Source organism: Acidiphilium sp. PA (assembly GCF_026191915.1).
Classification (GTDB): Bacteria; Pseudomonadota; Alphaproteobacteria; order Acetobacterales; family Acetobacteraceae; genus Acidiphilium.
The window spans coordinates 508,063-738,748 of record NZ_JAIMBY010000001.1 but is presented as its reverse complement, the minus strand read 5'-3'; the positions used below and the strand labels follow the sequence as shown (position 1 = coordinate 738,748).

Sequence of the window (230,686 nt, the reverse complement as noted above, 5' to 3'; positions counted from 1 at the left end):
GGCGCGCGGGCGGGGGCGGGTGTGCGCAGCAGCGCGACCCCGCCGGTCTGTTGCACGCTTTCATAGCGGTACCATGGTGCCAGATGATCATGCGCGAGCGCTGCGGTGACGGGATCGCGCTTGCCATCCCCGGTCAGTGTCGGGGTGAACCCGCCGGTCACGGTGCCGTCGCCGCGCGGCTGCACCGGCAGGATCGGCTCGAGCGGCGAGCGCGCGAGCGAAGTTTCGCCCTCGAATTCCGGGCCGGTTTCAACCAGCAGAGCGCCGCCGGCGCGGACATGGGCGGTGATGTTGGCGAGGTAGGGTGGCAGCAGCAGATCGTCGTTGGCGAACTGGTCCATGATGATCAGGTCGAACTTGCCGAGGTCGCGGCCGAACAGCTGGTTCACCGGAAACGGGATCAGCGCCATGTCGTTGACCGGCGCGGCCAGCGGTTCGGTCGGCAGGCGCAGGATGGTGAAATTGACCAGCCGCACGGCGGGATCGGCCTTGAGCAGCAACCGCCAGGTGCGCAGGCCGGGGTTGGGCGCACCAGCGATCAGCAGCACGGTCAGCCGCCGCCGCACCCCGGCCAGATCGAACACCGCCTGATCATTGGCGCGCGAAACCTCCCCCGCCAGCGGCTCTGCCGCCACCGCGACGACGGATGTACCGGCGTGCGCGACGCGCAGATTGACGGTCATCGTGGTGCCGACCGGCGCCATCACCCGTGCCACCGCCTTGCCATCGACCGAGACGGTCACGGGCACCGGCGTGCCGCGATCGGCCACGCCGTGATCGAGCACCGCGAACCGCAGCGCCACGGGGTGCCCGACCAGCCCGTAGCGTGGTGCTGCGATCAGATCGAGCGACCGATCGGTCTGGTTGCCGCGCGCCGGGATCAGAGCGGAAACCGCGACGCCTTTGGGGATCGCGATGGGCCGATCGGTCGCTTCGCCATCGGTCAGCGCAATGATGCCGGCCAGCCGCGCGGGCGGGATCGTTGCCAGCGCATCGCGCATCGCGCCGAACAGTTTGGTGCCGTCCTTGGCCGCGCCGCGCACCGTGACCACGCGCACATCGGTATTTCGCGGCACATGCGCCATCAGATGATGAAACGCGGCGTCGCTCAAGGCGGCGCGCCGGCCGATGTTCATCGAGGGTGAACGATCGCGGATCACCAGCACGATATCGTGCAGGCCGCTGGTGGTCTCGATCTGCCAGCGCGGCCCGGCGAGCACCGCCAGCAGCAGCGCGAAACCCAGTGCGCGCAGCAGCGCACCACGGGCGCGGCGGCGTAGCCCGAGCAGGACGATCACGACGGCCAGTGTGGTGAGTACCGCCAGCACCGGCACCGGCACGAGCGGTGCGAACAGGATCGGCCAGGCCATTATTGCGCGAGCCGGCGCAGAATCGCCGGGATCTGCACCTGATCGGATTTATAGGTGCCGGTCAGCGCGTACATCACGAGATTGACGCCGAACCACGCGGCGTGCTCGCGCTGGCCGGGCGTATCGGGCAGCAAGGCGCGCACCGGCATGCCCGAAGCATCGACCGCCCAGGCCCCTGCCCAGTCGTTCGAGCCGATCACCACCGGGCTGACGCCATCGGCATCGCGCGCCCCCTTCGCCGCGATGAACACGGGTGCGCCATCGAACCTTCCGGGAAAGCTGCGGGCGAGGAAGAAGGTATGGGCCAGCGTGTCCCGCGCGGTCAGCCGCACCAAGGGCGGAATGGCGAGGCAGGCGGTGGCGCGGTGCAGCGCCGCATCGGCCCCGGGGTCGAACCCGGCGCCGGAGCCGGCGGCATCGCTGCCGCCGCCATCGGTATCGATCACCAGCAGCCCGCCGCCGGCCATGAACGCATCGAGCGCGTGGCACGCCTTGGCATCGGGTGCCGGGGTGGCGCCGGTGATCGGCCAGTAGAGCAGCGGATATAAATTGATCGGGCTCACCCCCGGCGTGACGCCGCGCGGCGCACCCAGATGTGCCGCGGTTTCCTGGTTGACCAGATCGGCGATCGCGCCGAGCCCGGAGCGGCTGATCCGATCGATCGCGGGATCACCGGTCCGCACATAGGCGAGCATCGGCGCCAGCGCGCCGGCCGGCACCGGGGTCGCCGCGCGCGCGCGGTGGCCGCCGCCGAGCAGCGCAAGCAGCATCAGCGCCGCCCGCCACCGCAGCGCGCCGCGCAGCAGCAGCGAGATCAGCAGATCGGTCAGCAGCAGCGCCAGTGCGATGGCCAATAGCGGCGGGCCGAACCGGCGGGCGCGCGGCAGCGCATCCAGCCCGGTCACCGGCACGCCAGCCGGCAGCCCCGCCGCCGCAAGCGGTGGCACATGGCCGCCGATATTGAGCGCGAGCGCGCCCTGCGCATCGCCCCACAACCCCGGCGGATGCGCGGGCGAGACGGTGGCATGCGCGACATCCGTCACCGCCAGCGGCCGTGCAGCGGCACCGGGCACCCCGAGCGTGCCAGTGCCGTTGAGCACGCGCAACGGCCGCAGCAGGCCCGATTTCGGCACCGCCCCGGTGCCGAGGCGCACCAGCCGTCCGATCAGCGTCGGAAAATCCGCCGCGATCGGCCAGTCCGACCAGGCGGTGTTGGCGGTGGTCAGCACCGAAACCAGCGCGCCCCGCCCACGCCGCACACCGAGCACGATCGGCGTGCCGTCCGACAGGCGCGCCCACACGGTCGCCGGGTCGAGCGTCGCGGGATCGGCCAGGATCTGGCGCGAGACCGTCGCCGTGCGCGGCGGCGTCAGGCCGGCGAGCGGCCCGCCGCGCTCGAACGCCGCGATCGGCGCGGGGCGGCCGCTGGCCAGCGCGCCGCCCAGTGTCCGTACCCCGTCAAGCAGGCGATCGGGGGTAAGCGTATCGGGCCGCGGCGCCGTCAGCGGTCCGGCGAAGCGGATCACCACGCCGCCGCCCGCGATGAACCGATCCAACGTGCTGCGATCGGCGGGGGTCAACGGTACATCGGCCAGGATCAGCGCGCTGATGCCGGAGGCGACCAGCGGGCCGATCCGCCCGGTCCGCACCACGCTGCCCGGCGGCAGGGCGCGGCGCACATAATAGAGTGAGCCGAGCAGTTTCTGCTCCGGATTGGCGGTGCCACCGGAGACCAGCCCGACCACGATCTGCCGCGTCGCGCCATCGAGCAGCATGACCCCGCCGGGTCCGGCCGCACCCGGCAGCGCGAGCGATGTCACCTGGGATGCAAGGGCGGCCGGCAGGTCGAACCGCGCCGCGCCGCTTGCCGCACCCGGCGCGATCCGCACCGCGATGCGCGCGAGCGCTGCCCCGGACGAGGCTTCGGCCAGCACCGGCTGCACCACCGCATCGGGCTGCGGCACCACCGCGAGGCGGGCGATCAGCGCACCATCCGCGCTCACCTCCGGCGGCTGCAACAGCCGGATCGAGCGCGGCGAGCCGGTGATGATCCGTGCCGGGTCGAGCGCGGCAAGAAACCGCCGCAACCCCGGCGCCGCCAGCCCATCCGCCAGATACACGCTGGTGAGCCCGGCAATCCGCCGCCGCGCGGCCACGACCGCCGATGCATCCGCCGCGCGATCCGCCGGCCAGGGTTCGGCGTGCAGCGCGCCCAGCGCATCGAGCGCGCCGATCCGCCCGAGCACGCCGCTCGCGCGCGGCGGTTGGCCGGCGGCGTTACCGGCGGTGGCGAGCAGCACGATCCCGCGCCGGGCCGCCACCTGATCCACCAGATGCCGCGCCGCCGCGATGCGCGCGGTGAAATCGGGCGCGGCGGCCCAGCCGTTGTCGATCGCGAGCAGCACCGGCCCGTCGCCCGCCAGCAGGCGTGGCGGCACGATCTGGGGCCCCGCGAACCCGATGATCACCAGCGCCGCCCCCAGCAGGCGCAGCAGCAGGAGCCACCACGGCATCCGCGCCGGCGTGCGTTCACTCGGCATGATGTCGCGCAGCAGGCGCAGCGGCGGAAATTCCTGCCGGCGCGGCGCCGGCGGTGTGGCGCGCAGCAGGAAATACAGCACCGGCAGCAGCGTCAGCCCGGCCAGGATGGCGGGGGCGGCGAAACTGACCGGCCCGATCACGAAAGCGGCTCCAGCCCGGCGCGGATCGCGGCGAGCGCCGGGCCAGGTGCCGCGTCGGTCCGGTGAAACAGCGGCACCAGCCGTGCGGCTTCGGCGAGGCCGATCACGGCGTCGCGCTGGGCGGCGAGGCGGGCGCGATAGGCGGCGGCGATGTCTTCGGCGCGCGCGATATCCTCGCCCGCCTCGCCACGCCGTTCGAACAGCACCCGGCCGCGATAGGGAAAATCGCATTCCGCGCCATCGAGCACCTGCACCAGGACGCCACCCCGGCCGGCCGCGCCTTGCCGCGCCAGATCGGCGGCGATCGCCGCGGGGGGTGCCAGGAAATCGCCGATCAGCGCGAGCCGCCCGGCCACCGGCGTCGAGCGCGCCGCCAGCATGAACCCCGCCGCCAGACGATCGAGCGCGCCCGGCCCGCCGAACGCCGGGGTGCGGCCGAACAGGGCGACGCGCTCACCGCCATCGAGCGCGAGCGCCGCCAGCGCCAGCGCGAGCAGCAGGGCGCGATCCCGCTTGGTCGGCTGCGCCGCATCGCCCGCGAAATCCATGCCCGCATGATCCTGCACGTCGATCACCAGGGTCTCGACCGATTCCCATTCGCGCTCGCGCACATACAGCCGCTCGCCGCGCGCGCTGCGCCGCCAGTCGATACTGGCGGGGGAATCGCCGTCGCGCACATCGCGATACTGCCAGAACTGCTCGCCTGCGCCGGCCCGGCGACGGCCATGCCGGCCCGGTGCGGCGTTCGCGGCCAGGCGCTGCGCGGCCAGCACCAGCGCCGGCAGCCGCGCGGCCAGCGCCTCGGCGCCGGCGATCCGGCTGCGCACGGACGCGCCCGGCTCAGCCAAGCGCCGTGGTCACCACCCGGCCGATCAGCGCCTCGATCCCAACACCCTCGGCGCGCGCCGCGAACGACAACCCCATCCGATGACGCAGCACCGGACCGGCGAGGCTTGCGACATCATCGAGGCTCGGCGCCTCCCGGCCGTCGATCAAGGCCTGCGCCCGGCATGCCAGCATCAGCGCCTGCGCTGCGCGCGGGCCCGGCCCCCAGGCGAGCGCCTCTTTCAGTTCCGGCAGGATCGGGGTTTCCGGCCGCGCGCCGCGCACCAGGCGCATGATGCCGTCGAGCACCCGCTCGCCCACCGGCATGGCGCGCACCAGATGCTGTGCGGCCAGCAGGCTTGCGGGATCGAGCGCGGCGTTCACCCGGCTCTGCGTGGTGCCGGTGGTGGCCAGCAGCATCGCCCGTTCATCGGCAAGGCCCGGGTAATCGATCCTGATCTCGAACATGAACCGGTCGAGCTGCGCCTCCGGCAGCGGGTAGGTGCCTTCCTGTTCCAGCGGGTTCTGCGTCGCCAGCACATGGAACGGCCGCGGCAGCTCGCGGTTCAACCCCGCCACCGCCACCCGGTTTTCCGCCATCGCCTGCAACAGCGCCGATTGGGTGCGCGGGCTGGCGCGGTTGATTTCATCGGCCATCAGCAATTCGGTGAACACCGGTCCTTCGATGAAACGAAAGCTGCGCGCCCCGGCGGCATCGACGTCCAGCACTTCGCTGCCGAGAATATCGCCCGGCATCAGATCGGGCGTGCACTGGATGCGCCGGGTCGCCAGGCCCAACGCGGCGGCCAAAGCCTCGACGAGCTTGGTCTTGCCCAGCCCAGGCACGCCCACGATCAACGCATGCCCGCCCGACAGCACCGCCGCGAGACATTGGTCGATCACCGCATCCTGTCCCAGGATGACCCGGCGCACCTCCGCGCGTGCCGCCGCCAGCCTTGCCGTGGTGGCGGCGAACCGGGCCAGAATATCCGAAGTGTCGGCCGGGCTCGCCTCACCGCCATCTTTTTGCAATATGCTGGTCATTTGTGATCGCCTGTATGGTTTTACGGTGAGCATCGCCTGCCTATATCAGCATGTATGAACGATCAGGTCGAAGCATAGAGGCTAAGGATTGTGAACGATTTTCATCGCACCGCCGGACGCGCCGCCATGGGTCCGGTGATGGAGACCATGACGCAGAACGACCAGAGCGACAACTCCGGCGCGCGCCAATCGCATCTGCGGTTTGCCGAAGCGCCGCCCGCGCGCATGGTGAAGTCGGCAGGTCCGGCCGGACGCGGCAAGCGGGTGCCGGTCGATTGCGGCGATCTGCCCTTCGTGATCCGGCGTGACGGAACCTGGCTGTACCGCGGCTCGCCGATCGGCCGGAAATCGATGGTCTGCCTGTTCGCGAGCGTGCTCAAGCGTGACGACGAAGGGCATTTCCTGCTCGAAACGCCGGCCGAACGCGGGCGGATCGCGGTCGAGGATGCACCTTTCGTCGCCGTCGGGCTGGAATGGAGCGGCGACGGTCAGTCGCAGGTGCTGCATTTCCGCACCAATATCGACGAGATCGTCACCGCCGGCCCCGGCCATGGGCTGCGGGTGTCGCACAATCTGCTGACCTGCGAACCCACACCCTATCTGCATGTGCGCGATGGCGCCGGCATGTTCCCGATCGAGGCGCGGGTGAGCCGCTCGGTCTATTACGAGCTGGTGGCGCTGGCCGAACCCGGCATCAAATTCGGCAAGCGCGTGCTCGGCGTCTGGAGCCAGGGCGTATTCTTCTCCCTGGGTGAACTGGCGTCCTGCACGGATTGATCGGCACGGCGCCCCGGTTCACACTGGCGCCGTGATGACCCCTGATGAAATTCGCCGCCGGCTGAGCCACGCCGCGGTCGGTCCCCGCGGCCGTACCTGCGCGAGCGACGCGCGGGCGGCCGCCGTGCTGGTCGCCATCGAGCCGGCGCGCGGCGTCTGGCTGACCCGCCGTTCGCCGCATCTGCTCCATCACGCCGGGCAGGTGGCGCTGCCGGGCGGCTCGGTCGATCCATCGGATGCCTCGCCCGAAGCCGCCGCGCTGCGCGAGGCATGGGAGGAAATCGGCCTCGATCCCGCCCAGGTCGAACTGATCGGCCGGCTCGATGATTTCGCGACCGGCACCGGCTTTCACATCACGCCGGTCACCGCGCTGATCCATGGCGAGCCGCGCTTCACCGCCGCGCCGGGCGAGGTTGCGGCGATCTTTCCGCTCGGCCTCGATGCGCTGCTCGACCCCGCACTGCCGGAATGGCGCCGCGGCACCTGGCACGGCGGCACTCGCGATTTCCCGGTCTGGCCGCACCCCGATCATGTGATCTGGGGTGCGACCGCATGGATCCTGCTCCGGCTGGCGATGGCGCTGCGGGCCGGTTGAGCGGCATGGAACCTGCCGCCTCCGCCGCGCTTGAGCAGCTCTGGCACGCGATCCCGGAAGCGCGCATCGTGGGCGGCGCGGTGCGCGACCGGCTCGCCCGGCGTCCCGTCGCCGATATCGATCTGGCCAGCCCGCTGCCGCCCGATACCGTGGCGGCGCGGCTCAAAGCCGCCGGGCTGCGCGTCATCCCCACCGGCCTCGCCCATGGCACGATCACCGCGCTGGTCGGTGCGCGGCATTTCGAGATCACCACCTTGCGCCGGGATGTCGAGACCGATGGCCGGCACGCGACGATCGCCTTCATCGATGACTGGCAGCAGGACGCGGCACGCCGGGACTTCACGATTAACGCCATGTCGATCGATCGCGCCGGCACCCTGCACGATTATTTCAACGGCGCGGCCGATCTCGCCGCCGGCATCGTCCGCTTCGTCGGCGATCCCGCGGTGCGGATCACCGAGGATTACCTGCGCATACTCCGCTTCTTCCGCTTTTTCGCCCGCTACGCCCGGACCGAAGCCGATCCGGCGGCGCTCGCGGCAATCGGCGCGCTCCACCCTGGCCTCGCGCGGCTGTCGGCCGAGCGCGCCTGGCAGGAAATCAAGAAAATCCTCGCCGCGCCCGACCCGCGTCACGCCTTGCATCTGATGCGCGAGACCGGGGTGCTGGCTACCATCCTGCCCGAGGCGGGCCCGCTCGACGGGCTTGACGGCATGATCGCCGCCGCCGCCCCCGCCGACCCGTTGCTGCGCTTCGCCGCGCTGGCCGAAGCCGACCCCGCGCTCGCCGCCCGGCTCAAACTATCGGATGCCGAACGCACCCGCCTCGCGCTGATCCAGGCCGCACCCCTGCTCGCGCCGGATGCCGATGACGCGGCGCTGCGCCGTGCCCTCGCGGATTGGACCCCGGAGTCCTTGATCGACCGCACATGGCTGGCCGGCGGGGTGGATCACGCCGCGCTGCGCGCACGGCTCGGCGAGACGCACCGGCCGGTGTTTCCGCTCAAGGGGCGGGATGTGGTCGCGCAGGGGGTGGCGCCCGGTCCCGCCGTGGGCGAACGGCTTGCCGTGCTGCGCGGCTGGTGGCGGGAACACGGCTGTACGGCGAGCCGGGACGAGCTGCTGCGGCACCTGGCGATGATGATGCGGAACACCGATGGGGATGCTAGTTAGTTACGATATCGTAACGATTTAGGCGTGCATCAGCCCCGCGGGCCTTTGCGCCACATTTTTTTGGCATCGAAGGAGGGCACGAAGGGGTGGTGCCAGGGTGGGACGGGCGGTGGGGGTGGGCCGAGGATGTCGCGGAGTTGTTCGGGGGTGAAGTCGATGCTGCCGTCGGGGTTGACTTTGTATTGGGCCATGAAGTCGGGCTGGCGCCTGGGGCGGGGGCGTTTGGGGCGGGGGTTGGGTTCGCCTGTGGATGCGTTTGTGGGTTCGCGCCGGGGTTTTCTGGGGCGTTTGATGATCTGGGGGGGACGCAGGCCGAGCATGGTGTGGAGGGGGCGGAGGATGCGGCCGAGGCTGGGGTGGGTGGCCAGCAGCTCCAGCACGATGGGGTCTTCCATGAAGCACTGGAGATCGGCGCGGGCGGCGGCACCGGCGACGACGGTGGCGGGGCCGTTGGGCAACAGGCGGATCAGCCAGGCGAAGCCGCGGGGGAGCGTGAGGGGTGGTTTGGGATTGGGATTGGGGGTGGCGGGTTCGCGCTCGACCGGTCTGGGAGCACGGGTGCGGGTGCGCGGGGATTGGGGCGGGCGGGATGCGATGCGGGCGAAGCGGGCGATCTGGCGGGCGAGGTAGTTCCAGATCAGGACGATGAGCGGGCCGTGGATTTTAAGACGGTAGCCGTTGTCCGCGACGGAGCGCTGCAGGGCACGGAAGATCACCGTGAAGCGCTCGGTCGGGTCGGCAGGCATGAACGGCGCGTTTGCGATCATGACCGCATATAAACCATGCGGGGTGGGGGGTGAGAAAGAGTTTTGTTAGGGGGTGTTGTTAGATTTTTGGTTTGGGGTCGATTCTTGCGCTGTGCTTGCAATGATTTGGTGGGGTTGGGGGATTTGGGTGGTGGGTATTGAGGGATACCCACCCTGCAGGTCGTGATCGGGATGGGGTTTTGGGCGTTGAGGCGTTGTAATTCGGGGGACAGGACTGTGTGGTTGTAATCGAATGGCGGCGCTCCGAACTCGGTATTCCTAACAGTTGCCCGCGAGAGCAACGGTTTTTTGGATAACGCAGTTTTTATACGGAGAGTCGAATGAACAGGATTGTCAAAACCGGACTTCTGGCCGGTGCCGTTGTGCTGGCCGGTTATGGCGCGGCGATGGCTGACAGCGGGACTGGCAGCCATAAGCTGGGTGGCATGCTGACGATGACGCATGGGATGTTGCGGACGTCGGGGCTCGATGGCGCCACGATTTATAACGAAAACGGCAAGGATCTTGCGACGCTGAAGAATATTCTTGTCAGCGACAACGGCGGGCCGACCACCGTGGTGGCATCGGCGGATGGGCGGTTGGTGTCGTTTCCGCTGAGCAAGCTGAAATTCCAGAAGAGCGACCCGAATTCGACCGCGAAGCGGCCGGATTACAGCGTGGTGTATCCGGGTGCATCGGAATCGACGTTCAAGGCGATGCCGAAGTTCCATTACGACAGCGGCAACCAGGGCTGAGTAGTGCTTGGCCGGTGCGGATGGCACCGGCCGGTGTGGCTTAAGGATCGGCGTGAGGCGGATCGGGGTGGTGGCGGCGGGATCGACCGTTCGCCGCGGCCCTGGTCCTGCCGGGCGCCGGTTTTTTTTTGGGCGGATTGCCGCGATCGGTTGAATTACCCTTTGCTTTTCCGGGTTCTGCTCTATCGGGTGGGGTGGTTGAACGGGAGCATGGGCGATGGCGGACGAGGGGACGGGTGGGGCTGGCGCCATCGCGGATGAGCGCGGCCGGATGTTCGCGGCGGTCGATGGGTTGATTTTTGCGCAGATGGCCGGGGCGATTTGTGAGATCGGCCTGCCGGATGCGCTTGGGGTTGATGAACGGGCCACGGTCGGGTCGTTGGCGGGGCGGCTCGGGTGTGATGAGGGCGGGCTGTTTCGCCTGGTGCGGGCGCTGGCGGCGCAGGGGGTTTTGACGATCGATGCGGACCGGATGGTGGGGCATTCGGCGGCGTCGCGCGTGTTGCGGCGCGATGAGCCGCACTCGCTCGCCTGGTTCATACGGTATTGGACGATGCCTTCGATCTGGGCGGCGTGGGGTGGTTTGAGCCACTGCGTGCGGACGGGGGCGGCGAGTTTTCCGGTGGCGAACGGGCGGGGGTTTTTCGAGCATCTGGACGCGCATGCGGAGGAGCATCGGGTATTTTCGTCGCTGATGAGCGTGGGGTTCGCGGGACGGCATGCGGCGATGGCGGCGGGGTTGTCGTTTGCGGCGGGGGAGATCGTGGTCGATGTCGGCGGCGGGGCGGGGTCGCTGCTGCGGGAGATTTTGCTGCTGAATCCGGGTGTGCGCGGCGTGTTGTATGATCTGCCGAGCGTGGTGGTGGGGGCGGGGCAGTATCTCGACACGGAGGATTTGCGGGCGCGGTGCGTGATCGAGGCGGGGAGTTTTCTGGAGGGCGTGCCGCAGGGCGGGACGAGTTATGTGCTGTCGTGGATTTTGCACGATTGGCCGGATGCGGCGGCGATTGCGATACTGAAGGCGGTGCGGGCGGCGATGACGCCGGGGGCGCGGCTGATCGTGATCGAGGAGGTGCTGGCGGCGGAGGCCGGCGCGGGGGATGCCGACACTTATGTCAATGATTTGAATATGCTTGTGCTGTTCGGCGGGTGCGAACGGACGATGGCGGGGTTCGATGCGCTGATGGCGGCGGCGGGGTTTGGGCCGGTGCGGCGGATTGGGGATGCGGGCGGGATGGCGGTGCTTGAGGCGCGGGGCGTTGATCGGGTTGGGTGATGGCGTTGGGCGCGATGGGCGGGAGAAGAGAAGAATGATGACATGGTTGCGGTGTCGCCCTTCGCTTCTTAATCTTTTAAGATTACATTCAACAAGGCGACATCGATATGCGCACAGCCGTCAAGGCCTCTGCGGTTGAGTTGCTGTGCGAGGTTGCGCAACAGGCTTATTTGCACAACCCAGGCAACTGCTCGGGCGCTGTACATGACGTTATTCGAAAATTGGTAAATCCGGCGGCACCATACCGGCTTGCCAACGCACTGATGGGATATCTTGCCAATCCGGCCAATGGGTGGAGCAAAGTCCGGGATTACGCTGAGGCCTCGGCTCTGGCTGATCGTGGCGTGGTGGTGGTAGGCGGTTTGGCGGAACCCGGCGGGCATGGCCATGTTATTGTTGTTTTGCCGGGGCGTTGGAGGCCGAGCGGTGGATATAAAGTGGATGGCAGGCTGATGCCGTCGCACGGGATGTTTCCGCCGGCGATGTCGACATCGCTCGGGCCATGGCCTGGTGCGGTTAGCGATGGCGACAAGACGGTGTTTGACCCTTGGGATAATGTGCAGGTGTTTAAGCATGTTACTTTCTGGGCGTGGCAGAAAAAATCATGATGTCGCGGATCGTTTTGTTCGGTGTTGCATGGCTTGCTCTGAGCGGCTGGGCGGTGGCGTCTCCGCCGGTTAAGTTAGCGCTGGCCGATTGCGGTGCGGTTTCTGGGCGGGTGAGCGCGAAAGCGGAGGTTTGGTTTGGTGCTCATGCGGGGGCGTATCGGCCGTATTTGACCGAGTGCCGGGTGCGTGATGGGCGGGGCCGGGTTGTTTTGAAAATCGTGGCGTTGCGCCAGGATGCGGCGGCGCGACATCACCGTCTCTATTTTTATCACGGCAAGCCTTGGGATGGGCGGGATAGCATGGCGCTGATGAACGCGGACCCGGTTCCGTTGCCGGTAATTCTAACGCCGGATGATCGGGCTGTTGGGCATCTTCAGGAAGGATTGTTTGGCGAGGGGCCTGGGACCAAGGCGGTCTTGTTCGAGGATTGGCGGGATGACTGGCCGCGGCGGATTGTGATGCGGGTGGCGGGTGCGGCGGTGCTGGGCACGTATTGTACGCCGCCGTTGATTTGGAACGCTGGTCAGGATGAATTCGTGAAGTCGAAGGGGCCGGCTTACGCGGGATGTAAGTGAAGGGGGATGGGGGGTGGACGACGGGCGTTGTGTTTTCGGCGGCGGATATTGGCAACCGTTATTGGTCGATCAAGTGTGGGGCGTTCGTTCATGGCGGCTGTGGTGAAGGTTGTCGCTTGCGATCGGCTGGACAATTTGCCGGGGTGAGCGATCGGGTGGGGTGAGCGCGTTGGTGGCGTGTTGTTGTGATCATCGCGGCGGCAGAGGCTGGGGCACGGAAAGATGGCGGATTGCGCTTTGGTGGGGTCATCGAGATCGCGGCGGATGGGGTCGATGTGTTCGGTTAGGAGCGTCGGCCGGCGGTCGTGGAGGTTTATCGTGAAGACATAGGTGGTGCCGGGGACGCGGTTGCGGGGAATTTGGTGGGATGGTGCGGATCGTGTGTTATTGGTTTGGTTGATGGTGTTTGGGTGATGTGGCCGGGGAGACGATACGTATGATGGCTATCAAGGATACCGAACATACGATTGATGTGCTGATACGATGACGAGCATGAACATGCTTTGGCCAGCGGACCAACGCAGCTTTGTTCACACGAAGTTGATGGGCTTCGCAAGCGCTCTGCCCATCCTACGCTTTCTACGATTTCCGTCGACAATGCGCGCAGCAAGGTAGTACTTATGCCTATAGACGAATATACGTTGTCATCATTTCCAGTATATGCGAAATCCGACGGCCAGGAGATTTCGACCGCAACTGGATTTCTCTATCGATACTTTGATTGTGTATATTTGGTATCGAATTGGCATGTATTTTCCGGCCGGCGTCCCTCGGATGGTAGCGCCTTAGATCAACATTACAGGGTGCCACATAATCTCGATATTACACTTCATTACGCACGATTTCAACGTTCTTTGGGGCAACAGGCAATGTTTTCCAAGAGAATTAACATATCGCTAGATTCTGGTTGGCTTCAGCATCCTGTTTTCGGTCAGGATGTAGACGTGGCCGTGAAGAAACTTGATGTCAGGCCATTATATCGGAAACAGCAACAAAACGGAATTAATCTTGTTTGCATCAACGACCTTCGGAATGATGAATTCATGTTACCCCAGGTCGGTGAGGACGTATTTATTATCGGATTTCCGATGAAAATTTCGTGGGCGGGTTCCCTTCCGATATGGAAGAGGGGTAGTATCGCGACAGAATACAGCTTAAACTACCGAAATAAAAAAAGTTTTTTGGTCGACAGCACGACCAAAGACGGAATGTCAGGTTCCCCAGTTATAATGAGAAGTAGCTCATTCATGCGGACAAATGGTAGTAGTCAGATGGCGGGACCTCCATCAACGCGATTTTTGGGGATTTACTCGGGCCGAGAACTTCGGCATGACGACCAAGACACTCAGCTCGGCCTTGTCTGGAAGAAAGAATATGTTATCGAGACTATCGTCGGGAATAAAGCCGGCGATTTTCTCGTGCGGTAGCCGCTCAGCCTTCGCCGGCATCGTGAAAATATAAAAAAGTTTTTTGCTGCTTTTTTCCAAAAAAGCAGTGCTTGCCTGTCTTGCGCTGCGCGACTCGACAATTCGGTTTGGGGGCGATATAGGCAGCGCACACAGAACGCGGGAGGCTGGGGCATGGTGCTCTGGCCGGTTGGACCGCGGTCTATTGGCGTTTTTGCGTCAGCGGATGGGAGTGCGCCTTATGGCGAAGAAGATTGTTGGCTACATTAAGCTACAGATACCGGCGGGCAAGGCTAATCCGTCGCCGCCGGTTGGGCCTGCCTTGGGGCAGCGCGGGTTGAATATCATGCAGTTCTGCAAGGATTTCAATGCGGCGACGCAGGGTATGGAAGTCGGCATGCCGGTGCCGGTGGTGATTACCGCGTTTGGCGACCGGACATTTACCTTTATCACCAAGACGCCGCCGAACACGTATTTTCTGAAGAAGGCGGCGGGGATTACCAAGGGGTCCACGACGACCGGCAAGGGTGCGACTGTGGGCAAGGTGACCATGGCGCAGTTGCGGGAGATTGCGGCGACGAAGATGGTTCATATGAACGCCAATGATGTCGATGGTGCGGTGCGCATGCTGATCGGGTCGGCGCGGTCGATGGGTCTTTCGGTGGTGGAGGGCTGATCATGGCGAAGAACAAGCGTTTGGCGAAGGCGGCGGCGGCGGTCGATAAGACGAAGCTGTATCCGTTGGCGGATGCGATGGCGTTGGTGAAGAGCAACGCGGGTGCGAAGTTCGACGAGACGGTGGAGTTGTCGTTGAATCTCGGCATCGATCCGCGTCATGCCGATCAGATGGTGCGTGGGCTGATTTCATTGCCGAACGGCACGGGCAAGACGCTGCGGGTTGGCGTGTTCGCGCGCGGGCCGAAGGCGGATGAGGCGCGGGCGGCGGGTGCGGATGTGGTGGGTGCCGATGATCTGGCCGAGCAGGTGCAGGCGGGCAACATTGCGTTCGATCGTTGCATCGCGACGCCGGACATGATGGCGCTGGTCGGGCGGCTGGGCAAGATTCTCGGGCCGCGCGGGCTGATGCCGAATCCGAAGCTGGGCACGGTGACGATGGACGTCAAAGGTGCGGTGACGGCGGCGAAGTCGGGCCAGGTGGAGTTCCGGGCGGAGAAGGCCGGGATTATCCATGCGGGGATCGGCAAGGCGAGTTTCGAGGCTGGGCTGCTGATCGAGAACGCGAAGGCGTTGGTCGATGCGATTCAGAAGGCCAAGCCGGCCGGGGCGAAGGGGACGTATTTGCAGAAGGCCGCGCTGTCTTCGACGATGGGTCCCGGAGTTCGGGTTGATGTGAGTACGCTTTCGGCTTGAGGGGGTTAGGGTAAGGGAGACTTCTTTTTTGTAAAAAAGAAGCAAAAAACTTTTTGACTCTGGGGCACGGGCGTTTCGGCGGTACGGACTAGAGTCATAAAGTTTTTTTGCTTCTTTTTGTTCACAAAAAGAAGGCTTTACTTGGTTTTTGTTACGCCCGTGTGGGGCGTTGAGACTATGCCGGGCTTTGGCTCGGCCATGGCGGGATTGCTGGTTTCGGCTGGCGGTTCCGGACCTGTCCAAGACGGTTTGTCGCCTTTCGGGGCGTTAATGGGTGTAGCCCGCAGGCCGTAGATGGGGTGTCGGAGGTGTTGAGGCACCGATGGTTCCAATCACGGACAGGCGAACATGCGGCTGGGATGGTCCTTGCCGCTTTGGGCAAACCGGTGTTGCGCGGTCCAAACGCGTGATGCCTGACGAGTGGAGACCGAATTGGATCGCGCACAGAAGCGTGAGTTCGTGGACTCGCTTGCGACCGTGTTCGCTGAGACGTCGATGATCGTGGTGACCCGCAATGACGGGTTGACGGTTGCCGATGTGACGGCGTTGCGCGTGCGGATGCGGGCGGCGGGCGCACAATATAAGGTGGCGAAGAACCGTTTGGCCCATATCGCCTTGGAGGGCACCAAGTTCGACGGGCTGATGCCGTTGCTGAAGGGTCCGACCGCGCTTGCGTGGTCGCATGATCCGGTGGCGGTGGCGAAGGCTGCGGTCGAGTTCGCCAAGACCAACGAGAAGTTCGTGCTGGTCGGTGGCGCGCTGGGGACTCAGATGCTTGATGCATCGGGTGTTCGCGCGCTGGCCGAGCTGCCGTCGCTCGATCAACTGCGTGGCAAGCTGCTGGGTCTGATCCAGGCGCCGGCGACGCGGGTTGCGGGTGTGCTGCAGGCGCCGGCCGGGCAGCTTGCGCGGGTCTTTGGGGCGTATGCCAAGGCGAATGGGGCTGAGGAGAGCGCTGAGGCGGCGTGAGGGGAGGAAGAGGCTTCTTTTTTGTAAAAAAGAAGCAAAAAACTTTCTGACTCTGGTCCGCGCTGGTTTCACCGGTACGGCCTAGATTAACAAAGTTTTTTTGCTTCTTTTTGTTCACAAAAAGAAGACTTCTTTTACGCCTTCAGCGTCGCCGTGAGTGAGCCCGAACGGTTCGGGCTTGCATGGAACCATCACAACGACTATTATAGGAACTGACGAAATGGCTGATCTGGCAAATTTAGTTGACCAACTGTCTTCCCTCACTGTTCTCGAAGCAGCGGAGCTTTCCAAGCTGCTCGAAGAGAAGTGGGGCGTTTCGGCTGCGGCACCGGTTGCGGTTGCTGCCGCGGCGGCGCCTGGTGCGGCTGCGGCTCCGGTTGAGGAGCAGACTGAATTCACCGTTGTGCTGAAGGCCGCGGGGGACAAGAAGATCAACGTGATCAAGGAAATCCGGACGATCACCGGTCTTGGGCTGAAGGAAGCCAAGGACCTCGTCGAGGGCGCGCCGAAGACCGTGAAGGAAGGCGTGAACAAGGACGAGGCGGAGAAGATCAAGAAGGTTCTGGAAGAGCAGGGCGCATCTGTCGGCATCGAATGATTTACCGCAACGCCGCGTGAGGCAACTCATGGCGGCGTTTTCGACCTGACTTCGGCGGAGTGCCCTCGGGCACTCCGCCCGTTTGCTGTTGCGCCTGATGGGCGGGATTTGGACTGATACGATACGGCATCGCGGTCGGGCGATGGGTCGTTAGTGAATTATTGATTGGGGTATGGGCATGAATGCGATTTCGGGTGGCATGAACAAGATTTCCTTTACCAATCGCAAGCGCATCCGCAAGAGCTTCGGGAGAATTCCCGAAACCACGCCGATGCCCAATCTGATCGATGTGCAGCGTGCGAGCTATGACGCGTTTCTGCAGATGAATGTTTCGCCGGATTCGCGTTCGGTGTCGGGTTTGCAGGAAGTGTTCAAATCGGTGTTCCCGATCGATGATTTCGCGGGGCGGGGCCGGTTGGAGTTTGTTTATTACGAGCTCGAAGATCCGAAATATGATGTGGAAGAGTGCATTCAGCGCGGGATGACCTATGCGGCGCCGTTGAAGGTGGTGCTGCGGTTGATCGTGTGGGATCTGGATGAGGATACCGGGGCGCGCTCGATCCGCGACATCAAGGAACAGCCCGTTTATATGGGCGACATGCCGCTGATGACCGATAACGGCACGTTCGTGGTCAATGGGACCGAGCGGGTCATTGTCAGTCAGATGCATCGCAGCCCGGGCGTGTTTTTCGATCACGACAAGGGCAAGACCCATGCTTCGGGCAAGTTTCTGTTCGCGGCGCGGGTGATTCCGTATCGCGGGTCGTGGCTGGATTTCGAGTTCGATGCCAAGGATCTGGCGTATGTGCGGATCGACCGGAAGCGCAAGCTGCCGATCACGACGCTGCTGTATGCGTTGGAGAGCAAGGCGACCGAGGCGCTGCGGGCGGCGCGGGCGGCGAAGGGTGAGACGCTCGAGATCGGCGAGATCAAGGGGATGGATGCCGAGGAGATCCTCAGCACGTTCTATGGCCAGGTGCCGTTCACGCGGACCAAGGATGCCAATGGCGAGAGCGCCTGGGCGCGGCCGTTCGAGCCGGAGTTGTTCCGTGGCGCGAAGCTGGTGGAAGATCTGGTCGATGCCGAGACGGGCAAGGTGGTGGCGAAGGCCGAGGAGAAGCTGACGGCGCGGGCGGCGCGCAAGATTGGCGAGACGACCAAGCATGTGCTGGTCAGCCGGGCCGATCTGGTCGGGCGGTATGTGGCTGAGGATCTGTATGATCCGAACACCGGTGAGATTTTCGCCGATGCCGGCGAGGAGATTGCCGAGGCGAAGCTTGCGGTGTTCGAGGCGGCCGGGCTGGACGTGATTCCGACGCTGGCGGTGGATCAGACCAAGGGGCCGTGGATCCGCAATACGCTGGCGGTGGACAAGAATTCGAACCGCGAGGATGCGCTGGTCGATATCTATCGGGTGATCCGGCCGGGTGAGCCGCCGACGAGCGAGACCGCCGAGGCGTTGTTCCGCGGGTTGTTCTTTGACTCCGAGCGCTATGATCTGTCCGCCGTGGGGCGGGTGAAGATGAACATGCGTCTGGGGATCGAGTGCGACGACCAGATGCGGGTGCTGCGCAAGGAGGATATTCTGCGCACGATCCAGATCATGTGCGATCTGAAGGACGGGCGCGGGCAGATCGACGATATCGATAATCTCGGCAACCGGCGGGTGCGGTCGGTTGGTGAGCTGATGGAGAACCAGTATCGGGTCGGGCTGCTGCGGATGGAGCGCGCGATCAGGGAGCGGATGGGCTCGGTCGATATCGACGGGGTGATGCCGCATGATCTGATCAATGCGAAGCCGGCGGCGGCGGCGGTGCGGGAGTTTTTCGGCAGCTCGCAGCTCAGCCAGTTCATGGATCAGACCAATCCGCTGTCGGAAGTGACGCATAAGCGGCGCCTGTCCGCGTTGGGGCCGGGCGGGTTGACGCGTGAGCGGGCCGGGTTCGAGGTGCGCGACGTGCATCCGACGCATTATGGCCGGATTTGCCCGATCGAGACGCCGGAAGGGCCGAACATCGGGCTGATCAACTCGCTGGCGACGTTTGCCAAGGTGAACAAGTACGGATTTATCGAGACGCCGTACCGGATGGTCACCAACGGTAAAGTTTCCGATGACTATAAGTATTTGTCGGCGATGGAAGAGGAGCGGCTGACGGTTGCGCAGGCGGATGCGCCGAAGCTGGAAGACGGCACGCTGACCGAGGATCTGGTTTCGGTGCGGCGGAACGGCGATTTCCGGCTGGTGCGGCCGGAGGAAGTGACCGCGATCGACGTGTCGCCGCGCCAGCTGGTTTCGGTTGCTGCGGCGTTGATTCCGTTCCTGGAGAACGATGACGCCAACCGCGCGCTGATGGGCTCGAACATGCAGCGTCAGGCGGTGCCGTTGATCCGTTCGGACGCGCCGCTGGTCGGCACCGGGATGGAAGCGGCGGTGGCGCAGGATTCGGGAGCGACTATCGTGGCGCGGCGGGCCGGGATCATCGACCAGATCGACGGCGCGCGGATTGTTGTGCGGGCGACCAATGATGACGGCACGACGATGGGGGTTGATATCTATCGGCTGCGCAAGTTCATGCGGTCGAACCAGTCGACCTGTATCAACCAGCGGCCGCTGGTGCGCGTGGGCGACCGGGTGGGCGCGGGCGACATCATTGCCGATGGGCCGTCGACCGAGTTGGGCGAATTGGCGCTGGGGCGGAACATTCTGTGCGCGTTCATGCCGTGGAACGGGTATAATTTCGAGGATTCGATCCTGATTTCGGAGCGGATCGCGCGCGAGGACATGTTCACTTCGATCCATATCGAGGAATTCGAGGTGATGGCGCGCGACACCAAGCTGGGGCAGGAGGAAATCACGCGTGATATTCCGAATGTCGGCGAGGAGGCGTTGCGGAATCTGGACGAGGCCGGGATTGTCTATATCGGCGCCGAAGTGAACCCTGGCGATATTCTGGTGGGCAAGGTGACGCCGAAAGGCGAAAGCCCGATGACGCCGGAAGAGAAGCTGCTGCGGGCGATTTTTGGTGAGAAGGCGTCCGACGTACGCGATACCTCGCTCAAGCTGCCGCCGGGGGTTTCGGGCACGATTGTGGATGTGCGGGTGTTCAACCGGCGTGGTGTCGATAAGGACGAGCGCGCTCTGGCGATCGAACGGTCGGAGATCGAGCGGCTTGCCAAGGATCGGGATGACGAGCGGGCGATTCAGGAGCGCGCGTTCCTGAATCGGTTGCGCGAGAAGCTGCTGGGGCAGGTTGCGGGGTCGGGCTACAAGGGCGTGCGGTCGGGCAGCGAGATCAATGCCGAACTGCTCGCGGAAGTGCCGCGCAATGCCTGGCGGAATCTGACCGTGCAGGACGATCATGTGATGGCCGAGATCGAGACTCTGAAGCGCGAATTCGATGCGGCGGTGCATAAATTGCAGGCGCGGTTCGAAAGCAAGGTCGAGAAGCTGCAGCGCGGCGACGAGATGCCGCCGGGTGTGATGAAGATGGTCAAGGTCTTCATCGCGGTGAAGCGCAAGCTGCAGCCGGGCGACAAGATGGCCGGCCGCCATGGCAACAAGGGTGTGGTCTCGAAGGTCGTGCCGATCGAGGACATGCCGTTCCTGGAGGACGGCACCGCGGTCGACATCGTGCTCAACCCGTTGGGCGTGCCCTCGCGCATGAATGTCGGGCAGATTCTCGAGACGCATCTGGGGTGGGCGTGCGCCAATCTCGGTCGGCAGATCGGTGAGTTGGTCGATAACTACCGGCGCACCGGGCAGGAGCGTGAGCGCCTGCATGCCATGCTCAAGGATGTGTATGGTGAGGAGATCTACACCAAGCAGATCGAGATCATGGACGATGCCGAGATAGCCGAATTGTGTGGCAATATCCGCAAGGGCGTGCCGATCGCGACCCCGGTGTTCGATGGCGCGCGCATCACCGACATCGAGGAGATGCTGGCGAAGGCCGGGGTCGATATCTCGGGCCAGATGACCCTGGCGGATGGGCGGACCGGTGAGACGTTCGAGCGCAAGGTGACCGTGGGCTATATGTATATGCTCAAGCTCGGGCACATGGTGGATGACAAGATCCACGCGCGTTCGATCGGGCCGTATTCGCTGGTGACCCAGCAGCCGCTGGGTGGCAAGGCGCAGTTCGGCGGGCAGCGGTTCGGCGAGATGGAAGTGTGGGCGCTCGAGGCCTATGGCGCGGCCTATACGCTGCAGGAAATGCTGACCGTGAAATCGGACGACGTTTCGGGCCGCACCAAGGTCTATGAGGCCATCGTGCGCGAGCAGGATAATTTCGAGGCCGGTGTGCCGGAAAGCTTCAACGTGCTGACCAAGGAATTGAAATCGCTTGGTCTCAACGTTGATCTGACGCTTTCGGCTGAGTGAGTTTTGGCGGTTTGATCATGGCGCGGGGTGGCGTTGCCACGCCGCGTCGATGAAAGGGATTGTTGCATGAACGACTTGATGAAGATTCTGGGCCAGACCGGCCAGGCCGCGACTTTCGACCAGATCCGTATTCAGATCGCCTCGCCCGAGCAGATCCGCTCGTGGTCGTTCGGTGAGATCAAGAAGCCCGAAACCATCAATTACCGCACGTTCAAGCCGGAGCGGGACGGGTTGTTCTGTGCCCGCATCTTCGGGCCGATCAAGGATTACGAGTGCCTGTGCGGCAAGTACAAGCGGATGAAGTTCCGCGGCATCATCTGCGAGAAATGCGGCGTCGAGGTGACGCTGGCCAAGGTGCGGCGCGAGCGGATGGGGCATATCGAGCTTGCTTCGCCGGTGGCGCATATCTGGTTTTTGAAGTCGCTGCCGAGCCGGATCGCCACCATGGTCGAGATGACCCTGAAGGATCTGGAGAAGGTTCTGTATTTCGAGAGCTATATCGTGCTCGATCCGTACACCACGGATCTGAAGCGCTATCAGCTGCTGTCGGAAGATGATCTGTACGCCAAGCAGGACGAGTTCGGTGATGACGGGTTCAAGGCCGGCATCGGCGCCGAGGCGATCAAGTCGATCCTCGCACAGATCGATCTGGAGGCCGAGCAGGTCACCATGCGGGCGGATCTGAAGGAAGCGACGTCCGAGGCGAAGCGCAAGAAGCTGGTCAAGCGGTTGAAGCTGGTCGAGGCGTTCATTGAATCCGGCACGCGGCCGGAGTGGATGATTTTGGACGTGGTGCCGGTGATTCCGCCGGAACTGCGGCCTTTGGTGCCGTTGGACGGCGGGCGTTTTGCGACCTCTGATTTGAACGATCTGTATCGCCGGGTGATCAACCGCAACAATCGTTTGAAGCGGCTGATCGAATTGCGGGCGCCGGATATCATCGTCCGCAACGAGAAGCGCATGCTGCAGGAGAGCGTGGATGCGCTGTTCGACAACGGGCGGCGCGGCCGGGCGATTACCGGGACCAACAAGCGGCCGTTGAAGTCGCTGTCGGACATGCTGAAGGGCAAGCAGGGGCGGTTCCGCCAGAACCTGCTGGGCAAGCGCGTCGATTACTCGGGCCGTTCGGTCATCGTGGTCGGGCCGGAACTCAAGTTGCACCAGTGCGGCCTGCCGAAGAAGATGGCGCTCGAATTGTTCAAGCCGTTCATCTACGCCAAGCTCGAGAAATACGGGCTGGCCACCACCATCAAGGCGGCGAAGCGGATGGTCGAGAAGGAGCGTCCCGAGGTGTGGGACATTCTTGAAGAGGTGATCCGCGAGCATCCGGTGATGCTGAACCGCGCGCCGACGCTGCATCGCCTGGGTATTCAGGCGTTCGAGCCGATCCTGATCGAAGGCAAGGCGATCCAGCTGCATCCGCTGGTCTGCACCGCGTTCAATGCCGATTTCGACGGCGATCAGATGGCGGTGCATGTGCCGCTGTCGATCGAGGCGCAGTTGGAAGCGCGCGTGCTGATGATGAGCACGAACAACATTCTGAACCCGGCGAACGGCAAGCCGATCATCGTGCCGAGCCAGGACATTGTGCTGGGGCTTTATTATCTGTCGCTGGAGACGCCGGCGTTTACCGGGGTGGCCGACCAGGATGCGCCGGCGTTCGGCAATGCCGGCGAGATCGAGCACGCGCTCAACGCCAAGCGGATCAAGCTGCACGACCGCATCCGCGCGCGCGTGGCGGTGACCGCGGCGGATGGCACGGTTTCGTACCAGCTCGTCGCGACCACGGCGGGACGCACCATGATCGGTAATTTGTTGCCGAAGCATCATGAGGTGCCGTATGCGCTGGTCAATCGCCAGTTGACCAAAAAGACGGTCTCGGACGTGATCGATGCGGTGTATCGCCACACCGGCCAGAAAGAGGCGGTGATTTTCTGTGACCGGCTGATGGCGCTCGGGTTCAGTCATGCGGCCAAGGCGGGTATTTCGTTCGGCAAGGACGACATGGTGATCCCCGCCGAAAAGCAGGCCCTGCTCGAGAAGACGCAGGCCGAGGTCAAGGAGTTCGAGGCGCAGTATCATGACGGTCTGATCACGGCGGGGGAGCGCTACAACAAGGTGATCGACGCCTGGTCGCGTTGCAACGACACGGTCGCGGCCGCGATGATGCGCGAGATTTCGAAGCAGGAGCCGGGCAAGCAGACCAATTCGGTGTGGATGATGAGCCATTCCGGCGCGCGCGGGTCGCCGACCCAGATGCGTCAGCTGGCGGGTATGCGCGGGTTGATGGCCAAGCCTTCGGGCGAGATCATCGAGCAGCCGATCCTGTCCAACTTCAAGGAGGGCCTGACGGTCGCCGAGTATTTCAACTCGACGCACGGCGCGCGCAAAGGGTTGGCGGATACCGCGCTGAAGACGGCGAACTCGGGTTATCTGACGCGGCGACTGGTCGATGTGGCGCAGGATTGCATCATCATCGCGCATGATTGCGGCACCGAGCGCGGGCTGACCGTGCGGGCCGTGATGGATGGCGGTGAGGTGATTTCGAGCCTCGCCGAGCGGACCCTGGGGCGGACCACGGCCGAGGACGTGTTCGATCCGACCGATGGTTCGTTGATCATCGCGGCGAATACGCTGATCGAGGAGATCGAGGCGGACCGGATCGACAAGACCGGCGTCGAGCAGGTGAAGATCCGTTCGGTGCTGACCTGCGAGTCGAAAGTGGGCGTCTGCGCGATGTGCTACGGGCGTGATCTGGCACGCGGCACGCCGGTGAATGCCGGCGAGGCGGTGGGTGTGATCGCGGCGCAGTCGATCGGTGAGCCGGGCACACAGCTGACGATGCGCACCTTCCATATCGGCGGCGCGGCACAGCGGGGGGCCGAGCAGTCGAACGTCGAGGCGAGCCATGACGGGACGGTGACGGTGAAGAACCGCAACGTGGTGGCGAATTCGGCCGGCGTCCCGGTGGTGATGAGCCGCAACTGCGAGCTCGCGATTACCGATGCGGCCGGGCGGGAGCGGGCGAAGTTCCGCGTACCCTACGGCGCGCGGCTGCTGACCGAGGAAGGCAAGACCGTGACGCGCGGCGAGAAACTGGCCGAGTGGGACCCCTACACGCTGCCGATCATCACCGAGCGGGGCGGCGTGGTCGAATTCGCCGATCTGCTCGAAGGTGTGACGCTGGTCGAACGGGTCGATGACGTGACCGGGCTGACCTCGAAAGTGGTGGTCGATTACAAGCAATCGGCCAAGGGGGCGGATCTGCGGCCGCGCCTGCTGCTGAAGGACGAGAAAGGCGAGATCGTGCGCCTGGCCAACGGTGCGGAGGCGCGCTCGTTCCTGCCGCCGGATTCGATCCTGTCGGTCGAGAACGGCGCGGTGGTGCAGGCCGGTGACGTGCTGGCAAGGATGCCGCGCGAAGGTTCGAAAACCCGCGACATCACCGGCGGTCTGCCGCGTGTGGCGGAATTGTTCGAGGCGCGGCGGCCGAAGGATCACGCGATCATCGCGGAGATCGACGGTCGGGTCGAGATCGGCAAGGATTACAAGGCGAAGCGCCGCATCCTGGTCAAGAACGACGAGACCGGCGAGGAGACCGAATATTTGTTGCCGAAGGGCAAGCATATGTCGGTGCAGGAGGGTGATTACGTGCACCGGGGTGATCCGCTGGTCGATGGTCCGCGGGTGCCGCATGATATTCTGCGGGTGCTCGGGGTTGAGGCGCTGTCGGATTATCTGGTCAACGAAATCCAGGATGTCTATCGACTGCAGGGTGTGAAGATCAACGACAAGCATATCGAAGTCGTGGTGCGTCAGATGCTGCAGAAGATCGAGATCACCGAGCCGGGGGATACCACGTATCTGATCGGCGAGCTGGTCGACCGGATCGAGTTCGAGACCGAGAACGAGCGGCGGGTGAAGCTGGACGAACGGCCGGCGAGCGGGTTGCCGGTGTTGCAGGGGATTACCAAGGCGAGCCTGCAGACGCTCAGCTTCATCTCGGCGGCCTCGTTCCAGGAGACCACGCGGGTGCTGACCGAAGCGGCGACCGCGGGCAAGACCGATCAACTGCTCGGCTTGAAGGAGAACGTGATCGTGGGGCGGTTGATCCCGGCGGGTACCGGCAGCGTGATGAGCCGGTTGCGCGCGATTGCCGCGGGGCGGGACAAGACGACGCTGGCGCAGACACGCACGGCGCTGCCGTCACGCCGCGAGGTTGCCGCGGAGTAACGGCCTGGTTCGGTGGAGTAAAGAAGCCGGCATCCTTCGGGGTGCCGGTTTTTTTTGCGCGATCGACGGCGCGCCCGGCCGTTCGCAAACCGGTTCAGCGCGGAGGTTGATCGGCGGCGAAGGCTTGTCTGATCCGGGCGGCCTGGGCCGGCGAGAGGCGTTGTTCCGCGGCGGTGGACGAGAGGGAGGAGACGTGTTTGCGGTGGAAGAAGGTGGTCTGGTCGTAATAACTGTAGCCGAGGTCCTGCACGCCGGGATCGCTGCGGTCGAGGCGGTCCGCCATGGCTTTGACAGTCTGCTTGGCGTGGCGCCGGGCTATGGCCCGGGCCTCAAGCCAGCCGACATCGGGGGCGAGGAAGCGGCCGATGGTGCGGGCGGCCCGGATCGGGTGACGGTCGAGGAATTCGTAATCGATCGTCAGGGCGACGTTGCGGATCTTTTCATACAGGGCAAGCCATGCCTTGATCAGGATGATCGACTCGGCTTCGGGGAAGCCGAAGGTTTCCATGAAGGAGGCCACGGCGTCTTCCGGGCGGCGGATGGTGCAGATGACGCGGATGGCACCGGTGCGGGCGAGGTTGATGCCGAGCTCGTCCATGTCGTGCGACTTCAGCAACAGGTGATCGCAGGGTCCTGCGGCGGCGAGTTCGGCCGGGATGTCGAACGCGGCCTGCTGGTGGAGGGTGCCGCGTTTTGCGAGAACCTCGCGGGCGATGTTGAATGCGAAGGTGGAGCCGCTGCGTTGCATGCCGGCGAGGAACACGATCATGGCCGGGCGGGGGCGGTGCGTATGAGGCGTGGCATCAGCGACCGGCAAGCGGGGTTGCGAAGATGTCGATGTGGTCGATGCCCGAGCGGTGATATGCCTCCATGATGCGGGACCAGTCCTGACCTGCGGCGCTCAATGATCCGTCCGGCTGGATGACGGCGACTTCGTAGTCCTGGCGTGCGAACCAGCGCAGGTAGTCTTCGCCGGAAACGCCGGAGATGCCAGGGATGAGGTCGGGGGCGAATTCGCTGATGATGGCGGGGCGGTGGCGGCGGATGATTTGCTCGCAGCCTTGCATGGCGGGGTATTCGGCGCCGTCGACGTCGATCTTGATCAGGTCGATCCGGCGGTCGGCGGGGATGATGCTGTCGAGGGCGAGGCAGGGCACAATGCGCGCGGTGAGTAGGGCGCCGATCTCGTCTGGCACGCCGGAGGTGGTGCCGGTGGAGTGAGAGGTGTGTAGTGAGAGGATGCCCGTTTTCGCGCCCGCGGCGGCGTGGATCAGGGTGATCTGCCCGAAATCGTTCAGCCGTCGGCTGGCTTCGAGCAGGCGGGCGTTCTGCTGGTTGGGTTCGACCGCGAAGACCTGGCCGGAGGGACCGACGATGGCGGCGGAGAGCATGGAGAAATAGCCGATATTGGCGCCGATATCGAGCACACCCATGCCTTGCCGCAACGTGCGACGGAAGATGGCGCTGACGTCGGGTTCATAGACCGATTCGCGGACGATTTTGCCGATCGCATCATCGGTGACGTCCGAGACGATCCGGAAATCGGGCAGGTCGGTGATGACGATGTCGGACGAGACGTCCTGGTTCATCAGGCCGCGTCGGGCGAATTCGAGGCTGTTGACATAGCTGGCGACGACGCCCTGGAGGTTGCCGCCGATATGTGCGGCATGGCCGCGCCATTCCTCGATATTGGGTGAGCGGCCGAGCAGGAGGCGAAAGCACGCCATGATGTCGGCTTTGGTGGCGAGCGGCAGATAGGGTTCCTGCCACGGCTCGCGTGCGCGTTCGGGCCGCGGGCGCGGCACCGACGCGGCGTGCCGGGCTGGCTGGTCGGGCGCGGCTGCGGGGATCGGGTCTGGGGCGGCGGGCAGCGGATCGGCCGCGGCGGCGAGGCCGGCGAGCATGCCGTGGGTCCGCCGGGCGACGGCATTCCAGGTACGATCGCCCAGCCACGCCTGGGCGGCTGTGCGGAGGGCGGTGCGCGCCGGCAGATCGGCGAGGTGGGCGATAACGGCGGCGGCGATGGCGGCGGGAGATTCATCGGCGGTGCGGGCGACGGCGTTGCCGGCTTCCTCGAAGATGGGGAACGGCGTTACGATTGTGGGCGTGAGGCTGGCGAGACAGTTGCGCAGGGCAGCACTCGAGGCTTCCGGCGTGTGGCGGTAGGGCAGCACGAGCAGGTCGCAGCCCGCGAGCCGCAGCATCGATTCCTCATGCGTGAGGTAGTCGGTCGTCCACTCGATCGCGTCGGTAACGCCGAGTTCGGCGGCAAGGGTGGTGCACGCGGTAAGTTCGGCGCGGGATTCCTCGGCCGGGAAGAGCGCGTTGACGAGGCGGAGTCTGGCGTGCGGCCACGTGGCGCGGATGATGGGCAGGGCCGCTATGAGGGCACCGATGCCCTTCGAGGGCAGCAGAAAACCGTAGCAGCCGATGGTCGGTGTGTCGTGGGCGGGATTCAACGGCGCAGGGGCGGACATTGGATTGAACGGCGCAGGGGCGGATATTGGATTGAACGGCGCAGGGGCGGATATTGGATTGAACGGCGCAGGGGCGGATATTGGATTGAACGGCGCAGGGGCGGATATTGGATTGAACGGCGCAGGGGCGCCGTGTGCAATGAGGACCACAGTGTCGGACAGGCCGCGGGTTGCGAGGAAATCGACGTCGTTCATTGTGTGCACGATGATGCGGGTGGCGCTCTGCAGAGCGTCGAGCACGATCACCTGATCGGAGACGGGGCATTCGAGCAGATGGGCGGTGGTGTGGAGCGTCACGGCGACGATGCGACCGGCAAGGCGGGCATCGTGCAGCAGTTGCGCAAGACCGAGCCAGTGGATCAGGCCGGGTTGATGCTGGATCATCAGCACGTCCGGGCCGGCGCGGCTGACGGCGGCGGCAAGCTCCGCGATGGTGGTCAGGCCGCCTTGCGTCCAGGCGGGGGCGACCGGCACGCGGTGATCGCCGATCCGTTCGGTGCGTTCATGGGTGCGATGATCGGTCAGGATCGTCAGCTGGTCATGCGGGGCGATGTGGGCGGCGAGGGCGGTGACCAGATGGCGGGTGTATTCCGCAACGCCGCAGCGGACATCCCATGAGCTGATGACCGCGAAGCGGCGCGGCGGCGGCGGCGGGGTGAGCAGGAGATCGATCGTGGTGTCGATGACGCGGCGGGTCCAGGCGCTGCGATCGAGGCGTTGCATGATGGCGGTATGGGCGCGGTGCGCGCGGGCGGCGGTGGCCGTGCCGGCGATAGCGGCATCGGCGAAGACTTCTCGCAGGGCGCGGACCAGCGCCTGCGGGTCCGGCGCGAGCCAGAGGGATTGGGCCGCTGCAAGGTGACTGGCCGAGGGTTCGCGCCGTGCCGGGAGGAGGATGGCGTCGTCCTCCGTGGTGAAATCGGCGTGACCGCCGCCACCGGTGACAATCAGGGGCAAGCCGGCGGCCATCGCCTCGGCAGCAGGCAGGTTGAAGCCTTCGCCGCGCGTCGGCAGCACCATAACATCGGCCGTGCGGTAGAGGTCGAGTAGATCGGCTGCGGGGATGTCGCGATCGATGAGGACGATTTCAGGCAGATCCGGGTGGTTGGCTTGCAGGCGCGCGATCTGGCCGGCGGTGTCGTTATGCGGGTTCGGGAAGGTCTTGATGACCAGCCGCGGCCGGAGCGGTTGAGCCGGGGTGCCGGCGGCGGCGGTGGGGAAGGCTTCGGCAAAGGCGGCAAGCAGCAGATCGACCCCTTTGCGGGGGAAGGTGGATGAGACGTGGAGAATGGTGAAAACGCCCGCAACGACGGGTGATACGGTGCGCGCGGCTGCCAGGGCGGCGAAATGGTCGAGCGGCGGCGCGTAGCCTACCACGCGCACCGGAATCGCGACGCCGGAGTTGACAAGGGCCTGGGCCACGAACTGCGAGGGGGCGAGTACCGCGCGAAACGAGCGGTTGAGCTGGTCGACCATGGCCAGCGGGATGACGGATTCTTCCCAGAAGAAGAACGCGATGGCGAGATCGGCCGCCTGATCGGGCAGGTAGAGCGGATAGTGCTGGCTGATCACCACCATGGGTGCCGTGGGTGGCGGATTGGCGCTGACCAGGGCGTTCAAGGCGGCGTGGTCTGCCGCGGGAACATCGTCAATCCGGTCGGTCGGTTGCTGTTCGACCGGTTGCAACCTGACCCGGCCGGGCAGGGCCTCGTCGAGGGCGAGGGCGAGCGTGCGATTGACGGCGGCGAGACTGTAGGTACCGTTGACGTGGCCGGCGATGGTGATGGCAAGATTGGCGGTCAGCGGGGCGGCGGCGGTCGTGCTGCGCGGCGGCATCGCACCGGCGCGCAGCAGGGCGGCGAGCAGGTCCGGGACGTGGCGCGACAGGCGGAAGCGGTCGAGGTTGCCGAATTGTGCGGCGATGATCGCCTTGCGGCGGGCGCTGGTGGACAGGTCCAGCATGGCGGCGCCGGCGGCAGCGGGATCGGTGGTGGCAAGCAGGACGCCGGTGCCGCCCATGGTATAGGGCACGGCGCCGGTGCCGTGGGCGATGACCGGAATGCCGTGGGCCATCGCCTCGATCAGCGGTACGCCGAAGCCTTCGTGGCGGCTGAGCGAGACGTAGAGATCAGCCCGGTGGTACCAGTCGCTAAGCTCTGACTCGGACACCTGACCGGTGACGGTCACGACGCCGCGCAGGCCGAGTTCGCCGATGCGGCGATACAACGCGGCGACGTATCCGTCGCTGCCGCCTTCCGCGCGGCCCACCAAGACCAGGCGGCAGGGGCGCGCGAATTGCGCGCGGAAGGCGGCGAATGCCTCGACAAGGTCTATCTGGGCCTTACTCTCGACGATGCGGCCGACGAACAGGACCGTGAACGGCTGATCCGGCTCGCGCTGAAATGGAACCGCGGCGCTGGCGCGCAGCGCATCGACATCGAACAGAAGGGGGCAGACCGTGACCGCCCGGTAGCCGTGGCGGCGCAGTTCGATCGCGTTGAACGGGCTGACGGCGAGGGCCGCGACCGTGCGGTCGCGCCAGAAGTCGAGCTGTGCGCGCCCCAGATCGGCAAAGCGGGCAAGACCGGGTATGCCGGTCAGGAGGCTGGCCGGGGTGATGTTGTGATACATCAGGATTTTCGGTGCGGGCAGCGCGGCCAGGTGCTCGGCCCGCTCATGGCCGAGCGAATGCAGGACGATAAGGATATAATCGTCATGCACCGGCAGGTCTTCGAGGCGGAAGAACTGCTCTTCGAGCCGGTCATCGGGGTGTTCGATAAAGATATCGCTGCGGTAGCCGAGCACGCGCAGGATATCGCGGGTCAACAGCATCGAGTTGGTGATGGCATCGCCGAAGGCGACACCGGGGTGGAACTGGTGGACTGCGCGGCGCAGCGGAGCCGGCAGCATCAGCGGTGGGACCCGGTGGCCGACGCGCGGCTCGTGAGGCGGCGCAGCATGCGGGCGAGCGGCAGGACGGGTTTCAGGGCCCGCGGTCCGTCGTCCCAATGCAGCGCCAGGGCAAGATGCTCGAGCTTGTCCTTGTAGGGGATCAATTGCGCGATCTGGGCGCGCAGGTCGGCCTCCTGTTGTTCCATCATTTTGAGGTGGCGCTCCAATAGCTGCACCCAGTCTTCGCGTAATTTTATGCCCTGCTGGGTCTCGGCGAGCGTGTGCTGCACTGCGGCAAGCTGTGCCTGGAGATCGGCACTGCGGGCCTCGGCGCTCGATTGCATCGTGCGCAGATGGAGCATCTCGCGTTCGAGCATCGTGATTTCGTTGGCATGCTCCGCGAGCAGGCGTGCAGCGTCCGCGGTGGCGGGATCATAGATTTTGAACAGGTCGAAATTGTTCGGCGGCACGCGAAAGTGCGGTGCGAGTTCGGCGTGGCGTTCCTGCGCGACATAGAAGCGGTTGAGCCCGTCGAACCAGACGAATACGTAGCCGGCGTCCAGTACCGCCGGCTCCCATGCGGCGTTCTCGATGGTGGTGAGCGGTTCGGTGGCTTCGAGCAGCATGATCCAGGGGCGGAAGCGTTTGAAATCGGCGCCGGCGAGGACCTCGGCTTCGGCGCCCTCGACATCGATTTTCAGGAAATGGATGTCGGTGCCCGCATAGGTTTCGCATATTTCGGCCAGGGTCATCAGGCGGACCGGACGGGCGTTGACGCGAAAGCCGTCGCGCCGATGGTTGGCGGCGATCTCGGCGTGCAGGGTGGAAAGCCCGGTGTCGGCGACTTCGTGAAATATCCGGCTGCCGGGTGCATCCGCCAGGGCTACCTCGAGATTGACGTCCTCGGGCCGCGCCTCGCACAGGCGGGCGAAATAGTGCCGACTCGGCTCGATGTTCACGCCACGCCAGCCGGCATCGTAGAACGCCTTGGTGACGCTCATTTCAACAGGATCGGCGGCGCCGACATCGATGTAGACACCGTGTTGGATCTGGCCAAGCGCGCGCCAGAGCATGACATCTTCGAAGTTCTGGGCGTAGGAAATGAGGGGCATCGGGTCCTGGTTCAATTTTTTGGATGATAGAGCATGCGGCGTCGAAAACTCAAACGGCGGGCTCCGGCTAGCGGTAGAGGCGCACGATGAAGGTAGCCAGCGCCAGCGCGGGACCGAACGGGATGGCCGCACCGGGTGGCCAAACGGTGATGGAGCGCGCGGCCGGGCTGCGGGCCGCGATCGCGACGGCGAGGCCGAGCAAGCCGGCGGCCAGGATCAGATCGGGCAGGGCGGCGATGCCGACCCAGGCGCCAGCGGCCGCAAGCAGCTTGGCATCGCCGGCGCCCAGACCTTCGCGGCCCCTGAGTGCACGATAGGTCAGGGCGATCGCGCGGAAACCGAGGTAGCCCGCGATGGCGCCGAGCGCGTGGGACGCGAGCGCGGCCGGGTTGAGCCACCAGGTGACAGCGAGGCCGGCGATGATCAGCGGCAGGGTGAGGGCATCAGGCAGGATGAGGTGTTCGGCGTCGATCCAGGCCAGGGCCAGCAGCGTCCAGCCCAGGCCGCAGGCGGTCCAGAGTGCGGAGGGGGTGCGTGTCGCGCTGATCGCCCATAGCGCGATCGCGACGGCGGCCAGCTCAATTGCGAGATGGAACCGTGCGATCGGCGCGTTGCAGATGCGGCAGCGGCCGCGCAGCAGCACGATGCTGACAAGCGGGATAAGGTCGTGCGGCGCGAGCGGCTGGTTGCAATGGTCGCACGCCGAGCGGGCAAGGCCGACCGGGCGGCGGTGCGGCAGGCGCCGGACCATGACACCCGCGACGCTGCCGGCGAAGGGCGCAACCAGGAGGGGGGGCAGCCAGAACACCAGTCGATACTCCTGTTCGTCTCGCCCGATCGGCAGATGGTTATGGGGTTTGAAACGGGGCGCCTGCATCTATAAGGATAACGGGACGGTACAAGCGTTGGATGCAGCGATTGTGCGTTTAGGAGCAGCCGAGGCAATTGGAGTGGTCGACAGCACTTAAATGGGCGGTGCCACGGTTCGGCACAAGCCGCACCGGCGGCGCCCGCCCCGATGCGGCGCGTTCCGGTGTGGTCACGCCGGCGATGCCGTTGCGTGTGCCCAACCGGATGGACACCCTGGCGGAACTGGTGATCGCCTCCGGCGTGTGCGACGCGCGGACCGTGGCGCGGGCCCGGTCGGTTGCTGCGGAAAGCGATCAGCGGCTGGACCTGGTGATGATCCAGCTGGGTCTGATTTCGGAACGCGGACTCGCGCAGATCTATGCGCGGCTGCTCGACTGCCCGGTGGCCGGACCGGCGCGCTACCCCGATGCAGAGCCGGTGCTCCCTGGCGCGTTGCCCGCCCTGTTTCTACGCAGTGCCCGCGCCGTGCCGGTCGCGCTTGAAGCGGGGCATCTGGTGGTGGCCATGGCCGATCCGCTCGATGATTTCACCGCCGCGGCGATGGCCGCCGCGACCGGACTTGCGGTGCGGCGCGAGGTGGCGCTGCCGATCGAGATCGATGCGGCCCTCGACCGGCTCTATCCGGATGCACCGGGCCCCGGCACGGACGCGGCCGAGGGGCTGGCGGGACGCGAACCGCTGGAAGAAGACGCTGAGCGGTTGAAGGATCTGGCGAGCGAGGCACCGGTGATCCGGTTGGTCAACCAGATTATTTTCCGGGCGGTGGAGACCCAGGCGTCGGACATCCACCTTGAACCGTTCGAGGACCGGTTGCGGGTGCGCTACCGCTATGACGGTGAGTTGCATGAGGCGGAGAGCCAGCCGGCGCAGCTGACCGCGGCGATCACCTCGCGCGTGAAGATTATGGCGCGGCTGGATATCGCGGAGCGGCGCCTGCCGCAGGATGGCCGGATCAAGCTCGCAGTGCGTGGCCAGGACATCGATATCCGCGTCTCGACCGTGCCGTCGCTGCATGGCGAGGCGGTCGCGCTGCGGATTCTGGATCGCAGCGCGGTCGAGCTCGATTACGGGGCGCTGGGTCTGCCGCCGGCGATCATCGGCAAGCTGGGGGCCGCGCTGGAACTGCACAATGGCATCGTGCTGGTGACGGGGCCCACCGGCAGCGGCAAGACCACGACCCTCTACACCGGGCTGAGCGGGTTGAACGTGACGGCGCGCAAGATCGTCACGATCGAGGACCCGATCGAGTTTCAGCTCGACGGCATCAACCAGATCCAGGTCAAGCCGCAGATCGACCTGCATTTCGCGACGCTGCTGCGCTCGATCCTGCGCCAGGACCCGAATGTCATCATGGTCGGTGAAATCCGCGACCTGGAGACGGTGCAGGTTGCGGCGCGGGCGGCGCTGACCGGGCATCTGGTGTTGTCCACCCTGCATACCAATTCGGCGGCGGCGACCATCACGCGGCTGCGCGACATGGGGCTCGAGGATTATCTGATCGCGGCAACGATTCGCGGGGTGCTGGCGCAGCGGCTGGTGCGGCGGCTGTGCCTTGCGTGCCGTGCATCGGCGCCTGCGCCGGACGCGCTGGTGCGCCAGTTCGATCTCGATCATGGCAGCGGCGCGCCGGTCACGGTCTGGCACGCGGTGGGCTGCCCGCAATGCCGCAACACCGGGTTTCGCGGCCGCATGGCGATTGCCGAATTTCTGGAGCCCAATGCGGCGATCGAGCGATTGATCTTTGCGCGGGCGGATCAGGCCGACATCGAGCATGCGGCGGTCGCGGCGGGGATGGTGACGATGTTCGATCGTGGTATCGCGGCGGCGCTGGCCGGGGAGACCACAATCGAGGAAGTCGTGCGCAGCATCAGGTCGGGTGCCTGATGGCAGCGTTTCGGTATACCGCGATCGATCGATCCGGGCAGATGGCGAGCGGGGTGATGGACGCGCCGGATGCAGCGCAGGTGATCGCGCGGTTGCAGCGCGACGGCCAGATCCCGGTCCGCACCGAGCCGGCGGACCGGCGGTCGTTCATTGCGGCGCTTCTGGCAACCGAGTTCGGCAACACGGGGCTGCGCCGGCAGGATGTGGCGCATCTGACGCGGGAGCTCTCGATCATGCTCGGTGCGGGCCAGGATCTGGACCGGGCGCTGCGGTTTCTGGTCGAGACAGCACCCAGGCCGCGGGTCGCACGGCTGGTCGAACAGCTGCGCGCCGCGGTGCGCGACGGCGGTTCGCTCGCTGCGGCGCTGGCGGCGCAGCCACGGAGTTTCTCGAAACTCTATATCGGGCTGGTGCGGGCCGGCGAAGCGGGCGGCGCATTGGCCGCGACACTCGACCGGCTGGCGCTGTTGCTGGAACGCCAGCGCAAGCTGACGGCCACGGTACAGTCGGCGATGATCTATCCCGGACTGCTGGCGCTGGTCTCGATCGGGTCGGTGACGCTTCTTCTTACCGAGGTGTTGCCGCAATTCGCGCCACTGTTTGCCCAGAATGGCGCACCGATGCCGGCCTCGACCGCGTTTCTGCTGCGGTTTGGCGCGTTGATCCGCAACGATGGTCTGTATGGCTTGCTTGGCTTGATCGGGTTCGGGCTGGTGGTGCACCGGCTATTGCGACGCCCTGGCGTCCGCCTGGTGGTGGACCGGCTGGTGCTGCGTGTGCCGGTGATCGGCGCCCTGACACGCGAGGTGCTGGCGGCGCGCTTCACGCGGACGCTGGGATCGTTGCTGCTGAACGGCGTGCCGCTGATCGCGGCCCTTGGCATCGTGCGCGACGTGATCGGCAACCGGGCTGCGATCGCTGCGGTCGAGCAGGCGACCGGCAGTGCCAAGGGCGGCGCGGGGCTGGCTGCACCGCTGGCGGCGGCGCAGATTTTTCCGGTGCGGACCTTGCATTTGTTGCGCCTGGGCGAGGAGACCGCGCAGCTCGGCGCGATCGCGCTGCGCGCCGCCGACATTCATGACGAGGCGGTGCAACTCGGCATCCAGCGCCTGGTCTCGCTGCTGGTGCCGGCCATCACGATCGTGATGGGGGCGATCATCGGCGGGATCGTGTCGTCGCTGATGCTCTCGATGCTCAGCCTGAACAATCTGGCGGGATGAGGATGCGTCGGGGCCCGACCGATCCTGGGCGGTCCGCAGGCTTTACGCTGCTCGAAATCATGGTCGTGATCGTGGTGATGGGTCTGTTGCTGACGCTGGTGATCGGCCGGGGACCCGAGCGCAGCCCGACGCTGGCGTTGCGCGCCGCGGCGAGCCGGGTGGTGCAGGCGCTGCGGCTCGCGCGGACCGAGGCGATTGCGCGCGGCGAGCCGGTGTCCTTCCGGATCGATCCGGCGCAGCGGGCGTTCGGACCCCCGGGTCATGAGATGGCAACGCCGCCTGGGATCGGGCTGTCGACCGTAAAACCAGTGATCGTGTTCGAGCCGGATGGCAGTGCGACCAGCGGGGCGATCGGGTTATCGCTGCGGGCGATGCGCACGGTGATCGTGGTGCACTGGGTGAATGGGCGAGTGAGTGTCGGCCAAGTTCAGACCGGCTGATGCCGGCTTCACGCTGATCGAGGTGCTGGTGGCGCTGGTAATCGCGGCGCTGGCGCTCGGCGTGCTCTATCAGGGTTCGGTGGGGGGGATGCGGTCGGCCAAGGCCGCGAGCCAATATGAGGAAGCCCTGTCGCGCGCGCGATCGCATATGGCGGGGCTGCTCGTGCAGAGCGGGTTTCGCGCCGGGCGGCAGAGCGGCCGTGACGGGGGCGGGTTCAGGTGGCAGACGCGGGTGGTGCCGCTCGGCGTTGCGGTGACCGGCGGCGCGCCGCAGCCGACGCGTCCGGCTCTGTATGCGTTGAGCGTGACGGAGTCTTGGGTATCAAGCACCGGGGGTTCCGGCGGTGGGCGGCGCAGTGTGACGCTGCACGGCGAGCGGCTGGGGGCGATCGCGGTGCGGGCACGATGAAAACCGGGCACAGCCGGTCGCAGGCGGGCTTCACGCTGCTGGAAATCATGGTCGCACTGGTGGTGTTCGGGTTCCTGATGATCGGGTTGGCCCAGAGCGTCAGTTTCGGACTCCGGGCATGGAACGGGCAGGCCCGCAGCATTGCCGCGCGCGGTGATCTCGATGCGACCGACCGTGTGCTGCGCACGCTGATCGGGCAGATGGCGCCGGGTTTCAAGGTCGATCCACCCAACATAATCGGCCGTGCGCATGGGCTTGCGTTTACCACGCATCTGCCGGAGGGTGCGCCGGTGGCGGCGTTCACGCCGGTCGATGTGTCGTTGACGGTGGATGCGCGGCACGATTTCATTCTGCGCTGGACACCGCATTTTCATGCCGTACGGCTGGCTGGCGCGCCGGTGATCCGCACGACCATTCTTTTGCATGGGGTCGCTTCGGTCGATTTCGCGTACTGGCGGCCGGCCCCTGGCGGGGGAGCGTGGGTGCGCAGCTGGGACGGCCGGACACCGCCCGCGCTGGTGGAATGCCGTCTTCACTTCGCGACCCGCAGGCACGCCGCTGACCGGCGCCATTGGCCGATGATGGTGATCGCACCGATGCGCCAGCCGGTTTTTTGAGAGAGGTGGCCGAACCGCGATGTCAGTGAACAGCAGGCAGGATTGCGCATCTGGGGCGGGCTGTCGCCGCGTTGGTCGGGCGGCCGTCGAGGCGTTTCGCGATTGGGCGCAACCTGTCGGGGCCGGTCGGCCATGGTGAGCGTCTTCATGCGATGGTGGGCGGAACGTCTGGCCGAGTTGATCCCCGCCCGACTGATCAACCGGGATTCGCTCGGGGTCGATGCGCTGCTGGTCGAGCCGGCGGGCGGCGATGGGGCGAGCGTCCAGCTGTCGGTGCGGCGCCAGCGACGGGTGAACCGGTTGATGCACGTGGCACTGGATCGGGACGGTCTGGCGGCCTTACGCGCCACGCCGCGACGGGGACTGCCACCGCGGGTCGTGCTGGCGCTGCCGACCGGCATGCTGCTGGAACGGATGGTGGTGCTCCCTGAGGCGGCCGAGGCGGATTGGCGGTCCGTGCTGGGTCATGAAATCGCGCGGCTGACACCGTTTGCGACGGACGCGGTCTATTGGACCGGCCGGGTGGAGCGGCGTGATGTGGCGCGCGGCAAAATCGTGCTGCGGTTGTCGATCGTGCCGAAGGCGCCGCTTGTGCCCGTGATCGAAGCGCTGGCGGCGGCTCAGATCGTGCCGAGCACGATTGAAGTAATGGGCGCCGACGGCGTGCGCGTAATCCGTATGGCGGCGGCGATGGTCGAGACCAGGCGGCTGCGTGCCTTGCAGGCTTTGTGCGGGGCATGCGCCGGGCTGGCGGTGCTGGCCGTGGCGCTGCCGTTTCTGACGCAGGCACGCGCGCTATCGGCGGTGGATCGGAAGATCAGGACATTGCGGCCGGTAGTGGTGCGCGCGGAGGTTTTGCGGCGCCGGATTCTTGCGGGATCGTCGAGCGTCGATGTGGTCGCGCGCGAGCGCCTGCGGGTGGGCGACCCGCTCGCGATCCTGGCCGCGGTGACCGGGGCTTTGCCCGACAACACCTATCTGACCGAACTCAGCCTGCGGCAGTTGCATCTGCAACTCGCGGGACAGTCCGGCGCGGCGGCACCGTTGCTTGCGGCCTTGTCGGCCAATCCGTCGCTGGGTGGGGTGGCGTTCGCGGCGCCGGTGACGCGCGATGCGAACAGCCATAAGGATCTGTTCACGATCAAGGCGGTGATCCGGCCGACGGCGGAGGCGGGCCCATGACGCGCGCGTTACCGACAGGGCGTAACGGCCGCGTGCTCGCGGTGGGGTTCGCCGCCCTGGCGCTGGCTGTTCTGTGGCTCGCGATCGGTAGCCCGCTGGTGGGGTGGTACGAGGCGCGCGCGGCCCATCTGGCCGAACGCCGGCTGTTTGCGGCCCATCTGGCGGGGCTGGCCGCCGCGCTGCCCGTGCTCGCGCGCGACGCACACCGGCTCTCGGCGTCGGTGCCGGCACGGCGGGTGCTGCTGGAGGGTGCGACCGATGCGATCGCCGCCGCAAACTTGCAGCAGACGGTGCAAAGCATGGCAGGCCGTGCGGGGGCAGTGATTTCGAGCACCGAAACGCTGGCGACGCAGCGCAGGGGGCGGTATCGGTTGATTCGCCTGCAGGTCGCGCTGACCGGCAGATGGCCGGTGCTGGTGCACCTGTTGCAGGCGATCACTACGGCGCAACCGACCATGCTGGTCGATGACCTGCGGGTGACAGGCGCGGATATCGGTGTGCGGGGCGGCGACGCACCGCTGAGCGCGACCATCACCGTGATTGCCTTCCGGCCTGGAACCGCGCATCCATTGGCGATGGGATCGGGTAGTGAAGCTATGGTGAAATAATGCTTCGACTTGCCTTCATGACGATGGGTGGATTGGCTTTGGTTCTGGGTTGCATCGTGATCGGCGAGGCGTGGTCGGCGCATGGGGAGGCAAGTCGCGCGATCGTGGCGGCGGGGCCTGCCCCGTTGCGATTGACGCCGGGGGTGCCGGTGGACCCGGGCCGGACCAACAGGTGGGTGGCGGCGATTCTGGCGCGGCCGTTGTTCACCCCCTCACGCCGGCCGGCCCGCATTGCGGCGGTTGCGGGATCAAGTCGCGCGGCGCTGCCGAGGCTGACCGGCATCATGGTCAGTCCGGAAGGACGGTTCGCGATTTTCGCGCCCGCCACGGGCAAGCCGATCACTGTGCAGCCGGGCGCGCGGATCGGTGGTTTCACCGTTCGGGGGATTGCGCGTGATCGTGTCTCGGTGCTCGGACCCGATGGAGTCGAGACGGTGCGGATTACCTACGGCGACACGCCGGCTGCCAGCACGAGCGCGGCCCCGACCGCGCCGCGTGCGACTCCGGTCACGGCTGCGCGCGGGGTGCCACCGGGTTCGCTGTTCGCCATGCCCCCGATGACCCGGACGGCGGGCGGTATCATGCTCGGCGGGACATCGACGGATCTGCCGAGCGCGGCGACGTGGTCGGGGCCGCCGCCTTTATCGCAACTGGTGCCGCCGCCGCGGCCGCCACTCGCCAGTCATCCGCTGCTGCCGGCGGGCAAACCTTCGGCGCCAGCCGGGGTCGCGGCCGAATGATAGCCGCCGCATGAAGAAGGACCGACTCGCGCGGGTGATCTCGCTCGGCAGCCTGGCGGGGATGCTGGCAGTGGGCGGTCTGAGCGGATGCGCTGCGTCGCGGCAGCCGCTCGCGGCGCCGCAGCGGTTGAGCCAGTTGCGCGGGTCGGTCGGCGCCCGGTATGCCACGCTCGATCCCAATACGAACCTCGGCCCCGCGCGGCAGGCGTCGCCGCAGGTGAGCTACGGACAGGCGCAACCGCTTGGTCTGCCGTCTGATGGGGCAAGCGGCGCCGGGGCCGGCGGCGGCGATATTTCACTCAACTTTGCCGATACCGATATCCGCACCGTGATTGCGCAGATCCTCGGGGATATGCTGCACGTCAACTACGTGATTGATCCCAGCGTGCACGGCACGGCGACGTTTCATACCGCGCAGCCGCTGACGCGCGCAGAACTGCTGCCGGTGTTGCAGGCGTTGCTGGGCGAGAACGGCGCGGCGCTGGTGCAGACCGGCACGCTGTATCGGGTGGTGCCGGCGGCGACCGCTGCGACGACGACCAATCTGGCGGGCAACACGGCCGAGGCGGGCAGCACGCTGGTGCCGTTGCGCTACGCCGCCGCCGGGGAGCTCGCCAAGGTGCTGCAGCCCTTTATCGGCGCCGGGGGAAAGATCGTCGCTGCACCGAACGGGAATGCGGTGCTGCTGTCGGGCGACCCGGCGGATCGGGCGACGATGCTAGGCCTGGTGCGCGCGTTCGATATCGATCAGTTGGCCGGGCAATCCTATGCTCTGCTCCCGGTATCGGCAGGTGATGCCAAGGATATGGCGGCTTCCTTGCAAACCGCGTTGGCGGGCAAGGCGGATCTGGCCGGGTTGCGGATTGTGCCGATGGAGCAGGTCAACGCCATTCTGGCGGTGGCCAGCCGTGCCGACACGATCGCGGATGTGCGGCGGGTGTTCGACCTGATCGAGCGGAACCAGGCGCAGACAACGCGAAGCTGGCATGTTTATTACCTGCAGGACAGTCAGGCCAATAATCTTGCGTATGTGCTGCAGCAGGCGTTCACGCCCGATAACGTGACCGCGCAGCCGAACGGGACTGTGACCGGCGGCACGGGCAGCAGCGGCGAGACAATGGGCGGCGCGGCGGCGGCCGGCGGCGCATCCGGCGGGATTTCAATATCGAACCCGTTGGGTGGAGCGGGGGGCGGCATTGCTGCGGGCGGCATCGGCAGTGGTGGCATCGGCGGCGGTACGGTGGCACCCGCGGCCACCGGCACGCCGGGGGCGGCTTCGGGCAGTTCGGCCAATCCTCTGTTGGGCGGGCTGGGGGGTGGCGGCGCTGCGGGCGGCGGTAGTGCGAGCGATACGATGCGGATCATTCCCGATCAGCAGAACAACGCGCTGTTGATCTATGCGACGCAAAGCGAGGACGACCTGGTCAACGCCATGTTGCGCAAGATCGACGTGCTGCCGCTGGAAGTGCGGATCGATGCGACGATTGCGGAGGTGCAGCTCAACAATAATCTGAAATATGGCACGCAGTTCTTTTTCCAGAAAGCTGGCGGCATCAACGGCATTCTGAACAATGGCACCGCATCGCTCACCACGCCGGCGAACGTGGCGCTCGATTCGACCTTTCCCGGCTTCGTGATCGGTGGCAGCGGAGTCGGTGGCGCGCCGCTGGCGATTTCGGCATTGCAGGCGGTGACCAAGGTGCGGGTGCTGTCCTCGCCGGAGTTGCTGGTGTTGAACAATCATACGGCGGAACTGCAGGTGGGCAGCCTGGTGCCGTATCTGACGTCGAGTTCGCAGAGCACCATCACGTCTGGCGCACCGGTGATCAGCAGCATTCAATATCAGCCGACCGGCGTGATCATGAGGGTGACGCCGCGGGTCGACCGTGACGGGCTGGTGGAGTTGCGGATCGCCCAGAATGTCAGCAGCGTATCGACCGCCACGACGACCAACGGCATCCAGTCGCCGACGTTTCTGCAGCGCAGCATATCGTCGAGCGTGGTGGTGCAGGACGGCCAGACGATCGGTCTGGCCGGGTTGATCACGGATAACGCCTCGCGTGGAAACCAAGGAATTCCTTGGCTCAAGGATATTCCTGTGCTCGGTGCACTCGCGGGCACGCAGGACAACACGCGGGTGCGCGACGAATTGCTGGTGCTGCTGACACCGCACGTGGTTTACAACACACACGACGTGCAGGCGCTGACGGCGGATATGGAACGTGCGATGCCGGGTGCGACCAATGTGCCGGCGGCATTGAGCGTGCCGGATGCCGGGCTGTCCGATCCCAACCTTGCGGTTCGGCGTGCGTTGCGGGTTCAGCAGTGACCGGCCGGGCGCCGCGCGATGAGCGGCAATCGGGTGTTGCGTTGATCATCGTGCTGTGGACCGTCGTGCTTCTGATGTTTCTGGTCGGTCATATCGAGGCGGCAGGCCGTGACGAGGCGCGGCTCGCGCTGAACCTGCGGCGCGGTGCCGCGCTCCAGAGCCAGGCGGACGGCGCGATTGCGGTGGCGGCGTTTCACAACCTCGACCAGACGGCGGCCCACTGGCCCGCGGATGGGCAGATCCATCTGATCGATGTTCACGGTGATGCATTCGTCGCGCGAATCAGGGTTGCGTTGATCGATCAATCCGGCAAAATCAACATCAATGCCGCGCCGGCGTCGCTGTTGCAGGCACTGATCGTGGCGGTGGGCCGCAGCCGGGCGCAGGCAGCCGCGGTGGCTTCGAGCATCGTGCAATGGCGGGCGCCGGACGCCGATGCCCAACACGCCGTGCATCTTGCCGCGCAATATCGCGCTGGCGGCCATCGGCTCGGGCCGCCGGGTACGCCGTTTGAGTCGTTGAGCGAACTCGGTTTGGTGGCCGGCGTGTCACCGCGCCTGCTGAACGCGCTGCGGCCGTATCTCACTCTATACGGCAACGGCGGGGTCAACCTCGCCTATGCGGCACCGGCGGTGAGACGGGCGGTGGCAATGGGTGCCGGTGCCGGGGCGGCGTTCATGCCGCATCCGCCGGGATTACGGGTGATCGAGATCACCGCCACGGCGTCGGGTCCTGGGAGAAGCAGGTTCACGCGGCGTGCGATCGTGCGGCTGGGATCGCAGGCGGGCGGCTGGATGCGGATACTGGCGTGGTTTGTCCCCGCGGCACAAGATGGCCGCGTACAATCCTGAACCCGCCCCGCGGCCGGCACGGCGGCTCGCGTTTGCCAACCAGTTGCGCGGCCTTGCGGCCATCATGGTCGCGTGCAGTCATTTGGTCGGCGTCTATTGGGCGGTGCCGCAATTTGTCGCGGCGGCGACATTCTCGCCGGTGCAGACCGGCCCGGTGCCGGCGGCTTATGGCTGGGTCGATGACCGATGGTTCCAGCTCGGTCCGTTCGGGGTCGGCCTGTTCTTTCTGATCAGTGGTCTGGTCATTCCGTATTCGCTGACACGGCATAGCCGCCTGACATTTCTGGCGGCGCGAATCCTGCGGATCTATCCGTTGGTCATTCTGGCGTTGCTGATCGAACTCGGCGTGCTTTATGCGGCCGCGATCTATTGGCAGCGGCCGTTTATCTATGGTGCGGGTACGATCGCCGCCAATCTGCTCGTGGTTGCCAATCTGGTCGGCGCACCGGTGATTGATTTCGTGAACTGGACGCTGACAATCGAACTCGAGTTCTATCTGCTCGTGTTGCTGTTTGCAGGTGTCATCCGACGCGGCAATGTCGTGGCGGTGGTCGGCGTCGCGATCGGGCTTGCGATGCTCGCTGTGCTGATCGGTCGCCAGCCGGCCGCGCACAACCCGTCGCTGGAGGCGCGCATGCTTGCGGGATTTGGCTTCGAACTGCGCTACCTCGTGTTCATGCTGATCGGCGTATTGTTCAATTTTCACAACAACGGCCAGATCGGTACAAGAGGATTGTTGGCCGGCGGCGCCGGGATGGTTCTGCTGTTCGGTGCGGCGACAGCATGGGGTGTCGCACAGCCGGAGTATCGTGTGGTGGCGTGCAATTATTGTGCGGCGCTGGCGGTGTTCGGGGGGCTTTACGCGGCGCGGCACCGGATCGGCGGCAATCGGGGGCTCGATTTCGTCGCCTCGATCAGCTTTCCGTTTTATCTGATCCACGCGGTCCTTGGGTTTACCATGATCAAAATTTTCATGATGGTATTGCATTTTGATTATTACGTTGCACTGTCAGGCAGCGTGCTGATCATCATTTTTATTTCATATTTATTACACAGAACAGTCGAAGACAAAACGATTGAACTTGGCCATCGTCTGAGTGGTCACTACCGACCGCCCGGTGCGGCGTCAGATCACGAGCGCGACGTTCGGGGCGGTCATGTGGGGTCCGAGACCTGAGCCTTCGGTTGCGGTTTTCGAGACTGCCGGATTTTTCAGAAATATTCGCATTCTGCCGCATCTATCGCGGATGATCGGCCGTACACCTGACATCAGAGCCGCACCGCGAGGACCAGGGATGACATGGCGGCGTGATCAAAGGGAGGCATAGCAGCGCATACGAACCGTGTCCGGCAATGCAGCAGTCGGCGAAAATACTGAAGCGCGACTGTGCGTCTCTCTGTGCGCTCCGGCCTGACAATGTCGTTTTTATCAACTTTCAGGGAATCAGCCAATGACGATCGATGTGACTGAGCAGATCAAGACCGTCGCCACCGCACGCGCGGGCCGGCGGAGCCTTATTCGGAACGCGGGTGTCGGCGTCGCCGGTGTGGCGGCCCTGAGCGGCATGACCGCAGCGGGTGTCGGCGGCCTGGCGCTTACCAGCCCTTCCGCGCGCGCCGCCACGGGGTATACGGATGCCGATATTCTGAACTTCGCGCTCAATCTCGAATATCTCGAGGCGAACTATTATCTGTATGCGGTGACCGGCCAAGGCGTCGCCCCGGCCGATCAGACCGGCACCGGAACGCAGGGAACCGTCACCGGCGGTGCCGCGGTGCCGTTCAAGACCCCCATCTATCAGCAGTATGCCGCGAATATCGCCGCCGATGAACAGACCCATGTGCGGTTTCTGCGCACGAGCCTAGGCTCTTCGGCCGTGGCAATGCCGAACATCGACCTCGTTAATTCCTGGACCACTCTGGCTCTTGCGGCCGGGTTGATCGTGAAAGGGCAGACGTTCAACCCGTTCGCCGATGAACTCAGCTTTCTGATCGGCGCCTATGTGTTCGAGGATGTCGGTGTGACGGCTTACTGTGGTGCGCTGGCGGCGTTGACGACGCCTGCGAACGTGACCTACGCCGGTGCGATCGAGGCGGTTGAAGCGTATCATGCCGCCACTGTTCGGACTTTGCTGGCCACGATCGGCGGCGGTGTGCCGCTTGCGAAGATTTCGGCTTTGCGGGCCACGTTGTCGGGCACCGGCGGCATGACCGGCATTCCCGCGGACGACCAGGGCGTGCTGATGCCGAACGGTGCGGTCAACGTGGGTCCGTTCGGGCCGCAGGCGCTGGTATTCCGGCGTACGCCGCAACAGGTGCTGAACATTGTTTACGGCGCGACGGGAACCGGCTTGACGAAAGGTCTTTTCTTCCCGTCCGGCATGAATGGCACGATTTATACATCCTGACCTGTCAGGCCGGGCGCTGCTCGAGGCGCCCGGCCTTGTTTCGATGATCGCACGCGGGGCATGGTGATCCGGCCCCGTTGTGTCGTCGCTCGTTCAGCGGTTTGCCGCTACCTTCGTCAATTTAGGCGAGGCAGTCCGGCGTGAGGCGAACAGGCGCCGCGCCGCGGCGACGACTTTGATCCGATAGGCCTGATTTAGCGGCGCGGTATGCGAATGATAATCGCCGATCGCCTGCATCAGATGTCCGTCATCCTGAGCCAGATACGTGCGCAGAATGGCGCCCGCAGCGGCGATGTTGAAGCAGGGCTGGCTGGTGAGGCGGGCTCTCACGAGGCTGGTGGGCAGGCGGGTGTAGCGTGACAAAGCGGGTAGCCAGAGGGTGTTGACCTGCATGACACCGAGGTCGTCCGAGCCGTTGACGTTATGATGGACACTGCCGTTTGTGCCGCCTTCGACGCGTGCTATCGAAGGGAGAACGCGTGGCGGAAGATGATAGATCGACGCGACGAGCGCCATACACGCCAGATAAGGGATCGCCAACCTCATGCACTCCAATCAGCCACGGCTTAAGTTGTCTTATCTGCGCGATTTAATCAATCGGATGCGGCCTGGTGCTGTGGAATCGGTGCGAAGTTCGGACGAGGCGGGATTTACACTGCTTGAGATCATGGTGGTGATTGTCATCATCGGGCTGTTGATCGGCATCGTGGCGCCTGCGGTGCTGCACCAGCTTGGCCGGGCACGGGTGTCTATTGCGGGGCAGTCGATCGAGCGGTTGGAGTCGGTGCTCGATATGTACAAGCTCGATACCGGATCTTATCCGACCACCGAACAGGGGCTGCAGGCACTGGTGGCGCGGCCGGCAGGGGTCGAAAATTGGAACGGTCCTTATGTGAAGGCAGGTAAGCTGCCGGTCGATCCCTGGAATCACCCGTATATTTATCGCGATCCGTCGAACCGGGCGGGAATGCCTTATGATCTGTGCTCGCGCGGGCCGGACGCAGGCGCGAGCGGCGCGCCCCATCTGATCTGCAACAAGTAAGGCGCACGGTCGCCGACCAGAGTGATAATTCCGGCGGCGTTCGCCGGCGATGCAGCATTGGCGCGATGGGAGCGGCCTGGTGGGCATCGTGGCCGCGGGCCGTGCCGCCGAGTTGCCCATGCCCGGCGGCCGATATCAGGCCAAGGTCACGTGGTCTCGGATTGGCTGCGGGTGACCGCAAGCCAATCCGTAACGGCGCCGGTATCAGGGCGTTATGGGTGCGATCCACCGCGCTGATTGTCAGCTTTAACGATCGATTTCATGCAATCATGATGCCGCGGCCGCGACGCCATGACCGCATATCGCTTTAAATTGACGAGTTACCCTTGCCGGATTTGCGGCGGATGATCAGGCCGAGTGTGATCAAAGCGGTGCCCAGCAAGGCGAGAGACCCTGGCTCTGGCACATTTGTCAACGACGGCGGCACCGAGAAAGTGGTCGAGATTCCGGTAGCACCCTGGCTGTTCGTCTGGCTGAGCGCGAAACTGATCTCCGACGGGAGATCGGTGCCGAGGAGTCCAGTGCTATCGCTGAACAGACCGAGTCCCTGCAGCACCAATCCACCGTTTGCTGTGACATTCGATAGGTTCATCAAGGAAAAACTATACTGCCCGGTCGATCCGAAAGTCAGAAAATCGGTATAATTCAACGTTTCTGACGAACCGCTCGCCGGTACCGGCACGGTGAGCGGGCTGATCGTGACGGGTTGCCCCAGAGCGAGTGTGGTGAGGAACGCGTTCGTGTGCATGAAATAGGTTGCCGGGATGCTGCTCACCGTCTCATCCGCGGGCAAGGTGAAGCTGGTGATGGAATTAAGTGGAGAACCAGCCGGTGAGGTGATGACCGTTCCGGTCGCATTTATGGTGAACGTACCATAGGTCTGCGCCATCGTTCCAGCCAGAGCTGTCGATGCGCCTATGGCGGTGAGCGCGAAAACGCCCGCTAAAACTATCGCCTTCTTCATCGTGTTGTCTTTCAATTGCTGTGGAAACGAACGCAGAAAGTTTTCTGCAATTGCGTTCTGCAACATTCGGGCAAAATATTTTATTCAATGATACCAACCCTAACTTGTTTCAGAATATCATTGTGTAAGAAAATCGAGAATTTTATTTCATAATGTGGTAGTTTATTTATGGAATATTTTTATTATATTGAATTATCCATAGAACCCAATTTTTTAATTTGTAAAAATAAAGATATATTTATCGATCATTTCTGCGATCATTCGATCGGGTTGTTGTGGCGGTTATGGCGGTGTCCTGTACTTGGTTATGCCAACGTATCGACATTGCGAGTCCCTCCGCCCTTGGCGCTTTCGCGATTTTAAATATAATCGTCCGCGATATAACGTCGGGGAAACGATCATGCATATTCTGATTATTGGTGCGGCCGGGATGTTGGGCCGCAAGTTTGCGGCGCGGCTTGCGGCGGACGGGACGCTGGGGGCGGCGCCGGTGACGAAGTTGACCCTGGTTGATGCGTTCGCACCGGCGGCGCCGGCGGGGTTCGAGGGCGATGTAGTGACGCATACGCTCGATTTATCGGCGCCCGGAAGTGCCGAGATCTGCGTGGCAGAGCGGCCGGACGTTGTGATGCACCTGGCGGCGATTGTTTCGGGCGAGGCGGAGCGGGATTTCGACAAGGGGTATCGGATCAATCTGGACGGAACGCGGTTGCTGTTCGAGGCGATCCGCGCCCAGCATATACGTTTGCATTATATGCCGCGGGTGGTGTTTTCATCGTCGATCGCTGTGTTCGGCGCGCCGTTCCCCCCGGTGATCGGGGATGAGTTTTTTACCACGCCGCTGACCAGTTATGGGGTGCAGAAAGCGATTGGTGAACTGTTGCTGACGGATTATTCGCGGCACGGGTTCATGGATGGGATTGCGATACGGTTGCCGACGATCTGCATTCGGCCGGGGACGCCGAATGCCGCGGCTTCGGGGTTTTTTTCCAATATTCTGCGCGAACCGCTGGCGGGCAAGGAGGCGGTGTTGCCGGTGGATGAGGGCGTGCGGCATTGGCATGCGAGCCCACGGGCGGCGGTCGGATTTCTGGTGCATGCGGCGACGATGGATCTGGCACCGTTGGGCTGGCGGCGGACGTTGAGTCTGCCCGGGCTTTCGGCGACGGTGGGTGAGCAGATCGAGGCCTTGCGGCGGGTTGCGGGAGATCGGGCGGTGGGGTTGATCCGGCGGGAGCCCGATGAGACGATTGCGCGGATTGTGGCGGGGTGGCCGACGAGTTTCGAGGCGAAGCGGGCGCGGGCGTTGGGGTTTGAGGCGGAATCGACGTTCGATGAGATTATTCAGGTGCATATCGAGGATGAGATGGGGGGTGTGGTGGCGGCTTAGGGAGGGGAAGAGTCTTCTTTTTTGTGAACAAAAAAGAAACAAAAAAACTTCTTTAATTTGGGCCCGTGCCGGTGAAACCGCCCATGCCCCAGAGTCAAAAAGTTTTTTGCATCTTTTTTCAAAAAAGAAGTGCTTGCCTTCAGTTTTTTTAATTTCTTGGGGAGGATACAAGCAAAATGACAACAAAAATCGCATTGGTTACCGGAGCGGGCAGTGGCGTGGGCCGGGCGGCGGCGTTGGCGCTGTTGGCGGAGGGGTATTTCGTGGTGCTGACCGGGCGGCGGGCGGATGCGCTGGCGGAGACGGTCGGTCTGGCGGCGGCGGCGGAGCGGGCGTTGGCGATTCCGGCGGATGTGACGGATCCGGCTTCGGTTGCGGCGTTGTTCGAGGCGGTCAAATCGCGGTGCGGGCGGCTGGATTTGTTGTTCAACAATGCGGGGAACAATGTGCCGAGTACGAATTTCGGTGATCTGACCTTCGAGCAATGGAACCATGTGGTGTCGGTGAATTTGAACGGGGCGTTTCTGTGCGCCAATGCGGCGTACCGGATGATGCGCGATCAGACGCCGCAGGGCGGGCGGATTATCAACAATGGCTCGATTTCGGCGCATACGCCGCGGCCGGGATCGGCTCCTTATACCGCGACGAAGCATGCGATCACCGGGTTGACCAAGACGATCGCGTTGGATGGGCGGGCGCACAACATTGCGTGCGGGCAGATCGATATCGGTAATGCTGCGACGCCAATGACGCGCCGGATGGCGAGCGGCGTGCCGCAGGCGGATGGAACGATCAAGCCGGAGCCGACCATGGATGTCGATGTGGTGGGCAAGACGCTGGTATATATGGCCGGTCTGCCGCCGGATGCGAACGCGATGTTCCTGACGGTGATGGCGACGACGATGCCGTTCGCTGGGCGCGGGTAGCGCGATCGGCCGGCATCGCTTCTTGCCGCGGGCGATTTTGCTTTGCGGCGTGGCAATCTCCGCCTAGGGTGAATCAATCGGAGGTTGAGGCACGCGGTGGGTACGGCGCTGATCATTGCCGAACGGTCGGTTGGGGTGGTGGCACGGGCCACGGGCACGGGCCGTGCGGTGATGGGCGACTGGCCGCATCGGTTTCTGGGCGCGGAACGCGGTCGGCTGTTTCTGTTTCTCCCCGTCGCGATGGGCGGCGGCGTGCTGGTGTATTTCGATCTGACCCGCGAGCCCGCGGTGTGGGTTGCGGGCGGTGTGGTTGCGGCCACCGCGGGGTTGTTGGCGCTGGTCTGGCGCTGGCCGGTGCCGCGTGGTGGGGCGATGTTGCTGCTGGCGGCGGCTTTGGGGTTTGGCCGGGCGCAGGTGCAAACGCTGGGGATGCCGCCACTGCTGGCGGTGCCGCATCATGGCGTCACGATCACTGGGCGCGTGGTGGGGGTGGATCTGTTGCCGACCGGGCGGCGGATTCGGATTGCACACCCGACGCTGAACGGGGGCGCGGTGCAGGCGCGGGCGGTGCGGGTGAAGTTGCGGCGGGGCGATGATGTCGCGGTCGAGGCGGGTGACAGCGTGCGGGTGCGGGCGTTGCTCTATGGCCCGTCGCGGCCGGCCTATCCGGGCGGGTGGAATTTCGGGCGGGATCAGTATTTTGCCGGGCTCGGGGCGGTGGGATTCGCGATTTCGCCGCTCGATGTGACGGCGCGGGCGCCGCCGGGCTGGTTCAGCGCGCTGCGCCAGGTACGCGAGGCCATCACGGTCCGGATCCTGCACGATCTGCCGCTCGATACCGGCTCGATCGCGGCGACGTTGCTGACCGGGTTCGAGGATTCGATTCCGCCGGCGGAGCGGCAGGATTTCATTACGGCGGGGCTCGCGCATATCCTGGCGGTGGCGGGACTGCACATCGGCATCGTGATGGCGACGCTGTATGCGCTGGCGCGGTTCATCGTCGGGTTTTCGGAATTCGTGCTGCTGCGGGTGCCGGCGAAGATTGTGGCGTCGGTGGTGTCGTTTGTTGGCGGCGTGATTTATGCGGCGCTGACCGGGTTTCATGTGCCGATCGTGCGCAGCCTGGCGATGGCGGCGCTGGTGCTGGCGGGGATTATCGCGGGGCGGCGGGCGTTGTCGCTGCGGGGCCTGGCGCTTGCGGCGCTCGCCCTGATGATGATCGAGCCGCAGGCGGTGCCGGGGCCGAGTTTCCAGATGAGCTTTTCCGCCGTGCTCGCGTTGATCGCGGGGTATGAGGCGGTCGGGCGGCGGTTTTCGATCGGCGGGGCATCGCACACCGCGCGGCTGGGCCGGCACATCGCGGCGCTGGCGTTCACCTCGTTTCTGGCGGGTGGCGCCTCGATGCCGTTCGCGGCGTATCATTTCCAGCAGATCGAGCCGTATTACGTGCTCGCCAATCTGATCGCGGTGCCGCTGACCGCGCTGGTAGTGCTGCCGCTCGGCATGGCCGCGCTGGTGCTGATGCCCCTGCATCTCGCGCGGTTGGCGCTGGTGCCGATGGGGTGGGGCATCGCGGTGATTTTGCGGGTGGCGCGTCTGGTCGGCGGGTTGCCGCATGCGCTGATCGAGATCAGCCCGAGCCCGGGATACGCGGTCGCGCTGGTCGCGATCGGGCTCGCGCTGCTGGGGCTGCTGCGCTCGCGCGCGCGCCTGGCAGGGCTGGCGCCGATCTCGCTGGGGGTTCTGGCGATGACGCTGGGGCGCGCGCCGGATGTGCTGGTATCACCGACCGGTAATCTCGCCGGGGTGCGCGATGGGGCGGTGGTGCGGGTTATCGAGGCAGGACGGGTCGATAAGTTCACCCTCGCGCAATGGCGGCCGGTCTGGGCGGGCGATGCCATGCGGCAAGGCGCCGCCGGGGATGTGTGCGAACAGGGGCGCTGTACCCTCGCGCAAGGACGCGTCGTGTATCTTGCCGACCGAGCCGCCGGCGCCGCGGGCTGCGGCTCCGCCAAGGTGGTGATATCGCCGCGACCCCTGCACGGTATCTGCCGGCGGGACGGGCGGTTGGTGATCGACCGGTTCAGCGTGTGGCGCAACGGCGCTATGGCCGTCTGGTTCCGACGAAACCGGCTGCTGGTCCGAACCGACCGGACGATCCAAGGCGATCGCCCCTGGGTTCCTCCGTGGCCGGCGCGTTGGCATTATCACGCGGCACGGTGACAGGGACACGATGGCCTACGACCTCGCTCGCACGGTCGGTTGCGCGGGTCCGGCGCGTCGCTGTTACGCGCCGGCCCGGGCAAGGACCGGGGATACGCAAGACCAGTGCTCCCCGTGCGGTCGCAATCATGCGGCTACAACGGAGCCCGCCTTGCGGTCCTTTCGCGTGCTACGGGGTTTTGGGTGGCGTCTTCGCCTGATTTCCCGTTTGATGGCTCAACGCGCCATCTGTGCTACCGGCCGCACCGGACGTTGCGTTGGTGCGGCGTTTCTTTAACATGCGAGCGGAAGATTTGCCCTGGGATGCACCGGGCGCGGTGCCTGACGAGTTTCCATGCGACATGGTTGACTGCGACGAGGCGGCCGCGCTGCCTGTGCTTTGCGCGACGGCGATGCCGAGACCGAGACTCAAGGCGCCACCTGTAAGCGCTGTAACAAATAAACTTGTTTTCATGACTAAGTTTCCTTCACGTTTGCCTGGTTATGATCTGCCCGGCTTCAGGTAAGATTTGTGATGATGATTGTAATAGCAAGAATTCCTGCATAAAATTGGGGTTAAATGCGGGTCAAATTTCATGCGGCACGTACGGTTAGATTAGTCAGCCAATCGCATTCGTTCGCGTTATGGGGTGACCGGCGGTGCAGATCGGATCGCCGTGCCGCGTGGCTCATCGCTGTCCGAGGCAACGCAACGGATCGTCGTTTAGGCATAAAACATTGGAATCATTTTCATACGCTATGCCGGGCTCCTCAGCCCGGGACGCAATCAACGGGCTTCATCACAGGTTCGCCTGTTCCTCCCGCGGCGGATCATCGTCGGGACCGTAATAGAGGGCAGCGCATTCCTCAGCGAGTAAGCCCGCTTCGATCGCAATATCGTCCTTATACGCATCACGCAGGAAATCGATCGTGTCGAGATCGCGATCCTCGAAATACATCTGATGCACCTGATGCCGCTGGGCTCCATAAACGATGCGTGAAATACCCGCCCAAATGCTTGCCATGCTGCACATACCGCAGGGTTGCAACGTCGAATATAGCACCGCACCTTGAAATCGTGAGCGCTTGAGATGCGTGCCGGCCGCGCGCATGGCGACGATCTCGGCATGGGCGGTCGGATCGCATCGCTGCTCGACTTCATTGTGCGCCTGCGCAATCACCGCGTCATTGAGCACCAGAACACAGCCGATCGGGCTGCAGCGGCTCGTGCGGTCGCCCTGTTTGGCCATCTCGATCGCCAGTCTCATATAATGTTCGTCAGTCACGTGTGCTCCCACAGGGTTGTAAGCGGTCGATCCGAAAAGCCTGGTGGCGTTCGTGCAGACCGACACGCAGCTGCGCCTGCGTGGCGGCGATGAAAACGTCCGCCGCCTGATCGCCGCTGCATGGCTCGTCGATCTGTTCGGTGTAGTTGACCAGCACGACGCTGCCGCCTGGGGCGAGTGCGTTCGTAACATGCGCGGCGACCCGCCCAATGTCGGCAGGTGTCAGAAAATATAATACTTCCGAAAGGAGAATCAGATCGAATACCTGCCCCGCAGGCCATTCCTCAGGGACGCGCAGCAAGGCAAACTCCACCTGCGCCATGGCAGCGCAGCGCACCCGCGCGGCCGCCAGCGCGCTCTCGACGATATCGACGGCGAACAGACTGACACAACGCGGTGCGAGCAGGCTTGTGAGTACGCCGATCGAGCAGCCGACTTCGAGTGCACGGTTGAACTGCTGACCTCCGAGCGCAGACAGCGTGGCCCGATATTTTCGAAGCTCGTAGGCGCTGCCTTCGAAATTCCATGGATCAGGGTTTGCGTCGTACAGCGCGGCAAAATAGCCGGCGTCGCGCGAACGGCTCGGCGAGGCGGTCATTCGATGAAGACTTCAAATGGCGCCTCGAAGATCGCCAGCAGTGCCGGCGGCAGTTGGAACCCGGCGGGCGAATCTGTGATCAATGCGCCATATTGCGAAACATGTGCCGCGATCGCATGCTGTTTCGCGCTCAGGTGATCCTTGATGCCGAGGCGGAAGCCGCCGCGCCGACATTCGCTGACGTGATCGGCGCCGGCGCGCAGCCAGCCCCAGACCGGGTAGGAAAGCAACCGCAGCCGGCCACGTGTGGCGACGGCCGCAGCGATCCGGGCGGCTGCCTGATGATCGCAATGCGGATCGCCATGCCAGGGCGCGACCAGAACCGTGCAGCCGGCGGCAGACGCGATCTTTGCAATATCGGCACAGGCAGCATCGAAGGCGGGTCCGCACGAGGGCAGTTCCGTATCCGCATAGCGCAGAAAGACCAGGTTACCGGGCGGCAGGCCGAGCCGGGAGACCGCCTCCCGCGCTTCCGCCTCGCGCACGGCACCCAGGCGCGGCGGCGGAAATTGCCGGGAGCCCGGGTGTGACGCGGCCCCGTCGGTCAGCACCACAATGATAGGCGGCTGGCCAGCCGCGCACGCGGCCGCGATGAGACCACCGCAGCCCAGGCTCTCATCGTCCGGATGAGGTGCCAGAATCAGGGGTTTTGCGCCTCCTAGCAGCGTGTGGATGTCGGCGGCGGGCAGGGCGCGAAAACCGGCCAGCAGGTCGGCGACCCGCTTCACGCGGCACCTGCCCGTGCCGTGCCGGGAAGCTGCGTGTGGAAGTAGTGGCTTGCCGCTTTGACCAATGTTTCATCCGGCGCCGGCTGACGCAGATAGGTGGCAAGGTCGCGGCAGACGCGCTCTGCGGGATGACCTGCGATGAAGGCACCGAGACCAAGACTGCGTTGCGAGAGCCGCATCGCATCCAGGCACGCGGATTCGACGGCCAGCCGGGCGAGATTGACATAAGCGACGATGGCACCGGCGTCGTCATCTTCGAGGCAGGCGCGCAACGCAGCCTGCGCCATCCACAAGCGCGAGGTTTCATACGCCATCACCAGCGCGCCGAACCTCGCCTGCTGGTGCGGGTCCTGCGCACGCCCGCGCCGAAGAATCTCGCCACGGTGAATTTCGACAAGCGCCTTCAAACCACCAAGCGCCGCCGCGGCGCTGCGCCAGGCGCCGGCGGAAAAAACCGGCTCGCGCAGGTAATCGCCATCCTCACCCAACAGGGCGTCGGCCGGCACATGGATGCCGGTGAGATCAATGCTGCCGGTAATTGCCGCTCGCATACCACTGAGCTTTATCGGGCTTGGCAACACCCTGGTGCCCGGCTCCACGTCGATGATGAGCATTCGGATGCCGCTCGGCATTGCCGCTGTGATGAGCGCGCGGGTTGCGATCCCTGCGCCGGAACAGAATGCCTTGGAACCTTCGAGACGATACCCGTCGCCATCGCGGTGCATGGCCAGCGTGGACTCGGGCGGATCGGTGACCCACAACGCGAATAGGGCCCCGGCGCCCGCATCGCGCGCGCAGCGGCGGATCAATCTGTCTTGAGCGTAACGGCAGACCAGTTGCAGGGCGTTGACATGTGCCTCGTACAGCCGCGCGACCGGCAAGCTTGCTTCGCCCAGCAATGTCAGCACACGTAACAATGCGGAGGCACCCGTCGCACCGTCGCCCAGGCCGGCGCCTCCGAGGGCTACAGGGAGCGGGGCACGCAGCAGCCCCAGCTTCTGTAGCCTTTCAAAACTCTCAGTGGGGAACGCCGCCAGGGCATCGTCGATTATGGCCTGGCGTTGCAGCGCGGGGAGGATGGCGCTCAATGCCTCGATTAACGCAGCGCTTTCACAGAGCATGACGCAAATCTTTCCACTCCAGACTCTCGCGGCACTGCACCTGACCCGAACGGAGATGATCGCGCAAAACCAATGCCTGGCGGGTCTCGCGCGCCAGCTCGGCGAAGGCGACGCGGCGGCGCCGCAACATCGGGCTTGCGTGTTGAATGATGTTCCAGGCTGCACCGAAATGCGGTGCGTCTCGTGCAGCACGCACGGTAACCGGCGGGATCAGTAAATCGGTTGCGACCCTGTCAAGCGCCGGGGCGCCGATATCGCCGTGGCGCAGGTCGCGCAGACGCGCACGCGTGAGCACGCGCCGATAGGCGTCCACTGTCGGTTCCAGCATCTCATCGGTCAGTTGATCCGGGCAGTGCAGACGGCGTCCTATTGTTTCGGCCATGCCGCCGGCGGCGCGACCGTACAGCCGGCCAGAGACGCGGACTTTTATATCCGGTGCATGCCGTATTCGGGCATCGAGACTTGCGAGTTTTGCGACCAGTGCACGGTCTTCACCCGAGACGACCCGTGGAACGCCTCCGATGCGGCGCAGGACGGCGGCCCGCACCGCGATACTCGCGCCGGAGTGTTGCTGATGCCGCGGCCAGGGGTCGCAAGGATCAGGATCGATCATCGCTCTGATTTCATCCTGCAAGCCGAGCAGCAAAGTTTCGTGCGCCGCATCGCGCTCAAGACGTTTGCGATCCTCGCTGCACGCTTCGCGGTCGAGCACGGCCATCCCGCAGACGCAATCCGTATCCTCCGCGATCCCGGCAAGGTTGTCGGCAACCCAGGTCGCCGGTACCACCGAGTCGGCATCGGTCGTCAGGACGACGCCATCGCCCGCCAGCCGGAGCGCATGATCGATGGTGCGGCGCCGGGCCTCGCCGGCGCTTGCTTCGTAATCCTCCAACCGGCAAACAACGATGGTCATGCATGGATATTTTTGTTGCGCGGTACGGCAAATTTCGTGACTGCCGTCGGTACAATTGTTCAGAAGCAAAACGATTTCATCGGGTGCATGCGTTTGAGAGACTAACGCATTGAGACATGCATCGAGATGACGCTCCTCGTTGCGCACAGGGATGGCGATGACGGCTGGTTGGTGTAGTGCCATCCAGCCGACATTGTCCGGCGGTCGGGCGCTTTCAATAAAGCCGCGGTTTCTTGCGGGAATTTAAACAGGGCGGAGTATCAACCGAGGCGCGGCATCGGTGTTGTTCGGGACGCCAAACCGATGGCCTGGCGCTCAACGATCGAAGTCCAATCCCACCGGTATCAGCGCCGGGCGAGCCGCGCGCGGCGTCGGGCGGGGCAGACGGTGGGCGGTTTCATGGGCGAAAATGTAGCTGCGCGTGGAAGCGTCGGTATGATGGCGGGGGCGGGTGGCGGCGAGGCGGGTGGCTTCGGCGATGGCGCCGATGGTGGTGACAAGCCGGCCGGCGAACAAGCCGCGGGCGAGGTAGAGTGTGGCGCGCGGCAGCATGCCGGCGGTGCCGTGCCAGTCATGGGCGATCAGCAGGCGGTTGCGCACGACGTAGCGCCAGCGGCCGTTCTGCCAGCTGACGCGGGCTTCGGGCGAGACTGCGTGGGTAATGGCGAGATCGCCGTGGTGTTCGATCTGCCAGCCCGCGGCAATGGCACGGCGGGCGAATTCGTATTCCTCCCAGGCGAAGAACAGGCTCGCGTCATAGCCGCCGAGGCTGTCGAAGCAGGCGCGGGACAGGGCGTGGCCGCAGCCGACGAACACGGTGGTGGTGAAGCGGCGGGCGGCGGCGGCGAGCAGGGATTTCGGATAGCCCCAGCTCGAGGCGTCGAGCGAGGTGCCGTCGCCGGCGAGGATGCGAAAGCCGATGGCGCCGAGATCGGGCAGGATGGCGAGGCGGGCGGCGGCGCGGGCGACGACATCGGGTGTCGCGAAGGTGGCATCGTTGTCGAGTGCGATGATGGCGCGGCCGCGGCCGAGCGCGGTGGCGAGATTGCGCCCGCCGGGCACGCCGCGATTTTCCGCGATGGCGTAGAGCGCGGTGTTGGGCAGGGTGGCAACGAGTGTGGCAAGGGCTGTGCGGGTTTCGGGCGGTGAGTTCTGGTCGAGCACGATGACGTGGTGATCGCAGCCGGTTTGTGCGGCGGCGGAGCGGATTGCGGCGATGGTGGCTTCGGTGCGGTGGTGGCTGAGGATGATGACGTCGGCCGCGTAGGGTGTGGCGGGCGGCGGATTGCCGGCGAGGAGCGTTGCGGGTTCAGAAGGCATTGCGGCCCCCGATGACGGCGGGGATGGTGCGCAGCAGGATGGCGAGGTCGAGACTGGGCGACCAGCGTTCGATATAGTCGAGATCGGCGGCGACGCGGGCGGCGATCATGTCCGGATGGTCGGTGGGGCCGCGCAGACCGCGCACCTGGGCGAGGCCGGTGAGGCCGGGTTTGACGCGGTGGCGCACGCCGTAGAATTCGATCGCCTGTTCGAAGGTGAAATCGCCCGCGCTGGTGTGCGGCGCGTGCGGGCGCGGGCCGACCAACGACATGTCGCCGCGCAGCACATTGAAGATCTGCGGCAGTTCATCGAGCGACAGGCGACGCAGGATGGCGCCGATCGGGGTGATCCGGCGGTCGTCGCGCCGGGCCTGGAGCGGGGCGGAAGCGGTCGGTTGGGTGGTCCGCATCGTGCGGAATTTGAAGACGGTGAAGGGCGCGCCATCGAGCCCGATGCGGCGCTGGCGGAACAGGATGGCGCCGGAGGGGGCGAGCAGCAGGGCGATGACGCCCATCAGCGGGCCGAACAGGGTGAGCAGGACGGTGGCGCCGAGCAGATCGAAGCCGCGTTTGTAGGCGGCGGCGAGCGGGCGGATCGGGCGGTCGAGCACGGTGACCATGCGCAGGCTCTGGCCCTGGGCGATGCCGCCGGCGCCGATTTCGGCGACGGCGTCGAACGCAAGGCGCACGCGCACCGGCTGGTCGGCGAGGCTTGCCAGCAGCGCGTCGATCCGGCGGCGGGCGGCGGCATCGTCGGACCGGCGGGTGAAGACCAGGATATCGGTGATGGTGCCGGCGCGGATCATGGCGGCAAAGGTGTCGGCTGCGGTAATGACGCGCAGACCGGCGGATTGCGGCATACCCCAGGCGAACAGGTAGCCGAGATTGCGGCCGGTCAGGCGATCGAGCCGGGCGCGCAGGTCGCGGTCGCAGGGGCCGGCGATCACGAGGGCGACGCTGCCGCGCGGGACCGTGCGTTCGGCGTGGCGCCACCACACGGCAATCAGCGTGCGGGTGCCGAGGATGAGGCCGGCGGCCAGGGTGAAGGCGGTGGCGGCCCAGGCAATCGAGGCGCTGACCGGCGGGGTGGTGGGCGCGGTGCGGAGCAATGCGAGGCGGAGCAGGATGACGACGTGGGCGGCGATCAGGGTGCGCAGGATGGCGGGCGCGTGATCGAGCGGGGCGCGGGCCGGGGTGGCGGCGTAGAGCCCGGCGAACAGCATGAACCCGACGGTGAACGCGGCGTAGGCGAGCCAGTTGGTGAGGCCGGTGGTCAGGGTGGGCGCTGGCCCGATCAGCAGGCCGGCGAGGCGCGGGGCGGCGAGGGCAGACACAGCGTCGGCCAGGATCAGCAGGCCGACGCCGCTGGCCCAGCCGAGGGCGTGATGGAGCCGGTAAACGTCAGGGTTGTGCAGGGGGGCGGGTTCGGGCGCAGTTTTGGCCGCGGCGATTAGAAAAACATGGGCGTCTCGATGCGGCATGCCGGTCCAGCTCCGCCTCGGGTTCGCAATATGCAACCGGAGGTTTTATGGAGTTAACCGAAAACGAGGCGGCGCGAAAGCAAAAAATTGACCAAAAAGCCAGATGCGGCCCCGGCTGCGACGGCGAGGATGGGGTAGTGGCGCGGCAGGACGAACAGGGCGAGCAGCAGGGAGTACGCGCCCCGGTTGAGAATGAAGCCGAGCAGATTGACCGCGAGGAAGCGCAACCACTGCGTGTGGGCGGCACGGTGGGTGCGGTGGCCGAAGGTCCACAGGCGGTTCAGCGCCCAGTTGATGCTTGCGACGATGAAATAAGCGACGGCGCCGGCGCCGTAGAGACCGAGGCTGGGGATCAGGGCGTAGACGAAGGCGACGTCGAGGCAGAAGCCGAGGGCACCGACCAGGCCGAAACGCAGGAACTCGCCGCCGGCGGCGCGATGGCGCGCGGGCAGACGGGCGGTAAGAAAGGCGATGGGGGAGGGGAGGGATGCCACGCGCGTTCGATACCAGCCCGGTGCGCGCGCGGAAAGGCTTCGGCTCGGCCGAGCGGCTGGTTGGGCGGTCCAAAAATGAGGAGGAAGGTTGTTTGCCCGCAAAAAACTGTGAAGACATTGTTTCAAAAACTGGTTCGACCGGCTTTGCCGGGGTATACCGCTCTTGACCAAACCGTTGCCGCGCCATCATCATGAGGCGATCAGCCAGGAGGAACCAATGGCCCAAATCAATCTCACGGTGAACGGCAAGGCAGCGCATGCCGAGGTCGAGTCACGGACGCTGCTTGTCGAGCTGCTGCGCGACCACCTGCATCTGACCGGCACTCATGTCGGCTGCGACACCAGCCAGTGTGGCGCGTGTGTGGTGTCGGTCGACGGCAAATCGGTGAAATCGTGCACCATGCTCGCGGTCCAGGCCGAGGGCGCGCAGGTCATCACGATCGAAGGGCTCGCGGCGGCCGATGGCACGCTGCACCCGATGCAGGAGATGTTCCGCGAGCATCACGGTCTGCAGTGCGGCTTCTGCACGCCGGGCATGGTGATGAGCGGGATCGATCTGGTCGAAAGCCACCCCGATGGTCTGACCGAGCAGCAGATCCGCGAGGGTCTGGAGGGCAATATCTGCCGCTGCACCGGCTATCATAATATCGTCAAGGCGATCGCGGCGGCCTGGCCGCTGATGCACGACAAGCAAATGCCACAAGCCGCCGAATAAAAGAGCGGCTGGGTGCTGCCGCGCCGGTATCGTTCGGCGCGGGTTCAATAAAACGGGAGCGTATCCATGAACGATCTGTCAAATCCGGTGATCATCAAGGGTGGCATCGGTGATTCGCCGAAGCGCACCGAGGATCACCGGTTTCTGTCCGGCAAGGGCCGCTATACCGACGATATCAATCGTCCGGGTCAGGCCTATGCGTATTTCAAGCGCTCCGATGTGGCGCATGGCGTGATCAAATCGATCGATACCGCGGCGGCCGCTGCGATGCCGGGGGTGGTTGCGATCTATACCGGCGAGGATATCGCCAAGGCGGGCATCGGCGGCGTGCCGTGCGGCTGGCAGTTGCACAGCAAGGACGGCTCACCGATGGTCGAGCCGCCGCACCCGATTCTGGCGCAAGGCAAGGTGCGCTACGTGGGCGATGCGATCGCGATGGTGATTGCCGAGACCACCGAGCAGGCGAAGGATGCCGCCGAGGCGCTGGTGATCGACATCGAATCCTTGCCGGCGGTCTCCGAGATGCGGGCGGCGACCGCGCCGGGGGCCGCGCTGGTGCACGACGCGGCGGCGGGCAATATTTGTTTCGATTGGCATATCGGCGACAAGGCCGCGGTGGATGCGGCGTTCGCGACCGCGTTCAAAGTGGCCAGGATCGATGTGGTGAACAACCGGTTGATCCCGAACCCGATGGAGCCGCGCGCCGCGATCGGTGATTTCGATCAATCATCGGGCGAGCACACGCTGTATACCACGAGCCAGAATCCGCATGTGATCCGGCTGCTGATGGGTGCGTTCGTGCTGCAGATCCCCGAGCATAAATTGCGGGTGGTGGCACCCGATGTCGGCGGCGGGTTCGGCGCGAAGATTTTCCATTACATCGAGGAAGCGGCGGTGACCTGGGCGGCCGCGCAGATCAACCGGCCCGTGAAATGGACCTGCGGGCGCGGCGAGGCGTTTATTACGGATGCGCATGGGCGCGATCATATCACCCACGCCGAGCTGGCGCTGGCCGAGGATGGCAAGTTTCTCGGGCTGCGGGTGAACACGATGGCGAACATGGGGGCGTATCTGTCGACATTCGCGCCATCGGTGCCGACCTATTTGTCCGCGACGCTGCTGGCCGGGGTTTATACCACGCCCGCGATTTACGGTGAGGTGAAGGCGGTGTTCACCAATACCGTGCCGGTCGATGCGTATCGTGGTGCGGGCCGGCCGGAGACGACGTTTCTGCTGGAGCGGCTGGTCGATGTCGCGGCGAAGGAAATGGGGATGGACCGGGTGGCGATCCGCCGGCGGAACTTCATTCCGATCGATGCCTATCCGTACCAGACGCCGGTTGCGCTGATGTATGACAGCGGCAACCACGAGGCGACGCTGGCGCGCTGCATGGAGATTGCGGACTGGAACGGGTTCGAGGCGCGGCGGGCGGCGGCGGCCAAACGGGGCAAGCTGCGCGGCATCGGCATGTCGACCTATCTCGAGGCGTGCGGCATCGCGCCTTCGGCGGTGGCGGGCGCGCTCGGCGCGCGGGCCGGGCTGTATGAGGTGGCGAATGTGCGGGTGCACCCGACCGGATCGGTCACGGTGTTCACCGGCACGCACAGCCATGGCCAGGGGCATGAAACCACATTCGCGCAGCTGGTGGCGGACCAGTTGGGCGTGCCGTTCGAAAGTGTCGAGGTGGTGCATGGCGATACCGCCAAAATCCCGTTCGGCATGGGCACGTATGGCAGCCGGTCGCTCGCGGTCGGTGGTTCGGCGATGGTCAAGGCGATGGATAAAATCATCGCCAAGGGCAAGAAGATCGCGGCACATCTGATGGAGGCGGCGGTCGACGACATCGAGTTCAAGGACGGCAAATTCACCGTCGCCGGCACCGACAAGTCGAAGAGCTTCGCCGAAATCGCGATTACGGCCTATGTGCCACATAACTACCCGATCGAGGAGGTCGAGCCCGGGCTCGACGAGACGGCGTTCTATGATCCGAAGAACTTCACCTTTCCGGGTGGCTGCCATATCTGCGAGGTCGAGATCGACCCCGATACCGGTGTGGTGCAGTTGATCGGGTTCACCGCGGTGGATGATATCGGGCGGGTGATCAATCCGATGATCGTGCACGGTCAGGTGCATGGCGGCGTCACCCAGGGGATCGGGCAGGCGCTGCTGGAACATGCGATCTATGACGAGACCGGGCAGCTGCTGTCGGGGTCGCTGATGGATTACACCATGCCGCGGGCGGACAATGTCGTGAATATCCATGTCGGCACGGAATCGACCCTGTGCACCCATAACCCGCTCGGCGCCAAGGGAGTCGGCGAAGTCGGCGCCATCGGCAGCCCGCCGGCGGTGATCAATGCGGTGGTCGATGCGTTGCGCGATTATGGCGTGAGCCATATCGATATGCCGGCGACGCCGCAGAAGATATGGTCGATCATCAATGCGGGCGCGCCGCGCATGGCCGCCGAGTAAAGGAGACAGAGCGATGTATGATTTTGAATATCACAAGCCGGGCGCGATCGACGATGCCGTCAAGGCGCTCGGCGCCGATGCGGAGGCGAAGGCGCTGGCGGGCGGCATGACGTTCATTCCCGTGCTCAAGCAGCGCCTGGCGAAGCCGAGTGCGGTGGTCGATCTGGCGGGTCTCGGCCTGACCGGCATCCGGCGCGAGGGCAATGCGCTGGTGATTAAGGCGATGACGACGCATCGTGAAGTGGCGATGTCATCCGAGGTGGCGAGCGCGATTCCGGCGCTGGCGACGCTGGCCGGCAACATTGGTGACCGGCAGGTGCGTTATCGCGGCACGATCGGCGGGTCGCTCGCCAATAACGACCCGTCGGCGTGCTATCCGTCGGCGGTGCTGGCGCTGGGGGCAACGATCGTGACGAGCAGGCGCCGCATTGCGGCGGCGGATTATTTCCAGGGCATGTTCACCACGGCGCTGGAGCCGGACGAGTTGATCACTGAAGTGTCGTTTCCGATCCCGGAAAAGGCGGCCTATGCCAAATTCCCAAACCCGGCTTCGCGCTATGCGATGGTAGGGGTGTTCGTCGCCAAGACCGCCGAGGGCGCGCGGGTTGCGGTGACGGGCGCGGGCAATGACGGCGTGTTCCGCCATGCGGCGATGGAGGCGGCGCTCGATCAATCCTTCACCGCCGATGCGCTGAAGGATGTGACGACGCCGGAGAGCCTGATGAACGGCGATATCCATGCCGGGACGGCGTATCGGGCGCATCTGGTGGGGGTGATGGCGCGGCGGGCGGTGATGGCCTGTAAGTGAAGGCAAGCGGTTCTTTTTTGCAAAAAAGAACCAAAAAACTTTCCGTTTTTGAGTCCGTGCCGGTATCACCAGCACGGACCAAACGAATAAAAGTTTTTGGTTCTTTTTTCAAAAAGAACTTCTTTTTTCCTTCCGCCCCACACCCATGACCCTCGCCGACGTAATGGCCGCAATAAACGACCGCAGAACGATCAGCGGCGAGACCCTGCGGTCGATCGATTGGGGTGACGCCGTCTGTGAGGATGCGCATTTCATCGACTGCCAGTTTGCGGATACCGATTTCGGTGCGGCCGATTTTACCGGCGCGCGGTTCGAGCGGTGCCAGTTTGCCCGCTGCGGATTTGCCCGGACGGTGCTGCGCGATGCGGGCTTCGAGGAATGCCGGTTCACCGTGCCGGGCGATCCGCCGGTCGGGTCGCGGTTTGCGTTCGCGGATTTGCGCAATGCGCGGTTCCGGCGGTGCGATTTATCTTTTGCGGTCTTCGAGCGCAGCGATCTGCATGCGATCGAGATGCATGGTTGCAATTTGCGCGGCGCGCGGCTGCATCAGGCCGATTTCAGCCGCGCGATCGGCCGCAAGAACGTGGTGACCCGCGCGGTGTTCAATGATTGCAATTTCGATTTCGCGGAGCTCGCCGATGCGCGCCTGCCCGGGTGCGATCTCGCGCGCTGCCGGTTTCGCGAGGCGGATCTGGGCGGGGTCGATTTCACCGATGCCGATCTGAGCGGCGGTGATTTCACCGGGGCGATCACGACGGGGATGGCGCTGGCCGGCGCCGATGTGCGGGGTGGTGATCTTGGCGCGCTCAATCTGCTCTCGCTCGCCAGTTTTGCGCGGCTGAAGATCACACAGAGCCAGGGGGATGGGTTGTTGCAGGCGCTGCGGATCGACCTGCACCCCGATCCGGCCGGGTAAGATCGGCCGGGCGTGCCGCGCCGTCAGGTGCCATCGGCCATCAGCCCGTAGCGGTGCATTTTGCGATAGAGCGTGTTGCGGCTGATGCCGAGGGCGGCGGCGGAGGCTGCGATGCGCCAATGGTGTTGTTCCAGCGTCTCGACGATATGGGCGCGTTCGTCCGGCGGGGTCACCGGTATGGTGGCAGGCAGGGACGGCTTGGGTGCCGCCGTGTTGTGCAGCCGCGGCAGGTGGCTGCGTTCGATGATGCCGCCTTCGGCGAAGGCGATGGCAGTGCGCAGCGTGTTGCGTAGTTCGCGGATGTTGCCGGGCCAGTCATGGGCCAGCAGATCGCGCGTGGCGTCCGGCGCGATGGTCATGTCGCTCGAGGCTTCCTCGCGGCAGATCTGCTCGATCAGGGCGGCGCGATCGGCGCGGGCGCGCAGGGGCGGCATGGTGAGGGTGACGCCATTGAGGCGGTAGAACAGATCCATCCGGAAATCGTTGCTGGCGACCAGGGCTTCGAGGTCGCGGTGGGTGGCGCTGATGACGCGGATATCGACGGGGATTGGCGTCGAACTGCCGAGCGGGACGATCTCCTTCTCTTCGAGCAGGCGCAGCAGGCGGGCCTGGATGGAGAGCGGCATGTCGCCGATTTCATCGAGGAACAGGGTGCCGCCGTGGGCGGCGAGCGCCTTGCCGCGCATGCCGCCGGTGCGGGCCCCGGTGAAGGCGCCGGCCTCGTAGCCGAACAATTCGCTCTCGATGAGCTGTTCGGGGATGGCGGCGCAGCTCATCGCGATGAAGGGTTGGGCGTGGCGCTCGCTGGCGCGGTGGATGGCGCGGGCGAAACTGTCCTTGCCGGTGCCGGTCTCGCCGAGCAGGAGGATGTTGATGTCGCGGTTCATCACGCGCTCGGCACGCCAGACGTTGTCGGCCATCACGGGGTCGGTGCCGGCGAAGCGGGCGAGCGGAGGGGTGGCGGGCCGTTGCGGCCTGGCGATGGCGCGCGGTGCCGCGCTGGACTTGCCGCTGCCGGATTGCGCGGTGCTGCCGGGCAGGCCGGCGCGGGCGCGCGGGCGGACCTGTTTGGCGGGCCAGATACTGGCGAAGCCATGGCGGTCGGCGCCATGCGCGATCGGCCAGATCGCGAAGGGTTCGGCTTCGGCGTGTTCGAACAGGCGATCGGTCGTGAGATCGAACAATTCGGCGACGCTGCGGCCGAGCAGGGCGGTGTGGTCGGCTTTGCCGAGCTGGCCGGGCACCGTGCTGTCGACGGCGCGGATGGTGCCGTGCTCGTCGATCGCCAACAGGCTGTCGTAGGGCAGGCCGACCAGTTCGGGGCGCTCGTGAAAGCGCAGGATCAGACAGTCGCGATAGCTATGGGTGAAGTGCATCTGTTCGATGATGCGGGCCGACATGCTGACCAGAGCGATGGTGGGCACCTGGGCGGCGCGGCTGTCGTCGCAATCGAGGGAGGAGGCGTCGAGCACGCCGAGCAAGGTGCCGTTCGCACCCCAGATCGGCGCGGCCGAGCAGGTCATGCGGCTGTTGCGGGTGAAATAATGGTCTTCGCGATGTACGACACGGGCGCGGCGATCGTGCAGGCAGGTGCCCGGGCCGTTGACGCCAGCGTGGCGCTCGTTCCAGAGAAACCCCGGTGCCATATTGGCGGTGCGGGCGCAATCGGTGTTGGCGCTGTCGGTAAACGCATCGAGAATGGCGCCCGAGGCATCCGCCAGCATCAGCACATACCGCGAGGGGGCGGCGGATTGGGTGACCTGATGATTGATCTGCCCCAGCAGGCGGTGCATTTCGACCCGGCCGACCCGCTCGAACAGGCCGCGCTCTTCTCTGAGCAGTTTCAGCGCCGCGCCGCCGATGTGCTCGCCTGGCGGCGGATGATCGGGGTCAAGATGATAGATATCGCGGCAGCGCTGCCAGGCGGCCTCGATATAGGCTTCACGCGGAACATAGGGTTCGCGCAGACGCACGGCGGCACCTGACCCGGGTCGTGCGACCGGGCGTGGCTGGGGGCTGGCGGCTGCCAGACCCTCGGGGCTCAGGGTGCGCTGATCGAGCCAGGGTGATCTTGCCGTTGCGGCGTGGGTCATGCTGGACGTTTTCCCCATTTTTCCCGGTCAGACATAACATTGCGACCGCTGCACGCAAGTGTAGCAGAGTGTCACATCTTTTGGGGCATATTGTCACGCAGGATTGAAGACTGCGTGACAGACCTGTCATGGGCGAGGGGCGTCGAACGGGTGCGCGCCTTGGAGTTAGTGACCCGGGCGACGAGCGGTGGTTTTGGCATGATCCTTGCTGATGGAAATGCGGCCGGGCAAATCCGGCTCCCAATGAACGACTTGCGGACTTTGCCTGACGGCGCGGCCGCGTAACTGGAGGAAATTAAATGGCAAAACTAGGAGGATCGTCGCTGAGTCGTTCGCTCAGGCTGGCGACGCTGGGCGTTATCGGTGCCGGCGCCTTCGTGCTCGGCGCACAGGCTCAGACGCCGGCCAGCACCTCGCTGACGTCGATGCAGAAGAACCCCGACAACTGGGTGATGCCGACAGGCACCTACAATAACTGGCGCTACAGCCCGCTGAAACAGATCAACACCAGCAACGTGAAGAATCTGCAGGTTGCGTGGTCGATGTCGACCGGAACCGATCGCGGCCTGGAAGGGCAGCCGATCGTGATCGGCAACATGATGTATTACGAGACATCGTATCCGAATTACGTGTATGCGATCGATCTCAATCATCCGGACGCGATCGCCTGGAAATTCGAGCCGCCGCATGATTCCAACGCGCCGCCGGTTGCCTGCTGCGACGTGGTGAACCGCGGTCCGGCGTTCAGCGACGGCATGGTCTATGCCGATGCGCTCGACGGTGTGCTCTACGCACTCGATGCCAAGACCGGCAAGGTCGTGTGGCAAGCCAAGAACGCGCATCCGCAGGATGGCCAGACCATGACCGGCGCACCGATGGTGGTGGGCAAGAACGTGATCGTCGGCGTGGCCGGCGGTGAATATGGGGTACGTGGCTACCTGACGGCCTATGACGCAAAAACCGGCAAGCAGGTCTGGCGCGCCTACAGCGAAGGTCCGAACAAGGACATGCTGATGAGCGCCACACACACCATCAACGGTGCGACCGGCAAGCCGATCGGCGCGCATTCCAGCATCAAGACCTGGCAGGGCAATGAGTGGAAAGTCGGCGGCGGCACGACCTGGGGCTGGTTTTCGTACGATCCGAAGCTGAACCTCATGTACTACGGGACCGGCAACCCGGGCACGTGGAACCCGAGCCAGCGCCCCGGCAAGAACCGCTGGTCGATGACCATCATGGCGCGTAACCCGGAAACCGGTGAAGCCAAGTGGGTCTATCAGATGACCCCGCACGACGGCTGGGATTATGACGGCGTCAATGAAATGGTGCTCGCCAATGTCGATGATCACGGCAAGACCGTGCCGGCGCTGGTGCATTTCGACCGTAACGGCTTCTCGTATGTGATGAACCGCGCAACCGGCGCGCCGATTGCGATTCACAAATACGATCCGTCGGTGAACTGGGCGACGGGGATCGACCCGAAAACCAATGAGCCGATCGTCGATCCCGCCAAGATGACCAGCAATGGCAAGGATGTGAAAGACATCTGCCCGGCTTCGCAGGGCGACAAGGACGAACAGCCGGTTTCCTACGATCCGCAGACCAAACTGTTCTATGCGCCGCTGAACCACCTGTGCATGAGCTATCAGGCGTTCAACGTGAAGTACAAATCAGGCTTCCCGTTCGTCGGTGCGATCGTGAACATGATCCCGGGCCCGGGCGGCTATCGGGGCCGGTTCATTGCCTACAACCCGGTGACCGGCAAGACCGTGTGGCAGCAGCACGATATGTTCCAGGATTGGGGCGGTGCGATGACCACGGGCGGCGGGCTCGCGTTCTATGGCACGCTGAAGGGCATGTTCCGTGCGGTCGACGCGAAGACGGGCAAAATCCTGTATCAGTTCAAGACCCCGTCGGGCATCATCGGCAACCCGATCACCTACATGCATGATGGCAAGCAGTATGTTGCGATCCTGAGTGGCGTGGGTGGCTGGGCCGCGATCGGCATGGCCGACAATCTGCACAAGGCCAGTGCAGGTCTTGGCGCGGTCGGGCTGAACGCGACGCTGACCGACTATACGAACCTTGGCGGTACGTTGATGGTGTTTGCGCTGCCCTCGAAAGTGGCCAGTGCGGACTGATCACGTCTGACGATCCAGCCCGGGTTCCCCTGCCCGGGCTGGTTTTTTCTGTCTTGCCGTGCCTTGGTTTGTCTGGTTCCTGCGGTCCGGCGCGCAATCCGCCCGAGCGATCCGCTTGTGTATCCGACTGTCTGATTGGAGTGAAACACCATGAAAAATCCGGCTTTTCGTTGGGCAATGCTCGGCGCGATGGCCATCGCCGGCGCGGGCGTGTCGCACGCCGCTGCCGCCAATGCCGAGCCTGCCGCAAACAGCCACGTCCTGCGGGTCTGTGCCGATCCCGATTACCTGCCCTACTCGAACCGCGCCGGACAGGGTTTCGAGAACAAGGTGGCCGAACTGGTCGCCAAGGCGATGGGGCGCAAGCTCGAATACACCTGGGCGAGCTATCGCGGTCATGGCGGCTACTCGAATTTCCTCGCCGAAAATCTCGACGCGCGCAAATGCGATGTCGTGATGAACCTGCCGTATGGCGATCACGAAGACGGTTACACCAAGCCGTATTACCGGTCGTCCTACGTGTTCATCACCCGCAAGGATAAGCATCTGCACATCCGCTCGATGAATTCGGTCTCGCTCAAAATGGTCAAGATCGGCTTCGAGGAGGATACGACGCCCGAAACCGCGATCAAACTGCTCGACCTGATCGGCAATGCGGTGCCGTTTCACGTCGCCAGCAATCCAACCGCCTCGCCCCGGGAATTGTTGCAGGCGGTGCAGGACGGCAAGGTTGGCGTGATGATCACGTGGGAGCCCGCTATCGGCGATTTCCTTAAGGATTACCCCGATCTGCAGATGGCGCGCGTACCATCCGAGGAATACGGGCCCGGCCTGCCGACGGTGAACTACACCTATGGCATGTCGATGGGGGTGCGAAAGCACGATACGGCCCTGAAGGATGCGCTCGACAAGGTGATTGCCACGCACAAGACCGAAATCGCCGCAACGCTTGCGAAATACGACGTCAAGCTGATGGCGAACCCGCGGCACGTCAATTTTCCGAATCAGTAACTGAAACTTCTGGATGAGAGCAGGACGCATGAAGATTAGATCGATCCCCACCATCGTCGGCGCCGGCGTGCTTGGCGTGGCTGCCGCGGCTCTGGTCACGATGGCCAGCTACGCGGCGGATACCTCAGGCAGCGGCACGGCGGCCGCGATGCCCAAGGGCGAGATGCTGGCCAAGGGCAGTGACTGCTTTTCGTGCCACGCGATCAACCAGAAAATCGTGGGGCCGGCCTTCGATGCGGTGGCCGCCAAATTTGCCGGCAAGAGCGGGGCGGAGACGACGCTGAGCGACGCGATCATGAAAGGCCACGTCGGCACGTGGGGCAATGTGCCGATGCCGGCGCACCCGCAGCTGAGTGCGGCCGATACCAAGGAGATCGTTTCCTGGATCCTGACCTTGAAAAAGCCCGGCACCACCGCAGCCGGCGGCGCAGCATCGGGGCAGAAATTCACCTACACCGTGAAGGGCAAGACGGTCACCACCAGTTTCCCGATCTTTCAGAAGGGAACCGATAAAGTGACGCCGACGGTGTTCCGGGGCTACGAACTGTTCAATTCCTACTGCTTTCGTTGCCACGGCGCGGATGCCGATGGTGGTTCCTATGCGCCGAACCTGCGCAACTCACTCAACAACGGCATGACCGAGAGCAAGTTCCTCAGTATCGCCATGACCGGGGTCAAGGCCAAGGGCATGCCGAGCTGGGCGGGATTTTTCACACCGCACCAGATCAAGGCGATCTACCAATACACGGATGCCCGCGCGGTTGCGGTGGTCCACCAGGGCACACCGAAGCACTGAGATCGTGCCGCCGATCCGCGTCGCGACAATTTTCATAACATAACCGGGAGAACACCAGACATGCCCATCGCTCTTCACCCGTCGATCGATCACGGGATCAAACCAGGCGCGTCCGGCTTTGCGGGCGGCACGCTGCATTGCCATTGCCCCAGCCACAAGGTGGCCGTGAAAATCGATGCGCAGACAGCGCATAACCATGCCTGTGGCTGCTCGAAGTGCTGGAAGCCGGCCGGCGCGAAATTCGCGATCATCGCTGTCGTCCCGCGCGAGGCGGTGCATGTGACGGAAAACGGCGGCAAGCTGCACATCGTCGATCCCAACGCGACCATCCAGCGCCATGCCTGCCGCGAGTGCGGCGTGCACATGTTCGGCCGGATCGAGAACAAGGCGCATCCGTTCTATGGGCTCGACTTCGTCCACACCGAACTGTCCGACGAGACCGGCTGGTCGGCGCCGGAATTCGCCGCTTTCGTATCCTCGGTGATCGAGCAGGGCACGCCGCCGGCCGAAATGGCGGGCATCCGCGCGCGGTTGAAGGAACTCGGCCTTGAGCCGTACGACTGCTTGTCGCCGCCGCTGATGGACGCTATCGCCACGAGTGTGGCGAAAGCCTCGGGCGCTCTCGCAGCTTAAACAGGGGGACTGAAGATAATGGACGTTCGCGCCGCGATTGCGTGGAAAGCAGGCAAGACGCTCGACCTCGGCATGGTCAAGCTCGAAGGCCCGAAGGCGGGCGAGGTGCTGGTGGAAATCAAGGCCACCGGCATCTGCCATACCGATGAATACACGCTGTCCGGCGCGGACCCCGAAGGTCTGTTCCCGGCGATTCTGGGCCATGAGGGGGCCGGGATCGTCGTCGATATCGGGCCCGGCGTGACCACGCTGAAAAAAGGCGATCACGTCATTCCGCTTTACACGCCGGAATGCCGGCAATGTAAATCGTGCCTGTCGCGCAAGACCAATCTGTGCACCGCGATCCGCGCGACCCAGGGCAAGGGCGTGATGCCGGACGGCACCAGCCGCTTCTCCTGCGAGGGTGAGCCGGTGATGCACTATATGGGCTGCTCGACCTTCGCGAATTTCACCGTGCTGCCGGAAATCGCGCTGGCCAAGGTGCGCGAGGACGCGCCGTTCGACAAGATCTGCTACATCGGCTGCGGTGTGACGACCGGCATCGGTGCGGTGATCAACACCGCCAAGGTGCAGCCGGGCGACAATGTGGTGATTTTCGGCCTAGGCGGCATCGGGCTGAACGTCATCCAGGGCGCGCGGATTGCAGGCGCCGACAAGATCATCGGCGTCGATCTGAACAACGGCCGCAAGGCGATGGCTGAGAAATTCGGGCTGACCCATTTCGTCAACCCGTCCGAAATCGGCGAGGATCTGGTACCCTATCTGGTCAACCTGACCGACGGCGGGGCCGATTTCTCCTTCGAGTGCATCGGCAATGTGAAAGTGATGCGCCAGGCGCTGGAATGCTGCCATCGTGGCTGGGGCACCTCGATCATCGTGGGCGTGGCCGGCGCCGGGCAGGAGATTTCGACGCGGCCGTTCCAGCTGGTGACCGGGCGCAACTGGCGCGGCACGGCGTTCGGCGGCGCGCGCGGCCGGACCGATGTACCGAAGATCGTCGATTGGTATATGGATGGCAAAATCAACATTGACGACCTGATCACGCATGTGCTGCCGTTCGAACAGATCAACGAGGGGTTCGAGCTGATGCGCAAAGGCGAGAGCATTCGCAGCGTCGTCGTCTACTGATGCCGGCACGGCTGGCGCGTGGCGCCGTCTCGCTGCTTGCGGGCACGGCGCTTTGTTCCGTCGGGCTGGCTGCCTGGGCGCAGACCGCGCCGCCGGTGATCATTCCCTCGCCGGGGGCGATCGCGATCAAGCGGATCGTGGTCAGCGCAACGCGCACCCGCCAGTCGAGCTTCGATGTGCCGGTCTCGATCTACGCCGTAACGGGCCGGCAGGTGCGTACGGCGAACGAGCAGGAGAACCTGTCGGAAAGCCTCGACCGGGTACCCGGGATCGATGTGCAGAACCAGCAGAACTACGCGACCGGCGTGCGCATCACCTCGCGCGGGTTCGGCGCGCAGACCGCGTTCGGCACCCGCAACGTCAAGATCCTGATCGATGGCGTGCCGGCGACGCAACCCGATGGCACCGGCGATTCGGAGGTGATCGATCTCGGCGACGTATCGCGGATCGAGGTGTTGAGCGGGCCGTTTTCGGTGCTGTACGGCAACGCCGCTGGTGGCGTGATCCAGGTTTTCAGCAAGGATGGGCCGGCGGTGCCGACCGTGAGCGGCGGTATTCTGGCGGCGAGCTACGGCAGTTGGAGGGCCAGCGCATCCTATGGCGGGACGCGGAAATTCGGCGCCGATGGTTCGTTCAACTACATGATGAACGCATCGGATTTCTATTCCGGCGGGTATCGCGATCACAGCGCGGCGCGGCGCCAGCAGTTTTACGGCAAGTATCGGGTGCAGGTCGATGCCGACACCAGCTATACCTTGCTGGTCGATGCGCTGAACGAGCCGCGCTCGCTCGATCCCGGCGGGCTGACGGCGGCGCAATATCATGCCGATCCGCAGGCGGCCGGCAACGGCGCGGTGAAGTTCGACACCCGCAAATCGCTGCGGCATTTCCAGTTCGGCTTCATCATGCGCCACCGGATCGATGCCGATAACAGCATCCGCCTGCTGGTATACGACGTGAACCACGACGTGCTGCAATATTTGCCGTTCACCGGCAGTTTCGCGGCATCCGGCGGCGGGGTGGTCGATCTCGCGCGCAAATCGGGCGGCGTCGGCGCGCGATTTACGCATAAGGACCAGATCGCGGGCGTGCCGATCACCGCGGTCGCGGGGGTCGATTTCGGGTATGAGGATCAGCACCGCAAAGGCTATGTGAATAATTACGGCACGGTCGGTGCGTTGCGGCGCAACGAGCAGGATATTGCGCGCAACATCGCCGAATATGCGCAAATCAACGCGAATTTGACGCCGAACATCATTTTCGACGCCGGTTTGCGGCATAGCCAGGATTATTTCAGCGTGCAGGATCTGTACGTGACGCCGAAACTGACCAATGACACCGGTTCGGTCAGCTATTCGCACACCAGCCTGGTCGCGGGCGCGACCTATCATCTGACACCGACCACCAATCTGTTCGCCGATTATGGCGAAGGGTTCGAGACGCCGACCCTCGACCAGCTCGCCTATCTGCCGAACGGCGAGGCGGGGTTCAACGCCGCCCTGGTGCCGACCACCAGCCAGAATTACGAGGCGGGCATCAAATCCCTGCTCGGGTCGCGCACCTATGTGCAAGTTGCGGCGTTTCATATTCATACCAATAATCAGATCGTGGTATCGTCCTCGAACAACGGGCGCACCGCCTATGCCAACGAAGGGCAGACCGGGCGCAACGGTGTCGATGCCAGTGTCGACAGTTTTCTGCCGCACCACATCGAATTATACGGCTCGTACACGCTGCTGAAGGCGTTTTTCCAGCACAGCGCGATTGCCGGCAAGGCGCTGCCCGGCGTGCCGCAGCAGCGCATCTTTACCGAGGTAAGCTGGCATGATCCGGCCAGCGGTTTCTATACCTCGGTCGATGGCCAGTGGCAGAGCCGGATGTATGTCGACAATCAGAACTCCGCCTACGCCGCCGGCTATTTCACCGCAGGTATCGCCGGCGGGTTTCGCCAGACGATCGGCAAATTCGGGTTCGATGAATTCGCGCGGGTCGATAATCTGTTCAACCGGACCTATGTCGGCGCGGTCGTCGTTGCTGCGAATAATGGGCAGTATTATGAGCCTTCGCCGGGACGGAATTTTGTTTTGGGGGCGACGGCGAAGTATAGGTTTTAGAAGGGTTCTTTTTTGTAAAAAAGAACCAAAAAACTTTTATTTTGCTGGGCCATGGGCGTCGGCACCGCCAACGCCCATGGCCCAGAGTCAAAAAATTTTTTGCTTCTTTTTTATAAAAAAGAAGTCTCCCTTAAAACAGCTTCCCAGGCCCCATCCCCGCGCCTGGATCAAGCGCCAGCTTGATTCGCCGCATCACCCCCCGTTCCGTCTCATCGCGCCACTGCCCGAACGCTGCGCGTTTGACCAGGCCGACGCCGTGTTCGGCCGAGAAACTGCCGCCGAGGTCGGCGACGATGGCGTTGACATCCGCCATCAGCGCCGCGGGATCGGCGGTGGTGATGACGTTGAGGTGGATATTGCCGTCGCCGATATGGCCGAACGCGGCCATCCGTGCGTCGGGGTAGGTTTTGGCGAGCATGGTTGCCGCACGGTCGAGCAGCGCGGGCACTGATGCGACCGGCACCGAGACGTCGTTCTTGATCGAGGCGCCTTCGCGTTTCTGGGATTCCGAGACGTGTTCGCGCAGCGCCCAGAAGGCGAGGCGCTGGGCTTCGGACAGGGCGATGGCGGCATCCTCGATGAGGCCGGCTTCGAGTGCATCGCCCAGCACCGCCTCGATCGTGGTGCGCAGGGCCGCGTTGCGCCGGGTGGTCGCGAGTTCGATCAGCGCGTAATGCGCGGCAGATTGGCCGAGCGGCAAACGGCCATCCGGCATGTGCCGCAAATTGATCTCCATCGCGGTGCCCGAGATGTATTCGAAGGCGTAGAGCGCGGCATCGTCCTCGTCGCGGAAGCGGGCGAACAGGTCGAGCACGGCGGCGACGCTGGCGAGACCGACCAGGCAGGTTGCGCGTTCGCGCGGCGCGGGCGATAGTTTGAGCACGGCGGCGGTGATGATGCCGAGCGTGCCTTCCGATCCGGCGAACAGATGGCGCAGGGCATAGCCGGTGTTGTCCTTGCGCAGGCCGCGCAGCCCGTGCCAGATCGCGCCATCCGGCAGCACGACCTCGAGGCCGAGAACCAGGTCGCGCGCGTTACCGAAGCGCAGCGTGTTGTTGCCGCCCGCGTTGGTCGCGATGACGCCGCCGATCTGCGCGCTGCCTTCGGAACTGATCGAGAGCGGCAGCAGCGCGCCCGCCGCCTCGGCGGCCAGTTGCGCGTCGCGCAGGGTCATGCCGGCTTCGACCACCAGAGTGAGGCCGGCGCGATCGAGACTGCGCAAGCGGTTCAGACGCGCCAGGCTGAGAACGATTTCGGCATCCGGCGCGCTCGGAATGCCGCCGGCGACCATCGAGGTGTTGCCGCCCTGCGGCACGATGGCGATGCCGGCGGCCGCGCACAGCGCCACGGCGGCGGCAACGCCCGCGGTATCGGCGGGGCGGAGCACGGCGCGCGGGGTGTTGCGATACAGGCCGCGCCAATCCTCGCCATAGGGCGCGATATCGTGCGGTTCGGTCAGAACGGCGGCTGGCCCCAGCGCGGCGGTGAGGCGGGAGATCAGAGCATCCATTCCCCTGCTATATCCGCTCGATCGGCGCTTCGGAAGGCAACCGGCTTTCAAATCGCGGAACCTGTTTCCGAATTGACAAGCGAGGGGCCCGGCTTACTCTGTGCCCATGACCATCCCCATTACCGATCTGCCGACCAGCATCGCAAAGGCCTTCGCGTTGCTGCGCTGCGTGAGTATGAGCGAACCGCCCGCCAGTTTTTCGACCCTGCTGGAGCAGACCGGCCTGCCGAAGGCAACGCTGCATCGCCTGCTGCAGGAGCTTGTCACCGCTGGCCTGATCCGCACCGCGCCCGACCGCACATACCGCCCGGCGCTCGGTTTGCTCGAACTCGCCTACCGGGCGTGGGAATCGATCGATCTGAAGGCGGTCGCGTCGCGCCATGTCGATACGCTGTGGCGCAGCACCGACGAAACCGTGCATCTCGCAGTTCGGGACGGGCACGAGATCATCTACATCGACAAGCGCGAGAGTCCCAAGACGCTGCGGCTGTTTTCCTCGGTCGGGCGGCGCGGGCCGCTGCACTGTACCGGCGTGGGCAAGGCGATTCTGGCGTTTCTGCCGCAGGCCGAACGGGACGAGATCATCGACGCGATCACATTGACCGAGCATACGCCGCACACCATCACGTCGCGCCACTTGCTGCGCGCGGCGTTCGACGAGATTCGCACGGCGGGGCTGGCGTTCGACCGGGAAGAGCACGAGATCGGTATTGTCTGCGTTGCCGCGCCGATTTTCGATCGTGCCGGCCGCCCGGTCGCGAGCCTGAGTGTGACGGCGCCGGCGATGAGAATGGACAACGCCCGGCTTGCGACCCTGGCGCCGGAGGTGAAAACCGCCGCTGACCGGATTTCAGCGGATGCTGTGGCTTCGAATTGCCTCACATGACAAGAAATACGTGAGTAAGATGAAGTCATTCGTCGCCGTCCGAATGACAAAGAAAACTTTTTGACTCCGGATGGGCACGTATTGATTGTCCTTTGCCCGCTTTTTAGACCAAGCCGACGGCGGTTTTGCTTCGCGTGACGTGCCGGCGGCCATTTGGTGCAGCCCGTGACTGGTTTTGACGCCAACCCCCCATCGAATTTTGCCCTCTTGCATCACACTCGCGTTATGGTAGCGTTACCAGTGAAACGAGTGGCCGCCGCATCAGGCGACTTCCCGTAGGCTGCGTCTCAAAAGAAGGAAACGGACCCAATGGAAAAAACCAGAACTCATCGGCGCAAACGCGCGATCATGGCGGGCATTGCCGGCGCCGCACTTGCGATCGGCCTCGGCGGTCTTGCCTATGCCGGTGCCATGGCCAATACCACCACACCGACGCTGAAGGATTACGTCTCGACCCAGGGCGATCATTCGAACTGGATCCTGCCGGCCAAGAACTACAACAACGATCGCTATGTCGATCTGAACGACATCACGCCGGCCAACGTGACGAAACTCAAGCCGGCGTGGACCTTCAAGATCGATGACAACGGCCCGATCGAAGCGGCGCCGATCATCTGGCACGGCACCGCCTATATCAGCTCCGCGCATGATCACGTCTACGCAATCGACGTGAAGACCGGCAAGCTGAAATGGCAGTTTTCCGACAATCCGCATGTGATCGCGTTCGCCGCCAACCGCGGCATCGCGCTGCTGGATGGCAAGGTCTATATCGCGACACTCGATGGTAAGCTGATCGCGCTCGATGCGAATACCGGCAAGGTCGTATTCAGCAAGCTGCTGGTCAAGGACCCGGCCAACTCATTCTACACCATGGCGCCGCTGCCCTATAAGGACCCCAAGACCGGCAAGGCGATGCTGATCCTGGGCGTCTCGAACGGCGACTGGGGCGGCATTGGCAATGTTGCGGCCTATAACCCCGCCAATGGCGACGAGTTGTGGCAGTGGAACGCGGTTCCCGGCCCGGGCCAGAAGGGTCATTCGACTTGGAGCGGCGACAGCTGGAAGCGCGGCGGCGGCGCGGTCTGGACCATGATGGCGATCGATCCGAAAACCGACATGCTCTATGCCAACGCCGGCAACCCGCAGCCGGATTTCAACGGCCCGGCCCGCAAAGGCAGTAACCTCTACAGCGACTCGCTGGTGGCGCTGAATATTTCCGGTGCCAAGCCCAAGCTGGTCTGGTATCACCAGTTCATTCCGCACGACACGCATGACTGGGATCCGGTGATGCCGCCGGTGCTGTTCAACGGCAAGGTCGACGGCAAGGTGATGCCGCTGGTGGCCGATGGTGACAAGGCCGGCAATTTCTGGCTGCTGAACTCAAAGACCGGCGCTCTGGTCAATCATCTGCAGGTCAGCATGCAATATCACCAGAAGGTCGATCCGTCCCTGAAAGGCAACGTTGCCTGCCCGAACACCAATGGCGGCGTCGAATACAACGGCGGTACCTACGACCCCAAGACCAACATGATCTATCTGCCCAGCAGCAACGAGTGCGGCTTCTGGAAATCGACCAAATCGGTGGTCTACATCGCCGGACAGTTCTACCTCGGCGGTGCGTTCCCGACCTTCGTCGGTCCGAACACCGGGCAGCTCAATGCGATCGACGTGAGCAACGGCGTGTTCGCCTGGCGCAAGCCGGAAAAACTGCCGATGGCCGGCGGCGCGCTCTCGACCTCGACCGGGTTGGTGTTCACCGGCATGGAAAACGGCGATTTCGCCGCGTTCGATGGAGACAGCGGCAAGAAATTGTGGAGCTATGACACTGGTTCGCCGATCATCGCTCCGCCGGTCGCCTTTACCCAGGGCGGCACCGAGTATGTCGCGGTCGCGTCCGGCCCAGCCGGCAACCAGCAACTGCCGACGATGCCGAAAGACAATAAAGGCACCATGCTGACAATGTTCACCCTTTCGAAATGAGGCGGGCGAACCGGATCGGATTGATCCTGGGCGCAGGGGTGGCATTTGCCACCCCTGCTGCTTTCGCCGCCACCGCCTCGCCATCGGCGCATGCGCGCGCGGCCGCCGCCCTGGCCGATATCCAGGTTGCCATTTCCACCATTATGGCGGCCGAGAACGGCACGACCAGCGGCCCCGCCAATTACGTCCGGGCGGCGCAGAGTGCCATCAATGCGCTCGTTGGCAGCAAGGACCCGGCGTTCGACCCGCATGTGCCCAACCCCGGTGATGCCACCGGCTCGATGGGCCAGGTCAACGCCCTGCTCGACCAGACAGCGACGCCGCCTTACGTCCCCGCGCTGCACGGCGTGCAGGTCAACGAACTCGCCGCCGTCGCCTATCTGCAGGAAGCTGTGAAGGCACGCGGCCTCAACGCATTTCAGACCGCATCATCCAGCGCGCTCGAAAACCTCGAAGTCGCGGAGGGTCGCACCAGCCAGTACGACGTGCTCGGCGGCATGCTGGGCGCGATTGCCAACACCAGCCTCGCGGTGCCGGATGGCGCCCCGACGGCGAACGGCTGCGCGGCACCCAAGGCGGTCGGTTATGGTCTTCATCACGGCTGGCTAATCTGGCACGCCGTGAAACCCGGTGCCGTGTCGATTCCGGCGACAGGCACCGCATCCGTCAAGAAGGAAAATGGTATGCTGGTTCTCTACACTGCCGCGGCACCGATGGTGCAGCACCACTGCGCCGCCCATGCGGCGGCAGCCACCACGAAACATGCGGCCGCGCCCGCGATGATCAGGCCGGTGGCCGACACCCTCCCCGCCAAGCGCCCGTCCTTGCTGATCGATGCAGCGGCGCACACCGCGGCGAGCCCGGCTCTCTACACGGCGGCCCAGGCGGCCAGCGGTAAGGCAGTATATGCCACCAATTGCGCCAGTTGCCATGGCGCCAATCTGCAGGGCGTCGCGGCGCCCGCGATCGCCGGCACGGAGTTCCTGAAAACCGCGGCGAGCAATAAATACACCGTCTCGATTCTCAACACGATCGTGACGCAGAACATGCCGTTCAATAATCCCGGTTCGCTCAAGCCCGGCGAATACGCCGAGGTCATGGCCTATCTTCTGGCGTCGAACTGTTATCCCGCCGGTAAGACCGCTTTTCCGACCAACCCGCCATCGAGCTTTGGGACTGCACCGCTGGCAGCTCAGGTTCACCCGGCCGGTACGCCCAACAAGCTGGGTGTATGCCCGGTCAAGTGAGTAGTTGCTAAATCCGGATGGCGCCCGGTAATCTGGCGCATCGTCATGATACGGGAGCCACCGGATGAAGCGTTTACTGATCTGCCTTGTTGCACTGCCCCTGTCCGCCTGGGCCGGGCAGGGCGACTTCATCGCCCCCAGCGCGTTCCCGCCCCTTTCCGATGGTGTGGCGGCGGCGGTGAACCAAACGCAGGCGACCATGCTGAAACAGCCCGGCGTCGCCCGTGTCGGGTTCTATCAATTCACCATCGATGCCAAGGGCAAGCTGACGAAAATCGGCATCGCCCGTTCGTCGGGCGATGCGACCGATGATGACGAAGCGATCGCCGCGATCGAGGCCACGCCGTTCGACGCGGCACCCGCCGGCAAACAGACCTATCACCTCATCCCGATCCGCTTTACCGCGCAGGAAACGATCTATATCCCGCCGGCGGGCAGTAAATGACGCCACCCGCCGGGCGGCGCTGCCTCACACGATGCCGGCGCGCCTGGTGTAGTCGCCAAATCCCTCGCCGGGCAAACGATCCTTGGCAAATTGCGCGAACAGCGGCGACAGGGCGGCAATGATCTCAGCCTCGTCGGCGTTTTCGCGGTAGAGCGTGTTCAACCGCGATCCGTCGGCGGCGCCGCCGAGCAGCAGATTGTACCGGCCAGGATTGCGGCCGACCAGGCCGATCTCGGCAATATAGGGCCGCGCGCAGCCGTTCGGGCAGCCGGTCATGCGCACGGTCATCCGCTGATCCGACAGGTTATGTTCGGCCAGCAGCGCATCGATCGCGGTGATCAGATGCGGCAGATACCGCTCGCTCTCGGCCAAAGCGAGGCCGCAGGTCGGCAGTGCGACGCAGGCCATCGCGCCCTCACGCAACACCGACACATGCTGCACGACGCCATGCTCGGCCAGAATCCGCTCAATTGTCGCCCGCTCGGCATCGTTCGCGCGCGCAACGATGATGTTCTGGTTGGGGGTCATGATGATCGCACCACGATCGATGAAATCCGGCATCGAATTGATCGCGACCAGTGCCGATTTCAGGCGCCGCTCGCCGACATCCGCGATCCGGCCGTTTTCGATGAACAGCGTGAGGTGATGCAGCCCTTCGTGATCGGTCAGCCAGCCGAGCGCATCCCCATTGCCGGTGAACGTGAAATCCCGCGCCGGTGCCAGCGGCGTCGCCAGCCGCGCGTTGACCTCGCGCTTGAACCACTCCAGCCCGTGCGTGTCGATCGTGTATTTCAGTCGGGCGTGCTTGCGGTTGGTGCGGTCGCCGTAATCGCGCTGCACTGTGACCACCGCCTCGGCCACCGGAATCAGATCCGCCGCCGCGCAATAGCCAATCACGTCACCCACCCGCGGATAGGTCGCGGGCTCGCCATGCGAGGCGCCCATGCCGCCACCCGCCACCACATTGTAGCCGACGATCGTCTCGCCCTCGACAATCGCGATGAACGATAGATCATGCGCGAACACATCGACATCGTTCGACGGCGGCACGGCCACGGTCATCTTGAATTTGCGGGGCAGATAGGTCGGTCCGTAAATCGGCTCCGCCTCCGGCTCGCCGCCAAGCACCCGCTCGTCACCAATGAAAATCTCGCGCCACGCCCCCGTGCGCGGCAGGAAATGCGCCGACAACTGCCGCGCCGCCTCCACCGCCTCGCCATGCGCGCGCGACAAATACGGGTTCGACGCCGCCATCACGTTGCGGTTGACGTCGCCGCACGCCGCGATCGTGTCGAGCAAAGCAGCGTCCATCGCCCGCATCGCCTCGCGCACGTTGCTCTTGATGACACCGTGAAACTGAATCGTCTGCCGCGTGGTGAGCCGCACCGTGCCATTGCCGCGCTCGGTCGCCAGCCGGTCCATCGCCAGATACTGCCGCGGCGTCAGGACGCCGCCGGGAACCCGCAGCCGCGCCATGAACATATACGCCAGATCCAGCTTCCGCTTGGCGCGCTCCGGCCGCAAATCACGGTCGTCCTGCACATAGACGCCATGAAACTTGATGAGCTGGCCATCGTCCTCGCCCAACCCGCCAAACGCCTGCACATCCAGCTCATCCGCCAGAGTGCCACGCAGAAAATCACTCCGCGCCTTGATCGTCTCATTGCGCGCCAAATTAGCCATCGTGCGTCCTTTCGCGATATGTGCCGAAGGCTTGGGGGTTCGCCCCACGCCCCACCAGGGGCTCCGCCCCTGGACCCCGCTGGGGCCTTAGGCCCCAGACCCCGCTCGTTTCAGATGAGAGGGGGCATCAATTCCGTTGCCTTTCAAAGGGCGTCGCAAGCCCCCTCTCATCTGAAACTAATGAGGTCCAGGAACTAAGTTCCTGGCGGGGGTCCAGGGGGCAGAGCCCCCTGGTCGGGGTCCGGGGCGAAGCCCCGCCTTGCCGGCTCATGCCGCGACCGGCCGTGGGAGGAAGATGCCGCATTCGATTTTACCGGTACCGCTCCAGCGTCCGGCGCGGGGGGGTTCGCCGGGCTGGATGCGGCGGGTGCAGGTATGGCAGCCGATCGAGGCGAAACCGTCGGCCTGGAGCGGGTGGTGTGGCAGGTTGCGGCTGGCGAAGTAGGTTTCGATATCGGTCTGGGTCCAGGCGCGCAGCGGGTTGACGATGATGCGGCCATCGGGGCCGGTTTCGGTGGCTTGCAGGGTGGCGCGGCTGTCGGACTGGGTATGTTTGCGCCCGCTGATCCAGGCTTCGAACGGCAGCAGGGCGTCGTCCAGCGGCATGGTTTTACGCAGGGTGCAGCATAAATCGGGGTCGCGGGCGAACAGGGTGCCGTTAGGGTCGAAGCTGGCGAGGTGGGCGGGGTCGGGGCGGATGGTCCGCACGTCCGACAGGCGCAGCCTCGTGATCAAAGCGTTGCGATAGGCAATGGTATCGGGGAAGAGTTTGCCGGTATCGAGGAAAATGACCGGCAGGGTGCGGTCGATCCGCGCGACGAGGTCGAGCAGGGCGGCGGATTCGGTGCCGAAGGACGATACCAGGGCGACGCGGCCGGGGTGGGCCGCGATGCTGGTGCGCAGCAGATCGAGCGCTTCGGCTTCGTGTCTGGTGAGGGTTTCGAGCATCAGTAGACGTCCTTTTTGTAACGGCCGGCGGCGATCAGCGCATCGAGTTCGTGCTGGCCGCGGTCGGCGTCGTCCTTGCCGAGAATACGAACGAGGGTGGCATCGACATCGCGCGCCATCGCCTTGGCGTCGCCGCAGAGGTAGAGCGTGGCCCCCTGGTCGAGCTGGGCGCGCAGGTCGTTGCGCTGGTTCCAGAGCACGTGCTGGACGTAGCGTTTTTCCGGCTGATCGCGCGAGAAGGCGAGGTCGAGCCGGCCGAGCACGCCGGATTTCAGCCACTCCTGAATGTCGAGCTGGTAGAGGAAATCGTGCAGAAAGTGACGGTGGCCGAAGATGAGCCAGGATTTGCCGGCGATGCCGAGGGCTTCGCGCTCCTGCAGGAACGCCCGGTAGGGCGCGATGCCGGTGCCGGCGCCGATCATCACGATCGGGGTTTCGCTGCGATCGGGCAGGCGGAAATGCGGATTGGCCTTGACGTGGACATTGACGCTGCCGCCGGTTTTGCGCCGTTCCGCGATCATGCCGGAGGCGACGCCGAGCCGGGCGCGGCCTTCGCTTTCGTAGGCGACTTTGGCGATCGCGAGATGCGCGGCTTCACCGACCAGGCGTTGCGATGATGCGATCGAATAGTAGCGCGGCGGCAATTTGCGCAGCAGGGTGGTGAGTTGGGCGGTCGTCAGGGTGTGGGGATAGGCTTCGAACAGGTCGATCGGCTGGCGCCCGGCGATGAAGCGGCCGCGCGCCTCGGCATCGGCGGCGAGGGCGGTGAGGCGCGCATCGCCGGTGAGGGCGGCGTAATCCTGGATCAATTTGCCGCTGAGGGTCGTGATGTCGCGTTCGCGGGTGAGCGCGCTATGGGCGGCGCTGTCATCGAACAGGCCGGTGGCGCGCAGGACCGCACCGACCAGGGCGGGATCGTTTTCCGGCGCGATTCCCAGCGTATCGCCGGGCTGGTAGACGATCCCCGAGCCGGTCAGATCGAGTTCGAGGTGCAGCGTTTCCGAGGAGGAACGTGACGAGGTGATGGGATGCAGGGCGGCGATTTCGGCGGCAAAGGGCGCGTTCTTGCCGACCGGTTCGGCTTCGGCGCGGTGGAAATCGACATGGATGACCGAGCCGGCGTCGGCCGCGGGGGTCAGTTTTTCGAGCAGGGACGCGATGAACCCGGCGGCCGGGGTTTCGTAATCGAGGTCGCAATCGAGCCGTTCGGCGATGCGGACGCCGCCGAGCGCTTCGAACCGGGCGTCGATCTGTTTGCCGGTTTCGCAGAACTGCGCGTAGGAGGAATCGCCGAGCGCGAGCACCGCGAAATTCACGCCATCGAGCGTCGGTGCGCCGTCGGCCATCAGCGCGCGCATGAACGGGGCGGCGCGTTGCGGCGGCTCGCCTTCGCCCCAGGTGGAAGCGATGACCAGCAGGTTGACGGTGTCTTTCAGCGTGGCGAGGTCGGCATCCGCCATGTCGAGCAGGCGGGGGGCGAAGCCGCGCTTCTGGGCATCGCGCTTGGCGGCACCGGCGAGGGCTTCGGCGTTGCCCGATTCGGTGCCGTACAGGATGGTGAGTTTGGTTTTGACCGCGGGTGCCGCAGCGACGGGTGCCGCTTCGCTGCCCGCGGCATCGATGCCCGCCAGAAATCCGGTCAGCCAGGCGCGCTGCACCGCGGAGGCGCGGCCGATCACCTGATCGAGCGCGATGATTTCCTCGGGCGCGAAGGGCGCGGTGCGGGGCAGTTTGGCGGTTCTTGTCATGATATCAGCCTTGAGGTTGCGGGGCAGCGAAATCGCACACCCGGTCGCACAGCCATTTCCGGTCCGCGGCAATCGCCGCGATGCGTTTCGCGGCTTCCGGCATCGAGACGCCTTCACGCTGCCAGGCGGCGCGCAGGGAGCCGATTTCCGCGACGCGATCGGCCCATTCCGCGCCGTAGCGCAGTTCCAGATTGCGCCGGATCATGCCGGCGAGGCCGGGGGCGCGGCCGTTGGTGGAAATGGTGAGCAGCAGATCGCCGCGCCGCACTTCGGCGACTGAGTGAAAATCGCACAAGGGCGGCACGTCTTCGACATTGACGAGCAGCCGCAGCGCCCGGGCGGTGGCGGCGAGCGGTTCGGCGCGGTCGCGCGGCAGATCGACGATCCACAGAACGTGCAGCGCGGCGAGATCATCGGGGCCGGGCACCGCGCGACGGAGCTTGTCGCCAGCTTCGGCCACCGCTTCATCATCGGGGGCGTCGGAAAACAACAGCGCGTTGGCAGCACCTGCGGCGCGCAGGGCGCGAAACCGGCGCAGCGCCAAGGCACCGTTGCCGGCGACCGCAAGACGCGCAAAACGAGGATCGAGCGCAATCGGAATCATCATATCTCCTGGGCTGGATATAGCGGTCCTGCACGTGTCGTAAAACCGCATTCTCCGCCTAGCGCTCAAATTCGGGGAAATAAGATTGATTTTCTATCCTGGCGATCGCAAAGAGAAACCGGTCATCCATGCGGGAGATTCCACGCCATGCCGGAGCTTTCTGAATTGCCGCCGCCCAGCGCCGCTCCGATGCTCGACAAGATCGATCGTGCCATTTTGCGGTTGATCGCGCGCGATTGCACCATGCAACTTGCCACGATCGCGAGCCAGGTCGGCCTGTCTGCGACACCGTGTTGGAAGCGCATCAAGCGGATGGAAGAGGCCGGGGTGATTACCGGCCGGGTCGCGATGCTGTCACCCGAACGGCTGGGATACCCGGTTTCCGTGTTCGCCTCGATCGAAACGGCAGACCATTCGGAAGCCTGGATCGCGCGCTTTGCCGAACTCGTCGCCACCATGCCGGAAATCGTCGGCGCCTGGCGGATGAGCGGCGATGTCGATTACCTGCTGCACATCATGGTGGCGGATATTCCCGCCTATGACGCCTTCTACCGCCGCCTGATCGCGGCGATTCCGCTGCGCAACGTATCGTCGCGGTTTGCGATGGAGCGGATGAAATCGAGCCCGCCGCCGATTTGAACGTGTTTCACGCGCCATGCAGGCCAACGAGTGTGGGGGCCTCGTCATCAGCGTCGTCATGCTGCGCCGTTTGGGGCGCATGCGCGCCAGCGCGTACCTGCACCCCGCCTCGTGCCGATCGCGCGGCGAAGCGGACCAGCCACGGCAGGACCGCGCTTTGCGCCATGGGCGGCGCGATGCCATACCCCTGACCCAGCTCAGCGCCCATACTGCGGGCGAAGTCGATCAATTCCCGCGTTTCAAGACCTTCGATCGCAACCTTGATGCCGAGCTTACGGCCCATTTGCACCAGCCCCTCGACCAGCGGCACGCTGCGGCGGTCACCCGCTGAAATGCCCCGGACGAGGCTCTGATCGATCTTGAGAATGTCGAACGGCAGGGCGCGCAGGCGCGTGAGGCTGCCATAGCCGGCACCGAGGTCATCGAGCGCGAGGTGCACGCCCAGTTCGAGCAATCGCGCCGCGTCCTGCGCACAAAGTTCATCGTCGCCGGCGAAGCCCTGATCCTCCAGCAATTCCAAGGTCAGGCGTGCGCCGTCGATCCGATGTGCGGACAGCGCCGTTCGTATCCAATCGACGCAGGCGGGTTTGCGCAAGGTCGACGGAGGCAGATTGACTGAGATATCGAGAGGAAAGCCTTTGCTCTGAAACTCAAGAATGGCGTCGAGGGCGTGGTTGAGGCTCTCGACGAACAGATGATCGAGTTCCTGTTCGCTGAGCGCGGGCAGGAACTGCCCTGGACTGATGATCTGGCCATTGGCGAGTTCGATGCGCGCAAGGGCTTCAAACTTGGTACACGTGCCGCTTGCAAGATCGACGATTGGCTGGAGGAACATCCGCAAACCGCCATTGAACAATTGCTCGCGCCAGTTTTTTCGATCGTCCGCGGAGATCATCACAGTGTCAGCACTGTGCGTACGTTCGATCGCGCGGCTGATCAACAGGCTCAGGGCTTCGGCAGTCTCGCGCATATGCCTGGTGCGGAACAGGTTGGGCAGGCGACCATAAAGTTTGATCATGCCCAGGATGCGTCCTGTGGCGTCGAGCACCGGCAGCGCGGCGATGCTGCGAATCCCGGCATTGCCGAGGGTTACGGCCCATGCCGGGCCCTGATCTGTCTGCCCGTCGATCAACGGGATATCGACGGGTTCACCGGACGCCCAAGCCTCGGCCATGGGATGCAGGCTGGCCGGAGTCAGGCGCCTGCCATGAAGTTTCTGGTCGGGATGCTGGTCAAACCAGGCGCGATGAGCATCGCTTTCCGCTTCAACGATAAAGGCGCCGTCGGGGTCCTGCCCATATACCGCGGCGAAGGCGATGAACGGCCAGCCATCGAAGGCAGCGACGACTGCATCGAGGATATCGATCCGCCGACGCAGAGGGCGGAGGCTATGAGCGAGCTCGCGCATTCTGCCGTGGATGTCCTGACGCAGCGACTCCGCGGCCTCTTGTTGCAATTCAAGATCGAACTCGATCCGCCGCAGAACAATGTCGAGGTAGATCTGACGCTGGCTGAAGCGACCTGGAACCTGCTGACTCATGACCGTGATCGTCTGATAGAGCCAACTCATCGTCGCGGTTATCCCGTTCGCGCCAACGCCGAGGGCGGCATGCAACCGGCCAAGCTGACGAGCGCGTTCCGCGTGCTGCGCACGCGTCAGCCCGGGATCGAGCAGCATTTCGATATAGCTCGGCAGCAGCGTGGCAAACCTTGCTATCACCTGCGGCGTCATCGCCGCGGTTACGGCTTTATTGCGCTGGTCCGCCCGTACGTGGTCGAGGAGGCCGGCGGCAAGTTCATCGAAACGGCCAGCCAGAAACCGATGCGCCCAACCCAGCAACAGCCCGGCTTGATCGCCATATGGATCGAGAGTCTGCCGTCTGATTGCTGACTGGCGTTGCACCTGTCCGAACAACGAGGCTTCGGCGACTGCGAGAAGGGCGTTCGCAATCTCGGTGTCGTCGCCATGGATGGCACAGCCGAGTGACAAGGTCAGACGCTCCGCGATCCCTTCGAGCGGGCGGAATCGCTCCTCCGCCACGCTGAGCGCCGTTTCGATATGACCATGAACGGCGGTGCGACGGGGATCGATCCGCGCAAATGCGAAAGAATCGCCGCCGACCCGCGCGACAAGGAGCGCACCGGGAAGTGCGCTCAGGCGCGCCGCAAGTTCGATCAATATGCGGTCGCCGGCGGTGGCGCCGAGTCGCTTGTTCAGGGCGGTAAAATTGCAGATGTCGATCACGAATGCGGCCAACTGCGCCCCCGGTGCGAGCCGGTCAGCAAGGCCGATAATCTGCTCGTCGAAGCCAACGCGTGACAATGTGCCGGTCAGGCGATCAAGGCGGCGCGCGTGCTCGATGGCGAAAACGGTATCCTCGCGAGCGCGCTGGCTCTGTTCAATCTGGCGGGTCAGAACGACGATACCGACCAGAACGAGCAGTTCCATGATCCAGCGCACCCAGCCATCCGTGGCCCAGAGCCGGGGTGCGCAGGTGATGGGCCAGGAGATCAGCACTTTCAACGGCAGTCCCGGTACGTTGACCTCACTTTTGTTAGTACCGGTTGGCTTCAGCGGATTCCCAACGCCCGGTCGATTGGGCGGGAAAAACATCAGTCCGCCTCGCCATTGCCCGATTGGGCGCCGGTTGCGCACGTCCACCGTGGTTAGAACCCAAGGGGATGAGAAAACGTTTGGATAAGCCAATAGTTGTTCGAGTCGGTAGGGCGTGCCGACGAAGTACCGCGTGACGCCGGTTGCCGCGACGGCGCGAAAGCGCATTGTGATCGCATAGGTACCAACTCGGGCCGCGTAGCGCGATCGACCGAGCAGGTAATCCGGATGACCGGGCAGGGGGGTGAACCCGGCGGCGCGGGTGATTGGCCTTGCGGCCTGTTTCTGGGTCGACCACACGATCGTGTTGCCGTCGGCCGACTGGATATTGAAAGCGTACAGGCTCCGGTGGAGCGCCATGAAGCGGCGCAGAGCGACAACCGACCGGCCGGTTGGCCGCATCGTTCCATCTGGACGGGGTGCGAGCAGGCTGACGCCGATGAATTCAAGCTCTGCGAATTGTGCGAACAAATGGCGCGCGATACTGCCCGCATATTCGGTCGCATCAGTCCGGGCGCGATGGACGATCGTCTGTTGCGCAGACATCAATTCGATCGTCTCGAAACTCAGGATGCCCAGCAAAACCACTCCTGGCGCAAACCACAACAGAAGCGATCGAGCGAGGCGAGGACCAACCAGACCTGACCTCATTGCCAATAAGCTGCCATGGGTGGGTTCTGTCAGAATTCTTGCCACGCCGGGTCGCTTGAACTGACGGCGACCAGTTTCGGCTTGCCCGTCGCTAACACCGGCGGCGGTTTCGTGCGCTGCCTGACAGGCGTAGCCGCGAAAGGACGCGTAGCCAAATTCCGCCGTTCGACCAGGGGCTCATTGACCGGTTGGCGCAGGTCGTCACCGATGACGAATGCCTCGACCAAGCGCGCGAGTTCATCCGCTTCGTTAGCGAGACCATGGCTTGCGGCGGTCGCCTGTTCGACCATGGCGGCGTTCTGCTGCGTGACCTGATCCATCTGGTTGACCGCCGTGTTGACCTCATGCAGCCCGGTGGACTGCTCGCTGGCCGAGGCGGCGATGTCGGTGATCAGCGCATTGAGGCTTGTAACCTGTTCGGCGATACGGGTCAGCGCCTGCCCGGTCTCGCCGACCAGGCGGACGCCAACCGCAACCTGTTGCCCCGATGCGGTGATCAATCCTTGGATCTCTTTCGCCGCGTCGGCCGAGCGCTGCGCCAGCGCGCGCACCTCGGTGGCGACGACGGCGAATCCCCGCCCGGCATCGCCCGCGCGAGCGGCCTCGATCCCGGCGTTCAGGGCCAGCAGATTCGTCTGAAAGGCGATTTCATCGATCAGACCGACAATCTTGTCGATCTGGCGGGACGATCCCTCGATGGCACTCATCGCGTTCACCGTTTCGAGTACGACATCACTCGAATGCTTTGCGTCCTGTCCTGCCGCCGATACCAGGTCCCGCGCATCGCTGCTGCGGCGTGCCGTGGTCTGGACCGTTGCGGTGATCTGGTCCATCGCTGCGGCCGTTTCTTCGAGCGTCGCCGCCTGTTGCTCCGTGCGCCGGGCGAGATCGTCCGACGCATGGGTGATTTCGCTCGCCCCGGCCCGCACGCCGGCGCTGCTCGCGGCGATCGCTGTCATGGTCGTCTGCAATTTTGCGATGGCGCTGTTGAAATCGCGTCCGAGCTTTTCATAGCTGCCGGGTAGAACGCCATCGATCCGATAGGTCAGGTTGCCAGCTTCCAGTTGCTCCAGACCGGCTGCGACCGCCGTGATTGCCAGCGCCTGACTTCGGGCGATCGATTGCCGTTCGGCTGTAAATCGCCGGTTGACGTCATCGGCTTCCTGACGCTTCGCAAATGCGAGTTCCGCAGCCGCCAGTTGTCCCGACTCGATTGCCTCCAGATTGTCGATGTTGGCGGCAATCGCCTTGAAGCATGGCGTGGTTGAGGCGGTCTTGGTACGCGATCCAACGATTGATGCGGCCGGGACGCCGACGAACAAGATGCCGATGACCTGATCGTCGCGCAGGATCGGCTCGTATACCGTCACGTAAGGCTCGCCGAGGATTTCGGTCACGCCGCGATAGCTGAGCCCCTGTCCGAGTACACGATCGCGCACCGGACCCGCCGCCAGGCAGGTGCCGGTCGCCCGCGCGCCGGTTGCGCTCAGGATATTGGTGGACACCCGCCGATCCCGCGCAAAAATGGTGGCTGCACCCCCAAATTTCGATTTTACCTGATCAACGAGTTCGAAATCCCCGTTGATGCGATGCTCACCGAACCACAGATCCTCGCCCTCCAGCCGTGCGTCACCATAAGCCTGTGTTAACGTGCGCAGCATGTCGATGTTCTGACCGAGGGCATTCTGCGCCAGTACCATGCGCTCATGCTCCGCTGCCCGCTCGACCACGGCAGCAATATGTTCGCACACAGGCGTCAACTGATGGCGGACCCACGCTTGCATGATCTTGAAACCAAGGCCAACAACGACGATCCCGGCGCCGGTCAGAAGAACCATATTCATAGTGGTTGCCCCTGCGGAGGAGAGTGCGTTCCGGCACGGTCCATGCTCATCGTGAGAGTTCTGTTCAAGGAAGGTGTCTCCATTTACTGCCGATAAGCGCGACGCGCGGTCATAATGCGCGCGGAATCTTAACAGACGGATAATTGCCGCCGGTTCGTCTGTGTGTGGACGGCGACTGGTTCCGTCAGCAGCGCCAATACGGACGGGCGTTGATGCCTTTGAGCGGCGGCGGTCGGGGGAGACATCGCCGCGCCGGTGGTACGTTTCACGGCTTGGCGCTGGCACCCCCTCCCAAAAGGATAATCGGTCAAGGGTCATCGTTAACGATGGCGTAATCTTTGTCTCCTATCGTGATCATACGGACTGCGGTCGGGACGTTCATGCTCAGTCATCCCAATGATTTCGACCTCATCATCAACTGGCGCGACAAGTAACGAGGCACGCATGCTAACATGGTTTCGTGAGACGGCTCCGATCCGTTTGAAGCTCACCCTGGCGTTTGCAATGGAGAGCGGCTTACTGCTCATCTGCCTTGCCGCTGCGGCGATGATCTATGCCCAGCCGGCGCTGGGCCGAATTTCGATCGCAGTCTGCGCGGTCGCATTGCTGGTCTCAACCGTGCTTGGCTTCGTTTTACGGGGAGCGATCGCCGATCCCTATGTCACGACGGTCGAGCGAATGGAGGCATTGGCGGCGGGCGATCTCGATTCACCGGTCCGGTTTACGCAGCATCGTGATTGCGTCGGTCGAATGACCAAGGCGATGAATGCGTTTCGAACCGCGTTGATTGCCCGCAATAAAGCTGAGGAGGGGCTGACCTCGCGCATCGAGCTGGAAGCGCAACGTGCACGCGCCGAAGCAGAACGTGATGCCGCCGCGAAGGAGTTGGAGCATGTGGTTCATTCACTGGCCGAAGGGCTCGAGCGCCTCTCTTCCGGGGCGCTGACCTACCGTATCACCGAGGCTTTCGCCCCCGGATACGAACGGTTGCGTAGCGATTTCAATAACGCGCTTGGTCGGCTTCAGGACACGATGAGGACGATTGCGACCAATACGGGGGCGATCCGTGCCGGTACGGGCGAGATCTCATCGGCTGCGGATGATTTGTCCCGTCGTACCGAGCAACAGGCGGCCAGCCTTGAGGAGACGGCAGCTGCGCTGGATCAGATCACCGCAACGGTAGGCAAGACGGCCGACGGCGCCACCCATGCGCGCGACGTCGTCGGTACGGCGCAGGCGGACGCCGAACGCAGCGGGGCGGTGGTGCGTGAAGCCGTGGCGGCGATGAGCGGCATCGAAGCTTCATCGCTGCAGATCAGCAACATTATCGGTGTAATCGATGAAATCGCCTTCCAGACCAATCTGCTGGCATTGAATGCAGGGGTCGAGGCCGCCCGAGCCGGTGATGCCGGGCGTGGATTTGCCGTGGTCGCCTCCGAAGTGCGGGCGCTCGCACAACGATCGGCCGATGCGGCCAAGGAGATCAAGGCGTTGATTTCAACGTCGTCCAAACAGGTCGGCAGCGGTGTCGAACTGGTCGGGCAGACGGGCAAGGCCTTGCAGCGACTGGTTATTCAGATCGGCGAGATCAATGAGGTTGTCGTGCAGATCGCTGCGTCCGCGCAGGAGCAGGCGACCGGGCTGCATCAGGTGAATGTGGCGGTCAACCAGATGGATCAGGTCACTCAGCAGAACGCTGCGATGGTCGAGCAATCGACCGCGGCAAGCCATGCACTAGCGCAGGAGACCGAGCAACTTGCTGCCTTGATCGCCCAATTTCAGATCGGCGAGATCGCCGACCCATCGTCCCGTCAGGGACCGCGCAAAGCAGCCGGCCGACCTGCGCCGGCGGAGCGCTCGATCAGGGCGGTCCGTCCGGCGGTCTCGCAGCTCAGGTCGAGCGGGGCGGCCGCGGCCCGCAAGCTTGCGGTCGCAGCGGATGTCGATAGCTGGGAGGAGTTTTGAACAAGATGCCAAAGAGATCCAACCCGCCCAAAGGCGCTGCAGCTGTCAAACTCAGGCTTGATCCGATTCTCGATATCAAGGCATCCGCACCGTTGTATGCGCTTCTATCCCGCCACCGTGGCCGCGACCTGGTCATTGATGCCAGTGCCGTCGAACGATTTGGCGGGCAGTGTCTCCAAGTGTTGCTTGCAGCGCGTGCACGTTGGGCCGCCGATCAGCGCGGGTTTCTGGTCGAGGGGTTTTCACCCGGCGTGATCGCCACGCTGGAATTGATGGGCATCGAGCCCACGGCGTTTGATCATCGAAGGGAAATGGGCGCTTGATCAAGACAATATTGACGGTCGACGATTCACGGACAATGCGCGACATGCTGCGCCTGTCCCTGGTGGAGGCCGGTTTCCGGGTCGTGCAGGCGGAGGATGGCGTGCACGGGCTTGAAGTGCTGCGTGATGAGACACCGGACGTTATCGTCACTGACATCAACATGCCGCGCATGGACGGGTTCGGTTTCATCGAAGCGGTGCGGCGCGATGTCACCTGGCGGTCGACGCCGGTGCTGGTGCTGACCACGGAGGTCGACGCCGAAAAGAAGAGCCGAGCGAAGGCGGCGGGTGCGACGGGCTGGATCGTCAAGCCGTTTGATCCGGTCAAGTTGGTCGACGTTATCCGACGCGTCGCCGCTTAAGGAGGATGGTGCGCAATGGACCCGATGGCGGCAATCCGTGAGACCTTCTTTCAGGAATGTGAAGAGCAGCTGTGCGAACTAGAGAGCGGCCTGATGCGGATGGAGGGCGGCGAGACCGACCAGGAGACGGTCAATGCCGTCTTCCGGGCCGTTCATTCGATCAAGGGTGGCGCTGGCGCGTTCGGGCTGGAGGATCTGGTACGCTTTGCCCATGTCTTCGAGACCGCGCTCGATCGGGTGCGCTCGGGCAAGCTTGAGGCATCCGCAAACGCGATGCGGCTGCTGCTCCGCGCTTCGGATGCGCTGGCCGATCAGGTTCGGTGCGCCCGCGATGGCGCAACACCTGATGAAGCGCAGACGACATCGCTGGCTGCGGCGCTCAAGGCACTCACCAACGGGGACGCGACGGAGCAGAGCGATCCAGCGGAGGATGATGGGCTCGGCGATTTGACCTTCCTGCCGTTGCCGGTCCCGGTCGAAGACGAGACGCTGCAGACCGGTGGTTGGGTCATCAAGTTTCGGCCGTTCGCCGATCTTTACGCCAATGCGAACGAGGCGGCGCTGCTGCTGCGCGAAGTCAGCATGCTCGGCCCGGTCAGGGTGACGGTCGATCGCTCAGCACTGCCCGACTTTGCCGAACTCGATCCGGAAGGCGCGTATTTGGCCTGGACGATCGCATTACACGCCGAGTGTGATGAGCAGGCGATTCGCAGCGCGTTCGAATTCGTCGAGGACGATTGCGAATTGGTGATCAGCCGTGCGTCAGACCAGTCTGATCGGTTGAATCTGCCACAGCCAGACGCAGAGGTAGCCGGCGGGGGAACCGCGGAGACGATCCCGACACCCGATCCCGTCACGGCAGCCAACGTCACGGCGAACAGTGGCATGCCTTCCGACGCCGATGTGCTCGCAATGATTCGCAAAGCTCAACAGAGCGTATCGTCATCCGATCGTGAACAGCCAGGAGCCATTGCCGGCGGGGCACAAAATCCATCGCCGCCGGCGGTTCGATCCCGGCAGGATGCAGCGCCCGGCACGGACGGCGCGCCATCGAAAAATGACACCGGGTCTGCCGTCGGGGCGACGATCCGGGTGGATCTCGACCGGGTTGATCGCCTGATCGACCTGGTCGGCGAACTGGTCATCAATGAGGCGATGCTGACCCAGCGCGTCATGGAAGCCGGGCTTGCGCGCGCCTCCGGCGTGGCGGCCGCGCTCGACGAGCTCGAACACCTGACGCGCGAGATTCAGGACAGCGTGATGGCGATCCGTGCGCAGCCGGTGCGATCGGTGTTCCAGCGCATGCCCCGACTGGTGCGTGAGGTCGCGGCAATGACGGGAAAACAAGTCCGTTTGCTGACCGATGGCGAGGGCACCGAGGTCGACAAAACAGTCATCGAACGGATTGCCGATCCGCTGACCCATATGATCCGCAACGCGATCGATCACGGGTTGGAGTCAACCGATGCACGGCTTGCGGCTGGTAAGCCGGAGGAAGGGGTGGTCAGGCTGACGGCTCTGCATCGCTCCGGGCGAATCGTGATCGAGGTGGCGGATGATGGGGCCGGGATCAATCGGGAACGGGTCAAGGCGAAGGCGATCGAGAAGGGGTTGGTCGCGCCGGAAGCGCAGCTCAGCGATGAAGAAACCGACAATCTGATCTTCCTGCCAGGCTTTTCGACCGCGAGTGAAGTTTCCGACATCTCTGGCCGGGGGGTCGGCATGGATGTGGTGCGGCGCTCGGTTCAGTCGCTCGGCGGGCGAATTTCGATTGCGTCGCGGCCGGGGGCCGGTTCGACCTTTACGTTGAGCCTGCCGCTGACGCTTGCTGTGCTCGATGGCATGGTGGTCAGCGTGGCAGGCCATACGCTGATCGTTCCGCTCAGCGCGATCATCGAAACATTGCAGCCGCAGGCTGCCAATGTTCACACGCTTGGGACGGATGTGCGGGTTGTGGCGATGCGCGGGCGTTATATTCCGCTTGTCGATGTCGGCATGGCGCTCGGCTATAGTGAGGTCCCGCTCGAGGCTGACAAGAGCGTGGCTTTGCTGGTCGAAGGTGAGGGCGGCATTCGCGCGGTGCTGATTGTCGATGCAATCCAGGGCCAGCGGCAGGTCGTGATCAAGAGTCTCGAGGCGAACTATCGCGCGGTGCCCGGCATCGCCGCCGCAACGGTAATGGGCGATGGGCGCGTTGCCCTAATTCTCGATGTCGATGCGATCGTCTCGGTGACAAGGACTGAACTTATCCGTGGTGACGCACTGCGGGCCGAACCAACTCTTTTACAAGCGAGTTAAGCCATGAATGAATCGCTCACGAACGGGGCCGAGGGCCGCGAATTTATTGCATTTCGGGTTGGTCAGCAGGAGTTCTGCGTCAACATCATGGCGGTCCGGGAGATCCGCGGATGGACGGCGGCGACCGCGCTGCCACAGGCGCCGCGGTATATTTGCGGCGTGATCAACCTGCGCGGCGCGGTGCTGCCGATCGTGGATTTCGCGGTGCGGCTCGGGTTGCCGGGATCGGCGCCGACCGCGCGGCACGTGATCATCGTGACGCAGATCCATAACCAGCAGGTCGGGCTGCTGGTCGATGCGGTTTCGGATATCCTGACGCTGAACGAAAACGCAATTCAACCGACCCCGGATGTCGCGTCCGATCTGGTCAAGGCGTTTGTGCGCGGCCTTCTGCCGGTGGATGGGCGGATGATCAGTCTTATCTCGCTGGATCATATCCTGCCGTTGGAAGAACGTCAGGCAGCATGAGCGCGACACTCAATGCAGCCGGTGGACGCAGCCTGATCGAGGGTGGTGAGTATCGCCTGACCGCGGAGGATTTTCGCCAGATTTCGGCGATGATTTATGCGGATGCCGGGATCGCGATGCCCGATCACAAGGCGACTTTGGTGTATTCGCGGCTGGCCAAGCGGTTGCGCGCCCTGGGGCTGAAAAATTTCTCCGAATATTGTGAACTCGTGGGCAGTCCCACGGGCGGCGACGAGCGGCAGGAAATGCTGGCGGCGCTGACGACCAATGTGACGCGATTTTATCGTGAGCCGCATCATTTCGAGCATTTGCGCACGCAGATTCTGCCGCCGTTGATTGCCAGTGCCCGCAAGGGTGGGCGAGTTCGGCTGTGGTCGGCCGCGTCTTCGAGCGGCCAGGAGCCGTATTCGATGGCGTTGACAGTTCTGTCATTGCTGCCGGATGCGGCGCAACACGATGTCCGGATTCTGGCCACCGACATCGATCCCAACATGATCGCGATCGGCAAGGCTGGCTTGTATGAAAAGTCTGCCATCGAGCCGGTACCGCCTGATCTGCGCCAGCGCTGGTTTGCACCGGCCGATGAGAACCGGGGTATGGTGAAGATCGCCGATGCGGCGCGCGTACTGGTGGAGTTCCGCAGGCTCAACCTGATCGGGGATTGGCCGATGCAGGGGCGGTTCCAGGCGATTTTCTGTCGCAATGTCGCGATCTATTTTGACGATCCGACGCAGGCGGCGATCTGGTCGCGCATGGTGCCCCTGCTTGATCCGGCGGGTGCGCTCTACATCGGACATTCCGAACGGGTGAGCGGGCCGGCCGAGCGGCTGCTGCGCAGCGATGGGATTACCACGTATCGGCCGCTGGTCGGCAAGGAGGCGCGCCGATGAGCGTCAAGGTTCTGGTGGTTGATGATTCCGCCACGATGCGGGAGTTGATTTCCGCGGTGCTCAGGCGGGACCCGCTGATCGAGGTGGTCGGGCATGCCGCAGATCCGCTGGAGGCGCGGACGGCGATCAAGCAGTTGAATCCCGATGTGATCACGCTGGACGTCGAGATGCCGAACATGAACGGTCTCGAGTTTCTCGAAAAGATCATGCGGTTGAGGCCAACCCCGGTTATCATGGTTTCGACACTGACCCAGGCCGGCGCCTCGGTGACATTGCGGGCGCTCGAATGTGGCGCGTTCGACTGCGTCGCGAAACCATCCAATGGCGATTATCACGATTTCGACCAATTGCCCGAGAAGGTGAGGGCGGCGGCAAAATCGCGCGTGCAACCGCGCAGTTTTGTGCCCGCCGAACCGGTGACGCCTGATCGGGGCGGGCGGTTCGCGCCGGATGGCCGGGTCGTGGCGATCGGTTCCTCCACCGGCGGGGTCGAGGCATTGATTGCGATACTATCCCGGTTTCCGGCGAATTGCCCGCCCGTGATGATCACCCAGCATATGCCGGCGACGTTCACCAAGAGTTTTTCCGAGCGGCTCAACCGTCTGTGTGCTCCTGAAGTCGCGGAGGCGGAAGACGGGATGTTGGTACTGCCGGGGCATATCTATCTGGCGCCGGGCAGCGCGCATCTGGAGATTGCCAATCCCAGCAAGCCGCGCTGCCGGTTGCATGAGGGCGAGCGGGTCAGTGGGCACCGGCCGTCGGCGGATGTGTTGTTCGGCTCGGTGGCGCGGGTGATCGGTGCCAGATCGCTTGGTGTGATCCTGACCGGCATGGGACGGGATGGGGCACAGGGGCTGCTGGAGATGCGCCAAGCCGGGGCGGAGACGGTCGGGCAGGACGAGGCGAGTTGCATCGTCTACGGCATGCCGAAAGTCGCGTTCGAGATCGGCGCCGTCTCACGCCAATTACCACTCGGCAAAATGGCCGATCACATTCTGCGCAGCACCAACCTTCATCATAGGGAGAGAGTGTGATGCCTCTTGCAAGCAGCCTGACAATTCTGGTCGTCGATGATCAGCAGACCATTCGGAGCCTGGCGAGAATGGCGCTGGAGCAATGGGGGGTTGGCACGATTTTGGAGGCGGCCGATGGCGAAGAGGCGCTCAAGGCCATTCTGACGCACAAGACGCCGATCCATCTGATCATCTCCGACTACAACATGCCCAATCTGAACGGATTGAGTCTATTGCGGGCGGTGCGCGCTCATGGGCCGATCAGCAAGACTGCCTTTATCATGCTGACCGGTCGTGCCGACAAGCAGATGGTGTTGAGCGCGGTTGAGCATGGCGTCAATAACTATCTGGTCAAACCGTTCACGCCGGACTCATTGCGCGAAAAAATCGAGGCGGTGATCGGTGCGCTGAAATGAGTTCACCGACTGATCTGGATGTCGTTGTCGAACGCAAAATCAACATCGTGCAAGGTGAGCAACACGTTTCGAATGATCCTGGTGTGGTGCTGACGACGATTCTGGGATCGTGCATTGCGGCCTGCATGTGGGATCGCGAGGCGGGGGTCGGTGGGATGAATCATTTTCTGTTGCCGGGTGATCGGACCGACGCTGGACAGGCGAGCCGAGGCGGTGATGCGATGCGCTATGGCGCATATTCGATGGAGCTATTGATCAACGGCCTCCTCCGGCATGGCGCACAGCGGCGGCGGTTGCAGGCGAAGTTGTTTGGTGGGTCCTGCATGATGGCCGGTTTGACGGATGTAGGGCAGTTGAATGCGGCATTTGCGGAGCGGTTTTTACAGGCGGAGGGAATTGCGGTTGTCGGCGGCAGTCTGCGGGGCAACCAGGGGCGGCGGATTCAGTTCTGGCCGGTATCGGGGCGGGCGCGCCAGACGTTGTTGAGCAGCGGCAGTGGTGCGGTTTTCCGGGCCGAGGCCAACCGGGCCCCGCCGCCATCGCTGAGCACGGCCGGCATGGTGGAGCTGTTTTGAGCAATTCACAGGTGTTGTTCGGTGATCTGCTGATTACCGTTGAGGCGGAACTTGTCGAACTCGGACGTCTGGCAGAACAATTCCAGGCGGTTCTGGGTCCGGCGATACTGCGTGCAGCCGATGATTTCGCCTGCCATCAGGAGGCGCAGATTATCGATCTGATCACGCAAAGACTATATGGGCTGAGCGATTTCATGCGTGCGTTGCGCCCCTCGGTGCCGGAGGCGTGGTCGGTCGATCCGGAGCCGGCGGCGCGCGTGGTGACACTGTCTGATCTGTCGTGCCGGCTGCGCGGCGCGCCGGCGCAATTATCGACGCATGAGGCTGGTGAATTCGAGGCGTTTTGAGGGGGCGCTGTTTGGTTTGGGGTTTGAATGTCGAGCGACCGAAGCTCGTTCGGTTCAGCCTGTCACGATGAAACCGACGAGGCTGCAGAGTAGGGAATGTTTTGTGGGTCTTTGGTGCAGACAAGAGGTGCCGGCTTTTTTGCCGCGTCAGGTCAGGTTCAGCCTGGAATGCGCGCTGCGCGTGCGACCAACTGGCCGATGCGCAGTGTCAACATGAGGGTCGCCGCGAGTCCGGCGCCGATCAGGGTGAGATGGAGCCAGCCCGGTGCGGTTCGCAGTGCGGTGAGGCCTTGGACGCCGAGCGCGCCAAGGGTGACATAGAGCGCGAGGGCTGGCAGTGAGGCGAGGGTGCCGAGGGCATAATCGCGCCGGCCGATGCCGGATAATCCCAGGGCGAAGGAGGTGATCGAAAACGGCATCACCGGCGAGACCCGCATGAGCAGCACCAGGCGCCAGCCGTCGCGCTTGATTGCGGCATCGAAGCGGCGCAAGCCGTCGCGCCGGGCGACGAGCCGGATGATGGCCGGGCGCAGGGCGGAACGGGCGAGCGAGAAGGCGGCGCCGGCGCCGAGCAGCAGGCCGATACTGGACAGTCCGAACCCGAGGGCCACGCCATAGACCGCGCCGGCGGCAAGGCCGAGCAGCGATGCAGGTAGAAAGCCGATCAGGGCAACCAGGGTTTGCAGCAGCACGAAGATCAACCAGCCCAACACGCCGAGGGCGCGCAACCGGTCGAGCCAATCGAGGATGCGGGCGGCCCAGGTGGCGCCGCCCGCCAGGCTGAGTGCCAGAGCGGCGGCGAGGATGGCGAAACCGGCGGCGATTGCAATCAGCCGTGGTTTCACGGTTTGGATTTGCCCAACAGCGGCCAGGGGCGGATGCCTGCGTGATCGAGCCGGAAGCGCAGCGCGGTATCGAGCACGCCGAAGCCGTAGGTGACCGAGCGCTGGAAATTGATCGAGGAGGCTTCCTTGAAATAGCGGGTCGGGCAGGAGATTTCGCCGAACTGGTAGCCGGCGTGCAGCGCCTGCACGATCATTTGATTGTCGAAGACGAAATCGTCCGAGCAGCGATCGAGCGGCAGGGTTTCGAGGACGTGGCGCGACCAGGCACGAAATCCAGTGTGGTATTCTGAGAAATGTTGGGCGAGCAGGATATTTTCCGCCAAGGTGAGGGCGCGGTTGGCGAGGAATTTCCACAGGGGCATGCCGCCGGCCAAGGCGCCGACGCCCATGATGCGCGAGGCCAGCACGGCGTCGTAATGACCGGACACGATCATCGAAGCCATCGCCGGGATCAGGCGTGGAGAGTATTGGTAGTCGGGGTGGAGCATGACGACGATATCGGCACCGCGACCCACCGCTGCGGCGTAGCAGGTTTTCTGGTTGGCGCCGTAGCCGCGGTTGCGGTCGTGGATGATGGTGTACAGGCCGAGCGATTTGGCCAGGATCGCGGTGGCGTCGGTGCTGGCGTCGTCGGTCAGGATCAAATCGTCGACGATGTCGCGATCGATCTCGCTGACGGTGCGTTCCAGTGTGCGCGCCGCATTGTAGGCCGGCAGCACGACCGCGATTCGTTGGCCCGCCAGCATTACGGTGCCTTGCCTGTCATGATGGTGTTCGTTCCCAAGGTTTGATCGGTGTCGCGGTATTTGTGCGAAATCTACTTCGCTGGACCGGCCGGGAAAAGCAAGCGGGTGGTTTGAAGCCGGGATCCAGGGTGGGTTGGCGTCATTCAGTCGTTTCGATATCGTAATGATATAGGTGTGCGGAAGTGCGGTTATCAGGCGGGTTGAATTTTGAAATGGGGGGTTGGGGTTTGGGTGTCGGGTGGGGTGGGGTCTGACGTGCCGAAGAGGATGTGGCGGCGGGAGTCTGGTGGTGGGGATGTGGTGACGGGGGGTTGTGCGGGCAGGTCGATGCCCATGGCGTGGTAGAGCGGGGCGAGGATGCGGATGAGGCGGGGGTTGGCTTCGAGGAGGCCGGCGAATTCGGGGTCGGTGAGGATGGTTTGCAGGGCGAAGCGGGTGAAGCCGGTTTCGGGGATGAGGCGGTAGAGCCAGGCTTCGCGGCACGGCAGGGTGAGGCGTTTGCGGCGGGCGCGGGGTGGCTGGGGGTCGGGTTGGGCTTCGGGGTTGGGTTCGGGGGTTGGTTTGGCGGTTGGTTTGGCGCGGGGTTGGATGGGGCCGCGGGCGAGGGCGGCGAGGAAGCGGGTGGTGAGGTTTTGCAGGCGGGTCCAGATCCGGTTGACCATGGGGATGGGGACGTAGCCGGCGGGTCCGTGTTCGGCCACGGCGTCGCACAGCGCGTTCATCATGACGATGAAGCAGCGGATGACGAAGGGGGGATTGGTTGGGGTTGCGCGCACGCAGGCATGATAGGCGGCAGGCCGGGGGGTGAGAAAGCGTTTTGTTAGGGCATCCGTTAGTTTTCAGTGAGGCAACCAGCCGCCCCAAGCCCAAGTCCCAGATTAAAAAAGTTTTTTGCTTCTTTTTTACAAAAAAGAAGCCTCACTCCCCCGCCAACGCCGCCCCCAGCGCGGCCTGATCCAGCAATTGCTGCGTTGCCGCCTGGACGGCGGTGAACTGGGCCTGGCGCCAGGTGATCTGCGCGGTCAGGACCGTGTTGTAGCTGGCGGCGCCGAGTTTGAACTGCTGACGGGCCAGGGTGTAGGCGTCGTCCGCGGTTGCGGCGGCGGCGTTGTTCTGGGCGACCGAGGCACGGTCGTCGGCGGTGCGACGCAGCGCGTCCGCCACCTGCTGAAAGGCGGTGAGCACGGTGCCGCGATAGGTCGCCAGCGCATTGGCCAGGGTGGCGCGTGCCGCGGCTTCGTGGGCGTGCAGGACGCCGCCGTCGAAAATCGGGGCGAGCAGCGAGCCGGCGAGCGTCCAGAGGGCGGCACCCGGTTCGAACAATGTGTTGAACGTCTCCGAGGCGTAGCCGCCCTGCGCCGACAGGGTGAGGCTGGGGTAGAGCGCCGCGACCGCCTGCCCGACGGCGGCATGGTCGGCGGACACCAGCGCGCGGGCCGCCACGATATCCGGCCGGCCGGCGACCAGCGCGGAGGGCACCGAAGCGATGCTGTCCGCGGGCACGGTGAAATCGGTCAGGCGGAAATGACCGCCCGCGAAATCAGCCGGGGCGACGCCGCTGAGCACCGCCAGCGCGTGGCGTTGTGCGCTCGCCTGCGCCAGCAGACCGGGCAGGGCCGCCATGGTCGCCTGGACCTGCGCCTGCTGCTGCAGGACCGGCAGTCGCGCGATGGCACCCGCCGCATACTCGCCCTGCAGCAAGGTCAGCAGGCGCTGCTCGCTTGCCGCCATTGCGCGATCGGTTGCGATCTGGGCTTCCAACCCGGCCTCGGTGATCGCCGCCACCACGATGTTGTCGGCCAGCGTGAGCCGCGCCGCCGCCGCATTGGCGCGTTCGTATGCGGTGAGCGCACGGCCGTTGCGGAACGCATAGGACCGCGCGCCGAACAGGCCCGGATTATAGGTGATCGTGCCGGTGAACTCGTCGATCGTGTAGGCGCCATAGCCGTTCGGGCCGGTCGGGAAGGATTGGCGCGACACGTTCGGGTTCACCGACACCTGCGGCAGAAACGCCCCGGTCGCCGCCGCCTGGTTTGCCGCCGCCTGCGCCACCAAGGCATCCGCCGCGGCAATACTCGGGGATCGGCGCTCGCCCGCCGCCACCAGACGATCGAGCGCAGGATCGGCAAACCCGCGCCACCAGGCGGATTGCAACCGCGCGCCGGCGGTCGGGACACCGGGCAGATACGACCGCGGCGCCGGTGCGATGGTTACCGGCTTGATCGGCACGGCACAGGCGGTGAGGATGAGGGCGGTGAGAAGGATGGGGCTTCGCCCCATGCCCCACCAAGGGGCTCTGCCCCTTGGAACCCCGTTAAAGGCGGAGCCTTTATAATCCATTTGTTTCAGGCAAGGGGAGGGCGACACAGGCCAGATCGACGGAACTACCGAGGCAACGCCCTCCCCTTGCCTGAAACTAGCGGGTTCTAAGGGCTCCGCCCTTAGTGGGGGTCCAGGGGGCAAAGCCCCCTGGTGGGGTTCGGGGCGAAGCCCCGTCTTGCTCACTGCCTTCATCATCGCCGCCCGTGCACGAGGCAATACATAGCGGGCACGGCGAACAGGGACAGGACGAAGCCTGAGGCCATGCCGGTGGCCAGGATGGCGCCGATATCGTAGCGGATGACGGCCTGGGGTCCGTTGGCGAGCATGAGGGGAACGGCGCCGCCGATCAGGGCGAGGGTGATCATGAGGATGGGGCGGAAGCGCAGCCGGGCGGCGTCCATGGCGGCTTCGCTGATTTTATGGCCTTCGCGGGCGCGTTCGTGGGCGACCTGGACGAACAGGATGCCCTGGCGCGCGATGAGGCCCCAGACGGCGAGGAGGGCGATTTCGGTGACGATGTTGAGGGTGGCGCCGCCGAGCGCGATGAGGGTGAGGGGGCCGAGGCTGGCGAGCGGGACGGTGGTGATGACGACGAACGGGTCGCGCAGCGAGCGGAACTGGCCGGCGAGCAGGAAGAACAGGCCGGCGAATCCCATCAGGAACAGGAGGTTGTTTTCGTGTTGCGAGCGGCGGAAGGTGGCGGAGGGGCCGGCGTAACCGAAGGAGAGGCCTGGTTTGCGGAGGCTGGCGAAGCTGTGGTGCAGGGTTTTCAGTGCATCCGAGAGGGAGACGCCGAGGACGGGCTCGCCCTGGATGGTGACGGTGGGCAGTCCTTGCCAGGAGCCGATGGCGTTGGGTTCCTGGCGGAGGGCGATGCGGGTGACATCGGCCAGGGGCACGAGACTGCCGGTGCTGGTGTGGACGGTGTAGGTGCCGAGGCCGGTGGGGGTGGTGTTGCGCGGGCCGGTCGGGATGATGTCGAGCGTGGTGTGGCCGAGGCTGACGTGGCCGATGGTGCCGCCGGATAGCGAATCGGCCAGGGCGTCGCCGATCGCGGCGGTGGGGATACCGAGGGATTCGGCGAGGTTGCGGCGGATCGAGATGTCGTATTGCGGCTGGCTGGCGCCGGGCGAGGCTTGCAGGAAGTCGAATTTGCCGCTGGCGTAGCCGGCGTCGATGACCTGCTGGGCGACGGCGAGCAGGGTGCGGTAGCTGGCCTGGCCTGAGATCAGCACGTCGATCGGCAGGCCGTTGAGGCCGGGCAGGCCGTTGTTTTCGTTGACATAGGCTTTGACGCCGGGGAGTTTGGCGAGTGCTGCGCCGAGGACGGCGGTGGCGTGGAGGGCATCGTCCGGCGTGTTGAACGTGTAGCCGCCGAACAGGCTGTGGGCGTTTTCATCGGCGACCATCCAGTCCGGCATGCCGGGTTCGAGCCGGTCGAGCACGGTCTGGATCGCGTGGTACTGGGTTTTCAGATAGGCGAGCGAGGCGCCGTAGGGGCCGGCGGCGAAGATGTTGACCGAGAGGCCGTCGGCCGCGGGGGTGAGGTTGCGCGGCGCGCGGGCGTAGAGAACGCCGCTGAAACCGGCGAGGCCGGCGGCGACGAGAACGACGAGCGCGGGATGGCGCAGCGTCGGGCGCAGCAGACCGGTGTAGAGATCGCGCAGGCGATCGAGCGGGCCGGTATGGGCCTCGCGCGTGGAGTGGCGACCGGCCCAAAGGGCGATGAGCGGCACGATGGTGAGGGCGATGACCAGCGAGAGCAGGAAGGCGGTGATCAGCACGGTGGCGAAGGGGCGGAACAGGGCGGCGGTGAGGCCTTGCAGGAAGACCAGCGGCAGGAAGGCGACCACCAGGGTGGAGGAGATGGCGGCGAGGACGGGTGCGAGGCGGGTGACGCTGGCGGAGGCGGCATCGAGCGGGGATTCGCCTTCGTTGATGCGGCGGAAGATGTCTTCGACCACCACGATCGCGTCGTCGACCACCAGGCCGACGGCGAGGACCAGGGCGATGATGGTGAACAGGTTGAGGCTCTGGCCGAGCAGATGCATCACGATGGCGGTGCCGAGCAAAGAGAGCACGATGGCGAGGAAGGGCGCGACGGCGGCGCGGGTGGTGCCGAGCGAGAGGCGGACGATGACGATGACCAGGCCGACGGTGATCAGCAGGGTGAAGGCGAGGTCGCGCAGGCTGCGCATGATGCTGACCGACTGGTCGTAGATGAGCGGCAGTTTCAGCCCGGGCGGGGCCGTGGCGCGGATGGTGGTGAGCATGTGGCGAAAGGCGCGCGAGACGGCGATGATGTTGCCGCCGGGGGCGACGCCGGCCGCGAGGTAGACGGCGCGCCGGCCCTGCCACCAGTTTTCGAATGTATCGGAGGGCGGGCCGACCGCGACATTGGCTACCGTGGAGAGCGGGATGGTGACGCCGGCACGGGTGACGATGGGGATGTGGCGGAAATCGGTGATCGCGGCGAGGCCGGTGCGGGCCTGGACCGGGATGACGCCGGCCTGGTTGCGCAGCGAGCCTGCGGCGGCGAGGCTGGCGGCGCTGGCCAGGGCGTTGGTGATGTCGGCCGGCGTGACGCCGAGGGCGGCCATGCGGGCCGGGTTCATGGCGACGCGGATGGCGGGGTCGGGGGCGAAGATGGTGACGGGGCCGATGTCCGGCACGGTTTCGAGCCGGGGGATGACATCGGTTTTCAGGTAGCTGGTGACGGCGGTTTCCGAGATGCCGGGGGCGAAGAGGGCGGCGACGTTGAGCTCCTGATTGGCGCTTTGGCGGCCGACCAGGGCGACGCTGGGCAGGCGGGCGGCGCTTGGCAGGTCGTTGCGGGCGGCGTTCACCGCCGAGAGGACTTCCGCGTAGACCGTGTTGGGATCGACCCCGCCGCCGAGATAGGCGCGGATGGTCGATCGGCCCTCACGCGAGGTGCCGGTGACGTAGGAGACGCCGTTGACCGCGGCGACGCTTGCTTCGGTCGGGATGGTGACGAAGCGGTTGACGACCGAGGCGGAGGCGCCGGGATAGGCGGTGCGGATCTTGATCCGGTTGGCGGGGATGGGGGGGCTGGGACGGATGGGCAGGGTGAGCAGCGAAATGGTGCCGAACAGCAGCAGCGCGGCGACGCCCAGCCCGACCAGGATGGGGTGGTTGAGCAGGCGCGCCCAAGGGCTGGTCCAGCCGCGTTCGGGGGTCACGATTTACGGCCGGCGGCGGGGGGCGTCGCCTGGAGTGCGGTTGCGGGCGCGGTGGGGATGATGGTTTCGCCGTCGTCCAGTTTGAAGCCGCCGATCGCGACGATGCGGCGGGGTGCGGCCGGGACCGGGGTGGCGATGGTGGTGGTGGCACCTTTGGTGGCCAGCACGCGGACGTAGAGGGCGTGGACGACATCGGCGTTGCCGCGGTGAGCGACCGCGTAGACGAAGCTGCCGAGGGGGCCGTAGTCGATGGCGGTGGCGGGGACATCGAGCGCGGCGGTGGGGGTGCCCGTCGCGATATCGACCTGGCCGAATGCGCCGGGCAGCAGGGTGCCGGCGTTGTTGGCGATGCGGCCTTCGACCATGCGGGCGCGGGTGGTGACGTTGAGCGCCGGGCTGAGGGCGAGGATGCGGCCCTGGTGGGGCGTGGCATCGGCGCTTGGCAGGGTGAAGGTGAAGGCGTCGCCGAAGCCGATGCCGGTAAGCTCGGTTTCCGGCACCGCGAACAGGATGCGCAGCGGGCTGGTCTGGGTGATGGTGGTGATGACGGCGCCGGCGCCGATGTAGTCGCCGGCGGAGAGGCGGCGGATGCCGAGCACGCCGGCGAAGGGGGCGCGGATGGTGCGGCGGTTTTGCCGTGCGGTGTCGAGCGCGAGTTGGGCGGCGGCTTCGTCGCGGGCGGCCTGATCGGATTCCAGCTGGGCGATGGCGATGCCGGAGATGGCGCGCAGGCGGAGGTCGCGCGCGACGATACGGTTGGCGGCGGCGAGCTTGGCGCGGTCGAGGGCGACCTGGGCGCGTTGCTCGGCATCGTCCATGCGGAGCAGTACGGTGCCTTTCGCGACGGTTTCGCCGGAATGGAACAGCACCTGGGCCGCGACACCGGCGCGCTGGGCGGCGAGGGTGGCGGATTGGACGGCCGCGATCTGGCCGGAGACGGCGATGGTTGGGCGGAACATGGTGGCGCGCGGCGCTGTGACCGGCACATGCGGGGCAGGCGGGGGCGCATCGGCGCGGGCGCAGGGCGAGACGACCGCCATGAACAGGGCCGTCAGGGCGCAAAGGGGGTACGGGGCCGGTGGGCGGCCTGGCATTGAACTCTCCTGGGTGAAGCCGAATTGACTGCCTGCCCGGCCGTTCGGGCGCCGGGGAGGGTTGTTTCGCGCAATTCGGGGGGGGTGGTAAAGCGATAAACCAACACGACATCGTGTTACGTTCGGGCGGGCTGTTACGATGTCTCCCGTATGCCGGTGGTGGATTTACGACATGATATTGCGCGGGCGGGTAAATCGGGCCGGCGGGATTGGCGGTGCGGTGCGAATTGGAGGCGGCATTCGCCCCGTGCGGGATCGGTCTGGCTTGCAGGACGCGGTCTGGCTATCATCTATCGATCACTATGGATGGATCGACGATGATGGACCAGGCACCTGAATTGAAATCGGCCCCGCGCGGGGCCGCGATGATTATCGATGGCACGCAGGCTACGTTCATGAGCGATGTGATCGAGGCATCGCGCGAGCGGCCGATCCTGGTCGATTTCTGGGCGACCTGGTGCGGTCCGTGCAAGACGCTGACGCCGACGCTCGAGAAAATCGTGCGCTCGATGGGCGGGCGGATCGGGCTGGTGAAGATCGACATCGACCAGAACCGGGCGCTGGTGCAGCAGTTGGCGAGTTTGGGGCTGCCGCTGCAGTCGGTGCCGACGGTGGCGGCGTTCTGGCAGGGGCAGATTGCGGATCTGTTTCAGGGCGCGCTGCCGGAGAGCGAGGCGCGGCGGTTTGTGGACGCTGTGCTGAAGCTGGCTGGTTCGGCGGCGCCAGCGGCGGATGTGATTGCCGAGGCACGCAAGGCGGCGGACGCGGGCGAACATGAACGGGCGGCCGAGTTGTTTGCGGCGGCGTTGAACGATGATCCGGAGCGGCCGGAGCCCTGGGTGGGGCTGGTACGCAGCCTGATCGCGCTGGGTGACGACGATCAGGCGGAGGCGATTCTGGCGGATGTGCCGGCGAAACTCGCCGAGCACGCGGAGATTGCCGCGGCGCGGACGGCGCTGGCTGTGGCGCGCGAGGGCCGTGCGGCGGCGGGGGCGCGCACGGAGCTGGAGGCGAGGCTCGCGGCGGACCCGAATGATCATGAAGCGCGGTATGCGTATGCGACGGCGCTCAACGCGTCCGACGACCGGGAGGGCGCCGCGGCGGCCCTGCTCGAGATCATGCGGCGGCAGCGCGGGTGGAACGAGGATGCGGCGCGGTTGCAATTGTTGAAGTTTTTCGATGCCTGGGGGGTCGATGCGCCGGAGACGATGGCGGCGCGGCGAAAACTTTCGACGTTGTTGTTCAGTTGAGCCGGACGCTGGGCATGAGTGCGGGGGTGAGCAGGATCGAGGGTATTCCAGAAATATTCCCGATCTTTCCACTGACTGGCGCTTTGCTGCTGCCCGGCGGGCGGTTGCCGCTCAACATATTCGAGCCGCGCTATCTTGCGATGGTGGACGATGCGCTCGGCGCGGGGCGGATTCTGGGGATGATTCAGCCCGATTACGATGCGCCGGCGGGCGAGACGGGGCCGGCGCTGTATCGGCATGGGTGCCTGGGGCGGATTTCCGCGTTCAGCGAGACCGATGATGGGCGCTATCTGATCACGCTGACCGGGCTGGTGCGCTACAGCGTGGTGGAGGAGGCGGAGATGCGCCGCGGCTATCGGCGTGTGCAGGGTGATGTGACGAAATTTCGCCACGACCTCGGCACCGCGCCGGCCCCGGCGGCGGCGGCGCAGGCGGTGACGCGCGATCAGTTGATGGGGGCATTGCAGCGGTATTTCGTGGCGACCGGCGTGGATGCGAACTGGGATGCAATCGAGGAGATATCGGAGCCGGCGTTGATCGTGACGTTGTGCATGGCCTGCCCGTTCAGCCCGATCGAGAAACAGGCGCTGTTGGAGGCGAAGACCGAGGCGGACCGCGCGGCGGCGTTGCTGGCGCTGTTGGAAATCAACAGTCACGACAGTCACACCTGAAACCGGGCCGCGTTGCGCTCGGCGAGTTTCCAGACATAGGCGATGACTTCGGCGACCGCGCGGTAGTGTTCCGGTGTGATCTCGCTATCTTCGTCCAGCGTGTAAAGTGCGCGCGCCAGCGGCGGGTTTGCGACGATCGGCAGGTGAAGCTCGGCGGCCATTTCGCGGATGATCTTTGCCAGATGATCCGCCCCTTTGGCGACGACGCGCGGTGCCTGGGTCTGCCCGGCCTGGTATTCGAGTGCCACGGCGTAGTGGGTGGGGTTGGTGATGACGACGGTGGCGCGTGCCATCGCGGCGCGCAGGTTTCGTTTTGCCTGCTGCGCCCGCAGCGCCTTGAATTTTGCCTTGATCGCTGGATCGCCATCGGCTTCGCGTTGCTCGTCCTTGACCTCGTGCTGGGACATTTGATTGCGCGTGGCGAATTGGCGCTTCGACCACGCGAAATCGACCGCGCCGATGACGCCCTGGACCATGACGCCGGCTATGGCGACTGCGAGCAGCGCCGTGCCGATCGCCGTTGGCAGATTGGTCGCGGGCAGGATCATCTGGGCGCGCAGCCCGCTGATCTTGTCGGCGATGACGACATACATGATGATGCCGACAAGGATGATTTTCACGATCGATTGCGCCGAGGCGACTGTGTGGCGCAGTGAGAACAGGTTGGAAAATCCAGTCAGCGGGTTGATCCTGCCCAAAGAGAACCCGATGGCATTGGTGCGGAGTTTGAACCCGGTTTGCAACAGGGTTGCTGCGACGGCGCCTGCGACCGTGAGCGCACCGATGAGCAGGACGATTTCAAAGCCGCCCTGGACGATTGGCTTGATCAGAAGCAGAATGCCTGCGGGGCTATCGGTCGGGCCGGCGCTTGACATCAGCGTGGTGACGGCGTGTTCGAGCCGCGTGACCAGGGGTGGCAGCAGGACGGCGAGCGCGGCCACGCCGGCGCCGAGCGTTGCGAATGCGGTCACTTCGCGTGAGACGACGATATCGCCCTGGGCGATCGCCTTGCCCATGCGCGCCGGTGTGGCGGCTTCGGTGCGATCGTCGGATTCAGCCACGATGAGGCTTTCGCATCAGGGCGGGTTCGTGTGTTTCATAGCGCGACATAGCGAACCAGCACACGGCCGGCATCGGCCTGCCAGGTTGCCAGGATCGGGCCGAGGAGCGCGGCGAGCATGCCGAGCCCGACCAGGATTTGCAGCGGTGCCGCGACGAAAAATATCTGCATTTGCGGGGAGGCCTTCGCCATCAAGGCAAGGCCCGCCTGCCAGATCATCCCGATGGCAAGGAACGGCGCTGCGATCTGGGTTGCCAGGAGGAATTCGAAAGCGACTGATTTGATCACGAGCTTGATCAGCAGGACGATCAAGCCGGCGCCGTGGGACTGCCCGATCAAATCGGCGGGAATGCGATGGAACGAGTGGACCAGCGCGATGATTGGTACGATTACCAGGGTCGAGCTGAAAAACAGGACCGGCAGCAGCATGCTGAAGATGCTCGAGACCAATGTGCTTTCGGCACCGATGTCGTTGCTCGGCAGCAGCACGCTCGATAGGCCGATCTGGTACGAGATGGCCTGTCCGGCGATTGGTAACGCGTACAAGATGGTGTTGACCAGCCAGCCGATCGTGAGGCCGACTACGAGTTGTCCGACGATGAGGGCGATGAGGAGTGCCGGTGTCTGCGGCATCGGCGGTAGGGTCGCGGCGGCCAGGGGGGCGATGATGGTGGTCAGTGCGAGGGAGACGCCGATTTTTGCCATCGCCGGCACAGTGCTGGCGCCCAGCCCCGGCAGGACCATCACCATGCTGCTGACCCTGACGAACACGATCAGGAAGTCGAAGACCGTGTTGGTCAGCAGCACCTGGCCTGGGTCAGCCGACATGGACGATTGCGGAGAATATATTGTGGGAAAACTCGGTCAGGATGGTGACCGAATATCCCCCCAACATCATCACGGCTCCGGCGACGGCGACCACCTTGGGCAGGAAGATCAGGCTGGGTTCGTTGATCTGTGTGATCGATTGCAGAACCGAGATGATCAGACCGGTTGCGAGGGAGGCAAGCAGGGGCGGTGCCGCCAGCCGGGCGGTGATGTAGAGCGCCTCGTGCAGCACGATGGCAATCGACGGGTCGGGCATGGGTCCCTCATTCCTGGTTGGTCGTCGTGCGCGGCGAAGGGTTTCGAGCGGATCGGTGGTTCGGGGGGGTCAGATCGGCATGCTCATGATCGACTGGTAGGCGGTGATCAGACGATCGCGGATGGCGACCGTGGTTTGCAGGGCCAGTTGCGCCTGGGCGACCGAGGTGACGACCTGGGTGAGATTGCCATTTCCCATCAGGCCGTTCTGCGCGAGCGTTTCGGCGTTCGCACCCTGCTTGACGGTATTGGTCAGGACGCCCGAGATGTAACTCGCGAAGTCCTTGCCGGAGGTGTTGCCTGGACTGGTTGACGCATCCGTCGTTTGATAGGCGGCGAGACCTTGTACGGCCTTGGTGATGGAACTGACGGTGCCGGACATCAGATCAGCCCCAGGGTGCGCGTCAACATGCCGCGGGTGGCGTTCATGACGGACAGATTGGCATCGTACGAGCGTTCGGCCTGCTGCATATCCATCAATTCCACGAAACTGTTGACATTTGGCAATTTCACATAGCCCTGGGCGTTGGCGGCCGGATTCGAGGGATCGTATTTGACCGGGAACGAGGAAGGATCGGTGCCGATATTGGCGACGGTCACGAGATCGGCGTTGAGCTTCTGATTATAGGCGTCCTGGAACGTAATGGTCTGGCGCCGGTAGGGATTGCTGCCCGGTGTTGCGCCGGTGCTGTTGGCATTCGCCAGATTTTCCGCGATGACCCGCAGACGGGCGCTTTGGGCGGATATGCCCGACGCGGAAATTGCGAGTGAGGTGCCGAATTCCATTGAAGACTCCTTCTGGGACAATTTTGTCCGATTAAATGTTCGGACCAAGTGCCGTGGTGAACATGCCAATATAGGATTTGTATATATTGACACTGTATTGTTGTTCGATTTGCGTCTTTGCGACGGCGGCGAGTTCCTGGGTCAGTGAGACGGCATTGCCATCGGGCGCGCGCTGACTTATCGCGGCGGGTGTGCTGGCCGTTGCCGGATCGGACTGGCCGGGCAGGTCGTCGGCGTGGGTCATGGCGGGGACGATCGGTGAGGTGCGGCTCAGATAGTCCTGAAACGGCGTCATCGTTTGCGGGGAGAAACCGGGTGTGTCGATGTTGGCGATGTTGCGCGCCAGCACGTTCTGGGAGTCAGCCAGGTAGGATATGCGCTGCGCGGCGATTGCCATCAGATTGTCTGCCATGGTGCCCTCATGATCTCTGGATGCTAGATAGCGGAGAAAAGTAAACGAATGACTAACTTGTCCGGGAACAGGCATTTTTAATTCTGTTGTCCTGATGAAATCTGGCAACAGAAAATTAATAAATCGTCGCTAGTCTGATCCTCACCTGATCGCGTGGTGCGGCGCTTCGAACACCCGACACATATTGTTGCGGCCAGGTTGAGGAGAGCGATGCGGCCATGATGCAACCGGACCTGTTGAATGCGACGATCACGCTGATCGTGCTTGTCGGGATCATGATCGGGCTGTGGTATGCGGCCAGGCGATCGGGCGTGCCGCAGCATCTGGGCGGGCGGTTATCGCTGCGGCCGGGTGCGAGCGGGCGGAGTGTCGTGCAGATCGATCGGGTTCGTAAATTGTCGATCGTGCAGGTGGAGGGATACCGGTTTGCCGTGCTGACCGGCGGGCGCTCCGATCAATTGGTGCGACTGGGCGATGCGCCGACGCCGGAGTCAATGTAATGCCGGCCGATGTGATGCCGGCCAATGTGATGCGGCGTGTGTTGCGGGCGGGCAGCGCGGGTCTTTTGGTATCGTTCGCTGCGGTGGGGGTGGCCCATGCGCAGTCGGTCTCGGTCGATCTCGGGCATGGCGGCGCGCCGGAGACCGCGAAACTGATCCAGCTGGTGCTGTTCATCGGGTTGATGGCGCTCGCGCCTAGTTTGCTGGTGATGCTGACCGCGTTCACCCGCATCATCATCGTGCTGTCGATCCTGCGCACGGCGCTGGGTTTGCAGACGACGCCGCCGAATACGGTGCTGATCGGGCTCGCGTTGTTTTTGACCTATTTCGTGATGCAGCCGGTGTTTGCCGAGGCGTGGCAGGCCGGATTGCTGCCGATGACGCAGGGCGCTGTTGATACCTTGACCGGGATCCGCCAGGCGGCGGTGCCGTTTCATGCGTTTCTGGCCCAGAACGCGCGCGCGCCGGACATTCGCATGTTCTCCGCCATCGCCCATGCCCAGATCCCGGCGCACAAGGCCGACGTATCGTGGCGCATCCTGATCCCCAGCTTCGTGGTCGGTGAATTGCGGCGGGGCTTCGAGATGGGCTTCATGATCTTTCTGCCGTTTATGGTGATCGATCTGGTCGTGTCGGCGATTCTGATGAGCCTGGGCATGATGATGCTGCCGCCCACCGCCGTGTCGCTGCCGTTCAAGCTGATCTTTTTCGTGGTGATCAACGGCTGGCAATTGATCTGCGGCAGTCTGGTCCGCAGTTTCCCGGTGCCGCATCTATGAGGCGCGGGCGTGCCGCCATCCACGCGAAACCGGCCGCCATGCGCTCCACACCGTGTATCTGCCGTTTCGTTCGATGAGGGGGTGCCGTGCAGCGGCGGTGATCGGCTTGTCATTGCCGGTGGGGCGGGGCAGTCTCGGGATGCTGCCGGCGACGTGGCGATCAGCCAAGGAGGATAACGAACATGCAGAACCCCGATACGATCTGGTCAACCCTTGGCGCCGCGGCGCGGTCGGCGGCTTATGACAATACCAATGCCGTCGCGAACAGTGCGGCGCTGAACCAGGAGCGGATCGAGGCTTCGGCGGCGTATCGGGCGGCGCATGGCGGCGCGCTCGATCTGGCGTATCTGCCGGGCGAGCGGACGGCGTGGGATTTGTATCCGGCGGCCGATCCGGCGGCACCGTGCCTCGTGTTCATTCATGGCGGCTATTGGTGGAAGAACCGGCGGCAGGATTTTGCGTGTCTCGCCGCGGGCATTGCGGCGCATGGCTGGTCGGTCGCGATCCCCGGGTATGATCTGGCACCGGCGGTTTCGGTGAGTGCGATCGTGGCGCAGATCCGCGCCGCACTCGACTGGTTGCAGGCGCATGGCGCGGCGCATGGCATTGCGGGGCGGGTGATCGTGTCGGGCTGGTCGGCCGGGGGGCATCTGGCGGCGATGGCGCTCGATCATCCGCTGATCGCGGCGGGGATGGGGATTTCCGGGGTTTATGAGCTGGGGCCGCTGCGCGATACCAATCTCAATCAGTATCTGCGCCTGAGTGATGATGATCTGACGCAAGCCTCGCCGCTGCGGTTGCCGGTGGTGGACAAGGAGTTTGCGATTGCCTATGGCGCGGCGGAATTGCCGGCGCTGATTTATAGCAGCCGGGATTTTCATGCCCACCGCGCCGCGCGCCAGGCGCCGGGCGTGCTGCTGCCGGTCGCTCATGCGGATCATTTCACGATCATTGCGCAGCTGCGCGAACCGGACAGCCGGTTGATCCGCTGTATTCTCGATCTTGAACGATTTGGCGGACGGTAGGAGGATCATTCGATGGCGGCTTCGACACCGACCGGGACGGCGCTGATCATCGGCGCATCGCGCGGGCTTGGGCTTGCGCTGGCCGAGACCTATCTGGCGCGCGGCTGGCACGTGATCGGCACGGTACGCCGTGCCACGGGGACCGGGCTGCATGCGCTCGCCGCGACGGCCGGGGGTCGGCTCGAGATCGAGCAGGCCGATATCAACGAGCCGGCGCAGATGGAGGCGCTGCGCGCGACGCTGGCGGGACGGGTGATCGATCTGCTGTTCGTGAACGCGGGGATTTCGAACGGCGCGGCTGAAACCATCGCGACGGTGAGCACGGACAGTTTCATCCGCACAATGGTGACCAATGCGCTCAGCCCGATGCGCGCGGTCGAGGCGTTCGAGGGCCTGGTGCCGCAGAGCGGGACGATCGCGGTGATGTCGTCGGGGTTGGGCAGTGTCGCGGATAACACGGGCGGCGGCTGGGAAGTGTATCGCGCGAGCAAGGCGGCGCTGAACACGCTGATGCGCAGTTTTGCCGCCCGCCACGCCGGGGATGCGCGGAGCATGGCGATCATCGCGCCCGGCTGGGTGCGGACCGATATGGGCGGGCCGGGGGCGTCGCTTGCGATCGAGGAGAGTATTCCGCGCGTGGTCGATGTGCTGACCGCGCATTCCGGCAAGCCGGGGTTGCGCTATCTGGATTATCGGGGACAGACCGTGGCGTGGTGAGCGCCGGCGCGCCGGGGCTGGACGCGATCGGCCCGGTGTTCGAGCGGCAGCGCCTGCGGGCGCTGGCGCTGCGGACGTCCTCGGCGGCGGCGCGGATCGCGACGCTGCGCCGGCTGGAGGCGGAGATTTTTCGCAGGCGTTCTGCCTTGTATGCGGCGTTGCACGACGATCTGCGCAAGCCGGAGGCTGAGGTCGATCTGGCCGAATTGATGCCGGTGATCCAGGAGATCCGACATGCGTGCCGGCATCTGGCGGGCTGGATGGCGCCGCGCCGGGTGCGCCCGACGCGGGTGATGCTGGGAACCAGGGCCAGCGTGCGCGCCCAACCGCGCGGGGTCGCTCTGATCATCGCGCCGTGGAATTATCCGTTCAATCTCGCGCTCGGCCCGCTGGTTTCGGCGATCGCGGCAGGGTGTACCGCGGTCATCAAACCCTCGGAATTCGCGCCGCGGACGGCTGCGCTGATCGGCGCCATCGTCGCGGCGTGTTTCGAGACCGATGAGGTCGCCCTGTTCGAGGGGGATGCCGCACTGGCGACTGCGCTGCTCGAGCTGCCGTTCGATCATGTTTTCTTTACGGGCAGTCCGGCGGTCGGCAAGATTGTGATGGCGGCCGCCGCGCGGCATCTTGCCTCGGTTACGCTGGAACTGGGTGGCAAGAGCCCGGTGATCGTGGAGCGGAGCGCTGATCTGGACAAAGCGGCGCGCAGCATCGCGTGGGGCAAGTTCGCCAATAACGGGCAGACCTGCATCGCCCCCGATCATGCCTATGTGCAGCGGGACTGCATGGCGCCGTTCATCGAGGCGGTGCTGCGGCACATGACCGCGATGTATGGCGAGGGCGGTCGCGGCCCGGATTACTGCCGGATCGTCACGCCGCAGCATTTCGAGCGGATCAGGCGGCTGATCGAGGATGCGCGTGGCCGGGGGGCAATTGTACATGCCGGTGGCGTGTATGACGCGGCTGACAAATTCATCGCGCCGACCCTGCTGTCCGGCGTGCCGGCGGATGCCTTGATCATGCAGGAGGAGATTTTTGGCCCTGTGCTGCCGATCGTGCCGTTTGACGACATCGGCGAGCCGATCCGCGCGATCAATACGCAGCCGAAACCGCTGGCGCTGTATGTATTCTCGCGCGATACGGCGGCCGTCGAGCGGATCATGGCGCAAACCGCGGCCGGCGGGTCGTGCGTGAATGCGGTGATGGCGCAGTATCTGCACGCCAACCTGCCGTTCGGTGGCATCAATAATTCGGGGATCGGCAGCGCGCATGGCCATTATGGTTTTCGGGCGTTTTCGCATGAGCGTGCGGTGTTGACGGACCGGTTCAGCGCGGCACCGATGCTGTTTCCGCCCTACGCGCGCGGGGTGCGGCGCATGATCAAGCTGGTTCTGCGGTTCCTGACCTGAGGCGGCGCGATCGGGGGCAGGCGCACGGTTTTTGGGAGAATGGACGCCTGACATGCGCGCCGGGGCGGCGGGCAGGGCCGTCGTTTCATCTGGGGCGCTTGATCTGGATCAATGACGGAGAGCCCGCGCGCGCGCATTGTGCGCTGCAAAAGAGGGGTTCTTCCTATGATGTTCAGATCGACGCCCAATCGCACCACGGCGGCCGTCCTGGGGCTGGGACTGCTTGCTTTGGCGCCTGCCACGGCGCAGGCGATTCCCGCGTTTGCGGCGCAGACGGGTGAGGAATGTTCGGCTTGCCATATCGGGTTTCCGCAACTCACCGCCTATGGCCGGGCATTCAAGCTGGAAGGGTATGTTGCGGGGGGCACGTTTCCGACCTGGAAAAACTTCGCGCTGATGTCGCAGATCGGGTTTACCACCCAGCACGACAAGGTGCCCGGCGGGCTCGCGCCGGGCTTTAAATCGAACGATGCCTGGGCGGCCCAGCAGACCAGCCTGTTTTTCGGCGGTGCGCTCGATGCGAGTGCGGGGCTCGGCGCGTTCATTCAGGTGACCTACGACGGGATCGCCAAGCAATGGCATTGGGATAATATCGATATCCGGATCGCGCGGCCTGGCCGGGTGTTCGGCAAGTCGCTGTTCTGGGGCATCACGTTCAACAATGCGCCGACCGTGACCGATTTGTGGAATTCGCCGCCGAGCTGGGGGTATCCATATATCCCTTCGGGACTCGCGAACGGCCCGGCGGCGCAACAGCAGATCCAGGCGCTGGCGCAGGGGGTTTATGGCGTCGGCGCCTATAACGCGCTCAATCTGAATTCGGAGAACATGCTCTATACCGAGTTCGATCTGTACAAGGCGCTGCCGAACCGGATGAGCTATGCGCTCGGCGTCGGGCCGGCGACGCAGGTGGAATCGGTGATCCCCTACGCGCGGGTTGCATTGCAGCATCAATGGGGCAGCTCATCGCTCGAAATCGGCACCTATGCGTTGATGGACCGGCCCTATGCGGCGGGGACGATCAACGGCCCGACCGATCAGTTTCTGGATGTGGCGGCGGATTCGCAGTTTCAGTACATCACCGGCAAGCAGGCGTTTTCGGTGCAGGCGAATTTCACGCATGAGTCGCAGAGCTGGCAGGCGAGTTTTCCGCTCGGCCTTGCGAGCAATCGTGCCGATACGCTCAACACCGCGACGCTGACGGCGTCGGAATTGCTGTTTCAGAAATACGGCGTCACGGAATCGTTCAACACGATCTATGGCAGTTCGGACCCCGCGCTTTATGGCAATGCGAACGGCAAGCCGAACACCGACAGCTGGACCACCGAACTCGATTACTATCCGTTCAACAATGGCGGACCGAAATGGTTGCCGTGGCTGAATGCGAAAATCTTTGTCGAGAACACGCTCTATCCGACGTTCAACGGGCTGGCGCGCAATTATGACGGGGCGGGCACCAACGCCCAGGCGAACGATACGTTCTTCACCGGCATCTGGCTGGCGTTCTGATCATGAAAGGAAAATCCAGGATGAAACCGATCGTGCTGGGCATGGTGCTCGCTGGTGGATTGTTGTGGACGGGGTGTGCGCAGGCGGGCAATGCCGCGCACGGCAAGGCGATTTTCGCCGATCAATGCGCCTCCTGCCATAGCGCCACGCCGGGGCAGAACGGCATCGGGCCCAGTCTGGCCGGCATCTATGGCAAGCCGGCGGCATCGACCCAAGGGTTCGATTTTTCGCCCGCGCTGAAGGCGGCGCATATTGTGTGGACCGACGCCGCGCTGGACAAATTTCTGGCCGATCCGCAAGGCGATGTGACTGGTAGCAAGATGCCGTATATGGGTCTGCCGCGCGCGACGGATCGCGCCGATGTGATTGCGTATCTGGCAAGTCTGAAGGCGCGTTGAAGTAAAAAAGAGAGGGAAGGGCAGGCTTCTTTTTTGGAAAAAAGAAGCAAAAAACTTTTTTACTCTGGGGCATGGGCGTTTGAACGGGTACGGGCTCGAATTAACGAAGTTTTTTTTGCTTCTTTTTTGTTCACAAAAAAGAAGACTTCCCTTTTTCCTCGCCGATCTGGCCTCTACGTAGTCTCCGAGTCTGCCGGGATTGTCTGACATCGTCTAGGGTCCGTAACTGCGCCGCCTGCATGGCCCGGCGCAGCCCTGACGGTCCGGTCACGCGCGAGGAGGGTCTCATGACATTCGCCTTGCAAGACTTTGTCACCACCATTCTAGTCGTGATCGTGATTTTCATCGTGCTGAGCGTGCTGGTGCGCGCGACGGTGAAAATTCTGCGCGAGTACGAGCGTGGCGTGATCTTCACGCTGGGCCGGTTTCAGACGGTCAAGGGTCCCGGACTGATCGTGCTGATCCCGTTCGTGCAGGAAATGGTTCGTGTCGATCTGCGGATCCAGGTGATCGAAATCCCGGCCCAGGACGTGATTTCGCGCGACAACGTTTCGATGAAGGTCGATGCGGTGCTGTATTTCAATGTCGTCGATCCTGAGCACGCGATCATCAAGGTGCAGCACTATCTGCCGGCCACGGTCATGCTGGCGCAGACCACGCTGCGCGCCGTGCTGGGGCAGCATCCGCTCGACGAAATGCTGTCCGAGCGCAAGAAGCTCAGCCTCGATCTGCAGGTGATCCTGGAAGGCCAGACCGAGGTTTGGGGCATCAAGATCAGCAATGTCGAGATCCGCACCGGCGAGCTGACCGATAATATGATCCGCGCGATTGCCAAGCAGGCCGAAGCCGAACGTGATCGGCGGGCCAAGATCATTCACGCCGAGGCCGAGTTTCAGGCGGCGCAGACGCTGGTGGATGCGGCGACGATTATTGCGAGCGTGCCGGCGGCGATGCAGTTGCGCTACCTGCAGACGCTGACCGAGATCGGCGCCGAACAGAACTCGACGGTGATTTTCCCGATGCCGCTCGATGTCATCAAGCCATTGCTCGCCTTGCTCGAAACCAAAACTGCCCCGCCGCCCGCCATCGCTTTGCCGGTCGGCATCCATGCCATTCCATGACATGGTCAATCATGGCGTGATGCCCGTCCCGGTCGGGCTTGCGATCGCTGCGATGCCATATCGCCCGATCGCCGAGCAGGGTGCTGGCACGCATTGCGCGGGGTGTGCCGCGCGCCACACCGGGCTGTGCGATGCGCTGGCGGATCGCGATCTGCCGGAACTGGCGGCCGCGGCGCAGTGGCGCACCATCCGCCGCGGCGCGCTGTTGATGACCGAGGGCGATCCGGCACGATATTTTTTCAACATCAACCACGGCACCGCCAAGGTTTACCGCGACCTGCCGGATGGACGGCGCCAGATCACCGGTTTCGTGACCGCGGGATATTTCGTCGGGCTCGGCATGGCGGCGGATTACAGCGCCTCGGTCGAGGCGGTGGAGGATGTGCGGCTGTGCCGGTTCGACCGGGCGGCGCTGCGCGCGCTGTTCGTGACGTTTCCCTCACTGGAGCGGACATTGTTGGTCGCCACGGGCAATGAACTGCTGATCGCACAGGCGCAGATGCTGTTGCTCGGCCGCAAGAGCGCGCTGGAGCGCCTGGCCTCGTTCCTGTTGGCATGGATCGAGCCGGCGCGCCTGACCGGCACCCGGCTGCCAATGGGGCGCGGGGATATCGCGGATTATCTGGGCCTGACGATCGAGACGGTTTCGCGCAATTTCACGATTCTCAGGCAGCGCGGGCTGATCGCGATTTCGACCGAACAGGAAATCACGATCGTCGATTGCACGGGGCTCACCGGCATCGCGATCGGGGCGGCGGCGTAGCGCCGTCCTTGCGGGTCAGACCGGGCGGTCGGCGCTGCTCGCCCAGGCTTCGCCCATCAGGCGGTTGCTGGGTTGTGTCGGGTCGAGCACTTTACGTGCGGTTTCGGCGCCGGCGACCGGCAACCCGGCCGGGTCGAGCAGGCCGATCTGGACCAGGACCGACGCCTGATCCCAGTAGATGTGTTCATGGGCCAGCCGCCCATCGTGGAATTGCACGATGGCGACGAGGGGGATTTCGACGGTGCGCCCGGTCGGCGGCACGCCGGGCAGCATCCAGTCGACCGACGAGGTGTGGGTGAAGCGGAAGATCATTTCGTCGACGATGCGATCCGCCCCGACCGTGCGGCTGACCGGGATCATGGCCGTGTCGGGCGGATTGCCGCCGATGAAATGGTATTTGTAGAAGCGTTTGAGCTGGTCATGGCCGACGCCGCCGGTCATGGTGGGGATGTGATTGACGTAGGGCGACGCCACCATGGTGGCCATGGTGGCGTCCACATCGCGCGTCTCGAATTCGTAGCGGCAATGCTCTTCCCACAGGGCTTCGAGGTCCCACGCCGCGGTCACTTCGTGATCTGCCATGATCGATGCCTCCGAACGATTGTCTGAAGAGCGTCGCACAGAGCGGGGCGCGCCGCCAGTCGCTGCCGGGGCCGGACTATCCCAGTGCCATGGGCAGAAACGCGGGGCTGACACCGTTCGGAAAGAAGCCGCCGGCCGTGGCGCCGGACGAGAGGAACAGGATGTTGAGGGTCTGGGCGTAGCTGCGGCGGAACAGCAGCGCCTGGGAACCGAACGGGCCGATATTGACGTCGCCGTTCGGTTGCAGGATGCCGCTGTCGTCATTGGCGCCTGACAGCGAGGCGCGCAGGACCGCGATCTTGTTGGCCGCCGCACCACCGCCGATCTTGGCAAGCAGGGTGCGGATGGTGCCGGCGTGGTAGGATTCCGCGCCTAACAGCGCCCCCAGATAGGTCAGGTTGGTGTGGTAGCTGAGGGATTGGATTGCAAAGCCCAACGCGGCCGTGGCGATGTCCTCGAGGAAAAAAGCGCCTAGCAGAAAGCTGGTCTCGTCCGCGAACGGGTTGAAAATCTGTCCGGGCACGATGAGCCCCGCGGCGATCGCCATTGTGGTCCAGGCGGTCTGCATGTCGATATCCGGCATGGCGAAACCGTTCAAGATCGATTCAGCGTGGATGTTTCTGACATGGGTCAACTCGTCGGCCGCGATGTCGCTTGCATATTGCTGGATGATCGAGGTCTGGAACGGTACGGCACTGCCGCCCGTCACGGTGCCGGGGGTACCGATGCCGGCGGTGTCGGCGGCTGACAAGCCTTGGCCCGTGACGGCGTAGAGATAGTAGGTTGCCTCGAGATACTGGATGTTCTGGATGAGGGCGAGGCTGTAATAATCATTCGTGGTGATGGCTGGGGTCTGCGGTGTGCCGCTGGCGGCCGCCGTCGCATCCGCGATCTTCAGTCCTGCCAGTGCGGCGAGACCCGCGGCGCCCCTGCTGCCAAAGCGCATGATATGGCGCCGTCCCGGGTTGGTCGATCGTGTATCGGCGCCGTTTAAAACGACCTGTTCGTCCACTGTCTGGTTCCCTGTCATTCGGATGTCGAGCATGCCGCGCGATTTGGTTGATTGACGGATGCGACCGCTGGCAGCGCCGGTCGGGAAGCCCGACCGGCGCTGCAACGGATGGTCACCCATCATGCGAGACATTACGATACTGCGACAAAGATGTGTTTGACAAGAAGTTTTGTAGTTTTTGATATTAAATCTCAAATTAAGAGATTAGCGAGGCGGGAGCAGCGAAGAGGTGGGCGTTTCCGAATGAATATGCCGGTCGGATTTGCGGACCGCCCGCCCGTGTGCCTTCATGCGGCGAGCGCCTGATCCGGCACTTTTGCGCCGGTCATGTAGGCGACCGCGTCGGACATGCTGTGCTCTTTCGGATCGATCAGGCAGAGGCGGCGGCCGAGGCGGTGGACGTGGATGCGGTCCGCCACTTCGAACACATGGGGCATGTTGTGGCTGATCAGAATGATCGGAATGCCGCGGGAGCGGACGTCGAGGATGAGTTCGAGCACGCGGCGGGATTCCTTGACGCCCAGCGCCGCCGTCGGTTCATCGAGGATGATGACTTTCGAGCCGAACGCCGCCGCCCGGGCCACCGCGACGCCCTGGCGCTGGCCGCCCGAGAGCGTCTCGACCGCCTGGTTGATGTTCTGGATCGTCATCAGGCCAAGCTCGCTGAGTTTCTGGCGTGCGATGCGCTGCATCTCCGCGTGGTCGAGCTTGCGGAACACGCTGCCGAGAATGCCCGGTTTGCGAATTTCGCGGCCCATGAACATGTTGTCCGCGATCGACAGGCCGGGTGACATCGCGAGCGTCTGGTATACGGTTTCGATGCCGGCGGCGCGGGCCGCGATGGGCGAGGCGAAGCGCACCTTGCGGCCTTCGAGGGTGATTTCCCCCTCATCGAGCTGTACCGCGCCGGAGATCGCTTTGATGAGCGAGGATTTGCCCGCGCCGTTGTCGCCGATCACGGCGAGGATCTCGCCTGGATAGAGGTCGAAATCGCAATTATCGAGCGCGGTGACGCGTCCGTAGCGCTTGACGAGGTTACGGCCTGTGAGAATCGGTTCCATTACACGGCTGCCTTTCTGATCCATTGATCGACCCCGACGGCGACGATGATGAGCGCGCCGATCAGCAGATAGGTCCATTGCGGGTCGGTGCCGTACATGTTGAGGCCGAGGGTGAACACGCCGACGATCATGGCACCGAAAATCATGCCGAGAATCGAGCCCCGTCCGCCGAACAGCGAAATGCCGCCGATCACGACCGCAGTGATCGAGTTGATGTTTTCGAACTGGCCCGAATTCGGTGAAATGGCGCCGATGCGGCCGATCAACGCCCAGCCGGCCACAGCACAGACCAGGCCGGACAAGGTATAGACGCCGATCAACATGCGCTTCACCTGCACGCCGGCGAGTGCCGCCGCGTCCGGATCGTCACCGACCGCATAGACATGCCGCCCCCAGGCGGTGTGGCGCAGCACGTAGGCGAACAGCAGGACCAGGGCGAGCATCAGAATGACGCCGTAGGTGAAGGTGGCACCGCCGTTGCCCGCCGCGTTGGCGCCGATCACGAAGGTGTTGCCGAGATATTGCAGCAGCGGGGCTTTCAGCTCGATCTGGGTGGCGCCGATCGTCTGGTTATTGGAATACAGATAGTTCGCGGCCAGCACGATCTGCCACATGCCGAGGGTGACGATGAAGGGCGGCAGTTTCATCCGCGCGACCAGTGTGCCGTTCAGATAACCGACCGCGGCGCCGAAGGCGAAACCGCACAGAATCGAAATCGGCGCCGGCAGGCCGTAGACGAAGGTGCATTGGCCCATCAGCACCGAGGAGAACACCATGATGGCACCGACCGACAGATCGATCCCGGCGGTGAGAATGACCAGCGATTGGGCCACGCCGACGATGCCGGTGATGGTCACCTGCTGAAGGATCAGCGTCAGCGCATAGGCCGAAAAGAACCGCGCGCCGACCGCAATGCCGAAGCCGATCAGCGAGGCGATCAGCACCAGCAGCGGTGCGAGCCACGGCGTTTCGTGCAGGATGTGCTGCATCCGTTCGAGCGCCGATTTGCGGTGGACGAACTCGGCCACCTGGTCGGTGCCGGCGGGTTTGATTGCGGCCTCGAAGCCCTGTGGGCCCGGTGAAATGGTCGACATGTCTTCCCCTCCAGGACCGCGTGATTGTTTCGCGCGGTGATGAAGGGAGCGGCGGCGCGCGCCGCTCCCGTTGCTCGTTTTTTAGCTTTTATTTGCCCCAGCAGAGCTTGGCGCCCTGGGCCGGGGTGATCGAGGGGACGCCGGGCACGGGGTGCGCCGTGATCAGCTGGGTGCCGGTGTTGTAGAAATCCTTGCCGGCGCTGGCGGCGGGCTTGGTGCCGTCCTTAGCGAATTTCACGATGGCGGCGATGCCCAGCGAGGCCATTTTCAGCGGATATTGCTGCGAATCAGCACCGATGATCCCGGCCTTGACGCCGGCCACGCCCGAACAGCTGCCATCGATCGCCACGATCGTGACGTCCTTGGTCTTGCCGACCGATTTCAGCGCCTGATAGGCGCCGAATGCCGCCGGCTCGTTGATCGCGTAGACCAGGTTGATGTTGGGGTTGCGGGCCAGCAGCGTCTCCATGCCTTTCTGGCCGCCTTCTTCCGAACCGCCGGTCTCTGCGTGGCCGACGATCTGGGGATCCGGCACGTCGAACGTGTTGGGGTCCTTGATCGGTACGCCGAAGCCGGCGAGGAAGCCGTGATCGCGGTCGATATCGACGGTCGGATGCGAGATCGACAGGTCGAGCATGGCGATCTTGGCGTCCTTCGCCTTGGCACCGAGTTTCGCCTTGGCCCATTCGCCGATCAGCTTGCCGGCCTCGAAATTATCGGTGGCGAAGGTCATGTCGGCGGCGCTGGTGGGGTCGAGCGCGGTATCGAGCGCGATCACCAGCAGGCCGGCCTTGCGGGCCTTTTCCACGGTCGGCACGATCGCCTTGGTGTCGGACGGTGTGATCAGAATGCCCTTGGCACCATCGGCGATGCAGGTTTCGATCGCGGAGACCTGGGATTGATTGTCGCCGTCGTATTTGCCGGCATAGGTTTTCAGATCGACGCCGAGTTTCCTGGCTTCGGCGAGCGCGCCGGTGCGCATGGTGACGAAATACGGGTTGGAATCGGTCTTGGTGATCAGGCAGGCCTTGATCGGCGCGGCCTGGGCGGTCGCGGCACCGAGGGCCGTGGCGGCGGCGAGCGCAAGAATGGCGCGGCTCGCGATTTTTTTGTGGATGGTCATGTTTCTCTCCTGGTTGGTCTTGCGTCGTTTTCGATGATTGAGGGCGTTTTTGCGCCTCGGGTCAATGAAATTCTTGGTTGGTGAAGGGAAAGGTGAGGGAAGCAAGTTCTTCTTTTTTGTGAACAAAAAAGAAGCAAAAAAAACTTTAGTAATTTAGGACTGCGGCTGTGAAAGCGCCCGTGGCCCCAAAGTCAAAAAGTTTTTTGCTTCTTTTTTACAAAAAAGAAGCCTTACTTTGCTTATTCTTCCCCGCATAAACCCCTTGCGATATCCGTCGTCTCGATGATCCAGCCTCCCTTTCAGTTGAAGATTTCATGCGATCGCGCCCGCATCCGCCGCACAGCCGCATGAGCGGCGGTGCCGGATCGTGACCGGCAGGCGCGTAAGGCGTGGCCGCAGGCCCGGTTCCGCCAGGCGTTCGAGCAGCAGGCGCACCGCGGTGATGCCGATTTCGCGGCATGGCTGTGCCACGGTGGTCAGATGCGGCTTGAACAGATCGGTCCAGGCGAAATCGTCGAACGCGACCAGGGCGATATCGTCGGGCACGGCGAGGTCATGGTCGGCCAGGGCCTGCATTGTGCCCAGGGTCATCAGATTGTTCGAGGCGAAGAGGGCGGTGGGTGGTGCGGCCAGCGCGAGCAGTGCCTCGGTGGCGCGGCGGGCCGGTTCGGCGCTGTATTCGCCGCAGGCCAGCAGCTTCGCATCGTAGGGGATGCCGGCATCGCGCAGACCGGCCCGATAGCCGGCGATGCGTTCGCGCGTCGAACTCAGGCCGGGCAGGCCGGTCAGCATACCGATCCGCCGGTGGCCGCAGGCGGCGAGGTGGCGCACGAGGCGGCGGGCGCCATCGGCATTGGCGACCACGACGGCATCGCAGGCGGGGCTCGCGACCCGATCGATCTGCACGACGGGAATGTTATGGCGTGCCACGCGGTCCAGCACGGCGGCGCCCCCATCGGCGGAGGGGGCCAATATCAGCCCATCGACCCGGCGGCCGAGCAGCGCGTCGAGCGCCTCGATCTCGCGATCGGCGGATTCGCTGATGCCGACGAGGATGACGGTATAGCCCTGCTCGCGCGCGGAGGTTTCGATCGCATCGACCACGGCGGTGAAATGGGGGTTGGTGATGTCGCCGATCGCGATGCCGATGGTACGGGTTTCCGCGCGCTTGAGCGAGCGGGCGACCGAATTGGGGGTGTAGCCGGCGGTGGCGACCGCCTGCATTACGCGGTCGCGGGTGGCGTCCGGCACGGCGCGGGTGCGGTTGAGCACGTGGGAGATGGTCGAGATCGAAACACCGGCGAGGGCGGCGACATCGCGCATCGTGGCAGGGCCGGCATCGGGCAGGCGGGCGCGGAGGGCGGGCGTGTTCGCCAGGGGGCGTTCGCTTTGGCGGGCCACGCGGGGCGCCTGCGCTGCTTTGGGGGCCGGCGTTCGCCTGACCTTCATGTTTCCTCTCCGCCGCAAACGTATTCCGAAAACGTTTGCGTGGATTTTCTCTAAGCGAACGCGCGAACGATCGCAAGCACAATTTTCGGTGAAATCCGTCCGGTTCAGGTCGTCCAGTTGCGGGCGAACTCGGTGTGCAGCGACAGGCCGCCACAGACATACAGTGTCTGGCCGGTGATGTAGCTGGCATCGCCCGAGGCCAGGAACGCCACCGCCGCGGCGATTTCGGCCGGCTGGGCGGCGCGCCCGATCGGGATATGGTCTTCGACCGCGCGTCTGCGCGCGGCATCACCGGTCCAGGATGCGTTCATCGGCGTGATCGTGGCACCTGGCGCCACCGCATTGACCCGGATGCCGCGGTGGGCGAATTCCAGCGCGAGGGTGCGGGTGATGTTGCCGACCGCCCCCTTGCTCGCCGAATAGGAGAGGAATCCCGGTTTGGGCACGGTTTCATGCACGCTGCTGATGGTTACGATGCTGCCGCTGCCGTGCTCGACCATATGCGCCAGCACGCGTGATGAAACCTGTGCCACCGCGATCAGATTGACTGCGATGACCCGGGCGAAGCGTACCGGATCGAACTGATCGCCCGGTTGCTCGTACTGAATGCCGGCGTTGTTCACCAGATGATCGAGCCGGCCGGTCAGTGCGATCGCGCGCGCCACCACGGCGTCCATCGCGTCATGATCGGCGGCGTCCGCCGCCTCGGTGCCATGGGCACCGGCGGGGTTGATGGCGCGCAGGGTATCGAGTGTGGCGGCCGCACCGTCGGGGTCGTTCAGATGCGTGATGGTGACGCCGCACCCCTCGGCGGCGAGTCGCTCGGCGACGGCGCGGCCGATGCCGGTGGTGCCACCGGTGATCAGGGCGCGCTGCCCGGCAAGGCGTTGGGGATGTGTGGGATGGTTTGCCATGATCAAGCTCACTCGCGTGCTGGGGATCGACGGATTGGCAGGTTGGCCATGCTTCGTGCAGCGATGCAAATGCAGCGATCGCTCGTATGGCCCGGAACGGAGCTTTCCCCTTCGGATTCGCTATTGCCGATTGCGAGCCGCGGCTGGTGCGGGGCGGCCGAGGGAGTCGACGATGCGCCGCGTGCTGACCTGGACCCGGTTCAGATAGCCGTATTCCAGCGCATGGCGCGGGCCACAGATGTCGGTGCGACCTTTACGATCGGGCACCGGCACGCCGGGGATCGATATCTGGTCCGGTTGAAAGAGCCCTTCGGTCATGTCCGGCAGTCTGACCGAACGGGCCTGCGCGTCAACCGGCTCGATCGGGTCAGGCGTTTGGTGCGGTGGACTTTCGGTCGGTTTTGGTCACGGCGCGCCATGTTTTTGAGGTTGGACGCTGTTTCGGAACGCGTATGACATCATGGTGTTGGGGCTGGGACATCAGGGAGCGCGGCTTGCATCGGCCAGATCGATCCGCGGTGCGATCGGGCGCACGTCGGAAGGCCCGATCGCCTGGGCTGAAGCCTGTCCCTATCGGGCTTGCTCCACCCTGAGTCTCGGACGGCCGGATCGTTGGCGCGACGATTTGAGACGGACTCTCCGAGTCAGGAATTTTTACAGTCATAATCTTGTAATATTTTTTATTGATTGAAATCAATGAGATAAAAATTGGCACAAGACTTGCTCCCTTATAATATGTCACGCAAGTATAGTTTATTTGCTGATATCGCAACATTTTTGAAGAGCAGGAAACACGCATGACGATCATTCGACGAATCGGTATCGCGCTGGCCACACTCGCTGTGGCGGGCGTCGCGACGGCTTCAGCGGGGACCTATGACTTCAGTTATCAGGGAGGGTTCGGGAACAACAATATCACGGGCAGTTTCACGACCGCTCTGAAACCTGTGAGGCAATCGGGCGGTGGTTATCGGGTCACCGGCGTTACCGGCCGTTTCGACAATTCCGCCATTACGACGCTGCTTGCCGTCAACAAATTTCAGGGCAATGACAATCTGTTCTTCGCCGATTTTGCGAATGGGGCCGATTTTTATAGTCCGTTCGATACCAATGGCATTTCGTTCAAAGATTCCGCGAACCAGTTCATCAACCTGTTCAGTGACGCGGGTGTGATATTCGGGGCGCGCACCTGTTCGGTTCTCACGGGCAGCTGCACCGTTTCATCGGGAACGCTCACCATTACGCCGGCTGCCCTGCCGGTGCCTGAGCCTGGCAGCCTGCTTCTGCTCGGCACTGGCCTGGTCGGGCTGGGCCTGGTCGCGCGGCGTCGCGCGGTCTGAACGGCATTGCCGGCCGGCGGATTATTCCGCCGGCCGGATTTCCCGCAGGATCAGAACGTGATCGACACCGTGCCGTAGATGCTCATCGGTGCACCGGGATAGGCGTTGATGTAGTTCGCGGCATAGTGCGGTGCGAGGCCGGCAAGCCCGGCGGTGCCGAAATAGCCGCCCGATGAGATATATTCATAGCTGTCGTAGTGCCGGTTGAGAATGTTCAGCGCGGTGATCGTAAAGGCGATCCGGCGCGCCCGCAGCGAGGCGACGGGCAGCGGCATGGTCAGTTTCAGGCTGGCGTTGAACGTCTGATAGCCGGGCATCGAGCGATAGTCCGGCGCGGTGGTGATGCCGTTGTAGATGTGTTCGGGGCCGATGTACTGGACCCAGGCGCGCGGCGCGATCGTCGCGGTGCCGATCGCGGCGATGTAGTCGGCACCCAGGTTCATCGTGCGGGCGGGCACGTAGGAGACCGGATAGCCGTTGTAGGACGCCGGCGGCCCGCCGTTTTCAACGGTGTAATTCTGATAATCGGCGCCTTGCAGGCTGGCGTTCGCGAACAGATGCAGATTGTAGAGCGGGTTCGCATCCGCATACATATTCACGCCGCGATATTGCGAGGTGCCGCTGATGCCGACCTCGCTCGCGTTGTTCAGGGTGATCGGAATGGTCTGGCTGCCGTAGCGCAGATGATAGAAGTCGGCGCCGGCGCGCAGGCTGCCGAGCGGGCCGGCGTGCCCGATGTCGAGCTTGATGCCGGCCTGGGTGTACTGGCCGCGCTCGAGCCGGTAGTCGGCCCCGGCGATCTGCTGGAACAGGCCGCCGCCGCCGCCGACTTCGGGTGATTTCAGGGCTTGCGCGTAGCTCACGTACAGCGCGAGCCAGGGGACCGGGCGATAATTGGCGGCGAGCGAGGGTTCGACGCCGCTGCGGATTTCGGCCTGCGCCGGCAGGACATCCTGCGCGGTGAAATGCCCGGCCGCCCCGCCTGCGAACAGGAAGCCCGAGGCGATGTCCTGATGAAATGCCAGGCGGTCGCGGGAGAACCGCAGGCCCGGGGTGATGGTCAGGCCGGGCAGCGGTTTCAGATCGTCCTGGATGAAGACGGCCTGATGATCGAGGGTGAATGCGCCATCGCGCGCGGTGCCGCCGGGGTTGATGACGTCGGGGCCGCCGCCATCCGCGGGGTTATAGAAATTGGCCTTGTTGTTATAATAACTGTGCAGCGCGTAGGCACCGAAGGTCAGCGTGTTCCAGGCGAAATCATGGCTGAACCAGAGCTTGTCGCCGATCGTGTTGGTATGGGGTTGCAGCAGCCGATCCTGCGTTGGCCCCTGGGTCCAGTTATCGGTGATGCGCGAGTGGGTGCGCTTGATGTGCAGGTACCAGGCCTGGTTATGCAGGGTGGTGCCGCCGCCGAGATCGAGCGTTTGCTTCGCATAGAGCAAATACATCGCGTTGGCATCGTTCTTGTCGTACGTCGCGAACGGCGGGGAGCCGTAGTAGCCCGCCGTCGCCTGGCTGTAGAGCGGGCCGGGGTTCGGCTGGCCCTGCGGGTTCAGGCCGTTGATGGTGATGGCGGGATTGGCCGATTGCGGAATATAGGTCGGCCGAAATCCCTGGCTGCGCACGTCGTAGGCGCCGAAGCTGAGGGCGCCGTTGGTGAAATCGTGCCGCGTCTTGAGAAAAATCGCCTCGTCGCTGTTCGGATTGTCAAAGCCGTTGCCCTGGCGATAGGAATGGCCGTTACCGACGCCGCCGGCGAGGATGCTCGACCAGCCATCGTACAGGCCGGTGCGGACATCGAAGGTCAGGGATTTCTGGTTGAAGCTGCCATAGGTCATGGCGATGCGGCCGCCTGGTCTGGCGGTGGGTTGCACCGGGTTGAACCCTACCGTGCCGGCGAGGCTGTCGTACCAGCGATGCGCGGGGTTGCCGGGGCCATAGGCCACGCTGGTCGAACCGATCATCGCGAGGAAGGGGATGGTCGGCGCCTGCCAGAGGCCGGTGACGGGATCGGCGATCGGGATGCCATCGAAGGTTACGGCCACCGCGCCGTCCTGGGCGTTGCCGTTCAGGCCGGACCAGCCCTGGTTGACCCCGTTGAGGGTGATGATGCTCTTGCCCGCACCGCTGGTGGCGTAGGAATTGATGGCGACGCCGGGTGCATAGGCCAGTGCCTGGGCGGCACCGCCGACCGGGCCGGCGGCGTCCAACAGCGCGCGGTCGAGCACGCGCACCGCCTGGCCGGATTTGAAATTTCTGGTGCGCGCCGCGGCTTCGGCCGTGGTTTCGCCGGATGCGGCCGAGACGGTGCCGGCGTTGACGGGCGCGGTCTGCGCGAGGGCGCGGGTCGTGGTTGAAGCGAGCAACAGTGCGGCGAGTCCGTGGTGCAGACGCATTGTTATCCTTGACAGTTGGGAAGCCGGAAAAAATACGCCAGCATGCGGCTGCATGCTGGCGCTCCTGTCAAATATAGGCCTCTGAAATGCCGTGGCTCAGGTTGAGGGGTTGGTCGAGGGCAGCGGGTTGAAGTCGCTCGGGATGTGGTTCCTGATTCCCTTGGCGATATCGGTGGGCACGATGCCATCGGCGTCGCAGCCCAGCCCGTTGTCCTGCGGCAGATGCATGATCACCTTGTTCGGGATGATCGCGTAGCTCGGCGGCAGCGGCGCGATCTGGCCCTTCAGACGGTGCGGATCGAAGGCGGACATCAGGTCGCCGACGTCGGGCGTCAGCGCGTCGGCCGGACCGATGTTCGGCTGGCCGAATTCCTGCTGGCCCAGTTTGCGGCCCTTTAGTTCATCCGGCAGCAGGGCGAGCGGTGTGAGGCCGAACACCTCGTCGACGAATTTCACCACCGAGGCCTGGCTGCCCGGTTCATGCGAAATCGCATGCACGCGGGCGTAGGGCGAGATGACCATCAGCGGCACGCGCGGACCAAAATCGAACGCCAGATGATCCGGCCCGTCGGCCACGATCGGCGGCGGTACGTGATCGTAATCCCCTTCCGAATCGTCCCAGGTGATGATGATCGCGGCGTGTTTCCAGTACGGGCTTCTCGCGATCGCGTTGACTTCCTTGGCGACCAGGGCCTCGGAGATCTGTGCGTCGGAGTAGCCGGGGTGATCGTCGTCACCCACGAAGTTCGTCTTCGCCCCGGCGGCGGGGTTATCCAGTTTGAGGCCGAAAATATTCTGGTAGCCGCCCTTGAGGTAGAACACGCCGCCCGCGCTCGGCAGGCCGCCGGTCTTCATCGCGGTGAAGAAATCTTCCAGCCCGTGCAGGTTGTCCTTCTGCGCGGGATTGTTCGCGATATAGCCGAAATACTGCGGCCCGTTGTGGTGCGTGATGTAGGAGGCATGGGTGCCGCTGGCATCGACCGGGTTGGCCGGATCGGTCGGCTCATGATCGTAACCTTCCTGGAACCAGGCCCAGTCGACCGGCTTCTGGCCATGCGCGCGCAGGTAGCTGACGTCGTCATTGATGTCGGCGAGGTCGATACCGGGATTGGTATCCTGCCGCGCGATCATTTTCGCGTCGCGGCCGCCGGTGGTCAGCGCGAGCGAGGCGTAGGTCTGGTTGATCGCGACGCTGCCGCCGCCGGTACCCTGGAGCTCACCCGGGTTGAGCGGCACGGTGCCCGGCTGGCCAAACGCCGGATCGAGCGGCGAGCCCCAGAACGGGTCGTTGTCGTCCATCACCGGTTCGCCGGCGCCGACCTCCGTCACGGTACCGCCGGCTTTGTTGGTGCCGCTGATGCCGGTGAACGGCGTGCCGTTCGGCGAGACGAAGGCTTCGGAGGGATGCAGCGCCCATTGGGTCAGGCCGGTCTGGGCCGCGAAGATCGACAGATTGCCCGGGGTCGAGGGACCGGTGATGTTCTGGAACACATGATCGAACAGCACGAAGCGCGACGCATATTGCCAGAGGAACGGAATGGTGTCGCAATCCTCATGCGCCATGGCAAGCTCGCCATATTGCTCGGCCTTGAGTGAGGGATTGCCGGAAGGTGAATACTTCAGCTCTTCGGTGATCGCGAACTTGTCCATCCGCGGCTTGCCGTTGACCACGTCTTCCTTGGCCACGATGCGGGCGTGCGAGTGGTCGATATCATCGGTGTCCCAGGCGTATTGCTTCGGCCCGATGCGGAACGGCGCGATGGTGGTCTTTTTGCCGGTCGGGGTGATGAGTTCCTGGTAAAAGCCGGGGGTCTGCGACGGCGGCTTCGAATAAATGCCGTCCGCACCGGGGAATGTGCCGAAATAGGAATCGAACGAGCGGTTTTCCTGGTAGATCACGAAGACATATTTGATCTTTTTCTTGACGAGCTGGATCATCTGCGCGTCGGACAGGTTCAGATGCGGCCGGCGGGCCATCACCGATTTTACCACGCCGGTCGCATCGGGTTGAGCAACGACCATGGCCGAAACCGGCGTTGCGGCGGCGAGAATGGGTTGGCTGGTGATGCTCAGCGCGCAAAGCGCCGAACATGCCATCAATATGGCACGTCTCATGATTATCTCCGGGTTGTTATTGATACCGGAATAATCAAATTTTAATCCGTTGTGCATGATAGTTCCATGTCATTTGCCTCGCCCGCGGGCGCATCGCCCCGATATGGTTGGTCGATAGTCCCTCGGGCGTCACTGGCCACAGGCGTGCGGGCGCCAGCGCAGGATGCGGTAGGGCGTCTCGATGTTGGACGGGCTCAGCCGGACCACCGCGCAGCGTGCCGCGCGGGCGCGGCCGGGGCCTGAGGCGACCGCGGCGATCTCGACGATCCGTGGCCCCTCCACCGCACCGCCCGGCAGATCGATCTTGCCCGCGAGGCGGAGGGCCGCCTGCACCACCGGATCGGCCACCGCGGCGACCGGCAGCGGTGGCGCGAATCGCGAAAGATGCGGCGCGATCGCGGTGAACAGCGCCGGCGTCATGCCCATCACCCCGGCCAGATCGCCGATCGCGGCAAACCCCTCGCCATTCGGGCCGCTGGCATGGCCCGCTGCGCGATAGGCGGCATCGAGCGCTGCTTGCGCGGTGGGGGATGCGGCGGGGCTGCGCCAGGCGACGATCGCATCCGCGATGCTCTGTGCCTGCGCCGGTCCGGCACCCGCCACACGCAGCAGGGCTGCCAGCAGCACGGCGGGTGCGACGTTCGGGTTGATCCGCCCGGCGATGCTGTGCGCCGTGAGACGGACCGTGCTGGCACCGATTCGTGTGGGGACGAGCGCGTCGCCGTCCGCGAGGTCCACGATGGCGCGGGCAATGCCGCCATCCGCCGCGGCATCGGCCATCGCCGCGCCGCGCAGATTGCCCGCGATGGTCAACTGCATTCGCGCCGCGCCGAGAAACTGGGTGATCAGAAACGCCAGCAGCACCAGCACGAACAGCACGATCAGCAGAGCGAAGCCCCGATCGGACGTGCCATGGTCGTCGGGAGCGGCTGCGGACCGGGTCAATGCAGGCCGAGCCTTGCCCGCAACCGCGCGTTGGGGTCGGCCGAACCATCGGCGGGCAGTCCGTTCAGCTCGTCCGGCACCGCGGCGGGGCCGGGCAGTTCCTGGCGTAGATCCGCGGTCAATGACGCGGCGTCGGTCTGGTTGTGCACGACGTGCGGGGTGATCAGCACCAGCAATTCCTCCCGCGTGCGGGTGTTGTTCTGGCTGGCGAACAGGGCGCCCAGCACCGGCACGTCCTTGAGAAACGGCACGCCGGAATTCTGCCGCTGGTCAGTGTCGCTGATCAGCCCGGCGAGGCCGATGGTCTGGCCGTCGTGCACCACAACGCTCGATGAGACCGCGCGCTCGGAGAAGGTAGGCGAGTTGATTCCCTGCGTCGTCACGGTCGGTGCGACGCCGCTGACCTGTTGCGAGATCGTGAGCGCCACCAGCCCGTCGTTGGAAATGCGCGGCGTGATCTGCAGGATCACGCCGGTCTCCTGGTAATTGATCGAGTTGATCACCGGTGCGCCGGTGGTGATGGTGCTCTGCGAGGTCTGCGACAGGTAGGGCACCAGATTGCCGACCAGCAGATTGGCGGTGCGGTCGTTCTGCACCATCAATTGCGGTGAGGACAGGATCCTGACCTTGGTGACCGATTGCAGCGCCGAGATCGCGAGCGGTGCGGCATCCGCGCCATAGCCCGACAGCACGAAGCCGGGGAAATTCTGCACCAGGCTCGATGTCGTGCCCTGGCTGAGCACGCCGTTGATGCCGCCCGATTTGAAGAAGAACTGGGTGCCGTATTGCAGCGCGCCGGTCAGATCGACCTCGGCGATGGTGGCGTCGATCTCGACTTCGAGCGGTTCGATGTCGATCTTGCGCAGCATGGCGTGGATCGTCGCATCGGTCGCCTCGGTCGCGTAGACCAGCACGGCGTTCTGCTGCGGTGCTGCGATGATGCGCGTGCCATCGCCGGTCTCGCCGGTGCCGGCGCCCCCAAGCGAACCGCCGCTCAGCGGCCCGAGCAGGGGATTGTCGGCGGCGGGCGCCGATGCCGCCGGTGCGCTGCCCAGGCCACCGCCGGGACTGCTGCCCGCGCTGACACCGCCCGCATTGGCACCGCCCGCTCCGCCGACGCTGATGCCCCCCGCCGTGGTGCCGAGCGGGGACACAGCGGTGGCACCGGCATTGGCCCCCGGCATGCCGGACAGGGTCTGTGCCGCCAGTCCGGGCACGGTCTGCCCCTCGTTGCCGCTCGATGGCGCCGTCACGTCGTTCGGGGTGAAGGCTTCCTGCAACACATGCGCGACCGCCCCGGCGCTGCTGTTATGCAGATAATAGACGTGCCAGACGCGCCGCGTCGCCGCGTCCTGGCGGGAGAGCACTGTATAGACCCGGTTGGCCTGGACGATCTGGGCGAGGCTGGGCGCGATCACCATGACCGCGCCGATCCGCTCGAGCGGCACCACCCGGATCGATCCGGTCGTCTTGCCGGCGTGCAGCGCGGCGGTGAAGGCGGTGGCGAAATCCTTCGCCCCGCCGCCGCCGGCGGGAAACAGGATGTAGGATTGGCCGGCCAGCGCATCGACATCGAACGCCGAAATCAGCTGGATCAGCGTATCGCGGGTCTGCGGATCGCCATCGACGATCAGGGCGTTGCGCCCCGGCGCGGCGACCACCCGGCCGCCCTTGCCGACATAGGGTTGCAGCACGGCGGCCAGATGCGCGGCATCGACATAGCGCAACGGCACCACCGTCGCCCCGGCCAGCGCGTCGCTCCCCGCCATCGCCGGACCGGCGGCGGCGACCGGTATGACGCGGTAGATGCCGTGGCTTTCCACCAGCTCGGCCCGGTTCTGCCCGAGCAGGGTCTGCAGCGTCGGGATCAGATCGGCCATCGGCAGCGGATGGGCGGTATGCAGCGTCGCTTTGCCATGCACCGCCGGGTCGATCGTATACGTCACGTGCAGGATATTGCCGAGGATCTGCGCGACCACGGCGCGGATATCGGTATCGGCGAAATCGAGCGAGACCGCGCCGCCCGCCGCGCCCGGCGGTGGCGTGCCGGCACCCGGCAGCGGCGTCTGCGCGCCGTAGCTTGCGGTGACGGCCTCCGGCCGGGCGGCGACGATGGTGCCGCTTTGCGGCGGCATCGACAAGGGCGCCAGCCTGGCCGCCCGGAGCGATGCGCCACCCTGCGCCGTGATCGGCGCATCGGGCGGCAACGGCTTCGGCGCGCAACCGGCCAGCATCGCGGCGGGCAGCAGCAGGGTCGGCAGCAGGCGGGTCACGCGGGGTGGCGTCAGGCGCATCTAGTGTCTTCCAGGCGTATGGATGGGTGGCAGGCCCTGTGGCCGCAGCGGCGGGCCCGCGGGCGGCGGCCCATCCGGTACGCCGGCGAAACGCGGGGTCAGCACGAGCCGCACACCCGGTGCCGTCAGCGTCACCGCGGTCGCGGCGATCGTGCTGACCCGATAGGCGCCGATGCGCCCGCCCTGCTTGACCAGCCGTGTCGGCCCGCCCGCCGGGGTGAAAATCGCCAGACGCAGCGACGGGCCGATCAGAATGCCGGACAGGCGCGGCAGCGCGGTGTCGCCCCGTGCCGCGACAGCGACCGGCCGGCGATCCGGCCGGAACAGGGGGCGCGCCAGGATCGTGGTGATCGCGCCGGTCGCATCCCCGCGCGGCGGTGCTGCCGGGTGCGGCGGCAGGAGCGGGACCGGCTGGTGCGGCGGCGGCGGTTGCGCGGTGATTTCAGTCATACAGACCAGGGCGAGGGCCGCGGCAAGCACGACCAGGGCGGCGCGGCGCAGGGTGATCATCGGGGTTGCGCGGCGCGGAACGCCGAGATGGTGAAGCGCGCGCGAAGGGGCAGATCGCGCCCCGGATCGGGCAGGCCGGTCGCGTGCAGCGAGACGTCATCGACCAGCATGCGCGGCGCGGCGGCCCCGATCGCGCCCAGCAGCGCGATCAGCCGGGGATAGTCCGTGGTCAGGCTGATCCGCAGCGGAATCCGCCGCATCGTGCCGGTTTTCACCGTTGTGAGAATCTCGGCGGAATCGAGGGTTATCGCGTGCCGCGCCGCCAGCGCCTGCACATCGCCCTGCAGCGCGGCACCCGCTACCGCATCCGAGCCGCCGGTGAGCAGGGCGGTCGCCGCGATATCACCGCCCCGCAACCCCGCGATGCGCCGCCGCAATTCGGGCAGGGCAGCGATCAGGGCGCGCTCATGGGCGATCATCAGGCGGCGTTCGGCGATGCTTCGCGCCCGTGCATCATACCACGCAAGGCCGGGGGCGATCAGGCCGAACCACACCACCAGCAGACCCGCCAGCGTCAGCCCGAGCGCAGCCCCCTGGCCGGCGCGGCCAGTCGGCAGATCGGGCCGTGCACCGTCGATCAGCCTAGCGCGGGCCATGCTGGCGGACTTTCACCCTGATCGAGAAAATATCGGCGTGTTCGTTGAGCGCGCGGGTGACCGGTGCGGCGAAGGCGGGATCGGCGAAGCGGTGATCGGCCGACAGCGCCGCGACCAGACCGGCCGCGTTCGGCGACTCGCCATCAAGCGTCGCGACGCCGTGGCGGAACGAAAAATCGGTCAGGAAACTGCGATCCGGCAGTGCCGTGGTGATTGCGGCCAGCGCCGCCAGCGCATCGCCCTCACGCGCCTGTTCGCGCGCGAGGGTCGCAGCGCCCTGGCTCGCGGCGGCGAGGCGCGCGCGCAGCACCTCCGCCTCGTGCAGACGCGGGGCGAGCGCGCTGTGCTGCGCGGCGAGAGCGGCGAGCGCGCTCTGCTGGCGCGCCAGCGGCGTGATCAGACACGCCAGCGCCAGCAGCCCGCACAGGGTGGCCAATACCCGATCGAGCCGCCGCGCGGGCGGTGCGGCGTGGTCGAGCGTCAGCGCCGTCATGCCATCGCGCGTGGGGTCTTCGATGCGCGTCGCGTGCAGCCCGGCGGCGGCCAGCGCATCGAGCAGCGGGGCCACGCTCTGACGCGGCAGAACAGCGAGGCGCAGCGCCAGCAGCCCGGCAGCACGGTCGCGCCGCAGGATTTCGGTGCCGAACCAGATTTCCTCGGGATCGAACGGGGTGAGCCGATCCATCTCGAAGGCGACCGCCGTCGCCAGATGCCGTTCCGCCGCCAGCGGCAGCGTGATGGTGGTGGTCAGGATCAGCCGGGCCGGCGCGGCGAGTATCAGCGTCACCGCGCGGCGCAGCGCGGGCGACAGGCTGGGCAGCGCGCCGAGCGGGCCGAGGTCGCGCAGCCCGCCGCGCGCGCGCAACGCGACCATCGCCCGCCCGGGTGCGGCGGGATCGGCGGTCACGACCAGCGCGGGCGCGCCGCCGCCCATCATGGCGCGCAGCCATGCGGGCAGCAACGATCCCAGCATGGCGCCATACCAGCGGAACAATTCCATTGCGCCCTAGTGACGTGCTGACAGGGTTTTGAAAAATGAAGCTTTCATGTCAGTGCGCGGTGGCGAGCGCCGGCGCGGCGATCAGAGCGGGCCACCGCACCGGCGCGGACCGGTGATGATGGCCGATGCCGACGATGCGCAGCCGGATCAGCCGCGGCAGGCCGCCGGCCGGCCCGCGCGTCCGCCACACCGGTGCGCCGAACACCGTGCGCGGCCACCAGTAGCCGACATCGAGCCGCTGCACGGCACGCGCGAGACGCTCGACCCTGGGCGGTGCGGCCGGGCGCAGCGCCACACCGGCGCGATGCGGCGACCAGACCAGGATCAGATCGTGCCGCCGATCGACCACGATCGTCGCATCGATCCAGCGGTCCTCGCCGGCAACCGCCTCCGGCAGCAACGTGATCAGATGCAGTACATGGGCGCCCCCCGCCGCCTGCCCCGGCCGTGCCTCGGTGATCAGCCGGCGCAACGCCCGATCGACCGCGACCCGCCGCCCGGCCTGGGCGAGCACGGCGGATTGCCGCGCATAGCTGCCCAGTCCGAAACCGACCCCCTGGGCCAGACCGACCAGCAACAGGCCGAGCACGACCAGCGCCACCATCATTTCCAGCAGGGTGAAGCCGGCCTCGCGCCTCATTGCGCCGGCACCGCGACCAGGCTGGTCAGTGTCACCGCGCGGCCGGCCGCCCCCCAGCGCTCGGTCACGCTGATCCGCACCGCAACCAGCGCGGCACCATGCGGTGCGGCCAGCCGGGTCGCGGTTTCGCGGTAGAAAAACCCTCCACCGTCCGGCCCGGCATGCACGTAGCGATGCGCCGGCGCCATCACCCGCAAGGCGGCGAGGCGCGACTGCGCGCGGTCGATCGCCGCGGTTTCCCGGCGCGACACCGCAACCGAGGCCGCGCCGTCGAACGCGGCACGATACAGCACCGCCAGCGCCAGCGCCGCGATGACGAAGGCGATCAGCGTTTCCAGCAGCAGGAAGCCGCTATCGTCGGGGGCCTGGCGCATCGATTTTGATCCGCCCGGTCAGCCAGTCGATCGCGATGATCCGCACACCGCCCGGACCGGCGAGGCTGATGCGCCCGCCGCTGGCGCTGCCATCGGGCGCGAAAAACACCATGCCGACCGGAGCCTTGCGCGCGGCAACGCCGGTGACACCGCGAAAGATCACCTGGGTACCGGCGGGTAGCGTGCCGGTGCGGCCGCCTTCGCGCCAGATGCCGCGGGCAGGATCGAGGCGGAACACCGTCGTGCGATCCTGTGCGATGGCCCGCGCCGCGGCATCCTGCAGGCTCTGGCGGATGTCGCGCACCGCCGCCGCCTGGGCGAGGCGCGGGCTGCGCAGCGGCCCATTGGCGGCCACCATGCCGAGCACCAGCCCGAGGATCACGACCACCACGATCACTTCGAGCAGGGTGAACCCGGCATCGACCTCAGCGCGCAAGCTGGTCGAGCCCCAGCATGGCGAGCAGCAGCGAGGACACGATGAAGCCGATTGCCGCACCCATCGCCACGGTGATCGCGGGCACCAGCAGTGCGACGCATTTTTCGACGCCGAGCCTGGTGCGTTCCTCGTGAATCGCCGCGGCGCGCAGCGCCATCGGGCCGAGTTGGCCGGTCTCCTCGCCGAGCCGCAGCAGGTGGATCGCGCGGATCGGCAGCAGGCCCGCGGTTTCCAGCCCGCGCGCGAGGCCGGCGCCGCGCCGCGCCGCCTCGGTCGCGCTGGCGATCGCCGCGGCGGCGGCGCGATTGCCGATCACCTCCTGCACGATCGCCAGCGCCGGTACCAGGGCGACGCCGTTGGTCAGCAGCACACCGAGCGTGCGGGTCAGCCGTGCCGCCACCGCCTCGCGCAACAAGGCACCGGCGACCGGCAGGCGCAGCAGCATCCCATCGACCGACCGGCGCGGCCCGGGCCGGCGCAGCACGGCACGCACAGCCAACCCGCCCAGGAGCGCGAACGCCAGCGCATAGGGCCAGCCGACCGCGCAGCCATGCCCGAGCGCCAGCAGCAGCCGGGTCGACCCCGGCAGTTTCACGCCGTTTTCCGCGAAAATCGGCACGAATTCCGGCAGCACATCGGTCAGCAGGAACACGATCGCCCCGATCGCCGCAATCAGCAGCAGCGCCGGATAGGTCAGCGACGCCATGATGGAGGCGCGCAGGGCGCGGGATGTTTCGAGCAGGTCCGCCAGGTTTTCCAGCGTACCCGCGAGCGCGCCGGATTCCTCGCCCGCCCGCACCAGCCCGATGTAGAGGCGCGGAAAACTCGCCGCCTCCGCGCTCAGCGCCTGCGCGAGCGAGGCACCATCGCGCACCTGATCGCGCAGATGCGCGATGATCCGGCGCGTGCGTGCGCGCGCCGCGATCTCGCCGGCAAAGCGCAGGGATCGCTCCAGATCGAGCCCGGCTTGCAGCATCGAAGCGAGTTCGCGCGTGAAATCGGCCCGCTCGCTCGCCGACAGGCGCGCACCGCCGATCTCGGTCGCCAGCAGGGCACCGAGGTCGAACCGGCCGGGCCGATCCGGGCCGAGCAGGATCAGGCCGCGCTGCTTGAGGGTGGCAATGGCATCGGGTTCGGATGCGGCTTCGATCGTGGTGCGGGATTCGGCACCGGTGCGGTCGAGGGTGCGGTAGGTGAAGGTCAGCATGGCAGGAAGACGTTCTTTTTTGGAAAAAAGAACCAAAAAACTTTCGTTAATTCCGGGCATGGGGGTTGGCGCGGGCGCCGCCGGGGGATCGGGCTTGGGGATCGTTTGGCGGCGGGTTTCAAAATGACGCGCTTTCTTCCATCGACGTTTCGCCGGCGACGACGGCGTCGACCGCGGCCAGCGCCAGGCTGCGCATGCCCGCCGTGCTGGCGATCACCGCCTCGCTCGCGCCATCGGCCAGCAGCTTGCCGATCGTGGCATCCGGCACCAGAAACTCGGCGATCGCCCGGCGGCCCCGATACCCGGTGCCGCGGCAGGCGGCGCAGCCAACCGGATGAAAGACCGTCGCCCCGTCATCGATCGCGAAACGCCGGGCGAACACCGGATCGATCCGCGCCGGGCGCTTGCACGCCGCGCATAACCGCCGGATCAGGCGCTGCGCCAGCACGCCGCGCAGCACCGAGGCGATCAGATACGGCTCGAGCCCCATGTCGCGCAGCCGTGTCACCGTCGCCGCCGCCGAGTTGGTATGCAGCGTCGACAGCACCAGATGCCCGGTGAGCGCGGCGCGCGCGGCGATCTGCGCGGTTTCCAGATCGCGGATTTCACCCACCATGATCACGTCCGGGTCCTGGCGCAGCAAGGCGCGCAGCAATTGCGCGAAATCGAGCCCGATCTGCGGCTTGACCTGGCTCTGATTGACCCCGCGCAACTGGTACTCGATCGGGTCCTCGATCGTGGTGATGTTGCGTGCCACGCCATCGAGCGAGGCAAGGGCGGTGTACAGGGTCGTCGTCTTGCCGCTGCCGGTCGGGCCGGTCACCAGCACGATGCCGTTGCGTGCCGCCAGCGCCGCGCGGAACTGCGCGGTGATGGCGGGATCGAGCCCGATTGCGGCGAAATCGAAACGCACCGCGCCGCGATCCAGCACGCGGATCGAAATCGTCTCGCCATGCAGCGAAGGGATCGAGGAGACCCGGAAATCGACCTCGTGGCCGCGCACCGCGAGCTTGATCCGCCCATCCTGCGGCAGGCGGCGCTCCGCGATGTCGAGCCGGGCCATGATCTTGATGCGCGACATGATCGCCGGCGCCATCGCGGCGGGCTGGGTCTCGGCCTCGACCAGCGCGCCGTCGTAGCGATAGCGGATGCGCAGGCGGTCTTCCTCCGGCTCGATATGGATGTCGGACGCCTGGGTCTCGACCGCGCGGGCGATGAGCTGATTGACCAGGCGGATCACCGGCGCCTCGCTCGCCAGATCCTTCAGCCGTTCGGCATCCGCCTCGTTCGGCTCCTCGGCCTCGGCGATCGGGGCGGCCAGCGCGGCATCGGGGTAGAGACGGGCGAGCGCGGCGTCGAGATCGATCGGCACCGCGATCGCGATGCGGATCGCAAGACCGGTTGCCGCCGCGATCGCATCGCGCACGAAATCGCGTTCGGGATCGACCATGGCGAGATGCAGCACCCCCGCATCGAGCGCGATCGGCAGGGCCCGCGCATCACGCAGGAAACGCGGGCGGAGCCGCTCGGGCAGGATTGGCGCGGCCGGGTAATCGGCCGGCTCGAGCAGCCGCAGCGAGAGCATGGCCGCATAGGCCAGCGCGAGGCTGCGCTCGCCGATCAGGCCGAGCTGAACCAGGGCCGCCGCGCGGCTCTGGCCGGTTTCGGCAACGATGGCATCGGCACGCGCCAATCCGGTGGCATCGATCTGGCCGGTCGCGCGCAGATAGGCTGCAAGATCTGGCGGGTCGGGTCGGGCGGTGTGGTCGAGCACTCGGTTTCTCGCAGTGGGGACGGCTTGGGTTATGCGCTGCCTTTGCCCCAACCGGAGCCGGACGATTATGACAAATCAGGGAAATCTGCGGCGCGACGCTTCAGGTCACCGCACTTGCAACTGTCATCAAACTGACCGCAATCGATCACACACAGGTGAGTGAACATCGGATATCTACCGGAGGTGGCAGCATGAATCGTTCATGCGTCAGTAATGTTTGCATGTCAGGGAGAATACCGATGCGCGCCAATCCGGCGGCCAAGGCTTTATTGAAGACGACACTGCTCGCCTCAGCGGCGTTGCTTGTCAGCGTTCAACTCGGCTGTGCGAAGGAGCCACGCGGGATTCCGCTGGATGGTGTGCTGACGCCGAGCGGCCAGACCATCACACCGACCGTCGCACCCGGCGCGCAATTCGGCACGCTGAACCCGGGGCTTGCGGCGTTCCCGACCTACACCGCCGGCCAGGCGGTCACCACCACGGTCAGCCCGGATGGCAAGACCCTGCTGATCCTGACCAGCGGCTATAATCTGGTGGAAGACGCTTCGGCGAACGTGATTCCGTCGGCTTCGAACGAATACGTGTTCGTCTATGATATTTCGAACGGCACGCCGGTGCAGAAGCAGGTGTTGCAGGTGCCCGACACGTTCATGGGCATCGCCTTCGCGCCGGATGGCCAGCATTTCTATGTCTCGGGCGGTGTCACCGACAATGTCCATACGTTTGCCGTGTCGAACGGCGTCTGGTCCGAACAGGGCACGCCGATCGCGCTGGGCCATCTCGCACTCGCCAAGCCGCCGCTGAACCTGGGCGGCAACGGGCTCGAGGTTAAGCCGCAGGCGGCCGGACTCGCGGTGACGCAGGACGGCAGCAAGCTGGTGGTCGCCAATTTCTATAACGACAGTCTTTCGGTGATCGACCTGGCGAGCCGTGCGGTGACCGAGGTACCGCTGCGCCCCGGCATCATCAACCCCGCGCAGGATGGCGTGGCCGGCGGCGAATACCCCTATTGGGTCGCGATCAGGGGCAACGGCACGGCCTATGTGTCGAGCGAGCGGGATCGTGAGATCGACGTGGTCTCGTTGAGCGGCACACCCACCGTCACCGCGCGGATCAAGACGACCGGCAACCCCAACCGCATGGTGCTCAACGCGGCCGGCACGCTGCTATACGTCTCGTGCGACAATGAAGCCGACGTGCAGGTGATTTCGACCGCGAGCAACAAGGTGGTCGATACCATCCACACCACGGCGCCGGGCAATTTCGTCGGCCTGCCGGCCTATTACCACGGCACCGAGCCCAACAGCCTCGCCCTGTCGCCGGACGGCACCCGCCTGTACGTCACCAACGGGGGCACCAATTCGGTCGCGGTGATCGCGCTCAACACACCCCGGCCCGAAGTGATCGGCCTGCTGCCGACCGGCTATTTCCCGAACAGCGTGAGCGTCAGCGCCGACGGCAAGATGCTCTACATCGTCAACGGCAAGAGCAACCCCGGACCGAACCCCTGTAATTTCAAGATCGCGGCGGATGCCAAGGGTTCATGCACGCCGACGCAGCTGACCAACGACTATATCCTGCAGCTCTCGAAGGCGGGCTTCCTGTCGATGCCCGTACCCGGTGCCGCCGAGATGGACCGGCTGACCCATATTGTGGCGCAGAACAATAATTTCGGGTTCCACGAGAGCGGCCGCGACAGATCGATGATGGAATTCCTGCATCATCACATCAAGCACGTGATCTACATCGTGCGTGAAAACCGCACCTACGATCAGATCCTCGGCGATCTCGGTGAGGGCAATTCCGATCCGGCGCTGGCGGAATTCGGCAAAACGATCACGCCGAACGTCCATGCGGTCGCGCGCAATTTCGTCGATCTCGACAATTTCTACGACACGGGCGAAGTCAGCGGCAACGGCTGGCCATGGAGCACCTCGGCCCGCGAATCCGATTTCGGTGCCAAGGCGCTGCCGGTCAATTACGCCGGGCGCGGCCTGTCCTACGATTGGGAAGGCAACAACCGCAACGTGGTGGTCGCCGAGCCCACACTCGCCGCGCGCATGGCGGAAAATCCGCTCTACCCGAACGATCCGAACCTGCTGCCGGGGCAGAACAACGTGGCGGCGCCGGATGGCCCCAAGGGTCAGTTCCAGCAAGGCTACATCTGGGACAACGCGCTGCGCGCCGGCCTGACCATCCGCAACTACGGTTTCTTCATCGATCTCGACCGCTACGGCCTGCCCACCGCCGAAGGCGGCATTCCGCTGCTGACCGATCCCTATGCCAGCAAGACCAAGGTGTCGTTCGGCACCAACCCGGTGCTCGCGCAATACACCGACCCGTATTTCCGCGGCTTCGACAACGCCCTGCCCGACTACTACCGCGAGGCCGAGTGGGCGCGTGAGTTCCAGGGTTACGTCAAGACCGGCACGCTGCCCTCGATCGAATTTGTGCGCTTCATGCACGACCATACCGGCAGCTTCTCGACCGCGATCGACGGGGTGAACACGCCGGCCCTGCAGATCGCCGACAATGACTATGCCGTCGGCAAGCTGATCCAGGCGGTGGCGCACTCGCCCTATGCCCGGAACACGCTGATCTTCGTGATCGAGGATGATGCGCAGGACGGGCCCGACCATGTCGATGCGCACCGCAGCGAGGCCTTCATCGTCGGGCCCTACGTCAAGCACCACGCCGTGGTCGATGCGCGCTACACCACGGTCAACATGATCCGCACCATCGAGGACGTGATGGGCATGGCGCCGATGACGCTGAACGACGCCTATGAACGCCCGATGGCCCATGTGTTCAGCCGCAAGGACAAGACCTGGACGTTCAACGCCGTCGAACCCGCGCCGCTGGCCGCGACGACCCTGCCGATCAGCAGCCAGGCGATGCGCGACTCACTGTGGCACGACGTGCACAACGCGGCCTGGTGGTCGGCCAAAACCAAAGGCTATGACTGGAAAGTCGAGGACAAGATCCCCGCGGTCGCCTATGATCATATCCTCTGGGAAGGCATGATGCCGGGCAAGCCCTATCCGGGCCGCAACGGGCTCGACTACTCGCACAAGGCCGATCAGGCCGCCACCGGCGTGAAGCAACCCACCCAGGGCTGATCCAACATCCGGTTGTTTCGGCGTTTCATGGACGCTGTAGTCTGTTTACTTGCCAAGAAAGACTACAGCGTCTTAGAAAATACTCATCTATACCCCCCTTCCGTTGCTCCGGGGTCGTTCAGACGAAGCCCAATGGCCGGTCGTTGCAGGATTGGGCCGGGACGGCGGCGGACCCGATGCAGGGTTTGGCGATGCCCCTGGTGAACGTCCGATGGTCTGACACCGGTAGCAACGCCGCACCGAGACGGCTGCGGAGGGCTGCAGCGCGGCGCACCTGCGTGAGGCTACGCACGTGATCGTGCAGCCACCCGGCGATGGCCAGGGTGGTTGAACGTCCTGGGCGAGGCACTCTCGATACCGGGCCAGCCGGCGACAGCGGTTGGATCAGCGGGTTGTTCGCTCAACGAACACCGCGCGGGCAGTGCAGTTTGGTGCGATCACACGGGACGTGATTTTTGTTCATCGACGTGTGTGCGTTCATGAGAGGCGGGCAGCCCTGGGACTGCAAGCGCCCTTGTGAAACATTGCATTCCAAAGTGAAAAGGAATCGGAATTCACAATTTTAATGCCAATATTTCAGGGTAAACAGATAAATTATAATTCAAAATGTAAGTTTTGATCTTATATTTCAGTGCAGTTTACAAATTTTTTGATTTATTAGCTGGCGTCTAGTTTGTCCGGTTCTCCGAGAGGGTTTATTGTAAATTTATCGTAATAAATATCAATACCAAGGAGGTCGAGAATAGTATTGGATTCATGGAGGTTATCGCTGGGTGGTGCTACGATGACGATCCTGGGTCCGAGATCATCAGGTATGGAACCGTTGCGGATCGAGACGCGGTCCATTGTGCTCATGGCCAACGATCGATTTTCGCGGTTCTTCGGATGGCAACATATGCGCGCCATTGTTGCGGCCAGGCCGTGATCCCGGATCGGTGGGGGTAACGCGTTGGTGAGCGTGATCGTGATGGTCGGCTCTCGACTCAGGGTGGCGTTCGACCTTGGTAGTTTTATTTTCAAAGTGTATTGATGCCGGAGTGAAAGTTGGATAACCAAGGCAACGTATTATGAAAATTCTTATCACCTGTCGCCCAACGACAGGACATTTCCTGCCCCTCGTTCCATTGGCGCGTGTCGCCTTGGAACTTGGTCATCAGGTCGCGTTCGCGTCTGCTGAGCCAGTTGTCCACCAGGCACGCAGCGCGGGTTTCGTGGTTTTCCAGGCTGGTCAGGAGGACGGCGTGAGCATGCGTGCGCTGATTGCAAGCGGGGTCGATTTTTTCGGGCTTCCGGCAACCCAGATGCGCCCTGTCGCTTTTCGATCGCTGTTTTCGAAGCTCGAAGCGCCGGCACGGTTACCGGATCTCTTGCGGATCTGCAAAGATTTTCTGCCGAACATAATTCTGCACGAGGTCGCCGAACTTGCGGCACCAGTGCTGGGCGCCCGGCTGGGTTTACCCTGGGTAACGGTGGGGTTTGGACCTTTATTGAAGCCCGAGGTAGCCGATATGGCTGCCGAAGGCGCGGCACCCATGTGGCGCGAAAACGGTCTCGAACCACTGCGCTGGGCTGGATTATACCATCATCTTTATGTTGATCCGTGCCCGCCGGCAATGCAGATTCCGGCTGTTGCGGATTTGCCCGCTCGAACCGGTATTCGGCCTGCGCGAGTGGGATCGCGGCAACCATTACAAAAACGGATTAAAATTTATCTCACGTTCGGAACGTTGTGGAACACCGGTCCCGCGGCTGTCGAACGGATGCGCATCGCAGTAGCGGGCGCCGCTGCAGTGGGGGTGCCGTTGATTGTAACTGTCGGCAACGCGACCAATCCGGAAATCCTGGGGCCGCAGCCTTCGCATGTTCAGGTGCATCAATTCATCGCCCAGGATGAGATCTTGGCCGATTGTGCCTGTGTCCTGGCGCATGGCGGGGGCGGAACTCTGCTCGGGTCACTTGGCTGGGGAGTGCCTCTGTTGCTGCTGCCACAATTTGGAGACCAGTTCGACAACGCTGATCGTGCGGTGGCGGCTGGCGTCGCGCTTGCGATCCAACGTGATCATTTGAGCGTTGAGGCCGTAACGACCGCGCTTAATCGGTTACTGCAGGAGCCCAGGTTTGCCGAGCGCGCTGGTGTGGTGCAGCAGGAGCTTTCAGCGATGCCAGATGCGCGTGGGGTTTTTGAGCGGATCGAAACCTTGGCGCGTGGCGCGGCGGCGCGGATGACGTCCAACAGTTGAATGCTAGATGCACGCCTCGAATGTTTCAATCCGGAATCTCATCGAGGGTTCAGGGCGGATCAATTCCGGCTCATTTGTCCAGGTTATAGGGGTTGTCTCGAAACGCATGTGACGTGGTCGTGCGAAAGGTGGAGCGGGCACATGTGATACACGCGAGCATCAGGGACATCTGCTATGTGCTGCGCAGCGACATTGCCTGGCAGTTGATGCAGAAAAAACCTCCCGCCCTGGCGCAGCACGTATGGCTGGCTGGCCCGGCTACGCGACGACGCCACGTGCGAAACCATCAACCATGACCTGCTCAGGCAGGACCCGGACGGCCGTGATGCGGGGCTTGTCCCGGTGCCGTCATCACCGATAGCCAAAGCGTCAAGACGGACCAGTTGGAATGAGGGATACTCATCTCAGGTGCATGCATCTGAAGTCTCTGCGTTTATCTGGGTCCGTCAGCGGAGGCGCTGAACGTTTCAGCGATCTCCTCGTCGCTGAAATGGTGCTGGCGGCAGACCTTGGTGTTGCTGCCCCAGGCGCCGCTTCGTGGAGCGCGTCATGCTACAACCCGCACGCAGCGAGACGGATGATGGTAACTGTCGCGCCTGCGGGTTCGGCGGGGGCGTGGGGAGCGCGCAGGACGACGGCGTCGGCCAGGGCGAGGCGGCGGAGCATCGAGCTGTCCTGCGGGCCGAAAGGCGTGACGGTCCAGTGTCCATCGGGGTCGCGGTCGATCGTAGCGCGGAGATGGTCGGCGCGGTGATCATTGGCGGGCAAAGCGACGGTGCAGCGGGCAAACTCGGTGGGGGGTGCGCTGCCGGGCAGACCCCCGAGGCGTTCGATCGCGGGTTTGGCAAAGAGCAGCGCGCAGATCATGGCAGAGACCGGGTTGCCGGGCAGCCCGAGTACCGGCAGGTCGCCGAGGCGGCCGAACATAAGGGGCTTGCCCGGACGCATCGCGATTTTCCAGAAATCGACGTCGAGCCCGATTTCGGACAGGCCGGCCTGTACCAGGTCGTGCGTGCCGACGCTGGCACCGCCGGTGGTGATCAGCAGATCGGCGTGTGATGCGCTCGCCGCGGCGCTGGCGATGGCGGTGCGGTCGTCGGCGGCGATCGGCAGGATGAGCGGGATACCGCCGTTGGAACGGATGAACGCTGCGAGCGCGTGGGAATTTGAGCTGACGATGCCACCGGCGGGGATGGGATCACCGGGCATCGCGATTTCATCGCCGGTGGCGAGGATGGCGATGACGGGCCTGCGGTGGACGGTGATCCAGGGGTGATTGGCGGCGGCGGCGAGGCCGATATCGCGCGCGGTGAGGTGCCGGCCGGGGCTCAGGAGCCTATCGCCAGTGGCGAAGTCGAGTCCAGCGCCGCGGATATGCTTGCCGGCGTGGCCGCTTGCGCGCAGCGTGACGGTGGTGTCGTCGTATTCGGCGTCCTCCTGGATGATGATGCAATCGGCCCCTGCGGGTACCACGCTGCCGGTGAACAGGCGCACGGCCTCACCGGGGCCGACCGATCCGGCGAAGGGGTGTCCGGCGGGGGCCGCGCCGATGATGCGCAGCCGCGTGCCGATGACACTATCCGCCGCGCGCAGGGCGAAGCCATCCATCGCAGAGACATCGTGCGGTGGCTGGGTCAGGCGGGCGATGAGCGGGGCGGCCAGCACGCGCCCGGCGGCTTCGGCCAGCGGGATGATTTCCCCGCCGGTCGGCGCGAGCAGGGCCAGGATCCGCGCGCGGGCTTCAGGGACGCTCAGCATGGGTCAACCTTGGGTGAAATCGCCGGATTTGCCACCGGATTTGGCGATGACGCGGAGCGCCTCGATCCGCATGGCGCGGTCGGCGGCTTTCAACATGTCATAAATGGTGAGCGCAGCGACCGAGGCAGCGGTAAGCGCTTCCATCTCGACGCCGGTCGGGCCGGTGGTGCGCACCGCGGCGGTGATGCGGATGCCGGGGAGTTTGTCATCCGGTGTCAGTTCGACGGTGACGGCGGCGATGGCGAGCGGGTGGCACAGCGGGATGAGGTCAGACGTGCGTTTAGCGGCCATGATGCCGGCAATGCGGGCGGTTGCGAGCACATCGCCCTTTTTCGCGGTTCCCGCGGTAACCAGCGCAAGGGTTTTCGCTTGCATGGTGACGTGGCAGGCGGCGGTGGCATCGCGAACGGTGGCTGGCTTGTCCGATACATCGACCATGCGGGCTGCACCGGTCGCATCGATATGGGTCAGGCTCATGCGCCGACGCCCAGCAAGGCGCGGGTGGCTTTGGTGATATCGTCCTGGCGCATCAGGCTTTCGCCGACCAGAATTCCTTGTACGCCGGCCGCCTTGAGGCGTTCGATATCGGCGAAGTCGCGGATGCCGCTCTCTGCGACAACAAAGCGTTCGGGCGGGATTTGCGCGGCCATGCGTTCGGATACCGCGATATCGGTGACCATGGTCTTGAGGTTACGGTTGTTGATGCCGACCAGCCGGGCGCGCAGGCCCAGCGCGCGTTCGAGTTCGGCTTCGTCATGCACTTCGACCAGCACATTCATATCGAGCGCGGTTGCCAGTTCCTCGAAGCTGCGGGCCTGTTCGTCGGTCAATGCGGCCATGATCAGCAGGATGCAATCGGCTCCCATCGCGCGGCTTTCGTAGATTTGCCATTCGTCGAGGATGAAATCCTTGCGCAGCATCGGCAGGTCGACCGCGGCGCGCGCGGCGGCGAAATCGGCTTCGCTACCCTGAAAATAGGTAGCGTCGGTCAGGACCGACAGACAGACAGCGCCGCCTTCCTTGTAAGATTTCGCGATCGCGGCGGGGTCGAAAGCGGGGCGGATCAGGCCGGCGCTGGGCGAGGCCTTCTTGATTTCGGCGATCAGCCCGGTGCGGCCGGAGGCGGCGGCGTCCATCAGGGCGCGGGCGAACCCGCGCGGCGGTTCGGCATCCCTGGCGCGCGCGCGGATGTCATCCAGATTATGGTTGGCCTGGCGGCGGGCGACCTCGGCGCGGGTATCGTCGCAGATCTTGCGTAGAATATCGGTGGGCGAATCGTTCATCTTGCCGGTTCCAGGGCTGTTGCGGCACTTGCGTGGCGCAGGCGATCGAGGCTGGCGCGCGCCGCACCGCTATCGATCGACGAGGCGGCCAGGCTGACACCAGTGCGGAAATCATCGGTGCGGCCGGCGACGATCAACCCGGCAGCGGCATTCAGCAGCACGGCGTCGCGGTAGGGGCTTGTCTCGCCATCGAGCAGGGCACTGAGGCGGCCCGCGTTGTGGGCGGCATCGCCACCGATGAGCGCGGCGAGCGGTGCGCGGGCGAGGCCGGCGGCTTCCGGCGTGATGGTCAGTTCGCTGATCGCACCGTGATCGAGCGAGACGATCCGGCTTTCGCCGACCAGCGTGAGCTCATCGAGCCCCTGGCCATGCACCACCATCGCGCGTTCGGTGCCGAGTTGCGCCAAGGTTTCGGCCATCGGCCGCGCCCAGGCGGGATCGAACACGCCAATGAGCTGGCGGCGTACCGAGGCGGGGTTGGCGAGTGGACCGAGCAGGTTGAAGATCGTGCGGGTCCCGAGCGTGATGCGCGCCGCAGCGGCGTGGCGCAGCCCGGCGTGGTGGCGCGGGGCATATAAAAAGACGCAACCGGCCTCGTGCAGGATGCCCGAAAGCCGTTCGAACGGCGGTTCGACCGCAACGCCCAGCGCTGCCAGCACATCGGCCGCGCCGGCGCGCGAGGAGAGCGCGCGGTTGCCGTGTTTGGCGACCGGTACGCCCAGGCCGGCGAGCACGAAGGTGACGGCGGTCGAGATATTGAGCGTGCCGACGCCATCGCCGCCGGTGCCACAGACATCGATGGCACCCTGCGGGGCGGCGATCGCGCGCATCCGCTCGCGCATCGCCCGCACCGCGCCCGTGAGTTCCGCGACGGTTTCGCCGCGCACCCGCATTGCCATCAACATGCCGGCGATCTGCGCATCGTTCGATTTACCGTCGATGATCGCGCCGAACGCAGCTTCCGATAGATCTTCGCTCAGTTTGTCACCGCGCGCGAGGCGATCGAGCACCGGCTTCAGATCGGCCAGGATCTCCGCCGAGCCCTGGTTGCGGCCGCGCGCGAGGGCGAGAAAATTGCGCAGCAGCGTATGGCCATGCGCGGTCGCGATGCTCTCCGGATGAAACTGCACGCCAAAAATCGGCAGATCGCGATGGCGCAAGCCCATGATCAAACCGTCCTCGGTAAAGGCGGTCGGGATCAGGGTTTCCGGCAGGGTTTCGCGCTCGACGATCAGGGAGTGGTAGCGCGTGGCTTCGAACTGGTCGGGCACGCCGGCGAACAGATCGCTGCCCTGGTGGCGGATCGCGGCCATTTTGCCATGCATCGGCTGGGGTGCGCGCTTGACGACGCCGCCGAACGCCTGACCGATCGCCTGATGGCCCAGGCAGACCCCAAGGATCGGCACCTTGCCGGCGGCAGCGTGGATCAGATCGAGGCAGATGCCCGCCTCGTTCGGCGTGCACGGGCCGGGCGACAGCACGATGGCTTCGGGCTGCAGTGCGAGCGCCTCCTCCGGTGTGATCCGATCGTTGCGGCGGACCACGCAATCGGCGCCGAGATCGCCGAAGAAATGGACGAGGTTGAAGGTGAAACTGTCGTAATTGTCGATGATCAGGATCATGGGGCGCTCCCGGTTGCGCTCACATAGTTCACCGCATCTTCGGCGGCACGGAACAGGGCACGCGCCTTTTGCAGGCTTTCAGCATATTCGGCATCGGGGTCGGAATCCGCAACGATGCCGACGCCGGACTGGACATAGAGGGTGGCATCCTTGATCAGCGCGGTGCGCAAGGCGATGCAGGTGTCCATTGTGCCGTTTGCCGCGAAATAGCCGATGCAGCCGCCGTACAGGCCGCGGCGGGAGGGTTCGAACTCCTCGATGATTTCCATCGCCCGAACCTTGGGGGCGCCCGAGAGCGTGCCGGCCGGGAAGCCTGCGATCAGCGCATCGAGCGCATCGGCGTCGTCGCGGATGGTGCCTTCGACGGTCGATGAAATATGCATGACATGGGAAAACCGCTCGATCGCGAAGCTCTCGGTCACCGCAACCGAGCCGATTTTGGCGACTCGTCCGACGTCGTTGCGCGCCAGATCGAGCAGCATAAGATGTTCGGCACGCTCCTTCGGGTCTTCCAGCAATTCGCTCTCCAGCGCCTCGTCCTCGGCGCGGTTGGCACCGCGCTTGCGCGTGCCGGCCAGCGGTCGGATGGTCACCGTGCCATCGCGGAGCCGGACGAGGATTTCAGGGCTGGAACCGACCGCTTGATAGCTGCCGAAATCGAGGAAAAACAGGAACGGCGCCGGGTTGATCCGCCGCAGGCTGCGATAGAAGGCAAAGGGCGGCGCGGTAAATTTCTGGGCGAAGCGCTGGCTGGCGACCACCTGGAAGACATCCCCGGCGGCGATGTAGTCCTTGCCGCGCAGCACCATCGCCTTGAACGCGGCCTCGGTCATGTTGGGCACCGGCGCGCCGGCCACTGCCATTGAGCCGGTCAGGTGCGGAGTGGGCCGATCGAGCGCGGCTTCGGCGGCTTCGATCCGGGCCGTCGCGGCGCGGTAGGCATCGGCCGCGGAGACTCCCTCGCGCCGCCAGGCCGGGGCGGCGAGTGTGATTTCGTCCTTCGCGGAATCGAATATCGCGAACATGCCGGGGCGCATCAGCACCGCATCGGGGATGCCGAGGACGTCCGGATTTGACGCCGGCAGGCGCTCCATCAGGCGGACCATGTCGTAGCCGAGGTAGCCGACCAGCCCGCCGGTCATCGGCGGCAGGTGTTCGGGCAGGTCGAGCTTCGTTTCCGCGATCAGGGCGCGCAGGCTGGTGAAGGCGTCGCGCGGGTCGGCGGTAAAGCCAGCGGGATCGGTGCTGGCGTCGCGGTTGACGCTGACCGCGCCGCCCTCGCAGCGCCAGATCAGGTCGGGGGCGAAGCCGATCACGGAATAGCGCCCGCGCGCCGCCCCACCCTCGACGCTCTCGAGCAGCAGGGAATAGGGCGTGCCGTGCGCCAGTTTGAGAAAGGCCGCGACCGGTGTGATCAGATCGGCGGCGAGTACCCGCCAGACCAACGCGCCCGATCCTGCTTCATAAGCGGTGCGGAATAGGGGGGTCGGGTCGGGCACGGCGTTCATGGTGCGTCCTTAATCGCTGATCTGTTGCAGTTTTTTTTCATTGACGGTGACATGGTAGCGCGACCGCAGGGCGGTTGCGTAAGTTTGCAGAATATCGGTCTGCATCGCGGCGTTCAGTGCGGTCTGGATCCGCTTAAGCATCGCCGGATCGCTGCCGGGTTTCGGCTCGGTGATCGCGGTGACCACACCGACCACGAATTCGGAATTGGTCTCTACCATGGTCGGCTCGCCGATTTTCAGGGTGAACAGGATCGGGAGCAGCTTCGCGGGAATGCCCGGCGCGGGTTTCGCGCGGGTCATCGGCGGGCTGGTGGTGATCGGCTGGCCGGCGGCGTTGGCGGCCTGTGCGAAGGTCTTGCCCGATTTTACCGCACCGATCAGCCCCGCGGCGGCCATTTCCTCCTGACGCTTCACTTGGTTGCCGGTCCAGTCGAGCAGGACGTCATGCTTGACCTGATCATAGGGTTTCAGCGCCGGCGGGATGAGTTTCTGTACGCTGACCGCATAATAACTGTCATCCGGTCCGGTCACCGCACGCGGTGAGGCACCCGGCGCCGTCGTAAAGATCGTCTTGATGATCGCAGCGCGCAAGGCTTTGCCGCCCGGGATCGGTGCCGGTTTACCATCGGCCTCGAGCCCCTGCGCATCGAGCGTACCTTCGACCGCAGCGAGATGCAGGGTGCCGGGCAGATGATCAAGGGATGTATTGCCGGCCAACGCGTCCTGGAATTTCGAAACCGTGCCATCGACCAGTTCACGCGCCTTGCGCTGCTGCACGGCGGCCTTGAGCTCCGGTTCGACTTGCGCCATCGGCGTGGTGCCGCCCGGATTGGCGTGGGTCACCTTGAACACATACGTGCCCAGTGCACCCTTAACCGGGTCGGAGATCGTGCCGGGAGTGGCCGCAAATACCGCCTTCGCGAGCCGGCCGGAGGGGAATTGATCGGGCTGGGCGTTCTTGAAACTCACACCCGTCGCGGTCGCGGCGGCGGCGGCCTGCTGCATCGCCGGCCAGCTGGTGCCCTTGCGCCATAAGGCGGCCAGCTTGGCGGCACTCGCGGCATCCTCGGCGGTAATGATGTGCACCGAACGGCTGGCGGTACGCGCGAACTTGGATTTCTCCGCCTCGTATTCGTTGGCGATTTCCGCTTGGGTCACAACCTGATCTTGCGCCAGCAGCGCGGGCGAGAGGATTATGATCTGAGCCTTGCGCAGCGCCGGGGTCGAGAACCGCTCCGGATGATTGCGCCAGAACCGCCGCAGCACGGCAGGTGCCGGCGGCGGCGGCGGCGGCGTTGCAGCGGCAAACGGCAGTTGCGCGTACTGGATCGTGCGTTCCTGGCCGACATAGTCGAAAATCTGCTGAACCAAGGGTTTGGGCGCTGCCGCACCCACCGTGATTGCCTGGACGATCTGGCTGGCGTTCAGCCCGCGCGCAATATCCGCCATGAACGCCGCCGGCGTCAGCCCGTGCTGCGAAAGCACCTGGTTGAATGTGGTCTTGTCGAACTTGCCGTTCGGCCCGTTGAATGCGCTGATCCCGAAAATCTGCTGGCGCAGGGCCTCTGGCGGCGCGGTAACGCCAAGACGCCTGGCATCGAGCGCCAGCGCCGTCCGGTCGATCGCCTGACCCAGCGCATTGCCCGCATAAAGGCGCCGCTCACCCTTGCTCGGCGAGGCACCGTTATGCTGCTGCGCATAGGCCGTGATCTGCTGCTGATAGCCGGTGTTGACCGTGCCCGCCTCGATTGCGTGACCGCCGACGGTCGCGACCGCGGTGCTGGACGCGTGGTTGGTCACCACGCTGGACACACCCCAGAAAATAAACACGGCAATCAGCAGCATGAAAAACGCGCGGACCAGCCAGTTATCGAGCAGTTTGCGGATCGTCGAGAGCATCCGGTTCCAACCTCATCCAACGGAAAGCCGGGTCTTTACCACGCGCGCGGCCGATTGCCACCCGGTGCCGGGTAGGGCTAGGGAACCCGACACCTTCGTTCCCGACTGAACGAGGCGAAGATTTTTCACGCGGTAGGGATAAGATCGATGCGACAGATGATTGCGGGAAACTGGAAAATGAACGGCACGCTCGCCGGCATCGCCGCCTACGCGGCGGCGCTGGGGCAGGGGGTCGCAGGCGTCGATTTGCTGATCTGCCCGCCTTACCCGCTGATCGGGCCGCTGCGCGCCGCCTGCGCGCCAGGCATCGCGGTCGGCGCGCAGGATTGTGCGGTCGAACAATCCGGCGCCCATACCGGCGACGTGGCGGCCGGCCTGCTGGCTGAAATCGGCGCCAGCCATGTCATTCTCGGTCACTCCGAACGCCGGGCCGATCACAACGAGCGATCCGCCCTGGTGCGCGACAAATCCCGCACCGCCATCGCTGCCGGGTTGACCCCCATCATCTGCGTCGGCGAAACCCTCGCCGAACGCGAGGCCGGCGAAGCCGAAACCGTGGTCCGCGCCCAACTCGCCGGCAGCCTGCCGGATGGCTTCACCGGGCTGGTCGCCTATGAACCGGTCTGGGCGATCGGCACCGGCAAAACCGCAACCGAAACCGACGTGCAAGCCATGCACGCCACCATCCGCGCCGCCCTCAAAAAACAACTCGGCGAACCAGGCGAAACCATGCTCATCCTGTACGGCGGCTCCGTGAAACCCACCAACGCCGCATCCCTGCTCGCCACATCGGAGGTCGGCGGCGCCCTGGTCGGCGGCGCCAGCCTGACCGCGACTGATTTCATGGCCATAGCCGAGGCGGCGCGAAGGTAAGCCAGGCGGGAGGCTTTGCCCCCTGGACCCCCACTAAGGGCGGAGCCCTTAGAACCCGCTAGTTTTAGGCAAGGGAGGGCGCTGCCTCGGTGGTTCCGTCGATCTGGCCTGGGTCGCCCGCCCCTTGCCTAAAACTAATGGATTTTAAAGGCTCCGCCTTTAACGGGGTCCAGGGGCGGAGGAGCCGAAGGTTCCAGCGATGCTCTTCATCGCTGGAATGGCTCCGGAGGGAGAGCCCCTGGCCTTGCTTTTCGCCGTGCCGCCACCGCTATGCCGGGTCCATGCGGGTGCCTGTTGTGGGGTCGAAGACGTGGATGTGGTGGGGCGGGATTTCGATGGGAATTATGTGGTCGATTGGTGCGGGGCTGGTGACGCGGAGGATAAAGGGGGTGGTATCGGGCAGGGTGCCGTGCAGCAGGGTTTCCGAGCCCAGCGGTTCGGCGAATTCGACGGCGAGGGGGATGCTGTTGGGCCCGGATGCGATGGTGGCGTGTTGGGCGCGGATGCCAAGTGTGATGGCTGTGCCATCTGGCGCGGTGCGGGGGCCATCGGTGAAGGTGAGTTCGGGGCCGGCGTCGAGTTTAGCGGCGCGGCCGTTGCGGGTGATTGTGGCGGGGCAGAAATTCATCGCCGGCTCGCCGATGAAGCTTGCGACGTACATGGTCGCCGGGCGGTCGAACACTTCGATCGGCGTGGCGATCTGCGCGGCGCGGCCCTGGTGCATCACGATCAGCCGGTCGGCCAGGGTCATGGCTTCGACCTGGTCGTGGGTCACGTAGAGGCTCGTGATATTCAGGCGTTTCTGCAGCTTGCGGATATCGGCGCGAACCTGGACGCGGAGTTTGGCATCGAGGTTGGACAGCGGTTCGTCGAACAGGAATAATTTCGGCTCACGCACGATGGCGCGGCCCATGGCGACACGCTGGCGCTGGCCGCCGGAGAGTTCGCGTGGCTTGCGGGCGAGCAAGGGGGTCAATCCCAGCGTTTCTGCGGCGATTTCGATTTTCGATTTGATCGTGGCGCGGTCGAGACCTTTCAGTTTCAGCCCGTAGCCCATGTTGTCGAATACCGACATGTGCGGATACAGCGCGTAATTCTGGAACACCATGGCGATGTCGCGACGCGAGGGATCGCGGTCGGTGATATCCGCGCCGTCGAGCAGGATGCGCCCGGCGCTTGGGGATTCAAGGCCGGCGACCAGGCGGAGCAGGGTGGATTTGCCGCAGCCGGACGCGCCGACGATCACCAGCATTTCGCCATCGGCCAGCGCGAGATCGATCCCGTGCAGCACGGTGGTGGCGCCGAAGGTTTTTTGCAGGGATTGGAGTTCGAGCGTCGCCATCATTTATCCACTTCGGTCAGGCCGCCAATGAACCAGCGCTGCATCGCGACTACTACGAGGACGGGGGGAATGATGGCGAGGATGGTGGCGGCCATGACGAGGTTCCATTGAGGGATCTGGTCGGTGGTGATCATCTGCACGATGCCGAGCACGATCGGGTCGAGTTTGCCGTTGGTCGCGACCAGCAGGGGCCAGAGATACTGGTTCCAGCCGTAGACGAACAGAATGACGAACAAGGCGGCGAGGTTGGGCGCCGACACGGGCAGCAGGATGTCGAAAAAGAAGCGCATCGGCCCGGCGCCATCGAGTTTAGCGGCTTCGACCAGTTCGTCAGGGATGGCGAGAAACACCTGGCGGAACAGCAAGGTCGCGGTGGCCGAGGCGATCAGCGGCATGGTCAGGCCGGTGAAGCTGTTGATCAAATGGAAATCCGACATCACCGCATAGGTCGGGATGATGCGCACCTCGACGGGCAGCATCAGCGTGATGAAGATCAGCCAGAACGCTGTCATGCGAAAGGGAAACCGGAAGAAGGCGATGGCGAAGGCGGACAAGGCGGAGATAACGATCTTGCCGATCGCTATGACCAACGCCATGCCAAGGCTGACCAGCAGCATGTGCCAGACCGGTACGCCGCCCTTGGCCGCGTTGCCGAAGCCGAACGCCGTGATGAAAATCTTCAGCCCGGCGAGGCGGGGGATCAGCGAGATGTCGCCCCGGTTGATCGCCGCGGCCGATTGCGTGGCCCCCGCAAAGGCGACCCAGAGCGGGAAGATGAAAATCACCACCCCAAGCAGCAGCACCGCATGGGCCAGATAATCGGGCTTGCGGTTCATCCGGCGCGTTTCCCTGTGTAACGGAACTGGATGGTGGTGAGCGCGATGATGATCAACATCAGAATGATCGACTGCGCCGCCGAACCGCCGATATCGAGGTTCAGAATCCCATCACGATAGACCTTGACCACGAGCGTCTCGGTCGCGGTGCCCGGGCCGCCGGCAGTGAGCGCGAAGATCAGGGCGAAGGTGTCAAACGCGGCATAGACGATGTTGACGATGATCAGAAAAAACGTCGTCGGCGCCAGCAGCGGAAAGATCATGGTGCGAAACCGATAGAAACCCCGTGCACCATCGAGCGTCGCCGCCTCGATCACCGAGCGCGGCACCGATTGCAGTCCGGCAAGATAGAAAATGAAATTATAGCTCACCTGCTTCCAGGCGGCGATGACGATCACCAGCAGAAACGCTTGGTCGGCATGGGTGGCGTAATTGAAATCGAGACCGAAACGCCCAAACAGATTGGTCAGCAGACCGATCTGCGGCTGCAGCAGGAATACGAAAATCACCGAAGCGATCGCGGGCGCGATGGCATAAGGCCAGATGAGCAAAATCCGGTAGACCCGGGCGCCACGGATTGCGCGATTGGCGAAACTCGCGAGCAGAAGACCAAATCCCATCGCCAGACACGTGACCGCAATACAGAACACGAACGTGCGCACCAACGCCGCCTGATAGGTCGATGATTGGAACAATTCAGTGAAATTAGCGAGGCCGACAAAACTTGTGTTCAGCCCGAATGCATCCGTCGCGCGTACACTCTCGCCAAACGCCCGCCAGGCCGGCAACAAAAAAAACAGCACCGTAATCGCCAACTGCGGCGCCACCAGCACCGCCGGCAGCAACCAACCCGCGAACAACGTGCGCCGCTCCATCGGCGCCTATGCCGGGGTGTGGGGGTGGGGTGTTGGAAGCAAGGAAGGCCAGGGGCTCTGCCCCTGGACCCCGTTAAAGGCGGAGCCTTTAAAATCCATTAGTTTTAGGCAAGGGGAGGGCGACATAGGCCAGATCAGTGGAAAGTCCGAGGCAGCGCCCTCCCCTTGCCTAAAACTAGCGGGTTCTAAGGGCTCCGCCCTTAGTGGGGGTCCAAGGGGCAAAGCCCCCTGGCCTTTCTTTCCTTCCAGCACGTCACCCCCACCCCCCGGCATCAGGCGTGGATGGATTGGGCGAACCGGTCGATCACGGCTTGGGCGCGGTGTTGGGCGGTGGCGAGGGCGGTTTTGGCTGGTGTGTTATTCTGGATGGCGCGTTCCCATTCTTCTTCGATGATGACGCGCACTTCGGGCATGCCGCCGAGGCGGATGCCGCGGGAGAATTTGGTGGGTTGGGTGCGGGTGAGTTGTTCGACCGCGATATTGGTGCCGGGGTTGGCGGTGTAGAAACCTTGTTTGGTGATCAGTGCGTTACCGGCGGTGGTGACGGGGATATAGCCGGTGGCTTCGGACCAACCGGAATCGTTGCCGGGCTGGCTGATGAAGTTGAAGAAATGCGCCACCGCCGTGTATTCGGGTTTGCTGCGATCGGGTGCGGTCATGGCCCAGAAGGCGGCGCCGCCGATGATGGAGTTGATCGGTGATTTGATGATCGAGGGGTGGTAGGGCAAGTAGGTATCGTTGAACTTGAATTTTGCGCTTTGTTTGAGCTGCCCGTAGATCGAGGACGAATCGAAGGTGATTCCGGCTTTCCCGGCGTAGAAGATCGGGCTGGGGGCGCCGTCGCGGCCCTGGTATTTGAACAGGCCTTCCTTCTGCATCGACAGGATGGTGCCGAGGTTTTTGACGAAGGGGGCGCTATCGATCGTCAGCGTGGGTTTCGGGCCGCCGAAGCCATCGTTCAGCGTTGCGTATTCGACATTGTGGATGGCGGCGAACTGCTCGAAATGCACCCAGGTCGGCCAGGAGGTCATCACCGGGATGGGGGCGGCGTTCTTGGCTTTGATGGCGCGGGCGGCTTTGATCACGTCGTCCCAGGTGGCGAGCGACATTTTTGGGTCGAGGCCGGCTTTCTCGAAGACGTCTTCGTTGATCCACATCGTTGCGGTGGAGGAATTGAAGGGTGCGGCGCCCATCTTGCCGTCATTGAGACTGTAGTAGCCGCGCACGGCGGGGATGTAGGTGGCGGGGTCGATGGCGACGCCCGTCATGGCCGCGAGTTTGTAGACATCGACCACGGCGCGGCCCGCGCCAAGCATGTCGGCCGTGCCGACGTCGAACACCTGCGCGATCGAGGGGGCTTTGCCGGCACGCCAGGCGGCGATGGTTGCGGTCAGCACCTGGGGGTAGGTGCCTTTATAGACGGCATCCACCTGATAGGCGGTCTGGCCCTTGTTAAACGCATCGACGGTCGCCTGGAGTTTCTGGCCGAGCGCGCCGGCCATGGCGTGCCAGAGCGTGATGGTCACGGGTGCGGCGGCGCGGGCGGTGGCGGCGGCGAGCGCAGTTACCGGCGCTGCGGCGATCAGGAGGCGGCGTTTCATGGAAAAATCCCCTTGTTGAAAACCCGTGCCGGTTAACGCGGCTTGATGACAGGGCGATGGCATATCAGTGAAGCTCGCGTGACAACAAGAGGGAAGAGATCTCGACTGGCGTGAATCGGCAGGAACAGAGGGTATTGCCGATCGGAAATGAGACTTGCCAGCCTGAAGCTGTCATCGGGCAGTACACAGGCGAGCACGGCACGCATGCCCGAGTTGATCAAGTCATTGGTCATGCGGGGCCCGGCATTACGCGACTGGCAGCTGCGCCGGTCGCCGCCGCGCACGTCAAACAGAAACAAAGCAAACGAGGGTTCGAGGGTAAGTCTGGGCATCGCAGTCGCTCGTTGTCCGGCAGAGTATCTGATATGTTGCGAAGCGGTAACGGGCGGGCTGCGACAGCACAAACGGCCCATCCGAGCGGCGTAAGATGCCATGTGCCACTCAATCGTGACTGCACTTGGATGATCGCCTGGAACTGCGCCTTGATCCGAGGCAACCGTGCCGTGAAATGCGGCATTGTGGCCAAGTGCGTCAGGAAACGTCGATTTGGTGGAGCCAAGCGGAATCGAACCGCCGACCTCCTGAATGCCATTCTGTGTATCGACCTAGACAGGGGTGAAAACGGGATGACAGAGTGAGACAAACCCTCACCTATGGCGCGTTATTTTCTTGCGTGTCTTTGCATGACGCGGTATCCGGGGGTGAACCAAGGATATCCCGGTCACCATAGGATACTGCGATGGCAACCAAGCGCATCACTGCCGAGATCGTCGAACACATGGCTGAGGGCGATCAGGTCTGGGATACGGAGTGCCGGGGGTTTGGCATCCGCAAGCGGGGCCGCGATGCCACCTACTGCGTCAAGACGCGCGTGAAGGGCCGGCAGGTGCTCTACACGATCGGTCGGCACGGCAAGGGTGCCTACGGGGCGGAATCTGCCCGGCGCGAAGCCATCCGCATTCTTGGTCTAATCCGTGATGGACGCGACCCCGCCGATGAACGCAGGCGGGCCAAGGGTGCCATCACGTTCGCCGCTTTCACCGAACGCTACATCACGGAATACGCCACCCCGCATAAGAAACTGAGGACCGTCGCGGAGGACAAGCGGCTCTTAGACCAGCGTATACTGCCGGCGATCGGCAAATTGAGGCTGCCAGAGATCACCAAGGCCGATATCCAGCGCCTCCACCATTCCATGAGAGACACGCCAGTCGCGGCGAACCGCGCCCTAGCACTGGTTTCGAGCATACTGGGATGGGCCGAACGGATTGGCGAACGCCCGGACAACTCCAATCCCTGCCGGAACATCGAGAAGAACAAAGAAAAACCGAGAGAACGCTACCTATCAGCCGATGAACTCGCCCGCCTGGGGGATGCCCTCATGACTGCCGAGGCTGCTGGTCTGGCAGATTGGCGCGCAATCGCCGCTATCCGGTTGCTGCTGTTCTCCGGTGCGCGCCGATCTGAAATCCTGACCCTCAAGTGGGAGTGGATCGACATGCAAACCGGCATCGCCCGCCTGCCTGAATCCAAAACCGGCGCGCGCAACATCTTCCTGTCCGCGCCGGCGCTGGAACTGCTCGCTGGCCTGCCGCGCCTGGCCGGCAATCCCTACGTGCTGCCGGGCGATCGTCCTGCCGCGCCGTTCGTTGGGGTGGCGAAGCCCTGGGAGCGCATCCGCGCCGCTGCCGGCATTCTGGACGTTCACTTGCATGATCTGAGGCATTCTTTCGCCAGCGCCGCCATCGGAGGGGGCGATGCCCTCTACATCGTCGGCAAGCTTCTAGGCCACAAGAAATCAGTCACTACAGAACGCTACGCCCATCTGGCCGATGATCCGGCCAAGGCGGCGGCGGATCGGACCGGCGCGCGCATCGCCGCAATGATGGGCGGCGGTAGCAAGGCTGAGATTGTCGAAATCAACCCGAACCCGAGGCGCAAGCCCAGGTGATGGAAGATACCGCGCTGCCCGGCCGGCAGCATGAACGGGATGGCGACGGGTGGTGAGACACCCGCCGCCGATGATCCCGCCAATGGAGACAAACCAGATGAAACAGGACCGATCAACCGATACCACAACCGTTGCCCGCCGCGCCACAAGCCCGCGCGTGGTGGACGTGGTGCGAACCGCCGACACCGCGATGTTGAAGCTGGCGAGAATGGCGACCAGCCCGTCCGAGCGCGAGCTGATCGCCAAAATGACGCTGGCGTCGTTCCGGCGGACTTTCGCGGAGTCGCAGTCATGAACGCGAAACAACCGGCTGAGCAGCCGACAATGGCCATAACCGACAACGAACTCCGTGTCCTTCAGGCGTACCGCTCATGCTCCCCGGAAGCGCAACCACTCTTTCTAAATTTTTTCCGCGCGATTGTCCGGCGGAGTGGGGTGCGCAAGGCCGCGCTGGCTTTTCTGCTCGCCAATGGCGACCCGGACGCCGACGTGAAGGCGCTGGAAGCGGTGGAGCGTCTTGGGGCAAAATCGTGATCGGCGATGACAACGGCGGGGGTGAAACCCCGCCCATCTACGCCGATTGGGTGAACGCGGTGCTGGAGGAAGTGACCAAACGCAACGAGCAAATTGCTCCAGCACTCATGGCCCAAACGCGCGCCGTGCGCCATGCGGACGCTCTGAGATCATGGCGGACGGACGGCAACCCGATAGGTGCGATGGAGGCGCTGGCGACTTGGGACCGATCTAATCCTCTGCCTGATGACTTGGCCGGCTACGTGGTTGCCAGCGCGTCTACTTTCATCGAGCAAATAGCCGGATTCGCGACGTTCGATGAAAAAGCCTGGAAGCTTGCGGATGGCAGTAAGGCGCTTGCCGATTCATTCGGATTCAAGAGCGGAAAAACAAAAGGGAGCAACCCGTTCGCCCGGTATCGGGATCAGTCGCTCGGATACAAGGCAGCGCAAGCCTATCTCGAAAATTGCCACGCGAACCCGGCGATGAAGTCCGATGACATAATTAGGTTTATGGCTCGTCGCGCTAAATTATCGGAAGCCCAGATGCGCCGGCATATAAAAACTGGCCTTAAGTTTATCGGCATCAAAGCCGCCCGAAAACGCGACGCACGTTCAATCAAGACCATTTTCACCCCCTGAAAATGAGAGAAGTCTATTGCTGCACATACGTGCACGTATGTGTATTTGGACAGTCACCACAACAAACAAGGTGATTTATGTCTCATTCCGATGAACTGCTCGACCGCAAGCAGGCCGCAAATTTCCTTCATGTTTCTGATCGGACGCTCGACCGCATCCCGGAAATCCCGCGCATAAAGATTGGTGACAGGAAGATTTTTTTCCGCCGCTCCGATCTGGCCAACTACATCGCCAGCCGGGCCGAAGTCCGCACCGCCGCCTAAACGAAAAACCCCGCCGCTCTGGCAAGCGGACGGGGCGGAAACTCGATAGACGCGCAAGCCCATATATCGAAAGTTTCTGCTCTACGTCAAGCGATATCCGAAGCGGCATGAATGAAAGTTTCATGCCATGACTGCAACAATCGAAACTATCGCTTCCAACCTGGGAGCATTCAAGACTGGGAATCACTGGCGCTGCACCTGCCCGGCCTGCAACTACACGGTGCCGACGCTCCTGCTGAAATCCAAGCGCGGGAAAATCTCCGCGTCTTGCGTGTCGTGCAATGATCGGGATGCGATCTGGGCTGCTGTGATGGACGCTGGAGCGGGTGCGCGGATTGACCGCTCCGACGACGCCATCGCCTCCACCAAGGCCGCTGAGGGCCGCGCCAAGAAGCAGGAACAGGCTGTAGCACTCTGGGGTAGCAGTGAGACCCTGACCGGCAACTGCCTAGCCTCGATTTACCTCCGCCGCCGCCGCCTCGATCAGGCGATCGGCAATCCCGCACTCCGGTTTCGTGCCGACACTCGCCACCTGGACAATCGCCGCTACCCCGCGCTGATCTGCCGGATCGACGACGTAAATGGCAACCAGATCGGGGTGCAGCGGATTTACCTTGCCGACGATGGCCGCAAGGCCGCGCTCGACCCGGCCAAGGCGTTCAAGGGGCCAATTTGGGGCGGTGCAATCCGGTTTGGCCTGGGTGCCGACATCGTGGTTGCCGAGGGGCCGGAAACCGCCATCGCCGCCGGCATCCTGCTCGACCTTCCTGCCTGGTCAGCGGTTTCGGCTGGGAACTTGGCCAAGGGTTTGCTGCTGCCCCCAGACGTGAAGTCCGTGGTGATCGCCGCCGACCATGACAAACCCGGCATCGAATCTGCCGAGGCCGCACTCCGGCGCTGGAAATCGGAAGGCCGCACAGTCCGCATCGTGAAACCGAATTTGCGGGGCGACGACTTCAACGACGTGCTCATCCGCCGCGCCGGGGGTGAAGCATGAGCCGCCCTATCCGCCGCGCCGATTTGCGGGCCGCTGAGGCTCTTATGGGCGATACCGTGATGGGCGAGACCGTCACCAAGCCGAACGCGGCCAGCGCCTCCCATGACGCGCCGCAAGACGACGGTTTCACTGAGCATGAGGCCGCGCCGGAGACTGCTGAGCAAGCGATCGCCCGCCTCGCGAAATTGTCTGCGATCAACTACGATCAGATAAGAGAGGATGAGGCAAAGCGCCTCAAAATCAGGTGCTCGACCCTCGACGACGAAGTCAGGAAGGCGCGCGGCGATACGAACGAGCCGACGCACGGACGGCGCTTGTCATTCAAAACGCATGAGCCGCACCCTGAGCCGGTCAACCTTGCTACGCTGCTCGATGACTTGGCTTCTGCTCTGGACCGTCACGTCATCCTCTCGCCCGCCGCCCGCGATGCAACCGTGCTCTGGATCGCCCATACGTGGTGCTACGCGCGGTTTCAGCATACGCCGCGCCTGGCAATCACCAGCCCGGAAAAACGCTGTGGAAAGTCCACCCTGCTCGACGTGCTGCGATCCACATGCTTGTCGCCACTCAAAGCCGACAACATCAGCTCGTCGTCGGTATTCAGGACCATCGAAGCCTTGGCTCCGCTGTCACTGCTGATCGACGAAGCCGACACGCACCTGAAAGAGAACGCAGAGGAATTGAGGGGGGTGCTCAATTCTGGCTTCGAGCGATCAGGCAACGTGATCAGGGTGGTCGAAATCTCTGGCGCGTTTGTTCCGGTACAATTTGCCACCTTTGCACCCGTCGCGCTCGCTGCCATCAAGAGCCTGCCCGGCACGTTGGAAGATCGCGCGATCCCAATCAGGCTTGAGCGCAAAAGCGCCGCACAGCGTGTTGCGAAAATGCGTGATCGTGGAGCGCGGAACAAGATCGCGACGATCGGTAGTAAACTTGCTCGATGGGCGAAAGACGAAGCCGATAAACTCGACGAAAACCCGGAAATCCCCGCCGCGCTGAATGACCGTGAGGGTGATATCTCTGTGCCCATCTTTTCTATCGCGGATGCCGCTGGAGCCGCCTGGGCAGCACGTGGTCGGCGCGCGTTGCTAACCCTATTTGGTGACCGCGCTAACGATCAGGACAGTGGTGGAACCGGTGCAATGCTGCTCTCCGATATCCGAACCGCGTTTAAGGATGCAGGCCAGAATCGCCTTGCATCAACCGACCTCGCGAACCGCCTGGGGAGCATGGAGGACAGGCCATGGGCAGAGTGGAGGCAGGGCAAGCCGATGACGGCAGCGCAACTTTCGCGTGCTCTGTCACCATTCAGGATCAGGCCCCACAACGCCAGATTCGGGGGAGCAATCGACCGGGTTCTGAAAGCCTATCAGATCGACCAGTTTGACGACGCATTCGCCCGTTACCTCGACCCCGCGCCTAGTGGGGGGGATTCAAACCGCTACACCGCTACAAGTGAAGGAAATCCTGGCCAAAACGATGATTTAGAACCGCTACACCCTCATGTATGTAGCGGATACGAAACACCCGAAAAATCGCAGTCGCCTGCCGATTGTAGCGGTGTAGCGGTTTCAGGGGGTGTAGCGGACGGAAACGGCACAGATACGGGTTTTGAGGGGGGTGAATGGGCATGACCGGGGCCGATCTGATCCGGTCGGCACAAGGCGCGGGGGCGACACTCCGCGCCCGCCTGTGGGTGGAGGGTGCCGACAAATTGCAACCGGAAATTAGGGCAGCGATCCGCGCTCAAGAGACCGAGATCATCCGCGAATTGGTGGACCCGACCATCATCGTCTTGTGCGCTAGGTGCGGCGGATCGCAGCGGTTCGTCGCCATCGAAAATCCCGCAGGATGGACGTGCTCGACGTGCTCGCCAGATTGGAAATACGAGCGAGACGAACGGTTCGCGATACAAACAGAAGGGGCGGAATTGTTAGAAAGAAAGAGAGTAGCGTGATCGTTGAAAGTGACCGGCGACGGTCAGATCTTTCCTTTTCCCACCATGCCGTAGTTGCAGCCCTACCGCCTAGCGAAGCCAGTCATCATAACGTAGTTCTACGTAAATACACCAATATACATCATTGACGCGCAGTGACGCGAAGTGACGTATTAAATATATATTGTGTCCTATCCCCATATTTTGCTATGATTACCAAAGTTGATAGAGGAATCACGACTTATGGCGAACAAGCACAAAGGTTGCCCATTACCACGTGAAATGACGGCAGTGCGCCGTTCAATTACGACCACGCAATACTCCGTCCGGCGATTTGTCGAATCGGAAAAGATGAAGCCGGGAGCGAAGGATTACAAAAAATGGGAAAGCCGTTCAGCGCGATGACCGACGACGAAAAACAACGCAATCGCGATCTGCTCGCACGAGGCATGCCGGCCGATTGGCAAGACGGTGATCCCGAACCACCCGCGCCGGTTGATGCTCGTAAATTGTCGCCCGCAGAGTTTCGCGCCGCAAAATCCGCGTGGTCTGACTTCGCGCGGAAAATGGATCGAATCCGCACCGAACGCGCCGCGATGAACCGCATCGCCGCCCGTCCCATTCACCAAATGAAAGACCCAAAATGACACCCGATGAACGCACCAAGGCCCGAGCCGAACGCGCCGATGCGCAGGCCCGCACCACCGCCGCCCGTACCGCAGTCGCGACCGAAATGGGCAGGCTCGCCCGCGCGAAAGCTGAGCGGACCGAACTGGTGGAGCGCGCCGCCGAAGGCAGCAAAATCCCCGCGGCCGATCTGGTCAATGCCAGCCGCATGATCACGGATGCCGAGGCGGCTCTGGAGTTGGCGACGGCGATCAATGAAGCGGCCAAGCTACGCGAAGCCGAACTGGCCGCAAAAGCCCATGAAGCCGATCGCCTCGACCGCGCCGATCGTCTTACCGCCGCCATCGCGAGGCGTATCGAAGCCGCCGCCCGCGTCGATGCTGCGCTGACCGAAGCCCGCGCGGCGCTGGCCGAACTGGATCAGGCCGGTGCGGAAGCGAGAGATGCCGGCCTCGACTTCGCGCAAAAGTATGCGCTTCGGCTTAGCCGACAAGCGCCCCCGGCTGACCATTGGGCGATCGCGCCGATCGCGAGCCTAGCCGATGTAGAACGCGCCCTGCACAACGTGAAAACGGCGAAGGTGGCCTGATAGACCGAAAACCGCGCGGCGACTTGATACCCCGTCGCGCGGCCCCGCCCGCCAGTGTTCCCACGGCACTGGCGGGCATCCCGTAGGAGGATTCTGAAATGAGTTTCGTCGCGAACAAGATGGCCGGCCGTGGCCTGCCAGAATCCGAGAAAGCCGAACTGCTCGACCTCAAAGCCAAGATGAAGGCCGCGCGCGATCGGCTCTACATCGGCATTCAACAGATCGATGCCGCCCGGTCCTGCCGCGATCTTGCCGAAATGAAGCGCCGGGCGAATCCGGTGCTCGCTGCCTACGAAGCGTTCCCTGACCTCGACGCCGATGCCGGATGACCCTCGACAACGCGCCGTAGCGATGATCGCCGCCGTGATCGTTGCAGCAACCCGATCGCGCCGGGTTGCGGTGAATGACTTGCTTGCCGGTTGCCATACCCTATCAGCACTACGTGATTTATCGGCGCATGATCTCGGGCGGCTCATGAAAGACACCGCCTGGAAGCCCGCACAGTGGCGTCAGGATGGCGGGCGAGTGAGGGGTTATGTTGCGCCTGTCACGGCAGAAAAGCCAGACCGCACCCGCTGACCCGTCGCGCGCGTGTTATTTTACCGATAAAAGACAGATTCACACAATGTCGCGTGACACCCTCGACGCCGCATAGGCCGGCCCTCGACCTCGACCAGCATCTATTCGGCAATCACACAACCGTGAAGGAGCCGACCAGATGGGTCGAAATCTAGGCCAACTGTGATCCGCTTGGTATCCGGGAAAAATCGCGCGTTGTGGATAAGTCGCGCAACCCATTGAAACGATTGGTGGAGCCAAGCGGAATCGAACCGCCGACCTCCTGAATGCCATTCAGGCGCTCTCCCAACTGAGCTATGGCCCCACCGATCGTTGGGGGCGTATAAACCGGGTGGCGGGGGCAGGCAAGGGGTGGAAACCCGGCGCGCTCGTGATAAGACGTTGGTAGCGCGGCCGGGTTAGCACAGTGGTAGTGCAGCGGTTTTGTAAACCGAAGGTCGGGGGTTCAAATCCCTCACCCGGCACCACGCGCCCGCTTCTTCTTATCGATATAGATGCCAGACGGTCTGTAAGCCGGGTTCTGTCCGCATCCTCGCGGATGGTGGACGGCCATTCGTCTGGGACGCGCATTGCTGCGCGCCTCGCGCGACCAACCCGGGTGACGGGTCGAAAACATCCCTGCGGCCATGATCGCTCACGCCGCCGGCCACCCCTATTCGGTCTTGCTCCCGGTGGGGTTTACCCTGCCGCCCTCGTTACCGAGCGCGCGGTGCGCTCTTACCGCACCGTTTCACCCTTGCCCGCGGGTTTGCACGCGCGGGCGGTTTGTTTTCTGTGGCACTATCCCTGGGGTCGCCCCCGCCGGTCGTTAACCGGCACCGTGTTTCCGTGGAGCCCGGACTTTCCTCCGCCCCGGTTGCCCGGAACGGCGGCCGTCCAACCGTCTGGCTCAGGTCTCTTCGACGATCGGGTAGGGCTGGTCAATGGGGACGTTGAAAATGCCGCGCGCCATGATCACCGCGATGGCGCCGAGCTGCACGGTCGTCGCACCGAGCAGGCTCATCACGACCGATGGCGTAATCACCCGCGCGGTCGCTGGAATCAGGTGATCGGCGATGTCGCGCTGATCGAAATAATAAAGCACGCCGATGAAGATGACCGAGAGCACGTTGGTGATCGCGAACAGCGCCATGATCACGATCGCGATCTGCCGCCGGATCGACGCATCGCCGAGCGCGATCCGATCCTTGACCGATAGGCCGCGTTCGACATCCTCAAGCTGGACCGCCGGCGACAATCGTGGCGTCGCACCGCTCATGCCCGGCGCCGCGCCTACCCGTTGAGGACGATGCGGACCGGCTCAGCCCGGCCGCTCACCGTAATGGTATGGTCCGGCGCGGCCTCGCGGCCGATGACCTGAGCAAGTGCAAGCGCCCGCCGGATCACCGCGGCATTGGTCTTGACCCCGAACAGGCCGCGCAATTCCGATATCGCTTCGGCGGTATGCTGGTCGACCTCGAAACTGGTGACGGCCATAGGTGTGCTCCGGATTTCAGAGTTTTTATATAGTTTTTATATAGAAATGCAAGGTTTGGGGGGATGGGAGGGTAGGGTAGGGAAGGTCAGGGAAGAATCTTCTTTTTTGTGAACAAAAAAGAAGCAAAAAAACTTTGTTAATTTGGGCCCGTGCCCGTGAAAACGCCCGTGCCCCAGAGTCAGAAAGTTTTTTGCTTCTTTTTTTCAAAAAAGAAGCGCTTCCTTACCTTCCCTAAGCCAACACTCCAGCAACCGCCCCAATCCGCCCGGCCGTCGCCTCATCCATCACGCCATCGCAGCGTGACGGCCAGAATCGCCGTTGAAACGCGGTGATCGAAACAACCGGATCAAGCCCCGGATCATACCCGATCGCGGTCAGTGCCCCGAGCGGGTCGGACGGCGCGGCGAATTCGTCGGTCCACAGGCCGATCCCGTGCGCGGCGAGGTGCCGCCAGGGGAATAATTCACCAGGGTCCTGCTTGCGATCGGCCGCGATGTCGGAATGCCCGACGATGTGCGCGCCCGGGATCGGGTGGCGCGCCAGGATGCCCTGGGCGAGCGTGATGACGGCGGCGATCTGCGCGGGGGGGAAGGAGCGATAGCCCCATTCATGGCCCGGGTTGACGATTTCGATGCCGATCGAGCAATCGTTCAAATTGCGCCGCCCGCGCCAGAAACTGATGCCGGCGTGCCAGGCGCGGCGTGTTTCCGGCACGAGCTGGTGGACGGTGCCATCTTCCTCGATGACGTAATGCGAGGAAACCTTGGCGGCAGGGTCGCAGAGCCGCGCAATGGCATCCGCAGCACTGCGCATCCCGGTGTAGTGGAGTACCAGATGATCGACCGGCGCGCCGGGCGGACGGTCGTCCTGGTTGGGTGAGATCACAGGCCCCGCTCGCGCTTGATATCGTCCCAGGCAGCATTGATCCGGGCGACACGATCGGTCGCGCGCGCGGCGAATTCCGCCGGCACGCCCCGGGCAGCCAGCTGGTCGGGGTGATTTTCGCGCATCAGCTGTTTCCAATGGGCGCGGATGGTTTCGTTGCTCGAGGTCTTGGCGATGCCGAGTACTTCATAGGGATCGCCGTCGGATTGGGCGAAGGATGAGGGGTTGGCGGCGCGGTTCCGGGCGGCTTCGTCAAGACCGAAAGCGACGCCGATCCGAGTCAGTACATCGGCCTCCCGGCCGTTGAGCGGCGCATCGGCGCGGGCGATCGCGTGGAGGGCGCCGAATACCTGTTCAAGGGCAAGCCGATTGTCAGCGAAGCTTTCGGCCAACTGTCGCGCATAGGGCTCGAAGCCGGAGGCGTCGTCGCGCGCCTGGTCGAATAGCCGCCCGATCATCGGCACCGCCGCGTCTTCAATGCGGAACTGGCGCTTGAACGCATCGATCTCGGCCCGATTGACAGGGCCGTCACATTTAGCGAGCTTTGCGGCGAGTACGGTAACGGCGATCGCAAATACCTGTTCACGCCTGCCGAGCAGGGCTGCGAACCGCGCAGAATCGAGAGGCAGCACCCGACCGACCCGCGCGCCCAGCGATCCGAGATCGCCGGTGTCAGCCGCGTGGCCGAGTGCTGCGCCCGCGATCGCCCCGATCGGGCCGCCGAACGCGAAGCCGGCAACGCCGCCGATAACCTTACCCCATACCGCCATTCGTCCCATATCGGGTGGCAGGGCCGTCAGGTCAAAGGGGTAACCCGCTCCGCGTGACTAATATCGCCGCATCAGCGCAACGAGGCGCCCCTGCACCTTAACCCGTTCGGCGGGAAAAATGCGGGTTTCATGCCGTGCGTTGGCGGGTTCCAGCGCGGTCGAGTTGCCGCGCCGTCGCAAGCGCTTCAGCGTGACTTCGTTATCATCGACCAGCGCCACAACGATCTGTCCGTTTTCGGCGGTTTCGCCCTTGCGGATGATCGCCGTGTCGCCGTCGAGAATGCCGGCCTCGATCATCGAATCGCCGGTAACCTCCAGCGCGTAGTGATCGCCCTGGCCGATCAGCGCGATCGGAACCTCGATTTCGGTCTGATGCTCGCGCAAAGCCTCGATCGGCTGACCCGCGGCGATCCGGCCATAGAGCGGCAGGCTGATCGCCGCGACCTCGGCGGCAGCGCGCGCCCCTTGAAAGCGGGCGGAAAAATCCCCGCGGATGACGTTGGGTGCGAATTTCTGGTCGCTAACGCGCTCGGGCGCATTTTCAGGGGCGCGTTCATGGGGTACGCTGTCTAAGGGCAAGCGGATCACTTCGAGCGCGCGCGCACGATGCTTGTGCCGGCGCAGAAACCCGCGTTCCTCCAGCGCACCGATCAGACGATGAATGCCGGATTTCGACTTCAGATCGAGCCCCTCCTTCATCTCTTCGAAGCTCGGCGAGCAACCGGTACGGCGCAGATGCTGGTCGATAAACACCAGCAGTTCATATTGCTTGCGGGTAAGCATCGAGCCCTCGTTTCGGTCTGAGGCCGGCCATTGTGGCGGCGGGGTTGGGACAATAGGCGCCGGCGCGTTATAGAACAAAGCGCTAACATGATGTTCTAGGGAGCGATTCCGCGCCGCGTCAAGGGGGTATTGCCGGAATAATCGCGTTTTGTTCCCGTTTTGGCGCTGGGCGTCACATCGTCATGGCGAGATTAACGCACGCTGATATTGCGGTACTAACTCGGGTTTGATACCGAAATGACTGGCGGCATGGTTTGGCCATGCCGGGTTCGCCAACAGAGCGCGGGCCAGAAACACGAGATCCGCCCGCTCGTTGGCGATGATTTCGGCCGCGAGTTCCGGTTCGCGGATCATGCCGACCGCACCCGTGGCAATACCGGCATCGCGGCGGATACGTTCGGCAAACGGCACCTGATAGCCGGGGTGGACCGAGGCGATCTTCTGTTGCGGCGCGATACCGGCGCTTGAGCAATCGATCAGGTCGACGTCACCACGGTCGCGCAGCCAGCGGGCCAGTGTCACGGAATCCTCGATCGTGTGGCCACCCTCGATCCAGTCCGTGCAGGAAAGGCGGACGAACAGCGGCAGATCAGCCGGCCAGACCGCGCGGACCGCATCCAGCACCTCCATCAGCATGCGCGCACGCGCTGCCAGGTCGCCGCCGTAGCGATCGGTGCGGTGATTGGCGATCGGCGAGATAAATTCATGCAGCAGATAGCCGTGGGCGGCGTGGAGTTCGACGATCTTGAACCCGGCGCGGTAGGCCCGTGCGGCGGTGTCGGCGAACTGGCGGATGGTGGTTGCGATGTCGCGCGCGGTCATGGCGTGCGGCGCGGGCCGATCCGGTGCGTAGGGGATCGGGCTGGGTGCGGCGGGCAGCCAGCCGCCTGGCGCATCGGGCGCGATGTGCCGTTCGCCCTCCCATGGCGCCACCGTGCTGGCCTTGCGCCCGGCGTGGGCGATCTGGATCGCCGGGATGGCGCCGCCGTAGCTGATCAGGGTCGCAAGCCTGGTCATGAACGCTTCCTGCGCATCGTTCCAAAGGCCGAGGCAATAGGGCGTGATGCGGGCTTCGGGCGCTATGTGTGTCGCTTCGGTGAAGACAATGCCTGCACCGCCCATCGCCTTGGCACCGAGCGTCTGGATATGCCAGTCCTGACCTAGCCCGTCGACCGCGCTGTATTGGCACATCGGCGAGACGACGATCCGGTTCTTTGCGGTGACCGCGCGGAAGCTGATCGGTTGCAATAATTTCGGAATGCGTGACAGGGGAACTCTCCTTGGATACGAGCGGTGGCGATACCGCAGCGTGCCATTAGCGGCGATGCGCCCAGCTTGCCAGCGAAAGGCCAACCGCGCCAAGTGGTGCGATGGCGATTTTATCGATCCAATCCCAGGTCCTGAACGGCAGCGTCGGCAACACGGGTGCGGCATTCATCTATGCGCGGCTCGGTCATGAGGTCTGGCCGCTGCCAACCACGTTGCTCTCGCACCATCCGGGCCACGGCGGCACCGAAGGCGGCCCCGTGGCGCCGGCGTTAATGGCGGCCCTGATCCAGGGCCTTGCCGCGCGCGGTGCGTTCGCGCGCTGTGCCGCGGTGACATCGGGCTATCTCGGCGCGGCGACGGCGGTGCCGGTGGTGTGCGATGCGGTGGCACGCGCACGCGCGGCGCATCCGGCTGCGCTCTATGCGTGCGATCCGGTGATCGGCGATGCCGGGCGGGTCTATGTGCCGCCGGCGCTGGTCGCCGCGTTCCGCGATGTCCTGCTGCCGCTGGCCGATATCGCGTTTCCCAACCCGTTCGAACTCGAAATTCTGACGGGCTGGGCGCTGGCGGATCGCGCGAGCGCCTTCGCGGCAATGGCGGCGCTCGGGCCGCCGATCGTGGTGCTCACCGGCTTTACCGGCGCGGACACGGTGCCTGGCTCGCTCGACGTTCTAGTGGTCACGCCCGATACGCGACACTTCATCCCTGTGGTGAGGCTCGATCGTGCGTTCTCCGGTGCGGGCGATGCGTTCGCCGCATTGTTCATGGCGCGTTATCTGCACGATCGCGATGCGCTGGCGGCGATGGAGTCCGCGTGTGCTGCGAGCGCCGCGCTGCTTGAGGCCACGGTGCGGGCGGCGGGCGACGAGCTCGCCATCGTGAGTGGCCAGGATGAGTGGGTGGCGGCAGCGTCAGGGGCGCGGGCGAAATGAAAACCGGGAGTCGCTGGTAATTTTATTGATTTGATGCAGTCCGATGACATATGTTCATCGTCTAATGTCTGCTTGAGGCAAACGCCCAGGCGCCGGCCCGGATCAACGGGCGCACAATCCTCGGGAGGATTATGATGACGACGATGGCTGCTTTGTTGAAACGGAAACCCGCGGCACTGATTTCTGTCACGCCCGATACCAAGATCCGCGATGTGGTCATGGTTCTTGCTGAAAAGCGGATCGGTGCGGTTGTTGTGCAATCGTCTGAAAACGATTTGCTTGGAATCCTCTCGGAACGTGATGTCGTGCGCAGCCTGGCCGCGAATGGAACTGGCACTGTCGATATGGTGGCGAGCCAACTGATGACGCGTGCGCCGACCACCGCCACACCCTCGACATCGATTTTCGAGGCCGAAACCTTGATGACCGAGGGGCGTTTCCGTCATCTGCCGATCGTGGACGGTGGCAAACTAATTGGCGTCGTCAGCATTGGCGACGTGGTTGCTGGATTGATGGATGAGCAGGCTCAGGAAGTACGGAGCTTGCGCGACTACGTGACGGGCAGCGCTGTATAATTTTCTTGCCGCTTACGGCGACAACAATTGATGCGAGGCAGGGCCGCAGGCGGACCGCGGTCCGCCTGCGATTTTACGTGAGCTGCGTTACTGACTGCTGGAACTATCCGAGGACGTGCCCGGTAGTTTGACTTTCGGAGGGGCGCCCAAATTGACCTGCTGCGGGGTTGTCTGCGAGCCCGCAACGGCACCACCGACAGCGCCAATGCCCGCACCCGCAAGCGCTCCTATCGGGCCGCCAACTGCCCCAACCGCAGCGCCGGCGGCAGCCCCACCGGCGGCCCCGCCTTGAGCGCGCTCCGGTTGCGACGTACCGCAGCCGGCCAGGGCGAGAGCCATGCCCAAGGCAACGGGCGCTGCAATCATGGTTTTCTTGAGGGTCATATCGGTATTCCTTTCCGAGATCGTATTGAGCCAACCTGTCGTCGTCCCGAGCATAGGACCGTTGACGGACCGATATGGTGGGCATGGCGATCGGGCCGATCAACCCGAGTCAAGTCATGCATGGACGAAGTTTATAGCGCCGCTCATCTGGACTTGGGTATGCGCGCATACAGCTGAGCGCAGTGATCCGCACTACTGGGTGGCGGGGGGCGCCAGCGGTTGCGCCTGGACGCTTGCGTTATAGCCTGCAGGCGGCGCGGCTGGGGTGAGGGACTGTGGTTGAGACCGATACGAATTGATCTGGTCGCGTAATCCCGGCTGCGCGGAGGTGGTGCTCGGCTGCTGCGGCGTTGCACCGGGTCCGGTACCGGTTTTGCCGATATTATCCAGGTTGATTTGCTGCGGCGTCGTGGTCGAAGCCGTAAGCGCGCCGATGCCGCCGCCGATCGCGCCTCCGATCACAACACCGATTGGTCCTCCGATCAGGCCAAACGCGGCCCCAGTCGCTGCACCGCTGGCGGTACCGGTGCCCATTCGGTGCGGCGCATTGGTGCCGCAGCCGCTCAGCGTGCCCGCGAAGCTGAGCAGTAACAGCCAACGCTTGAGAAAACGCACTTTCGATCCCGGCATGATCGGCTCCCATGATGAACGGCTTGACCCGCGCCGGTGGAATTTGTAGGCGCGAATTGTGGTAACATAAAGTTTTTCAGCGGCTTATACAACGACGTGCAGGCTTTATGTTAATTCAATGTCATGGCATTGGAGCATAAGCCTCATCCGGCAACAGCCCAGGACATCGCGCCTGCCGATATCCGGCGGTGGCGGCGTCGTTTTCGTGGGCGGACGAGCCTAGGGATCGTCGGATTCGCGACGCTATACGGCGTATTGGCGATCAAGCTGATCGACGCCACAATAATCAGGCCGGTTCTGCCAAACCCTGCAGTCCTGGCGGCGCAGCGCCCCGACTTTCGGACGATGCTCCCTTCACCCGACCGCGCACCGATCCTCGATCGGCGCGGCCGTTTGCTGGCCGTGTCACTCCCGGGCGCTGCGTTGTACGCGGATCCCCAACAAATCACGCATCCAGGTCGCGATGCCAGGAGGCTTGCGAACGTGTTGCCGATGCTCAACCGCGCCACACTTGCGCGTCGGTTGGGGCAGGCCCGCGAGCGCTTTGTCTATCTCGATCGATCGCTCACGGCCGGGCAGGAGGTCGCCGTGAACAGGCTTGGAATGCCAGGGATCTATTTTCAACCGACCTGGGTCCGCCATTATCCCCAGGGCGATCTTGCCGCGCACATTCTTGGTGGCGTCACCCCGGACCAGCGCGGCATTGCCGGCGTCGAAGCCTATTTCAACCAGCGGTTAGTCAGGGCGACGAACCGGCCGCTGCGTCTTTCGATTGACTTGCGTATCGAAGACATCGTGCACCAGGCCGTTGCGCGGGCGATGCGCGATTATCACGCGCGCGGCGCGTGTGGAATTGTTGAGAGCATGACCGGCCGGATCGTCGCGATGGTCAGCCTGCCGGATTACAACGCCAATAATCTTCACCGCGCACCGCAGGACACGCTGTTCGATCGCTGTATTTCTGGCGATTACGAGCCGGGAAGTGTGATGAAACTGATGACCCTGCCGGCGGCGTTGCAGTCGGGTTTGATACACTACTGGGACCGGTTCAATACGACCCACCCGCTATCCGTCGATGGATTCTCGGTGACCGATTATGAGCCCGTCCACCATTGGCTCGCGATGCCCGCAGTGCTCGCCTACTCATCGAATATCGGCGCTTCGCGTATCGCAACCATTCTGGGCCGGAAAATCCAGCGTACCTGGCTACGGAAAATGGGTTTTTTCCGCCCCTCGCCAGTGCAGATGCCCGGCACCCAGCGGCCGATCTGGCACCCGAAAAGCAGTTGGAAGTTGCTGACCACGATGACGGTCAGTTTTGGTAACGGTATTGCGATGGCGCCTATCATTCTGGTCAATGCGGTGGTGGCCGATGTCAATGGAGGCGTCCTATTTCGTCCCACCCTGCTTGCGCGAAAGCCGAATGCGCCGCCACGCACGGGTGTGCGGGTGATGCGCCACCATGTATCGGTTTTGATGCGTAAAATGATGCGCGGCGTCGTGCTGTCAGGCACGGGCGTCTATGCGCGGGTAAAGGGCTATCGTGTAGGCGGTAAGACCGGGACATCGCAGGTGGTTGCAGCGAATGGACGTTATCGCAACCATCTGAACAACGCTTCGTTCATGGCGATGTTTCCGGCCGATCATCCGCGCTACGTGGTCTATGTGTTGATCGTCCATCCGAAATCGACGCCGAAGATGTATGATTTTTCTCACGGTTTCACGACCGGCGGCTATGTAGCGGCGCCGGCGGTCGGGCGGATCATTGCCCGCATCGGCCCTATGGTGGGCATTCGGCCACTGGAGGGTGCAGCTTTACGCGCGATAAACGCGCGGTTCGATCTGGGTTTGCAGCCACCGGTACCGCCCGGCCGCGTTGGGTTGGGACCGCATCATCCGTTTCCATCCGGGGCTAACCGCTATGCGTACATTCTTGCCGATCGGAAACCGCCCCGTCATCCTGATCGAATGATCGAAGCCTGGGCATTGCGGCGCGTCGCGTTGGCAATTCCAGGCGCCCATGTTGCCGCGGACGATCCCAATCGCGTGGCTACGAGCGATCGTTCAATTTCAGAGAATTCTACTATAAATTAATGACAATACTAATATTTTATTGACAACCTCGAGACGCATCGTAGAATGCAACCTTAAGTTAACGATTGCAACCAAATTCTGCGGATTGTGGGATACAGCGGGGCCAGTACATGAGCACGACGACGATTACGGTGGGAACAGGAACGCTCGGATCGTATAGTCAGGTGACGACCAGCGGTACGGTCGATCTCATCGTGGACGGCAGCCAAGGCATCCTCGACGTTTCCGGTTCCGCCCAGTCCAGCTTGGTCATCGACATCGTCTCGGTGAGCGGCACCGGCTTTCTGTTTACCGACGAGGTCAGCGGCGGAGCGTATGAGACGTTCAACCCGACAACCCTCGGCAATATCATTCCGTTTCTCGAGATCGGCTTCGCGCCGGGTGCTGCGAGCGCCCCGGGCTTCGGCACCCTTGAACTCGGCGATAACGTCGCGAGTGTGACCACGCCCCCACCGCTCAAATTCGCCGGCACCAACAACGCGTTGATCGTCGATTCCGGCGTCACGAGCAGTTCGCTGAGTGCAATTTCAGGCTTCGCCTATACTGACACGATCGATCTGCGCGGCGTCAGCGGTGTTGCCAGCGCGGTCTGGACCCAGAACGCCGGAGCGGCGGGCGGTGTGCTGACGCTGGAGTCGGCGACGCAGGCCGATCTCGCGGATGTCACGCTCTCGACAGGCAGTTTCACCAGCAGCCAGTTCAGCATCACGACCGACGGGTTCGGCGGTTCAGCGATCACAGTGGCCTGCTATCGCGCGGGCACCAGAATCGCCACGGCGGGCGGCGATATGCCGGTGGAGGCTTTGGCGATCGGCGATCGTGTGCTGACGGCCGATGGATCCTGCAAACCCATCAAATGGCTAGGCCGGCGGGCCTATTCTGGCCGGTTCGCCGCAGGCAAGCCGCATCTGCTGCCGGTCCGGTTTGCCGCCGGTGCACTCGGCAACGGTCGGCCGGTGCGCCCGCTGTGGGTCAGTCCGCAGCACGCCATGCTGGTCGATGGCGCGCTGATCCCGGCAATCTGCCTCGTCAACGGCGTATCGATCGTGCAGGAAACCGCGGTCGAGCGCATCGAGTACGTCCATGTCGAACTTGACCGGCATGATGTGATTTTCGCCGAGGGTGCAGCCTCCGAAACCTATATCAACGACGATAACCGATTGATGTTTCACAACGCGGCCGATTATGCCGACCGGTACGGCGCGGATGTCCCCGATCGCCGCTATTGCGCGGCGCGGATCGAGGATGGTCCCGTCCTGGCCGCGATCCAGGCCCGGCTTACGGCGTTGGCCGGCGCGGTTGCGGCCGAGGCAGGGCACGGGGATCTGGCCGGTTGGCTCGAACGGGTCGAGACCGACCGCGATGGCACCCATGCGGTCGGCTGGGCGTTCTGCCAACAATATGCGGCGGTTCCGGTCTGTTTCGAACTGCTGCATCGCGGGCGGGTGATCCATCGCGGTCTGGCCAATCTGCACCGGCCGGATGTCGAGGATGCCGGGTTTGGCAGCGGTCGGTGCGGCTTTCGGGTCAGGCTGCCGGATGGCACCGGGCTCGAGGATATTGCGGTGCGCCGTGCTGCCGACCGCGCCGTGTTATCAAGTGCGGCGGCCCTCGCGGCGGCCTGAACGATGCTGCGCGGCAGGCTGGATATCGCCACGCGAACCCATATCTCCGGCTGGGCGCAGGACGAGCGCCTGCCGCACCAGCCGATCGCGCTCCTGGTTATCGACAATGATGTTCTGCTCGACCGTGTGGTGGCCAACCGGCTTCGGCCGGATCTGGCGGCCGGCGGCATCGGCGATGGCCGGCACGGGTTCGATCTGCGCTACGAAGGCGGGTTGCCAGGCCTTGGCCAGCATCTGATCCGGGTGGTGCGTGAGCGTGACGGCGCGGAACTCGCCGCCTCGCCCGCTGTGATTGCCCCGGCCAATGCGTTCGATGCGCATGAAACGTCGCTCCTACAATCGGTGCTGGACGGTCTGGCCACGACCACGGCGATCGATGCGGCGATCGTCGCCCTGTCGGCACAAATCGATCGCCTCGCGGCCCGCCGCCTCGCCCCCGCCGGCACCAAGCCGCGCGCTCTGGTGATCGACACCACGATGCCCGCGCCAGGGCGTGATGCGGGGTCGAACGCCATCCTTTCACATGTCGAAGCGTTGATCAGGCTCGGCTACGCCGTGAGTTTCGCCGCGGCCGACGGCTCGGCGCCGCCCCGCCACCCCGGCATCGACTGGCGCAGCCGGCCGGTCCATCGCTCGGTGGAGGAGGTTCTGACGCGCGAGGCCGGGCGCTTCGATCTGGTCTATTTGCACCGGCTCGATGCCGCGGCGGGCTACATGCCGCTGGTGCGCCTGCATCAGCCGCGCGCCCGGGTGATCTATAGCGTGGCCGATCTGCATCATCTGCGCCTCGCCCGGCGCGGCTACAGCGAACGCGAACCGGCGCTGATCGCCCATGCCCGCAAGGTGCGCGATACCGAACTGGCGGTTGCCGGCGCGGCGGATGCGGTCATCACCCATTCGCACACCGAAGCCGCCATCCTGCGCCGCACCCTGCCGGCCGAACGCGTGGTTGTCGCGCCGTGGCTCGTGACACCGGCGAAGACTCGCGCTGTGGTGCCGCAAGCGACCATCGGGTTCATCGGCCATTTCGGTCATGCGCCCAATCTGGCCGCCGCGCACCGGCTGGCGTTCGAGATCATGCCGCGCCTGCGCGCCGCCATACCCGCAATCACCTGCCTGATCGCCGGCTCGGCGATGCCGCCGGCAATGCGCCAATGGGCCGCCACCGGCGTTCAACTGCTCGGCGCGGTCGATGATCTGGCGGCATTTTTCGCGCGCCTCACCCTGACGGTCGCCCCCATGCGGTTCGGTGCCGGGATCAAAGGCAAGCTGCTCGACAGTCTCGCCGCCGGCGTGCCCTGCGCTGCCACGTCTGTTGCCATCGAGGGACTCGATTGGCCCGCCAAACTGGCGCATTGCGTCGCCGATGACGATGAGGGACTGAGCGCTGCCATTCTCGCGTTGTGCTCCGATGCCGCGCTGCACCGGCAGTCCGTGCTGGCGGGCCGGGCGATGATCAAGCGGGATTGGTCGGTGGACAGGGTCGATGCGGCTTTGGCTCAGGCGCTGGCCAGCGATGCCGCCGCGGCTGGATGATCGACGCAGCCGCGCACGCCCGGCGCGATGCAGCGTTCGCTACGTCCCCAAATCAGGATACCGCGGCCCGCAATGCCGCACCCGCCGCCAACGGCGCCAGCGGTAAAAACAACGCCAGCAGGCCCAGCAGCATCGCGAATTCCGCGATCGGATGCGGTGTCACCGCACCGGCAGCCCCGAAAATCAACGCCGGGATCATCAGCGGTAGGGCGATGAGCGGCAACAATACGGTGCCGCCCCGCGCGCCGAGCGTGATCGCGGCACTCATGCCGCCGACCAGCGAGAGCAGGATGGTGCCCGGCAGCAAGGTCAGCAGCAATTGCGGCACACCGCCGGCGTCGAGCCGCAGCATGATCGCGACCGGGCCGGCGATGATCAGCAGCGGTAGCCCGGTGGTCAGCCAATGGCCGATGATCTTGCCGAACGCGACCGCGCTAGCCGGCAGGCCGGAGACCATCAGTTGATCGAGGCCGCCATCTTCGTAATCGGCGGCGAACAGCCGGTTCAGCGGCAACAGCGCGGCGAGCAGCGCGATTACCCAGATCACGCCCGGCGCGATGCCGGAGAGCACCGCCGGCGAGGGGCCGACCGCGAAGGCAAACAGGCTGGCTGCGATAATGAAAAACAGCAGCGAAGCCACCGAATCGCCCGCATGGCGCAGGGCGAGGATCAGCTCGCGCCGGATCAGCGCCAAAAACCGACTCACGCTGCCATCCGGCTCAGATCGAACGGGACCGCGCCCGGCAGGTCGAGCGGCAGATGGGTGGCGGCGATCACCATGCCACCGCGGGCCCGATGTCCAGCGAAATTCTGTTCCAACCGGCGGACCGATGCGGCGTCGAGCCCGGTGGTCGGCTCATCGAGCAGCCAGAGCGGCGCGTCGCTCAGCGCGAGGCGCGATAACGCAAGGCGGCGGCGCTGCCCGGATGACAGCAGCCGCGCCGGCAGATCGGCAAAACGATCGAGATCGACCGTGGCGAGGGCGGCAAGGATATCGGCGCGCGTCCGTTTGCGCGTGAGGCCAAGATTATCGGCGACCGTGAGGCCCGGCTTGATCGCGTCCATATGCCCGACGAAGCACAGCCGCGTCGCGTGCAGAGGCGGATCGTCGAGCGCGTTGTCGCCCTGCCAGAGCAGATCGCCGGCGGCCGGTGGCGTCAGGCCGGCGAGCAGCCGGATCAGCGATGATTTGCCCGCCCCGTTCGGCCCGATCAGGAGCAAGGCACCGCCCGAAGCGAGGCTGAACGAGACATCCCGGAACACCAGGCGCTCGCCGCGAATCGCGGCCAGGGACCGTGCTTCGAGCATGGCTAAATCGCCATGGTGGCGATGGACGCGCGGCGGTCACCGTGATTAAAGCGGATCACAAATCGATTTTGCTGCGGCGCGACACGCCGAACGCTGCGAAGAGGAACAAGCACCATGAACATGATCGGTCAGGACAGTCTGAAAGTGGAGACGACGCTCCGCGTCGAGGGCAAGGAGTACACCTATTTCGCACTCAATGCCGCCGCTGAAAAGCTGGGCGATATTTCCCGCCTGCCGCGCACGCTGAAAATCCTGCTCGAAAACGTGCTCCGCTTCGAGGACGGCGCGGCCTACACGGTCGATGACGCGAAGGCGATCGTCGACTGGGTGGGTGCTGCACATTCCGACAAGGACGTCCCGTTCCGCCCCGCGCGGATTCTGATGCAGGATTTCACCGGCGTGCCCGCCGTGGTCGATCTGGCTGCGATGCGTGATGGCATCGTCAAGCTCGGCGGCAACGCCGACAAGGTGAACCCGCTAGTGCCGGTCGATCTGGTGATCGACCATTCGGTGATGGTCGATGTCGCCGGCCGCAAGGATGCGCTGGAACAAAACGTCGATCTCGAATTTGAACGTAACGGCGAGCGCTACGAATTTCTGCGCTGGGGTCAGGAGGCGTTCGATAATTTTCGCGTCGTACCGCCCGGCACCGGCATCTGCCATCAGGTCAATCTCGAATATCTCGCCCAGGCGGTCTGGACTGCGGAAGCCGCGGGCAAGACCATCGCCTACCCTGACACGCTGTTCGGCACCGACAGCCACACCACCATGGTCAATGGCATGGGTGTGCTGGGCTGGGGCGTCGGCGGCATCGAGGCCGAGGCGGCGATGCTCGGCCAGCCGATCGCCATGCTGATCCCCGATGTGATCGGATTCAAACTCACCGGCTCACTGCGCGAGGGCATCACCGCGACCGATCTGGTGCTGACCGTGACACAAATGCTTCGCAAAAAAGGCGTCGTCGGCAAATTCGTCGAGTTCTACGGCGAGGGGCTGGACCATCTGCCGCTGGCCGACCGCGCGACGATCGCCAACATGGCGCCGGAATACGGCGCGACCTGCGGGTTTTTCCCGGTCGATCAGATCACGCTCGACTACCTGACGCTCTCCGGGCGTGACGAGCACCGCATCAAGCTGGTGGAAGCCTATGCGAAGGCGCAGGGTCTCTGGCGCGATGGCACCGAGCCAGCGTTTTCCGACACGCTGGAACTCGACATGTCGAGCGTCGAACCCTCGCTCGCCGGCCCGAAACGCCCGCAGGATCGCGTCGCCCTGTCCAAAGCGGCGTCGGCCTTCGCGACCGAACTGACCAAAAGCCTCGGCGTGCTCGCCAACGATGTCGGCATGAAGGCCGAGGTCGCCGGCAAGAATTTCTCGATCACTCATGGCGATATCGTGATCGCGGCGATCACCTCCTGCACCAATACCTCCAACCCCTCCGTGCTGGTCGCTGCCGGTCTGGTGGCGCGTAAGGCGCGTGCCCTGGGGCTGACGCCGAAGCCGTGGGTGAAAACCTCGCTCGCGCCGGGCTCGCAGGTCGTGACCGAATATCTCGACAAATCCGGCCTCTCGGCCGATCTGGACGCGCTCGGCTTCGAGACCGTCGGCTACGGCTGCACCACCTGCATCGGCAATTCCGGCCCGCTCGACGATGCGATCGCCGATGCGATCGAGGACAACAAGCTGGTCGCTGTCTCGGTTCTGTCCGGCAACCGCAATTTCGAAGGCCGGGTGCACCCGAACGTGCGGGCAAACTACCTGGCCTCGCCGCCGCTGGTGGTCGCCTACGCGCTGCTCGGCACCATGACCAAGGATATCACGACGGTCGCGATCGGTCAGGACCAGTCCGGCAGGGACGTCTTCCTCAAGGATATCTGGCCGACCACGCAGGAAATCGCCGATATCGTCAAGGCGACCCTGACCCGGGCGATGTTCCTCGATCGCTACGGCGATGTATTCAAGGGTGGGAAGCAGTGGCAGGCGATCGAGGTCGAAGGCGATGCCGAGACCTATCGCTGGTCTGGCTCTTCGACCTATGTAAAGAACCCGCCGTATTTCGAGGGCATGACGATGGAACCCGCCCCGGTCAAAGATATCACGGGCGCGCGCATCCTGGCCCTGCTCGGGGATTCGATCACCACCGACCACATTTCCCCCGCTGGCAGCTTCAAAAAGACCACACCGGCCGGTGAATATCTGGCCGAACGCCAGATTTTGCCGAAGGATTTTAACTCTTACGGATCGCGCCGCGGCAATCATGAAATCATGATGCGCGGCACCTTTGCGAATATCCGTATCCGCAATGAGATGCTCGATAACGTCGAAGGCGGCTACACAAGGCATTACCCCTCCGGCGATCAACTGCCGATCTATGATGCGGCGATGCGCTACAAGGCCGAAGCCGTGCCGCTGGTTGCCTTCGTCGGCCGCGAATACGGCACCGGCTCCTCGCGTGACTGGGCGGCCAAAGGCACCATGCTGCTCGGTATCCGCGCGGTGATCGCTGAAAGCTTCGAGCGCATCCATCGGTCGAACCTGGTCGGCATGGGAATCCTGCCGCTGGTGTTCAAAGACGGCATGACCCGCAAGACGCTCGCGCTGAAGGGCGACGAGACGATCGATATTCTCGGCCTCGAACATCTGTCACCGCGGATGGACATCGAAATGCTGATCCATCGCGCCAATGGGTCGACAGATCGGGCAAGCCTGCTCTGCCGCGTCGATACCAAGGACGAGGTGATGTATTACGAAAACGGCGGTATCCTGCACTACGTGTTGCGGAATATGGCCAAGGCGGCCTGAACCATCGCGCCTTGTCCGTCCGGCGATCAACCCTGGCAAGGGTTGATCGCTGCGCCCGCCGGCGCCTCATACCCTCAGCTTCCAGCGATCAACCGGCTGATCTGTCCGGCCAGCGCTTCGATTGAGAACGGCTTGGTGAGTACATGCATTCCCGGGTCAAGATGACCGTGGCTGATCACAGCGGTCTCCGCATATCCTGTGATGAACAGCACCTTCAGCGCGGGTCGTTGCGCGCGTGCAGCGTCCGCCATCTGCCGTCCGTTCATGCCGCCGGGGAGACCGACATCGGTTATCAGCAAATCGATCCGCACCGGTGACTGCAGGATCGCGAGGCCGCTCGCGCCATCCTCCGCCTCGATCGCGCGATACCCCAGATCGCTGAGCGCCTCGGTCACCAAACTGCGCACCCCGGGTTCGTCATCCACGATCAGCACCGCCTCGCCGGCGCCGGCTTGCGCGGCGTCGCTCGGCATTACCGCAACCTCCGGTTCGGTGGCTGGACCACGATGCCGTGGCAGATACAAACACACCATCGAACCCTCACCCGGTTCGGAATAGATCCTGACCTGGCCGCCCGATTGGCGGGCGAAGCCGTAGATCATCGATAAGCCGAGGCCGGTCCCCAACCCAATTGGCTTGGTGGTGAAAAACGGATCGAACGCGCGCGCAATCACCTCCGGCGTCATGCCGGTGCCGTTGTCACTGACGCAGAGCGACACGTAATGGCCGGGTGCGAGGTCGCAGGCGCGGGCCGCATGATCCTCAAGCCGCCGATTCCGCGTCTCCACGGTCAGGCGGCCGCCGTCCGGCATCGCATCGCGGGCATTGATGCACAAATTAAGCAGCGCATTTTCCAACTGATTGGGATCACACAACGTCGGCCATAGTTCTTTGGACAAAGCAAACTCGACATCGATGGCCGGCCCCACTGTCCGTTCGATCAGATCGGCCATACTGGATGCCAGCAGGTTGATGTCGGTCGGTTTCGGTGCCAGCGTCTGGCGGCGGGAGAACGCCAGTAACCGGTGCGTCAGCGCCGCCGCGCGGGATGCCGCACCCTGGGCGCCGGTGACGTAAGTCTGAAGCGAGTCATAGCGTCGCTGATCAATCCGGCGCCGCAGCAATTCCAGATTGCCCGAAATGCCGGTCAGCAGATTGTTGAAATCGTGCGCGATGCCGCCGGTCAGTTGACCGATTGCCTGCATTTTCTGTGCCTGGCGCAACTGCTCCTCGACCTGCCGGCGATCGGTCAGATCGGTGGCCTCGGGCACCAGTGCGATCACCTCGCCGGCGACATTCAGTACCGGGCGGATCGAAAGTTCGAACACCCGGCGGCCGACGGGAAGGGCGAGGCTGATTTCCTGAACAAAGGTTTCCCCGCGTGCCGCTGTCGCCACCGCGGCTTGCATCAGTTCGGGCATGCCGGGGGTGCCGGCGAACCAAGGGGTTTCCCAGAACCGCAGGCCGGCAATCTGGTCCAATGTCGTGGCCGCCAGGCTCAGCGCGGCGGCGTTGGCTTCGAGCAGGATGCCGTCCGGGGTCAGCAGACCCTGCGCCTGCGAACTCGCGCTGAAAATCGTTCGAAGGCGTGCTTCGGAATGTTCCAACGCCTCGGCCTGTTGGCGTTCGATCGTGGTGTGCCGGCCACTGGCATAGATCAACCCCTCTTCGACGGCGGTCACCCACGCGAGCCACCGCCACGAGCCATCTTTGTGGCGATAGCGATTTTCATGAAACGGCAGAGGCCGCGAACCGACCACGGCCAGCCGCGCCTCGCTCGCCGGCCGGTCGTCGGGGTGGACGAATTCGAGAAAACTACGACCGATCAGGTCATCGCGGGCCCAGCCGAGCAGCTCGGTCCAGGCATCGTTAATGGCCCGGATACCGCCCGCCTCGTCCAGCACCAACTGCAGGTCCTGCGAGTTCTTCCAGGCGCGGTCGCGCTCGCGCGTTCGTTGGTCGACTTGTTGTTCGAGCGTGGCGTTCAATATTTCCAATGCCTGCTGGGCCCGCAACCGTTCGGTGACGATGCGCGTGCGATCGGCGATCGCGCGGATGAATTCGATGTCATCGGTGGACCACGCCCGCGGCGCAAGACCCGCCACAAAATACAGCGCGACGAACTGGCCCCGTTCGAAGATCGGCAGATTGACGAAGGATCGCACATGGATGCGTTCGAGGTTACCCGCCTGCTCGCGTGTCCGGGCGTCCAGCCGGACATCGCTCACCGCAACGACGTCGCCCCGCTTTAGATCATCGACATAGCATCCAAAGTCGCGCAGCCGATGCTGGCCTATCACCTCGGGGATCATGTCGCTGTGATAATCGTGCAGCACATCGACCGTCTCGGTGTCCAGATCGATTACGCCGTAGCCGGCCCGGCTCACCCCGAGCGTCAACGTCAGGGTTTCCGCCGCGCAGCGCGCAATTTCGTCGATCGATACCATGTCGCGCATCCGATCGGCGAGCACCAGCAGCGCGGCCTGGCGCTGCTGGACATCGTGGATCTGCGTGATGTCACGCCCGACCGAAACCAGCCGTTCCGGTGTGCCGTCGATACCGGGGAGCGGCGAAATCACCACGTCCCACCATTTCGGGGTGCCCTTGTGGGTCGGGCAATAGCCCTGAAACCGCCCGATGCCGCCGCCGCGGGCTTCCGCCACCGCCGCACGCGCGGCGACCAGATCCTCGCCCTGCCATACCCGCAGCCATGACGACCCCAGAACGGTGGCGACGTTGCTGATTTCCATGCTTTCGATGCCGCCAGGGCTGACGAACAGCGTGTGACCGTCGAGATCGAGCACCACGATGCAATCGCGCGCCGAACGCAGGATCAGCGTATTCAGGCCGCGCGCCTCGCGCAGCGTGGCATCGGCCGCACGCTGATCCGTCCGGTCGCGCAGGATCTTCAGATAGCCGACATGCGCGCCAGCCTCATCGCGCAACGGCATCATCTCGCCGCTGGCCCAGAAGCTCGTACCGTCCTTGCGCAAATGCCAGCGCTCGTCATTGGCACGCCCATCGGCCAGTGCCCGACGCATTTCGGTGGTCGGCCGTTGCTGTTCACGATCTTCCGGGGTGAAGATCAGCGCGACATCGCGCCCCACCGCCTCCGCGCTCGACCACCCGAAAATCTGAACGGCACCGGTGTTCCAATCGACAATTGTGCCCGCACAATCGAGCGCCACGATCGCAAAATCGACTGCACTGTGGAAAATTGCCCGATAAAACCGTTCGGACGCCATCTGGCCGACGACCGCCGCTCCGGCTTCAGCGGGAGAGTTTTCATCGGGTTGCCGTCTTGCCACGCGGTCTCCTTGGGTTGCGCTACGCCCGATCCGTGACCAATCAGCGTCTCGATGCGCCATTCCTATAAACCGCCAAGCGATTTGCGTAAACGTAAAGTGTTCCGGCATCCGGGGTCGATCAACACGGTGTGTGAACGTCTGTGACGCAGATGACCAAGGTTTCATGCTGACGTGCTCGCCGGCGCTTGTGATTGCGCCATCTATTGCCACGTCTCGTTTCAACGAAACCCCGTTGGAGGATATTCTCATGCCGCCATGGATTGTCTTTCGCCGCGATACCGACGGCGTCATTGAACGTGTCGGTGGCTTGTGGGACGCGCCGGATGCGGGGTCAGCGATCAAGCGTATGTGCGACGAGCGCGACAGGACGGATGACGGACATTGGCTAGCCGAGCGTCCTGATGATCAGTCCCACATCATCAACTGGGCGCTCGATGAGGAAAAAAAGGCCCGCCCACGGCGCTTATGATCACCAAAGCCCGAGCATCACAACGGAATGTCCTATCATGACAGATCCAGTCCCCGACGGCCATCAGGACATCAATGCGTCGGTCGCCGTGCGTGAAGCGGTCGGTATTTTCGATGATCAGGCCTCTTTGCAGGCCGCAATCGACGAACTGATGTTGGCGGGTTTTGCTCGCTTCGAACTCGGGCTGCTCGATCCCGCGGCGGTCCAGGATGCGCCGCCGCATCATCTGGCGGATGATCCTACCGTGCAGCGCAAGCCCTATGTGGCGCCGGAATCGGTCGGCGATGCCCAGGGCGGTCTGATCGCCGGTTTTGCGCTTCTGCCCGCGATGGGCGCGGCCGCCGCGACGGCTGGAACAGGCGCGGCGATTGCCGCAACGGCGGCTGTTACCGCCGCAACCGGCGGCGTCGGTGCCCTTATCGGCGGTGCGCTCGTTTACGCGTTGACGCGCAACCGGGACCGTGGGATCGCGGCGCAAGAGGATGCCGGCGGCCTGCTGCTTTGGGTCCGCGTGCGCTCGGCAGCGCATGAGCGGCTCGCACTGGATATCCTGAGGCGCAATGCTGCCCATCATGTGCATGGCCACGACTGATTTGCCCCAGCCGCGGGCCTCTCAGTGGATCATTTCGCGGATCTTGCTGGCCAGCGCGTGGAGGGCGAAGGGTTTGGTCATTACGTCCATCCCCTGATCGAGCAGACCATTACCGACCGCGGCCTTCTCGGCATAACCCGTGATAAATAGGACCCGCAGATCATGACGGTTCTGCCGCGCCGCATCGGCCAACTGGCGTCCATTCATACCGTTCGGTAGCCCGACATCGGTGATTAACAGATTGATCGGGCTGGCGGAGCGCAGAATGCGTAACGCGGCACGACCGTCCTCGGCTTCGAGCGATGCGTAGCCCAGATCATCCAGGACCTCGCGCACCAGCATGCGGATCGCGGACTCGTCATCGACGATCAACACCGTTTCACCGGGTTGCGCGCGCGGTATCTCAGTGCTGGGTCCGGCACCATCGGCGTGGCCAATCCCGCCCTGATGGCGCGGCAGATAGAGCCGGATGGTCGTGCCCGATCCAAGCTGGCTGTAAATCCGCAGATGCCCGCTCGATTGCTTGGTAAACCCATAGACCATCGACAGACCGAGCCCAGTGCCGGCGCCCAGCGGCTTGGTCGTGAAAAACGGATCGAACGCCCGCGATGCCACTTCGGGTGACATGCCGGTTCCAGAATCACTGATGCTCAGCACCACGTAATCGCCCGGCTCGAGGTCGGCATGATCGGCAACGTAGGCTGCATCGAGCACGGTGTTCCCCAGTTCAATTGTCAGCTGCCCGCCCTCCGGCATCGCGTCGCGCGCATTGATAACTAGATTGAGCACGGCACTTTCCAACTGATGCGGATCGCACATGATCGGCCAGACATTGGGCGCGTGGGTGGTCTCGACGCGGATCGTTGGGCCAACCGTACCGGTGATCAGTTCGGACATGCCGAGTACCAGGGCGGTGGCGTCAGTCGGTTTCGGACTGAGCGTCTGGCGCCGTGAAAATGCCAGAAGTCGATGGGTTAGGGCGGCGGCACGTGTGGCCGAAACGGTGGCGATATCGACATATCGTCCAAGGTCGCCATGGCGGCCCTGATTGATACGCCGACGCATGATTTCCAGACTACCGGTGATGCCGGCGAGCATATTGTTGAAATCATGCGCAAGTCCGCCGGTCAGCTGGCCGACCGCCTCCATTTTCTGAGCCTGGCGCAGCGCCTCTTCGGTGCGTTCGCGTTCGGCGATCTGCTGGTGTAGCGCAGCGTTGGCATGCGCTAGTTCCCGGGTACGGTCCTCGACCAGATGCTCGAGCATGACCGCCGTCTGCGCCCGCGCCGCGAGATGATGGCGAACCTCATACTGCCGGCGCCGGGCGCGTAAGGCCGACCCCGCGGCACTCGAAAGCGTCAACGCATCGAGGGGGCGTTCGATCAACGAAGCATTGCGCAGCGTTGCGATCATCCGCAGGCGCCAGCGTTCCACTTCCGGTCGCACCTGCCGGCTGGTCAGGATAATGAATGGCAGATCGGACCAGGGTGCCTGCGTGCTTACCCAGGCCGCAAGAATCGCTTCACCCGGCCCGAACAAACCTTCCTCGGCGATAAACGCTGCCGCTGCGCCGTTGTCGAGCGCGGCGACCAGCGTGGCCGCATCGCGGGATATCACGCTGGAATAGCCGGCGCGCCCCAGAACCCCGGCAATAGCTGCCGCGTCTCGCCCGATCGGCGCTAGTATTGCAAATCGGTCTTCATCCCCGTGTTCGAACGCGGCCGGGGGCGCCGGAGTCTCATCCATCGCGTTTTCCGCCGACCGCGAGCAGCGGTTCTGGACCACCTGTATAAACCGGATTGCCGGACAGGATGCCCGTAAACCCGGTGAGCGGCGCGCCAATCGAAATTCCCTCATCCGTCAGACGAAACTCGCGAATCGTATGTTCATGCGCGCCGCTGCGCTTCTTCATGACCGACAGAGCCCGCCGGATCGTGCCGGCAACCTCGAAATACCGCAGCATGATAACCGCATCGCTCAGATAACTCACATCTAGCGGTGTTTCGGTGGTGCCGATGATGCCGTGCTGCGCGAGCACCATAATGCTCAGCACACCCATCTGGCTCAAATAGCTGAGCAATTCATGCATCTGCAGTACCAGGAATCGGCCATCCGGCATCGCGTTCAAGTAACCATTCAAACTGTCGATGATCACCACCCGCGCCGCTTGCCCTTCGACCGCGGCGCGCACCTGATGGGCGAACTCGCCTGGGGACAACTCGGCGGGGTCCACCTGCCTGATCTGGATCAGGCCGGCGTCCAGCGCCCGATCCAGCGGCATGCCCAGCGCGCGGGCGCGGGCAATGATCGTTCCCCGTCCTTCATCGAACGCAAACACCACGGCGTGCTCGCCGCGCGAAGCGGCGGCTACCGCGTAGCTCAGCGCGAGGGTCGATTTTCCGACGCCCGCGGCGCCCATCAGCAACGCGTTTGTACCACGTTCGAGCCCCCCGCCCAGCAGTTGATCAAGCGCCGCATTGCCGCTCGGGGTCTGTTCGGTAGTGAATGTGGTATGATGTTCTGCGGCGACTAACCGTGGATAAATAGCGAGGCCACCAGTTTCAATGGTAAAATCGTGAAAGCCGCCCCGAAAGCGGATGCCGCGCATCTTAATCACGCGCAACCTCCGCCGCTCCGCGCCGTAGTCGATCGCCAGTTGTTCGAGCAGAATCACGCCATGCGAGATCGAGTGCACTTGCAGGTCGTTCTGTGCCGACGAAAGATCATCGAGGAGAATAACAGTGCAGCGTCGGCCCGCAAAAAAATGCTTCAGGGCAAGAATTTGCCGCCGGTAGCGTAACGGATTCTGTGCCAGCAGCCGCATTTCAGACAGGCTATCGAACACCACGCGAGTCGGGTTGGAGGTCTCAACCCGGTCGAAGACCAACCTTGTCGTTTCGTTCAGTTCCATCTCCGCCGGATGCAGAACCGTCATTTCATGATCCGGATTGAGCAGTGCCTCTGGCGAAAGCAGTTCGAAGACATCGATCCCGTCGAGCGACCACCCATGTCTCTGGGCAACCACCGCAAGTTCTACACGGGATTCAGACAGGGTGATGTAAAGGGTCCGTTCTCCTTGCCGCACGCCTTCGGTCAGAAACTGCATGGCCAACGTCGTCTTGCCAGTACCGGGACGACCTTCGTAAAGGTAAATCCGATCCGCATCGAATCCACCGCCCAAAATGTCATCGAGCCCTGCGCTGCCGGTCGAAATACGGGCGGGGTCGTCCCCTCCACGGGATTGCGGCGCGTCGCCGCCAGATGTCGACACTTGGCCTCCATCACGTTTAATGTCGTTCACAGTCAGCGCCTTACAGCCAGGGGAAACAATCTCTTCTCGTTGTCCAGCCCGATATGGTTGGTGGGTCGTATCTGATCAAGCTGCGCGCCGGCGACAATGCGCAGACGATCGGCCGATATGCTCCACTCATGCGTGCCACCTGAACTACTGTAATGTCTGGAAGCGGCTTTATAAAAACCCAGTACGGACGTTCATCTATCACAGATTTGTGAGCGTTCGTGTATACGCGATGGGACTGCTTGGCGGAGTCGATCTCCTTCGACAAGCCTCGCCTACGGTATGAATTCTTCAGTCGATCAATCCAATCGAACGCGCAGAACAGCATGCGGTGTTCAAATGAAAATCATAGTGTGACATAAGTTTCAAAAATATAATGTCCAGTAAATCATTCGAAAATGTTTGAAGGAGATGGAACCAATCTCTTGGTTTTGAGGACGTGAATCCCCAAATCGTCAAGGTTCGAAAATACAGATTTTGTGCATCGACTTTGAAAATTATGTGGCCGTTTGAACGGCTCCAGGCATTTTTAACATTCCCTGCATCGAATCATTCATTTGGAGGTTTCATGGGTCTCATTCTGCTGATCATTCTGATCGTCATTCTGTTCGGGGGCGGCGGCGGCTACTACGGCTATAACCGTTACGGCGGCCGGGGACTTGGCGGCGTCCTCGGTATCGTGTTGATCGTCCTGATCGTTGTCTGGCTGGTCGGCGGCATGGGCGCGCATGGCGTTGGCATGCACTGACCGCATCGTGTGAAATCGACCCAGGCGGCCGAACCGCTGCCTGGGTTTATTACATCCCGTTGCCTTGCACTTGCATGAAATCGAGCATGGTACGCGGGTAGAGCGTATGAAACATCCAACCTGTCAGTCCGATCGATAACACGAACAGCGGCACGACCAGCAACAGTGAGATGGTCTTCCAGCGTTGTGCACCCGACAAGTTCAGTTGGAACATGAGCAGCGCTTGCGCCAATAACGCCAACCCGGCCAGGATGGCGATAGCGATCACAAACCCCGCATACGACATCTCATGTTGCAGCGTGACCATCAGTGCGATGGCCATCAAACCGACCGATGCCGCATACCCAGCGACAAAGCCGACCGCACTGGCATTGCGAACATCCGGATGATCGAGTGGATCGGCGGGATGCGGGTTCATCGATAGGCTCCGTTGAGATACACGAACACGAAAATGCAGACCCAGATCGATGCCTGAAACATCCAAAAAATCCGCAGGTTGAGCAGCCGGGTGACCACTGCCGTCGTAAATCCCTTCACCGCGACCTGAACCATCATCACCAGCATCCATAGAATCCCGAACACCATATGGACCCCATGGGCCGCGACCAGTACGAAGAAGATCGACAGCAGGCCGCTTCGATCCGGTGTGGCACCCTCGGCGAAGAGCCGAGCGAAGTCCCGCAGTTCGAGCCCGAGAAAGGCGGCACCAAACACAACTGCGGCAAGCAGACCGCCGATGACAAAGGCGCGGTTGCCTGCTTTGAGTCCGACCATCGAAAGGCTATAGGTAAAGACGCTGGTAAATAGGATGATTGTCTGGATAAAAGCGCCGGCGGGGTGAACCACATCGCGGATCTGCGGACCGCCGGCGGCGTTGTAAGGGTGGTCGAGTACGGCGTAGGCTGCGAACAATGCTGCGAAAATCAGGGCATCGCTCATCATATAAAGCCAGAACCCCAGCGTATGCATCGAAACCGGGTCCGCTTCGGGATGATGCGGCGCCCAGAGCGGTTCCTCAGGCCCGATCAGACGATGTGCAGTGCGGCTCATTGGAATAACATCAGTTCAGCAACCGGCGGGCTGATATGATCGGTCATGATCCCCGTATCCTCATGATTGCGTTCCATCCGGCGCACCATCGCGGCCTTCAGTGTGAAACCTTTATCGTCCGCGAATGAGCGCAGAATGACGAGGCCGATGATCCCGAGCAAGCTGAACCCGGCCAGCCACCAGATGCGCCACACCATGCCGAAGCCGAACCCGAACGCCAGCCCACCAAGCAACGCCGGCACGATGGTGTTGTTCGGCAGATGAATGTCCTCGTATTGGTCCGGTGATGTCGCGGTCAACCCGCTGTCACGCCGCATCGCCCATGCATCACGCCCATGCACGACCGGGATGACCGCAAAATTATAGAACGGCACGGGAGTCTGCGTCATCCACTCCAGCGTGCGGGAGGTTTGCCACACATCCTGGCCATGCGCTTCCTTCGCGCGATCGCGGATACTGACGTAGATCATCTTGCAGAAATAAAAGACCGATACACAATACAGAAAAATGCCGAATTCCTGAATGATCAGCAACGGTTGCCAGTGCGGATCATACAGATAATCCAACCGGCGGGTCATGCCCATCAAGCCAAGTATATACATCGCGGCGAACACGAACACCGTGCCGAGCGAGAAAAACGTGAAGAACCGCCGGCCGCTATGCTCATCGAGCCGGAAACCGAAGACTTTCGGAAACCAGTACATCAGTCCAGCAAAAATACCGAATACACTGACCAGGAACATCGTGTGGAAATGCGCCACCACAAATACGCTGTTATGCACCGTGTAGTTGATTGCAGGAATGGCGAGCATCATCCCTGTCAGGCCGCCAACCAGCAGCAGAAACAGCGCGCCGATCGCCCATAACATCGGCGTCTCAAAGCGCAGACGGCCACGATACAGCGTGAGCGACCAATTGAACACCTTCACGCCGGTCGGAATGCCGACCAGCATGGTCGAGACGCTGAACACCAGATTGACGCCTGGCCCCGCACCCATGGTGAAGAAATGGTGCAGCCATACCGCCCAGGACAGACCGGCGATTGATAAGGTTGCCGCAACCATGACGGTGTAGCCGAACAGCGCCTTCTCGGAAAACGTCGGGATCACCTCAGACATGATGCCCCACGCCGGCAGGATGATGAAATAAACCTCGGGATGTCCCCAGATCCAGAACAGGTCCGTGTACAGCATCAAATTCCCACCGAGACCGGCAGTATAGAAATGTGTACCCAGATAACGATCACAGCTCAACAAAGCGAGGGCAACGCCCAGAACCGGAAACGCGGTGAGCCCGATGGTCTGCGTACTTAGCGTCGCCCAGGTGAAAAACGGCATCCGAAACCAGCGCATACCCGGGGCGCGCATCATGACGATCGTGGTGATCAGGTTCAGCGCGCCGAGCGTGGTGCCGAGGCTGCTCAGCTGCAACGCCCAATCCCAGTAATCGACCCCTACGCCGGGGCTATAGGGCAGTTCGGTGAGCGGTATGATGCCGACCCAGCCGGCATGCGAGAAATCGCCGACGAACAGCGAAATCATGACCAGCGCGGCCCCCGCCGCGGTCAGCCACAGGCTGACCGCGTTGAGATAGGGAAACGCCATATCCCGTGCGCCAATCTGCAACGGCACGATGATGTTCTGAAACCCGGTCAGGACCACGGTGACGGCAAAAATGATCATGATGGTGCCGTGCGAGCTGTAGATCTGATCAAAATGGAACGGCGGCAAATACCCGTGCACCGCCTGAAGATGTGCTGCTGACCGCGGCCCATCGGCCAGTAATTGCTGTGTGCGGATCATCACGCCATCGATGAAGCCGCGCAACAGCATCACCAGCCCGATAATGATGTACATGACCCCGATTTTCTTGTGGTCGAGCGTGGTGATCCACTCGCGGATCAGATAGCCCCACCTGCGATAGTAGGTAAACAGCGCAACAATCGGCACCGCCATCAGCAGCGCAAAGACAAACGCACCGAGCACGATCGGGCTGTTATAGGGTATCTGCGAGAGCGTCAGCCGCCCCAGCCAGGGGGTCCAGGCACCTTGTAGATGAACCAACACTGTTGAACCTCGATACTTTCAGGAATGCGGATAGCCCGATAGATACGGCACACGCCTGGCCAGGTCGCGCCGCATATGCTCGGTCAAAAACATTGGAGTCGTATAGGTCACACCGTTCATCGCTGCGTGGACGATCCGGCTGAACAGATGCGGCTGCACAGCCGAAAACACCTGGGTAACATTGCCCAGATCGATGGTCGGGCGCGCCATCGATCGAAACCGTGCATAGTCGAGATGCGTCGGCACCGCCTGCGTTTTCGCAACCCAGGCCGCAAATCCAGCTTGCGTCATCACGCGGGTCGGAAACTGCATCCACGAAAATCCCGCGCCGCTGATGTCCGCCGAAAACCCCTGCCAAACGCCGGGCCGGTCAGCGCGCATCATGTCCTTGGTCCGCATCCCGGGCATGACGTCGATCATGCCGATCAGTTGCGGGATATAGAAATCATTGACGACATCGGTCGCGGTCAGGCGGAACTCAATGTTCCGGCCCGCCGGTAGCCGGAGCGCATTGAGTATCGCGATGTGCTGATCGGGATAGATAAACAGCCACTGCCAGTCGGTTGCGACAACGTCGATTACCAGCGGATTCGCTTTCCCCGGCCGATCCGGCATGGCGAGCAAGGATTTGCGTTGCCCTAGGGCCGTCGGCGCATAGGGGTTCACCAGAAACACACCGCGCCATGAAAAATAGGCGAGTGTCGCCACCGCGGCGAACGGCACGCCCCACATCAAAACCTCGAGCCGAACCGAATGCGTGAAGCCGGGATCGTAGCGAGCCTTGCGCGCGGCCCGGAAACGCCATAGCGATATCGCAACGAAAATACCGGTCGGCAGAATGATGCAAAGCATGATCAGCACATCGATCACGCTCAACCGCAACGACGTCGCCGCAATCGGCCCATCCGGATGCAGCAGCCGGAGCTGATGCCCCGAACACCCAGACAGCGACGCCAACAGTGCCAGTGGCGACAGCCGCAACCAACCGCATCGCCGTCTCATGAAATCTGCACGATGCCTTAGTTGCACAATCGCAATAATCCCCTGGTTCACCGCGGCTATAATGTCCGCGCGCATGCGTGGCGCTCATGGCGGGTCCTGTCACGGCGCCTCAGCCCACATTGGGATGGCGCATCCGGCGATCAACGGATGCGCGCGACCAACCCGTCACAAAGCCGTCAGGCCCGGATTATCGGCGCCGTCGGGTCAGCACTGTCTGGATCAGCACGGCGATCAGCAAAAACACCCCGCTCGCCAGATTTTGATAATAAGAGCTCAAATTCCCGATCTGATCGATCACGTTCTCGATCAGGCCGAGCAGCAGAACACCGGACAGCGCGCCCGCCATGGTGCCCACGCCACCGGTCAACAGCACGCCGCCGATCACCGCCGCCGCGATCGATTTCAATTCCTCGCCCTGGCCGGCGGTGGAGATGCCCGATGACAGATGCGCCGCCAGCAGCGCCCCTGACAGGCCGGCGAGCGTGCCGGAGACCACGTAGGTGAGTACTTTGATGCGTGCCACCGGCACACCCAGCATCCGCGCCGCTTCCTCATTGCCGCCGATCGCAAACACCGCCACACCGTACCGGGTGCGGTTGAGCACGATGGCGGCGATCGCAAACCCGATCAACACAATCCAGATCAGATTATCGATCCCAAGGATCTGCCCGTTCGCGATCAGGCCGAACACCCCGGGCGTGGCAATCACCAGGCTGTTCTTCGCCAACACCAGCGCAATCCCGCGCACGCCGAGCAGGGCCGCCAGCGTGACAATGAACGGTGCCATGCCGGCGCGCGCGATCAACAGACCATCGACCAATCCCACCGCGCCGCCGGCCAGCGCAGGCACCAGCAAGGCCGCCCACCAGCCATAAGGCAGCGCATAGGCCGCCAACACGGACCCAAGGCCGATCAACGAACCCACCGATAAATCAAACCCACCCAGGATGATCACGAAGGTCTGGCCGATCGCCACCAAGCCCAGAAAACTCGCCGCGGTACCGATGTTCTCGAAATTCGCAACCGTCGGAAAAAACGGAAAGCGCAGGCTCGCGACAATCGTCGCCAGCACCAGCACGCCAATCGCCCCACGCGACTGGATCAGCGCGATCAACCGTGCCCGTCGCTCCGGCGCGGCGCCTTCTGCCCGTACGGCCGCGCTTGTACCCGACACGCTCAACCCCCCGCCCGCTGCAAATACAGCGCACCGACGATGAACACCGCCTTGAGGATCTGCGCATAGCTGAAATTGATGTCGTTCATAATGAAACTCGCCCCCAGCACCTGCAACAGCAACACGCCGAACACGCCGCCGAGAATCGAAATCCGCCCGCCGGACAGCGGCGTGCCGCCAATCACCGCCGCGGCGATCGCATCGAGTTCGTAATTGACGCCGATGTAATTGGGGTCGGACGCGCCAAGCCTGGCCGCCGCGAACACACCCGCCAGCCCCGCGAGCACGCCGCTCGCGGCATAGACCAGCAACAACGTGCGCCGCACCTTGATCCCGGCAATCATCGCCGCCGCCTTGTTCGCGCCGATGAACAGCACGTATCGCCCGAACATCGTGGTGCGGACCAGAAAAGCGACCAACCCCGCAATCGCGAGGGCAATAATCGCGACGGTCGGCACGATCCAAACGGCGCCGATGCCCAGCGCATCGAACAAGCCGCCGGTCGGCAGGCTCACGCGCGAACCATCGAGCAGGGCTTCCGCGGTGCCGCGCGCGGCAACCAGCAGCGCCAGGCTCGATATCAGCGGATTGATGTCCAGGGCCGCGATCAGGCCACCATTGATCATCCCCACCACCAGCCCCGCACCAACCCCCGCCGCCACCGCCAGCCATGAGCCGCCGGGCAGCGCCAGTGCCATCACCGCCGCGGCCAGCCCCATGGTCGAGCCTACCGACAGATCGATGCCGCGCGTACCAATGGCGAGGCTCTGCCCCAGCGTCACCAGAATGACCGGCGCCGCCTCGAACAGCAGGTTGCGGATCACGAACACGTTGCGAAAGCCGGGTGTGAAAATCAAATCGATCACGATCAACGCGGCAAACGCCACATAGACGCTTTGCGCCCGCAGCAGAGCCATCGGGCTGTCATGCCCGGTCCGCGCCATCAAACCGGTGCTCATGGGTGCGCGACCGCCTCGTGCGGCTGGGCCAGTATGTCTAGCACGTCCTGCACCTCCAGCCCGTCGGTGCTGGTCGCACCGGTTACCGCTCCTTCGGTGAGCACGATCAACCGATCCGCCAGCGCCATCAATTCCTCCATCTCCGACGATGTCACCAGCACACCCAAACCTTGCTCGACCAGCCGGTTGATCGCCTCATGCACCTCGGCCTTCGCGCCGACATCGATGCCGCGGGTCGGATCATCGAGCATGATCGCGCGCGGCGCCGTGGCCAGGCAGCGCGCCAGCAGCACCTTCTGCTGATTGCCGCCCGAGAGCGAGGTGATCGGCGCATTCGGCCCGGCGGTCTTGATGCCCAGAACCTTGGTGAATTCGGCAACCATCGCCGCCTGCTTGCGCTGCGAGACGAAGCCGAACCGGGCAATGCGGGGCAGGGCGGTCGCGGTCAGATTTTCAGCGACCGACAGCTTGGGAAATATCCCCTCCGCACGCCGATCCTCGGATAAAAACGCCAGACCCGCCGCAATCGAGCGTCCGGGTGTGGTGGAGGGGACAGAGCTGCCGCCGACGCGGATTGCCCCGCCCTCTTTGGTCTCGGCGCCAAAACTCGCCTTCATCGTCTCGGTCCGGCCCGAACCGAGCAACCCTGCCAACCCAACAACTTCACCAGGCCGTACAGCGAACGATACGTCGCGCACCCGGTTGCGCCAGCGCAGGCCACTCGCCTCGAACGCGGCGACGCCCTCGCGCGGGGTTCGTGCGGGCCGATTGCCGTGAATGGCCTCGGCATTGCGCCCAAGCATCGCGCCGATCAGCGCGGCGCGCGGCAAATCCGCAACCGCTTCACTGGCCACCACGCGGCCGTCGCGCAGCACCGTCAGCCGGTCGCACAGCCGATAGGATTCCGAAAGCCGATGGCTGACGAACAAAATCGCAATACCGTCGGCCTTCAGCCGGTCGACCACCCGATACAGCGTTTCCACCTCGGTACCGGTCAACGCGGAGCTGGGCTCATCGAGAATCGCAACCCGTGCTCCAAGCCGGACACCCCGCGCGATCGAGACCATCTGCTGCAAACCAAGACCCAGCGCGCCAAGCCGTGCGCGCGGGTCGATCGCGAGATCGTAGCGCGCCAGCAGCTCGGCCGCTGATCGCTCCATCCGCGCCCGATCGATCAGCACGCCGAACCGGCGCGGCTCGTTGCCGAGAAACAGGTTTTCGGCAACGCTGCGCTCGGGAATCAGGTTGATCTCCTGATACACCGCACTAATCCCCTGGCGCTGCGCGGCACGCGGGCTATCCAGGCGAACCGCAGTGCCGCTCAAGATAATCTCACCCTCATCGGGCTGATAAAACCCGGTCAGGATCTTGATCAACGTGGACTTGCCGGCACCGTTTTCGCCAGCCAGCCCATGCACTTCGCCCGCCCGCAAGGCGAACGACACGTCGGATAATGCCTGCACCGCGCCAAAGCGCTTGGACACGGCGCGGGTTTCGAGGATGATATCGGACAAGATCGTATCAGTTCCGCAATTAGTAGGGCGCATCGCTCGCGAGAGCCGATTTGGCATCGGCCTGCGTGTAGAGATGATCCTTGATCACGATGGTCTGCGGCACGGGCTTGCCGTCGAACCAGTTCTGGATCTCGTGCAGCGCAATGGGCCCGAAGCGCGGATTGGTTTCATCATCGGCATAGACCCACCCGCTGACGATATCCTGCACGCCCTGCTTGGTGCCATCGATCGTCACGATCTTGACCTGACCCGGCTTTTTGCCGGCATCCCGCAGCGCCGTGATCGCGCCGAACGCCATCGTGTCGCTTTGGGTGTAGACCGCATTGACGTTCGGATGCGCCAGCAAAATCTGGCTCATCACGGTCTGCGCGTCGGTCGTCGACCAATTGCCGGTCTGTGCCGCAATGATCTTCATGCCCGGATATTTATGGATTGCTGCGGCAAACCCCTTGGTCCGCGCGGTCTCGACCGAATTGCCGTACGCACCCTGGATTTCGGCGATCACCGCATGGCCGCCGGTCGCCTTGGCGAGTTGCTCGCCGTCGATCTCGCCCTGCTTGTAAAAATTCGAGCCCATGAAGCTGAGATAATCGGTGCAATCAGTGCCGGCGGTATGGCGATCGATCGTGATGATCGGAATATGCTTGCCGACCGCCTGAGCGAACGCCGGTTGCAGCCCGGTCGAGTTCAGCGGCGCGATCACGAGCGCCTGGGCACCCTGATTGATCATGCTCTCCACATCGGCGACCTGCTTGGCCTCGTTGCTGTGTGCGTTGGTATAAACGTAGCGCTTGGCATGAAACGATGCAGCCGCATCCTTGAGGGATTTGGTCTCCTCCGCGCGGAACGGATTTTCATTGCCCTGCGATTGCGAAAACCCGACGACAATGGCCGAGATTTTCATATGGTTGGGATGCGGATTGACGCAAACCGCCTTGGAGCGCGAGCGGATCATCTGCGCGGCGTGCGGCGACGGCGACTGGGCATGCGCCACGCCCGCGAGTGCTGCGGCACAAGCGACTGATGTGACGACCCATGATGTCTTGATGGCCATTGTTGGTTTCCTCCGTTTATTGGCGGCAGCAAGAAAAGGCAGAATTATCCCGACCGAACCGTATCGAACAACCTGAACCGCTAGGGCCAGCACGATCATGCTGACCCAACCTCAGACCGTTCGTCTGTTCCATAATTTAGAACCTTGTTCTGGACTAGAAGATAAACGCAGTTTCTTGCATCGTCAATCATGCCTTTGATGGACCGCCGCAGCGAACCGGTCGACTAGCTTCGACCGGCCCGCGCCGACATGTTTCAGAACGGAATTTTATTCTTCAAGGCCGCTGCGGCGTTTGCTCTGGTATACAGATGATCGGTCAATACCATGTGCTGGTGTACCGGCTTGCCGTCGAACCAATTCTGAAGTTCGTAGAATGCCAGGGGGCCAAACCTCGGATTCGTTTCATCATCGGCATAGATCCAGCCGCTCACAATGTCCTGCACGCCCTGTTTGGTCCCGTCGATCGAAACGATCTTGACCTGACCTGGTTTTTTGCCGGCATCGCGCAACGCCGTCATCACCCCGAACGCCATTGTATCGGCCTGCGCATAAACGGCATTGACGTCCGGATGTGCCAGCAGAATTTGGCTCATCACTTTCTCAGCGTCCGTGGTGAACCAGTTGCCGGTCTGCTCGGTCACGATTTTCATCCCCGGATACGCCTTGAGCCCGGCCGCAAACCCTTCGGTGCGCGCCACTTCGACGGAGTTGCCGTAAGCGCCCTGAATTTCAGCGATTTTGGCGTGGCCTCCTGTTGCCTTAGCCAGTTCTTTCGCGTCGATCTCGCCCTGCTTGAAGTAGAAATTCGATCCCATAAAGCTGATATAATCGGTGCATATGGTGCCGGCGGTGTGCCGGTCCAGCGTTATGATCGGAATGTGCTTCGCCGCGGCCTGGGCAAAGGCGGGTTGCAGGCCAGTAGCGTCGAGCGGCGCAATCACGAGAGCCTGGGCACCTTGGTTGATCATGCTCTCAACATCTGCGACCTGTCGGGCCTCGTCGCTATGAGCATTGGTGTAGATCAGGTGCTTGACATGAAAACTGGCGGCAGCGTCTCGAACCGACTTGGTTTCGCCAGCGCGGAACGGGTTTGCGTTCGATTCAGATTGGGAAAACCCGACGACCAACTTCGACAGATTAACATGCGAGGGCGATGGATTGATACACACAGCCTTTGACTGAGCCTGAGTGATTTTTGAAGGGTCGACGGGCGCAGTACCTGCCAGTGCCGTGGCACTGAGGAAAGCAGTTGTAGCCAAAAATAGCTTTGCGAAATTCATTGTTTCCTCCGTTCCGCCGCCTCTGGTGAAGCGGTCATTTAGTTGTGTTTTATCGATAACAAACGGAAAAAATGATGTCAATGGTAATTGGGCGTGGCTCGATCATCCGATTGTTGTCGATCAAAGGGCCGGCCAGCGAAACTTCAACTGAAATCCACGCATGTATACCAACGTATTTTGCCAATAGTCGCGTGCACGCCTACAAAACAGCGATGTACCCACGTAATCGTGATCAGACTGACGGTACATCCAGCACATCACGGATGCGTTGCGCCAATTGATCGTACGTGAATGGCTTGGTCAGGAGGTGTACGCCAGCGTCGAGCCTACCGTGATGGATAATGGCGTTGCGGGAGTAGCCGGTGGTGAACAGGACACGCAGTCCAGGCCGCAACGCCTGCGCTTCGGTTGCGAGTTCTCGTCCGGTCCGTCCAGGCAGAACGATGTCGGTGAACAGTAGATCGATCCGTCCTGGACGCTGCAAGTGAACCATCGCTGCATCGCCATCTGCGGCCTCGATCACGCTATAGCCCAACTCGTTCAGCATCATGACGCTATATGAACGCACATCATCATTGTCTTCTACAACCAATATGATTTCATCCTTCAGGCCTCCAGGCGTGGGGAGGCATTCATCAGTTTGAGCCGCCGGAAGATCACCGCGATAGCGCGGAAAATAAAGGCGCACGGTCGTACCCTCGCCGGGCTCGCTGTAGATCGTGATATGACCGGCCGATTGCTTGACGAATCCGTACACCATGCTCAAGCCGAGCCCGGTCCCCTTACCGACTTCCTTGGTCGTGTAGAACGGCTCGAACACCCGGCTCAGCGTTTCCGCAGTCATACCGCTGCCGGTGTCACTGATCGAGACCGAGGCATATTGCCCTGGCACCACCTCGGAATCCGTTGCCGTATACGAATCATCGAGCATCGTGTTGCTGGTTTCGATTGTCAGTTTGCCCTTGCCGGCCATTGCGTCGCGCGCATTGACTGCCAGGTTCAGAATTGCACTTTCAAGCTGGTTCTGATCGATTTCTACCGGCCACAGCCGCGCGCCCAGCACGGTTTCGAGTTCGATGGTCTCACCCAGTGTCCGGTGCAGCAATTCGGTGCTGTCCCGCACGACCAGATTAAGATCGAGCGGCTTGGGATCGAGCGGTTGGCGGCGCGAGAACGCCAGCAGTCGCGCGGTCAACGTCGCCGCCCGCTGCGCACCTTGCGTTGCGAGGTCGAGTGCCCGCGTCACGCGCGGATTATCCTGCGGACCCCGCCGCCTGATCGTATCGAGCCCGCCCAGAATTACCGTCAGTAGATTGTTGAAATCATGCGCAACCCCGCCGGTCAACTGTCCGACCGCCTCCATCTTCTGGGCCTGACGCAGCGCCTCTTCAACTTGCAACCGTTCCGCAACGGCGGTGTTGATGCGATCTTCCAGCGTCAGATTGAGCGCCTCGAGCGCCATGGATTGTTCGAGCAAGGCATCCTGCGCGATCTTTTCATCGGAGATATCAATGATCGCCCCCACCAATCGCCGCCCCCCGGATCGGTCGATCTGAATCGTCCCGCGCGCCGTCACCCATTTTGGCGCATCGCCCCCGTTTATCCGGTACTCGGCTTCGAACGCGGTGTTCGCGGCGATGGCGGCGGCCAAAGCATCCGTCACGCGCGCCCGATCGCTGGGGTCGATCGCTGCCAGAAATGCATCGATCGGCAGGCCGGCGGCGGCCACCGCTTCCGGTACGCCGAAGAACGTCACCAGCGCGCCGAACGCCATCGTGGAACCGCTCTCGATATCGAGATCGAAAATTGCCACTCGTCCGGTCGACAGGGCGATATCCAGCCGCTCGCGCGTCATCACCAGACGCTGCTCGCTCCGCATCACCTCACGTGCGGCCTCGCGCCGGATACGGGCCATCTGAATGTTGGTGGCCACTCGCGCGAGCAACTCGCGCGCGGCGAAGGGTTTGGTCAGATAATCATCGGCGCCGGCGTCCAGCCCTTCGATCTTTGCTTCCTCACCGGCCCGGGCCGACAGCAGCACCACGGGCGTGCTGGCCAGCGCCTTGTCCCCGCGCACCGCGCGCAGCAGGCCGAAACCATCCAGCTGCGGCATCATCACGTCCGACAGGATCAGGTCCGGCGGCGCCGCCCGCGCCGCCTCGAGCGCTGCGGCACCATCACCCGCCGCGGTCACGGTGTATCCCTGCGCCGTGAGCAGTCGACGCAGGTAGTCGCGCATATCGGCATTATCATCGGCCAGGATGATATGCTGCCCGCTGCTCGCGCGTACGCTAAGGTCGGGCTCGACCGGGCCCTCCGTGATCGCATCGTCCGCCGGCAGCCAGCGCGTCGCCTCTTCGATGAACATAGCGGCGTTGGTTAAGCCCGTAAGCGCTTCGCCAGGCATCACCCGATCCGGTGGCAGATGTGTCGATCCAAATCGCAACTGCACGGTAAAGCAGGTCCCGACGCCGGGCGTGCTGGTCGCTGCGATGTCACCGCCGTGCTGGCGCACCAGTTCCTGCACGAGCGCCAGACCGATCCCGCTCCCTTCGATGCTGCGGCCATGTGCGCCCTCGATCCGATGAAACCGCTCAAACAGCCGTGGAACCTCATGAGGCTCGACCCCGATGCCGGTATCGCACACGCTCACCAGCGCGCCTCGGCGATCCGCGGTCGTCATCACACGCAGGGTTACGCCGCCTTCATGGGTGAATTTGAACGCGTTCGACAGCAGATTGAACAGGATTTTTTCCCACATATCTCGGTCGAGGTACACCGGCTCCGGCAGGGGCGCGGTTTCTATGGTCAGCGTCAGGCCGGCCCGCTCCATCGCCGCGCGAAAGCTAGAGGCGATCTCGGCACTGAACAGGGTGAGGTCAGTCGGCACGAAACGGGCTTGCGCGCGCCCCGCCTCGATCCGCGAAAAATCGAGCAGGTTGTTGACCAGTCGCAACAGCCGGACACCGTTGCGATGGGCAAGAAGTAATTGTCTTTGCAGCGCGCCTTCGGTTGTCGCCAGGGCATCTTCGAGGGGCGCTAACATGAGCGTCAAAGGCGTGCGAAATTCGTGGCTGACATTGGAGAAGAACATGGTCTTCGCCCGGTCGAGCGCGGCAAGCGCGGCGGCTTGCCGACGCTCCGCCTCGAACGCCCGGGCGGAGGCCAATCCGGCGGCGATCTGCCCGGCGAGCAGATTGATGAAGCCTCGATACGCCGCATCGAGCGCGCGATAGGGGTTCAACCCGATCACCATGAACCCGGCCGCGACCTTACCCTGCGCCTGCTGTAAAATCGGCACCAGCAAGGCGCGCGCGGGCGGCCTGTCCCACACGCCATGCGGCAAACCGGCCAGCCGGGTTCCGAGATCGTCAATAATCACTGTTTCGGCTTCGGCCAGAACCCCGGCCACCGGCCAGATCTCGCCGCTCAGCACAGCCGGATCATCGCTGACAAGACCTGATTGGGCGACGAGGCGAGCGCCCGTCCGGTCGTCATCGAACACATACGTAAAGGCGAATGGCAGATCCGCGAGGTTTCGCGACAGTTCGCGGTCAATCACTTTGAATAAGTCAGCCTCGGTCTTTGCCCCGGCGCCCGCGGCTAGATGCCTCAGCGTGTCTAGCCGTCGATCATTGATCACACGATCGGTTTCCTCGACCACGACGCAGAACAGGCCGGCGATCGCACCATCATCGTCGAACAAGGGGCTATAAGAAAACGTATGATACGTCTCTTCCGGAAACCCGCTGCGTTCGAGCAGAAGCAGCATGGCTTCGGAGTAGGTCGCCTCGCCAGTCCGCATGACATGGTCGATTAAGGGGCCGATATCGGGCCAGATCTCAGCCCAGACCAGTCTTGCCGGTTGGCCCAGCGCCCAGTCCTGCTTGACGCCGAGCGTCGGCCGGTAGGCGTCGTTGAACAAAAAGATCAGCTCAGGACCCCAGCCCATCCACATCTGATAGCGGGAGTTCACCATCATGCGGACGATCGATGTCAGGCTTGCCGGCCAATTCGCGCGCGGGCCTAGCGGCGTGCAGGACCAATCGTGCCCATAAACGATCCGCCCACGCTCAGTGCCTTCACCTATATTCGGCGGTGACGGGGCCGCCTTGCCGGTCACCTGTGTTGCCTCATGTTACCAACGACAGACGACACCCGTATGCCAGCAATGGCCAGCATCAGACGCGTAGCGCTCAGCACGCAACACCGAGGGCAGCGCAAATTCGCTCGATCATCGGCTCGATCGAAAACGGCTTGCCAGCTGTTGGCCAGTGTTCATGCCCCGCCGGCACGTCGTCATCGCCGAAGCCGGACAGCAATAGAAAGGGAATACCTCGACTTTCCAGAACTTCCGCGATTGGATAAATTTTGCCATCTGCGACATTCACATCGAGCAATGCAAAATCCAGATCTTCGCCGCGAGCGGCCTCAGACGCACTGGCGACGCCATCGAACGGACCAATAATGGTACAATCCTCGTCCGAGAGAGCACTTTCGAGAAGCATTGCGACCATCGGTTCGTCATCGACAATCATAATCCGCTTACCGGGCAACCGGGGATTCATCAAACCTGTTCGGCCTTCCGCCGCGCGCATTCTGACAGGATCGTCATTTCAGGCGACATGGCGCGGCCCGGATATGAACACAAGGGTTTTTTTTGATCCAGCAGGAATAAAGTCAGCCAGAATATTCCATAATCAAATCAATAATGCCGTATTCGCTCGTTATCCCGCCGACATGCTAGAATATTCGTCAATCGTAATCTGATCGCAATCGCCGGCGTTCCGCAATCGTCAAGCGCATCCAGCGCCGTATCTTCGCAAATGCCCGTTCATCGATCTGACGCACCTGCTCCGGCAGGAGGCCATGCAGTGCCCCCAGAACTGACAGCGACAAAGGATCATCCAGGAGATGGAGGGAGGTGACGATGTGACGGGTCCGCGCGTCCACCTGCGATAGCGCTGCGGCCATCAGTTCGCTGATGACGGGCACGGCATAGCCATGTTGTTCAGGTGCATAGGGTATAACCGCCGAAACCGCTGGGTCGGTGTCAAGCCAGCGCAAATCGGACAGGCTGAAAAGCGGGGCCGTCGTGGGGACCGCCGCTGCGATCCACTGTAAAGCATGCAGGGCCATCCGTGCTGTCCGCGCGGGAACGCGTGACCTATAATCGCGGCAACCGGTGCGTTTCGCGGATGAGTGTGGGTATACTGCCGCGCCACACGCAAAGTGTGACGGTTCGAACATTTCTGCCTGCTTATCCATCCCACCGCCTCCACCATCTCTTGAATGTCCGATCATGGAAATAGAGGGCAATACTGCCGTTTTGTCTCCACAAAACTTCGTAACGTTCCGGCAAGATCAGGTGGCCGGCCGTAACGCAGCCTGAAATTGGCAGAGCGGCCGTTATTTTCAGCTTCAATCTGAATATGTAAAAAAGATAAAAATATAATGCGTGGAGCCAATATTCAGTAATACTATAGTAAAATTCTTGATCTAATTAAATTTCTTATTCAATTTTCTGCATAATCGAAAATATTTGGCAATTTATGTTTTGTCTCCAACGTAAAGTATACAAAAACAAAATTGGGTATGCCTCCCACGCCGCATTGCGGCGCATTTATTGGTACTCCTCGGCTAGTGGCGGCTGGTTCGATCGATGTAACCGGAGACCATGTATTCAGCTTTCGAGCAGTCAGTATACGATGCAGGCAGCCAGTCCGCCCCTCCCCGATGAGCAGCAATACTGCGCAGCAGTCGAAGCCGAGTGTGGCCGCAAAGCGCTTTCGCACGCCCCCCCCCGGCTGGCCGCTGCGGTGGCCTGCTCTCGACGGCAAACCCTATGCTTCTCATGCCCGCGCAGGACCTTCGTGCTGTTCTACATAATATCCCGTCGGCCGCCGAGCCGATGCCGTTCTGGGCCCTGGATCGCTCGGTCGATCGGATCGCTCTGCTACCCCAACCCACGGCCCGTAGCGATTGCGATAGTCTCTGGGTTTGCTCACTCGGTATCGAAACTTGCTGGATCGGTCCCCACGGCGCTGTTGGCCAATGGTTCAGGACATTTTGAGCGACCGAGCGGCAACGGCAGTGCCGTGCGCCTGTTCATCCAGGCCACCTCCCACCGCTTGCGTATCAGCCTGCACCGTTGTGTGTCGCATGACCGGATCGACCTATCGCAAGCTCGCTGTCCGCGCCCGAACCTTGCGCACCGAATCACCGCGGTATCAGCCGAAACAACGGCGCTCGATTCGGGTGAGTTGTCAATACGACGACGGCCTCAACCGGGTCAGAATCGAGCCGGCTGATAGCAAAGCGCTGCATCAGCGCGGCCAACGCCAGCGAACTCTCCGCCAAGGCGAACTGTGCACCCACGCACACCCGCGGTCCTGCACCGAACGGCAGATACGCAAAGCGATCGTATCCGGGCGCATCAGGCAGAAACCGCGCCGGGTCGAACCGTTCCGGGTCTCGCCATAACGACCGGTGCCGATGCAGCACCCAGGGGGCCACCATCACCGTGGCGCCTTTCGGTACAGCAACGCTTGCGCACCGGTCGGCGATCATCGCCCTCCGGGTGATCATCGCCGCCGGCGGATAAAGCCGTAGGGTCTCGTTCACCACGGCACGGGTAAACACCATCCGCTCCAGCGCTGCCGCCAGATCAGCGCCCCCGCCGGCGAGGTCAAGGGTCGCCGCCTCCGCCGCCAGCCTCGCCTGCGCCTCCGGATGATCCGCGACAAGCACGCAGGCCCAGAACAGCGTCAGCGCCGTGGTCTCATGCCCTGCAATGATCATGGTTGCTACCTCGTCGCGCAGCTGTCGTTTGCCGCCGCCCCCATCCCCGTCAGAGGCGGCCCGTAGCAGATCGAACAGGTCGCGGGGCGCTCCACCGGGCGGCGCCGCCTGCCGCGCCGCGATCATCCGGCTGATCAGGCCCATCCAGCGTCGCTGAAACCACCAGCGCCGAAAATCGCGCGGTGCCGGCATTTGTGCCGGCAGCATCATGTCGAGATAATCCGGTTTTGACAGGTTGATAATGGTGGCGCTGCCGATCAGCGCGCGAACCTCCCGGGCAAACGGGACTGCAGAGAGCGAGAACATCGATTGACACGCAACCTCCAGCGCCAGACCCTGCAATGATTGGAGCAGATCAATTGGTGCTTGCAGCGCGGCGAGTGCCTCGCGCCAGGCATCGATCGCACGGGCCGCCGGCACCATGAGCGTCGGGATCGAACGCGGAGCAAGGGTGGGCGCGATCAGGTGCCGTTGGTGCCGCCAGAGCCGCCCCTCGCTCAACAGCAACCCGCGCCCGATCAGTGGCCTGAGTAAACGAGTTGCGGCCGATGTCCGGCGATAGATGTCGTGGCGGGTGATCAGCACGTGGCGGATCATGTCCGGCGCATTGACCAGGATCAGGCTACGGCCCGAAAAAGCCTGGCGCACCACCATCTCGTCATATGCCGAGTCCGGCCAGAGACCCAAGGGATTGGTGCGTATCAACCGCTGCGCCCCACCTTTGTCCGTCATGGTTCCCAAAGCCAACGTAAAGCGCCGTCAAGGCGGCTGTGAAGGGGCATCTGGAGCGCGGCGGCAGTGTATTTCGGCCACATAGCTGGAAAATATCGCGTTTCACAGCTCACATATGTGACCCAGGTCACAGACAAATCGCCCGGAATCCCCTCATAGGCTTAGGTTAGCGCACCCGCTGACCAAGTTTCTGGGATCTGCTGCGCTCCCACAGGAATATTGTAACAAAGGTACCGCCATCGTATGCACGCTCTGCGGGTAGGGCAATGGCTGCATGCAGGGCGACGACATCACGATCTGGCTCGAAGGCTTGGGCCTCGGTGCATTCGCATCTATTTTTCGGGAGCAGGGGATCGACGGCGATATCCTTGCCGACCTGACTGAAGCAGATCTCGTCGCCCTGGGGCTGCCGATGGGGCCCCGCAAAAAACTGCTGCGGGCGATCAAGGCGCTGCATGGTGGCCCCCAGCCGCCGTCAGATGCGGCTGAGCGGCGCAACCTCACCCTTTTGTTTTGCGACATGGTCGGGTCGACAACGCTCGCCACAAGGCTCGACCCCGAGGAACTGCGGGTCATTCTGCAACGGTATATGGATGCCTGCACCGCTGTGATCGACCAGCTGGGGGGCTATATCGCAAGCTACCACGGTGACGGGCTGATGGCGTTCTTTGGCTACCCCGAGGCGCGCGAAGATGCCGCAGAACGGGCCGTTCGGGCTGGGCTGCGCCTCGTTCAGGCCGTCGGGCAGGTTCCAGGTCTGCCCGGGTTTCCAATCCAGGCCCGCATCGGCATTGCGACTGGCCTCGCCGTTGTCAGCAACGCGGCTGATCGTCAGAATGGCGTCGTCGGCCAACTGCCCGCCCTGGCTGCGCGGCTGCAATCGGCTGCGCCGCCGGGGGGCATCGTCATCAGCCAGGCCACCGGTGATCTGCTCGGCGGCCTGTTCACCCTCGAACCCCTCGGCGCACTCGAACTCAAAGGGTTCGATCAACCGCAGCCCGCGTGGCGCGTAATTGGTGCCGCCGCATCTGACAGCCGGTTCGCTGCCTCCCACCGTAGCCGCCGCGCCCCCATGATCGGCCGCACCACCGAACTTGCCACACTGCTCGACCGATGGAATCGTGCTGCCGCCGCCGATGGTCAAGTCGTTCTGCTGCTCGGCGAACCCGGGTTCGGCAAATCACGCATCATTGCCGCCTTGCGCGAAGCCCTGGCCGACGCACCACACGAGTTGGAACCGCACGACCTGATCATCCTGCAATGTGCCTCCTATAGCCAATCCAGCCCGCTGCGCCCGGTAATTGACTGGGTCGAACGCCGGGCGGGCTTCACGGCGGAAGAAACCGATGCCAGCCGACAGGCGAGGCTCGACGAATTTTTATGCCTCAGTGGCGTTGCGCGCGCTGTGATTGAGGATCTGCTCGGCCTCGCCGATGGCGCCGACGCGATCGCCGACCAGACCGCCCGACGCGAACGAACCCTCGCGGCCCTGGTCGATCTGCTCGTCAGTGGGGTGACACGTCCCCGCCTGCTGATATTCGAGGATGTGCATTGGAGCGACACGCTCACGCTCGAATTGTTGGCCCGCATCGTCGCGCGCGTACCGGGCCTGCAGGTGCTGGTCCTGGTCAGCGCAAGGCCCGAACTGGCGCTGCCCTGGGCAGCCGTGGGCAATCCGGCCGTCACCACCGTGCAACTCGACCGGCTTGAGCCCAGCGCCGCCGCCGCAATTATCGAGCGTCTCGGCGCCGGCACTCTGGCATCAGACATCCGCGAGCGCATCGCCGAACGGGCAGGCGGTGTGCCGCTGTTCGTCGAAGAGCTGACCCGCTCGGTGTTGGAAGGCGATACCGCGACGATGACCGTGCCGGCCACCCTGCAGGACACGCTGATGGCCAGGCTCGATCGCCTGGGCCCCGCCAAGGCGATCGCCCAGACCGGCGCCGTGCTCGGCCGCAGGTTTCCTTATAACTGGCTGGCCGCCTGCGCGGGCGTTGCCGACACCCGGTTGATCGGCGGTCTCAACGAATTGATCCGTTCGGGTCTGATCACCGGGCGCGGAGCGCCACCCGATGCCGTGTTCAGCTTCCGTCATGCACTGATCCAGGACGCGGCCTACCACTCGATCCTTCGTACCGAACGGATGCGCCTGCACGGCAATATCGCGTCTGTGCTCGAACAGAAATTTCCCCGCATCGCGGAAGACCAGCCGGAACTGGTGGCCCACCACTATACCGAGGCGAGCGCCGTCGAACCCGCCCTGCGCTGGTGGCAGCGCGCAACCATCCGCGCGACCGCCCGGGCCGCCTGGGTCGAGGCGATGCAGCACCTGCGCGCCGCCCTCCGCCTGCTGCTCACCCTGCCACCAGGCCGCGAGCGTGACGACCGCGAGATCGTGCTGCGCAAAACGATGATGACGCCGCTGGTCAGCATCGGCGGCTATACCACCGAGGAAGCCCGCAAGAATATCGAGCGCCTCAGCCAGCTGCTGGAGCATGCGCCGCCCGGCCTCGATGGCGTGGTGCTGCTCTACAGCGAATCGGCACGGCTGTTGATGCGCTCGGAACTCGACCACGCCGAGCGTCTGGCGCGCCGCACGCTGCAGATCGCCCAGCGCACCGATATTCCCAATCTGCCGTTCCTGCCCCAGCGCATTATCGGTTACAGCGCCTTGCTGCGCGGTCATCTGGCGCAGGCCGATTACTGGTTCACCACCTCGGCGCAGGGGTATGACCCCACCGTCAATCGGGATATCCGGCCGGGTTCGCCGCATGATCCTTATGCGAGCATGATGGCGCAGGACGTCCTGCTGCTGATCCAGCAGGGCCGGCTTGATGCCGCGAAGGCGCGTGGTGAGGCGGCGGTCGCCGAAGCGGCGACGCTGCAGTCTCCGACAACCGAGGCCTATGTGCTCTCGCATCTCGCTATCGCGTGCCTTCTGCTCGATGACGCCGCCGCCGCCGGAGCGGTCGCCGCGGCGCTCAACGTTGCGGTGGAACGGGCCGTGTGGCTTAAGCCGCACGCTGACTATCTGAATGGCTGGCTCGCTGCCAAATCGGGCGACCTGTCAGGCGCAATCGCCCAGATGGAGGTTGGCGCGGCCCTTGCTGCAAAAATCCAGAGCAACGTATGGTCTCCGTTCTACCGGCTGACCGAGGCGGCGATGATGGTCGAACACGGCAAGACCGACGTCGCCCTCGTGAAGCTTGACCAGTGCAACGTCCTGATCGCGTCCTCAGGCCAGGCCTACGCGCTCGCCGAAGTCCATCATCTGCGCGGCCGCATCCTCCGCGCGCGCGGCGACGCCGGGGCAAAAGCCGAGTTGGACACGGCATTGCGCATCGCCCGCCAGCAAACCGCCCGATTCTACGAGTTGCGCGCGGCCGTCAGTCTCGCCGCGGACGCAGAACCGGATAAGATCAAATCCTTGCTCCTACCGGCCCTCGCCGCGTTCACCCCAGGGTCGGACCACGCCGACCTGCGCCGCGCCCGCGCGCTGCTGGAACAGGCCACCGCGCAAAAGCTGGACTGAAGGCTGCTGTCAGATCAGCCCGTACTGCCGCGCCTTGTTGCGTAGAAACGGCAATCCTTCCTCGACGATCGCCGCCCGGCTGGATGCGACCGGCCGCCAGACCGACAATGCCGAAGCAAGCCGCGGCGGCATATGGATGAAACTCTCAAGCGCCATGCCGCCGGTAAACCCGAGCCCCGCCAGCCCGGCAAACACCTCGTCCCACGCGATCGTGCCGGTCCCCGGCACGCCGCGGTGGCTCTCCGACAAATGGATATACGCAAGGTGTGCCCCCGCCGCGCGTATGGCGTTCGCCTGCCCGGTCGCCTCGATATTCATGTGATAGGTATCCAGATGCAGCACGATATTCGGCGCGCCAACCCGCTCAATCAGCGCGACCGCCTGTTCCGTGGTGTTGAACAGGTGCGACTCGTAGCGATTGACCACCTCGATCCCGAAAATGATGCCAAAGCCGCGTGCCACCGCCGCCGCTTTGTCGAGAAACCGCGCCACCGCATCAAGCTCCGCCCACGTCGGCGCCTGGCCGGTACGCTCGCCGATCGAGCCATAGGTCACGCCGGTGAACAGCGAGGCGCCAATCGCGGCGGTCTTTTCCAGCGCGCGCGTCACGAACTCCAGCGCCTTGTCGGGGTTGGTGGTCGGCCGCGCATCCTCGGGCAGACCGAGCGAGCAGCATGCAGTGAGCCCATGCTGCTCCAGCAAGGCCCGCGTCACCTCGGTTTCGGCCCGGTCCGGCTCGATCAGCGCGATCTCGACAAAGGCGAGCCCGTGTTTCGCCGCCTCGGGAATGGCGAGCCGTGCGGCCTGCTCGGTCCAATCATGCGCCCACAGGCTGGTATGGATGCCAAATCCCTTCACGTGCCGCCTCTCCTTATTTGAAGCGCCGGGCGCGCCACGCGAGCACCGGATTTTCGACCAGGATCACCCCGATCAAAATCACCCCGATCACGCCGGCCTGATAGATCGGGTTGAAATCATTGTAGCTTAGCCCGTAATCGACGATCGCGATCACCACCGTCGCCAGCGCCGTGCCCACCACCGAGCCGGTCCCGCCAAAAATCCCGGTGCCGCCCAGCACCACGATGGCGATGCTGATCAGATTGTCGTTCATCCCCGCATCCGGCCGCGCCGTGCCGAGCCGCGCGGCACCGACGATGCCGGCAATCGTCGCGGTCAATCCGCACAGCACATAGGCCGCACCGCGCAGCCGGCCGACGCGCAATCCCGCCAGCGCCGCCGCCCGGTCGTTGGTGCCGGTCAGATACAGCGCCCGGCCGTAGCCAGTGCCATGCTGCAAAAACGCGAACATTGCGAGCAGCGGCAGATACAGTGCGATCAACTGAAACGGCAGGCCGAGCACATGCCCCTGGCCCAACGCCAGAAACCATGAGGATTGCTGCGTCAGGTCGATATTGGTCCCCCCGCTCAGCACCAGCGCGAGGCCGGCGTATCCGAACAAGGTCGCCAGCGTCGCAATGATCGGCGCAATCCGCAGCCAGGTCACCGCCAACGCGTTGATTGCACCGAGCCCGAGTCCGACACCCAGCGTCACCGCGACGGCGAGCGGCCATGTCACATCGGCATGCAGCAGCCGGCCCAGCACCACCTGCGCCAGACCGGCGATTGCGCCCACCGACAGATCGATCCCGGAATCGCCACCACTGATCACGAGCGTCTGCCCCAATGCGATCATCCCGATCTCGACGCCGAACACCGCCATGCTGCCGAAATTCGCACCGCTCAGAATATCGGGGTGCCCGACGGCGAACCCGGCCAGCGCCAGCACCGCCATCGCCGCCAGCAGCAACGGCCGTGTGCGGTCGAACCCCGATGCATGCATCCTCACATCCCTCCCGCATCACGGCGGGAGCTAAGCCCGATCGCCGCGAGAATGATCACCCCCAGCGCCACGCCGTTCCAGAACGGCTGGATGTGCAGCAGCACGATCCCGTCATCGACCACCTGCACCACCAGCGTGCCCAGCAGCGTGCCCGCCATGGTGCCCCGCCCGCCGGACAGCGATGTGCCGCCCAGCACCACCGCCGCAATCACCTGCAAGACAAACCCGCTGCCGGTCGAGGTCTGCACCATCGGGCTCTGCCCCAGTGTGAGCAATGCTGCAAACCCGGTCAGCAGGCCGAGCATGACATAGGCCGCGAGCTTGATCCGCTCCGGCCGGATGCCGGCGAGCCGCGCCGCCTCCTCGTTGTTGCCGAGCGCATAAACATGCCGCCCCCAGCGGAAATACCGCAGGAACAGCGACGCCACGATCACCAAGCCCAGCGCAATCAGCGCCACCACCGGCAGCCACAGCACATGGTCGACCACGAAAACACGGGTCAGCACCGGGGGGATCTGCGTGATCCAGTTGCTGCCCAGCACGATGAACACGATCATACGATAAATACTGAGCGTTCCCAGCGTCGCGATCACCGGCGGAATTTTCCCTTTGATGATCAGCACCGCATTCACCAGCCCCAGGCCCGCGCCGGCGAGCAGAAATACCGGCACCGTCGCGGCCAGGCTCCACCCCGCCGCGAAACAGGACCCCCCGATCGCCGCGGTCAGCCCCAGCATCGAACCGGTCGAAACATCGATGCCGCCGGTCAGCATCACCACCGTCATGCCGATCGCCGGGATCAGCGTGATCGCGCTGGATACGAACAGATTATCGAGATTGATCCGGCTCCAGAACGCGCCGTGCGAAAACATGCCGATGCCCGCGACCAGCACCGCCAGCGTGATCAGCAGCAGCGCCTCGCGCCCCTGCGGCAGGCGCAAGCGCGGCACCTTTGGCGCGCCCATCACCGCCGCACTCATGCGGCCCTCGCATCCGCGCCGACCGCGCTGGCCAGAATTGCCTCGGCATTCATCGCCGCGCCCTCGGCAACGCCGATCACGCCGCCGCGCCGCATCACAATGATCCGGTCGCTCACCGCCAGAACCTCCGGCAGGTCCGATGAAATCACCACCACCGCCAATCCGCCGGCCGCCAGATCGCGGATGAAATCGTGGATCTCCGCCTTGGTGCCGATATCGATGCCGCGCGTCGGTTCATCCAGGATCAGCACTTTCAAACTTTGCCCCGCCCAGCGCGCGAACAACGCCTTTTGTTGATTGCCGCCCGAAAGCGTGCCGATGCCGATTGTCTCATCGCGTGCCTTGATCCGGTAGTGCCCGATCAGCCGGAGCGCCTCGTCCCGCAAGCCCGCGAAATCGAGCCGCCCGCCGCGCGCGCGAAACCGCCCGATGGTGCCTGCCGTCAAATTCGCCTCGAGCGGCTTGGTCGCAAAAATACCCTGTAATTTCCGGTCTTCCGGCAGATACCCGATGCCGAGCCTCATCGCCTCGGCCGGATCGCGCGGGGCGATCGGCCGGCCCTCCAGCGCGATCGTGCCGCGCTCGGGCCGCAATGCGCCGAACGCCGCCAGCGCGACCTCACTGCGCCCCGATCCCACCAGCCCGTAAACCCCGGTCACCTGGCCCGCCGGCACGTCCCAATCGACATTCTGATATAACCCCGCCCGCGTGAGCCCGGTAATTCGCAGCGCCGGCTTGCCGTGGGCGGGAGCGGCGCGGTCGCGCAGCGGTTTGCCGTAATCCCGGCTCGCCTTGCCCGCCATCAGCGTCAGCAACTTCGCCTCATCCAGATCACTCGTCAGCGCGGTGCCGCTCACCCGCCCATCGGTCAGCACGGTCACCCGGCTGGCGATCCGGCGAATTTCGTCCAGCCGATGCGTGATGTACACGATCGCCCGGCCGTCGCGACGCAAGCGCTCGATGATCACGAACAGCCGATCGGTCTCCGCCTGCGATAAAATCGAGGTCGGCTCATCGAAAATGATCACCTGCGCATTCAGCATCAGCGCCTTGGTGATCAACACCATCTGCTGAAACCCGATGCTGAGGCTGCTCATCCGGCGCACGAGCAGGCTCGCAGGCAGATCGAGCTGTTCCAGCAGCGGCCGCACCACCGAAGCCATCGCGCCACGCCGCACGATGCCGAACCGTCCGGTCATTTCGGCGCCCGCGAATATATTCTCGAGCACCGAAAGATGCGGATAGATCATCGGCTCCTGATAGACCGCTGCAATCCCCGCCGCGCTCGCCTGCGCCGGATGGGTGAACCGGCACGGCGTGCCGCCCACCGTGATGCTGCCCTCATCCGGCACGATCGCGCCGGTCATTACCCGGATCAGGGTCGATTTGCCGGCGCCGTTCTCGCCGAGCAACGCGTGGGTTTCGCCCGGCACCAAAGTCAGATCGACGCCATCGAGCGCGACCACGCCGCCGAAGCGCTTGACGATCCCTTTCAGCTCGACCGGCGCCATCCTGCGAACCGCTCAGAAATTCAGGCTGACATTGGCCTTGTCGATCACCAGTGGCTTGCCCAGCAGCAGCGTATGCGTTGCGGCATCATAGTGCACCTTGCCCTTGATCCCCGGCACTGCGTTCTCGGTTGCGAACGGTTTATGCGCCAACTCCTGCATGATGCCCCAGGCGGTCAGATATCCCAGCGCAATCGGGTTCCACAGCACCACGCTCTTGACGGTGCCGTTCATGATGAACGGGCGGATCGAATTCGGATCGGTAATGCCGGTCACGGCCACCTTGCCGGAGAGCCCGGCCCGCAACACCGCCTGCGCCGCGCCGGGCACCGCCGTCGAATTGACGCCGACCACGCCCTTCAGATGCGGATACGCCGAGAGCAACTGCCCGGTCACCTGCGTCGCGTTGTTGATGTCCTCCCCGGCGTACTGGATCGAAACCACCTTGATCCCCGGATATTTCGCCGCGATCCGCTGCTTCATCAGCGCAATCCATTCGTTCAGATTGGTCGCGGTCGGACCACCGGAGACGAAGGCCACGTCGCCCTTGCCGCCGATCGCCTTCGCCAATTGATCGATCACGGTATAAGCCAACGCCTTGTTACTGGTCTGCTGCACCCGCAAATCCACATCCGGACCATCGACCTGTGAATCCGTCGAATAGAACAGAATGCCGTGGTCCTTCGCCTGCTTGGCCAGCGCCTCGAGCGCCGTTGGGCTGTTCGCGGAAACACCGACCGAGGTGACATGCTTGTTGATCAGGCTCTGCACCATCTCAGCCTGGCCCGAAACCGAAGCCGTGGTCGGTCCCTGATAAATGATGTGGGCACCGAACTTTTTGCCCGCCTGCTCGAAACCCTGTTTCATCGCCGAAAAATACGGAATGCCGACCAGTTTCGGCACGAACGCGATGCTCGGCTCAGCGGCCAGTGCCATGCCGCCACCAGCGACCAGCAAGGCAAGGCCGACCAGGATCGCTGATGACCGAAAATGATGCTTCATGGCGCGTTTCCCTCCGATAGATTGTTGATTCCGCCCCTTTGGGTCCAGTTTATCCGGCAAACTTAACATGAATGAACATTGATCTGTCAAGTGAGTCGGGCAGTACAGGGGAGAAAGGACTTCTTTTTTTGTAAAAAAAGAAGCAAAAAAACTTTTATTCGCTGGGTTCATGCGGCTGAAATCGCTTTAGCCCAGATTAAAAAAGTTTTTTGTTTCTTTTTTTCAAAAAAGAAGCGCTTTCTTGCTTGCTTGAATACGCCGCGTAAATTCGCAATTGTGCGGCGCAATATAGCGCAAATCAAAAACTCATCAGATCACCGCTTGTGAGACCGCGCATTGTGGCGTAAGCGACGATCGTGATGTGGAAACGCACATATAAATGTTCAAAACCGGCGTGCGGGCCATGAGCGACACGCTGCGTCAGGCGGAAATCCTCCGCCGTGCCGTCAACGCGCCGGTCTTGCGCGTCCGCGATCTCGCCGCCGAGTTCGGCGTCCACGACATGACGATCAGGCGTGATTTCGACGCGCTGGCGGAGCAGGGGTTGATGGAGCGAGTGCGCGGCGGCGCACGGTTGCGCGAGCGCATGAGCGAGGAACTTAGCCACCAGCTGCGCGCCAGCCGTCACACCGCGGCGAAATCCGCAATCGCCAGGGCCGCCCTCGGTCTGATCGGGCCAGGCGACACGATCGCTTTCGATGCCTCGACCACGGCGTTGCATCTGGTGCGCATGCTCGCGGGGCACGACGTGTCGGCCATCGTCTCCAGCCTGGATGCCGCGAATACGCTCGCCGCCGCCGGCGTCGATTTCGTGCTGGTCGGCGGTGCGTTTCACGCCCCGGCGCGCTCCTTCACCGGGGTTCTGTTCGAAGATGTCATGGCCCGCCTGCACCCCGACAAGGTGTTCTTTTCCACCAGGGGATTTCACGCGGTCCTTGGCCTGACCGATTCCCATCTGCCCGAGGTCGGTGCCAAACGCGCCATGCTGCGTTCGGGCGCAACCGCGATCGCGCTGATCGACTCTTCGAAATTCGGCAGGCGGGCGCTGGCAACCATCGCAAGTTTGACCGAACTCGACATCGTCATCACCGATGCGATGCCGGCCGAGGCCGATCTCGCGGCCTTGGAAGCAGCCGATATCCGGCTGATCGTCGCGGAGGATTGATGGACGACGCAATTTTCATCGCGCGGCTCGATGCGCAGATCATCGAAACGCCAAGCTGGGCGTTCGGCAACACGGGCACCCGCTTCAAAACCTTCGCCGCCCCCGGCGCCGCGCGCAGCGTGTGGGAAAAGATCGAGGACGCGGCAGAGGTTCACCGCATGACCGGCATCGCCCCGCGCATTGCGCTGCATATCCCGTGGGACAAGGTGGATGATGCCGCAGCCCTCGGCCGCTTCGCTGACGAACGCGGCATCGCGATCGGCGCCATCAACCCCAATCTGTTCCAGGACGAGGAGTATCGCCTCGGCTCGCTCACCCACCCCGATGCCCGGATTCGCGACAAGGCCATGGCCCATCTGCATGATTGCGTTGCGATCATGCATCAGACCGGCGCCCGCGATCTCAGCCTTTGGTTCGCGGACGGCACCAATTACGCTGGTCAGGACGACATCCGCGCCCGGCGTCGGCGCCTGCGCGCCGGGCTGCAAACCTGCGCCGACATCCTGCCGGATGATGCGCGTATGCTGATCGAATACAAATTCTTCGAGCCCGCCTTCTATTATACCGATCTGGCCGATTGGGGTGCCGCATTGCTGCATGCGCAGGCGCTCGGCCCGCAGGCGCAGGTGCTGGTCGATCTCGGTCACCACGCGCAGGGCGCCAATATCGAATCCATTGTCGCCATCCTGCTCGATGAAGGCAAGCTCGGCGGCTTTCACTTCAACGCCCGGCGCTACGCCGACGATGATCTGATCGTCGGGTCCACCAACCCGCTCGAACTCTTCCTGATCTACGCCGAACTGGTCGCGGCCGCCGACGATCCGGCAACCCAGGCCTGCGCCCGCGGTGTCAGCTACATGATCGATCAGAGCTTCAATATCGAAGCGAAAATCGAAGGCATGATCATGAGTATTCTGAACTGCCAGGAAGCCTATGCGAAGGCTCTGCTGATCGATCGCGCCGGCCTCGCGGCCGCGCAGGCCGAGGGCGATGCGTTGGGCGCACACCGCATTTTGCTCGATGCCTTCCGCACCGATGTCCGCCCGCGTCTCGCCGCCTGGCGGCGCTGCCACAATCTGCCGGAAGACCCTCTGCGCGCCCACCGCGAGGGCGATTATCTGCGGGCGATCAAACGCGACCGCGGCGTCATCGCGACCGGCGGCGGCTATGGCGACTAATCCGATCATGAGGCTCCGATGAACGATACCGATCAACGCTGCCCCACGTGGTCAGCATCCCAGCCGCCGGCCGGCGAAGGACTGGCGGCGCTCGCCCACCGTTCCCGCCTGCTCGGCGCGGATCGCCGCATTGTGAATATTTTCGGTGGCAATACCTCGGTCAAATCGATCGAGCGCGATCACCTCGGCCGCGCGACGCCGGCGCTCTGGGTCAAGGCTTCCGGCAGCGATCTCGCCTCGATCGAGCCGAAGCATTTCGCCGGCCTCCGCCTCGATGACATCGAACCGCTGTTCGCGCGCCCCACCATGTCCGATGAAGACATGACCGCCTATCTCGACCGTTGCGCCTTCGAACCCGGCCGGCCGCGCCAGAGCATTGAAACCCTGCTGCACGCCTTCACTCCGGCGACGCATGTCGATCACACCCACCCCGATGCGATCATCGCGATTGCGTGCAGCCCGCACGGCGCGGCGCTGGTCGACCAGGTGTTCGGCAACCGGGCGGCGTTCGTGCCCTATATCCGCCCCGGGTTCGATCTCTCGAAACAGATCGGCGCCGCCGTGCGCAACAACCCTGACCTCGAATGTGTCGTCATGGGCAAGCACGGCCTGGTCACCTGGGGCGACACCGCGGCGACCTGCTATGCCAGCACGTTGCGCATCATCGGCGAAGCCGAAGCATTTCTCGCGGCAAAACCGAACCCATCGCCCTTCGGCGATACCACGATCGCGCGCGCGTCGGCTGCCGAGCGCGACACGCTGCTGACCCAGGTGCTGCCGGTGATTCGCGGCGCGATCAGCCAGGATCGAACCATGATCCTCACCGTCGATTCGAGCGATGATGTGCTGAATTTCACCACCAGCGCCCAATGCGCAGCCCTTGCCATGCGCGGCGCCGCTTGCCCGGACCATCTTGTCCATACCAAGCGCGTGCCGCTGTTGCTCGATTGGCAGCCCGAACAGGGTGCCGGCGCCCTGATCACGGCAGCCACCGCCGGCATCGCGCGTTTCGTGAGCGATTATCGGGATTATTTCCAATCCCACGCCCAACCCGGCGATACGATGGCCGCGCCCTGGCCCCGCATCATTCTCATCCCCGGAATCGGCATGGTCACCACCGGCCCCGATGCCTTCGCCGCCGAAGTCTCCCGCCAGTTGTACCGCCGCGCCATCGCGGTGATGCGCCATGCCGATGTGGTGGGCGGCTTCGAGACGCTCGACGCCGCCGAGAGCTTCGCCATCGAATACTGGCCGCTCGAACTCTACAAACTCTCACTGAAACCGCCGCCGAAGCCGCTCGATGGCCATGTCGCGCTGATCACCGGGGCCGCCAGCGGCATCGGCCGTGCTGCCGCCGCGCGCCTCGCGCGGGATGGCGCGCATGTCGTCATTGCCGATCGCAATGCCGAGGGCAGCGCGGAAGTCGCCGCCGCGCTCACCGCCCGCCACGGGTTTCACCGCGCGATCGCCATGCCGATGGACGTGACCAACGAAACCGCGGTCGATGCGGCCTTCACCGCCGCGACGCTCGCTTACGGCGGGGTCGATATCGTGGTGAACAACGCCGGCATCAGCAAGAGCGACCCGATCGAGGCGACCAGCCTGGCCGACTGGCAATTGATGTTCGACATTCTGGCCACCGGCTATTTCCTGGTCGCTCGGGCCGCCTTTCGCGTGCTGCGCCGGCAGGCTCGTGGCGGCGCGCTGGTATTTGTCGCCAGTAAAAACGCAGTCGCTGCCGGGCGCAACGCCGGCGCCTATTCGGCCGCCAAAGCGGCGGAACTGCACCTTGCCCGCTGCCTTGCCGAGGAAGGCGGCAGTGCGGGCATCCGCGTCAACACCGTGCTGCCGGATGCCGTTCTGTCGGGCTCCTCGATCTGGAACTCATCCTGGCGGGCCGACCGTGCCGCCACCTACGGCATCGCCGAGACCGAGCTTGAAGCGCATTACCGCGCGCGCACCACGCTCAAGGTCAACGTCCTGCCGGACGATGTCGCTGAAGCCATCGCGTTCTTCGCCTCCCCCGCCTCGCTGAAAACCACCGGCGGCGTGCTGACGGTTGATGGCGGCGTGCCCGCCGCCTATGTCCGGTAGCCCTGCGCGCCACATCGCGATCGACCTTGGTGCATCTGGCGGGCGGGTCGCACTCGGCGCGGTCGAAGAGGGCCGGCTGAGTTTCGATATTGTGCACCGGTTTCCCAACCGCGCGGTACCGCTCGGCGCCAGCCTGTATTGGAACATCCTCGAACTCTGGCGCGAAATTCGCCATGGTCTGCGCATTGCGTCCGGCCGGGGGCCGGTGGCGAGCATCGGCGTGACCACCTGGGGGGTCGATTACGCGTTGTTCGATGCCGACATGCTGGCGATCGGCATGGTCCACAGCCACCGCGACCGCCGGACCGACGGCGTGATCGACAGGCTCGATGAAATCATGTCGCGCGCCGATTTATATCAGGCGACCGGCGTGCAGTTTCTGCCGATCAACACGCTGCCGCAACTCCTGGCCGCACAGCGCGCATCGCCTGACCTGTTCAGCCGGGCAACGCGCTTCCTGATGCTGCCGGACCTGATCCATTACTGGCTGTGCGGCGTCATGGCCTGCGAACATACCAACGCCAGCACCACCCAACTCTACGATCCCGTCCAGCGCGACTGGTCGAACGTCGTGCTGACCGCTTTCGGTATTCCGCGCGCCATGTTTCCCGATCTGGTCGAGCCCGGCACCATCCTCGGCCCGCTGCTGCCCGCCATCGCCGCGGACACGGGCCTCGCCGGCACCCTCGTCATCGCCCCAGCGACCCATGATACCGCGAGTGCAATCGCCGCGGTGCCGGCCGAGGCGGGCGAGGACTGGGCTTATATTTCCAGTGGAACCTGGTGCCTTGCCGGCATCGAACGCCCGCTTCCGTTAATCACCGATGCCACGCGCGACGCCAACATCACCAACGAACAAGGCATCGCCGGCACCACACGACTGCTGAAAAACACCAGCGGCCTGTTCATCCTGCAGGAATGTCTGCGCGCCTGGGGCGATCCGCCAATCGAGGCGATCCTGCAAGACGCCACAACGCTGCGTTCGGATATTGCGATCGACCCGACCGAACCCGATTTCGCACATCCCGGCGTTACCATGCCGGACCGCATCCTCCGCTGGTGTGCCGCCCGCGCCATCGTGCTCGATCCCACACCTGCCGTCATCACCCGCGCCGTATTGCGCGGCCTCGCGGCGTCGGTGGCGGCCAGCCTCGCCGCAATCGATCAGGTGGCCAATCACCAGACCAGGCGCATCCACATTGTCGGCGGCGGTTCGCGGATCGACCTGCTGTGCCAGGCGATCGCCGATTGCACCAACGCCACCGTCATCGCCGGCCCGGTCGAGGCCACCACCGCCGGTAATCTGCTGGTGCAGGCCGCCAGCCTCGGCGTCATCGCCCCGGGTGCGATCCGCACGGTCATGCGGGCCACCGCGGACCTCCGCTGCTTCATTCCAAAAACCCGTTAGCCCATCGGGGTCGATGACTTTGCGACAACGCCGATTTCACTTGACACTGCTGCTTGGATGAATAAAACGTCGAAAGAAACAAGAATTATTCAATGATTGCGGAAACGGTGGCCGTGCGTTCCAGCAGGCGTCTTGGACAGGATGATATCGAACTCGCAACCCGTGTCGCGTGGCTCTATTACGAATCATCGCTGACCCAGGTTGAAATCGCTGCAAGGCTGGGCTTGCCGCAAACCCGCGTCCAACGCCTGATTGCCCGCGCCGTGCAGGATGGCATCGTCCGTATTTCGATCAGCGGCGCGTTAGCCAGTTGTGTCGGCCTCGAACAGCAGATTGTGAACAAGTTCACGCTCAATTTCTGCCGCGTCGTCCCCGCGCCGCCGGAGGGTAGAACGCTGTTCTCATCGCTCGGCCGCGCCGGTGCGGATTATCTGACGGATGCGTTCGAACAAGGTCGCCACAGCATCATCGGGATCGGCCATGGCCGCAGCATCGCCGCATCGATCGATCATCTGACGCCCGGATCCTATCCCGATCTCACCGTGGTTTCAGCCCTCGGCGATGTGCCGCGCCGGGCCGGGGCCAACCCGTTCGACGTCATTCATGCGCTTGCCGACAAAACCGGTGCCGCAGCCTATCTGCCGCCGGTGCCATTCTACGCTAACTCGATCTCCGATCGCGAGATGCTGTTCCGCCAGCGCGGCGTGGTCGAGGCATTTCAACTGGCCGCACAGGCAACCCTGTTCATCGTCGGCGTCGGCGACGTCAAACCCACCGCCTTCCTCGGTATGAGCGGCATGGTTCTGCCCGAAGAATTCGCAACGGCCCGGCGCGATGGTGCCGTTGCCGAACTGCTCGGCTGCTTCTTCAATGAAGCCGGCCAGCGGGTTGAAACCGAGCTGCACGATCGGGTCATCGCGCTTGACCCTGAAGTGATGCGCGGCCGCGAAGTTCTGGCGATCGCCGGTGGGCGTGACAAGGTAGGGGCAATCCACGCCGTCCTGAACGCCGGCCTCGCGACGGCGCTGATCACCGACGAAGATACGGCCATCCGGCTGGCCCGACTGAAAGCCGCCCGAACGCCCAAGGT

At 63.9% G+C, this 230,686-nt stretch carries 201 protein-coding genes, 2 tRNA genes and 1 other RNA gene (2 of these 204 running past the window's edge); 99 read left to right on the top strand and 105 right to left on the bottom strand.

Going from position 1 to position 230,686, the window contains the following annotated elements; genetic code table 11:
- The 4 genes in view from AruPA_RS03415 to AruPA_RS03400 are tightly spaced (at most 13 nt apart) and all read right to left on the bottom strand, a layout consistent with a single transcriptional unit that may run on beyond the window.
- Nucleotides 1-1,370, bottom strand: the 5' portion of a protein-coding gene (locus AruPA_RS03415) for a hypothetical protein (protein ID WP_265635054.1). The gene continues 646 nt to the left of window position 1, outside the view; only the first 1,370 of its 2,016 coding nucleotides appear in the window; it begins with the start codon at nt 1,368-1,370; its stop codon lies beyond the left edge, outside the window.
- A complete protein-coding gene (locus AruPA_RS03410; protein ID WP_265635053.1) occupies nt 1,370-4,051 on the bottom strand; it encodes a DUF4159 domain-containing protein in 2,682 nt (893 codons plus the stop codon). Before AruPA_RS03410 ends, AruPA_RS03415 begins: the two co-directional genes overlap by 1 nt.
- Nucleotides 4,048-4,878, bottom strand: a complete 831-nt coding sequence (locus tag AruPA_RS03405) for a DUF58 domain-containing protein (protein ID WP_265635051.1) — start codon at nt 4,876-4,878, stop codon at nt 4,048-4,050. Before AruPA_RS03405 ends, AruPA_RS03410 begins: the two co-directional genes overlap by 4 nt.
- A gap of 13 nt (nt 4,879-4,891) precedes the next feature.
- The gene (locus AruPA_RS03400; RefSeq protein ID WP_265635050.1) at nt 4,892-5,920 is read right to left on the bottom strand and encodes a MoxR family ATPase; all 1,029 of its coding nucleotides are present in this window, start codon (nt 5,918-5,920) and stop codon (nt 4,892-4,894) included.
- A 225-nt stretch (nt 5,921-6,145) separates the two neighbouring features.
- On the opposite strand from AruPA_RS03400, the gene AruPA_RS03395 reads away from it, so the two are divergent.
- The 3 genes from AruPA_RS03395 to AruPA_RS03385 are packed head-to-tail and all read left to right on the top strand — an operon-like array spanning nt 6,146 to nt 8,464.
- Nucleotides 6,146-6,697 (top strand): DUF1285 domain-containing protein, encoded by a 552-nt coding sequence (locus AruPA_RS03395; protein ID WP_265635128.1) that lies wholly within the window; start codon nt 6,146-6,148, stop codon nt 6,695-6,697.
- A gap of 34 nt (nt 6,698-6,731) precedes the next feature.
- The gene (locus tag AruPA_RS03390) at nt 6,732-7,292 is read left to right on the top strand and encodes a CoA pyrophosphatase (protein WP_265635048.1); all 561 of its coding nucleotides are present in this window, start codon (nt 6,732-6,734) and stop codon (nt 7,290-7,292) included.
- A complete protein-coding gene (locus AruPA_RS03385; RefSeq protein WP_265635046.1) occupies nt 7,250-8,464 on the top strand; it encodes a CCA tRNA nucleotidyltransferase in 1,215 nt (404 codons plus the stop codon). The genes AruPA_RS03390 and AruPA_RS03385 overlap by 43 nt, the downstream gene beginning before the upstream one ends.
- A gap of 29 nt (nt 8,465-8,493) precedes the next feature.
- On the opposite strand, the gene AruPA_RS03380 is transcribed toward AruPA_RS03385, so the two are convergent.
- Complete coding sequence (locus AruPA_RS03380; RefSeq protein ID WP_265635044.1) at nt 8,494-9,231, bottom strand: hypothetical protein; 738 nt, start codon at nt 9,229-9,231, stop codon at nt 8,494-8,496.
- Between the two features lie 320 nt (nt 9,232-9,551).
- On the opposite strand from AruPA_RS03380, the gene AruPA_RS03375 reads away from it, so the two are divergent.
- The 11 genes from AruPA_RS03375 to rpoC all read left to right on the top strand — a co-directional run bounded on the left by AruPA_RS03375 (nt 9,552) and on the right by rpoC (nt 25,382).
- Nucleotides 9,552-9,965: a hypothetical protein gene (locus AruPA_RS03375; RefSeq protein ID WP_265635042.1), complete on the top strand. Its 414-nt coding sequence runs from the start codon at nt 9,552-9,554 to the stop codon at nt 9,963-9,965.
- A gap of 217 nt (nt 9,966-10,182) precedes the next feature.
- The gene (locus AruPA_RS03370) at nt 10,183-11,241 is read left to right on the top strand and encodes a methyltransferase (protein WP_265635040.1); all 1,059 of its coding nucleotides are present in this window, start codon (nt 10,183-10,185) and stop codon (nt 11,239-11,241) included.
- A 107-nt stretch (nt 11,242-11,348) separates the two neighbouring features.
- Nucleotides 11,349-11,849, top strand: a complete 501-nt coding sequence (locus AruPA_RS03365) for a hypothetical protein (RefSeq protein WP_265635039.1) — start codon at nt 11,349-11,351, stop codon at nt 11,847-11,849.
- Nucleotides 11,846-12,424: a hypothetical protein gene (locus AruPA_RS03360; RefSeq protein ID WP_265635038.1), complete on the top strand. Its 579-nt coding sequence runs from the start codon at nt 11,846-11,848 to the stop codon at nt 12,422-12,424. The genes AruPA_RS03365 and AruPA_RS03360 overlap by 4 nt, the downstream gene beginning before the upstream one ends.
- Nucleotides 12,425-12,927: 503 nt before the next feature.
- Entirely contained in the window at nt 12,928-13,851 is a 924-nt protein-coding gene (locus AruPA_RS03355; protein ID WP_265635037.1) for a trypsin-like peptidase domain-containing protein, read from the top strand.
- 220 nt (nt 13,852-14,071) lie between these two features.
- A complete protein-coding gene (gene rplK, locus AruPA_RS03350) occupies nt 14,072-14,506 on the top strand; it encodes a 50S ribosomal protein L11 (RefSeq protein WP_029312041.1) in 435 nt (144 codons plus the stop codon).
- A 2-nt stretch (nt 14,507-14,508) separates the two neighbouring features.
- Nucleotides 14,509-15,201, top strand: coding sequence for a 50S ribosomal protein L1 (rplA, locus tag AruPA_RS03345; protein ID WP_265635036.1), 693 nt, complete (start codon nt 14,509-14,511; stop codon nt 15,199-15,201).
- Between the two features lie 432 nt (nt 15,202-15,633).
- Nucleotides 15,634-16,170: a 50S ribosomal protein L10 gene (gene rplJ / locus AruPA_RS03340; protein WP_265635035.1), complete on the top strand. Its 537-nt coding sequence runs from the start codon at nt 15,634-15,636 to the stop codon at nt 16,168-16,170.
- Between the two features lie 220 nt (nt 16,171-16,390).
- The gene (rplL, locus tag AruPA_RS03335; RefSeq protein WP_029312044.1) at nt 16,391-16,768 is read left to right on the top strand and encodes a 50S ribosomal protein L7/L12; all 378 of its coding nucleotides are present in this window, start codon (nt 16,391-16,393) and stop codon (nt 16,766-16,768) included.
- A 199-nt stretch (nt 16,769-16,967) separates the two neighbouring features.
- The gene (gene rpoB / locus AruPA_RS03330) at nt 16,968-21,149 is read left to right on the top strand and encodes a DNA-directed RNA polymerase subunit beta (protein WP_408858557.1); all 4,182 of its coding nucleotides are present in this window, start codon (nt 16,968-16,970) and stop codon (nt 21,147-21,149) included.
- A 66-nt stretch (nt 21,150-21,215) separates the two neighbouring features.
- Entirely contained in the window at nt 21,216-25,382 is a 4,167-nt protein-coding gene (gene rpoC / locus AruPA_RS03325) for a DNA-directed RNA polymerase subunit beta' (RefSeq protein ID WP_265635033.1), read from the top strand.
- 94 nt (nt 25,383-25,476) lie between these two features.
- Here rpoC and AruPA_RS03320 read toward each other — a convergent pair whose 3' ends face one another.
- The 4 genes from AruPA_RS03320 to AruPA_RS03305 all read right to left on the bottom strand — a co-directional run bounded on the left by AruPA_RS03320 (nt 25,477) and on the right by AruPA_RS03305 (nt 32,740).
- Complete coding sequence (locus AruPA_RS03320; protein WP_265635032.1) at nt 25,477-26,151, bottom strand: hypothetical protein; 675 nt, start codon at nt 26,149-26,151, stop codon at nt 25,477-25,479.
- Between the two features lie 34 nt (nt 26,152-26,185).
- A complete protein-coding gene (locus AruPA_RS03315; protein ID WP_265635031.1) occupies nt 26,186-30,769 on the bottom strand; it encodes an FkbM family methyltransferase in 4,584 nt (1,527 codons plus the stop codon).
- Complete coding sequence (locus AruPA_RS03310) at nt 30,769-31,863, bottom strand: FkbM family methyltransferase (protein ID WP_265635030.1); 1,095 nt, start codon at nt 31,861-31,863, stop codon at nt 30,769-30,771. Before AruPA_RS03310 ends, AruPA_RS03315 begins: the two co-directional genes overlap by 1 nt.
- A 67-nt stretch (nt 31,864-31,930) precedes the next feature.
- Nucleotides 31,931-32,740, bottom strand: coding sequence for an A24 family peptidase (locus AruPA_RS03305; RefSeq protein ID WP_265635029.1), 810 nt, complete (start codon nt 32,738-32,740; stop codon nt 31,931-31,933).
- A gap of 98 nt (nt 32,741-32,838) precedes the next feature.
- Here AruPA_RS03305 and AruPA_RS03300 point away from each other — a divergent pair, with 98 nt between their 5' ends.
- The 12 genes from AruPA_RS03300 to AruPA_RS03245 all read left to right on the top strand — a co-directional run bounded on the left by AruPA_RS03300 (nt 32,839) and on the right by AruPA_RS03245 (nt 45,421).
- The gene (locus tag AruPA_RS03300; RefSeq protein WP_265635028.1) at nt 32,839-34,617 is read left to right on the top strand and encodes a GspE/PulE family protein; all 1,779 of its coding nucleotides are present in this window, start codon (nt 32,839-32,841) and stop codon (nt 34,615-34,617) included.
- A complete protein-coding gene (locus AruPA_RS03295) occupies nt 34,617-35,837 on the top strand; it encodes a type II secretion system F family protein (protein ID WP_265635027.1) in 1,221 nt (406 codons plus the stop codon). The genes AruPA_RS03300 and AruPA_RS03295 overlap by 1 nt, the downstream gene beginning before the upstream one ends.
- Nucleotides 35,834-36,277 carry a GspH/FimT family pseudopilin gene (locus AruPA_RS03290; protein ID WP_265635025.1) on the top strand — a complete coding sequence of 148 codons (444 nt, stop codon included), beginning with the start codon at nt 35,834-35,836 and terminating at the stop codon, nt 36,275-36,277. Before AruPA_RS03295 ends, AruPA_RS03290 begins: the two co-directional genes overlap by 4 nt.
- Entirely contained in the window at nt 36,252-36,686 is a 435-nt protein-coding gene (locus AruPA_RS03285) for a prepilin-type N-terminal cleavage/methylation domain-containing protein (RefSeq protein ID WP_265635023.1), read from the top strand. Before AruPA_RS03290 ends, AruPA_RS03285 begins: the two co-directional genes overlap by 26 nt.
- Nucleotides 36,683-37,303: a prepilin-type N-terminal cleavage/methylation domain-containing protein gene (locus AruPA_RS03280; protein WP_265635021.1), complete on the top strand. Its 621-nt coding sequence runs from the start codon at nt 36,683-36,685 to the stop codon at nt 37,301-37,303. Before AruPA_RS03285 ends, AruPA_RS03280 begins: the two co-directional genes overlap by 4 nt.
- 147 nt (nt 37,304-37,450) lie before the next feature.
- The gene (locus AruPA_RS03275; RefSeq protein WP_265635019.1) at nt 37,451-38,485 is read left to right on the top strand and encodes a PilN domain-containing protein; all 1,035 of its coding nucleotides are present in this window, start codon (nt 37,451-37,453) and stop codon (nt 38,483-38,485) included.
- Complete coding sequence (gene gspM, locus AruPA_RS03270) at nt 38,482-39,093, top strand: type II secretion system protein GspM (RefSeq protein ID WP_265635017.1); 612 nt, start codon at nt 38,482-38,484, stop codon at nt 39,091-39,093. The genes AruPA_RS03275 and gspM (AruPA_RS03270) overlap by 4 nt, the downstream gene beginning before the upstream one ends.
- Nucleotides 39,093-39,833: a hypothetical protein gene (locus AruPA_RS03265; RefSeq protein ID WP_265635014.1), complete on the top strand. Its 741-nt coding sequence runs from the start codon at nt 39,093-39,095 to the stop codon at nt 39,831-39,833. Before gspM (AruPA_RS03270) ends, AruPA_RS03265 begins: the two co-directional genes overlap by 1 nt.
- Before the next feature lie 10 nt (nt 39,834-39,843).
- On the top strand, nt 39,844-42,162 hold the full coding sequence (gspD, locus tag AruPA_RS03260) for a type II secretion system secretin GspD (protein ID WP_265635013.1): 2,319 nt from the start codon (nt 39,844-39,846) through the stop codon (nt 42,160-42,162).
- Nucleotides 42,159-43,013 (top strand): general secretion pathway protein GspK, encoded by an 855-nt coding sequence (locus tag AruPA_RS03255; protein ID WP_265635011.1) that lies wholly within the window; start codon nt 42,159-42,161, stop codon nt 43,011-43,013. The genes gspD (AruPA_RS03260) and AruPA_RS03255 overlap by 4 nt, the downstream gene beginning before the upstream one ends.
- Nucleotides 42,994-44,190: an acyltransferase gene (locus AruPA_RS03250; protein WP_265635009.1), complete on the top strand. Its 1,197-nt coding sequence runs from the start codon at nt 42,994-42,996 to the stop codon at nt 44,188-44,190. The genes AruPA_RS03255 and AruPA_RS03250 overlap by 20 nt, the downstream gene beginning before the upstream one ends.
- 274 nt (nt 44,191-44,464) lie before the next feature.
- The gene (locus AruPA_RS03245) at nt 44,465-45,421 is read left to right on the top strand and encodes a ferritin-like domain-containing protein (RefSeq protein WP_265635007.1); all 957 of its coding nucleotides are present in this window, start codon (nt 44,465-44,467) and stop codon (nt 45,419-45,421) included.
- Between the two features lie 93 nt (nt 45,422-45,514).
- On the opposite strand, the gene AruPA_RS03240 is transcribed toward AruPA_RS03245, so the two are convergent.
- Entirely contained in the window at nt 45,515-45,967 is a 453-nt protein-coding gene (locus AruPA_RS03240) for a lytic transglycosylase domain-containing protein (RefSeq protein WP_265635005.1), read from the bottom strand.
- Nucleotides 45,968-46,022: 55 nt separating this feature from the next.
- Between AruPA_RS03240 and gspG the strand changes: the two genes are divergently transcribed.
- A complete protein-coding gene (gene gspG / locus AruPA_RS03235) occupies nt 46,023-46,463 on the top strand; it encodes a type II secretion system major pseudopilin GspG (RefSeq protein ID WP_265635003.1) in 441 nt (146 codons plus the stop codon).
- Nucleotides 46,464-46,770: 307 nt separating this feature from the next.
- Here gspG and AruPA_RS03230 read toward each other — a convergent pair whose 3' ends face one another.
- A complete protein-coding gene (locus AruPA_RS03230; RefSeq protein ID WP_265635001.1) occupies nt 46,771-47,493 on the bottom strand; it encodes a PEP-CTERM sorting domain-containing protein in 723 nt (240 codons plus the stop codon).
- A gap of 334 nt (nt 47,494-47,827) precedes the next feature.
- On the opposite strand from AruPA_RS03230, the gene denD reads away from it, so the two are divergent.
- The 3 genes from denD to AruPA_RS03215 all read left to right on the top strand — a co-directional run bounded on the left by denD (nt 47,828) and on the right by AruPA_RS03215 (nt 51,966).
- A complete protein-coding gene (denD, locus tag AruPA_RS03225) occupies nt 47,828-48,817 on the top strand; it encodes a D-erythronate dehydrogenase (RefSeq protein WP_265634999.1) in 990 nt (329 codons plus the stop codon).
- 176 nt (nt 48,818-48,993) lie between these two features.
- Nucleotides 48,994-49,743, top strand: a complete 750-nt coding sequence (locus AruPA_RS03220; RefSeq protein WP_265634997.1) for an SDR family oxidoreductase — start codon at nt 48,994-48,996, stop codon at nt 49,741-49,743.
- A 96-nt stretch (nt 49,744-49,839) separates the two neighbouring features.
- A complete protein-coding gene (locus AruPA_RS03215; protein WP_265634995.1) occupies nt 49,840-51,966 on the top strand; it encodes a ComEC/Rec2 family competence protein in 2,127 nt (708 codons plus the stop codon).
- A 779-nt stretch (nt 51,967-52,745) separates the two neighbouring features.
- On the opposite strand, the gene AruPA_RS03210 is transcribed toward AruPA_RS03215, so the two are convergent.
- The 8 genes from AruPA_RS03210 to AruPA_RS03175 all read right to left on the bottom strand — a co-directional run bounded on the left by AruPA_RS03210 (nt 52,746) and on the right by AruPA_RS03175 (nt 59,885).
- Nucleotides 52,746-53,231, bottom strand: a complete 486-nt coding sequence (locus tag AruPA_RS03210) for a nucleoside deaminase (protein WP_265634994.1) — start codon at nt 53,229-53,231, stop codon at nt 52,746-52,748.
- Nucleotides 53,224-53,829, bottom strand: coding sequence for a class I SAM-dependent methyltransferase (locus AruPA_RS03205; RefSeq protein WP_265634992.1), 606 nt, complete (start codon nt 53,827-53,829; stop codon nt 53,224-53,226). The genes AruPA_RS03210 and AruPA_RS03205 overlap by 8 nt, the downstream gene beginning before the upstream one ends.
- A complete protein-coding gene (locus AruPA_RS03200) occupies nt 53,826-54,557 on the bottom strand; it encodes a PIG-L deacetylase family protein (protein ID WP_265634990.1) in 732 nt (243 codons plus the stop codon). Before AruPA_RS03200 ends, AruPA_RS03205 begins: the two co-directional genes overlap by 4 nt.
- Entirely contained in the window at nt 54,554-55,678 is a 1,125-nt protein-coding gene (locus AruPA_RS03195) for an acyl-CoA dehydrogenase (RefSeq protein WP_265634989.1), read from the bottom strand. Before AruPA_RS03195 ends, AruPA_RS03200 begins: the two co-directional genes overlap by 4 nt.
- A complete protein-coding gene (locus tag AruPA_RS03190) occupies nt 55,668-56,774 on the bottom strand; it encodes a glycosyltransferase family 2 protein (RefSeq protein WP_265634987.1) in 1,107 nt (368 codons plus the stop codon). The genes AruPA_RS03195 and AruPA_RS03190 overlap by 11 nt, the downstream gene beginning before the upstream one ends.
- A 132-nt stretch (nt 56,775-56,906) precedes the next feature.
- Entirely contained in the window at nt 56,907-57,911 is a 1,005-nt protein-coding gene (locus AruPA_RS03185; RefSeq protein WP_265634985.1) for a glycosyltransferase family 2 protein, read from the bottom strand.
- Nucleotides 57,901-59,391 (bottom strand): exopolysaccharide biosynthesis polyprenyl glycosylphosphotransferase, encoded by a 1,491-nt coding sequence (locus AruPA_RS03180; protein WP_265634983.1) that lies wholly within the window; start codon nt 59,389-59,391, stop codon nt 57,901-57,903. Before AruPA_RS03180 ends, AruPA_RS03185 begins: the two co-directional genes overlap by 11 nt.
- Nucleotides 59,392-59,444: 53 nt before the next feature.
- Nucleotides 59,445-59,885, bottom strand: coding sequence for a GtrA family protein (locus AruPA_RS03175; RefSeq protein WP_265634981.1), 441 nt, complete (start codon nt 59,883-59,885; stop codon nt 59,445-59,447).
- On the opposite strand from AruPA_RS03175, the gene AruPA_RS03170 reads away from it, so the two are divergent.
- From AruPA_RS03170 to AruPA_RS03150, 5 genes are all read left to right on the top strand, one after another.
- Nucleotides 59,879-60,052 carry a hypothetical protein gene (locus AruPA_RS03170; protein WP_265634979.1) on the top strand — a complete coding sequence of 58 codons (174 nt, stop codon included), beginning with the start codon at nt 59,879-59,881 and terminating at the stop codon, nt 60,050-60,052. The two genes, AruPA_RS03175 and AruPA_RS03170, sit on opposite strands and share 7 nt — an antisense overlap.
- A gap of 50 nt (nt 60,053-60,102) precedes the next feature.
- Entirely contained in the window at nt 60,103-60,600 is a 498-nt protein-coding gene (locus AruPA_RS03165; protein ID WP_265634978.1) for a (2Fe-2S)-binding protein, read from the top strand.
- A gap of 66 nt (nt 60,601-60,666) precedes the next feature.
- Nucleotides 60,667-63,072 (top strand): xanthine dehydrogenase family protein molybdopterin-binding subunit, encoded by a 2,406-nt coding sequence (locus tag AruPA_RS03160; protein ID WP_265634976.1) that lies wholly within the window; start codon nt 60,667-60,669, stop codon nt 63,070-63,072.
- A 13-nt stretch (nt 63,073-63,085) separates the two neighbouring features.
- Nucleotides 63,086-63,880 carry a xanthine dehydrogenase family protein subunit M gene (locus AruPA_RS03155; protein ID WP_265634975.1) on the top strand — a complete coding sequence of 265 codons (795 nt, stop codon included), beginning with the start codon at nt 63,086-63,088 and terminating at the stop codon, nt 63,878-63,880.
- Between the two features lie 145 nt (nt 63,881-64,025).
- Nucleotides 64,026-64,796 carry a pentapeptide repeat-containing protein gene (locus AruPA_RS03150; protein ID WP_265634974.1) on the top strand — a complete coding sequence of 257 codons (771 nt, stop codon included), beginning with the start codon at nt 64,026-64,028 and terminating at the stop codon, nt 64,794-64,796.
- Between the two features lie 23 nt (nt 64,797-64,819).
- On the opposite strand, the gene AruPA_RS03145 is transcribed toward AruPA_RS03150, so the two are convergent.
- Nucleotides 64,820-66,889 carry a sigma-54-dependent Fis family transcriptional regulator gene (locus tag AruPA_RS03145; RefSeq protein ID WP_265634972.1) on the bottom strand — a complete coding sequence of 690 codons (2,070 nt, stop codon included), beginning with the start codon at nt 66,887-66,889 and terminating at the stop codon, nt 64,820-64,822.
- A gap of 299 nt (nt 66,890-67,188) precedes the next feature.
- Here AruPA_RS03145 and AruPA_RS03140 point away from each other — a divergent pair, with 299 nt between their 5' ends.
- From AruPA_RS03140 to AruPA_RS03115, 6 genes are all read left to right on the top strand, one after another.
- Entirely contained in the window at nt 67,189-69,030 is a 1,842-nt protein-coding gene (locus AruPA_RS03140; protein WP_265634971.1) for a methanol/ethanol family PQQ-dependent dehydrogenase, read from the top strand.
- A 150-nt stretch (nt 69,031-69,180) separates the two neighbouring features.
- On the top strand, nt 69,181-70,041 hold the full coding sequence (locus tag AruPA_RS03135) for a transporter substrate-binding domain-containing protein (RefSeq protein ID WP_265634970.1): 861 nt from the start codon (nt 69,181-69,183) through the stop codon (nt 70,039-70,041).
- Between the two features lie 28 nt (nt 70,042-70,069).
- A complete protein-coding gene (locus tag AruPA_RS03130) occupies nt 70,070-70,837 on the top strand; it encodes a c-type cytochrome (RefSeq protein ID WP_265634969.1) in 768 nt (255 codons plus the stop codon).
- 60 nt (nt 70,838-70,897) lie between these two features.
- The gene (gene gfa / locus AruPA_RS03125) at nt 70,898-71,470 is read left to right on the top strand and encodes an S-(hydroxymethyl)glutathione synthase (protein ID WP_265634967.1); all 573 of its coding nucleotides are present in this window, start codon (nt 70,898-70,900) and stop codon (nt 71,468-71,470) included.
- Nucleotides 71,471-71,488: 18 nt separating this feature from the next.
- Nucleotides 71,489-72,598: an S-(hydroxymethyl)glutathione dehydrogenase/class III alcohol dehydrogenase gene (locus AruPA_RS03120; RefSeq protein WP_265634964.1), complete on the top strand. Its 1,110-nt coding sequence runs from the start codon at nt 71,489-71,491 to the stop codon at nt 72,596-72,598.
- Nucleotides 72,598-74,712: a TonB-dependent receptor gene (locus AruPA_RS03115; protein WP_265634963.1), complete on the top strand. Its 2,115-nt coding sequence runs from the start codon at nt 72,598-72,600 to the stop codon at nt 74,710-74,712. The genes AruPA_RS03120 and AruPA_RS03115 overlap by 1 nt, the downstream gene beginning before the upstream one ends.
- 130 nt (nt 74,713-74,842) lie before the next feature.
- On the opposite strand, the gene AruPA_RS03110 is transcribed toward AruPA_RS03115, so the two are convergent.
- Nucleotides 74,843-76,222, bottom strand: a complete 1,380-nt coding sequence (locus AruPA_RS03110; protein WP_265634961.1) for an FAD-binding oxidoreductase — start codon at nt 76,220-76,222, stop codon at nt 74,843-74,845.
- 106 nt (nt 76,223-76,328) lie between these two features.
- On the opposite strand from AruPA_RS03110, the gene AruPA_RS03105 reads away from it, so the two are divergent.
- The 4 genes from AruPA_RS03105 to AruPA_RS03090 all read left to right on the top strand — a co-directional run bounded on the left by AruPA_RS03105 (nt 76,329) and on the right by AruPA_RS03090 (nt 80,780).
- A complete protein-coding gene (locus AruPA_RS03105; RefSeq protein WP_265634959.1) occupies nt 76,329-77,108 on the top strand; it encodes an IclR family transcriptional regulator in 780 nt (259 codons plus the stop codon).
- 309 nt (nt 77,109-77,417) lie between these two features.
- A complete protein-coding gene (locus AruPA_RS03100) occupies nt 77,418-79,088 on the top strand; it encodes a PQQ-binding-like beta-propeller repeat protein (RefSeq protein WP_265634958.1) in 1,671 nt (556 codons plus the stop codon).
- A complete protein-coding gene (locus tag AruPA_RS03095) occupies nt 79,085-80,335 on the top strand; it encodes a c-type cytochrome (protein WP_265634957.1) in 1,251 nt (416 codons plus the stop codon). Before AruPA_RS03100 ends, AruPA_RS03095 begins: the two co-directional genes overlap by 4 nt.
- Before the next feature lie 64 nt (nt 80,336-80,399).
- Nucleotides 80,400-80,780, top strand: a complete 381-nt coding sequence (locus tag AruPA_RS03090) for an energy transducer TonB (protein WP_265634956.1) — start codon at nt 80,400-80,402, stop codon at nt 80,778-80,780.
- A 24-nt stretch (nt 80,781-80,804) separates the two neighbouring features.
- On the opposite strand, the gene AruPA_RS03085 is transcribed toward AruPA_RS03090, so the two are convergent.
- From AruPA_RS03085 to AruPA_RS03070, 4 genes are all read right to left on the bottom strand, one after another.
- Nucleotides 80,805-82,463: an NADPH-dependent assimilatory sulfite reductase hemoprotein subunit gene (locus AruPA_RS03085; protein WP_265634955.1), complete on the bottom strand. Its 1,659-nt coding sequence runs from the start codon at nt 82,461-82,463 to the stop codon at nt 80,805-80,807.
- Nucleotides 82,464-82,730: 267 nt separating this feature from the next.
- Nucleotides 82,731-83,411, bottom strand: a complete 681-nt coding sequence (locus AruPA_RS03080; RefSeq protein WP_265634953.1) for a phosphoadenylyl-sulfate reductase — start codon at nt 83,409-83,411, stop codon at nt 82,731-82,733.
- Nucleotides 83,411-85,159 carry a sulfite reductase flavoprotein subunit alpha gene (locus AruPA_RS03075; protein WP_265634951.1) on the bottom strand — a complete coding sequence of 583 codons (1,749 nt, stop codon included), beginning with the start codon at nt 85,157-85,159 and terminating at the stop codon, nt 83,411-83,413. Before AruPA_RS03075 ends, AruPA_RS03080 begins: the two co-directional genes overlap by 1 nt.
- A 4-nt stretch (nt 85,160-85,163) precedes the next feature.
- The gene (locus AruPA_RS03070; protein ID WP_265634949.1) at nt 85,164-85,766 is read right to left on the bottom strand and encodes a bifunctional precorrin-2 dehydrogenase/sirohydrochlorin ferrochelatase; all 603 of its coding nucleotides are present in this window, start codon (nt 85,764-85,766) and stop codon (nt 85,164-85,166) included.
- Nucleotides 85,767-85,910: 144 nt separating this feature from the next.
- Here AruPA_RS03070 and AruPA_RS03065 point away from each other — a divergent pair, with 144 nt between their 5' ends.
- Complete coding sequence (locus AruPA_RS03065; protein WP_265634948.1) at nt 85,911-86,402, top strand: Lrp/AsnC family transcriptional regulator; 492 nt, start codon at nt 85,911-85,913, stop codon at nt 86,400-86,402.
- Between the two features lie 7 nt (nt 86,403-86,409).
- Here the strand turns inward: AruPA_RS03065 and AruPA_RS03060 are convergent, their stop codons facing one another.
- Together AruPA_RS03060 and AruPA_RS03055 are read right to left on the bottom strand one after the other, a co-directional pair.
- Nucleotides 86,410-89,604 carry an EAL domain-containing protein gene (locus AruPA_RS03060; RefSeq protein ID WP_408858556.1) on the bottom strand — a complete coding sequence of 1,065 codons (3,195 nt, stop codon included), beginning with the start codon at nt 89,602-89,604 and terminating at the stop codon, nt 86,410-86,412.
- A 92-nt stretch (nt 89,605-89,696) separates the two neighbouring features.
- Nucleotides 89,697-91,829, bottom strand: a complete 2,133-nt coding sequence (locus tag AruPA_RS03055; protein WP_265634946.1) for a methyl-accepting chemotaxis protein — start codon at nt 91,827-91,829, stop codon at nt 89,697-89,699.
- Between the two features lie 300 nt (nt 91,830-92,129).
- Between AruPA_RS03055 and AruPA_RS03050 the strand changes: the two genes are divergently transcribed.
- Genes AruPA_RS03050 through AruPA_RS03005 form a run of 10 tightly spaced genes read left to right on the top strand, consistent with a single transcriptional unit; the run spans nt 92,130 to nt 100,168 of the window.
- Nucleotides 92,130-93,476 (top strand): methyl-accepting chemotaxis protein, encoded by a 1,347-nt coding sequence (locus AruPA_RS03050; protein ID WP_265634945.1) that lies wholly within the window; start codon nt 92,130-92,132, stop codon nt 93,474-93,476.
- 5 nt (nt 93,477-93,481) lie between these two features.
- Nucleotides 93,482-93,799, top strand: a complete 318-nt coding sequence (locus AruPA_RS03045; protein WP_265635127.1) for an STAS domain-containing protein — start codon at nt 93,482-93,484, stop codon at nt 93,797-93,799.
- The gene (locus tag AruPA_RS03040) at nt 93,796-94,161 is read left to right on the top strand and encodes a response regulator (protein WP_029313131.1); all 366 of its coding nucleotides are present in this window, start codon (nt 93,796-93,798) and stop codon (nt 94,159-94,161) included. The genes AruPA_RS03045 and AruPA_RS03040 overlap by 4 nt, the downstream gene beginning before the upstream one ends.
- A gap of 15 nt (nt 94,162-94,176) precedes the next feature.
- Nucleotides 94,177-96,459 (top strand): chemotaxis protein CheA, encoded by a 2,283-nt coding sequence (locus AruPA_RS03035; protein WP_265634943.1) that lies wholly within the window; start codon nt 94,177-94,179, stop codon nt 96,457-96,459.
- A gap of 3 nt (nt 96,460-96,462) precedes the next feature.
- The gene (locus AruPA_RS03030) at nt 96,463-96,927 is read left to right on the top strand and encodes a chemotaxis protein CheW (RefSeq protein WP_265634941.1); all 465 of its coding nucleotides are present in this window, start codon (nt 96,463-96,465) and stop codon (nt 96,925-96,927) included.
- Complete coding sequence (locus tag AruPA_RS03025) at nt 96,924-97,817, top strand: protein-glutamate O-methyltransferase (RefSeq protein ID WP_265634939.1); 894 nt, start codon at nt 96,924-96,926, stop codon at nt 97,815-97,817. The genes AruPA_RS03030 and AruPA_RS03025 overlap by 4 nt, the downstream gene beginning before the upstream one ends.
- Complete coding sequence (locus tag AruPA_RS03020; RefSeq protein WP_265634938.1) at nt 97,814-98,851, top strand: chemotaxis response regulator protein-glutamate methylesterase; 1,038 nt, start codon at nt 97,814-97,816, stop codon at nt 98,849-98,851. The genes AruPA_RS03025 and AruPA_RS03020 overlap by 4 nt, the downstream gene beginning before the upstream one ends.
- Nucleotides 98,851-99,246: a response regulator gene (locus tag AruPA_RS03015; protein WP_265634937.1), complete on the top strand. Its 396-nt coding sequence runs from the start codon at nt 98,851-98,853 to the stop codon at nt 99,244-99,246. Before AruPA_RS03020 ends, AruPA_RS03015 begins: the two co-directional genes overlap by 1 nt.
- A complete protein-coding gene (locus tag AruPA_RS03010) occupies nt 99,243-99,821 on the top strand; it encodes a chemotaxis protein CheD (protein ID WP_265634936.1) in 579 nt (192 codons plus the stop codon). The genes AruPA_RS03015 and AruPA_RS03010 overlap by 4 nt, the downstream gene beginning before the upstream one ends.
- On the top strand, nt 99,818-100,168 hold the full coding sequence (locus AruPA_RS03005; RefSeq protein ID WP_265634934.1) for a hypothetical protein: 351 nt from the start codon (nt 99,818-99,820) through the stop codon (nt 100,166-100,168). The genes AruPA_RS03010 and AruPA_RS03005 overlap by 4 nt, the downstream gene beginning before the upstream one ends.
- Before the next feature lie 158 nt (nt 100,169-100,326).
- On the opposite strand, the gene AruPA_RS03000 is transcribed toward AruPA_RS03005, so the two are convergent.
- The 6 genes from AruPA_RS03000 to AruPA_RS02975 all read right to left on the bottom strand — a co-directional run bounded on the left by AruPA_RS03000 (nt 100,327) and on the right by AruPA_RS02975 (nt 108,375).
- Nucleotides 100,327-101,013: a TVP38/TMEM64 family protein gene (locus AruPA_RS03000; protein WP_265634933.1), complete on the bottom strand. Its 687-nt coding sequence runs from the start codon at nt 101,011-101,013 to the stop codon at nt 100,327-100,329.
- Nucleotides 101,010-101,759: a glycosyltransferase family 2 protein gene (locus AruPA_RS02995; protein ID WP_265634932.1), complete on the bottom strand. Its 750-nt coding sequence runs from the start codon at nt 101,757-101,759 to the stop codon at nt 101,010-101,012. Before AruPA_RS02995 ends, AruPA_RS03000 begins: the two co-directional genes overlap by 4 nt.
- 191 nt (nt 101,760-101,950) lie before the next feature.
- A complete protein-coding gene (locus tag AruPA_RS02990; protein ID WP_265634930.1) occupies nt 101,951-102,535 on the bottom strand; it encodes a hypothetical protein in 585 nt (194 codons plus the stop codon).
- A 142-nt stretch (nt 102,536-102,677) separates the two neighbouring features.
- Nucleotides 102,678-104,039 carry an efflux transporter outer membrane subunit gene (locus AruPA_RS02985; protein WP_265634928.1) on the bottom strand — a complete coding sequence of 454 codons (1,362 nt, stop codon included), beginning with the start codon at nt 104,037-104,039 and terminating at the stop codon, nt 102,678-102,680.
- Nucleotides 104,040-104,272: 233 nt separating this feature from the next.
- Nucleotides 104,273-107,281, bottom strand: a complete 3,009-nt coding sequence (locus tag AruPA_RS02980) for an efflux RND transporter permease subunit (protein WP_265634927.1) — start codon at nt 107,279-107,281, stop codon at nt 104,273-104,275.
- A complete protein-coding gene (locus AruPA_RS02975) occupies nt 107,278-108,375 on the bottom strand; it encodes an efflux RND transporter periplasmic adaptor subunit (RefSeq protein WP_265634926.1) in 1,098 nt (365 codons plus the stop codon). Before AruPA_RS02975 ends, AruPA_RS02980 begins: the two co-directional genes overlap by 4 nt.
- A 302-nt stretch (nt 108,376-108,677) precedes the next feature.
- Here AruPA_RS02975 and AruPA_RS02970 point away from each other — a divergent pair, with 302 nt between their 5' ends.
- A complete protein-coding gene (locus AruPA_RS02970) occupies nt 108,678-109,625 on the top strand; it encodes a tetratricopeptide repeat protein (RefSeq protein ID WP_265634925.1) in 948 nt (315 codons plus the stop codon).
- A 14-nt stretch (nt 109,626-109,639) separates the two neighbouring features.
- Entirely contained in the window at nt 109,640-110,296 is a 657-nt protein-coding gene (locus AruPA_RS02965) for an LON peptidase substrate-binding domain-containing protein (RefSeq protein ID WP_265635126.1), read from the top strand.
- Here AruPA_RS02965 and AruPA_RS02960 read toward each other — a convergent pair.
- The 6 genes from AruPA_RS02960 to AruPA_RS02935 form a co-directional block, all read right to left on the bottom strand.
- Nucleotides 110,287-111,357, bottom strand: a complete 1,071-nt coding sequence (locus AruPA_RS02960) for a flagellar biosynthesis protein FlhB (RefSeq protein ID WP_265634924.1) — start codon at nt 111,355-111,357, stop codon at nt 110,287-110,289. The two genes, AruPA_RS02965 and AruPA_RS02960, sit on opposite strands and share 10 nt — an antisense overlap.
- A gap of 35 nt (nt 111,358-111,392) precedes the next feature.
- Nucleotides 111,393-112,184 carry a flagellar biosynthetic protein FliR gene (locus tag AruPA_RS02955; RefSeq protein WP_265634922.1) on the bottom strand — a complete coding sequence of 264 codons (792 nt, stop codon included), beginning with the start codon at nt 112,182-112,184 and terminating at the stop codon, nt 111,393-111,395.
- Complete coding sequence (locus AruPA_RS02950) at nt 112,174-112,440, bottom strand: flagellar biosynthetic protein FliQ (protein WP_265634921.1); 267 nt, start codon at nt 112,438-112,440, stop codon at nt 112,174-112,176. Before AruPA_RS02950 ends, AruPA_RS02955 begins: the two co-directional genes overlap by 11 nt.
- 69 nt (nt 112,441-112,509) lie before the next feature.
- Nucleotides 112,510-112,821, bottom strand: coding sequence for a flagellar hook-basal body complex protein FliE (locus tag AruPA_RS02945; RefSeq protein WP_265634919.1), 312 nt, complete (start codon nt 112,819-112,821; stop codon nt 112,510-112,512).
- Nucleotides 112,821-113,225 carry a flagellar basal body rod protein FlgC gene (flgC, locus tag AruPA_RS02940; protein WP_265634918.1) on the bottom strand — a complete coding sequence of 135 codons (405 nt, stop codon included), beginning with the start codon at nt 113,223-113,225 and terminating at the stop codon, nt 112,821-112,823. The genes AruPA_RS02945 and flgC overlap by 1 nt, the downstream gene beginning before the upstream one ends.
- Nucleotides 113,226-113,256: 31 nt before the next feature.
- Complete coding sequence (locus AruPA_RS02935; protein ID WP_265634917.1) at nt 113,257-113,637, bottom strand: flagellar basal body protein; 381 nt, start codon at nt 113,635-113,637, stop codon at nt 113,257-113,259.
- Nucleotides 113,638-113,855: 218 nt separating this feature from the next.
- Between AruPA_RS02935 and AruPA_RS02930 the strand changes: the two genes are divergently transcribed.
- The 9 genes from AruPA_RS02930 (at nt 113,856) to AruPA_RS02890 (ending at nt 121,858) form a co-directional block, all read left to right on the top strand.
- Nucleotides 113,856-114,137 (top strand): hypothetical protein, encoded by a 282-nt coding sequence (locus AruPA_RS02930; protein ID WP_265634916.1) that lies wholly within the window; start codon nt 113,856-113,858, stop codon nt 114,135-114,137.
- 29 nt (nt 114,138-114,166) lie between these two features.
- Nucleotides 114,167-114,916 (top strand): flagellar type III secretion system pore protein FliP, encoded by a 750-nt coding sequence (gene fliP, locus AruPA_RS02925; protein WP_265635124.1) that lies wholly within the window; start codon nt 114,167-114,169, stop codon nt 114,914-114,916.
- 182 nt (nt 114,917-115,098) lie between these two features.
- The gene (locus AruPA_RS02920; RefSeq protein WP_265634915.1) at nt 115,099-115,941 is read left to right on the top strand and encodes an alpha/beta hydrolase; all 843 of its coding nucleotides are present in this window, start codon (nt 115,099-115,101) and stop codon (nt 115,939-115,941) included.
- A 12-nt stretch (nt 115,942-115,953) separates the two neighbouring features.
- Nucleotides 115,954-116,658, top strand: coding sequence for an SDR family NAD(P)-dependent oxidoreductase (locus AruPA_RS02915; RefSeq protein WP_265634914.1), 705 nt, complete (start codon nt 115,954-115,956; stop codon nt 116,656-116,658).
- A complete protein-coding gene (locus tag AruPA_RS02910; RefSeq protein WP_265634913.1) occupies nt 116,652-118,067 on the top strand; it encodes an aldehyde dehydrogenase family protein in 1,416 nt (471 codons plus the stop codon). The genes AruPA_RS02915 and AruPA_RS02910 overlap by 7 nt, the downstream gene beginning before the upstream one ends.
- A 165-nt stretch (nt 118,068-118,232) precedes the next feature.
- Nucleotides 118,233-119,576, top strand: a complete 1,344-nt coding sequence (locus AruPA_RS02905) for a hypothetical protein (protein ID WP_265634912.1) — start codon at nt 118,233-118,235, stop codon at nt 119,574-119,576.
- A 20-nt stretch (nt 119,577-119,596) separates the two neighbouring features.
- Nucleotides 119,597-119,974: a c-type cytochrome gene (locus AruPA_RS02900; protein WP_265634911.1), complete on the top strand. Its 378-nt coding sequence runs from the start codon at nt 119,597-119,599 to the stop codon at nt 119,972-119,974.
- A 287-nt stretch (nt 119,975-120,261) separates the two neighbouring features.
- Nucleotides 120,262-121,095, top strand: coding sequence for a slipin family protein (locus AruPA_RS02895; RefSeq protein WP_265634910.1), 834 nt, complete (start codon nt 120,262-120,264; stop codon nt 121,093-121,095).
- A complete protein-coding gene (locus tag AruPA_RS02890; protein WP_265634908.1) occupies nt 121,082-121,858 on the top strand; it encodes a Crp/Fnr family transcriptional regulator in 777 nt (258 codons plus the stop codon). Before AruPA_RS02895 ends, AruPA_RS02890 begins: the two co-directional genes overlap by 14 nt.
- Before the next feature lie 15 nt (nt 121,859-121,873).
- Here the strand turns inward: AruPA_RS02890 and AruPA_RS02885 are convergent, their stop codons facing one another.
- The 8 genes from AruPA_RS02885 to AruPA_RS02850 all read right to left on the bottom strand — a co-directional run bounded on the left by AruPA_RS02885 (nt 121,874) and on the right by AruPA_RS02850 (nt 129,411).
- On the bottom strand, nt 121,874-122,440 hold the full coding sequence (locus AruPA_RS02885; RefSeq protein ID WP_265634906.1) for an ester cyclase: 567 nt from the start codon (nt 122,438-122,440) through the stop codon (nt 121,874-121,876).
- A 76-nt stretch (nt 122,441-122,516) separates the two neighbouring features.
- The gene (locus AruPA_RS02880; RefSeq protein WP_265634904.1) at nt 122,517-123,584 is read right to left on the bottom strand and encodes a ferritin-like domain-containing protein; all 1,068 of its coding nucleotides are present in this window, start codon (nt 123,582-123,584) and stop codon (nt 122,517-122,519) included.
- 155 nt (nt 123,585-123,739) lie between these two features.
- A complete protein-coding gene (locus tag AruPA_RS02875; RefSeq protein WP_265634903.1) occupies nt 123,740-124,513 on the bottom strand; it encodes an ATP-binding cassette domain-containing protein in 774 nt (257 codons plus the stop codon).
- On the bottom strand, nt 124,513-125,607 hold the full coding sequence (locus tag AruPA_RS02870) for an ABC transporter permease (RefSeq protein WP_265634902.1): 1,095 nt from the start codon (nt 125,605-125,607) through the stop codon (nt 124,513-124,515). Before AruPA_RS02870 ends, AruPA_RS02875 begins: the two co-directional genes overlap by 1 nt.
- Nucleotides 125,608-125,695: 88 nt before the next feature.
- A complete protein-coding gene (locus AruPA_RS02865) occupies nt 125,696-126,730 on the bottom strand; it encodes a substrate-binding domain-containing protein (RefSeq protein ID WP_265634900.1) in 1,035 nt (344 codons plus the stop codon).
- Between the two features lie 312 nt (nt 126,731-127,042).
- Nucleotides 127,043-128,179, bottom strand: a complete 1,137-nt coding sequence (locus tag AruPA_RS02860) for a LacI family DNA-binding transcriptional regulator (RefSeq protein WP_265634898.1) — start codon at nt 128,177-128,179, stop codon at nt 127,043-127,045.
- Nucleotides 128,180-128,283: 104 nt separating this feature from the next.
- Complete coding sequence (locus AruPA_RS02855) at nt 128,284-129,093, bottom strand: SDR family NAD(P)-dependent oxidoreductase (RefSeq protein ID WP_265634896.1); 810 nt, start codon at nt 129,091-129,093, stop codon at nt 128,284-128,286.
- A gap of 120 nt (nt 129,094-129,213) precedes the next feature.
- A complete protein-coding gene (locus tag AruPA_RS02850; protein ID WP_265634893.1) occupies nt 129,214-129,411 on the bottom strand; it encodes a hypothetical protein in 198 nt (65 codons plus the stop codon).
- Nucleotides 129,412-129,890: 479 nt separating this feature from the next.
- Here AruPA_RS02850 and AruPA_RS02845 point away from each other — a divergent pair, with 479 nt between their 5' ends.
- The gene (locus tag AruPA_RS02845; protein ID WP_265634892.1) at nt 129,891-130,433 is read left to right on the top strand and encodes a PEP-CTERM sorting domain-containing protein; all 543 of its coding nucleotides are present in this window, start codon (nt 129,891-129,893) and stop codon (nt 130,431-130,433) included.
- 50 nt (nt 130,434-130,483) lie between these two features.
- Here the strand turns inward: AruPA_RS02845 and AruPA_RS02840 are convergent, their stop codons facing one another.
- From AruPA_RS02840 to AruPA_RS02785, 12 genes are all read right to left on the bottom strand, one after another.
- Nucleotides 130,484-132,829, bottom strand: coding sequence for a TonB-dependent receptor (locus AruPA_RS02840; RefSeq protein WP_265634890.1), 2,346 nt, complete (start codon nt 132,827-132,829; stop codon nt 130,484-130,486).
- A gap of 96 nt (nt 132,830-132,925) precedes the next feature.
- Nucleotides 132,926-134,944, bottom strand: a complete 2,019-nt coding sequence (locus AruPA_RS02835; RefSeq protein ID WP_265634888.1) for a phospholipase C — start codon at nt 134,942-134,944, stop codon at nt 132,926-132,928.
- Nucleotides 134,945-135,073: 129 nt separating this feature from the next.
- Nucleotides 135,074-135,889 carry a type II secretion system protein GspK gene (locus AruPA_RS02830; protein WP_265634886.1) on the bottom strand — a complete coding sequence of 272 codons (816 nt, stop codon included), beginning with the start codon at nt 135,887-135,889 and terminating at the stop codon, nt 135,074-135,076.
- Nucleotides 135,886-138,183 (bottom strand): type II secretion system secretin GspD, encoded by a 2,298-nt coding sequence (gene gspD / locus AruPA_RS02825; RefSeq protein ID WP_265634884.1) that lies wholly within the window; start codon nt 138,181-138,183, stop codon nt 135,886-135,888. Before gspD (AruPA_RS02825) ends, AruPA_RS02830 begins: the two co-directional genes overlap by 4 nt.
- Entirely contained in the window at nt 138,184-138,693 is a 510-nt protein-coding gene (locus tag AruPA_RS02820) for a hypothetical protein (protein ID WP_265634882.1), read from the bottom strand.
- Nucleotides 138,690-139,289 (bottom strand): type II secretion system protein GspM, encoded by a 600-nt coding sequence (gene gspM / locus AruPA_RS02815; RefSeq protein ID WP_265634880.1) that lies wholly within the window; start codon nt 139,287-139,289, stop codon nt 138,690-138,692. Before gspM (AruPA_RS02815) ends, AruPA_RS02820 begins: the two co-directional genes overlap by 4 nt.
- Complete coding sequence (locus AruPA_RS02810; RefSeq protein WP_265634878.1) at nt 139,276-140,289, bottom strand: PilN domain-containing protein; 1,014 nt, start codon at nt 140,287-140,289, stop codon at nt 139,276-139,278. The genes gspM (AruPA_RS02815) and AruPA_RS02810 overlap by 14 nt, the downstream gene beginning before the upstream one ends.
- Before the next feature lie 49 nt (nt 140,290-140,338).
- A complete protein-coding gene (locus AruPA_RS02805) occupies nt 140,339-140,929 on the bottom strand; it encodes a prepilin-type N-terminal cleavage/methylation domain-containing protein (protein ID WP_265634876.1) in 591 nt (196 codons plus the stop codon).
- A complete protein-coding gene (locus tag AruPA_RS02800; protein ID WP_265634873.1) occupies nt 140,926-141,303 on the bottom strand; it encodes a hypothetical protein in 378 nt (125 codons plus the stop codon). The genes AruPA_RS02805 and AruPA_RS02800 overlap by 4 nt, the downstream gene beginning before the upstream one ends.
- Entirely contained in the window at nt 141,281-141,739 is a 459-nt protein-coding gene (locus AruPA_RS02795; protein WP_265634871.1) for a GspH/FimT family pseudopilin, read from the bottom strand. The genes AruPA_RS02800 and AruPA_RS02795 overlap by 23 nt, the downstream gene beginning before the upstream one ends.
- A complete protein-coding gene (locus AruPA_RS02790) occupies nt 141,729-142,946 on the bottom strand; it encodes a type II secretion system F family protein (protein ID WP_265634869.1) in 1,218 nt (405 codons plus the stop codon). Before AruPA_RS02790 ends, AruPA_RS02795 begins: the two co-directional genes overlap by 11 nt.
- Before the next feature lie 118 nt (nt 142,947-143,064).
- Nucleotides 143,065-144,720, bottom strand: coding sequence for a GspE/PulE family protein (locus tag AruPA_RS02785; RefSeq protein ID WP_265634867.1), 1,656 nt, complete (start codon nt 144,718-144,720; stop codon nt 143,065-143,067).
- A 239-nt stretch (nt 144,721-144,959) separates the two neighbouring features.
- Between AruPA_RS02785 and AruPA_RS02780 the strand changes: the two genes are divergently transcribed.
- A complete protein-coding gene (locus AruPA_RS02780; protein WP_265634866.1) occupies nt 144,960-147,839 on the top strand; it encodes a bifunctional YncE family protein/alkaline phosphatase family protein in 2,880 nt (959 codons plus the stop codon).
- 118 nt (nt 147,840-147,957) lie between these two features.
- On the opposite strand, the gene AruPA_RS02775 is transcribed toward AruPA_RS02780, so the two are convergent.
- Nucleotides 147,958-148,188 (bottom strand): hypothetical protein, encoded by a 231-nt coding sequence (locus tag AruPA_RS02775; RefSeq protein WP_265634864.1) that lies wholly within the window; start codon nt 148,186-148,188, stop codon nt 147,958-147,960.
- 308 nt (nt 148,189-148,496) lie between these two features.
- The gene (locus tag AruPA_RS02770) at nt 148,497-148,895 is read right to left on the bottom strand and encodes a hypothetical protein (protein ID WP_265634862.1); all 399 of its coding nucleotides are present in this window, start codon (nt 148,893-148,895) and stop codon (nt 148,497-148,499) included.
- A gap of 11 nt (nt 148,896-148,906) precedes the next feature.
- On the opposite strand from AruPA_RS02770, the gene AruPA_RS02765 reads away from it, so the two are divergent.
- The gene (locus AruPA_RS02765) at nt 148,907-150,079 is read left to right on the top strand and encodes a glycosyltransferase (RefSeq protein ID WP_265634860.1); all 1,173 of its coding nucleotides are present in this window, start codon (nt 148,907-148,909) and stop codon (nt 150,077-150,079) included.
- A gap of 552 nt (nt 150,080-150,631) precedes the next feature.
- On the opposite strand, the gene glp is transcribed toward AruPA_RS02765, so the two are convergent.
- The 6 genes from glp to AruPA_RS02735 are packed head-to-tail and all read right to left on the bottom strand — an operon-like array spanning nt 150,632 to nt 158,149.
- Nucleotides 150,632-151,837: a gephyrin-like molybdotransferase Glp gene (gene glp / locus AruPA_RS02760; protein ID WP_265634858.1), complete on the bottom strand. Its 1,206-nt coding sequence runs from the start codon at nt 151,835-151,837 to the stop codon at nt 150,632-150,634.
- A 3-nt stretch (nt 151,838-151,840) separates the two neighbouring features.
- Nucleotides 151,841-152,314: a cyclic pyranopterin monophosphate synthase MoaC gene (moaC, locus tag AruPA_RS02755; RefSeq protein WP_265634856.1), complete on the bottom strand. Its 474-nt coding sequence runs from the start codon at nt 152,312-152,314 to the stop codon at nt 151,841-151,843.
- A complete protein-coding gene (trpC, locus tag AruPA_RS02750) occupies nt 152,311-153,120 on the bottom strand; it encodes an indole-3-glycerol phosphate synthase TrpC (RefSeq protein WP_265634855.1) in 810 nt (269 codons plus the stop codon). The genes moaC and trpC overlap by 4 nt, the downstream gene beginning before the upstream one ends.
- Nucleotides 153,117-154,742: a bifunctional anthranilate synthase component II/anthranilate phosphoribosyltransferase gene (locus AruPA_RS02745; RefSeq protein ID WP_265634853.1), complete on the bottom strand. Its 1,626-nt coding sequence runs from the start codon at nt 154,740-154,742 to the stop codon at nt 153,117-153,119. The genes trpC and AruPA_RS02745 overlap by 4 nt, the downstream gene beginning before the upstream one ends.
- Complete coding sequence (gene trpE / locus AruPA_RS02740) at nt 154,739-156,250, bottom strand: anthranilate synthase component I (protein WP_265634851.1); 1,512 nt, start codon at nt 156,248-156,250, stop codon at nt 154,739-154,741. Before trpE ends, AruPA_RS02745 begins: the two co-directional genes overlap by 4 nt.
- A gap of 9 nt (nt 156,251-156,259) precedes the next feature.
- Entirely contained in the window at nt 156,260-158,149 is a 1,890-nt protein-coding gene (locus AruPA_RS02735; protein WP_265634849.1) for a peptidylprolyl isomerase, read from the bottom strand.
- A gap of 147 nt (nt 158,150-158,296) precedes the next feature.
- On the opposite strand from AruPA_RS02735, the gene tpiA reads away from it, so the two are divergent.
- Nucleotides 158,297-159,022 carry a triose-phosphate isomerase gene (gene tpiA, locus AruPA_RS02730; RefSeq protein WP_265634846.1) on the top strand — a complete coding sequence of 242 codons (726 nt, stop codon included), beginning with the start codon at nt 158,297-158,299 and terminating at the stop codon, nt 159,020-159,022.
- Between the two features lie 268 nt (nt 159,023-159,290).
- Here tpiA and AruPA_RS02725 read toward each other — a convergent pair whose 3' ends face one another.
- From AruPA_RS02725 to AruPA_RS02705, 5 genes are all read right to left on the bottom strand, one after another.
- A complete protein-coding gene (locus AruPA_RS02725; RefSeq protein WP_265635123.1) occupies nt 159,291-160,364 on the bottom strand; it encodes an ABC transporter ATP-binding protein in 1,074 nt (357 codons plus the stop codon).
- The gene (gene ugpE / locus AruPA_RS02720; RefSeq protein ID WP_265634845.1) at nt 160,364-161,200 is read right to left on the bottom strand and encodes a sn-glycerol-3-phosphate ABC transporter permease UgpE; all 837 of its coding nucleotides are present in this window, start codon (nt 161,198-161,200) and stop codon (nt 160,364-160,366) included. Before ugpE ends, AruPA_RS02725 begins: the two co-directional genes overlap by 1 nt.
- The gene (locus AruPA_RS02715) at nt 161,197-162,075 is read right to left on the bottom strand and encodes an ABC transporter permease subunit (RefSeq protein WP_265634843.1); all 879 of its coding nucleotides are present in this window, start codon (nt 162,073-162,075) and stop codon (nt 161,197-161,199) included. The genes ugpE and AruPA_RS02715 overlap by 4 nt, the downstream gene beginning before the upstream one ends.
- 272 nt (nt 162,076-162,347) lie before the next feature.
- Nucleotides 162,348-163,676, bottom strand: coding sequence for an extracellular solute-binding protein (locus AruPA_RS02710; RefSeq protein WP_265634842.1), 1,329 nt, complete (start codon nt 163,674-163,676; stop codon nt 162,348-162,350).
- A 32-nt stretch (nt 163,677-163,708) separates the two neighbouring features.
- A complete protein-coding gene (locus AruPA_RS02705) occupies nt 163,709-164,008 on the bottom strand; it encodes a hypothetical protein (protein ID WP_265634841.1) in 300 nt (99 codons plus the stop codon).
- 407 nt (nt 164,009-164,415) lie between these two features.
- On the opposite strand from AruPA_RS02705, the gene AruPA_RS02700 reads away from it, so the two are divergent.
- From AruPA_RS02700 to AruPA_RS02685, 4 genes are all read left to right on the top strand, one after another.
- Nucleotides 164,416-165,627, top strand: coding sequence for a site-specific integrase (locus AruPA_RS02700; RefSeq protein WP_265634839.1), 1,212 nt, complete (start codon nt 164,416-164,418; stop codon nt 165,625-165,627).
- A gap of 97 nt (nt 165,628-165,724) precedes the next feature.
- Entirely contained in the window at nt 165,725-165,922 is a 198-nt protein-coding gene (locus AruPA_RS02695; RefSeq protein WP_265634838.1) for a hypothetical protein, read from the top strand.
- Nucleotides 165,919-166,161, top strand: coding sequence for a hypothetical protein (locus AruPA_RS02690; protein WP_265634837.1), 243 nt, complete (start codon nt 165,919-165,921; stop codon nt 166,159-166,161). Before AruPA_RS02695 ends, AruPA_RS02690 begins: the two co-directional genes overlap by 4 nt.
- Entirely contained in the window at nt 166,158-166,781 is a 624-nt protein-coding gene (locus tag AruPA_RS02685) for a hypothetical protein (protein ID WP_265634835.1), read from the top strand. The genes AruPA_RS02690 and AruPA_RS02685 overlap by 4 nt, the downstream gene beginning before the upstream one ends.
- Before the next feature lie 53 nt (nt 166,782-166,834).
- Here AruPA_RS02685 and AruPA_RS02680 read toward each other — a convergent pair whose 3' ends face one another.
- Nucleotides 166,835-167,107, bottom strand: a complete 273-nt coding sequence (locus AruPA_RS02680) for a hypothetical protein (protein WP_265634833.1) — start codon at nt 167,105-167,107, stop codon at nt 166,835-166,837.
- Between the two features lie 64 nt (nt 167,108-167,171).
- Between AruPA_RS02680 and AruPA_RS02675 the strand changes: the two genes are divergently transcribed.
- The 7 genes from AruPA_RS02675 to AruPA_RS02645 all read left to right on the top strand — a co-directional run bounded on the left by AruPA_RS02675 (nt 167,172) and on the right by AruPA_RS02645 (nt 171,772).
- A complete protein-coding gene (locus AruPA_RS02675; RefSeq protein ID WP_265634831.1) occupies nt 167,172-168,041 on the top strand; it encodes a toprim domain-containing protein in 870 nt (289 codons plus the stop codon).
- 44 nt (nt 168,042-168,085) lie between these two features.
- Nucleotides 168,086-169,675, top strand: a complete 1,590-nt coding sequence (locus tag AruPA_RS02670; protein WP_265634829.1) for a DUF3631 domain-containing protein — start codon at nt 168,086-168,088, stop codon at nt 169,673-169,675.
- Nucleotides 169,672-169,998, top strand: a complete 327-nt coding sequence (locus tag AruPA_RS02665; RefSeq protein WP_265634827.1) for a hypothetical protein — start codon at nt 169,672-169,674, stop codon at nt 169,996-169,998. Before AruPA_RS02670 ends, AruPA_RS02665 begins: the two co-directional genes overlap by 4 nt.
- A 359-nt stretch (nt 169,999-170,357) precedes the next feature.
- Nucleotides 170,358-170,624: a hypothetical protein gene (locus AruPA_RS02660; RefSeq protein ID WP_265634825.1), complete on the top strand. Its 267-nt coding sequence runs from the start codon at nt 170,358-170,360 to the stop codon at nt 170,622-170,624.
- Nucleotides 170,621-171,193, top strand: a complete 573-nt coding sequence (locus AruPA_RS02655) for a hypothetical protein (protein ID WP_265634824.1) — start codon at nt 170,621-170,623, stop codon at nt 171,191-171,193. Before AruPA_RS02660 ends, AruPA_RS02655 begins: the two co-directional genes overlap by 4 nt.
- 98 nt (nt 171,194-171,291) lie before the next feature.
- Nucleotides 171,292-171,522, top strand: coding sequence for a hypothetical protein (locus AruPA_RS02650; RefSeq protein WP_265634823.1), 231 nt, complete (start codon nt 171,292-171,294; stop codon nt 171,520-171,522).
- 22 nt (nt 171,523-171,544) lie between these two features.
- The gene (locus AruPA_RS02645) at nt 171,545-171,772 is read left to right on the top strand and encodes a hypothetical protein (protein ID WP_265634822.1); all 228 of its coding nucleotides are present in this window, start codon (nt 171,545-171,547) and stop codon (nt 171,770-171,772) included.
- A 228-nt stretch (nt 171,773-172,000) separates the two neighbouring features.
- On the opposite strand, the gene AruPA_RS02640 is transcribed toward AruPA_RS02645, so the two are convergent.
- Nucleotides 172,001-172,076: transfer RNA gene (locus tag AruPA_RS02640), tRNA-Ala, on the bottom strand.
- A gap of 88 nt (nt 172,077-172,164) precedes the next feature.
- On the opposite strand from AruPA_RS02640, the gene AruPA_RS02635 reads away from it, so the two are divergent.
- Nucleotides 172,165-172,239, top strand: a tRNA-Thr gene (locus tag AruPA_RS02635).
- A gap of 26 nt (nt 172,240-172,265) precedes the next feature.
- Here the strand turns inward: AruPA_RS02635 and rnpB are convergent.
- The 7 genes from rnpB to AruPA_RS02600 form a co-directional block, all read right to left on the bottom strand.
- Nucleotides 172,266-172,660: RNase P RNA component class A (rnpB, locus tag AruPA_RS02630), an RNA gene on the bottom strand.
- A 1-nt stretch (nt 172,661) separates the two neighbouring features.
- Nucleotides 172,662-173,030 carry a hypothetical protein gene (locus AruPA_RS02625; protein ID WP_265634821.1) on the bottom strand — a complete coding sequence of 123 codons (369 nt, stop codon included), beginning with the start codon at nt 173,028-173,030 and terminating at the stop codon, nt 172,662-172,664.
- 14 nt (nt 173,031-173,044) lie between these two features.
- Entirely contained in the window at nt 173,045-173,248 is a 204-nt protein-coding gene (locus tag AruPA_RS02620) for a hypothetical protein (protein WP_265634819.1), read from the bottom strand.
- Between the two features lie 232 nt (nt 173,249-173,480).
- On the bottom strand, nt 173,481-174,134 hold the full coding sequence (locus tag AruPA_RS02615) for an N-acetylmuramoyl-L-alanine amidase (protein WP_265634818.1): 654 nt from the start codon (nt 174,132-174,134) through the stop codon (nt 173,481-173,483).
- On the bottom strand, nt 174,131-174,904 hold the full coding sequence (locus AruPA_RS02610) for a TerB family tellurite resistance protein (protein WP_265634816.1): 774 nt from the start codon (nt 174,902-174,904) through the stop codon (nt 174,131-174,133). The genes AruPA_RS02615 and AruPA_RS02610 overlap by 4 nt, the downstream gene beginning before the upstream one ends.
- Before the next feature lie 57 nt (nt 174,905-174,961).
- On the bottom strand, nt 174,962-175,687 hold the full coding sequence (gene lexA, locus AruPA_RS02605; protein ID WP_265634815.1) for a transcriptional repressor LexA: 726 nt from the start codon (nt 175,685-175,687) through the stop codon (nt 174,962-174,964).
- Between the two features lie 180 nt (nt 175,688-175,867).
- Complete coding sequence (locus tag AruPA_RS02600) at nt 175,868-177,049, bottom strand: NADH:flavin oxidoreductase/NADH oxidase (protein WP_265634813.1); 1,182 nt, start codon at nt 177,047-177,049, stop codon at nt 175,868-175,870.
- A gap of 8 nt (nt 177,050-177,057) precedes the next feature.
- On the opposite strand from AruPA_RS02600, the gene pdxY reads away from it, so the two are divergent.
- On the top strand, nt 177,058-177,888 hold the full coding sequence (gene pdxY, locus AruPA_RS02595) for a pyridoxal kinase (RefSeq protein WP_265634811.1): 831 nt from the start codon (nt 177,058-177,060) through the stop codon (nt 177,886-177,888).
- 134 nt (nt 177,889-178,022) lie between these two features.
- Nucleotides 178,023-178,463 (top strand): CBS domain-containing protein, encoded by a 441-nt coding sequence (locus tag AruPA_RS02590; protein ID WP_265634809.1) that lies wholly within the window; start codon nt 178,023-178,025, stop codon nt 178,461-178,463.
- A gap of 576 nt (nt 178,464-179,039) precedes the next feature.
- Here AruPA_RS02590 and AruPA_RS02585 read toward each other — a convergent pair.
- Nucleotides 179,040-179,477 carry a hypothetical protein gene (locus AruPA_RS02585; protein ID WP_265634807.1) on the bottom strand — a complete coding sequence of 146 codons (438 nt, stop codon included), beginning with the start codon at nt 179,475-179,477 and terminating at the stop codon, nt 179,040-179,042.
- Between the two features lie 123 nt (nt 179,478-179,600).
- Between AruPA_RS02585 and AruPA_RS02580 the strand changes: the two genes are divergently transcribed.
- From AruPA_RS02580 to AruPA_RS02570, 3 genes are all read left to right on the top strand, one after another.
- Nucleotides 179,601-181,571 carry a penicillin-binding protein 2 gene (locus tag AruPA_RS02580; RefSeq protein WP_265634805.1) on the top strand — a complete coding sequence of 657 codons (1,971 nt, stop codon included), beginning with the start codon at nt 179,601-179,603 and terminating at the stop codon, nt 181,569-181,571.
- A 110-nt stretch (nt 181,572-181,681) separates the two neighbouring features.
- Nucleotides 181,682-183,196, top strand: coding sequence for a Hint domain-containing protein (locus AruPA_RS02575; RefSeq protein ID WP_265634803.1), 1,515 nt, complete (start codon nt 181,682-181,684; stop codon nt 183,194-183,196).
- A 3-nt stretch (nt 183,197-183,199) separates the two neighbouring features.
- A complete protein-coding gene (locus AruPA_RS02570; protein ID WP_265634801.1) occupies nt 183,200-184,732 on the top strand; it encodes a glycosyltransferase in 1,533 nt (510 codons plus the stop codon).
- Between the two features lie 52 nt (nt 184,733-184,784).
- Here AruPA_RS02570 and ccmB read toward each other — a convergent pair whose 3' ends face one another.
- Nucleotides 184,785-185,438 (bottom strand): heme exporter protein CcmB, encoded by a 654-nt coding sequence (ccmB, locus tag AruPA_RS02565; RefSeq protein WP_265634799.1) that lies wholly within the window; start codon nt 185,436-185,438, stop codon nt 184,785-184,787.
- On the bottom strand, nt 185,435-186,040 hold the full coding sequence (gene ccmA, locus AruPA_RS02560; protein WP_265634797.1) for a heme ABC exporter ATP-binding protein CcmA: 606 nt from the start codon (nt 186,038-186,040) through the stop codon (nt 185,435-185,437). Before ccmA ends, ccmB begins: the two co-directional genes overlap by 4 nt.
- A 114-nt stretch (nt 186,041-186,154) precedes the next feature.
- Between ccmA and acnA the strand changes: the two genes are divergently transcribed.
- Nucleotides 186,155-188,842 carry an aconitate hydratase AcnA gene (acnA, locus tag AruPA_RS02555; RefSeq protein ID WP_265634796.1) on the top strand — a complete coding sequence of 896 codons (2,688 nt, stop codon included), beginning with the start codon at nt 186,155-186,157 and terminating at the stop codon, nt 188,840-188,842.
- Between the two features lie 74 nt (nt 188,843-188,916).
- Here acnA and AruPA_RS02550 read toward each other — a convergent pair whose 3' ends face one another.
- Nucleotides 188,917-192,150 carry a PAS domain S-box protein gene (locus tag AruPA_RS02550; RefSeq protein WP_265634795.1) on the bottom strand — a complete coding sequence of 1,078 codons (3,234 nt, stop codon included), beginning with the start codon at nt 192,148-192,150 and terminating at the stop codon, nt 188,917-188,919.
- Between the two features lie 130 nt (nt 192,151-192,280).
- Here AruPA_RS02550 and AruPA_RS02545 point away from each other — a divergent pair, with 130 nt between their 5' ends.
- Nucleotides 192,281-192,619 (top strand): hypothetical protein, encoded by a 339-nt coding sequence (locus tag AruPA_RS02545; protein ID WP_265634794.1) that lies wholly within the window; start codon nt 192,281-192,283, stop codon nt 192,617-192,619.
- 37 nt (nt 192,620-192,656) lie between these two features.
- Nucleotides 192,657-193,211 carry a hypothetical protein gene (locus AruPA_RS02540; RefSeq protein ID WP_265634792.1) on the top strand — a complete coding sequence of 185 codons (555 nt, stop codon included), beginning with the start codon at nt 192,657-192,659 and terminating at the stop codon, nt 193,209-193,211.
- A gap of 21 nt (nt 193,212-193,232) precedes the next feature.
- Here the strand turns inward: AruPA_RS02540 and AruPA_RS02535 are convergent, their stop codons facing one another.
- Nucleotides 193,233-194,957 carry an ATP-binding protein gene (locus tag AruPA_RS02535; RefSeq protein ID WP_265634790.1) on the bottom strand — a complete coding sequence of 575 codons (1,725 nt, stop codon included), beginning with the start codon at nt 194,955-194,957 and terminating at the stop codon, nt 193,233-193,235.
- Nucleotides 194,950-196,512, bottom strand: coding sequence for an ATPase domain-containing protein (locus AruPA_RS02530; RefSeq protein WP_265634788.1), 1,563 nt, complete (start codon nt 196,510-196,512; stop codon nt 194,950-194,952). Before AruPA_RS02530 ends, AruPA_RS02535 begins: the two co-directional genes overlap by 8 nt.
- 565 nt (nt 196,513-197,077) lie before the next feature.
- Here AruPA_RS02530 and AruPA_RS02525 point away from each other — a divergent pair.
- On the top strand, nt 197,078-197,257 hold the full coding sequence (locus AruPA_RS02525) for a DUF3309 family protein (RefSeq protein ID WP_265634786.1): 180 nt from the start codon (nt 197,078-197,080) through the stop codon (nt 197,255-197,257).
- A gap of 49 nt (nt 197,258-197,306) precedes the next feature.
- Here the strand turns inward: AruPA_RS02525 and AruPA_RS02520 are convergent, their stop codons facing one another.
- The 13 genes from AruPA_RS02520 to AruPA_RS02460 form a co-directional block, all read right to left on the bottom strand.
- Entirely contained in the window at nt 197,307-197,675 is a 369-nt protein-coding gene (locus AruPA_RS02520; protein ID WP_265634785.1) for a hypothetical protein, read from the bottom strand.
- Nucleotides 197,672-198,226 carry a cytochrome c oxidase subunit 3 gene (locus AruPA_RS02515; RefSeq protein WP_265634783.1) on the bottom strand — a complete coding sequence of 185 codons (555 nt, stop codon included), beginning with the start codon at nt 198,224-198,226 and terminating at the stop codon, nt 197,672-197,674. Before AruPA_RS02515 ends, AruPA_RS02520 begins: the two co-directional genes overlap by 4 nt.
- A 77-nt stretch (nt 198,227-198,303) precedes the next feature.
- Nucleotides 198,304-200,373 carry a cbb3-type cytochrome c oxidase subunit I gene (locus AruPA_RS02510; RefSeq protein ID WP_265634781.1) on the bottom strand — a complete coding sequence of 690 codons (2,070 nt, stop codon included), beginning with the start codon at nt 200,371-200,373 and terminating at the stop codon, nt 198,304-198,306.
- Between the two features lie 18 nt (nt 200,374-200,391).
- Nucleotides 200,392-201,375 (bottom strand): ubiquinol oxidase subunit II, encoded by a 984-nt coding sequence (locus tag AruPA_RS02505; RefSeq protein ID WP_265634780.1) that lies wholly within the window; start codon nt 201,373-201,375, stop codon nt 200,392-200,394.
- A gap of 187 nt (nt 201,376-201,562) precedes the next feature.
- Complete coding sequence (locus tag AruPA_RS02500; protein ID WP_265634778.1) at nt 201,563-202,549, bottom strand: ABC transporter permease; 987 nt, start codon at nt 202,547-202,549, stop codon at nt 201,563-201,565.
- A gap of 2 nt (nt 202,550-202,551) precedes the next feature.
- The gene (locus AruPA_RS02495; RefSeq protein ID WP_029312938.1) at nt 202,552-203,508 is read right to left on the bottom strand and encodes an ABC transporter permease; all 957 of its coding nucleotides are present in this window, start codon (nt 203,506-203,508) and stop codon (nt 202,552-202,554) included.
- Nucleotides 203,505-205,022 carry a sugar ABC transporter ATP-binding protein gene (locus AruPA_RS02490; protein WP_265634773.1) on the bottom strand — a complete coding sequence of 506 codons (1,518 nt, stop codon included), beginning with the start codon at nt 205,020-205,022 and terminating at the stop codon, nt 203,505-203,507. The genes AruPA_RS02495 and AruPA_RS02490 overlap by 4 nt, the downstream gene beginning before the upstream one ends.
- A 19-nt stretch (nt 205,023-205,041) precedes the next feature.
- Nucleotides 205,042-206,076, bottom strand: a complete 1,035-nt coding sequence (locus AruPA_RS02485; protein WP_265634771.1) for an ABC transporter substrate-binding protein — start codon at nt 206,074-206,076, stop codon at nt 205,042-205,044.
- A gap of 254 nt (nt 206,077-206,330) precedes the next feature.
- A complete protein-coding gene (locus tag AruPA_RS02480; protein WP_265634769.1) occupies nt 206,331-207,356 on the bottom strand; it encodes an ABC transporter substrate-binding protein in 1,026 nt (341 codons plus the stop codon).
- Nucleotides 207,357-207,588: 232 nt separating this feature from the next.
- Complete coding sequence (locus tag AruPA_RS02475; RefSeq protein ID WP_265634767.1) at nt 207,589-211,338, bottom strand: ATP-binding protein; 3,750 nt, start codon at nt 211,336-211,338, stop codon at nt 207,589-207,591.
- A gap of 214 nt (nt 211,339-211,552) precedes the next feature.
- On the bottom strand, nt 211,553-211,954 hold the full coding sequence (locus AruPA_RS02470) for a response regulator (protein ID WP_265634765.1): 402 nt from the start codon (nt 211,952-211,954) through the stop codon (nt 211,553-211,555).
- A gap of 157 nt (nt 211,955-212,111) precedes the next feature.
- Entirely contained in the window at nt 212,112-212,495 is a 384-nt protein-coding gene (locus AruPA_RS02465; protein ID WP_265634764.1) for a hypothetical protein, read from the bottom strand.
- A gap of 1,080 nt (nt 212,496-213,575) precedes the next feature.
- Nucleotides 213,576-214,889: a cytochrome P450 gene (locus AruPA_RS02460; protein ID WP_265634762.1), complete on the bottom strand. Its 1,314-nt coding sequence runs from the start codon at nt 214,887-214,889 to the stop codon at nt 213,576-213,578.
- Nucleotides 214,890-215,163: 274 nt separating this feature from the next.
- Between AruPA_RS02460 and AruPA_RS02455 the strand changes: the two genes are divergently transcribed.
- Nucleotides 215,164-218,421, top strand: a complete 3,258-nt coding sequence (locus tag AruPA_RS02455; RefSeq protein ID WP_265634760.1) for an AAA family ATPase — start codon at nt 215,164-215,166, stop codon at nt 218,419-218,421.
- A gap of 9 nt (nt 218,422-218,430) precedes the next feature.
- On the opposite strand, the gene AruPA_RS02450 is transcribed toward AruPA_RS02455, so the two are convergent.
- Genes AruPA_RS02450 through AruPA_RS02430 form a run of 5 tightly spaced genes read right to left on the bottom strand, consistent with a single transcriptional unit; the run spans nt 218,431 to nt 223,751 of the window.
- Entirely contained in the window at nt 218,431-219,279 is an 849-nt protein-coding gene (locus tag AruPA_RS02450) for a sugar phosphate isomerase/epimerase (RefSeq protein ID WP_265634758.1), read from the bottom strand.
- Nucleotides 219,280-219,292: 13 nt separating this feature from the next.
- Nucleotides 219,293-220,261 (bottom strand): ABC transporter permease, encoded by a 969-nt coding sequence (locus AruPA_RS02445; RefSeq protein ID WP_265634757.1) that lies wholly within the window; start codon nt 220,259-220,261, stop codon nt 219,293-219,295.
- 2 nt (nt 220,262-220,263) lie between these two features.
- Entirely contained in the window at nt 220,264-221,241 is a 978-nt protein-coding gene (locus AruPA_RS02440) for an ABC transporter permease (protein WP_265634755.1), read from the bottom strand.
- Complete coding sequence (locus AruPA_RS02435; protein WP_265634753.1) at nt 221,238-222,752, bottom strand: sugar ABC transporter ATP-binding protein; 1,515 nt, start codon at nt 222,750-222,752, stop codon at nt 221,238-221,240. The genes AruPA_RS02440 and AruPA_RS02435 overlap by 4 nt, the downstream gene beginning before the upstream one ends.
- A 12-nt stretch (nt 222,753-222,764) precedes the next feature.
- A complete protein-coding gene (locus AruPA_RS02430; RefSeq protein ID WP_265634751.1) occupies nt 222,765-223,751 on the bottom strand; it encodes an autoinducer 2 ABC transporter substrate-binding protein in 987 nt (328 codons plus the stop codon).
- 90 nt (nt 223,752-223,841) lie between these two features.
- Between AruPA_RS02430 and AruPA_RS02425 the strand changes: the two genes are divergently transcribed.
- The 6 genes from AruPA_RS02425 to AruPA_RS02400 all read left to right on the top strand — a co-directional run.
- A complete protein-coding gene (locus AruPA_RS02425; protein ID WP_265634749.1) occupies nt 223,842-224,078 on the top strand; it encodes a hypothetical protein in 237 nt (78 codons plus the stop codon).
- A 76-nt stretch (nt 224,079-224,154) separates the two neighbouring features.
- Nucleotides 224,155-224,916: a DeoR/GlpR family DNA-binding transcription regulator gene (locus AruPA_RS02420; RefSeq protein ID WP_265634747.1), complete on the top strand. Its 762-nt coding sequence runs from the start codon at nt 224,155-224,157 to the stop codon at nt 224,914-224,916.
- On the top strand, nt 224,916-226,094 hold the full coding sequence (gene rhaI / locus AruPA_RS02415; RefSeq protein WP_265634745.1) for an L-rhamnose isomerase: 1,179 nt from the start codon (nt 224,916-224,918) through the stop codon (nt 226,092-226,094). Before AruPA_RS02420 ends, rhaI begins: the two co-directional genes overlap by 1 nt.
- Nucleotides 226,095-226,112: 18 nt before the next feature.
- The gene (locus tag AruPA_RS02410) at nt 226,113-228,188 is read left to right on the top strand and encodes a bifunctional aldolase/short-chain dehydrogenase (RefSeq protein WP_265634743.1); all 2,076 of its coding nucleotides are present in this window, start codon (nt 226,113-226,115) and stop codon (nt 228,186-228,188) included.
- Nucleotides 228,178-229,596, top strand: coding sequence for a rhamnulokinase family protein (locus tag AruPA_RS02405; protein WP_265634741.1), 1,419 nt, complete (start codon nt 228,178-228,180; stop codon nt 229,594-229,596). Before AruPA_RS02410 ends, AruPA_RS02405 begins: the two co-directional genes overlap by 11 nt.
- Before the next feature lie 92 nt (nt 229,597-229,688).
- Nucleotides 229,689-230,686 carry the 5' portion of a sugar-binding transcriptional regulator gene (locus AruPA_RS02400; RefSeq protein ID WP_265634739.1) on the top strand. It continues 16 nt past the right edge of the window, so only the first 998 of its 1,014 coding nucleotides appear in the window; its start codon is at nt 229,689-229,691; its stop codon lies off the right edge, out of view.

Coding starts and splice junctions, on each gene's coding strand:
- AruPA_RS03400 (WP_265635050.1), bottom strand. CDS start 5,920: ATGACCAGCATATTGCAAAAAGATGGCGGTGAGGCGAGCCCGGCCGAC.
- AruPA_RS03395 (WP_265635128.1), top strand. CDS start 6,146: ATGGTGAAGTCGGCAGGTCCGGCCGGACGCGGCAAGCGGGTGCCGGTC.
- AruPA_RS03390 (WP_265635048.1), top strand. CDS start 6,732: ATGACCCCTGATGAAATTCGCCGCCGGCTGAGCCACGCCGCGGTCGGT.
- AruPA_RS03385 (WP_265635046.1), top strand. CDS start 7,250: ATGGATCCTGCTCCGGCTGGCGATGGCGCTGCGGGCCGGTTGAGCGGC.
- AruPA_RS03380 (WP_265635044.1), bottom strand. CDS start 9,231: ATGATCGCAAACGCGCCGTTCATGCCTGCCGACCCGACCGAGCGCTTC.
- AruPA_RS03375 (WP_265635042.1), top strand. CDS start 9,552: ATGAACAGGATTGTCAAAACCGGACTTCTGGCCGGTGCCGTTGTGCTG.
- AruPA_RS03370 (WP_265635040.1), top strand. CDS start 10,183: ATGGCGGACGAGGGGACGGGTGGGGCTGGCGCCATCGCGGATGAGCGC.
- AruPA_RS03365 (WP_265635039.1), top strand. CDS start 11,349: ATGCGCACAGCCGTCAAGGCCTCTGCGGTTGAGTTGCTGTGCGAGGTT.
- AruPA_RS03360 (WP_265635038.1), top strand. CDS start 11,846: ATGATGTCGCGGATCGTTTTGTTCGGTGTTGCATGGCTTGCTCTGAGC.
- rplK (WP_029312041.1), top strand. CDS start 14,072: ATGGCGAAGAAGATTGTTGGCTACATTAAGCTACAGATACCGGCGGGC.
- rplA (WP_265635036.1), top strand. CDS start 14,509: ATGGCGAAGAACAAGCGTTTGGCGAAGGCGGCGGCGGCGGTCGATAAG.
- rplL (WP_029312044.1), top strand. CDS start 16,391: ATGGCTGATCTGGCAAATTTAGTTGACCAACTGTCTTCCCTCACTGTT.
- rpoB (WP_408858557.1), top strand. CDS start 16,968: ATGAACAAGATTTCCTTTACCAATCGCAAGCGCATCCGCAAGAGCTTC.
- rpoC (WP_265635033.1), top strand. CDS start 21,216: ATGAACGACTTGATGAAGATTCTGGGCCAGACCGGCCAGGCCGCGACT.
- AruPA_RS03320 (WP_265635032.1), bottom strand. CDS start 26,151: ATGATCGTGTTCCTCGCCGGCATGCAACGCAGCGGCTCCACCTTCGCA.
- AruPA_RS03315 (WP_265635031.1), bottom strand. CDS start 30,769: ATGCTGCCGGCTCCGCTGCGCCGCGCAGTCCACCAGTTCCACCCCGGT.
- AruPA_RS03310 (WP_265635030.1), bottom strand. CDS start 31,863: ATGCCCCTCATTTCCTACGCCCAGAACTTCGAAGATGTCATGCTCTGG.
- AruPA_RS03305 (WP_265635029.1), bottom strand. CDS start 32,740: ATGCAGGCGCCCCGTTTCAAACCCCATAACCATCTGCCGATCGGGCGA.
- AruPA_RS03295 (WP_265635027.1), top strand. CDS start 34,617: ATGGCAGCGTTTCGGTATACCGCGATCGATCGATCCGGGCAGATGGCG.
- AruPA_RS03290 (WP_265635025.1), top strand. CDS start 35,834: ATGAGGATGCGTCGGGGCCCGACCGATCCTGGGCGGTCCGCAGGCTTT.
- AruPA_RS03280 (WP_265635021.1), top strand. CDS start 36,683: ATGAAAACCGGGCACAGCCGGTCGCAGGCGGGCTTCACGCTGCTGGAA.
- AruPA_RS03275 (WP_265635019.1), top strand. CDS start 37,451: ATGCGATGGTGGGCGGAACGTCTGGCCGAGTTGATCCCCGCCCGACTG.
- gspM (WP_265635017.1), top strand. CDS start 38,482: ATGACGCGCGCGTTACCGACAGGGCGTAACGGCCGCGTGCTCGCGGTG.
- AruPA_RS03265 (WP_265635014.1), top strand. CDS start 39,093: ATGCTTCGACTTGCCTTCATGACGATGGGTGGATTGGCTTTGGTTCTG.
- gspD (WP_265635013.1), top strand. CDS start 39,844: ATGAAGAAGGACCGACTCGCGCGGGTGATCTCGCTCGGCAGCCTGGCG.
- AruPA_RS03250 (WP_265635009.1), top strand. CDS start 42,994: ATGGCCGCGTACAATCCTGAACCCGCCCCGCGGCCGGCACGGCGGCTC.
- AruPA_RS03245 (WP_265635007.1), top strand. CDS start 44,465: ATGACGATCGATGTGACTGAGCAGATCAAGACCGTCGCCACCGCACGC.
- AruPA_RS03240 (WP_265635005.1), bottom strand. CDS start 45,967: ATGAGGTTGGCGATCCCTTATCTGGCGTGTATGGCGCTCGTCGCGTCG.
- gspG (WP_265635003.1), top strand. CDS start 46,023: ATGCGGCCTGGTGCTGTGGAATCGGTGCGAAGTTCGGACGAGGCGGGA.
- AruPA_RS03230 (WP_265635001.1), bottom strand. CDS start 47,493: ATGTTGCAGAACGCAATTGCAGAAAACTTTCTGCGTTCGTTTCCACAG.
- denD (WP_265634999.1), top strand. CDS start 47,828: ATGCATATTCTGATTATTGGTGCGGCCGGGATGTTGGGCCGCAAGTTT.
- AruPA_RS03220 (WP_265634997.1), top strand. CDS start 48,994: ATGACAACAAAAATCGCATTGGTTACCGGAGCGGGCAGTGGCGTGGGC.
- AruPA_RS03205 (WP_265634992.1), bottom strand. CDS start 53,829: ATGACCGCCTCGCCGAGCCGTTCGCGCGACGCCGGCTATTTTGCCGCG.
- AruPA_RS03195 (WP_265634989.1), bottom strand. CDS start 55,678: ATGCTCTGTGAAAGCGCTGCGTTAATCGAGGCATTGAGCGCCATCCTC.
- AruPA_RS03190 (WP_265634987.1), bottom strand. CDS start 56,774: ATGGCACTACACCAACCAGCCGTCATCGCCATCCCTGTGCGCAACGAG.
- AruPA_RS03185 (WP_265634985.1), bottom strand. CDS start 57,911: ATGCCTTCTGAACCCGCAACGCTCCTCGCCGGCAATCCGCCGCCCGCC.
- AruPA_RS03180 (WP_265634983.1), bottom strand. CDS start 59,391: ATGCCGCATCGAGACGCCCATGTTTTTCTAATCGCCGCGGCCAAAACT.
- AruPA_RS03170 (WP_265634979.1), top strand. CDS start 59,879: ATGCCACGCGCGTTCGATACCAGCCCGGTGCGCGCGCGGAAAGGCTTC.
- AruPA_RS03165 (WP_265634978.1), top strand. CDS start 60,103: ATGGCCCAAATCAATCTCACGGTGAACGGCAAGGCAGCGCATGCCGAG.
- AruPA_RS03160 (WP_265634976.1), top strand. CDS start 60,667: ATGAACGATCTGTCAAATCCGGTGATCATCAAGGGTGGCATCGGTGAT.
- AruPA_RS03155 (WP_265634975.1), top strand. CDS start 63,086: ATGTATGATTTTGAATATCACAAGCCGGGCGCGATCGACGATGCCGTC.
- AruPA_RS03150 (WP_265634974.1), top strand. CDS start 64,026: ATGACCCTCGCCGACGTAATGGCCGCAATAAACGACCGCAGAACGATC.
- AruPA_RS03145 (WP_265634972.1), bottom strand. CDS start 66,889: ATGACCCACGCCGCAACGGCAAGATCACCCTGGCTCGATCAGCGCACC.
- AruPA_RS03140 (WP_265634971.1), top strand. CDS start 67,189: ATGGCAAAACTAGGAGGATCGTCGCTGAGTCGTTCGCTCAGGCTGGCG.
- AruPA_RS03135 (WP_265634970.1), top strand. CDS start 69,181: ATGAAAAATCCGGCTTTTCGTTGGGCAATGCTCGGCGCGATGGCCATC.
- AruPA_RS03130 (WP_265634969.1), top strand. CDS start 70,070: ATGAAGATTAGATCGATCCCCACCATCGTCGGCGCCGGCGTGCTTGGC.
- gfa (WP_265634967.1), top strand. CDS start 70,898: ATGCCCATCGCTCTTCACCCGTCGATCGATCACGGGATCAAACCAGGC.
- AruPA_RS03120 (WP_265634964.1), top strand. CDS start 71,489: ATGGACGTTCGCGCCGCGATTGCGTGGAAAGCAGGCAAGACGCTCGAC.
- AruPA_RS03115 (WP_265634963.1), top strand. CDS start 72,598: ATGCCGGCACGGCTGGCGCGTGGCGCCGTCTCGCTGCTTGCGGGCACG.
- AruPA_RS03110 (WP_265634961.1), bottom strand. CDS start 76,222: ATGGATGCTCTGATCTCCCGCCTCACCGCCGCGCTGGGGCCAGCCGCC.
- AruPA_RS03105 (WP_265634959.1), top strand. CDS start 76,329: ATGACCATCCCCATTACCGATCTGCCGACCAGCATCGCAAAGGCCTTC.
- AruPA_RS03100 (WP_265634958.1), top strand. CDS start 77,418: ATGGAAAAAACCAGAACTCATCGGCGCAAACGCGCGATCATGGCGGGC.
- AruPA_RS03095 (WP_265634957.1), top strand. CDS start 79,085: ATGAGGCGGGCGAACCGGATCGGATTGATCCTGGGCGCAGGGGTGGCA.
- AruPA_RS03090 (WP_265634956.1), top strand. CDS start 80,400: ATGAAGCGTTTACTGATCTGCCTTGTTGCACTGCCCCTGTCCGCCTGG.
- AruPA_RS03085 (WP_265634955.1), bottom strand. CDS start 82,463: ATGGCTAATTTGGCGCGCAATGAGACGATCAAGGCGCGGAGTGATTTT.
- AruPA_RS03080 (WP_265634953.1), bottom strand. CDS start 83,411: ATGCTCGAAACCCTCACCAGACACGAAGCCGAAGCGCTCGATCTGCTG.
- AruPA_RS03075 (WP_265634951.1), bottom strand. CDS start 85,159: ATGACAAGAACCGCCAAACTGCCCCGCACCGCGCCCTTCGCGCCCGAG.
- AruPA_RS03070 (WP_265634949.1), bottom strand. CDS start 85,766: ATGATGATTCCGATTGCGCTCGATCCTCGTTTTGCGCGTCTTGCGGTC.
- AruPA_RS03065 (WP_265634948.1), top strand. CDS start 85,911: ATGCCGGAGCTTTCTGAATTGCCGCCGCCCAGCGCCGCTCCGATGCTC.
- AruPA_RS03055 (WP_265634946.1), bottom strand. CDS start 91,829: ATGACCCTTGACCGATTATCCTTTTGGGAGGGGGTGCCAGCGCCAAGC.
- AruPA_RS03045 (WP_265635127.1), top strand. CDS start 93,482: ATGCCAAAGAGATCCAACCCGCCCAAAGGCGCTGCAGCTGTCAAACTC.
- AruPA_RS03035 (WP_265634943.1), top strand. CDS start 94,177: ATGGACCCGATGGCGGCAATCCGTGAGACCTTCTTTCAGGAATGTGAA.
- AruPA_RS03030 (WP_265634941.1), top strand. CDS start 96,463: ATGAATGAATCGCTCACGAACGGGGCCGAGGGCCGCGAATTTATTGCA.
- AruPA_RS03025 (WP_265634939.1), top strand. CDS start 96,924: ATGAGCGCGACACTCAATGCAGCCGGTGGACGCAGCCTGATCGAGGGT.
- AruPA_RS03020 (WP_265634938.1), top strand. CDS start 97,814: ATGAGCGTCAAGGTTCTGGTGGTTGATGATTCCGCCACGATGCGGGAG.
- AruPA_RS03015 (WP_265634937.1), top strand. CDS start 98,851: ATGCCTCTTGCAAGCAGCCTGACAATTCTGGTCGTCGATGATCAGCAG.
- AruPA_RS03010 (WP_265634936.1), top strand. CDS start 99,243: ATGAGTTCACCGACTGATCTGGATGTCGTTGTCGAACGCAAAATCAAC.
- AruPA_RS02995 (WP_265634932.1), bottom strand. CDS start 101,759: ATGCTGGCGGGCCAACGAATCGCGGTCGTGCTGCCGGCCTACAATGCG.
- AruPA_RS02985 (WP_265634928.1), bottom strand. CDS start 104,039: ATGGGGCGAAGCCCCATCCTTCTCACCGCCCTCATCCTCACCGCCTGT.
- AruPA_RS02975 (WP_265634926.1), bottom strand. CDS start 108,375: ATGCCAGGCCGCCCACCGGCCCCGTACCCCCTTTGCGCCCTGACGGCC.
- AruPA_RS02970 (WP_265634925.1), top strand. CDS start 108,678: ATGGATGGATCGACGATGATGGACCAGGCACCTGAATTGAAATCGGCC.
- AruPA_RS02965 (WP_265635126.1), top strand. CDS start 109,640: ATGAGTGCGGGGGTGAGCAGGATCGAGGGTATTCCAGAAATATTCCCG.
- AruPA_RS02955 (WP_265634922.1), bottom strand. CDS start 112,184: ATGTCGGCTGACCCAGGCCAGGTGCTGCTGACCAACACGGTCTTCGAC.
- AruPA_RS02950 (WP_265634921.1), bottom strand. CDS start 112,440: ATGCCCGACCCGTCGATTGCCATCGTGCTGCACGAGGCGCTCTACATC.
- AruPA_RS02945 (WP_265634919.1), bottom strand. CDS start 112,821: ATGTCCGGCACCGTCAGTTCCATCACCAAGGCCGTACAAGGTCTCGCC.
- flgC (WP_265634918.1), bottom strand. CDS start 113,225: ATGGAATTCGGCACCTCACTCGCAATTTCCGCGTCGGGCATATCCGCC.
- AruPA_RS02935 (WP_265634917.1), bottom strand. CDS start 113,637: ATGGCAGACAATCTGATGGCAATCGCCGCGCAGCGCATATCCTACCTG.
- AruPA_RS02930 (WP_265634916.1), top strand. CDS start 113,856: ATGATGCAACCGGACCTGTTGAATGCGACGATCACGCTGATCGTGCTT.
- fliP (WP_265635124.1), top strand. CDS start 114,167: ATGCGGCGTGTGTTGCGGGCGGGCAGCGCGGGTCTTTTGGTATCGTTC.
- AruPA_RS02920 (WP_265634915.1), top strand. CDS start 115,099: ATGCAGAACCCCGATACGATCTGGTCAACCCTTGGCGCCGCGGCGCGG.
- AruPA_RS02915 (WP_265634914.1), top strand. CDS start 115,954: ATGGCGGCTTCGACACCGACCGGGACGGCGCTGATCATCGGCGCATCG.
- AruPA_RS02905 (WP_265634912.1), top strand. CDS start 118,233: ATGATGTTCAGATCGACGCCCAATCGCACCACGGCGGCCGTCCTGGGG.
- AruPA_RS02900 (WP_265634911.1), top strand. CDS start 119,597: ATGAAACCGATCGTGCTGGGCATGGTGCTCGCTGGTGGATTGTTGTGG.
- AruPA_RS02895 (WP_265634910.1), top strand. CDS start 120,262: ATGACATTCGCCTTGCAAGACTTTGTCACCACCATTCTAGTCGTGATC.
- AruPA_RS02890 (WP_265634908.1), top strand. CDS start 121,082: ATGCCATTCCATGACATGGTCAATCATGGCGTGATGCCCGTCCCGGTC.
- AruPA_RS02885 (WP_265634906.1), bottom strand. CDS start 122,440: ATGGCAGATCACGAAGTGACCGCGGCGTGGGACCTCGAAGCCCTGTGG.
- AruPA_RS02880 (WP_265634904.1), bottom strand. CDS start 123,584: ATGTCTCGCATGATGGGTGACCATCCGTTGCAGCGCCGGTCGGGCTTC.
- AruPA_RS02875 (WP_265634903.1), bottom strand. CDS start 124,513: ATGGAACCGATTCTCACAGGCCGTAACCTCGTCAAGCGCTACGGACGC.
- AruPA_RS02870 (WP_265634902.1), bottom strand. CDS start 125,607: ATGTCGACCATTTCACCGGGCCCACAGGGCTTCGAGGCCGCAATCAAA.
- AruPA_RS02865 (WP_265634900.1), bottom strand. CDS start 126,730: ATGACCATCCACAAAAAAATCGCGAGCCGCGCCATTCTTGCGCTCGCC.
- AruPA_RS02860 (WP_265634898.1), bottom strand. CDS start 128,179: ATGAAGGTCAGGCGAACGCCGGCCCCCAAAGCAGCGCAGGCGCCCCGC.
- AruPA_RS02855 (WP_265634896.1), bottom strand. CDS start 129,093: ATGGCAAACCATCCCACACATCCCCAACGCCTTGCCGGGCAGCGCGCC.
- AruPA_RS02850 (WP_265634893.1), bottom strand. CDS start 129,411: ATGACCGAAGGGCTCTTTCAACCGGACCAGATATCGATCCCCGGCGTG.
- AruPA_RS02845 (WP_265634892.1), top strand. CDS start 129,891: ATGACGATCATTCGACGAATCGGTATCGCGCTGGCCACACTCGCTGTG.
- AruPA_RS02840 (WP_265634890.1), bottom strand. CDS start 132,829: ATGCGTCTGCACCACGGACTCGCCGCACTGTTGCTCGCTTCAACCACG.
- AruPA_RS02835 (WP_265634888.1), bottom strand. CDS start 134,944: ATGAGACGTGCCATATTGATGGCATGTTCGGCGCTTTGCGCGCTGAGC.
- gspD (WP_265634884.1), bottom strand. CDS start 138,183: ATGCGCCTGACGCCACCCCGCGTGACCCGCCTGCTGCCGACCCTGCTG.
- AruPA_RS02820 (WP_265634882.1), bottom strand. CDS start 138,693: ATGATCACCCTGCGCCGCGCCGCCCTGGTCGTGCTTGCCGCGGCCCTC.
- gspM (WP_265634880.1), bottom strand. CDS start 139,289: ATGGCCCGCGCTAGGCTGATCGACGGTGCACGGCCCGATCTGCCGACT.
- AruPA_RS02810 (WP_265634878.1), bottom strand. CDS start 140,289: ATGGAATTGTTCCGCTGGTATGGCGCCATGCTGGGATCGTTGCTGCCC.
- AruPA_RS02805 (WP_265634876.1), bottom strand. CDS start 140,929: ATGAGGCGCGAGGCCGGCTTCACCCTGCTGGAAATGATGGTGGCGCTG.
- AruPA_RS02800 (WP_265634873.1), bottom strand. CDS start 141,303: ATGCGCCAGGCCCCCGACGATAGCGGCTTCCTGCTGCTGGAAACGCTG.
- AruPA_RS02790 (WP_265634869.1), bottom strand. CDS start 142,946: ATGCTGACCTTCACCTACCGCACCCTCGACCGCACCGGTGCCGAATCC.
- AruPA_RS02780 (WP_265634866.1), top strand. CDS start 144,960: ATGCGCGCCAATCCGGCGGCCAAGGCTTTATTGAAGACGACACTGCTC.
- AruPA_RS02765 (WP_265634860.1), top strand. CDS start 148,907: ATGAAAATTCTTATCACCTGTCGCCCAACGACAGGACATTTCCTGCCC.
- glp (WP_265634858.1), bottom strand. CDS start 151,837: ATGCTGAGCGTCCCTGAAGCCCGCGCGCGGATCCTGGCCCTGCTCGCG.
- moaC (WP_265634856.1), bottom strand. CDS start 152,314: ATGAGCCTGACCCATATCGATGCGACCGGTGCAGCCCGCATGGTCGAT.
- trpC (WP_265634855.1), bottom strand. CDS start 153,120: ATGAACGATTCGCCCACCGATATTCTACGCAAGATCTGCGACGATACC.
- AruPA_RS02745 (WP_265634853.1), bottom strand. CDS start 154,742: ATGATCCTGATCATCGACAATTACGACAGTTTCACCTTCAACCTCGTC.
- trpE (WP_265634851.1), bottom strand. CDS start 156,250: ATGAACGCCGTGCCCGACCCGACCCCCCTATTCCGCACCGCTTATGAA.
- AruPA_RS02735 (WP_265634849.1), bottom strand. CDS start 158,149: ATGCTCTCGACGATCCGCAAACTGCTCGATAACTGGCTGGTCCGCGCG.
- tpiA (WP_265634846.1), top strand. CDS start 158,297: ATGCGACAGATGATTGCGGGAAACTGGAAAATGAACGGCACGCTCGCC.
- AruPA_RS02725 (WP_265635123.1), bottom strand. CDS start 160,364: ATGGCGACGCTCGAACTCCAATCCCTGCAAAAAACCTTCGGCGCCACC.
- ugpE (WP_265634845.1), bottom strand. CDS start 161,200: ATGAACCGCAAGCCCGATTATCTGGCCCATGCGGTGCTGCTGCTTGGG.
- AruPA_RS02715 (WP_265634843.1), bottom strand. CDS start 162,075: ATGGAGCGGCGCACGTTGTTCGCGGGTTGGTTGCTGCCGGCGGTGCTG.
- AruPA_RS02710 (WP_265634842.1), bottom strand. CDS start 163,676: ATGAAACGCCGCCTCCTGATCGCCGCAGCGCCGGTAACTGCGCTCGCC.
- AruPA_RS02705 (WP_265634841.1), bottom strand. CDS start 164,008: ATGCCCAGACTTACCCTCGAACCCTCGTTTGCTTTGTTTCTGTTTGAC.
- AruPA_RS02700 (WP_265634839.1), top strand. CDS start 164,416: ATGGCAACCAAGCGCATCACTGCCGAGATCGTCGAACACATGGCTGAG.
- AruPA_RS02695 (WP_265634838.1), top strand. CDS start 165,725: ATGAAACAGGACCGATCAACCGATACCACAACCGTTGCCCGCCGCGCC.
- AruPA_RS02690 (WP_265634837.1), top strand. CDS start 165,919: ATGAACGCGAAACAACCGGCTGAGCAGCCGACAATGGCCATAACCGAC.
- AruPA_RS02680 (WP_265634833.1), bottom strand. CDS start 167,107: ATGGGCTTGCGCGTCTATCGAGTTTCCGCCCCGTCCGCTTGCCAGAGC.
- AruPA_RS02675 (WP_265634831.1), top strand. CDS start 167,172: ATGACTGCAACAATCGAAACTATCGCTTCCAACCTGGGAGCATTCAAG.
- AruPA_RS02670 (WP_265634829.1), top strand. CDS start 168,086: ATGGGCGATACCGTGATGGGCGAGACCGTCACCAAGCCGAACGCGGCC.
- AruPA_RS02665 (WP_265634827.1), top strand. CDS start 169,672: ATGACCGGGGCCGATCTGATCCGGTCGGCACAAGGCGCGGGGGCGACA.
- AruPA_RS02660 (WP_265634825.1), top strand. CDS start 170,358: ATGGGAAAGCCGTTCAGCGCGATGACCGACGACGAAAAACAACGCAAT.
- AruPA_RS02655 (WP_265634824.1), top strand. CDS start 170,621: ATGACACCCGATGAACGCACCAAGGCCCGAGCCGAACGCGCCGATGCG.
- AruPA_RS02650 (WP_265634823.1), top strand. CDS start 171,292: ATGAGTTTCGTCGCGAACAAGATGGCCGGCCGTGGCCTGCCAGAATCC.
- AruPA_RS02645 (WP_265634822.1), top strand. CDS start 171,545: ATGATCGCCGCCGTGATCGTTGCAGCAACCCGATCGCGCCGGGTTGCG.
- AruPA_RS02625 (WP_265634821.1), bottom strand. CDS start 173,030: ATGAGCGGTGCGACGCCACGATTGTCGCCGGCGGTCCAGCTTGAGGAT.
- AruPA_RS02620 (WP_265634819.1), bottom strand. CDS start 173,248: ATGGCCGTCACCAGTTTCGAGGTCGACCAGCATACCGCCGAAGCGATA.
- AruPA_RS02610 (WP_265634816.1), bottom strand. CDS start 174,904: ATGGCGGTATGGGGTAAGGTTATCGGCGGCGTTGCCGGCTTCGCGTTC.
- lexA (WP_265634815.1), bottom strand. CDS start 175,687: ATGCTTACCCGCAAGCAATATGAACTGCTGGTGTTTATCGACCAGCAT.
- pdxY (WP_265634811.1), top strand. CDS start 177,058: ATGGCGATTTTATCGATCCAATCCCAGGTCCTGAACGGCAGCGTCGGC.
- AruPA_RS02590 (WP_265634809.1), top strand. CDS start 178,023: ATGACGACGATGGCTGCTTTGTTGAAACGGAAACCCGCGGCACTGATT.
- AruPA_RS02585 (WP_265634807.1), bottom strand. CDS start 179,477: ATGCCGGGATCGAAAGTGCGTTTTCTCAAGCGTTGGCTGTTACTGCTC.
- AruPA_RS02580 (WP_265634805.1), top strand. CDS start 179,601: ATGGCATTGGAGCATAAGCCTCATCCGGCAACAGCCCAGGACATCGCG.
- AruPA_RS02575 (WP_265634803.1), top strand. CDS start 181,682: ATGAGCACGACGACGATTACGGTGGGAACAGGAACGCTCGGATCGTAT.
- AruPA_RS02570 (WP_265634801.1), top strand. CDS start 183,200: ATGCTGCGCGGCAGGCTGGATATCGCCACGCGAACCCATATCTCCGGC.
- ccmA (WP_265634797.1), bottom strand. CDS start 186,040: ATGCTCGAAGCACGGTCCCTGGCCGCGATTCGCGGCGAGCGCCTGGTG.
- acnA (WP_265634796.1), top strand. CDS start 186,155: ATGAACATGATCGGTCAGGACAGTCTGAAAGTGGAGACGACGCTCCGC.
- AruPA_RS02540 (WP_265634792.1), top strand. CDS start 192,657: ATGACAGATCCAGTCCCCGACGGCCATCAGGACATCAATGCGTCGGTC.
- AruPA_RS02535 (WP_265634790.1), bottom strand. CDS start 194,957: ATGGATGAGACTCCGGCGCCCCCGGCCGCGTTCGAACACGGGGATGAA.
- AruPA_RS02525 (WP_265634786.1), top strand. CDS start 197,078: ATGGGTCTCATTCTGCTGATCATTCTGATCGTCATTCTGTTCGGGGGC.
- AruPA_RS02520 (WP_265634785.1), bottom strand. CDS start 197,675: ATGAACCCGCATCCCGCCGATCCACTCGATCATCCGGATGTTCGCAAT.
- AruPA_RS02515 (WP_265634783.1), bottom strand. CDS start 198,226: ATGCATACGCTGGGGTTCTGGCTTTATATGATGAGCGATGCCCTGATT.
- AruPA_RS02505 (WP_265634780.1), bottom strand. CDS start 201,375: ATGAGACGGCGATGCGGTTGGTTGCGGCTGTCGCCACTGGCACTGTTG.
- AruPA_RS02495 (WP_029312938.1), bottom strand. CDS start 203,508: ATGAGCACCGGTTTGATGGCGCGGACCGGGCATGACAGCCCGATGGCT.
- AruPA_RS02485 (WP_265634771.1), bottom strand. CDS start 206,076: ATGGCCATCAAGACATCATGGGTCGTCACATCAGTCGCTTGTGCCGCA.
- AruPA_RS02480 (WP_265634769.1), bottom strand. CDS start 207,356: ATGAATTTCGCAAAGCTATTTTTGGCTACAACTGCTTTCCTCAGTGCC.
- AruPA_RS02475 (WP_265634767.1), bottom strand. CDS start 211,338: ATGATGGTGAACTCCCGCTATCAGATGTGGATGGGCTGGGGTCCTGAG.
- AruPA_RS02470 (WP_265634765.1), bottom strand. CDS start 211,954: ATGCGCGCGGCGGAAGGCCGAACAGGTTTGATGAATCCCCGGTTGCCC.
- AruPA_RS02465 (WP_265634764.1), bottom strand. CDS start 212,495: ATGGCCCTGCATGCTTTACAGTGGATCGCAGCGGCGGTCCCCACGACG.
- AruPA_RS02460 (WP_265634762.1), bottom strand. CDS start 214,889: ATGACGGACAAAGGTGGGGCGCAGCGGTTGATACGCACCAATCCCTTG.
- AruPA_RS02455 (WP_265634760.1), top strand. CDS start 215,164: ATGCAGGGCGACGACATCACGATCTGGCTCGAAGGCTTGGGCCTCGGT.
- AruPA_RS02445 (WP_265634757.1), bottom strand. CDS start 220,261: ATGCATGCATCGGGGTTCGACCGCACACGGCCGTTGCTGCTGGCGGCG.
- AruPA_RS02440 (WP_265634755.1), bottom strand. CDS start 221,241: ATGAGTGCGGCGGTGATGGGCGCGCCAAAGGTGCCGCGCTTGCGCCTG.
- AruPA_RS02435 (WP_265634753.1), bottom strand. CDS start 222,752: ATGGCGCCGGTCGAGCTGAAAGGGATCGTCAAGCGCTTCGGCGGCGTG.
- AruPA_RS02430 (WP_265634751.1), bottom strand. CDS start 223,751: ATGAAGCATCATTTTCGGTCATCAGCGATCCTGGTCGGCCTTGCCTTG.
- AruPA_RS02420 (WP_265634747.1), top strand. CDS start 224,155: ATGAGCGACACGCTGCGTCAGGCGGAAATCCTCCGCCGTGCCGTCAAC.
- rhaI (WP_265634745.1), top strand. CDS start 224,916: ATGGACGACGCAATTTTCATCGCGCGGCTCGATGCGCAGATCATCGAA.
- AruPA_RS02410 (WP_265634743.1), top strand. CDS start 226,113: ATGAACGATACCGATCAACGCTGCCCCACGTGGTCAGCATCCCAGCCG.
- AruPA_RS02405 (WP_265634741.1), top strand. CDS start 228,178: ATGTCCGGTAGCCCTGCGCGCCACATCGCGATCGACCTTGGTGCATCT.